Source organism: Actinacidiphila epipremni, from assembly GCF_012034175.1.
Taxonomy (GTDB): domain Bacteria; phylum Actinomycetota; class Actinomycetes; order Streptomycetales; family Streptomycetaceae; genus Actinacidiphila; species Actinacidiphila epipremni.
Genome location: NZ_JAATEJ010000003.1, coordinates 228243 through 456659, shown reverse-complemented (window position 1 = coordinate 456659; position 228417 = coordinate 228243). Strand labels below are relative to the sequence as shown.

The window sequence follows — 228417 nt, the reverse complement described above, 5'->3', positions numbered from 1 at the left end:
GACCAGGTGCCGATCATCATGGCGACCGCGCGCGGCGACGACGTCGACATCGTCGTCGGCCTGGAGGCCGGCGCCGACGACTACGTGGTCAAGCCCGTGCAGGCCCGGGTCCTGGACGCCCGGATCCGCGCCGTCCTGCGCCGGGTCGGCGGCGGCCCGGGCGGCACCGAGGCGCCGCCGCGCGCCGAGCAGCACGGCGACCTGACGATCGACCGGGCGGGCCTGACCGTCAGCCGCGGCGGCGTGCCCGTACCGCTCGCGCCGTCCGAACTGCGGCTGCTGCTGCTCCTGTCGGCCTCGCCCGGCCGGGTCTTCAGCCGCCAGCAGCTGCTGGAGGCGGTGTGGGAGCACAGCTACCACGGCGACTCGCGGCTGGTCGACGCGTGCGTGAAGCGGCTGCGGACCAAGCTCGGCGAGACCGCGACGCCCGGCGACCAGCGCTGCATCCAGACCGTGCGCGGCTTCGGCTACCAGTTCCGCCGCTTCCCCGACCCGGCCCGCAGGGCGGCGGGGTGAGGATGCGGCTGCCGCTGGTGCTGGGCGGCCTGCGGATCCGGCTCGTCGTCGCCTTCGCGCTGGTCGCCGTCGTCGCCACGGTCACGACCGGCGCGCTCGCCTTCCGGGCCGCCCGCACCGGGCTGCTCCAGCAGGGCCAGGACACCGTCATCACGCAGTTCCGCGACGCCGTCGACAGCCTCGCGCCCTCGCTGACCTTCCCGCCCGCCCAGGACGACCTGCAGGTCTTCGCCGACCAGATCGCCCACGCCCAGCGCACCACCGACTGGCGCGTCATGGTCACCTACCAGGGCCGTACCGCGACCTCCGCGCCCGGCGACGCCTTCACCGAGCTCACCCCGGCGATGCGCGCCTCCGTACGCGACCGGTCGGCGACCGTCTTCCAGCGGGTGTCCACCGCGCACGGGCCCGCGCTCGTCGTCGGCCTGCCCGTCGGCATCGGCACCCCCGACCAGGACCGCGGCCTGCCGCCGCCCTCCGGTGTCGCCGTCTTCCTGACCGTGCCGCAGAACGACGCGCAGGGCTACGTCGACTCGCTGGTCTCCGCGGTGGAGCGGGCGACCGTGCCGGCGCTGCTGGTCGCGGTGCTGCTCGCGCTGCTGGCCGCCCGCGGGGTGCTGCGGCCGGTGCGGGCGCTGCGCGGGGCGACCCGGCGGATCGCCGAGGGGCACTTGGAGACCCGGCTCGCCGTGCACGGCTCGGACGAGCTCGCCGACCTCTCCCACACCTTCAACGACACCGCCGCCGCGCTGGAGTCCTCCGTCGCCGACCTGCGGCGGATGGAAGGCCGGGCCCGGCGCTTCGCCGCGGATGTCTCGCACGAGCTGCGCACCCCGCTGGCCGCGATGGCGGCGGTCACCGACGTGCTCGACGAGGACGCGGCGCAGCTCGACCGGGACACCGCGACCGCGGTCCGGCTGATCAGCGAGGAGACCGGCAAGCTCGTGCGGCTCGTGGACGACCTGATGGAGATCTCCCGCTTCGACGCGGGCGCGGCCTCGCTGCACCTGGACGAGGTGGACCTCGCCGAGTCCGTGCTGCGCACGCTCGCCGCGCGCGGCTGGCAGGACACGGTGGGCACCGAGCTGCCGCCGCCGGACACCGCCCGCGGCATCGTGGACCCGCGGCGGCTGGACGTCATCGTGGCCAACCTCGCCGGGAACGCGCTGCGGCACGGGGAGCTGCCGGTACGGGTGCGGATGTCGGTGCGCGCGGCGGACGCGCCCGGGGCGGCCGGGGCTTCCGGGGCGGACCGGGTCGCGGTCATCGAGGTCACCGACAGCGGTCCCGGCATCCCGCAGGACGTGCTGCCGCACGTCTTCGACCGCTTCTACAAGTCCGACACCTCGCGCACCAGGACCGAGGGCAGCGGGCTCGGCCTGTCCATCACCGCGGAGAACGTCCATCTGCACGGCGGCACCATCACCGCCGCGAACTCCCCCGCCGGGGGCGCCGTCTTCACGGTGACGCTGCCGCTGCGGAGGGACGTGTGAGCGGGCGTACGGGGCGGGTGCGGGTGCGGGGCCGGCGGGCGCAGGGTCTCGCGCGGGTGGGGGCGCTGCTCGCGGCGGGGCTGGTGGCCGCGGGGTGCGGCATCCCCACCACGGGCGTCGTCGAGGCGGGCGAGCCGGCGTCCGGGATACGGCCGCTGATCTCGCTGTATTTCGTGCTGCCCGACGGCTCCCTCGCGGTGCGGCAGCGCTCGACCGACGGCCCGAACGGCGTCACGGACGCGGTCGCCCTGCTGCTGAAGGGCCTGAGCGCGCCGGAGGCCAAGATCATGGGCCTGACCTCGCTGCTGCCGCCGGACGCCCGCGGCCCCGGCGTCCGTACCGGCCACGGCAGCGTGCGCGTCGATCTGCGCGCGGGGACCGCCCCGCTCGACCCGAGGGCCGTGGACCAGGTGGTGTGCACCGCCGCGGCGGCCTACCGGGCCGTCACGCCGGGCGCCGGGGATGTCCACGTCACCGTCAGCGTCGCCGGCACCCCGCAGGAGGGCTCCCCCGACCAGACCGCCACCTGCTCGGCCGCGGCCAAGTCCTGGCCCTTCGCCGGCGCCGGCCAGGCCCGCCCCCCGGAGGCCGACCGGCCGTAAAGAGGGCACGTCGGCGCACGCGCTCAGTCCGCGTCCGCGCGCCGCCGGTGCCGGACCGCAGCGCCGGGCGGGCCGCGTCCACTACCCTGCCGCCGTACGCCCACCGCCGCCGCGCGGGACGCCGAGGGATCGGGGGACCGGCCTATGGCTCGACCCGCGTTAGGCCCGCTGTACGCCGCCGCGCGGTTCGCCGGCCGGCTCGTGCCCTGGGCCGCGCTGGTCCTGGGCGCCGCGGCGCTGGCCGGGTGCGCGGCACTGCTGGCCGTCGCGCTGCCCGACGCGCAGTCCCGGCACGACGCGTACGCCCGGGCCGTACCGTGCGCCGCCGGGCAGGAAGGCCAGGAGGGCCAGGACGGCCCGGACTGCCTGGGCGCCGCCCGCTGCACCGTCGCGACGGTCCACATCCGGCACACCGGCAAGTCGTCGTACTACTGGGCCGACCTGACGTGCCCGGGCGCCAGTACGCGCCGGGTCCCGTTCGACGGCGACCGGCCCCTCCTGCGTACCCTCCACCCCGGCGACGCGGTCACCGCCACCTCCTGGCGCGGCAAGGTCGTCACGCTCGCCGCTCCGGGCGGCACGCCCGCGCAGCGCACCGACGACGACCCGGCCGACGCGCCGCACGACGTCACCGTCGCGTCCGTCATCGTCGGGGCCGTGGGCATCCTGCTGGTGACCGTGGGCTGCGTCGAACTGCGCCGCAGGCGGCACCGGCGGGTCCGGCACGCCGTCAGCCCTTCGTGAACAGCGCGATCATCCGGGAGCGTTCGGCGTCGGTGAAGGGCGGGTCCGCGAGCGGTTCGGGACGCAGCGGGTTCAGCACGGTCGCGAGCACGTCCGGGCGCAGGGCGGCGTACTGGCCCGCGGACAGGCTCAGCACGTCCAGGAAGGCCCGCGAGACGCCGCGGCGGCGGGTCGCGGTGTGCATGAGGCGGTCGGAGTAGCGGGTCATGAGCGCGCCGAGCGCGCCCGGCCGGTCGCCCTCGGCGCCCGGGTAGCGCAGGTCCTGCCCGGCGGCCAGCGACCACGCGGCGTCCGCGGCCCGCGCGGCAGCCCGCTGCACCCGGCGGGCCAAGCCGGGGCCGGGGCGGCGGGCGGCCTCGGCGCGCAGGGCCAGCGCGTGCAGCGCGGAGACCGACATCCCGTGGCCGTAGAGCGGGTTGTACGTGGCCAGCGCGTCGCCGAGGACGACCAGGCCCTCGGGCCAGGCGGGCATCCGCTCGTAGCGGCGGCGCTGGTTGGCGGTGCTGTGGGAGACGGTGACGTCGCCGAGCGGGGTGGCCCGCGAGATGAGGTCGCCGACGACGGGGTGCCGCAGGGCGCGGGCGAAGGTCTCGAACGCGCCCGGGTCGCCGGTGGGTTGGGCGCCGCGGGTGCCGGAGAGGGTGACGAGCCAGCGGCCGTCCTCGACGGGCAGGATCGTGCCGTTCAGGCCCGGCACCGGCTCGCGCGGGTCGGCCTGGACGTTGACGGTGGGGAAGCCCTCGGTGCCGGGCGGGGCGCGGAAGAGCCGGCTGGCGTAGCCGAGGCCGGAGTCGACGACCTCCGTGCGCACCGGCGGCAGGCCGAGCCGGTCCAGCCAGCGCGGCATGGACGAGCCGCGCCCGCTCGCGTCCACGACGAGGTCGGCCTCCAGCACCTCCTCGCGCCGCCCGTCCCGTATGGCGACGCCAGCGACCTGCGCGGCGGTCCCGCGCAGCCCCAGCACCGTACGGCCGGGCAGGGTGCGTACGCCGGGGGTGCGGGTGACCAGTTCGCGGACCACGCCGTCGAGCAGGTCGCGGGTCGCGGCGAGGAAGAACTGCTGCTCGGGGAAGCGGGTGAGCCAGCCGCCCGACGTCATGACGACCAGGTCCGCGGGGACGGCGAACCGCCGGCCGCCCGCGGCCAGCAGCGCCTCGGTCGTGCCGGGCACCAGCGACTCCAGCGCCCGCGCCCCGCCCGACCAGAGCAGATGCGCGTGCCGGGCCTGCGGCACGCCCTGCCGGGGCAGCGGCCCGTGCGGCAGCTCGTACCGCTCGACGACGGTCACCTGCATGGTCTCCGCGAGCGCGGCGGCGGCGAGCATGCCGGTCAGGCTCCCGCCGATCACCACCGCCCGCCCCGCGCGCGATCGCGCCGCGCCGTCCGCCGGCATGAGCCATGCCCTCCCGTTGCAGCCGCCTGCCACCTCACACTGGCACCCGCCACTCCCGCGGTGCAACTCCCCAGGTCGGCGCCCCTACCGGCCGGCCGGGCCGCGTGCCCGAGCCGGGGCCGCGCGTGCGGCGGCGGCACGCTGCCTGGCCCTGGCGTTCCCAGGAACGGCGGGGTACTGCCCCGCCGTTCCGCGCCGGGCCAGGGTGGAAGGCCTGACAGACCATACGACCGGCGGCGCCGCACCGAGGCGCCCCTCCGTGACGAAAGGCGGCATCCGCCATGACCGGCACCCTCCCCGGCGGCACGATCACCCCGGCCCCCGGCCTCACCCTCAGCCGTATGGGGTACGGGGCGATGCAGCTCGCGGGCCCGGGCGTCTTCGGCCCGCCCCGCGACCGCGACGAGGCGCTCGCGGTGCTGCGCACGGCCGTCGACCTCGGCGTGACCCACATCGACACCAGCGACTTCTACGGCCCGCACGTCACCAACGAGCTGATCCGCGAGGCCCTGCACCCGTATCCGGCCGGCCTGCGCATCGTCACCAAGGTGGGCGCGCGGCGCGACGCGCAGGGCGGGTGGCTGCCGGCACTCGGCGCGCGGGAGCTGCGCTCCCAGGTGCACGACAACCTGCGCAACCTGCGGCTGGACGTCCTGGACGTGGTGAATCTGCGGGTCGGCGGTGTGCACGGCCCGGCGGACGGCGCGCTCGCCGAGGAGTTCGGCGTGCTCGCCGAAATGCGCGAGCAGGGGCTGATACGCCACCTCGGCGTCAGCAACGTCACCGCGGAGCAGGTCGCCGAAGCGCAGGGCGTGGCACCGGTGGTGACCGTGCAGAACCTCTACAACATCGCGCACCGCGAGGACGACGCCCTGGTCGACCTGTGCGCGCAGCAGAACATCGCCTACGCCGCCTTCTTCCCGCTCGGCGGCTTCACCCCGCTCCAGTCGGCGACGCTGGAATCCGTCGCGGCCCGCCTCGGCGCGACCCCGCAGCAGACCGCGCTGGCCTGGCTGCTGCGCCGCTCGCCGGCGATGGCGCTGATCCCGGGCACGTCCTCGGTGGCGCACCTGCGGGAGAACGTCGCGGCGGCGCAGCTGGAGCTGCCGGCCCACGCGGCGGCGGAGCTGGACGCGGTGTGAGCGCGCGGCCCCGGTGAGTCAGGAGAGTGACGGGGACCTGAACCGTACGGGAACGGGGTGCGGCCGTCCGCCCCACCCCGGTGCACGGCCTGGCTATACGCCCAGCGTATAGTTCCTGCCGGTCCGCCCGCGGTGGGCGAACCCGTCACCAGGGGGGACTCACTCATGCGCATCCCGCGCCTCATACGTACCGCCGTGCCCGGACGCGGCCGTCGCGCACCCCGCGCGCTCGTCGCGCTGCTCGGCACCGGCGCGCTCGCCGCCTCCCTCACCGGGTGCAACGGCTACAGCGCGACCTACCCGGCCAAGGCCCGCACCCATGTGCCGGCGAGCGGGGCCGCGGCCTTCGCGACCGCCGCGGACGGCAGCACCGTCGACTGCCGCAAGGCCAAGTGCGTGGCCCTCACGTTCGACGCCGGGCCCAGCGTCCGCACCCCGCAGATCCTGGCGATCCTCGCCCAGTACCACGTCCACGCGACCTTCTTCACGCTCGGCAAGAACCACGTCATGAAGCACCCGGAGATGGTGCGGGCGATGGCGGCCCAGGGCCACGAGGTCGAGACGCTGACCTGGTCGCACCAGATCCTCACCAAGATCGACAAGGACGAGGTCCGCAAGGAGATCACCGAGGGCCAGGACGCGGTGGAGAAGGTCATCGGCGTGCGCCCCACGCTGCTGCGCCCGCCGCAGGGCCGCACCAGCTCCACCGTGACCGCGATCGCCAAGGACCTCGGCATGGCGGAGGTGGTGTGGAGCGCGGACGGCGCGGACTACAAGACCACGGACTCCAAGCTGATAGAGCAGCGGATCCTGAAGAAGACCAAGCCCGACGGCATCATCCTGCTGCACGACCTGGTGGACGACACCAACAAGGGCTACAACGGCACGATCGCCGCCGTCCCCGGCATCATCTCCACCCTCCAGAAGCGCGGTTACGTCTTCGTCACTGTCAAGCAGCTGCTGGCGCCGGGCACTCCGCAACCGGGCAAGGTCTACAAGTAGCCCGGGGCACGGGCCCGGCGGGTGCGGGTGCGGCGGGTGCGGGTGCGGGCGCGGCGGGGTGGGCGCGAAAACCGACATGCCGCCGATGTCGGCGGCGTTGGTTAAAGGTCCCGCTAAGGACGGCTGTTCGAGGTTCCCCCCGCTTCGCGTGGCGTGCACACTACAGCTTTCGGTGATCGCCGCTCGGCGGTCATCGAACGGGCACGTCCGCATTCCGAACCTCACGTTGGAGTCGTCATCACCGACATACCCAAACCCCGAGTCGTGCGGGCCGCCGTGGTCGCCGCGGCCTCGCTCGCCCTGGCGTCCGGCTCGCTGCTGATCGCCGCCCCGTCGCAGGCCGCCGCCGGTGCCGCGGCGCCCACCGCGAAGACCATCGCCGACACCCACCCCGCGTGGGCGACGGCGGCCGGCGACGCCGGCGCTGTCCCGGCCTCCACCCAGATCACCGGCACCGTCTACCTCGCGGGGCAGGACCCCGCTGGCCTGACCGCGTACGCCACGGCCGTGTCCGACCCGGCGAACGCCGCCTACGGGCAGTACCTGACGCCCGCGCAGTTCCAGTCCCGCTTCGGCGCGACCGACGCGCAGGTCCACGCCGTCACCGCGTGGGCCAAGGACGCCGGCCTGACCGTCGTGGGCAGCACCACGCACGCCGTGACCGTACGCGGCACCGACGCGGCGATCACCAAGGCGTTCGGCACCGCCATCCACCAGTACCGCGTGGCCGGCACGCTGCGGCACGCGCCCGCCCGCGACGTCACCGTCCCCGCGTCGGTGTCCTCCGCGATCCTCGGCGTCACCGGCCTGAGCTCGGCCGGCGACAACGTCGTGCACCCCGACTACGTGCGCACGAACGACGCCGCCCCGGCTGCCGCCCCGGCCGCCGCGCCCGCGCACGGCAAGCGGCCCACGAGCCAGCTGCCGACCGAGGCGACCTGCTCCGACTACTGGGGCCAGAAGACCACCACCGCGGGCCCGGCCGGCTACGCCAAGGGCGCCGTGCCGTTCGACCAGTGCTCGTTCTACCCCTCGCAGCTGCGCAAGGCGTACGGCATCACCGCCTCGGGCCTGACCGGCAAGGGCGCGACGATCGCGATCGTGGACGCGTACGGCAGCTCGACGATGCTCGCCGACGCGAACCAGTACGCCACCAACCACGGCGACAAGGCATTCCGCGCCGGGCAGTACAAGGAGATCGTCACCCCGGCGCAGTGGCAGGACCAGGACCTGTGCGGCGGGCCCGAGGGCTGGGCGCCCGAGGAGGCGCTGGACGTCGAGATGGCACACGGCCTCGCGCCGGACGCCAAGGTCGTCTACGTCGGCGCCAACTCCTGCAACGACGACGACCTGCTGAGCGCGATCACCACGATCGTGGACCACCACCTCGCCGACGTGGTGTCCAACTCGTGGGGCGAGATCATGCACACCACGGACAACGCCGACGTCTCGGCATCCGAGATCGCCGCTTATGAGCAGGTGTTCAAGCAGGCCGCCGCCGAGGGCATCGGCATCGGCTTCTCCGCCGGCGACTGCGGCGACTCCAGCCCGCTGGCCGCCGCGACCGGCGCGAACTGCCAGGCCGACACCCCGCGCGCCCAGGCCAACTGGCCCGACTCCGACCCGTGGGTGACCTCGGTCGGCGGCACCGCGCTCGGCATCTCCTCGAAGTCCGGCGCTTACGGCTTCGAGACGGACATGGGCACGCTGCGCTCCAACCTGTCGGCCGACGGCACCAGTTGGGTCCCGGCCGTGCCGGCGCCCTTCTACTTCGGCGGTGGCGGCGGCACCAGCGAGGACTTCGCGCAGCCGGCGTACCAGCGCGGCGTCGTGCCCTCGTCGCTGTCGCACACCCTGATGACCGGCGCGCACAGCCGCACCGCCCAGCGCGTCACGCCCGACGTGTCGCTCAACGGCGACCTCTACACCTCGGTGCTCGTCGGCATCTCCGACGGCGCCGACTACAGCGAGGGCGGCTACGGCGGCACCAGCGTCTCCTCCCCGGAGTTCGCCGCCGTCCAGGCCGACGCGCTCCAGGCCCGGCACCACGCCATCGGCTTCGCCAACCCGCTGCTGTACGCGCACCCCAACCTGCTGCGCGACGTCGTCGACGAGAACGCCGCGCACCACGCCAAGACGCCGCTGTCCAGCATCGTCGACTTCGGCGTGACCAACGGCGCGCTCACCGTCCGGCTGGTCGCCTTCGGCCAGGACACCACCCTCAACGCCGTCCGCGGCTACGACAACGCCACCGGCCTCGGCACGCCGACCCTGGCGTACCTGCGCGGCCACTGAGCCGCACCTTTCCGGCGTTCTACGGAGCCGGGTCCCGCCGTCCGCCGGCGGGGCCCGGCTCCGGGCGTCCAAGGGGGCGGCTCAGGGCGTCCAGGGGGGCGGCTCAGGTGCGGGCGGCGGGCGGCAGCCGCTGCTCCACCCAGATGATCTTGCCGTCCTTCGGGTAGCGGGTGCCCCACCGCTCGGCCATCTGCGCGACCAGGAACAGGCCCCGCCCGCCCTCGTCCGTCGTGGCCGCGTACCGCAGGTGCGGGGAGGTGCTGCTGGCGTCGGCGACCTCGCAGATCAGCGTGCGGTCCAGCAGCAGCCGTACGTCGATCGGACCGGTGGCGTAGCGGATCGCGTTGGTGATCAGCTCGCTGAGGATCAGCTCGGTGGTGAAGGCCAGCTCGTCCAGGCCCCACTGCCGGAGCCGTGCGACGGCGGCGCCGCGTACGGCCGCGACCGCGGCGGGGTCGGAGGGCACGTCCCAGCGGGCGATCCGGTCCTCGGGCAGCGCCCGGGTCTCGGCGACCAGCAGCGCGATGTCGTCGCTCGGCGCGTCGGGCAGCAGCGCCGACACCACCGCGTCGCAGGTCTCCTCCGGCGTACGGTCCGGGTGGCCGGCCAGCACCGCGCGCAGCTGCGCGAGGCCCACGTCGATGTCGCGTCTGCGGTCCTCGACCAGGCCGTCGGTGTAGAGGACCAGCCGGCTGCCCTCGGGGAGCCGGTGCTCGACCGCCTCGAAGGGCAGCCCGCCCAGGCCCAGCGGCGGCCCCGCGGGCACGTCCAGCAGGTCCACCGTGCCGTCCGGGAGCACCAGCGCGGGCGGCAGGTGCCCGGCCCTGGCGACCTCGCACGTACGGGCCACCGGGTCGTAGACCGCGTAGAGGCAGGTCGCGCCGGCGACCGGCGCCCCGCCGGAGTGGCCGCCCGAGGCGTGCGCCTCGTCCTTGTCGATCCGGCCGACCAGGTCGTCCAGGTGGGCCAGCAGGTCGTCGGGCGGCAGGTCCAGCATCGAGAAGTTGTAGACGGCCGTCCGCAGCCGGCCCATCGTCGCGGCGGCGTGCATGCCGTGGCCCACGACATCCCCGACCACCATCGCGACCCGCGCGCCGGGCAGCGGTATGACGTCGAACCAGTCGCCGCCGACGCCGGCCTGCGCCGGCAGGTAGCGGGAGGCGACATCGAGCGCGTTCTGCTCGGGCAGGCCGTGCGGCAGCAGGCTGCGCTGGAGGTTGACCGCCATCGCCGTGTTGCCGGTGATCGCCGAGTCGATCTGCTCCTGCGTGCTGTACTTCGGGTCGAAGACCCCGGTGTTCCGGCCGCCGCGCAGCACCGCGACCCGGTCGGTGACCGCCCGCACCTCCTCCAGCTCCGGGCTCACCAGCAGCACCCCCAGGTGCTGGTCGCGCAGCCGCTGCACCAGCTCCAGCACCCGGGCCGCCTGCCGCGGGTCCAGCGCCGCGGTCGGCTCGTCCAGGATGATCAGCTCGGGCTCGCCGATGAGCGCCCGGGCGATCGCCACGGCCTGCCGCTGCGCGCCGGACAGCGACGCGACGGGTGTGCGCAGGCTCTCGATCGGCACCGCGAGGGTGTCCAGCAGGGCGCGGGCCCGCTTCTCCATCTTGATCTCGTTGAGCATGCCGAGGGTGCGCAGCTCACGGCCGAGGAACAGGTTCTCGACGGTGTCGAGGTTGTCGCACAGGCCCAGGTCCTGGTGGATGGTCGCGATACCGAGCCGCAGCGCGTCCTGCGGCCGGCGCAGCTCGACCTCCCGGCCGCGCCACTCGATCACGCCCTCGTCCGGCGGCGTCACGCCCGAGACGACCTGGACCAGGGTGGACTTGCCCGCGCCGTTGCTGCCGACCAGGCCGACCGCCTCGCCCTCCCGGACGGTGAGCTCGACCGCGCGCAGCGCCCGCACCGCGCCGAACCGCTTGGAGACGCCGCGCACGGCCAGCAACGGGCTCGCGTTCACACCCACCACCTCCTGCCCCCGGGCGACCACGGCCCCGGGCCCACCGGTCCGCCCCGTCCTACCGAGTCTGCCCGGCGGACCGCGGGACGCACCGCGCCGACGTACCGCACTTCGGCGGTCACCAACCACCGTAATCCACCCTGACGCCCGCAATACGGGCGCCGGTGGTCAATTACGGCGGTTTGCCGCTGCCGGCTGCCGCCGGTCGCGGTCTCAGGCAGTGGGGTGCTGGTGGTCGTGCAGCGGGGCCTGCGCCGCCTGCGGCTGCATCTGCGGGGCGGTCTGGCCCTGGAGCTGCGCGGCCTGCTCCTTGGAGATCTCCTGCGCGGCGCCGCAGAAGGTGCACTGGATCACGTACTTGCTGCTGATCGGGAAGAGCGGCACGAAGAACAGGGTGAACTTCGTGACCCGCTTCTTCAGCGAGTGCGCGGCCGGGTTGCCGCACCGCCCGCAGACCAGCGTGATCATGGCGAGGGTCTGGAGATAACTCCGAAAGCCGAATATGATCATGGATTCCCCCCAGGCGTCGGTGAGCTGTCCCAGGAAGTGTCCCGCACGGGGGTCGCGGCGCGATATGCGGGTGCGTCACGGCCTTGCCTCAGTTTCCGCGCCGCCGCTCTTTTACGGCCACGGCCCCCGGCTCCGGCTCCTCCCTCTCCTGCGGCTCACTCCGTCCGCAGGCTGGTGGCCGTCGGGGTGCGGGCGGACCAGGTCGCGGGCAGCAGCGCGCCGGCGGTCGCGATGACCAGGCCCGCGAGGGCGAGCAGGGCGACCTGGAGCGGGTGGTAGACCGCGAGGTCGGGGTGCGGGATGTGCGCGCCGGCGGCCGAGCCCATCGCGGGCACGACCAGGTGGTGCAGCGCGATCCCGAGCGGCACTCCGACGACGCCGGCGAGCAGGCCGATGCCGGCCACGGACGTCACGACCATCGCCACGGTCTGCCGCGGGGACATCCCGAGCGCCTTCATGACGCCGAGGTCGTGGACGCGCTCGCGGGTGTCCAGCACGACGGTGTTGAGCACGCCGAGCCCGGCCACCAGGACCAGCATCAGCGTCAGCGCGGCGATCAGCGCGTCCATCGCCACGACCGTCGTGCTCAGCGACCCGCCCTCCGCGAACGCCTCCACACCCGCTGAGCGCAGGGCCGCGTTGAGGTCGCGCAGATATGCCCCGGTGTCGGCTCCTTGGGTGAGTTTCACGTGAAACATGTCCGGTTGCGCGCTGACCCCGACCGCCGTGAGCGTCCGCGCGTCGGTCGCGACCCGCATCCCCGCGTCGCCCACCACCAGCGCCTCGCCCACGATCCGCACCGGTGCGCCGCGGCCCTCGCCCTGCAAGGTGACGGTGTCCCCCACCCGCGTGCCGGTCGCCGCCAGGAAGCGCCGGCCCACCACGATCTGCCCCGGCCCGGTCAGCCAGTGCCCCGAGACCATCTGCAGGCTCGCCCAGGCCGCGTCCCCCTGGTACGCGGCGGCCGTCGTCGCGCCGGGCAGCCCGGCGAACGCCACCCGCCGCTCGCTCACGCCCACGTAGCCGGCGGTACCGGGCTGCGCCTCGATGGCCCGGGTGAGCGCGGCGGCGTCCGCCGCGACCGGCGGGCCGGGGGCGGGGGCCTCCGCGCCGGGTCCGGCGTCCTGCCGCGCGGGGGCGTCGGGCGGCGGGCCGTACACGGGCACGGTGACCTGGCCCGGCGTGTCGCGGTTCAGGCCCGCCTGGATCGCCGACAGCGACGAGCCGAGCCCGTACGCGAACGTCACGCCGAGCGCCCCGAAGGCGACCGCCGCCCAGATCGTCGCCGAGCGCGCCGGCCGGGCGAACGGGCCGGCCAGGCCCAGGCTGAGGGCGCGCGGCAGCGGCAGCCGGGAGGCCGCGCGGGCGGCGAGCCGGCCCCGTCCGACCCGGGGCGTACGGCCGGTCGCCAGCGCCTGGACCGTACGCATCCGGGCGGCCCGCAGCGCCGGCGCGAGCGCGCTCGCCACCACCAGCGCCAGCGCCCCGGCCGGCACCGCCAGGTCCAGCCACCACGCCACGGCGAGCGAACCGGTGCCGTACGCGTCCGACGCCTGCGCCAGCAGCGGTACGGACGCCAGGTTGCCGAGCAGCACCCCGGCCGCCGTACCGGCCGCCGCCGGGATCAGCGCCTGGCCTACGTACGCCCGCCCGACCTGCCCCGGCGTCAGGCCGAGCGACTTCAGCACCCCGATCCGCCGGGTGCCGGCACTGACCGCGCCGCTCACGACGATGCCGATGATCAGCACCGACATCACCAGCCCCAGCACCCCGAAGGCCACGATGAAGGGCACGAAGGTCGCGCTCTGCGCGTCGGCGGCCTGCTTGACCACGAGGTACGACCGCGTCGCCGTGAGCGCGCCGCGCGGCACGGCGGCGGCCACCGCCTCCTTCGCCCGGCCGAGCCGGTCGGCGCTCACGGCGTGCGGGAAGCGGTAGAGCATCTCGTACGAGGGCGTGCTGCCCGGCGTGGTCAGCGCGGCGATCTGCGCGGGGACGACCCAGGCGTCGGCGGTGCGGCTGACGGAGCGGGCGATGCCGACGACGGTCAGCCGCGGGGTGCCCGGCAGCCCGCGGAATTCGACGGTCCCGCCGACCCGGTCCATGCCCGCGGCGACCCGGTCGCTCTCGGCGAGCACGATCTGGCCGGGGCCGGTGAGCCAGTGCCCGGCCGTCAGCGAGACGTCGTCCACCGGCCCGCCGGCGCTCGCGCGGCCCGCGATCGTCAGCGGGGGCAGGTCCCCGGGGAAGGTCCCGCCCGCGGCGACAGGGTGCGGAACCGCCGGGACCACCGCGAAGGGCCCGGCGGCGGTCGCCCCGGCGGCCCGGGCGGTGGCGGCGACCTGCGCCCGGGTCGCCTTCGCACCGTCGAAGGTCGCGGTGAGGTGGGCGCCGTGCTCGCGGGCGAAGGCGCGGTCGAAGGGGGCCTGCGAGGCGACGACGAGGGCGCCGGCCATGATCGACGCGGTGACGGCCATCATCGTGGTCAGCGCCATGACGACGGTCTGCACACGCCGCCGGCCGACCCCGGCGCGCACGACTTTCCCGAGCGCGCTCACCGTGTCACCGCCGGGCCGCTGTCGCCGGTGGCGGGGCGGGGGCGGTGGCCTGCGGCCGGCGGGGCGGCGGGGCGGGGGCCTTCACCGGCGCGGGAGCCGGGGCTTGCGGCGGTGGGGGCGGCGGGGCCCGGCGGTGCGGCGGGGCTTGCGGCGGGCGGAGTCCCGGCGCCCAGGGCGGCAAGGCTTGCGGCGGGCGGGGCGGCGGGGCTCCCGGCGGGCGGGCCTGCGGCGGTGTCGCGGATGACGCGGCCGTCGACCAGCTCGATCGTGCGGCTCGCGCACGACTGCGCCAGCGCCAGGTCGTGCGTGACCAGCACGATCGTCTGGCCCTCGGCGTTGAGCCCGGCGAGCAGCGCGCGGACCTCCGCGCCCGAGGCGGTGTCGAGCGCGCCGGTCGGCTCGTCGGCGAGCAGCAGCGCGGGACGGTTCATCAGGGCCCGCGCGACCGCGACCCGCTGGCGCTCGCCGCCGGACAGCCGGCCGGGGTAGGCGCGGGCATGCCGGGCGATGCCGAGGTGGTCGAGCAGTTCCGCGGCCCGGGCGCGGGCCCGGGCGCGGGCCTGCGCCCGTCCGGCGCCGACCAGCTGGGACGGCAGCAGGACGTTGTCGGTGACGGTGAGGTCGTCCAGCAGGTTGAAGAACTGGAAGACCATGCCGATGCGTTCGCGCCGGTAGCGCGCGGAGCCGGTCTCGCCGAGCCGGTCGACCCGCACCCCGTCGACGGTGACGCTGCCCTCGGTCGGCCGGTCCAGGCCCGCGATCAGGTTCAGCAGCGTGGACTTGCCGCTGCCGGACGGCCCGAGCACGGCCAGCGCCTCACCGGCCCCGACCGTCAACGTCAGGCCGTCCAGGGCGGCATGGCCGTCGTCGTAGGTCTTGCGCACCCCGCGGATGTCGATGAGGGGCGGCGGTGGCGCGTTCGTGGCGGCGGTGCGGGTGGTGCGGGGCGTGCTGTCCATGCGGGTCCTTCCCCCGTGGGGCGGCGGTGTGCCGCGGTCGGTGCGGCGCGGTCGGTGCGCCGCGGGCGGTGCGCCGCGGGCGATGCGCCGCGCTCGGCGTGCCGTAGGCGATGCGCCGCGGGCCGGGTCCGACGCTAGGAGCGGGGCGCGCGGGCGCGCGTCGGCCGCCGTGCGGACCGGGCGTACCGCGGCGGGCGGATCCCGTTCGGCGTCATACCGGGGACGTACGCGGTGGGTTGTACGGCGGCCCGGGAAGTGCAGACCCCGGGCGGATGTCCCGGACCGGGGCGTTTGTGCAGACTGATTCCCGTGACCACCACGACCGGTTCGACGTACGCAGCAAGGGCCGGGGCCGCCCGTTTCCGGGCCGCCCTGGGGCCGCTGACGCGCGCGGCGCGCCCCGCGCCGGACGGTCCGCCGCCGCGCCCGCAGCCGCAGCCGCTGTCGCGCTGGGCGTGGGCGGCCGACGCGGCGACGGCGGTGGTGCTCGCCGCGGCGACCGCGTATGCGACGGCGAAGGGAGCTTCGGGGGACGGGCCCTTCCGGTCCGAGGCCAGTGCCTTTCTGCGCGACGGCGGCCCCCCGGTGCCGCCGCCGATCCCGCGCTTCCCCGGCGCCGACGCGCTTTACGGCCCGGGCGGCGCCCCGGCCACCCCGCTGTGGCTGGTGCTGTTCGCCGCGCTCACCGCGCTGCCGCTGGCGGTCCGCCGCCGCTGGCCGCTGGGGGCGTATGTGTCGGTGCTGCTGGCGGTGCTGGCCTTCCACGGCCTCTCGGCGCACTCCTGGGCGCTGCACGGCGTGGACGACCCGACCGTCTTCACCTTCGTCTCGGTGCTGATAGCGGCGTACGGCGCCGCCCTCTACAGCCCGCACCGGCGGCCCGCGGTGGGCGCGCTGATCGGCGGCGGGGTGCTGCTGCTGGTCTTCCACGACCGGACGATCCCGGACATCACCCCGAGCTTCATGCCGTTCGTGCTGCTCGTGCCGCTGGGGCTGGCCGCGAACACCGTGCACACCTGGCGGCAGCGGCTGCGCGCGATGCAGGCCGAGCAGGAGACGGCGACCCGGCGCGCGGTGGACGAGGAGCGGGCCAGGATCGCCCGCGAGCTGCACGACGTGGTGACGCACAACGTGAGCATGATGACGGTGCAGGCCGGCGCCGCCCGGACGGTGCTGGCGAAGGAGCCCGAGCAGGCGAGGGAGGCGCTGCTGGCGGTGGAGAGCGCGGGGCGGGCCGCGATGGCGGAGCTGCGGCATGTGATGGGGCTGCTGTCGATGTCGACGTCCGGCGAGGCGGGCGCCGCCGACCCGGCGGAGAGCCTGGCGGCGGAGCTGGCGCCGCAGCCTGGCCTGGGCCAGGTCGGCGTGCTGGCCGAGCGGATACGCGGCACGGGCGTGCCGGTGGGCCTGGCCGTGACCGGCTCCCCGGTGCCGCTGCCCGCGGGCGTGGACCTGGCCGCGTACCGGGTGGTGCAGGAGGCGCTGACGAACACGGTCAAGCACGCGGCGGGCGCGAGCGTCGCCATCACCGTCGACTACCGGCCGGGCGAGGTCCGCGTCGAGGTCGCCGACACCGGTGGCGTGCCGTCCCCCGCCGCCGCGAGCGGGAACGGCCGTGGTCTCATGGGCCTGCGCGAAAGGCTCGCCGTCTACGACGGCACGCTCGACGCCGGGCCGCGCGGCACCGGTGGCTACCGGGTCCGGGCCGTCATCCCGGTGGGAGAGATATGAGCGGTCCGGGCCCGGGCGGGGCGGCGGAGGACACGGCGTTGCGGGTGGTCATCGCGGACGACCAGGCGCTGGTGCGCACGGGCTTCCGGATGATCCTCACCGCCGCGGGCATCGAGGTCGTCGCGGAAGCGGCGGACGGCGAGGAGGCGGTCGCCGCGGTCCGGCGGACCCGCCCGGACCTGGTGCTGATGGACATCCGGATGCCCCGGCTGGACGGCCTGGAGGCGACCCGCCGGGTCCTCACCGGCGCGGCGGGTGACCCCCAGGTGGTGATCCTCACGACGTTCGACCTGGACCGCTACGTCTACGCGGCGCTGGCGGCCGGGGCGAGCGGCTTCCTGCTCAAGGACGTCACGCCGGAGTATCTGGTCGCGGCGGTCCGGCTGGTACGCACCGGCGACGCACTGCTCGCACCGGCGATCACCCGCCGCCTCGTCGAACGCTTCGCCACCGGCCCACCCCGCACCCCCGAGATCCACCGCGACCTCGCGACCCTGACCCCACGCGAACTGGAAGTCCTCCGCATGCTCGCCGGCGGCCTCAGCAACGCGGAACTGTCCGCGACCCTGCGGGTGACCGAAGCAACGGTCAAGACCCACGTGACCCGCATCCTGTCCAAGCTGAACCTGCGCGACCGCGCCCAAGCAGTGGTCGCCGCCTACGAATCCGGCCTGATCACCCCGGGCGCGACGGCCCGGGGCGACTGAGGTCCTGCGGTGGCCGCCAGGGGGCGGGAGCAGGCGCTGTAGGCACGGCTCCCATGGATGCGTGCTCCGAGCGGACCGGCGCGAGCACGCGCCCGAGCTCTGTTGCCGAGCAGCGCCTCGCCGCCATGAGGAAGGCGGAACAGCGGGGCGACTTGCCCTCGAAGGTCAGGCTCCGAGGGCGGTCACCGGGGTGGATCGGGGCATCGCCCCCTGCAGCGCACCAGATCCCGGCAGACGTACGACGCGGCCGTGTAGTACCGGGTCACCACGTCGCCTGGATGTCCGTCCAGCCGAGCGCGGGCGTAATCCAGCACGGCGGAAGCCGGCACTGCGGTGGGGAGTGGGGGCGTCTCGGTGAGCTGCTGTTCCAGCCATTCCGCAGCGCTCGCAGCGTCGGTGAACGTCCCGGCGAGCATCTGGCGCGGCTTGGCGAGCCATTCCGCGATCACCAGCGGGGGCGTGGCCGACAAGGGATCGCGCGCCTCGCGATCTGCCGGGCGCGTGTGGCCGGTGTACGAGTAGGCGTGCCAGTGCGGCTCCATGTCCATCCCTTACCAGGTGGGGCCGACAACGGCCGGATCGCCGGCCCCCATGCGAGTGGTGCTACTGCCTGCCGCAACCGTCCCCACCGCCGCAGTCCGGCTCATCGGCCGGTGGTGTCGGTCCCTCTCCGGGTATCTGCCGCCAAGCCGTCCCCGGAGGGGGAGCTTCGTACGACCGCGCACACCCTTCGGTCCGGGCAGGTCGCCGAGCCGCACCGGCGACGGCGGCCTGCACGCTGCGGGGCTTTCTGCTGCCCGCCCCGCGTCGGTGTCGAGGCAGGCGCCCTTCGACGCTAGGACTGCTCTTTGCGGTGCGGCGAGCGATGTGCAGTTCTTTGCAGACTTTCACCCCCACGTGGGCGGGAAGCCCCGTGCGCCCTTGACCGAGCAGCGCTTCGCCGAGACCGTGGAGCAAAGGACTGCACACAACTGGGGATGGAGCACGCCGTGCCGTTACTGTTCGTCGGGATCGACCCCGACACCGGCAAGACCAACAGCCCGACCGTATGGGTCGACCAGGAGAAGCGGGAACTCGTCCTCCAGGGGTGGGACCCCGACCCGCAAACCCTCGCCGAATGCGCCGACTTCGAGCGCCGGCGGGCGACCGGTGAACGGGACACCGATCCGGCCTCCGCCTACTGGGCACCGTGGGTGGACCTGATCGGCCGGGCCCGGGCCCGCGGCGTCGTGGTGCGCCGGGCCCGGATCGTGTCCGAGCCGGTCACCGAGTACCGGAATCACTTCACGGGCGATGGCGCATCCGCGGGCGCGGAAATCACGGAGGCCCCTGAGGCGGCCAGGCTCTGCGCCAGTGCGTTCGAGGCGGTCTGGGATCGCGCGATCCCGCACGACCGGTACGGGCTCTGACAAGACGCACCGCCAGAGCACATGCCCGCATCCCCGTCCTCCTCCGCGCAGGCCGCACGCATCACGGTGGCGCAGCGCCTGCGCGAACTGCGCAAAGCGGCGGGCCTGACGATCGTGGAGCTGGCTACCGCGTGCGGCTGGCACTACTCCAAGACCTCGCGCATCGAGAACGGCCGGACCGGGCCCTCGGCGAAGGACATCCGGCTGTGGTGTGCCGCTACCGCGGCCGGGGAGGGGGACGCCGGAGACCTGATCGCCCAGTCCCTCAACGCGGAGGCCATGTACCAGGAGTGGCGCCGGCAGATGCGAGTGGGGCTCAAGGCGGTGCAGGAGAGTGTCGTCACGCTGTTCCACCAGACGCGCCGCTTCCGCGTCTACTCCTCCACCGTCGTGCCCGGCCTCCTCCAAACCGAGGGATACGCCCGGGGGGTGCTCGGCATCGCGTCAGCGGTGCACGACCTCCCGGCGCGGGACATCGCGGAGGCTGTCCAAGCGCGACTCGAACGGTCCCGGGTCATCCACGCACCGGGCCGCCGTGTCGCGGTGGTCATCGAGGAGAGCGTCCTGCGTCACCGGATGGCGGACGAGGACGCGATGGCCGCGCAGCTCGGCTCACTGCTGGCCGCGGGCGCCCTCCCGGCCGTGTCGCTGGGGATCATCCCCATGTCCACCCGCCGGCGCACGCAATGGCCCGAGGAGACGTTCGCCGTCTACGACGACAAGCTGGTGACGGTCGAGCTGGTGTCGGCCGAGGTGACGGTGACCCAGCCGAGCGAGGTCGACCAGTACCTCAAGAGCTTCGAGCGGCTACGGAGCATGGCCGTGTACGGCTCGAAGGCCCGAACCCTCATCGTCCGAGCCATCGACGCCCTCCATCCGTAGACCGGCTACGCGCCCGGCCCGGCCACCCCGGGCGCGGCAGCCCGGGGTGGTTGAGGGGGTGTGCGGCCCGTCGGCGGGGTCAGCCGGCGGCGGCTTCCAGGGCGTGGAATTGCGCGTCGGTGAGCTCGATGCCCGCGGCGGCGGTGTTTTCGTCGAGGTGGGACACCGAGGAGGTGCCGGGGATCGGGAGCATCACCGGGGAGCGGCGCAGCAGCCAGGCCAGTGCGAGCTGCGAGGGGGTGGCGCCCTGCTCGGCGGCGATACGGGTCAGCGGGCTGTCGGGGCCGGCGAGCGCGCCGGTGGCCAGCGGGAACCACGGGATGAAGGCGATGCCGTGCGCCTCGCAGTGGTCCAGGACGTCCTCGGAGGCCCGGTCGGCGAGGTTGAAACGGTTCTGCACGGAGACGATCGTGGCGACGGCGGACGCCTCCTCGATCTGCGCGACGCTCACCTCGCTCAGCCCGATGTGCCGGATCTTGCCCTCCGACTGGAGCGCGGCCAGCTCGCCCAGCTGCTCGGCGAGCGGCACCTTCGGGTCGATCCGGTGCAGCTGGAGCAGGTCCAGCCGCTCCACGCCGAGGTTGCGCAGGCTCAGTTCGACCTGCTGGCGCAGGTATTCCGGCCGGCCGATCGGCACCCACTGCGCCGGGCCGGTGCGGGCGAAGCCCGCCTTCGTGGCGATGACCAGGTCGTCGGCGTAAGGGTGCAGCGCCTTGCGCAGCAGCAGGTCGGCGGTGAAGGGCCCGTACGCGTCGGCGGTGTCGATGAAGTCGATGCCGAGTTCCGCGGTGCGGCGCAGCACCCGTACGGCCTCGTCCGGGTCGGCGGGGTCGCCCCATACGCCGGGGCCGGTGAGCTGCATCGTGCCGTACCCGAGCCGGGTGACGGTCAGGTCGCCGCCGAGCCGGAAGGTCCCGGATGCCTTGGCGACGGCGGGCTGCGTGGTGATGACGGGGGTGGCGTCGGACATGAAGGGCTCCTCACCGATGGCGTACACGCTGCTCCCGACCCTAATCCCGATGGCGGAAGGCCCGGCTCCGGGTCCGCCGGGGCCCGGGGGGGTCAGGGGCGGAAAAGCCCGGCCGGCGGGCAACGGTCACCCCCGCACAGCGCGGGTGTCACCCGGGGGACGCCCAGGTGTCGCCCGATCGGGGGAAAGTGGCGCGGTGGGTAAAGCGTGGCGGGCCATCGCCGCAGCAGTGCCGGTGGGGGCGGTCGCCGCGTGGGCGCTCTGGCACCGCGGCCTGCTGGCGGACGGCTGGCATGACCTGATCGCGGCGGACCGCGTGTGGCTGGGCGCGGCGCTGGCCGCCACCGCGCTGGGCTGGGTCGCGGTCGCGATCGCCCGGCAGGGCACGGTCCTGGAACCGCTGCCCGCGGGCCGCCTGCTGGCCACGCAGTTCGCCGCGCAGGCCGCCAACCAGCTCGCGCCGGCCGGTATCGGCGCCGGGGCGGTGAACCTGCGCTTCCTGCGCGGCTGCGGCCTGCCGCTGAACCGTACGTCGGCGGCGCTCGCGCTGTATTCGCTGGCCGAGTCCGTCGGCCGGGTCACCCTGCTGGCCGGGCTGCTGCTGGCCTTCCCGCACGCCCTGCGCGTGCACGGCCTGGTCCCGACCGGCGGCACCGTCGCCGTGGTGAGCGCCGCGACCGCCGCCGCGCTGGTCGCCGCCGCCGTGCTCGCCGTGGCCGTACGGCCGCTGCGCCGCCTGGCCCGCGGCTTCCTGGCCACCGCGCTGGCCGACGCGCGCTCCCTGCACATGCGCCCTGCCCGGGCGCTGGCCCTGTGGGGCGGCTCCCTCGCCTTCCCCGCGCTCCAGGCGGCGGCACTGGTCGCGGTCGCGCACGCGCTGTCCCTGCCGGTGGCGGCGCCGCACGTGGCGATCGCCTACCTCGCCGCGACCTGCCTGGCCGCGGGCGTCCCCACGCCGGGCGGCATGGGCTCGGTGGACGCCGCCCTCGGCGTCGCCCTGGTCGCCGCCGGCGCCCCCGCGACGACCGCCACCTCCGCGGTCCTCGGCTACCGCATCGTCAACGCCTGGCTCCCCGCACTCCCCGCCGCCCTCGTCCTGAGCGCCCTCGTCCGCCGCAAGGTCGTCTGACCCGCGCCACGCCCTCCGGGGGCTCAGGACGCCGCGGCCCGCGCGCCACACCCGCGCGGGGTTCCGTGGCCGCGCCGCCGGGTGGCGGCAGGACGCGCCGGGTGCCCGGTGGTTGACAGCACAGGTTTATCCGCAATACTGCCCGCCGTGGAGCAGCGCACAGGTTCGATCACACCGGAGATACACCCCGCAGGGACCGATCCGGCATTCGTGCCAGGTCTCCTGCCCCCGCGCCCTGCCGCGACGGCCGACGCGTCGGCCCCGCACGAGGCGGCAGAGGACGCGCCCGAGGGCGCCGCTCAGCCGGAGGCGGAGGCCGCAGCCCCGGCGGTCGCCGAGGTCGCGGTCGAGGCCGCCGTGCCCGCGGCCGTGGCGGTCGTCGCGGACGCCGAGGGCGACGACGAGGACGAGGAGATCGACCGCGGCGAGCCGCTGTTCGAGGTCTCGGACCGCCGCGCGACGATCCTCGCCGACGCGGTGGGCATCGTCTTCCGCCTCGACGAGGAGGAGGCGGACTTCACCTGGGACGAGATCGGCGCGGTCGAGATCGACACGCCACGGTTCAGCAAGCGTTTCAAGGTGACCGTCTACACCGGTCCGCGCCGCTGGTTCGAGGCGCACGTCGAGGCCACGTCCCGCGGCCAGCTCAAGACCTGGGCGGCCGAGCTGGACGCCGTACTCGACGCGCACTTCGAGGACCCGGACGCCGAGAAGGACGTAAAGGACGGCAAGGACGGCAAGGACGCGGACGAGGTCGACGCCGAGGCGGAAGAGGCCGCGGCGGAGGCGGAGGCCGCGGAGGCCCAGGACGAGCCGGAGGCGGAGGCCGCCGAGGAGTCCGCGGAAGCCGCAGAGGCCGGGGAAGCCGGGGAAGCCGCAGGGGCTGCCGAGCCCGAAGCGGACGCCGCGCCCGACCCGGAAGCCGAGGCCGACGCCGAGCCCGAGCCCGAGCCCGAAGCCGCCCCGAAAGCCGGCCCCGACCGCAAGCCCAAGCCCAAGGCCCGTAAATCCCGCACCGCATGACCTGACCCCACCCTGGAAGGCAAGCCCGCGCGGCGTCAGGAGACGCCCCGCACGCGTTAAGAACCCGTATGGAAAACCCGCCCGGCCCCCCACGGGCCCCGCGGGCACCGCACTCTGACCGAGGCTTCGCACAGCGCCCCGCGGCCCGTCCATCGGCCGCGGGGTGTGCGCTGCCGCGCACGGTCGACGGCGACCTGACTGCGTAACGCTGACCAGGCCATCCACCCGACGACGGCCCGTCTCACCACGCCCTGTCGCCGGACCGGCGGCAGCGGCCCGCCAGAGGAGTACGGCCCATGTCCACCACCGTCGGGGCGCATCGCGACCGCCTGCGGGCCTGGCTGCTCGAAGGTCTCTCGGACATCGCCAAGAGCGGGGACACGAAGGACCCGAAGGGCCAGGAGGACCGGAAGGACCGGAAAGGCCAGGAGCCCGCCGCGAGCGCCGGCGCCGAGACGCACCCCGGCCAGCCCTGGTGGCGGGTGATGTGCCTGACCGGCGTGGACTACTTCTCCACCCTCGGCTACCAGCCGGGCATCGCCGCGCTCGCCGCCGGCCTGCTCTCCCCGGTCGCCACCGTCGTCCTCGTCGTCGTCACGCTCGCCGGCGCGCTGCCGGTCTACCGCCGGGTCGCCGAGGAGAGCCCGCACGGCGCCGGCTCGATCGCGATGCTGGAGCGGCTGCTGTCGTTCTGGAAGGGCAAGCTCTTCGTCCTGGCGCTGCTCGGCTTCGCGGCGACGGACTTCCTGATCACCATCACCCTCTCGGCCGCCGACGCCTCGACCCACCTGGTGGAGAACCCGCACTTCTCCGCGGCGCTCGGCAGCCACCAGATGCTCATCACCCTCGTGCTGATCGCCCTGCTCGGCGCGGTGTTCCTCAAGGGCTTCCTGGAGGCCGTGGGCGTCGCCTTCGTCCTCGTCGGGGTCTATCTCGCGCTGAACGTGGTCGTCGTCGTGAACGGCCTGTGGCATGTGCTGACGGCCGCGCACCTGGTCACCGACTGGACGAGCGGCCTGACCGCCGAGCGCGGCAACGTCTTCGTCATGGTCGGCGTCTCCCTGCTGATCTTCCCCAAGCTCGCGCTCGGCCTGTCCGGCTTCGAGACCGGCGTCGCGGTGATGCCGCACGTCAAGGGCGACCCGGACGACACCGAGGCCGACCCGGCCGGCCGGATCCGGGACACCAAGAAGCTGCTGACGACCGCCGCGCTGATCATGAGCGCGTTCCTGATCGCCACCAGCTTCCTCACCACCGTGCTGATCCCGGCGGACGACTTCCGGGCCGGCGGCCCGGCCAACGGCCGCGCGCTGGCGTATCTCGCGCACCAGAACCTGGGCTCCGGCTTCGGCACGGTCTACGACTTCTCGACGATCGCGATCCTGTGGTTCGCCGGCGCCTCCGCCATGGCGGGCCTGCTCAACCTGATGCCGCGCTTCCTGCCCCGCTACGGCATGGCGCCGCACTGGGCGCGGGCGGTACGGCCCATGGTGCTGGTCTTCACGCTGATCGCCTTCCTGGTCACCTGGATCTTCGACGCGAGCGTCGACAAGCAGGGCGGCGCGTACGCGACGGGTGTGCTGGTGCTGATCAGCTCCGCGGCCATCGCGGTGACCATCGCGGCCCGCAAGGCCGGGCAGCGGGGCTGGACGGCGGTCTTCGGGGTCATCGCGCTGGTCTTCCTCTACACCACCGTCGTCAACGTCCTGGAGCGGCCCGACGGTGTGAAGATCGGCGCGTGCTTCATCGCCGGCATCGTGCTGGTGTCACTGCTGTCCCGGCTCGCGCGGGCCTTCGAGCTGCGGGTGACCAGCGTGCAGCTGGACCCGCTGGCCGAGCGGTTCGTCCGGGACATCGCCAAGCGCAAGGTGCGGTTCGTCGCGAACGAGCCGGGTCTGCGGGACGCGGCCGAATACCGCGAGAAGCTGCACCAGATCCGGCTCGACAACGACATCCCGGCCGACGACGACCTGGTCCTGGTCGAGGTCACGGTCACCGACGCCTCGGAGTTCGAGTCGGCCCTGACCGTTCGCGGCCAGGTGCTGCACGGCCGCTACCGGGTGCTGTCCCTGGAGAGCTCGTCGGTCCCGAACGCCCTGGCCGCGCTGCTGCTGCACGTACGGGACCTGACGGCCTGCAAGCCGCACATCTACTTCGAGTGGACCGAGGGCAGCCCCTTCGCGAACTTCCTGCGCTTCTTCCTCTTCGGCCACGGCGAGGTCGCCCCCGTCACCCGCGAGGTCCTCCGCGAAGCCGAACCCGACCCCACCCGCCGCCCCCGCGTCCACGTCGGCTGACGCGTTGTTCACGCGGGGGGGGGCGCCGGGCGGCTCAGGTCCAGTGGTAGAGCTCTTTGAGGCGGTTGACGACGAGGTTGAAGCGGCCCCGGTCGAGGGCGCAGGCCTCGCGGCGCATGCCCTGCTCGTGGAGGCGCAGGACCCGGTCGACGTCGACCCAGGAGTCGCGGCCCTCGCGGTCCCAGGGGCCGGCGCCTATCGCGACCCATTCGCGGTCGTGGTCGTGGCGCTTGCTGGAGAGCTGGACGGCCAGCAGGGTGCCGGCGGCCTCGCGGGCGACGACCAGGACGGGGCGGTCCTTGCCGCGGCCGTCGTTCTCCTCGAAGGGCACCCAGGTCCAGACGATCTCGCCGGGGTCGGGGTCGCCGTCGTGCTTGGGCTCGTAGGTGGTGCGCACCCGGCCGACCCGCGTGGGGTCGGCCTCGGTGGTGGCGTGCGGTCCGCTGGCGCCGGGGAATTCGGCGTGGCTGTCGGTGAAGGTCGTCACGGGCACGACCGTATCGGCGCCGGCCCGGCCCGTCACGAGCGGTCCCGTGCGTACGGCGGCCCCGTACGCACGGGACCGGGCCCGTAACGGATCAGCGGCTCACCAGCGGTCGTGCACCTGCGCGCGGATGCGGCGGTCGTACAGGTCGCGCACCGCGTCCAGGACGGGCTGCGGCAGCTCGGGGAGGGCGGCGGCAGCGGCGTTGGCGCGGGCCTGGTCGGTGTTGCGGGCGCCGGGGATGACGGAGGTCACGCCGGGCTGCTGGATGATCCACCGCAGCGCGGTCTGCGCCGGGGTGGCGCCCTCGGGCGCGAGCCCGGCGAACTCGGCGGCGGCCTCCAGGCCCGTCTCGTAGTCGACGCCGGAGAAGGTCTCGCCCTGGTCGAACGCCTCGCCGTGCCGGTTGTACGTACGGTGGTCGTTCGCCGCGAAGACCGTCTCGCGGGTGTACTTGCCGCTCAGCAGCCCGGAGGCGAGCGGGACGCGGGCGATGATGCCGACGCCCGCGGCGGCTGCGGCCGGCAGCACCTTCTCCAGCGGCTTGAGGCGGAGGGGGTTGAAGATGATCTGCACGCTCGCCACGCCCGGCCGGGCGATCGCCGCCAGCGCCTCCTCGCACGTCTCGACGCTGACCGCGTACGCGGCGACGCGCTGCTCCGCCACGAGCGTGTCGAGCGCGTCGTAGAGGGCGTCGGAGGTGTAGACGGCGGTGGGCGGGCAGTGCAGCTGCACCAGGTCGAGGGTGTCGACACCGAGGTTGGCGCGGGAACGGTCGTTCCAGGCGCGGAAGTTGGCCAGGGAGTAGTTCTCCGGGAGCTGCTCGGCGCGGCGGCCCATCTTCGTCGCGACGAAGATCCCGGCGTCGGGGCGCTCCTTGAGGTAGCGGCCGATGAGCTGCTCGCTGCGGCCGTCGCCGTAGACGTCGGCGGTGTCGAAGAAGGTCACGCCGGATTCCACGGCTGCGTCCAGCACCGCGATGGCGTCGGCTTCCCGCACGTCGCCCCAGTCGGCGCCCAGCTGCCACGTCCCGAGGCCGACGACGGAGACCGGCCGGCCGGTCCTGCCCAGTACACGCTGTTCCATGAGGCCGATGCTACGTCGCTCCCCGGTACGCCCCGGGTACGTCCCCCCGTACGCCGCCGGTACGCCCCGCGCGGGGACGTACCGGGAGCGTACCGGACGTACCCGGGGACGTACCGGAGGCGCGTACGGTCGCCCGCTCAGCCGGCGAGCGCGTCGAGCGCCCGGTTCAGGTCCAGCACATTGACCCGCGGCTCGCCGAGGAAGCCCAGGTCGCGGCCGTGGACGTGGGCCGCGACCAGCGCGTGGACCTTGGCCGCGTCGAGCCCCCGGGCCTTGGCCACCCGGGCGACCTGCTCGTACGCGTACGCCGGTGAGATGTCCGGGTCAAGGCCGGAGCCGGACGCGGTCAGGGCATCGGCGGGCACGTCCGCGGGGTCCACGCCGTCGAAGGCGGCGACGTCGTGGCGGCGCTGCTGGACCGCCTTGACCAGCTCCGGGTTGCCGGGCCCGAGGTTGGAGGCGCCCGAGGCGAGCGGGTCGTAGGCGCCGGCCGACGGGCGCGGCTGGAAGAACCTCGGGTCGGGGCGGGCGGCCTCGTCGGGGTCGCCGGGGTTCTTCTTCGGCAGGTCGAAGTTCTGGCCGAGCAGGCTGGAGCCGACCGTCGTGCCGTGCTGCCGTACGAGCGAGCCGTTCGCCTGGTGGGGGAAGGCCGCCTGGGCGACGCCGGTGACGGCGAGCGGGTAGAGCACGCCGGTGATCACGGTGAGCACCAGCAGCATCCGCAGCGCCGAGAGGTGGCGCCGGACGGCGGGCGGGAAGTGGTTGGCCACGGGGGGGTGCACCTTCTTTCTGGTTCCTTCTGGTTCTTTCTGGTCCTTCTGGTTCCTTCTGGGCCGGTCAGCGCAGGCCGGGCACGAACTGGACGACGAGGTCGATGAGCTTGATGCCGACGAAGGGCAGGACCAGCCCGCCGATGCCGTAGAGGCGGATGTTGCGGCCGAGCAACTGCGCCGCGGAGGCCGGGCGGTAGCGCACCCCGCGCAGGGCGAGCGGGATCAGCACCACGATGATCAGCGCGTTGAAGATGATCGCCGAGGCGATCGCCGAGGTGGGGCTGTGCAGGCCCATGACGTTGAGCTTGTCCAGGCCCGGGTAGGCGATCGCGAACATCGCCGGGATGATCGCGAAGTATTTCGCGACGTCGTTGGCGATCGAGAAGGTCGTCAGGGCGCCCCGGGTGATCAGGAGCTGCTTGCCGATCTCGACGATCTCGATGAGCTTGGTCGGGTTGGAGTCGAGGTCGACCATGTTGCCGGCCTCCTTGGCGGCCGACGTCCCGGTGTTCATCGCCACGCCGACGTCCGCCTGGGCCAGCGCGGGCGCGTCGTTGGTGCCGTCACCGGTCATCGCGACGAGCTTGCCGCCGGCCTGCTCCCGCTTGATCAGCGCCATCTTGTCCTCGGGCGTGGCCTCGGCGAGGAAGTCGTCCACCCCGGCCTCCTCGGCGATCGCCCTGGCCGTCAGCGGGTTGTCGCCGGTGATCATGACCGTGCGGATGCCCATCGCCCGCAGCTCGTCGAACCGCTCGCGCATGCCGGCCTTCACGACGTCCTTGAGGTGGACGACGCCCAGCACGGTGGCGGTGCTGCGGCCGGCGCGGCGCACGACCTCGCCGACGACCAGCGGGGTGCCGCCGCCCGCCGCGACGGCGTCCACGACCGGCTCGACCTCCTGCGCCGGCTGCCCGCCGTTGTCCCGTATCCAGGCCAGTACGGCACTGGCCGCGCCCTTGCGCAGCTCGCGCCGGCCGCCGTCGCCCTCGACCAGGTCCACCCCGCTCATCCGGCTCTGCGCGGTGAAGGGCACGAACTCGGCGCCGCCGCCCAGCTCCCGGCCGCGCAGCCCGTACGCGTCCTTGGCCAGGACGACGATGGAGCGGCCCTCCGGGGTCTCGTCGGCCAGCGAGGCCAGCTGCGCGGCGTCCGCGAGCCGGGCCAGGTCCACCCCGCCGGCCGGCAGGAACTCGGCCGCCTGCCGGTTGCCCAGCGTGATCGTGCCGGTCTTGTCCAGCAGCAGCGTGTTGACGTCGCCGGCCGCCTCGACGGCCCGGCCGCTCATCGCCAGGACGTTGCGCTGCACCAGCCGGTCCATGCCCGCGATGCCGATCGCCGACAGCAGCGCGCCGATGGTGGTCGGGATGAGCGCGACGACCAGCGCGACCAGCACGACGAGCGACTGCTCGGCGCCCGCGTAGATCGCCATCGGCTGGAGGGTGACGACGGCCAGCAGGAAGACCACGGTGAGCGAGGCGAGCAGGATGTTCAGCGCGATCTCGTTCGGGGTCTTCTGCCGGGCCGCGCCCTCGACCAGGGCGATCATCCGGTCGATGAACGTCTCGCCGGGCTTGGAGGTGATCCGCACGACGACCCGGTCCGAGAGCACCTTCGTGCCGCCGGTGACCGCCGAGCGGTCGCCGCCGGACTCCCGGATGACGGGCGCGGACTCACCGGTGATCGCGGACTCGTCGACCGAGGCGATGCCCTCGACGACGTCGCCGTCACCGGGGATGATCTGCCCGGCCTCGACCAGGACGTGATCGCCGAGCCGCAGGTTCGCCGCCGGGACGGCCTCCTCGCGCAGCTCGGTGTCGCCGCGCCGCCAGTCCGCGAGCCGGCGGGCGACCGTCTCCGTCCTGGTCCTGCGCAGCGTCTCGGCCTGCGCCTTGCCGCGCCCCTCGGCGACGGCCTCCGCGAGGTTGGCGAACACCACGGTCAGCCACAGCCACACCGTGATCACCCACGCGAAGACGCTGGGGTTCGCGATCGCCGAGCCGGTGGTGAGCACCGCCCCGACCTCGACGACGAACATCACCGGGTTCTTCACCATGACCCGCGGGTCGAGCTTGCGCAGCGCGTCGGGCATCGACACCAGGAGCTGCTTCGGGTCGGCGAGGGACGCCCGCGCGGACCGGGACGCCGCGGGCTGGGACGCCGCGGCCCGGGAGATCAGTGGGGACATCAGTGGAGACCTTCCGCGAGCGGACCCAGCGCGAGCGCCGGGAAGTAGGTGAGGCCCACGACGATCACGATGACGCCGGTGAGCAGGCCGACGAACTGCGGCCGGTGGGTGGGCAGGGTGCCGGCGGTGACCGGCACGGGCTGCTGCCTGGCGAGCGAGCCGGCGAGCGCGAGGACGAAGACGATCGGCAGGAAGCGGCCGAAGAGCATCGCCAGGCCCAGCGCGGTGTTGTACCACTCGGTGTTCACGCCGAGGCCCGCGAAGGCCGAGCCGTTGTTGTTGGCCGCGGACGTGAACGCGTACAGCACCTCGGAGAAGCCGTGCGGCCCCGGGTTGAGCATCGAGGCGCGCTCGCCCCGCAGGGACATCGCCGCGCCGGTGCCGATCAGGACGACGGCCGGGGTGGCGAGGATGTAGAGGGAGGCGAACTTCATCTCCCGCGACCCCAGCTTCTTGCCCAGGTACTCGGGGGTGCGGCCGACCATCAGGCCGGCCACGAAGACCGCGACGATCGCCAGGATGAGGATGCCGTAGAGGCCGGAGCCGGTGCCGCCGGGCGCGATCTCGCCCAGCATCATGTCGAACAGCGTCATCCCGCCGCCGCCGGGCGAGAACGAGTCGTGGAAGGAGTTCACCGCGCCGGTGGAGGTGAGCGTGGTGGACGCCGCGAACAGGGCCGAGGCCCAGATCCCGAGCCGCTGCTCCTTGCCCTCCAGCATCCCGCCCGCGCTGTGGCCGGCGGTGCTGCTCACGCTGTGCAGCTCGTTGACGGTGATGAGGGCGACCGAGACGGCCCAGATCAGGCCCATGACGGCGAGGATCGCGTAGCCCTGCCGGTGGTCGCCGACCATGCGGCCGAAGGTGCGCGGCAGCGAGAAGGAGATGGCCAGCAGCAGATAGATCTCGATGAGGTTGCTGGTGCCGTTGGGGTTCTCGAAGGGGTGGGCGGAGTTGGCGTTGTAGAAGCCGCCGCCGTTGGTGCCCAGCTCCTTGATGACCTCCTGCGACGCCACCGGGCCGCCGGTGAGCGACTGCTTGTCGCCGAGCAGGGTGCCGATCTCGTGGACGCCGTGGAAGTTCTGCACCGCGCCGAGCGCCACGAGCACGACGGCGAAGACGAACGCCATCGGCACCAGCAGCCGTACGGTGACCCGGGTCAGGTCCACCCAGAAGTTGCCGACCCGGTCGGTGCGCCTGCGGGTGAAGCCGCGGATGAGCGTGGCGACGACGGCGATGCCGACGGCCGCGGACACGAAGTTCTGCACCGCCAGGCCCGCCATCTGGACCAGGTGGCCCATCGTGACCTCACCGCTGTACGACTGCCAGTTGGTGTTGGTGACGAAGGACGCGGCGGTGTTGAACGCCTGGTCGGCCTTGACCGGCGGGAAGCCGAGCGAGAGCAGCAGGTGGTTCTGCAGCCGCTGCATGCCGTAGAGGAAGAGCAGCGAGACCGCGGAGAAGGCCAGCACGCTGCGCAGGTACGCGCCCCACTGCTGGTCGGCGTCCGGGTCCACGCCGCCGAGCCGGTACAGACCGCGCTCGACGGCCAGGTGCCGGCCCGGGCTGAGGATGCGGGCCATGTAGTCGCCCAGCGGGCGGTAGGTCAGGGCGAGGGCGGCGATCAGGACGGTGATCTGGAGCCAGCCCGCGAGGGTGTCGTTCATCTAGAACTTCTCCGGGTGGATCAGGGCCAGCACGAGGTAGACCAGCAGCCCGCAGGCGACGACGAGCCCGACGACGTTCTCCGCGCTCACAGCCGCCCGACCCCCTTGGCGACCAGCGCGAGCACGGCGAAGACCGCGATCGTCACAGCGATGAACACAAGATCGGACATTTTGCGCGACACCCCAGGTGAGGACGTTTCCGGCACGGCTTGCCGTAGGGGGTCCCGGCGGGACCCGCACCTACGGTCACCCCGCTTCCGGGCGGGTCCGGATTCGTTGACGCGTCATTGGCGCGGGGGGCGGGGCCATTGACGGGCTCTTGACGCCCGGCGGCCCGGGCTGTCCGCCGGACGGGTGAGCGGCGGGGTCTGCGGGGCCGGCGGGAGCGGCCGGCGGGGGGTTTGCGGGGGCATGCGTACGGCGTAACCTCGAATGTGGTGCGAATGTCTGCAAAGCGGACGTACGGACCGGCGGTCGGCATGACCGGACGCCGTGCGGCGTTATACGTGTACGGCGGGCGGCGTACGCCGTGGGCCGTACGACGGAGGTGTGCGATGACGTGGATGGGTACGAGGCGCGGGCCCGTACAGGACCCGCGGGACGAGCATGACGCGGCCCTCTACCCGACGGAGCCCGGCCTCGACGCGGAGGCGGCCCACCGCCAGGCGCTGGTGCTCAGCGAAGTCGCGGCGGAGGGCCCGGTGGGCCTGTTCCGCGTCCTGCGCCGCGCCGCGTCCGGCGACGAGGACGCGGCGGCGGTGCCCGTCTCCTCCCTCATCCGCGCGATCCCCGGCGCGACCCTGCTGGACTCCCACGACTTCCTGCTCCGCGCCCACATCCCCCCCTCCAGCCGCGCGGGCGACCTCACCCCGGGCCAGCGCGTAGCCCTCGTCTACGTGGTAGACGGCACCCACATGGCACCCGACCTGCTGTAACCCCGACCTCCCTCACCCGCCGCGGCGCCCTCCCCAGCGCAGCCGCCGCCAACGCGACGCCCGACTCCGCCCCCCGTCGGCCCTGCGCCTCCTGCCCTCCCCGGAACCCACGCCCGACACCCTTGCCGCCACTCGCCGGCCACCCATTGCCTTGACAAGGGTGTCAGGCTTCGCCCCCCACCCCCGCCAACCAGCCCAACGCCGGGTGGCACGGTCCCGGGGACCGGCAGGTCGTCAGGCCGCGGGCTCATCGGAGCCGGCCCCGCCCTCCACCAGCGTCCTCACCACCGACGGATACGCGAACTCCTCCGCCAGCGCGTCCATCAAAACCTCGTCGCAGCTCCGCCCGAGCCAGTAGCCCGCGGAACGCAGCGCGCCAGCGTGCCGGAAGCCGGCCTTTTCGTAGGTGCGGACACCTGCCGTGTTGGGTGCGAGGACCTTGAGCCAGACCATGCGGAGGTTGGTGACGTGGAAGGCGTAGTCGAGGGTGAGACGCGTCGCCCTGGTACCGAGCCCGCAGCCACGCGCCTCGGGGGCGAGCATCACGACGTATTCGGCCGTACGGACCGCGTGGTCGGGCAGCAGCGTGGTGACGCCGACCGGCACGGGGGAGCCGGGCGCGAGGTCGTACACCGTGAAGCGGATGTTGTCGCCCCTCAACTGGTGCGCCATCCCCTCGGTGCGCGCCTCCAACGACTCCGGCTGCTGGCGCCCGTAACCGACGAGCAGGCCGGGGTCCTGCTCCCAGCGCCAGTAGGTCTCGACAAGGTCCGCCCGATAGGGCCCGAGGGCGCAGGCGTCGGCGCTGATCCAGAGGATGGGTTCAGGGGTGCTGCTGATGGCCGGCTCCGATAGTGAGAAGGGGCGTGTAGTCCAGCGTCGATCGCGGTTCGGCTACGGGGTAGCCGTCATCGGTCTGTACCCAGGCATGCAGGCGGACAGGGTCCGGAGCGACACCATGGCACCAGGTGACCGCCAGCCGGGAGGTGGCGAGCAGGAAGACCGCTGCAACGGACTCCTCAAGGCAGGCGGTGCGTCCCGGCGAATACCAGGCGGCACGACGGACGGCGAGCACTGCCTCGTGTGCCTGCGCCGTCGTCGCCCGGACCTCACAGCGTGGCACGGCAGTTCTCATCGCCGTGGTAAGGCGTCGCATCACGGTCGTACGAGCACCTGCCCGCTTCAGCAGGAAGACCGCGGCGAGGGCCGCAGCGGCGGAGATGGATATCGGGCCGGGAATGCGGCCGGTGCCCGCAGGGTGCTCGGCGCCGCCCCAGCTCGCGGCGGCGGGGTTCCCAGCCACCGGTGCCGGCCACGGGGCAGGCTCGGACACGGGTGTCAGAAGCCCAAGACCGAAGAGTCGATCCGCCAGAGCAGGCGGCAGGCGATCTGTCCTTCCTGTGCGCGCTGCCTGGCACCAGAGCCGCGCGGCAGGCGGGAGAAGGCACTGGACGTTGCCTGTCCGGTAGTCGACCAGCACGACGACGTGACCGTAGTCGACAGCTCCGAGCCATGCCGGGGCGGTGCCGAAGCCTCGGTCCATGCTCACCGCCCCTCCGCTGCCGCAGGGATCTCCCACTCCGGGAGGGCCGCACGATCGTGAGCCGTCAGCCACGCCTCGGCCGCGAGGGCCTGTTCGAGAGCGGCAAGGGGCATGGGAAGGCCGGCACCCGCACGACGTATCGCGCGTCGGAACGCAGCGGGATCAAGGAGTCCGTAAGCCGCCATCCAGCCGTCAGCGAGCCGCAGCAGGTCAGGCAGGTTGGCGCGGACGCCTGCGAAGTGGTCGGCGTCGAAACTGCCCTTGGTGGTGCGGGCCGCGATCTCGGGCGGCAACAGGTCGACCATTGCCTCGCGGAGCAGCGGTTTGTAGCAGTGCAGCCGGGGCCGCTGGTCGAGCGGAGTCCGCAGCACCGCGTCCACGACCGCAGGGTCCAGGAAGGGGTTGTGCAGATCGACACGGTGAACGTCTGCCAGTTGCCGATCGGCCACAGCGGTGCGGGCGACCTCACGGATCTCGTCCACGAGAACACGGACCGAGGCGTCGAGACCCGCGAACCGGGGTGGGGCAGCGGCTGCTTCTTCCGCGGCGACCCCGAGCAGGCGCCGGGCGGCGGGCGGTGCCCAGTCGGGAGTCGGCAGCAGGCAGAACCAACGGACGCGCCCGTGGTGATCGGGTGTACGTCGGCCGAGCGCGCGGGGCAGGGCAGCCAGGGCTCTGTCACGGGTGACCGCCGACACTCGCACGGCGTCGTAAAGGAGCGGCATCACCGGTTCCTTGCGTAGCCGTGCCCAGCCGAACGCCTCACCCAGTGCTCGCCCCCACCGACCGCGGCGGAGCAGGTCGGCAAGGTGGATGGGCGGTTGGAAGAGGACGCTGTCACCGCCGTCGCCGGTGAGATGCGTACGGGTGCCCAAGTGGCCCTTCATCCACCGGAACTGATGGTCAAGACGGGACCGGACGAGCGTGGAAGGTGCCGGCTCGTCGGTTGCTGACACCGCCGTGATGTCCGAGTACGGGAGGTGTTCGGGCCCCAACGGCAGCAGATGGTGGACGGCGCGGTCGCCGAGAGCGTGCGCAGCCAGGCGCGCGTATGTCACGTCGGCACCGGAGGTATCGCCCTCGGGATGGACGGTCACGGTGTGCAGGCGCGCTGTGGACGGAAGTGCCGCTGCGGCGAAAGCGGTGATGCTTGTCGAGTCCAGGCCACCGGACAGGTCACAGGAAAGGCCGGGGTCGGCCCCGGTGCGCAGCCTGACCGAACCGCGCAGAGCTGCCCGGAGCCGGGCGTGCGGTACCCGACCGGGCTCCGGATCAGGTCGCCACACCTCGGTGACGCGCATGTGCCCGCAGTTCGCGAGGAGTTCGATTCGGCTGCCGGACGGCAGTTGCGAGACGCCGTCGAAGTAGGTCCGCTGCCCTGCGAGCGCCGGGACGGACGGAAGGAATACGGCACAGGCAAGTCGTTGTACGTCGACCTGCGCGTGGGCGAGCCCGGCGAGCGTCCGGGCGGAGGTACACCACACCCAACAGCCGTTGTGGCGAGTCAGGTAGACGGGCCGAGCAGCGGCCGGGTCCGTGTGCAGGACAATACGATCTGCGGATTCCTCGACGACCAGGTAGGCGCCCGGCCGGCACCAGGCGATGTCCTCGGGCAGCCTTCCACAAGCAAATGCGTGCAGTTCGGCGTCTTGGGCACCGCAGGGTCCGAGGACGACGAGGCGCTTCCCCGCACCGCGGTCGACCACGCGGCAAGGACCGGCTCCGAGCCTCCAGGTGGACGTGCCGGCGGCGATCGGTACGGCGCCCACAGGGCGGCGGCATACGGCGGCCGGGGATGCGACTGAGCCTCCGAAAACCATGAGTCCTCCTCGAAACGCCGACCGGTGGAAGAGGCGCGGCCCGAGAGCCGGGCCACGACCGCCCGCTCAGGAGTTGTACGCGCGGCGCTTGTCCTCGCTGCGTCCACTGCCCTGGCCTTCAGTGAGTGCCGCCGCGTCGCCGAGGTCGATCGGTCCGAGTTCGTCGTCGTCCTCGGTGGTGGGGATGTGCGGGTAGGCGTTCATCGCGGTCCTCTCATTCGGGTGAAGTGTGGGGGGACTTCGGGTCGTTGGTCGTCAGGTGCCAGCTGTGGGCGCCGGGGTGGTCGGCGAAGTCCGCGCAGGGGGTGGGGGAGGTGGCGGGGCAGTCAGGGAGGGTGAGGAGGGTCGTCGGGGGGTGGCCGCGGATCCAGCGGGTCCAGACCGCTCCGGTGTCGGGGCCCGGGAGTTCGCGGACGAAGGCATGGTGGTCGCCCGTGGTGTGCGCTTCGAGGGTGCAGCGCAACTCGCGCTCGACGTCGGCCGGTTCGGCGGGCTCGCCGGTGCCGCAGCGGAGCGCCGCGGCGGTCAGTCGCTCGGGCAGCCACGTCCGCTCGCCGCACACCGCGCGGGCCTGCGCGGCGAGCGCGGCCCACACCGTCTTGCCGCCGCCGGGGCACGAGCGGTAGCCGAAGGCGACGCTCGACGCCTCGACGAGCAGCAGCCCGCGGCCCCGCTCGTCGTCCGGGCGCGGGGTCACGGCGGTCGGCGGGGCCGTCACCGGATCGGTCACCTCGACCACGCAGCCCCCGTCGCCCACGGTCAGCGCGACGGTGAACGGGCGGCCCGGCACATGTGCGTGCCGCACCGCGTTGGCGGCGAGCTCGCCGGTCACCAGCGCGGCCGTGGCGACCTCCTCCTCGGTGCACCCCCAGCGGGCCAGCGCCTGCTCGACCTCCCTGCGGGCGAGCGGCACGCAGCGCTCGTACGGGGCGAAGTCCCGGCGCCAGGTCCGGGCCTGCGGCTCCCGGAGTGCGGTGTCTTCGGTCGGCATGCGGAATCTCCTGCGGAAAACCCAGCCGGCCACCGATCGTCGCGGTGTGTACTGGGTACGGAACGTCGTGCGACCATTCAGCCCCGCGCCGGCGGGCCGCCGGTAGCCCGTCAAGCGGACGGTGCGCCGGTCCGCATCGCCGTCCGCGTGGTCCGTATCGTCCGCGCCGTCCGCGTCTTCGCGTAGTCTGCGTAGTGCGCGCAGTCTCGATCCGCATCGACCGCCCCCGCCCACCGGAGGAGGCCATATGCCGCAGCCGCCCAAGCAGTTGGACCCCAGCCGCTCCGGTCGCCACTGGTTCGGCGCGGAGTTGCGCCACTGGCGCGTTCTGCGCGGGCTGTCGCAGGCGCAGTTGGGGGCGAGGGTGCACGTCAGCGGGGACCTGATCGGCAAGATCGAGAAGGCGGTACGCGCCTGCTCCGCCGAGCTGGCCCGGGCCCTGGACGAGGCGCTGGGCACCGGCGGCGTCCTGACCCGCGCGCTGGCCCGCGCGACGGCCGATGCGGACACCTCCCCCGCCGATGCGGACACCTCGCCGGTGCGGCCCTTCCCCGGCCCCGCGCGCCCCACCCCGGACGCCATCCTTACGGAGGACCCCCCGCCCCCCGCCCCGCTTCCCGGAGCGGAAACCCTGCGGGTGCCGTGCCGTACCGCCGAGGGAAGGATCATCTTCGTGACGATGCCCCCGTCGGGCTCCTGTCCGCCGCTGGCGCTCGTACCTCCGCCCGTTGTGCCGGCCGCGCCGTCTGTGCGGGACTTCCTCGCGGTGGACGGCCACCCCGCGGAGCGGCTGCGGGACCTGCGGCGCACGCTTGTGCGGTGCGACAACGTCCTCGGTGCCGGGCACGTCTACGACACCGCTCGCGACCATCTGCGGCTGATCGGCGGGCTGGTGCGACAGGGGACGGGTGCGGATCGCCGGACGCTGCTCCATGTGCAGGCGGAGTACGCCGAGTTGTGCGGGTGGTTGTGCCAGGACAGCGGTGACGAGCGGACGGCGCGCTTCTGGACCGACCGCGCCCTGGAGTGGTCGCACACCGCCGGGCAGCGTGAGGCGGTCGCGTATGTCATGGTGCGCAAGGCCCAACTCGCCGCCGACTGCGGTGATCCGGCGGACACCGCCGACCTCGCGGAGGCCACGCGTGAACTGGCCCCGCCCCGCAGCCGGTTCGCCGTCATGGGCGCGCTGTCCGCCGCGTACGCACACGCGTTGAACCGTGAAGCCGCCGTGTGCCACCGCACGTTCGACTCGGTGCTCGGCATGCTCGACCAGGTGGCCGACGACCCGCCCGCCCGGCGCGGCAACTGGCTGGACTCACCGCATGTACAGGCCCAGCGCGCACAGGCGCTGTCCCTGCTCGGCGAACACGAGTCGGCCTCGGACGGCTTCGACCGGGCCCTGCGCACGCTGCCGTCCACGTACCGCCGCGACCGCGGCTACATCCTCTCCCAGCGCGCGCTGGCCCACTTGCGGGCCGACGAGCCGGAACGGGCCGCCCTCGCCGGGCTCCAGGCCCTGCCGATCGCCTCGGCCACCGGTTCCGGGCGCACCTTCCGCGCCCTGGCGGCCCTCGACGGCCTCCTTCCGGCGGGCAGCGCCCAGCCCCAAGTCCGCGAGTACCGCACGGCGTTCGACGCGTCCGTGCTCCACGAGGCGTGACCGCGCCCGGCCACCGGGGCTCGTGCGGGCCCGCCCTCCGGATCCGAGGCAGGCGTCCCCCGCGTGCGGGCCACCGCGCACGCCCCAAGGCCGGACGCCGTCGAGCCGCCACCCCAGGCAGAAGGCGCCCCCGGCGGTCAGGCCGCCGTCGACGCCCCCGCGGCACCGGACTCCGCCGGGCCGGACCCGGTCGGGTAGGGCCACGCTTTCCGCAGCAACCCCCACGGCGACCGGACCCCGAGCGGACCGGCGCGGGCGAGCCGGTGTACCCCGCAGAGAAACGAGAGGCAGCGGTGACCTCAGCCGCGACCTCAAGTTCTGGCACTACGGCAACGGCAAGGTCGTCTACACCACGGACCTTGCGGCGCGGAAAGTGCGCGAAGCCCTCGACGGCCTCGCGGACGTCGTGAGCACCGGGCCGGTCGCCGTCGACTTCGGGGTGATGCTCGACGACCTCGCCGGGCGGGGCGTGCGGCAGCTCATGGTGGAGGGCGGCGGCACGATCCACACGCAGTTCCTCGCGCAGGGCCTCGCGGACGAGGTCCACCTGGCCGTCGCGCCGCTGCTGGTCGGCCAGCCCGGGGCGCCGCGCTTCCTCGGCGCCGCGGACTTCCCCGGCGGGTCGACGAACCGCCTGACCCTCCTCGGCACCCGCACCATCGGCGACGTCGTGCTGCTCCGTTACGCGCCCAAGCCGCGCGCCGCCTCTCCCGTAGAGGAGCCCGCGCGATGACGTACGACACCGCGGCGACCGACCGCGCGTGGATGACGCAGGCCATCGAGCTCTCCCGCGCGTGCCCGCCGGTCGCGAACCGCTTCAACGTCGGCGCGGTCATCGTCGCCGCCGACGGTACGCAGCTCAGCTCCGGCTACAGCCGCGAGGGCGGCGACCCGGCCGTCCACGCCGAAGAGTCCGCCCTCGCCAAGGTCCCGCCCGGCGACCCGCGCCTGCGCACCGCCACCCTCTACAGCACCCTCGAACCCTGCTCGGAGCGCAGCTCCCACCCCGTCCCCTGCGCAACCCTCGTCATCGCCGCCCGCATCCCCCGCGTCGTCATCGCCTGGCGCGAGCCCAGCCTCCTGGTCGCCGACTGCCAGGGCGTCGAGCAGATGACCGCGGCCGGCATCGAGGTCACCGAACTCCCGGACCTGGCGGAGGCAGCCCGCGCGGTCAACGCGCACATGCGTGGCTAGCCGGGACGAACTCGCCGCCGCGCTCAGCGCGAGCGGTGCGCTGACGCCCGGCTGGCTGCCCGCCTACGAGGCCAGAGCGGTGGCGGGCCCAGGACCGGCCCGGCTTCGGCCGCTTCAGCGGCGTGCCCTGCGCCAGAAGATGATTGCGCGGACCGTCATGACCACGAAGAGCAGCGCGCAGACTCCGGAGAGTATGTCGAGGCCCCACTGGTGGTCGGTGATGGAGTCCGACGCCCACCAGGCCAGCAGGCCGGAGGCGATGAGGAAGAGGGGGGCCATCGTCGCGGCGAAGCGGACGCGGGGGTCGCGGGTGGGGGACGGTGCGGGGCGGCGTTGGTGCTCGGTGTCCGCCGGGCGCTTGTGCAGTGTGGTCACGGCAGCCTCCCTCAGGCGTCGGACGGTGCCGGACAAACCGGTACCAAAGGCATGACCTTCTGATTACCCGCACGGGGCCGCGCAAACCGGGGCGACGGCCCCTGCCGGTCAGGTGCGGCGGGCCAGGAGGTGGACCTCGCGGAACTGGCGGCGGTCGGCGGGCTGGGGCTCGCGGGTGGCGCGGGCGGTTTCGGGGAGGCCGGCGGCGTGGAGGAGGGCGGCGAGGTGGTCGGGGGACCAGCGGTAGGCGGTGGTCACCGCGTGGTCGAAGGGCTGCGGCGGGTCGGCCGGGGCGTCGGTGGACCAGAAGGCGAGCAGGAGCGGGGCGCCGGGGGCCAGGACGCGGTGGAACTCGGCCAGGATCGCCGGGAGTCCGGGCGGCGGGGTGTGGATGAGGGACCAGCGGGCGAGGATGCCGGCCAGCGCGCCCGCCGGGAAGTCGAGCGCGGCCATCGAGCCGACATAGAAGCGGAGGGCCGGGTACGTACGGCGGGCCAGGCCGATCATCGCCGGGGACGCGTCGACGCCGAAGGCCGCGAGGCCCAGGTCGTGGAGGTGCGCGGTGACGTGCCCGGGGCCGCAGCCCAGGTCGGCGACCCGGCCGTCCGCCCCGCCGGTCCGTACCTCCTGCGCGAAGACGTCCAGCATCGCCCGGTCCAGCGGCCGGTCACGCAGGGCGTCACGGAACAGCTCGGCGTACGCGGGCGCGGCGGCGTCGTACGCCTCGCGGGTGATCCGGAGGGCGGCGTCGGGTGAGGGCATGGGACGGGACCGTACGCGCTCGGTCCGGGGCGAGGCGAGCCCCCCGGCACCGGGAGGGACGAGCCCGCCCCCGCGACGGGCCGGCCCCTGCGTCCCGCGGCGGGCGAGCCCCCGCATCCGCGGACCTAAGCCGTGCGCCCGATGCCGCGCCCCGCGCGTGCTCCGTAAGCTGCGGAGACCATACGGTGAGGGAGGTACGACCATGGCCGCCGACGCCGCCGCGCACATCCGGCTGGCCCGGCCCTCGCGGGACCTGCGGGCCGCCGAGCGCTTCTGGGTCCAAGGGCTCGGGCTCGACGTGCAGTTCCGGCACGAGGCGGACGGCACGCCAGGGGACGGCTCGCTGCTCATGGTGGGATGGCCCGGGGCCGCCTGGCATCTGGAGCTCGTGCACGATCCGGGCGCGCCCGTCGAACCCCGCCCCACTGTCGAGGACTTGCTCGTCCTCTACCTCGACGGCCCCGTCCCCGACGAGCTGCTCGCGCGCCTTGAGCAGCACGGCGGCACCCGGGTGCCCGCGCACAACCCGTACTGGGACACCTGGGGCGTCACCGTCCAGGACCCCGACGGCTACCTGCTCGTCCTCTCCACCCGGGAGTGGGCCAACACCTAGCGCCCGGGCGGGAGTCAGACGCGCGAGTCCGCCGGGAAGCCCGTCCAGCGCAGCTCGTCCGGCAGGTGGCGCATGTCGTTCGTGACGAGCACGCACGCCGGGCGCTCGGGTGCGTAACGGATCACCGTCACCGCCGCGTTGCCGTAATTCAGGCCGAGCCAGCGCCACTTGGGAGCGTGCATGGCGTCGCGGACCAGCCAGGCGACCAGGAAGTTGTGCGTCACGACGACCTCGTGGCGGTCGTCGCTGCCGCGCACCGGGCCGGTGAACAACTCCAGTGCCCGGTCGGCGAGTTCGGGGCCGCGCCCGCGTTCGCCCGGTGTGCCGCCGGCGAGGAAGCGGAGCGGGAAGTCGGCCCAGCCGGCGGGGAGTTCGTCCCGCGCGGGGACGTACGGCACGTAATCACCGGCGGCTTCCGACACGTTGAGCGGTACGTCCACGGCCTCGGCGACCAGCCGCGCGGTCTGCTCGGCTCGCGGCAACGGGCCGTGGTGGACGGCGTCGAGCGGCACGTCACGCAGCCGCTCGCCGAGCAGCGCGGCCTGCCGGCGGCCCGCCTCCGTCAGCCGGTCCTCGTCGCGTGAAGCTTCGGCGTGCCGGACGAGGTACAGATAACGGGTGGCCCACTCGGTCAAGTCACGCTCCCTTACGCGCACGACGGCAACGCCGCTGTGCGGGGAGAGACGAGGGGCGGGGCGGCGCGGTTCCACGGCACAACGGTTCCGCTCACGATCCGCCACTGGCGCTTGGCACAACCGGCGCGCCGGGCCGGGCTCTTGCCATCGAGTGTGCTCCAAGGTGTTGTGTGGGCCGCATGAGATACACGCAGCTGGGCCGGACCGGCCTCACCGTGGGACGCCTGGTGCTCGGCACGATGAACTTCGGCTCCGAGACGGACGAGGAGACCGCGCACGCCATCATGGACACCGCCCTGGACGCGGGCGTCAACTTCTTCGACACCGCCAACATCTACGGGCGGGACGAGCACAAGGGCCTCACCGAGGAGATCCTCGGGCACTGGTTCGCCAAGGGCGGCGGGCGCCGCGACAAGGTCGTGCTCGCGACCAAGCTGTACGGCAACATGACGAACGACGGCACGCCGTGGAGTCGGTCGTCGTGGCCCAACCACGACAAGCTCTCCGCGCTGAACATCCGCCGCGAGGTGGAGGCGAGCTTGCGGCGGCTCGGCACGGACCACATCGACGTCTACCAGTTCCACCACATCGACCGGGCGACGCCCTGGGACGAGATCTGGCAGGCGATGGACGTCCTGGTCGCGCACGGCAAGATCCTCTACGCCGGGTCCAGCAACTTCGCCGGGTGGCACATCGCGCAGGCCAACGAGGCGGCGGCGCGGCGCGGTTCGCTCGGGCTGGTGAGCGAGCAGTGCTTCTACAACCTGGCGCAGCGGACCGCCGAGATGGACGTCATCCCGGCGGCGCAGGCGTACGGCCTGGGCGTCATCCCGTGGTCGCCCCTCAACCAGGGGCTGCTCGGCGGCGCCCTGCGCAAGGAGCGCGAGGGCGGCGGCTCGCGCACGTCGGTGGGCCGCTCGGCGGCGGGCCTCGCGGACCCGGCCGTACGGGAGCGGGTGCGGCGCTACGAGGAGCTGTGCGGCAAGCGCGGCGTCGAACCGGGCGAGGTCGCCCTGGCGTGGCTGCTCACCCGCCCCGGCGTGACCGGCCCGATCGTCGGCCCCCGCACCCCGGCACACCTCACCTCCGCGCTCAGCGCACTCGAACTCGACCTGGACGCGAACTTCCTGGCGGAGCTGGACGAGGTCTTCCCGGGCCCGGGCCCCTCACCGGAGGCCTTCGCCTGGTAGCCCCACCCCGCACCCCGGGGCTTAGCCGGCCGGTCCAGGCGGTGCGCCCCGGGGCCTACCCGGCCGGTGACCGGCGAGTTCGAAAGACCTGGCCATAGAGGGTCAACGCCATATCGTTGAAGCCGGCCCCGCTGAAGCACATGAGCTCGTGTGGGTCGTGTCGCAGCGTCCTGCCTAGGTGACGAGGCCATATGTAGAAGTACGCTTACATAAAACGTAGTCCCCCTCTCCAGCGGGCGCCGCACACACTCGCGGGTGGCATGCTCCGCCCCTCCGCCCGGCCAGTGGCTCCTGCGCACGATGCTGCCGGAGGCGGCGGCCGAGGCGTACGGCGGTGTCGGCGGCCGGTGCTGTTTGCCCGGGGGGAAAACCGCGGGACCCGGCGCGTACCCGGGTCGTACCGTGGGCCCATGCTGCGCACCCTGTTGCCCTTCCTCGGCGCCTGCACGCTCATCGCCGCCTCGCCCGGGCCGAGCACCATGCTGATCATCCGGCAGTCGTTGCGCAGCCGGCGGGCCGGCTTCCTCACCGTGCTCGGCAACGAATCCGGCGTCTTCGTGTGGGGGACGGTCGCCGCCTTCGGGCTCACCGCGCTGCTCGCCGCGTCGGAGGTCGCGTACGACGTCATGCGGGTCGTCGGCGCGATCACCCTCATCGGCTTCGGCGTCAAGACGCTGCTCGACGCGCGGCGCGGTGCGGGGGAGGAGGAGCGGGGCGCGGCGGGCGGGCAGGACAAGGCGCCGCGGGCGGGCTGGGCCTCGTACCGCTCGGGGCTGCTGCTCAACCTGGCCAATCCGAAGGCCGCGGTCTTCGCGATGTCCTTCCTGCCGCAGTTCGTGCCCGCGGGCGCGCCGCACCTGCCGACGATGGTCGGCCTCGCCGCGCTGTGGGCCGCCTTCGAGGTCGGCTACTACGGCCTCTACGTCTACTTCGTCGGCCGGCTCCAGCACGTCATCTCGCGCGCGGCCGTCCGCCGCCGCCTGGAGCAGATATCGGGCGGCGTGCTGTTGCTGCTCGGGGCGCGGATGGCGCTGGAAAGCTGAGGTTTCGGCGGCGAGGGTTACGGGCCGGGGGGAGGCGCGGGGCCCGCGGTCAGTTCGCCGCGGGAGCGGAGGGAGCGGCGGGAGTCGAGCTCGCCGTACCGCGTATCTTCAGGTCGGCCAGCAGCGCACCGGTCGCGGACGCCACCGCGTCCACCGCGGCGTCGAACGCCTCGCGGTTGTGGGCCGCGGGGGCGCGGAAGCCGGAGATCTTGCGGACGTACTGGAGCGCTGCCGCGCGGATGTCCTCGTCGTGGACCTCGGGCGTCATCGGGGGGCGCAGGGTCTTGATGCTTCGGCACATGTCTCCAGTGTGCCGCGCAGGTCCGACAACGCGACGACCTCCGCCGCCCCCGGGGCCGCGCCCCGCCCGAGGTCACACCCGACCCCGCGCCCCCGCCCGAGGTCCCGCCCGACCCGCGCCCCCGCCGGGCCCCGCCCACCACACCCGGCCCAACCAATGCGCTCCAGCCTCTTGGCCCGCAGCCGCCCCGGTGCTTCAATGCTCTCCATCGGTCATTGGTTAGGAACCTTTCCTAACCAGCCCGACCAGTACGCCTGCACCACCGCCCTGAGGCCGCCCCACCGCGCCTGGACGCGGACGCGACCGGAAACGGAGACGCACGTGCACGAGTCCCCCCACACCCCGTCCCCTCACACCGCCTCCCCCCACGCCACCCCCCGCCCCACCGCCCGGCGGCGGCGGCGTATCGCGCTGCTCGCGGCGGTCGGCCTGCTGGCCGGCGGCGGTACGTCGCTCGCCCTCGCCGGCACCGGCGCCGCGGCCACCCCGCAACACCAGCACCAGCACCAGCACGCGGTGACGCCCGCCACGGCCGGCGCCGGGCTCGCCGACCCGCACAAGAAGGAGATGGCGATGGAGCTGGTCTCCTCCGCCGAGAACTCCACCCTCGACTGGAAGTCCCAGTACAAGTACATTGAGGACATCGGCGACGGCCGCGGCTACACCGCCGGCATCATCGGCTTCTGCTCCGGCACCGGCGACATGCTGGAGCTGGTCCAGCACTACACCGACCTGGAGCCGGGCAACGGCCTGGCCAAGTACCTCCCCGCACTGGAGGACGTCAACGGCTCCGACTCGCACGCCGGCCTCGGCTCGGCCTTCGTCAGCGCGTGGAAGACGGCGGCGAAGGACCCGGTGTTCCAGCAGGCGCAGAACGACGAGCGCGACGACGTCTACTTCGACCCGGCCGTCAACCAGGCGAAGTCCGACGGCCTCGGCACGCTCGGGCAGTTCATCTACTACGACGCCATCGTGATGCACGGCCCCGGCAACGACCCCGTGAGCTTCGGCGGCATCCGCAAGACCGCGATGAAGAAGGCCAAGACCCCGGCGCAGGGCGGCAACGAGACCACCTACCTCAACGCCTTCCTCGACGCGCGCAAGGCGGCGATGAAGACGGAGGACGCGCACGACGACACCAGCCGCGTCGACACCGAGCAGCGCCCGTTCCTCCAGGCCGGCAACCTCAACCTCGACCCGCCGCTGCACTGGAAGACGTACGGCGACCCGTACCAGATCCTGACCCTGCCGTAGCCCGCCGGCTCCCTGCCCACGGAGCCCCCCGTACCCCCTCAGCCGCGGCCCGGACGCACCCGCCATCCTGCGTCCGGGCCGCCTGCGATACGCGCCCGGCCCTGGACGTGAAGCCCCCGGCTCCGTACGCTCCCCAAAGGCCACACCAAAGGTCCGACGTATCACCGCCCGCACCCGGCAAGGAAGCCACCCGATGCTGCGCTACCAGCTGACCCACCCGACGATTCTGTCCGCCCTGGCGTCAGCGGGCCACGGCTCGCGGGTCCTGATCAGTGACGGCCACTACCCCCACACCACCGGCGCGAACCCCGCCGCCGAACGCGTCTACCTCAACCTCACCCCCGACCGCCTCCTGGTCACCGAGGTCCTCGACGCGCTCGTCACCGCGGTCCCGATCGAGTCCGCCACCGTCATGACCCCACCCCCCGGCACCCCCGAACCCGAAATCTTCCCCGCCTTCCGCGCCGCCCTCCCCCACATCCCCCACCTCGACACCCTCGACCGCCCCTCCTTCTACGCCGCCGCCCGCCTCCCCGACACCGCCCTCGTCATCGCCACCGCCGACCGCCGCACCTACGCCAACCTCCTCCTCACCCTGGGCGTCCGCCCGGACTGAGCGCCCGGCGTCGGCCGGCGTGGCCGCGGGAGTTCAGATCGCCACGACGGTGACGGCGTCCTCCAGGCCCTTGAAGTCGTCGGCGTTGCGCGTGAAGAGGGGGAGCCCGCGAACCGACGCGATGGCCGCGATCATCAGATCTATCCTGCGCGGGCGGGGGTTGCGACCGGCGGCGAGAGTGAGCGTGACGAGGGTCCCGTAGCGCGCCGCCGCGTCGCCGTCGAAGGGCAGGGCCTCGAACTCCGCCACGGCCGCGCCGAGCGTCTCCATGCGCGTGGCTCGAACCGCGGGATCCTTCGCCATGACAACACCCTGCTGGAGCTCGGCCAAAGTGACGGCCGTCAACTCGGGGACGACCGGCAGCGCCGAGGGGGCGAGAAGAGCCAGGTCGATGTAGACGCACGTGTCGAGAACGCCTGTCGGGTGACGCTCAGCCACGGCTACGCTCCCAGGGGTCGTCCTGGTCGTCGCCCACTCGCTCGGCAGACCCGAAGAATTCTTCGGCCTCCTGCCGCATGAGCGCGTAGTCGACGCGCGGCAGTCGGCGGTGGCGCTCCACCAGTTCCTCGGCGGTCAACCGCCGCCGCCTGGCCAGCGGGCGCAGCTCGGCGACCTCGGTCCCGTTCCGGGTGATGTGGTAGGTCTCACCCGCCTCGACCGCGTCCATGACGGCTGCGGAGTTGTTGCGGAACTCGCGCTGAGTGATCGTCTTCATACCCCCCAGTGTAGCCCGCCGTGTCTCATGGGGCTACGGGTAGGCCGAGGACGCGGACGAGGCCCAGGACGCGGCGGCGCAGGCCTCGGCCGACAAGCCTGCCGAGCGGCGGCCCGAGGGACTTCCGGCGGCGGCCGTGGCCGTCACGCCCGCGCCCGACGTGGCCGCGGCTCTCGCCGCCGGTGGGGCGCAGGGCGCGCCGAAGCGGACACGTACCGCGCGGAAGAAGGTCACGCTGCCCGCCGTCGCCCGTAAATCGCTCGCGGAGAACGACTCCTGGCGGCAGGCCCGGCTCTTCCCGTGCGGTGCGCTCAAGAGCGACCGGGAGCGGGAGATGCGGGCGACGTCCGTGCTGCTCGCCGTCATGGCGCAGGTGCCGGAGTACGGGCGGCGGCTCACCGCCGGGTTCGGGGCGCCGGCGGGGCGGATGGAGACCTACACCGAGGTGTCGCTCCCGCACGGCGACACCCCGCGGCGGCCGGACGGCGTCATCCGGGTGGAGCGCGCGGGCAAGTTGTGGACGGCGCTCGTCGAGACGAAGACCAACGGCAATCCGCTGCGCGCCGCCCAGGTGCAGGACTACATGGACATAGCGGCCCGGCGCGGCTACGAGGCGGTGATCACCGTCTCCAACGACGTGGCGCTGGACGGCACCCCGCCCGTGGACGTGAAGATCGACGGCCGCCGCAAGCACAAGGTGGCGCTGTGGCACCTGTCCTGGGCGGAGGCCGCGCACCAGGCGCAGATGCTCATCCGGCACGAAGGCGTGGGGAACGCCGCGCACGCCTGGCTGCTGCAGGAGCTGCTGCACTACCTCCAGCACGACAACTCCGGCTGCCACGGCTTCCAGAACATGGGCCCGGCGTGGGTGCCGGTCCGCAAGGGCATCGACGAGGAGACGCTGTGCGAGGGCGACCCGCGCGCGGTCGAGGTCGTGGCCAGCTGGGAGCGGCTGATCCGGCAGGTGTGCCTGCGGCTCGGTGGTGAGCTGGGGCAGAAGGTGCTGCCCGTGCAGCGGGTCAGGCGTGGCACGGACCCGCAGTCGCGGCGGGTGGCGCAGGCCGACCAGTTGTGCCGGGAGGGGCGGCTGCTGGCGGAGCTGCGCATCCAGGACGTGCCCGGCGTGCTCGCGCTCACCGCGGATCTGCGTACCGGGCGGCTGCGGACGTCCATCGAGGTGGCGGCCCCGGAGCAGGGGCAGCCGCTGACGTGGGTGAAGCGGCTGATGCGGCAGCTCGCCGACGCCCCGGCCGACATCCACGTCGAGACGCTGACCGACGGGCAGGGCAGCGGGCCGCGCGGCACGCTGGAGAAGCTGCGCCCCGAGCCCGCCGACCTGCTGCCGCGCGACGGTGCGCGGATCACCGGCTTCCGGCTGTCGCTGTTCAAGGGCATGGGCGCGACCAGGGGCAGCGCCGAGTCGGGCTTCATCCGCAGCGTCGACGAGGCGGTGGACCGCTTCCACGGCAGCGTCGTGGTCGCGCTGGAGCGGCGGATTCCCGCGCCGCGTAAGGCGGTTCAGCCCGTCGGGCGGTGACCCGGGGGTGCGAGGGGGAGGCGGATGCGGAAGGTGGCGCCCTTGCCGGGGGAGGTGTCGAGTTCCACGTGGCCGGCGTGGGCGGTGATCAGGGCGGCGGCGATGGAGAGGCCGAGGCCGGCGCCGCCGCCGGTGGTGCGGGTGCGGGAGGCGTCGGTGCGGTAGAAGCGCTCGAAGACCCGGGCGGCCTGGGCCGCGGTGAGGCCGGGGCCGCAGTCGGCGACTTCGAGGATGCCGTGGGCGTCGTGCGTGCCGACGCCGATCCGGACCGGGGTGCCGGGCGGGGTGTGGGCGACGGCGTTGCCGACGAGGTTGGCGACGACCTGGCGCAGCCGGGCCTCGTCGCCGAGGACCGGGGCCGCGGTGGGCGGGCCGTCACCGGCCGGGCCGGTGAGGGTGACGGTACGGGTCGGGTCGAGGGCCGTCGTGTCGTGCAGGGCGTCCACCGCGAGGGTGCGCAGGTCCATCGGCGCGAGCTGGACCGGGCGCAGCTCCTCGGAGCGCACCAGGGTGAGCAGGTCCTCGACGAGGCCGCCGAGGCGTACGGCCTCGCTCTCGATACGGGCCATGGTCCGCTTGACGTCCGCCTCGTCGGGCAGCGCGCCCATCCGGTAGAGCTCGGCGAAGCCGCGGATGCCGGCGAGCGGGGTGCGCAGCTCATGGCTGGCGTCGGCCACGAAGCGCCGCATCTGCTCCTCGGACTCCGCCCGGGCGGCGAACGCCGACTCGATCTGCGCGAGCATGCCGTTGAGGGCCGAGGCGAGCCGGCCGGCCTCGGTGTGCGGGGAGGCGGCCGGCATGCGGTGCGACAGCGGGCGCCCCTCGGCTATCTCCACCGCCGTCGCCTCGATCTGCCGCAACGGCCGCAGCCCCGCCCGTACGGCGAACCAGCCCGCCACGCCGAGCAGCGCCGCGACGACCGCGCCGATCAGCCAGAAGGCGGTGCTGAGCCGGGAGGTGGTGGACGACACGTCGTCCAGCGACGCCGCCACGACGACGCCGGCCGGCAGCGGATGCCCCTGCGCCGCGGCAGCAGCAGCGGAGGTCGGGGCGCCGGAGGCGGAGGCGGACGGCACCGGCACGATGAGGGCGCGCCAGCGCCCCCCGCCGTGGTCGCTTGCGACGTCGAAGGGCGTGCCGAGCTGCCGGGCGAGCCCGGCCGCGTCGAGGTCCGGCCACAGGGGGCGCGGGTCGCCGGCCGCGACGGGCAGCCGGAACTGCTCCGAGATCCGGCCGTCGGCCGAGGCGAACGCGACGACGAACTGGCTCGGCAGCCAGGGCCGGTTCCCCGGCCGGATCGTCCGCGGCGCCGGGATGCCCTCCGTCCCGAGCCGCTGCGCGAGCGGGCCCCCGTACCGCTCCAGCTGCTGGTCCACCCGCTGCACGAGCTGGCTGCGCACCGATCCGAGGACGACGGTGTCGCTGACGGCGAGCCCGAGCAGCACCAGCACGAGGCACAGCAGCACGAGCCGCGACCGCAACGACAGCGCGGAGGGCCGGAATTCCCGCAGGGGCCGCAGGCGCGCGCGGCCGGTCGGCGGCGCCACGCCCCGGCTGCCGCGCCGGGCGGCCCGGGCCAGGACGCTGCGGGTCCGGAAGGGGACGCCGGGCACGTCAGTGCTGGGGCTGGGTGGGGCGGCGCAGGACGTAGCCGACGCCGCGGACGGTGTGGATGAGCTTGGGCGCGCCGCCCGCGCCGGAGTCGACCTTGCGGCGCACATAGGAGATGTAGGACTCGACGATGCTGAGGTCGCCGCCGAAGTCGTACGCCCACACGTGGTCGAGGATCTGCAGCTTGGACACGACCCGGTCGGCGTTGGCCATCAGATACGCCAGCAGCTTGAACTCGGTCGGGGACAGGGACACCGGGCGGCCGGCCCGGACGACCTGGTGGCCGACCGTGTCGAGCTCCAGGTCGCCCGCGACGAGGCGGCCGTCGTCGGTCGGTCCGCCGGTACGGCGCAGGATCGCCCGGATGCGGGCGATGAGCTCTTCGAGGCTGAACGGCTTGGTGACGTAGTCGTCGCCGCCCGCGGTCAGGCCGCTGATCTTGTCCTCGACGCCGTCCTTCGCCGTGAGGAAGAGCACGGGGATGTGGTCGTCGCCGGCCGGGCGGCCGTGCGGGCCGGTGTCCTGGCGCAGCCGGCGCACGACGGCGAAGCCGTCCATGTCGGGCAGCATCACGTCGAGCACGACCAGGTCGGGCCGCTCCCGGGCGACCGCGGCCAGCGCCTCCGCGCCGCTCGCGGCGGAGGCGACCCGGAAGCCGACGAACCGCAGCGACGCCGACAGCAGTTCCCGGATGTTGGGCTCGTCGTCGACCACCAGCAGGCTGGCCTCGGGCGTGTCCATCAGGCGACCTCCCGGTCCGGTCATGCGGTCGTACGGCGCCGCGACCCGCTGTCGGCCGCGCCACCGTACGCCCTGGAGCTGTGAGCGGGGCGGATCAGTTGCCGCCGCCCGCGCCCGTACCGCCGCCCGCCGTACCGCCCGCGCCCCCGAAGCCGCCAAAGCCCCCGCCCCCGAACGACGGCGTCGTGCCGCCCTCCGTCACGGTGCTCGCCGCGACGTTCCCGGCGGAGTCCTTCGCGCCGCGGATGGTGACCGTCTGGCCGGGCTTGAGGTCGGCGACCTTGCCGTCCTTGGACTCCGTGACCTTCGTGGAGCCGCTGGTGGTGACCTTGACGGTGTTGCCCTGCGCGTCGGTGAGGTAGATCGTGTCGCCGTCGACGAGCTTGACGGTGCCGAAGGTCAGCCCCGCGGCCCCCGCACCCGCCCCGGCACCCGCGCCCGTACCCCCCGCCGCACCGCCGCCGGCCGCGCCCGCGGCCCCCGCCCCCGTGCCCGTACCGCCGAAGCCGAAACCGCGCCCCGCGCCCGTACCCGTCCCCGTACCGCCCCCCGCCGCACCGCCCCGGCCGCTCGCCAGCGAGGCGAAGGGATTGCGCGACGACGAGTCGTTGAGGTGGTGCTTCTCGACGAGCACCCCGCCGGTGAAAGCCGCCGCCGCCACGACCCCCGCCGACAGCAGCAGCGTCAGCCACGGCAGCTTGCGGCGCGGCGGCGCGGCCAGCTCCGCGGAGATGTCCCGGGCGTCCGGCGGCTCGGCCAGGACGTCCTCCGGGCTGGGCCCGGGCCGCCCCGCGGGGCCGCCCTCGATCACCTCCGCCCCGCGCCGGGTCACGACGCCGGTGCCCTGCTCGGGGACGAGCGGCAGCAACTCCGTGGTGGGGTCCTCCACGGGGACCAGCTCCTTGACGGGCTCGGAACGGCGTCGCGCCATCTCGGCCTCTCCCTCTTGTCTCTTCCCTCGCGCCCGGCCCCGTTGCCGGGCGGCCCGGGCCTGAAGCCGTAACTGAAGTCATGCCTGGGGCTTGCCTGGTAAAGCCTGGTTCGGTGACGTCACTCGTGCCGCAGCGCCTCGATGGGCCGCAGGCTCGCCGCCCGGTTGGCGGGGTAGCCGCCGAAGAACAGCCCGATGGCCACGGCGACGGCGAACGCGCCCCACACCGACTCCGGGATGACCACCGGCTTGATGCCGACGATCCGGAAGTGCGAGCCGATGAGCCCGGCGACCACGCCGAGCCCGCCGCCGATGAGCGACAGCAGCGTCGACTCGGCCAGGAACTGCCCGAGGATGACGCCGCGCGGCGCGCCGATCGCCTTGCGGATGCCGATCTCCCGGGTCCGCTCGGTCACCGTCACCAGCATGATGTTGGTGATGCCGATCCCGCCGACCAGCAGCGAGATCGCCGCGACCGCGCCGAGCAGCACCGTGAAGGTCTTGTTGGTGTCGGACTGCGTGCTCAGCAGCGATTCCTGGCTGCTGACCCGGAAGTCCAGCGCGCTGGGGTCCTTCAGGCCGTGCGTGCCCATCAGGACGGTGGTGATCTCGTTCTGCGCCGGGGTGGTGGCGTCCGCGGACGTCGCCTCGACGAGGATCTGGCTGATCGAGCCGAAGCCGGTGAAGGCGTTCTGCACGGTCGGCAGCGGTGCGACGACCGTGTCGTCCGGGTCCTGGAAGCCGGTGCCGCCCTTGGTGGCGAGCACCCCGACGACGGTGAACGGCGTGCCGCCGATGTCGATCTTCTTGCCGACCGGGCTCACCGTCCCGAACAGGTCGGTCGCGGTCGTGGAGCCGATCACGGCGACCTTGCGGGAGTTGAGCACGTCGTCGGCGGAGAAGTAGTCGCCCTTGTCGACCTTGCTGTTGGACGCCTCGAAATACGCCGGGTACGTGCCGACGACCTGCCCCACGGTGTGCGACGTGCCGTCGTAGATCGCGGTCTGCGAGGTCGTGACCTCGGGCGCGACCGACTTCACGTGCGGCGCGGACGAGGGGTCGGCGAGCGCCCGGGCGTCGTCCACGGTCAGCGGCTTCGTGCTGGTCGAGGACGCGCCGCGTCCGCCGCCGAAGCCGCCGCCGGAGGAGATCGTCAGCGAGTTCGTGCCGAGCTTCTCGATGGAGTCCTTGACGGACTGGGACGAGCCGTTGCCGACCGCCAGCAGGATGATGACGGCGGCGACGCCGATGAGCACGCCCAGCATGGTGAGCGCCGAGCGCACCTTGTTGGCGGCCAGGCCGCCGACCGCGAAGCGCAGCGTCTCGAAGGGGTTCACAGCGCGCCTCCGGTGAGTGCCTGGGGGGCGGCGGCCCGGAAGAGCGCGGGGTCGCGCAGCGCGGGCGGCGGGCCGTCGACCGGCGCCTGCCGTACGTCGCTGACGACCTGCCCGTCCACCAGCCGTACGACGCGCTTGGCGTGCCGGGCGACCTCGTCCTCGTGGGTGATCAGGACGACGGTGCGCCCGGACGCGTTGAGCCGGTCCACGATCGAGAGCACTTCCTCCGTGCTGTGGCTGTCCAGGTTGCCGGTCGGCTCGTCGGCGAGCAGCATCGCCGGCGCGGTGACCAGCGCGCGGGCCACGGCGACGCGCTGCTGCTGGCCGCCGGACAGCTCGTTGGGCCGGTGGTCCACCCGGTCGGCCAGGCCCACCAGTTCCAGCGCGGCCAGTGCGCGCCGCCGCCGCTCGGCGGACTTCACGCCCGCGTACGCGAGCGGCAGTTCGACCTGGGCGAGCGCGGGGGTGCGCGGCACGAGGTTGAAGGACTGGAAGACGAAGCCGATCTTGCGGTTGCGCACCAGGGAGAGCTGGTGCTCGTCGAGACCGCCGACGTCGATGCCGTCGAGCAGGTAGCGGCCGGAGGTCGGCACGTCCAGGCAGCCCAGGATGTTCATGAGGGTGGACTTGCCGGAGCCGGAGCTGCCCATCACCGCGATGAGGTCGCCCTGCTCGACCAGCAGGTCCACGCCGGGTGACGCGCCGGTGAGCGGGTCGGGCGGGCCGCCGAGGGCGCGTACGGTCGCGTCGCCGTGGCCGTACGTCTTCAGCAGCGCGCGCACCTCGATGACGGGGGGCGGGCCCCAGGGGCCCTCCTCCGCTTCCGGGGCCGGCCCGTCGGCCCTGCGGTGGGCGCCGGTGCGTCCGCGCAGAGCGTCCAGGCGGCCGAGGCCCAGCCTCATCGGCCACCGCCCGCGCCGCCGAAGCCGCGGAAGGTCCCGCCGCCGGCGCCGCCGGCCGCGCCGAGCCGGCCCGCACCGCCGCCGAAGCCGCCGGGGAAGGCGCCGCTGGGGAAGCCGTTGCTGCCGGACGAGGCGACCGTGGGGATCTGCACCCGCTGGCCCTCGCTCAGGCCGCTGGTGATCTGGTCGGTGGAGTCGCCCTCGATGCCGACGGTGACGGGCGTACGGGTCGTGGAGCCGTCGGCGTTGACGACCAGCACGGAGCGGTTGGTGCCGGTGCCGGTGACCGCGGCGGTCGGGACGCTCAGCGCGTCGCTCGCCGAGGCCGTGGTGACCTGGATGCTGGCGCTCAGGCCCGTGCGCAGGTTCGAGGTGTCGCTGGTGATCTGGAGCGTCGCCGGGTACTGGACGGCGCCGCTGGACGAGCCGCCGCCGGAGCCCGAGCCGCTGCTCGCGGGGAGCGAGCTGATGCTCAGCACCTTGGCGTCCAGGACGGTGCCGGACTCGGCGTTGAGGGTCACCGTGGCGGACTGGCCGGCCTTGATCTTCAGCGAGTCGGCCTCGGAGAAGTTCGCGGTGACCTGCATGCCGGCCGGGTTGGTGAGCACGATGAAGCCGCTGAGGGAGCCGGTGGAGCTGCCACTCGAACCCGAGCCGGAGCCGCCGGCGCTGCCACTGCCACTACCGCTGCCGCCCGAGCCGTTGCCGCCGGTGCCGGAGACCGTGTCGCCCTTCTTGCCGGCGACGGAGGCGACCGTACCGGCGACCGGGGCCTTGAGCGTCGTGCCGTCGACCGCGCGCTGGGCGGCGTCCACGGCGTTCTGCGCCTGCGTGACCTGGGCCTGCGCCTGCGCGAGCTGGGCGGCGTCCACGGTCGGGGTCGGGGAGGGGGTGGGCGAGGACTGCCCGCGGCCGTTCCCGGAGTCGGAGTTGCCGGAGGAGGCGGGGAGCTCGCCGGCCTCGACCTTCGTCAGGTTGGCCTCCGCCGCGTCGAGCGTGGCCTCGTCCTGCTGGAGCGTGGCCTTCGCGTCCGTCGCGTCGACCTTGGCCAGCACCTGGCCCTTCTTGACCTTGTCGCCCGGCTTGACGTCCACCGCGGTGAGCGTGCCGCCGGTGGTGAAGTCCAGGCCCGCGTCGCTCGGCGAGGCGAGCGTGCCGGAGCCGGACACCGTGGCGAGGACGGTGCCCTTGGCCACGGTCGCGACGCGCGCGGTGCCGCTGCCGGTGGACTTGGCGCCGTCGTCGTGGACGGCGGCGTAGGCGCCGCCGGCGCCCGCGAGGACGACCACGCCGAGCACCGAGTTGATCAGGGCGGCCCTGCGCCGCCGTGGGAGCACCTTCATGCCCGCATCCTGGCGGGCCACTCCTTTGAAGCCCTGAGAGCAGTCTGGGAGTTCTCTGGGACCGCGAAAGGGTTTTTTACGGTGCGACGCCGCATTACGGGCGCGGGTGTGCCGGGTTCGGGCGGTAGGGGGCGGTCTGTTCCCCGGGAACTCACAGGCGGCGTCCGGGCGGCGCCTACGTGGGTGCGGTTCAGTCATGGGCTGCCGCCCTGCGCTGGTACGCCTTTCCCCGCGCGCACGCGTGGGGCGGCTCATCGCTTCCGCCTTCCGAGGAGACCACGGCCATGACCCGGATCCCCACCACCGCCCTGCGGGCCGGCGCGTCCGTCGCCGTCATCGCCTCCGGGGCGCTGCTGCTCGCGGCGTGCTCCTCCGGGGGCTCGGGCCCGTCCGACGCGAAGGCGTCCTCGGCGCCCTCCTCGTCGGCCTCCGCCTCGGCCTCGGCCTCCGGCGGTGCGCAGGACATGGCCGCGTACCGGGACTGCCTGTCGCAGCACGGCGTGAAGCTTCCGAGCTTCTCGCAGGGCGCGGGGCGCCCCTCAGGCCGGCCCTCCGGCCGCCCGTCCGGCCGGCCCTCGGGCCGCCCCGGCGGCGGTGGCGGCTTCGGCGGGGGCTTCCCCGGCTTCGGCGGCGCGTCGGCGGACCCGGCGACGCAGAAGGCGCTGGACGCGTGCGCGTCGCTTCGGCCTCAGTTCAACCGCGGGGGCGCGGGGGGCGGCGGGGCCGACGCGAGTGCCTTCCAGGCGTTCACGAGTTGCCTCAAGGACCACGGGGTGACCCTCCCGACGGGCTCCCCGTCCCCCGACTCCACATCCACCGCCCGCCGCGGCTTCGGCGGCCTCAACACCTCGGACCCGAAGATCGCTTCGGCGTACAACACATGCAAGGCCCTCCTCCCCCAGCGCCCCACCCCCTCCACAACCTGACCCCCGCACACGCCGCCCTCCAGCCCCCCGGGCTGCCCCGCCCTGCCCTCGCGGGACCATCCGCCGGTCCATGGCTTGCGGCGCCACTCCCCACGAGCTTCACCCGGGTACCCCCTGGCGCGTTGCCCCGCAGCGCAAGAACCAGGCAAGCGTCTTTCAACGGAACTTGATCAAGTCCTGGGCCGCCAGGCAGGGGCCCGACTGCACGATCAAGTGATGTCTTGACCTGTCACGCGTCCCTGCACCAATTCCCGTCACATCCGTCAGTGCCCGGCCGGGAGTTGCAAGCAGAGCGGTCTAGCCTTCGCCAACCCGGATCGGCACCCCGTGCTCGTTGCGGTCGTAGACGCGGCGGGAATTCTTGTCGATCTTGTGGGCCACCTCGTCGCCGAGGTCGATGCCGTTCATCTCGGCGAGGGCCACGAGGTAGAGGAAGACGTCGGCGAGCTCCTCGCCGAAGTCGGGCAGGCCCTTGCGCCACGCGGTGAAGGCTTCGCCGATCTCGGCGGTCAGGAGGCCGAACTCTAGAGGCACATCGGTGGTGTTGAAGCCCTTGGCGGTCTTGTTCTCCCAGGCGAGCTTCTGGGCGGACCGGATGTCCATGGCTCCTCCGACGGCGCGGCAGCAGGTGCGGTCGCAGCCTAGCGAGGTGAAGAACGCGTCCGAGAAGAGGGGGAGGGAAGTTCACTCTGTAGAGGGGACGTCCAGCGTGCTGGTGTTGATCGTCAGCACAGGTGCATAGTCCGCCAGGGTCTCGAAGACGCGCCGGTATGCCGTGATCAGAGCCGTGACCTCGTCAAGGCTGATGGCTTCGCCATCGCGGGTGAGGAGCCGTTGGCGGACGACGGCCGGCGGGGCGGTGAGGTGGACGAGCAGGCCGTCGCGGGCGATGACGGTTTCGGCGAGGTCGATGGCCTCGCTCCATGTGATGCGGGAGCGGCCCCGGTTGAGGGGGCCGTAGACCAGTTCGCTGAGGAAGCAGCGGTCGAACAGGAGGTGGCCCTCCTGGGCCAGGATCGCTCGGTACCGGCCGGCGAGGTCGAGGTGGTCGGGGGTTCGTGGGGAGTGCACCACCGTGAAGCCATGGTCGACGGACAGGCGTCGGGCCAGGGTGGTCTTCCCGACGCCGTCGCACCCTTCGAGGACCAGGGTCCGGTGGCCTGCGACGATCTGTTCGACGCTCATGCCGACAGCCAGGCGGTGACGGCCTCCGGAGTGTCGAGCCGGGCCTGCACGGCGTACTGGATCATGAGGTTCCGCCAGTTCGGCTCACGCCCGACGGCGTGGGTGAAGCCGGTTCGGCAGGCGTAGGCGGCAGTGGGCGTGCCGGAGGCGCATGCGGCGCCGATGAGCAGTGCGCCACCAGGTGGGGTTTCCGGTCCGGAGACGTCGACAAGGAGGCGCCTCGTGCCGACAGCGGCCGTCAGGTCGGCCAGCGCAGCCGAGAGAGGGTCGGGCGCGGTAAAGCGCTGCGGCCCGACGATGCGGTACCCGACTGAGACGCACGCCTGGACGAGGTGATCGACACCCCGACGACCGTACGGGGAGGGCTCGACGTACACCGTCCCTCCAGCGGGTGGGCGAGGTTCGTGTCGGGCAGGCGCCGGCAGTTCGAGCAGAGCCTCGACGGCAGTGTCGAGTGCGGATGCCGCTTGTACGAGGTTGCGCTCGCGGAAAGCGGTGAAGCGTGAGGCCGTACCCAACTCCGACGCCGTGGTCGGCGGCCCGAGGCGGGGCAGTCGGATGACGCGAGTCGCCGCCGCCTCGATCAGCGGATCGGGGAATTCGAGCCGCGGACCGTCCGCCGTCAGCGAGTACGTCTGGAAGTCCGTCGTCAGTACGACGACCGGCACGCCGCACGCCCAGGCGTACCCGATCTCCATGCAGACGCCGTCGTCCAGGCTCGGACCGTGCAGGATGGCCACCATCGCGTCGATCCGACGCAGGCGTTCACGGTCCAGCTCGAAGAGACGTCGTCCCTTGACGTCGGCGACCAGTTGTTCCTCGTCGGTGTCGCAGAACGGCAGGAAGACGCGGTTCGGGCCGACCTTGTCGGCCAGGCGCTTGGCGAGGTCGGCGGCCAAAGCGCGGTCGTGCGCGGCGAAAAGTCGGTGAGCGATGTAGTACACCGGGTGCTCCCAACGGATGGGTCAGGCGCGGCGGGGCGCCGGAATCGGCAGGGGTGGCGCTATGACGTGCTCGGCGGCGGCGAACACCGCTCGGGCGAGGGCCTGCTGAGCAGTGGCGCCTTGGTCACGCTGGGCCCGGTACGTGCCGGCCAGCGTGTCGCCAGCCCCGGTCACGTCGCGAGCAGCGCGGGTCGGCGGCCGGGCCTCGGCGACTGCCCGCCCGGACTCGAGAACGCGCGCCGTGCGGGGGCCGTCAGTGATCACGACTTCCTGCAAGTGGGAGACATCGACCAGGCCCCGGAGTGCCTGGTATTCGGCTGCGTTGACGAAGACGGTGGACGCCTCCGCCAGCCAGGGAAGGGCCTCCCGGATCAGCGGTGCTGCGCTGGGCAGGTAGAAGTCGAGGCTGAAGTCGGCCCGCCGCCTCGCCAGCTCGGCGAGGACCGTGCGGACGCCGAGAGGGCGCCGGCAGCAGACGTGGTACGTGCCGCCGGCGGAGCGGGCCAGATGTGCGAGCACGTGGTCGGTGAGTCCCTCGGCGACGCCGTAGTCCGTGCTGATCGCGAGCAGTTCGCCGGCCCCGTCGTAGGTGAGGCCGAACGACGGCGACGGGCCGACAAGTCGGGATGCCGCCGACCAGTCCAGCGCCGCGAAGTCGGCTGCCTCCGGGAGGTGGGCGAGGTCGTCACCCAAGACGCAGATCGGTCCGGCTCGGAGTCCGGCCCGGGTGGCGGCCAGCGAGGTCAGCAGTGCGGCGCCGCCGAGGCTGACGCCTCCCCGGCCGTCGGGGTAACGCGTCGTGTCGCGGGAGACGTTGCCGATCACGGCCAGTGCGGTCACGTTCCGCGCTTCCGGTGGGGGCAGTCGACCACCTGCGTGCACACCGGTCGGCGGGTGCACAGTCGAGGGGACGGGCCGTTGAGGTAGAGGCGCTTGAAGTAGATGAGGACCAGGTGGACCCACCAGGTCGGCTCGGCGCCGTCCGGGATGGTGACCGCGTACTCGTGCTGGACCGCGAGTGCCCGGAAGTCGTCGCGGTGCGCGTGGACCGCCGCTTCGAGGATGTGCCGGAACCTCTCGTGAGCCACCGCACCGCTGGGCAGCTCGATACCGAGGGCGGGCGCGAGTTTGCCGACCATGCCGGAGTCCACCGGGACGATGCCGCTGTGATAGCCGCGGGCGTTGAGCAGGGCGCACTGCGCGACCTTGAAGGAGGCGCCGCGCACCCGTTCGGCGAAGTCCGCCACGAGGTCGTCGACGCTCGCGGTGGGAGACGACGGATCGATCGCCTGCTTGTCCCACAACGTGCACAGGTCGACGAGCGAGCGCAGGTAGTCGATCCGAGCCCGGGGCAGGCCGATCGGCCGGACCAGCGCGCCGAGGTCGTCGTCCGACGCGTTCGCCAGTACGTCGAACCCGCGGGCGTCGGCTGCCAGGATGACGTGCCGGTAGGTCTCCACCATCCGGTAGGACACCCGGGTGGACCAGCCGGCGGCAAGCATGCGCATGCGGTGATCGGTGGTGGACAGCGGCCACCACCGGTTGTCGTCGTGGTTGGCCTCGGCCTCGGTGCGGACGTCGGGCAGGGCGGCGGCCCGTTCGACAAGTCGGTGGATGCGCCGGTTGTCGATCGCGCGGGGCCTTGGACGTTCGAGGGTCACAGGGTTGCTCCGGCGGAAAGGCGGGCTGCGAGCAGCCCGATGGCGAGATTGGACGTGATCACGGGCTTGCCAGTCGCCTGCTCCACGTCCTGGACGACTGGCAGGGTGTGCCACCCGGTGCACGACAGCACGACGGCGTCGGCCGCCTGCACCGCCCCCTCCGGCAGGGCGCTGACCAGGGCCAGCACTTTCTCCGCACTGACCGCCGGATAGCCGTCGTCGAGCCCCAGACTCACGTGGGCCAGGACGTCGATGCCAGCCTTGGCCAGAGCGTCGCTCTCCGCCGCGGTCACCGGGCTCGGGTATGGCGTGGCCAGGACGACCCGCCCCAGTCGGGCCGAGGTCAGGGTGCCGACCAGGGCGTCGAACGCGGTGACGACGCCGGGCGGCATCTCGGGACCGCCGGTGAACCCAGCCGAGGTGCAGGCGAGGACGACCGCGTCCAGCGGCACGTGCGACAACGAGTCCAGCGCCCCGGCGGCGGCTTCGCGCAGGCCGCTCCAGAAGATGTGGTCGACCGCCGTGGTCCGTGACTCCGGCACGAGGCGGGCGTGGTGGAAGACCGTGTGCGTCAGGCCCAGGCGCGGGAGTTCGGTCTCGACAGCGACGTTGGCCCAGGGCAGCAGCACCCCGACGCGGACCGTGCGGCTGCTGCCCTCGTCGAGCCTGGCGAGCAGGTCGAGGGTGCCCTCAGGCGGCTGCGGCAAGGCGCTCTCCGTAAATCATCCGAGGGGCATGGCCGGTGACGGTGAGGTCGCCAGTGGTTCCCAGGGGGGTGGCGGTGTCGCGCTCGATGATCTGGATCGAGTACGAGCCCAGGCGGCGCCACCATGTGCCGCTCTGGCCGACGAAGTAGGAGTGCAGTCCCGGGATGCACAACCCGGTGGGGTACACACGTTCTTTCATCGGCTGGTCCCAGCCGAAGTCGATGTCCGCCTTCCAGGAGGCGAAGTGCTCGGCGGACGGCAGCGGGTCCTGTCGGCCGAGGGCGGCCAGCGGCGTTCCCGGGAAGGCTCGGGCCAGCCGGACGTTGGTGCGGTGGCACAGGAGCCCTGCGTCGAGGATCCGGCTGAGGCCCAGAAGGTTGGCGACGTGGGTGCCGTGGGTTTCGCCGGGCAGTCCGTAGATCAGGTTCAGGCCGGGCAGGAGCTTCGGCAGTCCGCCGGGGCCGCGGTCCGCTCCTGCCTCGTTGATGTGCTGGACCGCGCGCATCAGGATGTCGGGAGTGCACGTGAGGTTGTTGCGGTCGACGACGGCCGGATCGAAGGTCTCGATGCCCATCGGAGCGCAGTTTCCCTCGGTGCAGTGCTCGGCGACCAGCTTGGCGATCCGCGCCCCGACCGGGGCGGCCACGGCGAGTGGGTCCGCGTTGTCGATGTGGAGCACCTCCAGTTCCGGGCAACGCTCCCGAATACCGCCGAGCAGAGCCCGGATCGCTTCCTCGTCCCGGTTGCGGTAGGAGAAGAAGCAGGTCTGCTGGCCGAGCCGGAAGTTGCGGATTCCGGCCGCGTAGAGCTGGGCGGCCTCCTCCACGACGTCCTCGACGTCCCGGAAGGCGACGAGCGGCGACTTGGCCGGCTCGTTGCAGAAGTCGCAGAACTTCCGCCGCGTGCACCCGCGGTACAGCTCCAGTTCGGCGATCGGTCGCCACGGCATTTGCGCGACCAGCCTGCCGAAGTCCTCCCGGTCACCGCGCATCAGGTCGTACGGCGCCGCCTGGCGGCTGCCGAGGGTGATGTCCCTGGACGTGATGGTCGCCGCGTGCACGGCGTCGAACAGCCCGGCGTACTGCGCGGGGGCGTCGTTCACGTACGCCGACAGCGGCCCGAGAAGGCAGCGTCGGCCCCGGACGCACGCGAGGGCGCGGGCGATCTCCTCCGGCGAGCCGTTCACGGCGTGCAGGTGGACGGACGGCACCGCGTCACCGGCGACCACGACGACCAACCCGGCGTCACGCAGGAGCTGGATGGCGTTGTCGCGGTTGGCGGTGACGGAGTACGTCAGGGGATCGCTCTGCGGCGGTTCCACGGCGGGCCTTCCGCCCGCGAGGCACCAGCGGACGTCGTCGATCGTCAGGTACCGCAGGTCTGCGTCCGGCCGGGACCGCCGCAGGGCCGACCATGCGCTCCGCACGTACGTCGACAGGTAGGGCGGCACACCGAGGCCGCTCGGCTCGACAGTGAAGCAATCCAGGATCACGACTGGGCTCATCGTTCCCCTCCCTCTGCTGGGGCTGCCTCGGGCCACGGGTCTCCCGGAGCGCTGGACCGTCGCCCCCGCGCTTTCAGTCTCGGGCGGGGACAGGCTCCCGACGAGGGGTCGTCGGAGTTGTTCGGTTGCACAGGGGTTGTAAATCAGCTACCCGCGGTACGAAGGCTGGGACGCCGCGTGATCGACGGGGCATCATCAGAACATGGTCAGGAACAGAGGCCCTGCGGACGGGAACACCGCGCTGGGGTCGGCGATCCTCGAAGCCGGATGCTCTCACGCGGCCTTAGCCCGCAAGGTCAACGAACTCGGGCGGGCGCAGGGCGTGGTGTCGCGATACGACAAGGCGTCCGTGACCCGGTGGCTCAGCGGCATGGTCCCGCGGGGCCGGGCTCCGGAGTTCATTGCCGCTGCCCTGGCGGGATTCCTCGGCCGTCCGGTGTCGCAGGTCGATCTGGCCTTTCCCACCGAGCCGCAGCGCCCGGTCGTGGCCAAGGCGCTGACGTATCGTGAAGATGTGGCCGAAACGCTGCACATTCTCGCGGAGCTCGGCTCCACCGACATCTCGCGCCGCAGTCTGCTCGGGACCGTGCCGTTCGTGGCGACGGCCTTGATGGATCCGCAGCGCCAGTGGCTGCTCTGGCTCCTGGAGGAGGACCAGGCGCCGCGACTGGCCGCCGTTGCGGGCGGAGGTCCTGCGCAGCGAGTTCAGGCGATGATCGGCATGTTCGACGAGATGGACAACAGGTTCGGTGGCGGTGGCGTCCGGGCCAGCATCGTGCACTACCTCAGCACGGAGTTGACGCCGTTGCTGCAGCAGCACGGTACGCCGCCCCACCAGCGACGCCTCCTCTTCACGTCTGCGGCCAAACTCGCCGCGATGGCCGGGTGGTGCTCGTACGACTCCGCCGACTACGGCCTCGCACAGCGGTACATGACCCAGGCCCTGCGGCTGTGTGCAGAAGGCGGTGACCGCGTCCTCGGCGGTCAGATCCTGGCCGGCATGTCCCACCTGGCCACCAGCCTGGGGAACCCAGCCGAGGGGGTCTCGCTCGCCCGCGCCGGGATCGCCACGGCCAAGTCCGCGGGCAGTCCGCTCGGGCTGATGCGCTTGCACGCAATGGCCGCCCGTGGCCACGCCGCGCTGGGCGACTCCCAACCGGCGACCCGCTCCCTCGTCGCCGCGAACGCGGCTTTCGACCTGAGCCGTGGGGCGGACGAGGAGTCCCGCTGGGTCGGATATCTGGACCATCACTACCTGGAAGCGGAGGCCGCGCTCGTCCATCGCGATCTCGGTGAGTCCGCGGAGGCGGAGCGCCTGGCGGAAGCGTCCGTGCGGGCCAACGCCAACCGGCGCCGCCGACAGGCCATCAGCCGCTCCGTCCTGGCGACGGCCCTCTTCCAGCAGAACCGTCTGGACGAGGCCGTCGGAACGGCGACGCGTGCGCTCGACCAGTTGGGAGACGTCCACAGCGAGCGGTCGGTGCAGGCGCTCCGGGACTTCCGCTCCCGGCTCGCTCCTCGCCGGACCGAGGCTCTCGTGCGTGACTTCGAGCGGAAGGCTCGGCCGATTCTCGGCGAGGCCGCCTGAGGTCCGCTGATCAGTACCCGTCGGGTGTGGGGGCGTTCTGCCCCCGGTCCACAGGGATATTGGCCCCCGTCACTCCCCGGGACTCCGCCGACAGCAGGAAGGCGATCACATCGGCGACCTCCCGTGGGTCGACCAACTCTCGGCCGGGGAACTCGTCCCGGAACCGCTCGAAGGCAGCCGGGTCCCCCTCCCGCATCCGGTACCACCGCTTTCCCCGGATGAGCATCGACCCCGGGCTGACGGCGTTCACCCTGATGCCGTCGGCGCCAAGCTCCCGCGCCAGGGACGACACCATGTGGATCTGAGCAGCCTTGGCAGCACCGTACTGAGCCTGGGGACCAGGCCGGGAGCCGGAGATCGACGAGACCACCACGACGGACCCACCACCGGCGGCCCGCAGGTGGGGAGCCACCGCCCCGATGAGCCGGGCGGCGTGGCCCGCGTTCAATTCCCAGGTCGTCGCCCAGTCCTGATGCGTGGCCTCGCCGACACCGCGGCCCCGCGCTCCGCCGGCGCTTGCAACGGCTCCGTCCAGACCGCCCAGCTCGTCGGCTGCCTCCGCGACGAAGGTCTCGACAGCCCCAGATTCGACGAGGTCAAGAACTCGCGTGACCAGCCGGTGTCGATCGCCAGGCTCAACGGCGTCACGTAGGGCGTCGAGGTGATCGGCCGTCCGCCCGCAGGTTGCGACAACGGCCCCCTCGGAGAGCAGCAGCCGGACCACTTGCTCTCCAAGGCCACGGGAACCACCGGTCACCACCATTCGGCGCCCTTCGAAGCGACCGCCCCGCCCACCCGCTGCGCTGGTCTCCCTGATGGTGGACATCGCTTCCTCCTGGTGCCTTCCTGCATCCCCGCCTGCTTGATTACACCCCCTGTTGCCCCTGCTGCGAGCGGTGCCGAGACGGTTCTGTGGATGCCTACCACTTCAAGGACCTACGGCGAGGCTGTCGCCGGTCCGTGTGCCGGCGATCCGCCTCGCCTCCGGCAGGGCGACCCGAATCGAGAACGAGTAGAGAGCCAGCAGCCGAACGCTCCCCTCCGACCGGGAGGTACATCGTGTCCCAGGCATCACCCTTGATCAGCATCCTGACGTTGGCGGATACGCCCAGTTCGCCCGCCTCGGCTCGACGGCACGTCGCGGACGTGCTGCCGGGCTGGAAGGTGTGCTCCGAGGAGACCGTCGAGACGACCGCCTCGTGGTGTCCGAGCTGGTCACCAACGCGATCCGTCACCCGGGGGCGGCGGCCAGCTCACTCCCATCCGGCCCCGACCCAGTAAGCGCCATCGAGCTGACGCTGGAGGCCACCGACTCGATGGTGCGGATCTCGGTACGGGACCGAGATCCGACACCACCTCGGTTGAAGGAAGTCGGCGTCGAAGCAGCCGGAGGAAGAGGCATCTTCCTCGTGGCAGCCTTCCCGGCACCCAGCACTCCACAGCCCGAACCGGGCTGGCTTGCCGAGGTGGACGCAGGACATCGGCCGTGCTTCCGCTCCGCAACGGCCCAAGGACAGTACGGGAAGGTGCACAGTCTGCGGCAGCGGTTGTGTATGACGGGGCTGCGGTGCCAGGTCTGCGGCGGGCCGGCCGACCGCACCGCCGACGGCGTGCTCTGGCTCCTCGACGCTCCGGCCGGCGACCTGAGGCCCGGAGCCGAACACACCGCCCACCCGCCGGTCTGCCGCCCCTGCGCCCACCGGGCCGTACGGTCCTGCGCCCACCTGCGAGCCCGATACGTGGCTGTGCGAGCCTCGGCATTTAGATTGCGTCCGATCCGGTCAACGCTCGGCCCGACCAAACCGGAGTATGGCCCAATCTCACCGCGCAGCCACGGCCCCATTCCGGGCGGCGTGGTGGGGTCTGTGGCTCCGGAAACCTCCCAGTCGTCAGCTCAGGCGACGATGTGTCCGCCGACGCCGGCGGCTGCCGCGAACCTGCATCGAAGACTTGCGGGACGACGCTTGCGCACGCCAACGCGGCGTGTGCCGCTGACGCCATGCGCAGTCGTGTACATACCTTCCATGGTCTGACACCCATCCTCCGCACGTCATGTGCATTTCGAGGAAGTCCCCCCGCGCCCCTGAAATGCACCTCGCGGCGCAAACCGCAGCCCTCCCCGCGAGAGCCCGTGCGGCGGCAGCCGTAGCCGTACCCTCCCTGAGGGCAACCTGAGGGCGGGGCTCGGGCGTTAGGGAGGTGTGGGAGGGAAGCGTGGGCGAGGCCGGGTTCGAGGAGTTCATCGCGGCGCGCAGCCAACGGCTGCTGCGCGTCGCATGGCTGCTCACCGGCGACGCGCACCTCGCAGAGGACTTGCTCCAGACCGTCCTGGCCAAGGTCTGGCCCAAGTGGCCCCGCATCGCCGACGAGAACCCGGAAGCGTACGTCCGCCAGGCCCTGGTGCACACGCACGCCTCGTGGTGGCGCCGCCGATGGCGCGGCGAGGTGCCGCACGGCGATGTGCCGGACCTGGCGCTGGCGCAGGACGCCTACGCCGGTGTGGACCTGGAGCAGGCGCTCGCGACCGCCGTACGGGCCCTGCCGCTGCGGCAGCGCGCGGTCGTCGTACTGCGCTACTTCGAGGACCTGAGCGTGACCGAGACGGCGGAGGCGCTGGGGTGTACCGAGGGCACGGTCAAGAGCCAGTCGGCCAAGGCCCTGCGCACCCTGCGCGGCCTGCTCCCGGCAACGGCACTGGCGGACGGGGGCGAGCGATGACGGAACGCGAACCGGCTCCCGCCGGGGAGCAGGCGTGGCGCGGGCGGGCGGAACTCGGCCGGGCTCCCGGCCGGGAGCGGTTGGTGCCGCGGCGTGTCCGCAGCGGACCGGCTCCCACCACGACGCCGGCGTGGCGGGCTCCCGGCCGGGAGCAGTCGGGGCAGCGGCGTGCCCGTAGCGGGTCGGGTCCTGGCGCCGGGCGGCGGCTGAGTGCTCTGGCCGGCGGGTGGGGGGTGGGCCGTGGGTGAGGGAGCCCCCCTCGGGGAGGCGGAAGAAGCGGCGTTGCGGGCCCTGCTGGAGCGGGGCGTGCCGCAGCTGGGTGCGCCCGCGCAGCGGTTGGAGCGGGTACGGGAGCGGGTGCGGCGGCGGAGGAGGCGGGCCGCGGCGGTGGCGGGGGGCGCCGTGCTGGCCGTCGCGGCGGGGTTGCTGGCCGTGCCGGGGCTGGTGCGGACGGGCGGCGGGGTCAGTGCCGCGCCGCCCGCGGGGGTGCGGGGGAGCACACCGCCGGCGACCGCGCCGACGGGTACGACCATGCCCCCGGCGACCGGCGAGGGCGGCTACCGCCCGGCCGGCATGGGCGGGCTGCTCATGCGTATGCCCGCCGGCTGGCACACCCTGCCGGATCCGGCGACGTCGAGCGTCTTCACGTCCACGCAGGACCTCGCGCTGCCCGAGGGCGGCTGCGCCCACGCGCGGGACGGCTTCTGTACCCCGCTGGTGCGGGCCCTGGCCAAGGGCGGCGCGCTGGTGATGTTCCGGGAGCAGAAGTACGGCCAGGCCGGCAAGATGCACGACCTGGCGCTGCCGGTCGAGGAGCAGGCGCCCTACCAGGCGTGCCGTACGGTCGGCGGCACCCGCCAGCTGACCCGTACCCTCCCCGACGAGAGCGGCTCGGACCTGGTCGTGTGGATCGTGGCCTGCATGGCCGAGCCCACGGACGAGCAGTTCGCCGCCGCCCGGCAGATCCTCTCGACGGCAGCCTTCACATGACCACCCGCCGCACGACCCGAGCGATCGCCCGCCGCATGACCGCCCGCACGACCACCCGGACGCCCGCCTGGAATCCGACCCGCCGCACGGCCCGAGCGATCGCCCGCCGCATGACCATCCGCCGCATGACCCGAGCGATCGCCCGCCGCACGACCACCCGGGCGCCCGCCCGGACGCCCGCCCCCGCGCCGACCGACCGCCCGACCCGAGCGCCCGCTCCCACCCGCCGCACCGCCCTGCTCGCCCTCGCCGGCAGCGTGCTGCTGCTCGCCGGCTGTGGCGACGACGGCCTAGGTGCGCGGCCCTCGCGGGTGCCCGACGAGGGGCCGTTGCGGACGGTGCCCGCCGAGGTCACGGCGGGCACCGGCTACCGTACGGACGACGCCGCCGACGCCGACGCTGTCATGCCGCCGCGGCCGGATCCCCGCCGAAGCGGGCCACGAATGCCGCCAGGTCGTCCTCGGTGATCTTCGCGAAGAGCACCGGCGGCAGCGTGAACGGCGTGCCGGCCGGCACGAAGTCCAGCGCCCTGGCCTCCTGCGCGGTGACCCAGCGGGCGTCGTCCGCGGGCAGTTGGAAGGCCGCCCGCATCGCCGCGGCCGAGGCCGGGATGAAGGGCTCGGAGACGACGGCGTAGAGGTGGATGAGGTTCATCGCCGTGCGCAGCGTGAGGGCCGCGCCGTCCTGGTCGGTCTTGACGGCCGTCCAGGGCGCCTTCTCCTCCAGGTAGGAGTTGCCCGCGCTCCACAGCGCGCGCAGCGACTGCGCGGCCTTGCGGAACTGCAGGGTCTCCATGTGGCCCTCGTACTCCGCGAGCAGCGTGGCGACCTGCTCGCCGAGCTTGGCCTCGGCCGCGCCGGCCGGCGCGCCCTGCGGCACCTGCTCACCGAAGCGCTTGCGCGAGAAGGACAGCACGCGGTTGACGAAGTTGCCGAGCGTGTCGGCGAGGTCCTTGTTGACGCCCGCGGTGAACAGCTCCCACGTGAAGGACGCGTCGTCGGACTCGGGCGCGTTGGCCATCAGGAAGTAGCGCCAGTAGTCGGCGGGCAGCACGTCGAGGGCGGCGTCGGTGAAGACCCCGCGGCGCTGCGAGGTGGAGAACTTGCCGCCGTAGTAGGTGAGCCAGTTGAAGGATTTGACGTAGTCCACCTTCTTCCACGGCTCCCTGGTTCCGATCTCGGTTGCGGGGAACATGACCGTGTGGAACGGGACGTTGTCCTTGGCCATGAACTGCGTGTAGCGGACGTCGTCGGCCTCGTACCACCACGACTGCCAGTCGCGCGTCTCGCCCTCGGGCGCGGCGTCGGCCCACTCCTTCGTGGAACCGATGTACTCGATCGGCGCGTCGAACCAGACGTAGAAGACCTTGCCTTCTGCCGCCAGCTCCGGCCAGGTGTCGGCGGGCACCGGGACGCCCCAGTCGAGGTCGCGCGTGATGGCGCGGTCGTGCAGGCCCTCGGTGAGCCACTTGCGGGCGATCGAGGACGACAGGGTCGGCCAGTCGGCGCTGTTCGCGTCGAGCCAGGACTCGACCTCGGCGGCGAGCTTGGACTGGAGGAGGAAGAGGTGCTTGGTGTCCCTGACCTCCAGCGCGGTGCTGCCGCTGATCGCCGAGCGGGGCTCGATGAGGTCGGTGGGGTCCAGGACGCGGGTGCAGTTCTCGCACTGGTCGCCGCGGGCCTTGTCGTAGCCGCAGTGCGGGCAGGTGCCGACGATGTAGCGGTCGGGCAGGAAGCGCTCGTCGGCCAGCGAGTAGACCTGGCGGATCGCCCGCTCCTCGATGAAGCCGTTCTCGTTCAGCCGGCGGGCGAAGCGCTGGGTGATCTCGACGTTCTGCCCGGAGGAGCTGCGGCCGAAGTGGTCGAAGGACAGCTGGAAGCCGTCGTAGATCGCTTTCTGGGCGTCGTGCGCCTGCGCGCAGAAGGCGTCGACGGGAAGTCCGGCCTCCTTGGCGGCGAGTTCGGCCGGGGTGCCGTGTTCGTCCGTCGCGCAGATGTAGAGGACGTCGTGCCCGCGCTGGCGCAGATAGCGGGCGTAGACGTCCGCGGGGAGCATGGACCCCACCATGTTGCCCAGGTGCTTGATCCCGTTGATATAGGGCAGGGCTGAGGTGATGAGGTGACGAGCCATTGCAGGCTGCTCCCAATTCGTAGCGTGGAGTGAGGAATTCATCTACGGACCGTCAATCGTATCGGACCGTAGCGGGGGGACCGCCACCGCATTCGCATTCCGGTCAGGTTCAGGTCAGAGCGGGCGTACGTCGATCACGCACATCACGCGGTGTGACTGCACGTGCACTTGCACGTGCACATGCACGTGCTCGCGCCGCGAGTTATCATCTCCTGTACCACAGGGCACTTATGGGGAGTGGCTGATGCGCCGGGCACACAATGGAATGGCCGCGGATGACCTCGCGGGCGTGGTCTGGCAGAAGAGCAAGCACAGCAATGCCAATGGCACGTGCATGGAGTTCGCCGCACTCCCGGACGGGGAGGTGGCGGTACGCAATTCGCGCTTTCCGGACGGCCCCGCGCTGATTTACACCCGGGCCGAGATCGAGTCGATGATCATCGGTGTGAAGGCGGGCGAGTTCGACCACCTGATGCCGAGCTGACGGGGAGCCGGCCCGGCGGAGCGGCTACCGGTGCGGGCCGGCCGGCGCGATCAGGAACAGCGCCCAGACCACCTTGCCCGTCGTCCCCAGCGGGTGCCATCCCCAGTTCTCGCTGAACGAGTCCACCAGGTGCAGCCCGCGGCCGGTCTCGGCCACGAAGTCCGGGTCCTTGGCCACCGGCGCCACCCCGCTGGGGTCGCGTACCGCGCACACCACCCGGCTGGTCCAGCGGGCCAGGCTCAGCCGTACGGGCGTACCGGGCGTGCCCGGCGGCACGGCGTACCGCAGCGCGTTGGTGACCAGCTCCGAGGCGACCAGCTCCATGCAGTCCAGCAGCACCGACAGGTCCCAGCGCTGAAGAGTCGTACGGGTGAAGCGGCGCGCGTCGCGCACCGACTCCAGGGCGGCGGGCAGTTCGCACGTGGCGCCGTCACCCGCGGCAAGACGCTCGGGCGCGAGCACGCCTTGCCATAACGGGTACAGCGCGGGTGCGGCCTCTGCGTTCATACGTGCCCCCGGAGTATCTGCACGGTGTCCATGCTCATGGATCGGTACCCGAGGATGCAAGGGCGTCTGCACGTGCATCTGCAAGGAATTGATGCACGTGACATTGGAGAGTGACGGGATGGGTACTGCGCGCGACCCATTAGTGGCAGACTGCTGATGAACCAAGGGCGGAGCGTGACTTATGAGCGCAGGGCAGCCGGGAGGCGGGTCCATCGTGCGACGAATGCTGCTCGGAGCGCAGCTGCGGAGGCTGCGCGAGTCGCGGGGGATCACCAGGGAGGACGCCGGGTACTCCATCCGGGCGTCGGAGTCGAAGATCAGCCGCATGGAGCTGGGAAGAGTCAGCTTCAAGGAGCGGGATGTCGCCGATCTGCTGACGCTGTACGGCGTCACCGAGGAGGATGAGCGGCTCGCCATGCTGGGACTGGTACGGGAAGCCAACGCGGCCGGCTGGTGGCACGGCTACGGCGAGGTGATGCCGACCTGGTTCCAGACCTATGTCGGCCTGGAGGAGTCCGCCGCGCTGATCCGGGTCTTCGAGGTGCAGTTCGTGCACGGCCTGTTGCAGACGGAGGACTACATAAGGCAGGTGATCCGGCTTGGTCACCCTGAAGGAGCCGACGCCTGGGTCGAGCGCCGGGTCGGACTACGCCTGGAGCGGCAGAAGCTGCTGGTCTCCGAGCGGGCGCCGCACTTCGTCGCCGTCATGGACGAGGGGGCGCTGCGCCGGCCGTTCGGCACCCGGCAGGTGATGCGCGACCAGATCAGCCACATCCTGGAGGCCGCCGAGGCGCCCAACATCGAGGTGCGGGTGCTGCCCTTCGCCACCGGCGGGCACGCCGCGGGCGGCGGGGCGTTCACGCTGCTGAGCTTCCCCGAGTCGGACCTGCCGGACCTGGTCTACCTGGAGCAGCTGACCGGCGCGCTCTACATCGACAAGCACGACGAGGTCGTGGAGTACGACAAGGCGATGAACGCGCTCAGCACGATCGCCCTCGACCCCGCGGACTCGCTCGACTGGCTGGCCGCGCTCCAGCGGGAGATGTGATCGCAGGAGATGTGACCTTTCGTCGTTTTTCGGCCGATCTTCACCCGTACGTGTGAACAACGGTCCGGTTTGCCCCGCGCGCTCTCCCTGCGCGGGCCGCGTCGCCGCTACGGTTACGCGAGTCACTGCAGGGGGACGGGGGACGCGGGTGAACGACGACCACGTAACTCCGCCGCCGACCGCGTACGCGCGGACGTACCGGCTCGCGCGCACCACCGTCGTGGAGCTTGCCGGCGAGATCGACCTGGGCAGCGCGCACGGCGTGCACCCGCACCTGGACGCCGCCGCGCTCACCCCCGTCGCACCGCTGGTCGTCTTCAACCTCGGGCCGCTGGAGTTCATCGACTGCTACGGCCTGACGCTGCTGGTCCGCGCCCGCCGCCGGGTCCTGGACCGCGGCGGCCGGACCGCGATGGTGTGCGCCCACCCGCCGACGCTGCGGCTGCTGCGGATGACCGGACTCGACCTGCTCTTCCGGCCGGTCCGCACCCTGGACGAGGCGCTGCGCCCGCCCGGCTGAGAATCCGGTGGCAATTACTCCACGCTTCTCCCAGGTCACCCAAATGTTGACGCCGTACAGTGTCTGGCTGGACAAACGTCCGTCCGGCCGCAATGTGACGCGCGTCATACGGCAGCGCCGGGGCAACTGATAGAAGTTGGGGCTTCGTCGTGATGTGTGCGCGTGCCACAGGACCGAAGGTGTAAAGGGCTAATGGGCGTTCGTGGGCGCAAACCGGAACGGAAGCACAGCCGCAAACGCTGGATCATCGCGATCGTGGTCTCGTTCGTGGTGCTGGTCGTCGGCGGCGCCGGGGTCATCTACCTCAAGCTCAACGCGAACATCGACACGTTCGACGCCGCCGGGCTGAGCAAGGACCGCCCCGCCGAGACGAAGGCCGACGCCAACGGCGACAAGGCCGTCAACGTCCTGCTCATAGGCTCCGACACCCGCGCCGGTGAGAACGGCAAGCTCGGTGGATCCGCGGCCGGGCCGATAGGCCGCTCCGACACCACGATCCTGCTGCACGTCTACCCCGACCACAAACACGCGGTCGGCATATCCATACCCCGCGACTCGCTGGTCAAGATACCCCCGTGTCTGCTGCCGGACGGCAAATGGTCCAAGGAGCAGCCGGCCGGAATGTTCAACTCCGCCTTCTCCGTGGGCAACACGGAGAAGGGAAACCCCGCCTGCACGCAGAACACCGTCGAGGAACTCTCCGGTATGCGGGTGGACCACACCATCGTCGTCGACTTCGCCGGCTTCGCCTCGATGACCTCCGCCGTGCACGGCGTCGACGTCTGCGTCCCCAACGACATCTACCAGGGGGACATGAACCCCAACCTCGGCCACAAGGGCAAGGTCGTCCTGCATGCCGGGATGCAGAACCTCCAGGGCCAGCAGGCACTGGACTACGTACGGGTCCGGCACGGGGTCGGCGACAACTCCGACGTCGGGCGCATGCTGCGCCAGCAGGCGTTCCTTTCCGCCCTGATCAAGAAGGTCAAGGGCCAGGGCATGAACCCCACGACGCTGCTGCCGCTGGCCAACGCGGCGACCAAGTCCCTCACGGTGGACCCCGGGCTCGGCAGCGCGGCCAAGCTGATGTCGTTCGGCCTGTCGCTGAAGAACATCGACCTGAACAACATCCAGTTCATCACCGCGCCGTGGAAGTACGCCGGCGCCCGTATCGACCTCGTCCACCCGGACGTCGACAACCTCTTCGCCGAACTGCGCGCCGACCGCACGCTCGACGGCGTGAACGCCTCCGGCAAGACCACGCCGACCGCCTCGCCGTCCGCGAGCGCGACGAAGGTCGACGGCACGGGGATCACGGTCTCCGTCTACAACGGCACCCTCACGACGGGCCTGGCCGGCAAGGCGGCGGACCTGCTCAAGGGCGACAACTTCACGGTGATGAACACGAGCAACGCGAAGTCGCGTGACCATGAGGTCACGCGGATCGAGTACGGGACCGGGGGCGAGGCCAAGGCGCAGACCGTGGCGAAGCTCTTCCCCGGCGCGGAGCTCGTGCCTCTCGACACGACGGGCGTCAACGTCGTCCTCGGCGCGGACTTCGCCAAGTCCCCGACCGCCTCCGCGAGCTCCACCCCGACACCGCTCCCCACCGACCTCACGAAGCAGGCCCGCTCCGCCGACGCCGACCCCTGCAGCAAGCTCAGCTACGGCTGACCGGACCCCTCGCCCGTGCCGGGCGGTGCCTCGGGGGAGCACGGTTCTCCGCGGTGCTCACCACAGGCACCGCACCGGACGGTGTGGGGGTCAGCTCATGCCATCACCCAGCGGATCACCCTGTCCGCGTCCGTCAGATCGGCCAGCACTCGCGTGGCGCCGGCCGCTTCGAGGTCCGCGGTGGTGCTACGGCCGGTCGCCACGCCGATGACCGGCACCCCGGCTGCACAACCCGCCGCCACGTCCGCGGGCGTGTCCCCCAGCAGTACGGCCTGGTCAGGTGGCACATCACCGGCGCGGCGCAGTGCAAGCCGCACGAGGTCGGCCCGCTCGTCCGCGTCCTCGCCGAAAGCGCCGGCGGTCCACTCGATGTGGCGGTCAAGCCCGAAGACGCCGAGCTTGATCTCGGCGACTGCCCGTACGTTGCCGGTCACAACGGTCTGCACGACGCCCGCCGACCCGGCCAACGAGTCCAGGAGCAGCGATGCGCCCGGCAATGCGACACCGCGTTCGCGCAGTTCCGCGGCGTGTCCGACGTGCGCGTCGCGGCCCACTCCGCGGGTGGCCACCAGGGTGTGGTCGATGTCCCACAAGACCAGCCGCATACGCCGTTTCCCCCGCCGCGCTCACCCGCGCCCGCCTGCACGCCGCGCACGCCCGCATCGATGCCGGCCTGCGGCCCCCGCTGTCCGAGTTCGACCTCACCCGCGGACCGGCCGGACTCGGCGCCTACTGGCTGCACCGCAATCCCGGGAGCGACCTCGTCCGCGACGTTCTCCACTACCTGGTCCGCCTCACCGAACCCGTCGATGTCATGATCCCGCCGGGAGGGGCGCGCCGGGCTGGTGGACAAGCGACCACCCTCCGGCCGGCACGACCCCGCGTACACCAACGGGCACGCCAACCTCGGCATGGCCCACGGCATCGCCGGTCCCCCGGCCACCTCGCGACCGCGATGCGCCACGGCATCACCGTCGACGGCCATTCGGAGGCCATCCGCACGATCCTCCGATGGCTCGACGCCTGGAGGCAGAACGGCCCGGCAGGCCCGTGGTGACCCGAGCGGATCACCCTCGACCCGCTGAAGGACGGCCGGCTCCCGCAGGGCGGCCCGGCCCGCCCCTCCTGGTGCTACGGCACCACCGGGCTGGCCCGCGCCCGGCAACTGGCCGCCCTCGCCCTCGGTGACACCGTCCGCCAGCGGGCCGCCGAGCACGCCTTGGCGCACTGCCTCGACGACCCCGTCCAGATGAGCCGCCTCATCGACCCCGCGCTGTGCCATGGCGTCGCCGGAGTCCTCGCCACCACCTGGTACATGGCCCGCGACGCGGCCGTCCCCGGTCTCGCAGAGCGCATTCCAGACGCCGCCCTCCTCGCCGAACTCGCCAGCGAAGAAGGCACCGCGGCCCGCAACCTCGGTCTGGCCGACCCCGCAGTGCGGTGGTCCGGCGCCGTCCTCTACGACGGCGGCACCCTCGCCTACCTCACCGCCCACGCCGCCACAACGCCCGACAACAGGCTCGCCCCCGGAACCCGCCTCACCCGCCCGAACACCCGCCTCACCATCAACTGGTGAGCACCAGCCACCATCCGACAACGGTCCCCGCGGCGCAGCCGCGGCTTGCGCCGGGAGGGGGCGGCGGGGCAGGGAATTATTTGCGGCGGAGGGCGATGTGAAGCTCGCGCAGGCGGGATTCGGTGACCTCGGAGGGGGCGCCCATCAGGAGGTCCTGGGCGTGCTGGTTCAGCGGGAAGGCAATGGTCTCGCGGATGTTCGGCTCGTCCGCGAGGAGCATGACCATGCGGTCGACGCCGGGCGCGATGCCCCCGTGCGGCGGCGCGCCATAGTGGAACGCCCGGAGCATTCCGCCGAACTCCGCCTCCACCACGTCCCGTTCGTACCCGGCGATCTCGAACGCCTTGTACATGACGGCCGGTTCGTGGTTACGGATCGCCCCGGACGACAGCTCGATGCCGTTGCAGACGATGTCGTACTGCCACGCCAGGATGTCCAGCGGGTCCTTCGTCTCCAGCGCCTCAAGGCCGCCCTGCGGCATGGAGAACGGGTTGTGCGAGAACTCGATCGCCCCGGTGTCCTCGTTGCGCTCGAACATCGGGAAGTCCACGATCCAGCAGAAGCGGAAGACGTCCTCCTCGAACTGGCCGGCCCGCTTGGCGGCCTCGACCCGCACCGGCCCCATGATCTTCGAGACCTCGTCGAACTCGCCGGCCCCGAAGAAGACCGCAGTGCCGGGCTTGGCCCCCACCGCGTCGACGAGCGCCGCCACGTCGTCCTCGGACAGGAACTTCGCGATGGGCCCGGTCAGCGCGTTGCCCTCGCCGACCCGCACCCACGCCAGGCCCTGCGCGCCGAGGGAGACCGCGTACTCGCCGAGCTGGTCGAAGAACTTGCGGGGCTGGTCCGCGGTGTCGGGCACCGCGAGGGCCCGGACGTGCTTGCCGGCGAACGCCTTGAAGCCGGAGCCGGCGAACACATGGGAGACGTCGACGAGTTCGAGCGAGGTGCGCAGGTCCGGCTTGTCGTTGCCGTACTTGAGCATCGACTCGCGGAACGGGATGCGCGGGAAGGGCGAGGTGACCCGGCGCCCGCCGCCGAACTCGGTGAACAGGTCGGTCATGACCTTCTCGATGACGCCGAAGACGTCCTCCTGCTCGACGAAGCTCATCTCCACGTCGAGCTGGTAGAACTCGCCGGGGGAGCGGTCGGCGCGCGAGTCCTCGTCGCGGAAGCAGGGCGCGATCTGGAAGTAGCGGTCAAAGCCGGAGATCATCAGCAGCTGCTTGAACTGCTGCGGCGCCTGCGGCAGCGCGTAGAAGCGGCCGGGGTGCACCCGGGAGGGCACGAGGAAGTCGCGGGCGCCCTCGGGGGAGGTCGCCGACAGGATCGGGGTGGCCATCTCGTTGAAGCCGAGCGCGGTCATCTCGCGCCGCAGGAAGGCGATGACCTGCGTGCGCAGCATGATGTTGCGGTGCATGCGCTGGCGGCGCAGGTCGAGGAAGCGGTTGGTGAGCCGCATCTCCTCGTTGGCGCTGTCCTCGGGGAAGACCGGGAAGGGCAGCGGGTCAGCCGCGCCGAGCACTTCGAGGGAGGTGACCTCGACCTCGACCTCGCCGGTCGGCAGCTCGGGGTTGACGTTCTCCGCCGAGCGGGCGACGACCCGGCCGTCCACCCGGACGACGGACTCCTTGGACTGGCTGCTGAGCTGCTCGTAGACGGGCGAGCCGGGGCGCACGACGAGCTGCGTGAAGCCGTAGTGGTCGCGCAGGTCGACGAAGAGGATGCCGCCGAGGTCACGGCGATTGTGCAGCCAGCCGGACAGGCGGACGTCGGTGTCGACGTCGGTGGCGCGCAGCTCTCCGCAGGTGTGTGACCGGTACCGGTGCATCGTGGGTTCGTCCAAGTCGTCAGGTCGTCGCGAGCGTGGGGGCCAGCACAGCCTACCGGCGCGGGGCGCGGATCCTCATCCGCGTATCCCCCGGCCGCTCCGGGTGTCCCCCCCGTCCCCTGCGCGTCCCGCCCCGGCTCCGGCGCGTCTCGCCCGGCCCCTGCGCGTCCCGCCCCGGCCCCTGCGCCTCTCGCCCGGGCTCCTCCGCCTCTCGCCGGCCCGTCGAGCGCCCACCCGGCGCGGACACGCTCGCCCGTAAGCACGCATACCCCATAAAATGGGCGGATGCGCACCGAGGACGTGCTCGCGGCCGTGGGCTCGGGCCTGTGGCAGTGGGACGAGGGCACCGGCGATGTGACGGTGGACGGTCGTGCGGCACGGCTGCTCGGGCTGCCGGACGGCGCCGGGACGTACCGCACCACCGTCGTACGGGCCTGCCTGCACGCCGCCGACTACGTCTCGCTCGCCGCCGAGGTGGACCTGGCCTCCAGCGAGGGCACGGTCGTGGAGTCCCTGGTGCGGGTCATCGGCGACGACGGCTCGGTGGTGCGTACGGTACGGGTCCGGGTGGCGCCGCACGGCGGGGTCGTGCGCGGCACCCTGTACGAGGTGCGCGGCGCCGGCGCCCCCGGCGGGCGGCCCACCCGGGACCGGCGGCGGGCCCAGGAGGCGTTCCTGCTGGACACCGGGCGGGCGCTGGCCGAGGCGGACTCCACCCGGGAGGTGCTGCGGGTCGCGGCGACGCTGTCGATGCCGGGCCTGTCCCCGGACGGCCTGGCGGTCTTCAGCGTGGACAGCGACCGGCTGCTGCTCATCGGCCACCACGGGCAGGACACGATCGACGCGAGCCTGATGGACATGCCGCTGTCCGCCGACTACCCGGCGGCGGTCGCCGCCCGCACCGGCCAGGCGGTCTACCTGCCGACGCCCGAGGCGTACGAGGAGCGCTTCCCGTCCACATGGCCGCTGGTCAGGCCGTACGGCAGGTCGTCGTGGTCGTATCTGCCGCTGGTGGTCGCGGGCACGACGATCGGCTCGTGGATGGCGGCCTTCCGCGACCCGGTGGACTTCACGCCCGACGAGCGGTCGGTGCTCACGACGGTCGCGCGGATGCTGGGCCAGGCGCTGTCGCGGACCGGCCAGCACGAGTCGGAGCGCGAGCTCACCGACGGCCTGCAGCGCACGATGCTGCCCTCGCGCAAGCCCGACGTCGCCGGGATGGCGGTCGCGGCGCGCTATGTACCCACCGGCGGCGGGCTCCAGGTCGGCGGCGACTGGTACGACGTGATCGCGCTGCCCTCGGGCCGTACCGCGATCGTGATCGGCGATGTGCAGGGCCATGACGTACGGGCGGCCGGGCTCATGGGCCAGCTGCGGATCGCGCTGCGGGCGTACGCGGCCGAGGGGCACGGGCCTGACGCGGTGCTCTCGCGCACCTCACGCTTCCTGGCCGGCGTCGCCGAGGACCCGCACGCGCCGGACGTGCGCTTCGCGACCTGCCTCTACGTCGAGATCGACCCGCTGACCGGGGCGCTGGACGTGGTGCGGGCCGGGCACCCGGAGCCGGCGGTGCGGCTCGGCGACGGCACGACGATCGTGCGGCGCACGGCGGTGGGGCTGCCGCTGGGCATCGAGCCGGACGCGGACTACCCGACCACCCGGATGGTCCTGGAGCCCGGCGAGGTGCTGCTGCTGTGCACGGACGGGCTGATCGAGAGCGGCGGCCACGACCAGGAGACCGGCTGGCATCGGCTGTCCGACGCGCTGGCCCGCGGCCCGGCGGGCGACCTTGAGGTGCTGGCGGACTCCCTGGTCGGCTCGGTGCTGGCCCCGCCGGCCACCCATACGCCCGGCCCGCTCTCCGACCGCCGCGAGGACGACATCGCGCTGGTCCTGCTGCGCCGCGACCCGGACGGGCCGACCTGCGCGGTGCCGGTGCGGCGCACGATCATGACCGTCTCGCAGGACGACCCGGGCCAGATCCGCTCGGCCCGCGACGACATCCGCGCGCTGCTGCACGACTGGTCCTCCGAGGACCAGGTCGAATCGGCCACCCTGCTGGTGTCCGAGGCCGTCACGAACGTCCTGGTCCACACCGACGGCGACGCCCTCCTGATGGCCCAGATCACCGGCATGCCCGGCACCCGCCGCCTCCACGTCGACGTCAGCGACTCCTCCGACGACATGCCCCACCCCCGCTCCCCCGGCGAACTCGCCTCCTCCGGCCGCGGCCTCCTCCTGATGGAAGAACTCGCCGACGCCTGGGGCGTCGACCCGCGCGGCGACGGCAAATCCACCTGGTTCGAACTCTACGAGGCCCCCTCCCCACCCCGGTGACCCTCTGCGGGTGCCGCACGTGGCCCGGTCCGCGCCCTCGGGCTGTGCGCATCACAGGAGGAAGCCCTTGATGAGATGACACAAACATGGTGTCATCGAAGCATGCTTTATCCGACCCCGGCCCTCGACGCCGCCGACCGCAGGGTCCTCGACGAGATCGCGGCCATGCGGCGCGACCTGGAACACTACGTCCGGCCACAGCAACGATGGACCAGGCAGCTCAGGCGCAACCTCACGGCCCGCGCCATCGCCGGGTCCAACACCATCGAGGGCTACGCGGCGACGGTGGACGACGTCGAGGCGCTCATGGTCGGGGAGAGCCCGCTCGACACCGACGAGGAGACGCGCCGGGAGATCGAGGGATACCGGCGGGCCATGACGTACATCCAGGCCCTGTCGGACGCCGGGCCTTCGTTCCGTTACGACACCGGGCTGCTCAACGGCCTGCATTACATGATCCAGGAGCACCGGCCGGAGAAGCGCCCCGGCCGCCTCCGCAAGGGCCCGGTCTACATCTCGCACCCGGACGACAAGTTGGTGCCGGTGTACACCGCGCCCGACGCGGCGGACGTACCCGCGTACCTGACCGAACTCGTCGACTGGCTCAACGGCGGCGACCTGGACATGCCGGTCGAGGTCCGCGCGTCCATGGCCCACCTCAACCTCGTCAAGATCCACCCCTGGGCCGACGGCAACGGCCGCATGTCGCGGGCACTGTCCACGCTGGTCTTCTCGCGGGAGGCCCTGATGCCGGCCGAGTTCTCCTCCATCGAGGAGTGGCTGGGGCGGGGCCAGAACACCTTCCGTTACTACTCGGTCCTCGAAGCGATGGGCGGGCCGACATGGAAGCCGGCGGGCACGGACACGTCCGCCTGGGTCAAGTTCTGCCTCGAAGCCCACCACCGTCAGGCCCAAGGCTCCCAGCGCCGGGTGGAGTTGCTGTCCCGGGCATGGGGCCGCCTCGTCGACGCAGCGGAGGAGTCGAGTCTGGAGGAGCGCGCGGCCTACGCACTCCTCCCGGCGTTCCTCGGCCAGAAGGTGCGCCGCAAGCTGTACCAGCTGGACGCCGAGCTCAGCGATCAGCAGTCGATCCGGGACATACGGCAGATGGTCGCGCTGAAGTGGCTCGTGGCTCATGGCGAGGCCAGGGGCCGCTACTACACCGCCGGCCCCCGCCTCTCCCCGCTCGTCGCGGACGTCCAGCGCGAAGTCCGCCCCTTCCGGTCGCCGTACCAGCCCTGAGGCGCGTCATCCCCTGGCCTGAGGTGGCGGTAGCCGGTCCTCGGGGGACGGCCAAGGGGGGCCGGGCCATTCGGGGGTGGGGATGAGGGTTGTGGGGGCGGCTGCGGGGTGGGTGGGCCAGGTGGCGGAGACCATCACGGGGCGGGTGCGCAGGGTGCCGGGGGTGGTGTGTTGGGTGCGCAGGACGAGGCCGAGGGTGGGGCTGGCGGGGGTGGCGTGGGGGCCGTAGGTGAGGTCGATGACCTCGTGCGCGTGGGCGAGGGTGAGGAAGCGTTCGAGGTCGGCGGGGACGCAGCCGGTCAGTTCGCGGCCGAAGAGGGTCACTTGGGGGCCGCGGGCCGCGTCGACGGCGACGCAGAGCAGCTGGTCGTCGTCGAAGTAGGCGCGCAGGGTGGGCGCTTGGGGCGCGGTGCCGAACTCCACGCCGAGGAGCGCGGGGAACCGGGGGTCGGCTGCCGGGAACAGCCGGGGCTCGGGCATGTCGGGGAGGGCGTGGACGACGTCGGCGAAGCGCATGCCGAAGTCCAGCGGGCCGACGCTTGTGCGCGGCGTCAGTTCCCACTCCCACCTCGCGGGTGTCCGCGGCGGGGGCGGCGGCAGGGGCGGGCGGGTGCGTTTCGCGGCGGCCGGGCGCGGGGGTAAGCGCCGCGGGCCGGGGACGTCGGGGATTTCGGGCATGGCGGAACTCCGTCCTGAGGGTGGTGGGGTGGTACGGGCTCACGGCCCCACTACGCACCCGCGTACGCAGGTTTCCGCCGGCGGCCTGCCGCCCCGGTCACGGGACGCACCCGTCCCAGGGCGTACGGGCATGGCCGCACAGTGCACTTCCCGCGGTCACGTAGTAACGTGCGAACTACGATAGACCATGCGGTGTCACACGTGCTACCGGTCCTGGTGGGCCGCCGGATTCACCTCGGGGCGCACGGCGCATCGACGCAGGAGGGGACCCTCATGCCGCCCAGAAGCAATCCGAGCGCACGCCAGCAGCGCCTGGGTTCGGAGCTGCGCAAACTACGCGAGGACGCCGGCCTGACCACCGAGCAGGCCGCGGCGCTGCTGGACACGAAGCGGACCGTCATCTCCAGCTCCGAGGCCGGGCGGCACGGGGTCAGTCCCGACCGGGTGCGGCGCATGGCCTTCCGCTACGGGTGCGCCGACCAGGCGCTGGTCGACGCGCTCGTCGCCATGTGCGGTGACCGCACGCCGGGTTGGTGGGAAAACTTCCGCGGCGACGTGCCGCCGGGCTTCCTCGACATCGCCGAACTGGAATGGCACGCACGGGGCTTGCGCGTCAGCACGATGACGCACATGCCGGGCCAGCTCCAGACCGAGGACTACGCGCGGGCCCTGTTCGCCGCCGCCGTCCCGGAGTTGCCGGCCGCCGAGTTCGAGGCGCGGGTCGCCCACCGCGTCCAGCGCGGCCGGGTCCTCGACCGCCCCGACGCCCCGCCGTACGAACTCGTCGTCCACGAATGCGTCTTGCATACGCAGGTGGGCGGACCGGCGGTGCTGCGCGCGCAGTTGGGCCACCTCATGGCCGCCGCCGAGCGCCCGAACGTCACCCTCCAGGTGCTGCCCTTCTCCGTCGGCGCCTACCCGGGCTCCGGCCAGGGCGTCCTCTACGCCCGCGGCCCGGTCCCGCGCCTGGACACGGTGCTCACGGACCGCATCGTGGCCGGCGAGTTCCACCACACCGAGCCGTACCTGCACCGATTCCGCCTGCACTTCGACCAGGTCCAGCGCCTCGCCCTCCCCCCGGCGGAATCCCTCGCCCGGATGCACGCCCTCGCCTCCCGCCTCTAGGAGACCCGCCGTGCCCGACATCACCTGGGAAGCGCCCTTCTGCCAGGACGCGAGCAACTGCTTCCGCCTCGGCACCGACCCGGACGGCAACGCGTACATCGCCGTCCAGGGGGAGGAGGAGCACTACCTGACGGACTCCCTCGACGCCCTCCGCGCGCTGGTCGCCGGCATCAAGGCCGGCAAGGCGGATCACCTGCTCTGAGGCGTATGGCGGCTCAGCCGCCGTCCGCGAGGGTGAGGCCGGCGACGACGGACTTGCCGCGGTGGGGCCGGGGAACGACCGCCCAGGCGGCGGCGAGTGCGTCGACCAGGAGCAGGCCGCGGCCCGACTCGGCGTCCAGCGGCGGCGGCTGCGTACGCAGCACCGGCCTCGCGGGGGACGGGTCGGATACGGCGAGCCAGTAGTGGCCGTCCGCCGGCCAGAGGACGAGCTCGACGACATCGTCGGCGGCGGCACCATGACGCACGGCGTTGGTCACCAACTCGCTCGTGAGCAGGCTCATTTCGGCGTGCAACTGCGGTCGCAGCCGATGCGGCAGGTGCTCGGCGACGGCGTCGCGGGCGCGCTTCACGGAGGCGGGGTGCGCGGGGAAGCGCCACAGGGAGGGCACGTCGGGGATTTCGGGCATGGCGGAACTCCGTTCGGGGGGTGGGGTGTTGGTGGCTGCGGATGCGCTGCGTACTCGCCCGCGCAGAATCCCGCCGGTGGCATGCCGCCCTGGTCGCGGGCACACCCGTCCCAGGGCGGACGGGCATACCCACGCGGTGCGCTTCCCGCGGGATACGCGTAGTAACGTGCGTACCACAGTAGGGCGGTGGGGCCATTTTTGCCAGACGATGCGTCAGATTGGCCTCGGACGAGTGCCTATGCTCGAAGCGGCCCCGTCCACGACGTCAGGCAGAGGGAGCGGCATGGGACAGCGGACCGTCCTTACCGAGCGGCAGAAGCGCCTGGGAAGCGAGGTGCGCAGGATTCGCATGGCGGCGGGGATGTCGGCGGAGCACGCGGCGGGATTGCTGGGTGTGGACCGCAGCCGGCTGTCCAACATGGAGTCCGGGGTACGCGCCATCAGCGCCGAACGCCTACGCAAGCTGGCGCTGAACTGCGACTGCACCGACGAGGCGTACGTCAACGCGTTGGCCGACATGGCCGAGCCGCGACATCCGGGGTGGTGGGAACGCTACCGGGGCAGCCTGCCGCAGGGCTTCCTCGACATCTCCGAGGTGGAGGCGGGTGCCGTACGCCTCCGGGGAGCCAACACCGTTCACGTCCCGGGTGTGCTCCAGACGCCCGAGAACGCCATGGCCATTTTCCGCGCCGTCGTCCCCAAGCTCCCCGAGCACGAGGTCGCGTTGCGGCTGGCCCACCGCTCAGAGCGCCAGCAGGTGATCACCGGCGACGACGCGGTCCCGTACGTGGCGGTCATCCACGAGGCCGCTCTCCGCATGCAGTTCGGCGGCCCGGATGTGGCACGCGCTCAACTCGACCACCTGCTCGGTGTCTCCGAGCGCGACAATGTCACCGTCCTGGTACTCCCCTTCGCCCGGGGGGCGTTCCCGGGCGCAGGGCAAACCGTCGTCTACGCCGAGGGTCCCGTGCCCCGACTCGACACAGTTCAGGTGGACAGTTCCCACGGGCCCGCCTTCCTCTACGCAGAAGCGCAACTGGCGAAATACCGGGCGCAGCTCGATCTGTTGGAAGAGTTGTCCCTGTCCCCGGAGCGTTCCCGCGACTTCATCCGCGAGATCACACGCGAACTCTGAGGAGACCAGCCCACATGCCAGACATCACCTGGGAAGACCCCTTCTGCGGCGAGGGCAGCTCATGCTTCCGCCTCGGCACCGACGCGGACGGCAACGCCTACATCGCCGTCAACGGCCAAGAAGAGCACTACCTCACCGACTCCCACGACGCACTCCGCGCACTCATCGCCGACATCAAAGCCGGCAAATCAGATCACCTGCTCTGAGGCGGGTCAGCGGTGGGGCCATTCGTTCGCTCCCCGGGCCGAAATGGGCGGGCCGCGTGCTCAGGGCCAGGTCATGACGATCTCGCGGCCGAAGTTGGCGTAGCCCGCGCGGTGGAAGGCCGCGGCCATCGGGGTATTGCCGAGGTCGGTCGCCGCGCGGATGCGGGGGGCGTCCGCCGCGGCCAGGACGCGGGTGCCTTCGGCGAGGATTTCGTCGATGCGGCCCCGGCCGCGGTGGGCGGGCAGCACCGCGAGGTAGGCGATGATCGGGTTGTAGCCGTTGTGCGCCGGGAGCACGAAGCCGACCGGTTCGCCGGTGGCGGGGAGGACGGCGACCCGCCACCATGCGCGGGGGCTGGTGTAGCGGGCGAGCTCGTCCTCGAAGTGGGTACGGGCCACGGCCTCCGGCGGCATACGGGTGAGGTCGGCGCGGCTGTGGGCGTCCAGCGTGCCGGTCAGGGCGTCCGTCATGAGGGCGACGATCTCCGCCTCGTCGCGCGGGGGGCGGAAGGCGAGGCGGGCGGCCGGGGCCCCGGCCGGGGCAGGGATCGGCGTGCCCGGGCGCCATTCCATGCGCAGCCGCTCCACGAAGAACTGCGCGCCGGTGCGTTCCGCGACGGCCATCCGCACCTCGACCCCGGCCCGTACGGCCGGCTCCTCCCGCCAGCCGGGCGGGACGTAGCGGCCGTACTCGGGCAAGGCCGTGCCCGGGGTGAGCGTCGCCGCCATGGCCGTACGCAGCAGGTCGGCGCCGACGTCCACGCGTACGTCGGGCGGCAGGGCGTCGTCGACGTCCAGGATGTCGAGGTGGGACGGGACGCCGGCGCCGAGCCGGCCCCACCACGCCGCCCGGGCCAGCAGGCGCTCGCCGTCCAGCGCGACCCACATCCACTCCGGGCGGCGGTGGCCCTGCGCGAGGTCGTCGGCCAGTTCGTCGTCGAGGAGGTAGGGCAGGCGGCGGAAGAGGTCCAGTTCGGCGGCGCCGGCGAGCGGGCGGAACGTCAGGGGGGTGCGGGCGGTGGCGTCGATGTCCGGTTCCTCCGGTGGTGGGCGCGGCGGGGCAAGCTTGGGCGTTCACGTCTACCGGCCGGTCCCGCCGCCCGCAAACGCTTTACGCGCACCCCGCCGCGCCCCGCGCCCCGCCGCGCCCGCCGCCCCACCGAACCCCGCAGCCCCGCCCGTCAGTTCGGCCAGGGCACAGCCGTCTCGACCGGCGCCGCGTAGTCGACGCCGGGGACGTCCCAGCCGTACAGCTCGCGGAACCGGGCGTGGAACCACCGCGGGGCCGCCGGGTCCGAGGCGAGGGCGGCGGCGGGGTCGGACCACAGCGCGGCGACGCGGGACTGGACCGCCGGGTCGAGTTCCCACGCGTCGAGGCGGATGCGGTCGTGCGCGTCGAGGGTCAGCGGGCGGGCGGCGGTGAGCTGGGCCCACAGGTCCACGGCCTGGTCGGCGGCGGTGCGCCAGCGGTCCGGGCCGAGGGCGCTGCGCAGCAGCGAGGTGTAGAGGGCGAGCGAGGGGATCGCGGTGGACGCCTGCGTGACGGCGGCGCCGGCGACGACGGTGAAGGCGCGGCCCCGGCCGGCCAGCACGTCGGCCTGGATCTCGCGGGCGGTCGCCTCCAGGTGCTCCTTGGCCGCGCCGATCGTGCCGTGCCGGTAGACCGGCGCGGTGATGCCGGAGCCGACGTACGACAGCGCCACCGTGGTGAAGCCCTCGCCGAGCAGGTTCTCGTCGGCCAGCGCCCGCACCCACAGCAGCCAGTCCTCGCCGCCCATCACCTTGACGGTCGCGGCGCGTTCCGGCTCGCTCGCCGGGGTGAGGTCCACGGTGGCGAGCTGCGGGCGGGCCTCGGCGTCGAAGACGAGCGAGGGGGAGGAGTACGGGCGGCCGAGCGGCTTGATGACGCTGTGGTGGACCTCGCCGGTCGCCGGGTCGGTGCGGCGCGGGGAGGCGAGGGAGTAGACGAGGTGGTCGACCGGGCCGTAGCGGTCGGCGAGCAGCTTGAGGACGTCGGCGCGGGTGGTGTCGGCGTACGCGTCGGCGTTGAGGAAGGTGATGTCGCCGCCGGCCTCGCGGACCAGGGCGGCGGCCCGGGCGGTGCGGTACCAGCCGGCGGTGGCGGTACGGCGGTCGTTGCCGGCGTTCTCGAAGCCGACGGCGACACCGCGGATGCCGTGCCGGCGCAGGCCGGCGAGCAGCAGGGCCAGGCCGTAGCCGGCGCTCGCGCCGAGGACGAGGGCGACGGGGGCCCGGCCGCGGGTCGGAGCGGGCGGGACGGACTCCCACAGCCGGGTGACGGACCGCGCGCAGCCTTCCGGGTGCGAGTTGACGATGAGGTAGCCGCGCTGGGTCGGGGTGATGTGCCGCGTGGTCGTGGTCGTACTGCCGCTGCTGCTCACTGCGTGGTGCCCTTCCGCCGGGTGACCGCCCATTTGTCCGCTTCATGCCTGCTTGGGGCATCGTAGCGGCGCCGGCGGGCCCGGCCGCTCAGCCGCGGCGGAAGAACTCCACCTCCGCGAGGGCGAGATGGCGGCCGGCGGACAGGCCCGCGGGGGCGCGCAGGGTCAGCCGGACGGTGGTCGCGTCGCTCACGCCGGTGGCGAACGTCTGGTCGCCGGGGCGGTCTTCGAGGGTCAGCTCCTGGTGGTGCGTGGCGCCGGACTTCGTCGTGACGTCCAGGTCGATGGTGAGGGCGCGGGCCTGGCGGTCGTAGTCCTTCGGGGTGGTGGAGGCGCCGTTGGTGATGATGAGGTCGACCAGGCGGATGGGCCGCGCGAAGGTGTACGTCACGGACGCGCCGGCCGCGGGGGCGCCCCAGTAGCGGTTGTTGAGGCCGTCGACGGAGGCGGCGGCGGGGTGGCCGGGGACGGCGGCGGTCGCCGTGGTGCGCACGGGCTTGACCTGCTTGGCGCCGTCCAGCTTGTCCTTGGTGTCCTCGAAGAGGCCGCGCCCGGCGGGGATCAGCAGGACGCCCAGGACCGCGAGGACGGCGATGGCCAGCAGGATCACCACGAAGCGGCTGAGCCGCCCGGAGCCGGCCCGCACGCGGCGCCGCAGCGGCCACATCGTGCGCCACCAGGGCAGCGCGGCCCGCGCGGGGGCCGGGTTCAGCGGCGCCGCGCACCGCCGGCAGAACCGCCGGTCGGGCGGATTGAGCGTGCCGCACACGGGGCAGGGCTCCCCGCTGTGCGCCTCCGGCTCGGTGACGGGGCGTACGACGGGCCGCGGGGCCGCCGCCTTGGCCGGCCGCACGGGCACGACGGGGGCGGGGTCCGGGTCGGGCTCGGGCCCGGCGGCGGACCCGGGGCTGGACCCGGCGGCGGGCGCGGGGCCGGGCGCCGGGGCCCCGGGGGCGGGTCCGGGCGCCGGGGCGGCGGACGCCGGGGCAGGGCCCGGCTCGGGGGTACGACGCCGGCTCCGTACGCCGAACGGCCGCGCGGGCGGCTCGGGTTCGGGCGCGGCGGGCTCCGGCGCTCCGGGCGCGGCGGGCTCAGGGGCGGCGGGAGCGTCCTGCTCCGGGGCCGGCGGGACCTCCGGCGTCGCGGCCGGCTCCTGCGCCGGAAGCTGGGGCCCCGGCGGCTCGGGGGCCGGCGGCCGGGCGGAGGACCAGCCCAGATACGTACCGCACGTGGCGCAGAAATCCTCCGTGGGGCTGTTGGACGCCCCGCACGCGGGACACGCACGCATGACGTCACCTCCCTTCGTGGGCGTTCGGGGTGGGCGGTGCGGCCAGGACCTCGACCCGGCACGCGGTGTGCGCCGGGCACATCAGCCGTACGGTCTCGCGTACGCGCACGGCGTCGACATGCGCCTCGCGCCCGGGCCACACCCGTACGAGCGGGCCGGCCGGGTCCGGCGCGGGGGGCGCGGCCCCGGGGGTGCGGGACCAGGCCGTGCCGCCGTCCCCGGTGACCTCGGCGTCCACGCCGTGCACGAGCCGCAGCGCCTCGACGAGCCCGCGCCGCGTCCCGCGCAACCGGTGCAGCTCCAACGCCCGCACGACCGCCTCCCGCCGCAGCTCCACCGGCCCGCCCGGATCGTCCGCGGCCCCGACCCACGAGGCGAGCCACCCCAGGAAGTCCACCGGCGCGAGCCGCGGATCGAGATACGCGGGCAGGTTGTCGAGCGTGGCGAAAACCGGCGCGAGCACGGTGTCCAACCCGGCGGTGAACCGCTGCGCGAGGTCGTCGTCGGCATACAGCCCCGGCAGCAACTCCCCGATCGGATGCCGGCTCGGCAACCCCCCGACCGCCGCCCGCCGACTCACCGCCCACCTCCGACACGCCCCGCCGGGCACCCCCGACCGGACCGCACACGCCCGCCCGCGGCAGCCGCGGCGCCGCACCCCCCGGGGCTCACGCCGTACCCCCGGCCGCAGCGGCAGCGACCTGGTGGTGGTGGGAGAAGACGAGCGCGTCCGCGGTGATGTCGATGCGGTCCGTGGGGGCGCCGCGGCGGCCGGTGAGGGGGTCGGCGGGGAAGAGGCGGATCTCGTCGACGACCGTGTCGCCCGTGGCGCGTTGCAGGACGCCGAAGATCTCGCCGTACTGGACGGGGCGGCCGAAGGGCCAGCCGGTGCCGTCGGGGCCGCCGTGGAGGGGGTGGAGGTAGCGGTAGAGGGCGGCCAGGGACGCCTCGCGGATCGCGTCGGGGTCGGCGCCGGCGGGGGTGCTGAGCCGGGCCACGACGGTGACGCCCTGGTAGGCGGGCGGCTCGACGAGCACCCGGGTGCCGAGCAGCCGCCGCTCGTCCAGGCTCGCGGCGATCGCGCCGAGCACCTGCTCCGAGGGGATCATCTGCTCGAAGCGCAGCCGGTCGTCACCGGCGTCGGCGACCGCGTCCGGCACGACCAGCACCCGCACCGCCGCGTCCCCCGCGGCGGCCGGCAGGCAGCGCACCCGGCGCACGGACGGCGCCGCCTGCCGGGCGATGATCTCGTAGTCCTGCGCCGTCACCGCCCGCTCCTGCATCCGCAGCGCGTCCGGCGCCCGCAGCTTCGCGTTGGCGACGCTCTCCCCGGCGACCCCGCCGAGCGCGGCCTCGCGGTTGACGACCCGGGCCACGTACGGCACCGAGCTGCGCAGCACCGAGATCGCCCCGCGCGCGACGTTCCCCGCGGTGCCGCCGCCCGTGCGGTAGCGGGCCACCCGCACCTGCGCGCCCTTGGGCGGCACCGCGCCGTAGAAGCGCATCGAGCCGTCCGGTTCGCGCACCGCCGGCGGGAAGCCGAACTCGCCGGCCGTCGCGTCCAGCCGCACATGCCGGTCCTCCGGCCCCGAGCGGCCGAAGTGCTCGACGACCTCCCACCGCTGCCAGCCCTCCGCCGAGGACACCTCGACCACCGGCGGCCCGCCGTCCAGCAGCACCGGCGGCCGGGCCAGCCGGAAGCTCTGCCCGGCGACCCCCTCGGACGTGCCCAGCGGCACATCCGTCAGCGTCTGCGCGTGCTCGGCGGCGATCGTGCCGCCCACCGTGAAGACCGCGGCCTCCCGTACGGTCGGCGACTCGGAGTAGAAGGGCTGGCCCGGCTCCGGCTCGGTGACCCGGCAGCGCAGCCAGCCGCCCGGCGAGCCGCCGCTGACCGACGCGGTGTGCCCGGCGGGCACGTAGAGCACCACCTCCCCGGGGCGGTTGAGCCCGCCCGTGGTGTCCTCGCCGGTCTCGCACGGCTGCCAGCCCGTGCCGTCCCACGCCTCCCACACCAGCGGCGGCTGCCGCGGGTCCACGCCGATGCCCTCGACCCGGCTGTCCAGCCGGACCGCGACGATGCAGCGCGGCACCGCCGTGGGCAGCCCGAACAGCAGCGCGTCGCCGGGCCGCGGCGCGGCCTGGAAGCACCGCACGTCGCCGCCCTCGCCGAGCGTGCGGGTGGCGTCGCGCTGCTCGCCGCCCTGCGGCGCCGTCACCAGGTGCGTCAACTCGCTGGGCAGGATGCGCAGTTCGTCGGTGGTCGCGAAGACCACCGGCTCCTCCGTCTCGCCGCGCGCGGTCGCCACCTCGGTGCCGGCCGGCAGCAGCACGGTGTCGCCCTGCGGCGCCGACAGCCAGAAGTCGACGTCCGCGCGGGCCGCGGCCGGCGGGAACAGCCGGATGCCGAGCAGGTCCAGAAACGCCAGGTAGTTCTTCTCCGGCACCCGGTTGAGCCGGTAGAGCAGCTGGTCCACCAGGTACGCGAAGGTCTCGATGAGCGTGACGCCCGGGTCGGAGACGTTGTGGTCGGTCCACTCGGGCGCGCGCTGCTGCACGTACCGCTTGGCCTCGTCGACGAGTTGCTGGAAGCGGCGGTCGTCCAGGTTGGGCGAGGGCAGCGGCGCCATCAGTACCCGCCCCCCGTGCCGCGGCCGACCTGGCGCCGGTCGGCGGGCAGGCCCTCGGGCAGATCGGTCGGCAGGCCCGGCGGGAGGCCGTCGGGCAGGTCGTCGGCCGCGTCGGAGGGGATCGTGTAGAAGGGGAAGACCAGGTTGCGCCGGTCGTTGGTGGACCGCACGGTGTAGTGCACGTCGATGTAGAGCGTGCCGGCCTCGATCGCGTCGAAGGCCACGACCACGTCGTCCACCGTGATGCGCGGCTCCCACCGCTCCAGCGCCTCGCGCACCTGCTGCGCGACCCGCCCGGCCGTCGCTCCGTCGCCCGGCGCGAAGACGTACTCGTGGATGCCGCAGCCGAATTCGGGGCGCATGGGCCGCTCGCCGGGCGCGGTGCCGAGCACCAGCCGGATCGCCTCCTCGATCTCCCGCTCCCGCTCGACCATGGCGATCCCGCCGGTCGGGCCGACCCGCAGCGGGAAGGCCCAGCCGCGGCCGATGAACCGCTCGCTCATCACACCCCTCCGATCAGCACGTTGGGCGCGCCGAGCACCACGACCGCGCCGCACGCGGTGCGGTCGCCCATCCGCGCGGCCGGCAGCCCGCCGACCAGCACCACGCCGCCCAGCGCCGCGGCCGGGTTGGGCAGGATCACATTGGCCGGGCCGAGCGCGGCGTGCGGCGGCAGCGGGCAGACGGCGAGGCTGCCCACGACGGCGGCGGGCCTGCCGCCGATCAGCACCCGCGCGACCGCCACGGCGGCGCCGGGCGGCGGGGTGGTGATCGTCCCGCCGTGGTCGGTGGGATCACCGGTACGGGCTGCTGCCGGCATTGCGTCGCTCCTCAGTTGACCTCGGTTGACCTCAAGGGCCCCTGCGCGGGGCCCTGTTGACCTCAAGGGCCCTTGCGCGGGCCCCGTTGACCTCAAGGGCCTTCGGGCAAGGCCCCGGTTGACCTCAAGCGCCCCTGCACGCGGCCCCGTTGACCGCATGGCAGGACGAACCCACCCCGCCTCCGCCTCAGTTGATCCGCACCAGCGCCGCCTTCAGCACGCCCAGCGCCCCGCCGTCCACCGTGACGTCCGCCGTGCCCTTGACGTTCACCGACGGGGCCGTGACGCGCGCGCCCGCCGTTCCCGTGACGTCCACCTGCCGGCCGCGCAGGCTCACCGTGCCCGCGCCGGCGTCCAGCGTGATGCCGTCGCGGTCCATCACCAGCGAGGTCAGCGGGCTGCCGCGGCCCGCCGACACCGTCACCTCGATCCGGCCGCGCCGCTCGTCGAGCCGTACCGCGAGCCGCTCGTCGCCGGTCACCAGCCGCAGCCCGGAGGGCCCGGGCGCCGGCGCGTCCAGCAGCTCCACCCGGTGGCCCGAACGCGACACCACCGAGCGGCGGTTGACCTTGCCGCTGGTGCGGTCCACGAGCGGCACGTCATGCGGGGACGGGCGGTCGTCGCCGTTGTAGAGGCCGCCGAGGACGTACGGGTGGTCCAGCAGGCCCTGCTCGAAGCCGACCAGCACCTCGTCGTTGACCTCGGGGCTGACGACCCCGCCGCCGCCCTTGCCGCCCCACTGCACGGTGCGGACCCAGTCGGAGACGTAAGTGTCGTCCAGCCAGGGGAATTTGAGCCGCACCGCGCCGTTCTGCCCGCCGTCCGGCTCCCGTACGTCCGTGACGACGCCGATCGCCAGGCCCGGGATGCGCGGGCCGCGGCTCGGCGCGTTGGCGCCGGTCACCAGGCCCGTCAGCGAGCGGTCCGGGCTCGCGCTGACCCACAGCGTGGTGCGGTAGCCGCGGTCGGGCTCCAGGTCGTGCTGCACCGCGGTCGCCGTGTAGCGGCCGGAGAAGGCCGGCCCGACATTGCCGAGCGCCACCGGCGCGCCCGCCCGCAGCCGCGGATTGCCCTCCGCGACCGCCTCCAACTCCGCGAAGCCGGCGCTTACTTGCTCGGCGGTCGCCTGCGCCGCCGCCGTCGTCTCGGCCATCGTGCGGTACGGGGTGTCGGCGACGGTGAGCTTCGCGGTGCCGAACTTCGCCGCCAGCGCCGGGCTCAGCCCCGGCAGCACGGTGTCGCTCACCACCGACGGCTCCCGCGCGACCAGCGGCCTCTTCGTCGCCACGTCCCAACCGCGCACCTCCACCTGCGCCGCACCGTCCGCCGCCGACAGCGAGGCCCGCAACGCCAGCAGATTGCGGCCGTATTCGAGCACCATCGGGTCCCGGGCGGCCGACGTGGAGGGCGCGGGCGCGCCCGACGCCTTGTCCGCGCGGGTGAACTGGAGCAGCCCCTTGTCGTCGACCCGCACCAACGCGCCGCTCTCGTGCGCCAGATACTGCAGGAAGTCCCAGTCCGAGATGTTCGCCTGCGACAGCTGCTTGTACGTGACGGGCGCGGCCTGCACCGTCCCGCACGCCAGCCCGGCCCGCGCCGCGACCTCGCGCACGATCGCCGCCGCCGACATGTTCCGGTACGCCGCGACCCGCCGGCCGCGCTGGAGGCGGTGCGCCCGCGAGTAGGCCCGCACGACCGTGAAGGAGCCGGTGCGGTCGCGGTCCAGCTCCAGCGCGGTGACCTCGCCGGCGAACAGCCGCTCACGCGCCTGGTCGGTGACCGTGACGACCGACACCCGCAAGGGGGTGCCGATGGTGATGCCGGTCGCGGCCAGGAACTCGTGGTCGGGGTCGCGGAAGGTCAGCACGGCGGCGTCCGGCAGCCCGACGTTCTCGTCCACCACGCAGCCCACCAGCTGCGCCGCCCACGTCTTCGGCAGCTCGCCGGGCGCCTCCACGATCGGGTCGGCCGCGAACGACCGCCCGCCCTGCCCCTCGGACCCGCCCATCACTCCTCCTCCGCGCCCGCGCCGCGCAGCGCCGGCACCACCAGCTCCGTGCCGGGCACCAGCGCGAGCGGGTCGTCGATGTCGTTGGCCTCGGCGATCTCCCGCCAGGCCGCCGCGTCCCCGTACTCCCGCCACGCCAGCAGCGGCAGGCTGTCGCCCGCGACGACGGTGTGCGTGCTGCGCGCGGTCCGGGCGCCGGACGTCGGGTTCTGGCCCTGCGCGTCGACGCTCGCCTCCTCGATCGACAGCGCGCAGGTCGCCCGTAGCGGCTTGCCGTCCACGTCGAAGAGCGAGTAGGTCGCCGACAGGCTCGTGACGACGCCGTAGAAGGACGTCGTGCGGGCCGTCCCCCACTCGAAGCGCACCCACGGGCTCGCCGGCTTTTTGCGGCCCAGGCTCGCCGGCGTCGGCACGCACGCCTTCATGAGCTTGTCGACCGCGCGCTCCACGGAGTTGTCGTGCGTCGCGGTCGCGTCCAGGAAGACCTCCAGGCTGAGCGTGCGCGGCCCGGACCCGACGAACTCCGGCAGCGCCGACTCCTCCGCCATCCGCGAGGGCGAGCGCCGCCACTCCGTCGTCTTCTGCAGCCGCAGCGACGCCGGGTTGAACTGCAGGTCCAGCTGCGCGATCCGCCCCCCGGGCTTGGCGCCGACGGTGGCCGGCGGCTCCATGAGCACGAGCTGGGCCAGCGCCCGTCCTGGCCGGACCGCTGGTGACATCGCGGGGCTTCCTCTCTCGGGGTGGCGGGTCTTTTCTTACGTTTTTCGGTCGTCGGTCCTGGTGGCGGGCCGGTGGGGGCGGGCGCCGCCACGCCCGGGTGGGCGTCCGGGGATCAGCCGGGGCGCAGCCCCTCGTGGGCGATCTCCAGCGTCTCGACGGCGGCGGTCGAACTCGACGGGTCGAACGAGGGGCCCTCCCAGCGCACGGGCACGATCCCGAAGACCTGCCAGCTGATGATCTGGGTGAGGTCGGGGCGCAGGGCGACGATCTCGCCGTCCTTCGGCTCGACGCGGCGCAGCGTCTCGTCCAGCCAGCGGGCGATCTTCGCGGTGTCGGCGGTGACGGGGCGGGTGAGGGTGATGTTCGACCAGGTCACGCGGCCGGGCAGCTGCCAGGTGAAGCCGTTGTTGCCGCCCTCGGCGTAGCTCTCCATCTCCACCTGGGCGCCCATGCCGGAGCAGGTGTGGAAGGCGCCGAGGTCGTTGCCGCCGATGGCGAGCCGGAAGAACACGCTGGTCGCGAAGATGCTGTCCGTCATCGGGGGGCGGTCCTTTCGCTGTGCCGGGCGCGGCGGGCGCTCACCGGCGGCCGTCGTGGGGCCGGCCGGTGCGTTCCCGGCCGCGCCGCACCTCGGTGCGCAGCAGCCGGGCCATCGGGTCGAGCAGGCGGCGGGCGAGGTCGTCGAGGTCGGCGGATGTCTGGGGGGCCTGGGGCGCCGGTTCCGGCTCGCGCGGGGCCGGCTTGTTCGCGGCGCCGGCCCGCACGGCGGTGACCGGGACGCCCGGGGGGACGCCGAAGTCGCCGGCGGGCGGCAGGGCGTCGCGCTGGATCAGCGGGACGACGGGCGTCGGGGCGGGCACGGCGGGCGGCGGCGCGGTACGGGGGCCTGCGGCCGGCAGGGTCGGGGGGTCGACCTGCGCTCTGGGGGAGGCGGCGGGGCGGACGACCGGGACGGGGCGGGGGGCGTCGCCGGGCGGCGCGGGCGCGCTCGGGGCGAGGGTGCGCTGGAGGTTCGGGGCGGCCGGGGTCCGGGCCTGCGCCTGCGCCTGCGCCTGCGCTGCGGGCCAGCGGGGCGCCACGACGGGCCGCCGCTCGGCGGCGGGCGGTGAACTCGCCTCGGGGGCACGGGTGTTGAGGGTGAGCGAACGGGAGGGCAGGAGGGGGAGACTGCGGCGGGCGAGGAGACCGGGGCCGGGCGTCGCTGCGCGAGCGAGGAGGACGACGGGGACGGGGCCTGCGGCGCGGGCGTCCCGCGGGGTGCGCTGGGCAGGCACGTTGCCGCTTTCCGCGACTCGGGGGCGGGGGCCGCCGGGGCCGGGGACTGGGGCGGAACTCTGCCTGGGGGCCGGCGGGTTGGGGCTGCGCCCCGGGCTTGCGGGCTGCCCGGGGACGCGGGGGCTGGGGGTAGGGGCATGACCCGGACCTCCGGACTGCCCGGGCACGTGGGCGCTGGGCGGCAGCGCGGACAGCGGCGCCCCGAGGCCCCCGCGGGCCCGTGCGCCGGACTGCCCGGGGTCGGCGTCACGCTGCACGATCGGCAGCCCGGAGCCGGGGCCGGCCACGCCACCGGGTGCCAACGGGACGGCGGTGGAGGGCATCTCCGCCAGGGGGGCGCCGAGCGGGCTTCGGCTCCCGGTGAGCGGACGCTGCGGACCGGGCACTTCGCCGCCCGCCGTCCCCCGCTCGCCGGTCACGCCCTCGACGCCCTGCGCGGTGCCGCCGCTCCCCTCGTGGCCGGACGCACCCTCCGCACGCTGGACCACGGGCAGCCCGACGCCACCCGGTTGCCCCCCGGGGCCGGGCTCCCCTCCGGCACGCAGCTGAACGCCCTGCGCCCCTGCGCCCGACGCCAAGGCGCCTGCCACGCCCCGCACTTCGCCGAGCACGCCCCGGCTCGCCCCGACCCCGGCCCCCGCATCCGGCCCGGCACCCGGCGCCGACGAACGCGCCGGACCGCTGAGTTCACCGAGCCCAGCCGGGCTCGCCTCGGACCCGGACGGCGCATCCTTCGTGGCGCTCGACGTCGACGAACGTACGGGGCGGGTGAGTTCGCCGGGCACAGTCCGGCTCGGCTCGGCGCCGGACGCGGATTCCGCCCGCGGCTGGACCACCGGCATCCCGGCGCCCTGCGCCAACGCCCCTGCCGGGCCAGCCGGTTCGCCGGACGTGGTGTGACTCCCCGCGGAGCCCCCGGCGCCGGACGTCAACGCGCCTGCTGCGCCGGGTACTTCGCCGAGGGTGCCGCGGCTCCCCGCGAGCCCGGCCGGCGGCTCCGGGCCGGCGCCCGGGGCTGACCCGGGCAGTTTGCCGGGACCCGCAGCGCCCGGCGCGATCCCGCCGCCGGGCACGTCCGCCCGCGGCTGGACCACCGGCATCCCCGCACCCGGGCCCTGCGCCGCCGCGGGCCCCGAGGCCGACGCCCCGCCCCGGCCGCCACCCGGTCCATCCGCCGCGCCGCGTGTGTTCCGGTCCCCGCTCGCCGGCGTGGCCGACACACCCGGGACGGCGTCCTCGGCCCGGCGCCGAACGCCACCGCCGGTCCCCGCCGCGCCGGACGCCTCGTCCCCACGCGGCTGGACCACGGGCAGACCGCCCCCGCCGCCGGGAACCGCCCCGGGCCGGGAGCTGTCAGCCCCCGCGCCGGGCCGGTCAGCGCCACCCGACCCGCCCAACAGCGGCGCCCCGTCCACGCCCGGCCCCACCGCAGGCAGGCTTCCCCCGGCGGGCGCACCCCGCAACGACGTAGCGTCGCCTCGGGGCTGGACCACGGGCGAGCCGCCCTCCGGCCCGGGCGCGCTCCCGGCGCGGGAACCGTCACCCCCGGCGCCGGACGCGGCAGCACCGGTGGGCCCGGCCAGCAGTGAGGTCGCGTCCAGCGGACGCCGGCCGCTTCCGGCGCCGTCCCCCCGGAGCTGGACCGCGGGTGAGCCGCCCGCGGGTCCTGGCGCAGCCCCGGCCGAAGAGCCGTCGTGCCCCGCGCCGGAGGCCCCGTCCGTGCGCGGCTGGACCGCGGGCGCACTCCCGCCGGGTCCGGGTGTCGCCCCGGCGCGCGGCCGGTCGCTCCCCGCGCCCGCGTGCGTCGGCCCGCCCGGCACGCCCCGGCTCCCGGCGTCCGCACCGCTCACCGTGCGCTGGACGTCACCGCCCGGGCCCGGCGTACCGGAAGGGCGGACCACCGGCATGCCCTGACCGGCGCCGGGCCCGGCTGCCCCGCCCACCCGGGAGCCGTCGCCCCCGGCGTCGGGCCCGGAAGTTGCGGCGGGCCGCCCCGGTTCGCCCAGCGTGCCGCGGCTCCCGGGCGCCGACTGCGGTTCGGCTTGCGGAAGTTGCGCCGGGGCTGCGAGCGCCCGCACCGTCGGGAGCCGGCGCGCGGGTGTATCGGAGCGGTATTGCGCCTCGGCGGGCGACGGGCCCACCGGCCGTACCGGCACGGCACGTTGCAGCGCACCCGCAGCCGAGTCCCGCGCACCCGGCGCAGTCGAAGGCGAAGCCCCCGGCACGACCGCCACCCGACGCACCAGCGGTATCCGCGGCGCGGCCCCCGTACCGCCCGCCGGCGAGCCCGCGGCCCCGAGCGGGCGGGTCCGGCCCTGCCCCGGCGCGGCGTCCCCGCCCGCCGGGCTGAGCAGCAGCGGCCCCCCGCGCAGGGCGGCTGCCCGGGAAGGCGCGGAGGCGGCGGGCGGGTGGGTCACGCCGTGGACGACGCCGGCTGGTGCGGTCGGGAGGACGCCGTGGGCGAGCCCCCTGTCGTACTGCGGGTTCTGCCAGGACGCGAGGCGGCCCCGGAAGACCAGCCCGTCGCTCACCCCGAGCGGCGCCCGGGAGAGCGTCAATTCCGGCGCGGTGGTGCGGCGCCAGCCGCCGTCCCAGCCAGCAGGCAACGTACCGCCGGCCCCCGCGGGCGTACCGCCCGGCCCGGCGACCGCACCCGCGGGCCCGGCAGCGGCGGGACGGCCCGGTCTGGCCGGCGTACCGCCCGGGCCGGCAGGCGTACCGGTGGCGCGGCCCCCGGCGCCGACCGGCCCCCCGGCGGCAGCCGGGTGCGCGCTCTCCCCGTGAGCGCGCCCCGCAGGGGCCCGGCGGAGTTTGTCCCGCCATGCCATCGCCTCAACCGCCTTCGTTCATACGGGTGTTGATCCGGGCGATCTCGGCCACCCACTGCCTGCGCTCCTCGTGCGTGAGGTCGAGGACCTCCTCGCGGGGCCAGTGGAAGTGGTAGGCGATGTACGCGACCTCCTCCCGGAGCCGGGGAAGCGCGTACGTCACGATTCCCCCAGGCGCCCACCCGAGAGGTCGACCTCGAAGGCGCCCTCGCAGTGCGGGCAGGTCACGGCCGCGCGCGTGTGGCCCTCGCTGTTGACGCGGCGGTAGAAGTCCTGGAGGAAGGCGACGTCCGTCGCGTACATCCGCTCCACGATCCCGGCGTGCACGTCGGTGAGGGAGCCCAGCCGGGTGATGACCTGGCTGAGCAGCACCACGCTCAGATACGCCGGGTTCTCCTTGACCCGCAGGTCGATCTGCGGGCGCAGTTCGTCCCGCGCGGTGGCCAGCCGCATCGCGCCATGGCGGTGCAGCGTGCCGTCGTCGTCGACGTACCCGCGCGGCAGCTCGAACTCGAACTCGTCGCGCACGGCCCGGCCCTGCGGCCGAGCCGGGGCAGGAGTGGGAGCGGCGGCGGAAGGGCCCGCCGGGTCAGCGGTGTGCGTGGGGGCCGTGGCCTGGAGGATCTCCTCCAGGCTGCCCGCCGAGATCGTCCGGCGCCTCATTCGATGACGATCTCCTCGAACACGATGGTGACGGACTCCGTCGCCGCCGACGACTCGCCCGCGTTGAGCGAGGGGCCCTCCCACTTCGACGCCCAGCCCTGCATGAGCTGGATGCGCCGCACGGTGCTGCCCTCGGAGTCCTTGATCTCGATGGTCAGGTTCTGCCGCGCGGTGTTCACGGCCCCCTTGTTGAGGGTCTCCTTGATCCAGTTGGTGAACTCGCTGCTCTTGTCGAGCCCGCGCCGGATCGTGATCTCGCCGGCCAGCCGCGCGCCGGGCTGCTTGCGGATGATCTGCTTGCCGTCCGAGCTGACCTGCCGGACCTCGACGACCTCCTCCTCGACGGTCAGCCCGCTGATCTCCTGGATCGACTCGACCAGGTAACCGCCGAGCTGCACGCCGAAGATGTGCGTGGAAAGCGCGTCGCCCTCTGCCATGACTGTCGGTCACCCTTCCGTGTTGCCGCTGAGGCGGCTGGCTGCGAACCGCCGGTGCGCGGTCACTCGTCGATGAGGCTGGTGCTGTCGGAGAACTGGGCCAGCCGGAAGACCACGAACTCCGCCGGCTTGACCGGGCACACCCCGATCTCGCACACGACCCGGCCCTGGTCGATCGACTCCGGCGGGTTGTTGTCGCGGTCGCACTTGACGTAGAAGGCCTCGTCCGCGGTACGGCCGAACAGCGCGCCCCGGCGCCACTCCTCGGTGAGGAAGGCCGTGACGTTGCGGCGGATGCTGGACCACAGCCGGTCGTCGTTGGGCTCGAAGACCACCCACTGGGTGCCCAGCAGGATGGACTCCTCCAGGTAGTTGAACAGCCGGCGCACGTTCAGGTAGCGCCAGGCCGGGTCCGAGGACAGCGTCCGCGCGCCCCACACCCGGATGCCGCGGCCGGGGAAGGCCCGTACGCAGTTGACGCCGATCGGGTTGAGCAGGTCCTGCTCGCCCTTGCTGAGCCGGATCTCCAGGTCGACCGCGCCGCGGATCACCTCGTTGGCCGGCGCCTTGTGCACCCCGCGCTCGGCGTCGTTGCGCGCCCACACCCCGGCGACATGGCCGCTCGGCGGGATCGTGGTGTTGTGGCCGACGGCCGGGTCGAAGACCCGCACCCACGGGTAGTAGAGGGCGGCGTGCCGGGAGTCGTAGCCGGCCTCGTCGTTGCGCCAGGTGCGGACCGCCTGCGCCGACAGGCCCGGCGGGGTGTCGAGGACGGCGACCCGGTCGCCCATCTGCTCGCAGTGCGCGATCACCGCGAGCTGCACGGTCCGTACGCCCTCGGCGTCGATCGCGCCGCGCTCGTAGGCGCTCATCAGGTCCGGCACCGCGACCATGGTGATCTCGTCGATCGTCTCCAGGCCGCCGAAGCCGGTGCGCTCGGCGATGTCGCCGACGTATTCGGCCGGGGAGAGCCGCGCCACCGCGCCGGAACCGGCGCCGGAGCCCGCGGCCGGGCCGTCCGGCACCGCCGTCGTGCCGTTCGCGGGCCGGCTCGGGGCGGCGCCGCGCTTCTCGGCGACCTCGACGAGCTGCGAGCCGCGGGCCTGCGTGACCAGGTAGGCGCGGACGTTCTTGCGGGTCGAGGCGTCGTAGGTCTCCACGACCTGGTCGCCCTGCCGGACCAGCACCCGGAAGCGGTCCTCGGCGGGGCTGTCGCCCTCGGCGTCGGCGACCTCCACGGACACGCCCGTCACACCGGGCCGGGCGGTGACGAGGAAGCCGCCGAGCTCCACCGGCTGCGCCGCCCCGGCGTCCTTGCCTGCGCCGCTCCGGGCCGCGCCGGCGGCGGAGGCGTCACCGCCGATGCGCACGACGTAGGCGGCGCCGCCGCCGTTGAGGAAGTAGCCGTAGACCGCGTGGGCCAGATAGGTGCCCTCGGTGAAGCCGCCGAAGAGCTGCGCGTACTGGTCCCAGCTGGTCACCAGCGTCGGCGCGTGGAAGGGGCCCCGCTCGGCGAACCCGACGAACGCGGCGACCGCGGTCCCGACGCCCTCGATCGGCCGGGCCCCGGACTGCACCTCCTCCACGTACACACCCGGGGTGAGGTACGTCGCCATACTCGCTCCTTCGCGTCCATACGGGGTGCCCCGGCGGGCCGGGGAGACCTCGCGGCCGGTTGCCGTCCGTCAGCGAGTGTGTGGCGGGGGCACGGGAGTTGACCATGGCCCCGGGGCCCTGGCAGGGGGCAGGGCCACTGCCTTTTGCGGACCCGCCAAGACCGCGCCAAGACCGCGCCGGGACCCGCGCCGGCAGCGCGCCCGGACCCCGGCGGATCGCGCGGGTCGCGCGTCGGCCCGCGCCCGGACCCCCGCACCCCGGCAGGGGCTACGCGGCCTCGTCGACGTCCATCGCGCTCGCACCCGCCGCGCCGCCCGCGTCGCCCGCCGCGTCCCGCACCGCGAGCTCGTTGACGATCCGCCCGAAGGTCACCGGGTCGCGCCCGGTCGCCTGGTCGCGCGTGTAGCCGAACGCGCTCATCCAGGGGCCGCCCTGCTCGGTCCGCCGCCCCTTGCCGTGCAGGTAGGTCAGGATCGACTTCGCGGTGGCCGGCGAGAGCTTGCTGCCGCCGGCCCGCATCGCGGCGGTCGCCGCCGCCCCGATCTGCAGGTACATCTCCTCCTCGAAGTACCTGCGCTGCTTGGCCCGGTCGGCGCCGACCTCGTCGTCGTCGACCATCGCGCCGTGCACGATCAGCGCCCATTCCTGGAGCTGGTCGACGATCTCCGCCTCCTTGCGCAGCTCCTCCGCGGCGGCTGCGGCGAACTCCGCGCGCTGCTCGGCGGTGACGTTGCTGGGCATGAGGTCGGCCGGCCGCAGCGAGGGGTAGACGACCTCGGCGACATACGGCCGGGTGCCCCAGCCGGCGCCCATCTTGTCCCGGATGTGGCCCCTGCTGTCGCGCGCGGTGATGTCGAACCACGCCTGCTCCTGGTGGTGGTCGTCGAAGACCACCAGGTCGGGGCGGGTGTGGCCGTGGGTGACCTGGGTGCTGATCGTCCAGCCGGCCGGCAGGTGGCTCCTGACCTCGTCGAGCCGGGCGGTCGTCAGCGCCTCGACCGCGTAGCCGAACGCGGTGTAGAGGAAGGCCGTCTGGGTCCGCTCGCTGTCGATGAAGGCGGCGAAGACCTTGTGCCAGCGCGTGACGTAGCCGTTGTTGGGCACGTTCACCAGCTCGGGCCGGGCCAGGATGTCGGCCGCGGCCGACTCGACCAGGTTGCCCAGCGCGGTGCCGAACGCGTTGAGAGTGTCGCCCTGCTGGAGGTACCACTCGACGGACCGCTGCACGGGCGCGTCCTCGGCGTACTGCCGCCCTTCTCCTCCGGCCGCGTGCTCGTCGCGCTGTACGGGCGCCGGGCCCGCGAGGACGCGGCGGGCGTTGGCCTCGGCGGCGCGCTCGAAGCGGTCGCCGGGGTCGCTGACCCGCAGCCCGTCGCCGCGGTCGGTGCCGGCCACCGGGCCCGAGCGCTGCTGCACCACATGGGTCAGCTCATGGGCGAGGGTGTGCCGGTCCAGGCCGCCGGCGCCGGCGACGATGTGGTGGCCGCTGGTGTACGCGCGGGCGCCCAGGTCCGCGGCGGAGCGCTGCGCGGCGCTGTCGGTGTGCACCCGGACGTCGCCGAAGTCGGCGCCGAGCCGGGACTCCATCTCGGTGCGCAGCCCGGCGCCCAGCGGGACGCCGGGGGAGCGCAGCACGTCCTGGACGGCCGCGCGCTGCACGCCGGGGCCCGCGGGCCGCCGGGAGACCATCCGGCTGACGGCGGCGTTGCCGGCGCTGCGCTGGAGGGCCCGCAGGTCGCGCGCGGGCGGCGCTACCCCGGCGGGCCGGGCGGCGGGTCGGGCGGGTGCGGCGGTCGCTCTGCGCGCGGCCCGGTCCGTGGCCTGCGCCGGGTCGGATGCGTGGTCTCGCGCGTGCATCGGCTCCTCCTCCGCGTGACCGCCCGCTGTCACCGCCCCGAACGTGCCACCGGCGCGGGGGCGTCCGCAAGGGCCGTACGGACACGGCGGTGACACCGCGGATGCCCCGGGAGGGCACCGGGGCCCGGCCCCGGGGCCGGTGCGGCCGGTGCGGCCGGGTGGTCCGCGCGGCTCACAGGTCGGCCGGGTCCGGGAGCCACGGGCCGAACTCGCCGTCCAGGACGAGCCGGCCGAGCTTGCGGTACTCCTGGCCGATCGCCGTCACCACCTGGCGCATCGTCAGCGGCGCGTCCGCCGCCGCCGCGAGGTAGGCCGCGGTCACCGCGCACGCGCGGATGGAGCCGCCGGCCAGCTCGAAGCGGTCGGCGCAGAAGTCCAGGTCCAGGTCGGCGGCGCGGGGCAGCCGCGGGCCCAGGCACCGCTCCCACAGGGCGCGGCGGTGGCCGGCGTCGGGCACGGGGAAGTCGGCGACGACGTCCAGCCGGCGGGTGAACGCCTCGTCCAGGTTGGCCCGCAGGTTGGTGGTCAGGACGGCGATGCCGTCGAAGGACTCCATGCGCTGGAGCAGGTACGCCGACTCGATGTTGGCGTGCCGGTCGTGCGCGTCCTTGACCTCGGAGCGCTTGCCGAAGATGGCGTCGGCCTCGTCGAAGAGCAGCACCGCGTTGACGGCGGCGGCCTCGGTGAAGATGCGCTCCAGGTTCTTCTCGGTCTCCCCCACGTATTTGTCGACGACGGTCGACAGGTCCACGACGTAGAGGTCCATGCCGAGGTCCGCGGCGACGACCTCGGCGGACATGGTCTTGCCGGTGCCGGACTCGCCGGAGAAGAGCGCGATGACGCCGCGTCCGCGCCCGCCGCCGGGCCGCATCCCCCACTGGCCGAGCACCTGGTCGCGGTGCCGGGCGCGCAGCGCCAGCTCCCGCAGCCGCCGGTGGGTGGCCGGCGGGAGGACCAGGTCGTCCCACCCGACGCCGGGCTCGATCCGCCGCGCCAGCCGGTCCAGCGCGGCGCCGTTCTGCGCCCGTACCGCCGCCCGCAGGTCGTCCGCGCCGACCGCCCGCCCGTCGAGCCCCGCGGTCCGTACGGCGACGTCCGCGGCCCGCCGTACCTGCCGGGCGTCGAGCCGGTGCGCGGCGACGGCGCCGGCGAGGTCGGCGGCGGGCGCGGGGGCGCCGGCGGCTGCGGCGGCGCGGGTGAGGGCGTGGGCCCAGCGGGCGGTCCGGCGTTCCGGGGCGGGCGGCGGGACGGCCAGCACGACGGGGCTGTCGGCCGCCCACGCCGGGTCCCAGTCGGCGGCGCAATGGGTGAGCAGCGGGATGCCGCGCAGGGCGGCGCACAACTCGCCGAGCGCCCTGGCGCGTTCCGCGGGCGCCGCGGGCAGCGCCTCCAGCGGCCCGAGGACGACCCCGGCGCCGGTGAGCCGGGCCTCGCGCGCGGCGGTACGGGCCAGGTCCGGCACGTCCGCGGGGCGCCGGGCCAGCGCGGCGGCGTCCAGGACCAGTGGGCGCAGGCCCGCGTGCCGCAGCGCGGCGACGGCCAGGCCCTCCGCGTCGCCGCCCCGGCTGCGCAGGTGGACCGGCCCCGTACCGCCGCGGGCCGCGCCCGCCGCCCGGCGCAGCTGTGCCGGCTCGGCCGTGGGGTCCTCCGCCGGCTCGGCGAGCACCGCCGCGAGGCGCGGGTCCGGGCGCGTGCCGCCCAGCAGATGCGCCGTCACCCGGTCGGGCACCACCAGCACCCGGGACAGCGGCGGCCGGTCCGGCTCGGTGACCTCCAGCAGCCCGCCGTCCACCAGCGGCGCGCCCGCGGCGAGCCGGAAGCGGGCGGCGGGCGCGGCGCCGAGTCCGCACAGCTCCAGGGCGAGGCCGACGGTGGGGCGGCGGCGGGTGAGGTCGTCGTTGAGGTAGCCGTAGAGCGCCTCGAAGCGGGCGTCCAGGTCGGGCGCGAGGGCGACGAGCAGCAGGTCCAGGTCCAGCGGGTCCAGCCCGAACCGCCCGGCCAGCTCCCCGAGCCCGGACCCGGCGGCCGGCTCCCAGCGCTCCGCCGCGCCGAGCCCGGAACCGAGCCCGGACCCGTGCCCGGCGTCGAGGATGCCCAGGGCCGCCTCGGGCGTCAGATACTGCCCCCGGTACGGGTCGTCCGGGTCGGGGTCCCCGGCCCGCCGCCCCTCGACGGCCCACCGCACCCGCCGCTCCAGCGCCCCGAGCCGGCCCCACAGCCCGAGCGGCCCGGCGTCGGCGTCCCCCGGGGACGTCCCCCCGGCGGCGTCACCGGCGACCGCCCCGGCATCGCCCGCAGCCGCCTCCCCCGCGTACGGCCCCACCGCCGCCCCGCCGCCCGCGGAAGCCTGCGCGGCAGTGCTCACGGCTGCCGCTCCCCGCGCCGGCGGCGGGCGGGGGCGGGGCCGCGGTCGCGGGGGCCGGCGAAGCCCTCGGGGCCGGGGTCGGAGACCTCGGTGTAGCGCAGCCGGCGGCCCTGCTCGGGGCCGGCGGTGTCGCGGCGGTCGGCCGAGCGCACCAGCAGGCCCTCCGTGACGGGCGGCGCGACGGCCTGCGTGATGCCGGCGAGCGGCGCCCGCACCCGGACGCCCACCGATGCCTTGAGCTCGCCGCCGAGTGCGGACCAGACGTCCGCGGCGGCCGGCGCGTCCATCGCGGTGCCGGCGGTGTCCATGCCGACCTGGAGGCCGAGTTCGGCGAGCGAGCCGCCGAGCAGCCGGGCGGGCAGCGTGTCCGTGGCGGTCAGGCAGGTGAGCACCTGGGTGAGCAGCCGGTGCTCGTCCTGCGGGCGGCTCGCCCACGCCGTGACGAGGTAGGTGAGGTCGAACCAGCGCGGCGGGGTGCGCCGCCCCACCACATGCCCGTCCTCGTCGTAGACCTCGCCGCCGCCGTTGCCGCGCCGGCTGACGTCCTCGCGGATGTCGTAGAGGAAGACGCACACCGTGGGCACGCTCCGCCGCGCCGCCCACTCCTTCGTCGGCGCGTCGAAGACCACGTCCACGCCCGATGCCTCGAAGCCGGACTCGCCGAGCAGCCGGCGCAGCCCTTCGTCGACGTCCTGGATCATCGGCGGGTCACCTCGTCCGGGGGCTGCACGCTGCCGCTGACCACCAGGAAGTCCGTGGTCACCGGGGAGAATCCGGGCCCGGCGGCGGTGATGACCCGCGGCCCGGTCTGGTCCTTGGCCAGGATGAGCAGCTGGCCGATGAACGTGCCGTCCCGCTTCGGCACGGTCGGCGCCGCGGCGGCGGTGATGCCGATGTTCCACGTGAAACGTACCGGTACGCCCGGCGGGAAGTCCTTGCCGCGCACCGAGGTGACAAAGCCGGGCCGGCCGATGTTCGGGACGGCGACGATCCGCGGCTGGAGGATGCGCAGCCGCTGCCGTGCGGTGTTGTCGCGGGGGTCCGCGTCCGTGCCGGTCGTGGTGAGCACCCCGGTCACATTCGCGGTCAGCGCCTTGTCGGGGCTCAGCACGACCCGGACGACGGTGCTGCCGCCCGGGTCGAGGTCGGGCAGCGCGCACTCCCAGGAGGCGGAGCAGCCCGGTGGCGGGGCGGCGTGCGGGATGCCCGCGGGCAGGCCGATCCGCAGCCGCAGCCCGGTCGCGAGGGCGTTGCGCCCGTTGCGCACGGTGTACGTCACGACGACCCGGCCGCCGACGTAACCGGGGTTCGGCTGCGCGGTGATCCGCACGCCGGGCCCGGCGGCCGGGGGCGGCGGGGGCGTGGGGGGCTTCGACGTCGGGGGAGGCGAGGTGGGCGGTGCCGTCGTGGGCGGCGGGCTGCTGGGCGGCGGCGAGGTGGGCGGGGGTGAGGTGGGCGGCGGGGTGGCCTCGACGACCGGTACGACGGTCTGCCCGGCGTTGTCCTCGGGCTGCGGGTCCTCCACCGTGCCGGTCACCGACCAGCCGAGCGGCGCGTCGCCCGGCACATCGCCGATGACCGTGACGCTCACCGTGACCGTGTCGCCCGGCGGCAGCACGCCGAGGTCGCACTGGAGCGCGGCCGGGTCGCACGTGCCGCCGGGCCAGGTGAGCCCGGTGACCCGTACGCCGGCGGGCGGCGCGACGGTCAGCCGGGTGCCGGGGGAGGCGGCCGGGCCGTGGTTGACGACATCGACCGGGATCGTCGCCGGCTCCCCCACGACGACCTGCGGGACGGTGCCGGGCGCCTGCACCGCGAGGTCCACCGACTGCTGCACGGACGGCTCCTTCTGCCGCCCCGGCAGGTCCGCGGTGATCGGCGTGACCGCGCCGGACGCCACGTCCAGCAGGTTGAGCTTCTCCGGGCTGTTGGCGGCGACCGCGGCGCGCGAGCTGAAGACCACGCCCGTCCCGTCGGCGGTCCACGCGGCGTCGCGCGGCTGGAAGGGGCCGGTCGCGGTGGTGTCGGGCAGCTGCCGCCCGCACGCGCCGGGCAGGCCGCGGGCGGCGGCGGGCAGCAGCACCGTGCAGCCGTCGCCGGCGGTGGAGATCTGGACCAGGCCGTTGCGTTCGTCGACCGCGCCGCCGCCGTTCTTGCGGTTGAAGACGATGCCGCGGCCGTCCGGCGAGAAGGCCGGGCTGTCGTCGATGACCGCGCAGCCGGCCGGGCAGTTGCCCGCGGTCAGGTCGTGCTGGGCGGTGAGGTCGGCCAGCGGCACGGTCCAGATGTGCTTGGCGCCGCCCTCGACGGCCGCGCCCCGGGTGAAGGCCAGCGTCGTGCCGTCCGGCGACCATGTGGGCTGCGCGTCCGCGCCCTGCACCTGGTCGGCCGGCGGGGTGATCTCGCCGGTGATGCGCCCGGTGGCGACATCGGCGATGAGGATACGGCTGGGGTGGCCGTCGCCGATGCCGCCGGGGGAGGTGCGGGTGAAGGCCAGCGACGTCCCGTCCGGCGAGAACGTCGGGTCGGTGTCCCAGTCGGTGGGGCCGCGGCCGTCGAGCGGCAGCACGGCCGGGTTCGCGCCGTCGGCGTCGACCGTCCAGATCCGCTCGACGCGCTGGTCGTCGAGCGTCTCGAAGCGGGTCACGACGATCCGCCGCCCGTCCGGCGTGTAGTTCTGCCGCTCGGTCCACGGGTCGTAGCCGGCCGCGGGGTGGAAGAGCGGGTCGTGCGTGGGGTCGGTGTCGGTGCTCGCGGCCGGGTCCTCCTCCAGCACGGTCAGGCCCAGGTCGCGCGGGTCGGTGCCGTCCGGGCGGATGTCCTGGAGCGTGGCGTCGCACTTGTTGGGCGCGGTGTCCCGCTCCACGACCGCCCCGCCGCCGTCCAGCGGGCCGAGCCAGGTGGGCGAGCCGACCTCGCGGTCCTCGCTGAGCACCAGCGAGGGGACGTCGGCGGACAGGGCCGTGGTACGGAAGACGTGGTCGTAGTCGCCCTGGCATTCGCAGGTGACCTCGGGGCTGAGGAAGAGCAGCCCGTCCCCGTCGGGCAACCACGCTGCCCCGTGGGCCCGCCACGCTGCCCGGTCGCCGCCGAGCAGCGGCTGGTCGGTGCCGTCACCGGTGAGCCTGAGGTGGGGTTGCGGCGCGGGGTCGGCGGCGGCTCCCTGCGTGGCGGCGGTCGCGGTGTAGGCGATGAGGTCGCGGTGCGCGGGGTCGTCCACCGGGTTCCACACCGGCTCGGTGGCCGCGCCGTTCGCCGGGTCGCTGACCCGGGTGGCGGCGCCGCCGGCGAGCGGGCGTACGTAGATCTGCGCCCCGGTCGCCGAATCGGCGTCGGCGGAGTACGCCAGCCGCTGCCCGTCCGGGGAGACCGTGGGGCTCTGCTCATTCACGGCCGGGGTGTCGGTGAGCCGGGTCAGGTCCGTGCCGTCGGTCCGTACGCTCCACAGGTCGCGCTCGGTCGCGCCGCCCGGGCCGCCGGGCTCGGCGGAGTCAAAGACGACGGTGCCGCCGTCGGGGGTCAGCCGGGGGTGCGCGGCGTCCCGGCCGCTGGTGAGCTTCAGGACCGAGCCGTCCGGGGAGCGCAGGTAGACCTGCGGTTTCGGCTCGTCCCTGCGGCTGGCGAAGACCAGCCGGTCGCCGAGCGCGGCCGGCTGCGTGTCGAAGTGCGCGGGCCCAGCGCCGAACAGCGGTGTGCTGGTGCTGGTGTCGTCACCGGCGACCGCGCCGAGGCTGCGGTGCTGCGTGCCCGCGTACGCGATCCGGTTCTCGGCGGCGACCGCGGCGACCGCCGCCCGCGGGGCGAGGGCGCGCCCGGAGGGGGTGCCGGCGTCGTGCTCGGCCGCGGCCGTCGCACCCAGCAGCGGGACCGTCAGCAGCAACGACAAGCCGAGTTTCCCCAGGCGGTACCTCCCGCCGGGGTCAGCAGGTCCGGTCACGTTCCCTCACAGTCGCCGCGGCGTACGGATGTGGCCCTGCCAGCCTGCGCCGTCGGCGGCGCCGGATGGCAGGGCGGCGGGTCCGTACCCGGGGGAAACGCGGCTGCGCTCCGGGGGTAGTGCCGGCTCACCGACCGTCGGAGCCGGTGGAGCCGGCAGGGCCGGCCGTGCCGTCAGATGAGCCCGTTGCGCAACGCGTAGCCCACGGCGTGCGCCCGGTTGCGCAGTTGCAGCCGGGTGGTCACCTCGTGCAGCACGTTCTTGACGGTCCGTTCGGAGTAGGCGGTCTTCCGGGCGATCTCCGCGGTGTCGAGGCCCTCCGACACCAGGCGCAGCATGTCCGCCTCGCGCGTGGACAGGGTGGACAGGGACAGCCCCTGCGGTTCGGGCGCGGAGCGGTGCAGGCTCGCCACATGCGTGAGGAGCTTGCCGAGCATGTCGCCCGGCAGCACGCCCTCGCCGTTGGCGATCGCCAGGACCAGGTGCAGCAGCCGGTCCTGGTCGGCCTCGGCGCGGCGCAGCACGGCTGCCACACCGCATTCGATGACGCGTTGCAGCGCGCCGGGCCCCAGCGACCCGGCGATCAGCCCGGTGCGGGTGGCGTTGTTGTGGCGCAGCCGCGCCAGCAGCGCGGCGACCTCGTCGTCGACGGTGTCGACCACCACCAGGGAGACCTGGGCCCGCTCGGCGTCGGCGGCGTCGAGCAGGTCGATCTCGGGGCGCTGGCGCAGTTGCTGCACGACGCCGACGCGCAGCACCAGGTCGGCGGCGTGGACGGCGACGGTCACACGGTCGGGGCGGGCGTCGGTTAAGGCGCGGTGTGCGGAGGCCGCGCGATTCGGTGCGGGTTCGTGTGACGCGGCTACGGACATGGTCAAGGGTTCTCCTTCGCACATGACGCCGGTGTGGTGCGTTCCACGAGTTCGTAGAAGTCCTGCGGGAATCGGGGGAGTTGGGGTCCAGGGGGAGTAGGGGCTGGGGTCGGGGGCAGGCGGCAAGGGGCATGCGCCACGAGGGCCGCGCGCATCCGGACGATTCGACGCACCACCTCCCGAGGGCACCAACAGCTCACAACGACACCATGGCTACCCAGACTTCCCGGGCATCACGACTGCCCGGCCGTTGCCCTCCGTGCGTCTCGTGACACACCCGGCCACCGGCCTAGCCTTCCGGCGTGACGCCTTCTGCAGCCTCTCCCGGTGCCTCCTCCGGCACCCCCGGCACCGGCGCGTCCGGCCTCGGCATCCCGGAGGTGACGGTCGTCCCCGGCAGCACCGCCACGACCACCCTGACCGTCCGCAACGACAGCGACATCGTCGAGGCGTACAGCCTGGAGGTCGCCGGCGACTGCGCGCCCTGGACGACCGTGGAGCCCGCGCGGGTCTCCCTCTACCCCGGCACCTCGGAGACGGTCGAGATCCGGCTGGCGCCGCCCCGCTCCCCCGAGGTGCGGGCAGGCGCGGTGCCCCTGGCGGTACGGGTGCTGCCCGCCGAGCACCCCGAGGCCGTACGGGTGCCCGAGACCACCGTGCACGTCGAGCAGTTCCACGAGCTGCGCACCGAGCTGGTGCCGCGGCGCCGGCACGGCTGGCTGCGCGGGCGCTACCGGCTGGCGGTGCGCAACCAGGGCAACGCGCCCGTGGAGACCGGCTGCACTCCCGGCCAGGCCGGCGACGAGCTGAAGTTCGCCTTCAGCCCGGCGCGCCGGACGCTGGAGCCGGGCGAGTCGGCGGACGTGCGGCTGCTGGTGCGGACGGGCCGGCCGCTGTGGTTCGGCAAGGCCGTGACCCGGCCCTTCACCGTGGACACCGCCGGGTACGCGCCGCTGACCGGGCCGGCCGCGTGGCTGGGGGCGCCGGTGACGGACGGCGGGGGGACGGGCGGCGGGGCCGGCTCCAGTTCGGGGTCCGGGGCCGGTTCCGGGTCGGCCGGCGGGGCGGCGGCGACGGCGGGTGCGGCCCCGGTGCCGGCCCAGCGCCGGGCCGCCGAGCTGGAGCGCACCCGGCTGGAGGAGAGCGCCTTCCGGCCGCCGCTGGACGGCGAGTTCGTGCAGATCCCGATCTTCCCGCGGTGGCTGCTCGCGGTGCTCGCCGCGCTGCTCGCCCTGCTGCTGGCGTGGTTCGCCCTGGTGCGCCCCGCGGTACGCAGCACCGCCAAGGCGGCGGCGAACAAGGTCGTCCACCCGCAGCCCTCCCCCGGCGAGCAGGGCCGGCAGACGCCGGGCACGACGGGCGGCGCGTCCCCGGGCACGCAGGGCTCCGGCACCCAGGCCGGGACCGGCGGCGCCGGGTCCGGCACGGGCGGCGGTACCGGCGGCTCAGTACCCGGCGCCCTCGGCGGCGGGGTGCAGAGCTCGCAGACCATCGACGTCCAGGCGTCCGGCGGCCAGACGAAGACCGGTACGTATCTGGTCCCGGCGGGCAGCGACTTCGGCGTCACCGACATCGTCGTCGCCAACTTCCAGGGCGACGAGGGGCTGATGACGATCACCTTCGGCGACCGCAAGATCACCACGATCGCCCTGGAGACCTTCCGCAACCAGGACTACCACTGGGTGACCCCGATCGACGTACCCCAGAACGCCGCGGTGACGATCGAGGTCACCTGCCAGAAGCCGGGCACCCCGGCGACCGGCAAGCAGGCCGCGGGGTGCCACGAGATCCTCAACGTCAGCGGTGTGCTGCGGACCCTCGCCACCAGCTGAAGCAGCAGCAGCGACCGACCGGGCCCGTAGGGTCGTTCAGCGGCCGTACGGGGAGTCCGCCGGGATCGTGCCGAGCCGGCCGGCCTGGAAGTCGTCGAAGGCCTGCGCCAGTTCGGCGTGGGTGTTCATCACGAACGGCCCGTACTGCATCATCGGCTCGCGGATCGGCTGGCCGCCGAGCAGCACGAACTCGAAGTGCTCCGAGCGCGAGTCCTGCGTGGCGTCGGCCCGGATCGTCAGCGCGGGCGCGGACTCCGGGTCGCCCTTGCCGAAGACGACGGCCTGCCCCATGCGGAAGGGCCGGCCCTCCGCGCCCGCCGAGCCGGAGCCGGCCAGGCCGTAGGCGAGGGCGTTGAAGTCGGTGCGCCACGGGATCGTGACCTCGGCGCCCGCGGTGAGCGAGACATGCGCCATGACGATCGGGGTGTGCGTCGCGCCCGGGCCGACATGCCCGCCGAGGTCGCCGGCGATGAGCCGGATGAGAGCGCCGCCGTCCGCCGAGGTGAGCAGCTTCAGCCCGGAGGCCCGCAGGTCCTGGTACTTCGGCGGCATCATCTTGTCCGACTTCGGCAGATTGACCCACAGCTGGAGCCCGTGGAAGAGGCCGCCGCTGAGCACCAGCGACTCCGGCGGCGTCTCGATGTGCAGCAGCCCGGAGCCGGCGGTCATCCACTGCGTGTCGCCGTTGGTGATCGTGCCGCCGCCGCCGTGCGAGTCCTGGTGGATGAAGGTGCCGTCCATGATGTACGTGACGGTCTCGAAGCCGCGGTGCGGGTGCCACGGGGTGCCCTTCGGCTCACCGGCCGCGTAGTCCACCTCGCCCATCTGGTCCATCAGGATGAACGGGTCGAGGTGCCGGTAGTCGATGCCGGCGAAGGCCCGGCGGACCGGGAAGCCCTCGCCCTCCAGCCCGCTGGGGGCGGTGGTCACGACGACGACCCGGCGGGAGTGCGCTCCTGCGGGCGCCGCGACCCGCGGCAGGGTGAGCGGGTTGTCTACGGTCACGGCGGGCATGGGGGGACCTCCTCGTGGACGTTGCGCTTCCAATGTAGTTGAACTCTGAACATCTCGCAACGCGTGACCATTCCCTCACCGCCCGCTGAGACCATTGCGGGGGCGGTGAGGGTGGTGTCACAGGAGGACCCGGCGGCTCCTCAGCCGTACGCCGGTCGCAGGGGCGCGCGCCCTCAGCCGTACATCCGGCGCATCGTGAAGTCGACCATCTGCTCGACCGCCTTCGCGTCGAAGACCATCCGGTGCTGGCCGTCGATGTCCAGGACAAAGCCGTAGCCGGTCGGCAGCAGGTCGAGCACCTCGGCGCCGGTGATCACGAAGTATTTGGACTCCTTGCCCGCGTAGCGCCGCAGCTCCTTGAGCGAGCTGAACATCGGGATGACCGGCTGCTGCGTGTCGTGCAGCGCCAGGAAGCCCGGGTTCTCGCCGCGCGGGCAGTAGACGCGGGAGGTGGCGAAGACCGCCTGGAAGTCCTCCGCCGACATCGAGCCGGTGGTGAAGGCGCGTACGGCGTCGGCGAGGGAGGGCGGGGAGGGCTCGGGGTAGCCGGACATCGGCGCCGCGCCGGGGTCGGCGTACCCGCCGGACATGGGCGCGCCGCCCGCGTCGGGGTAGCCGGGCATGGGCCCGGGACCGCCGAGGCCGCCAGGGCCCGGTCCCGGGCCGGGATTCACGCTCTGGTCGTAGCCGTACACGGCCCCTAGCGTAACCGGGAGACCCTTCCTACCGGCCGGGAACAGCGGGCGAAGGCCCGGCCGCCGGCCCGGTAGGGGGTGCGACCGCCGGGATCCGGCCACATCGGGCCGCCGGCGGTCGATCCGGTCACATCCCCCGGCCGGGGCTTGCGTCTTATTACTCACGGGTAGCATCATGTGGGGGACGTGATGTGACAAGCAGCAGCGATACGGAGCCGACGTCATGGGCCACTACAAGTCGAACCTCCGCGACATCGAGTTCAACCTCTTCGAGGTGCTCGGCCGCGACCAGCTGTACGGCACGGGCCCGTTCGCCGACATGGACGCCGACACGGCGCGCGACATCCTGGCCGAGCTGGCCCGGCTGGCGGAGAACGAGCTGGCGGAGTCCTTCGCCGACGCCGACCGCAACCCCCCGGTTTTCGACCCCGAGACGAACACCGCGCCGATCCCCGACACCTTCAAGAAGAGCTACGCGGCCTTCATGGACGCCGAGTACTGGCGGCTGGGCCTGCCCGAGGAGATCGGCGGCACCACCGCCCCGCGCTCCCTGATCTGGTCGTACGCGGAGCTGGTCCTCGGCTCCAACCCGGCGATCTGGATGTATTCGTCCGGCCCGGCCTTCGCCGGCATCCTCTACGACGAGGGCACCGAGCAGCAGCAGAAGATCGCCGCGCTCGCGGTCGAGAAGCAGTGGGGCTCCACGATGGTGCTCACCGAGCCGGACGCCGGCTCCGACGTCGGCGCCGGCCGCACCAAGGCGATCCGGCAGGACGACGGCAGCTGGCACATCGAGGGCGTCAAGCGCTTCATCACCTCGGGCGAGCACGACATGGCCGAGAACATCATCCACTACGTGCTGGCCCGCCCCGAGGGCGCCGGACCCGGCACCAAGGGCCTGTCGCTGTTCATGGTGCCCAAGTACGAGTTCGACTGGGAGACCGGCGAGCTCGGCGAGCGCAACGGCGTCTACGCCACCAACGTCGAGCACAAGATGGGCCTGAAGGCGTCCAACACGTGCGAGATGACCTTCGGCGACAAGCACCCCGCCAAGGGCTGGCTCATCGGCGAGAAGCACGACGGCATCCGGCAGATGTTCCGGATCATCGAGTTCGCCCGCATGATGGTCGGCACGAAGGCCATCGCGACGCTGTCCACCGGCTACCTCAACGCGCTGGAGTACGCCAAGGAGCGCGTCCAGGGCCCGGACCTCGCGCAGTTCACCGACAAGGCCGCGCCCAAGGTCACCATCACCCACCACCCCGACGTGCGCCGCTCCCTCATGACGCAGAAGGCGTACGCGGAGGGCATGCGCGCGCTGGTCCTCTACACCGCCTCCGTCCAGGACGCGATCCAGGTCGCCGAGGCGGCCGGCGAGGACACCACGCGGCTCAACGGCCTCAACGACCTGCTGCTGCCCATCGTCAAGGGCTACGGCTCGGAGAAGTCCTACGAGCAGCTGGCCCAGTCCCTGCAGACCTTCGGCGGCTCCGGCTACCTCCAGGAGTACCCGGTCGAGCAGTACATCCGGGACGCCAAGATCGACACGCTGTACGAGGGCACGACCGCGATCCAGGGCCAGGACTACTTCTTCCGCAAGATCGTCCGTGACCAGGGCCAGGCGCTGACCTCGCTGAGCGAGGAGATCAGGAAGTTCCTGGCCGAGGCGGCCGGCGGCGAGGAGCTGGCCGAGGCGCGCGAGCAGCTGGCCAAGGCGGCGGCCGACCTGGAGGGCATCGTCGGCACGATGCTCACGGATCTTTCCGCGACGCAGGAGGACGTCCGCTCGATCTACAAGGTGGGCCTCAACACGACGCGGCTGCTGCTCGCCTCCGGCGACGTGGTCGTGGCCTACCTGCTCCTCAAGGGCGCGGGCGTCGCCTTGGACAAGCTGCCCTCGGCGTCCCCGAAGGACACGGCCTTCTACCGGGGCAAGATCGCCGCGGCGAAGTTCTTCGCCACGACCGTCCTCCCGGCGGTGTCCGCGCAACGCGCGATCGCCGAGTCCGTCGACCTCGACGTGATGGACCTCCCGGAGGACGCGTTCTGACCCCGCTCCTACGGAGGACCGCCCTCCGCTTGTAGCGCCCTGACCTGCCGAAACGTCCCGCCTTCACCCTTTCGGGTGAGAGCGGGGCGTTTGGTTGTGGGTACGCTGATCGTGACGGCAAGAATCCCACCCATGGGAGGAACCATGACCGCCGAGGCCCCGCCTCATATGGCGCCCGCACAGCCGGACGGTTCGCCGTGGCCTGTACCGCCGGAGAACGGCTACACCGTTGACGACTTCTTCCGGCTCGATCTCCCGCCGCATACCGAGCTGATCGACGGGAGTCTCGTCTTCGTGAGTCCGCAGCGCGATTTCCACACGATGACCATGTTCGTGCTGGAACGATCCATGCAGGCGTCCGTTCCGGAGGGCTTCCGAGTCCGCCGCGAGATGGCCGTCGTGCTCGACAGGCGCAACGTCCCGGAGCCGGACCTCATCGTCCTGTCGGCTGTGGCGGTCACAGACCGCCGGCGGACGCGGTACGACGCCGCCGACGTCCACCTTGCAGTAGAGGTGGTCTCTCCGGACTCCGAGTCCAGGGATCGCGACTACAAGCCGCACAAGTACGCCGAGGCAGGCATTCCGCACTTTTGGCGGGTCGAGATGTCCGGGCCCCACGACCAGGTGGTCGTTTACACCTTCGAGCTCGAACCGACAACCAAGAAGTACGTGCCCACCGGCGTCCACCGCGACCAGCTCAAGGTCGACGTGCCGTACCCGATCAGCGTGGACCTCACGGAGATCGACCGGATGTGACCCCCTCGCGGCGGGGGCCGCAGGGGCGTGGGCGGGGCGGAAGGGCGGGTCCGGCGGGGGGCGGGGGGTGTCGGAGGGGTTTTCTATGCTGGCCGGTATGAGTCCCTCGACGCGTGTATTCGACCGCAGCCACACCGAAGACCTCGCCGCCTTCGTGCAGGTGGCCCCCTCCCCCTACCACGCCGTCGCCGCGGTGGCGGGCCGGCTGGAGAAGGCCGGCTTCCGGCGGGTGGCCGAGACGGACGCGTGGGACGGCGAGGCCGGGGGCAAGTTCGTCGTCCGCGGCGGGGCGATCGTCGCGTGGTACGTGCCGCAGGGCGCGCGGCCGGAGACGCCGTACCGGGTGGTCGGCGCGCACACCGACTCGCCGAACCTGCGGGTCAAGCCGCGGCCGGACATGGGCGCGGCGGGCTGGCGGCAGGTCGCCGTGGAGATCTACGGCGGGCCGCTGCTCAACAGCTGGCTGGACCGGGATCTCGGCCTGGCCGGGCGGCTGTCGCTGCGCGACGGCTCCTCGGTGCTGGTGAACGTCGACCGGCCGCTGCTGCGGGTCGCCCAGCTGGCCATCCACCTGGACCGCGGCGTCAACGACAACGGGCTCAACCTCGACAAGCAGCGCCACCTCCAGCCGCTGTGGGGCCTCGGCGAGGCGCACGACGGCGACCTCATCCGCTTCGTCGCCGGCGAGGCGGGCGTGGACGCCGAGGACGTCATCGGCTGGGACCTGATGACGCACGACGTGCAGCCGCCCGCCTTCCTCGGCCGCGACCGCGAACTGCTCGCCTCCCCCCGGCTGGACAACCTGCTGTCCGTGCACGCCTGCACCGCCGCGCTGCTGGCCGCCGCGCAGGCCGGCGACGCGAGCTGCATCCCGGTGCTCGCCGCCTTCGACCACGAGGAGAACGGCAGCGAGTCCGACACCGGCGCGCAGGGCCCCCTGCTGGGCAATGTGCTGGAGCGCTCGGTGCACGCCCGCGGCGGCGGCTACGAGGACCGGCTGCGGGCGCTGGCCGGCACGGTGTGCGTGTCCTCCGACGTGGGCCACGCGGTGCACCCCAACTACGCCGAGCGGCACGACCCGACGCACCACCCGCGCGCCAACGGCGGCCCGATCCTGAAGACCAACGTCAACCAGCGCTACGCCACCGACGGCCCGGGCCGCGCCCTGTTCGCCGCCGCGTGCGAGGAGGCGGGCGTGCCCTTCCAGCACTTCGTGTCCAGCAACGCGATGCCCTGCGGGACGACGATCGGCCCCATCACCGCGGCCCGGCACGGCATCTCGACGGTGGACGTCGGGGTGCCGATGCTCTCCATGCACTCCGCGCGCGAGCTGTGCGGCGCCGACGACCCGGCGTATCTGGCCTCGGCGCTCACGGCGTTCCTGCGCGCCTGACACCGCCCGCGCTTCGAGCAGTTGTCCGACGAGGGCATGCAACCCCCTTGCCCGGGAAGGCGATTCACCAGGAACTCAGACGAACTCCACCGCAGGAGGCGGACACCGTGGGTATCGGAGGCTGCATCATCCTGATCGCGGCGGGCGGGATCCTCACGTTCGCGACCGACTGGCACGCCAAGGGCGTCAACACGGACGTGGTGGGCCTGATCATGATGGCCGTGGGCATCGTCGGCCTCGCCGCGTACGTGAGCATCTTCAAGCGCCGCCGGATCCCCCCGACGGCGGACGGCGACGTGCCGCCCGTGGTCGAGGAGCGCTACTACCCGGGCCCGCGCTACTGAGGGCCCGCGTCCATCCCGGCGAGGACCAGCGCCAACCGTGTGTCGCCGGTGTCGGCCAGCCGCACCGGCACACCCCAGTCCTGCTGGTGCACATGGCAGGCCGGGTACTCATTGCCCGGGTCGTCGTCGCAGGAGGCGGCCATCGCCGACACGTGCAGCACCCCCTCCGGCACGGAGGGGTCCAGCACCAGGTCACGGAAGAGGTCCGTGCCCTTGCCCGCGCCCTGCGTGAGCAGCTCCGGCGGGGTCGCGCTGACCAGCAGCCGCGTCGAGGGCCCGTAGCGGTCGTCGAGCTTCTGCCCGGCCGGCGCGGAGAAGACGACGTCCAGCCGGAAGGCCCCGGGCGCCACGTCCGTCGCGGCCCGCTGCGTGCGGTGGGCGACGGCCTCGACCCGTACGGCCTCCTCCGGCAGGTGCATCCGGGTGAGCTTGTGCGCGGCGGACTCCACGACCACGATGTCGCCCGCCACCACCGCCGCGTCCGAGGGCTCCCGCAGGTCCGTCGCGAGCGTGCTGACCTCGCCCGTCACCGGGTCGTAGCGGCGCAGGGCGTTGTTGTACGTGTCGCTCACCGCGACCGAGCCGTCCGGCAGGCCCGTGACCCCGAGCGGGTGCTGGAGCAGCGCCTGCCCGGCGGGGCCGTCGCGGTGCCCGAAGTCGAACAGGCCGGTGCCCACGGCCGTACGGATGACGTAGCCGGCGCCGTTGGACCGTTCGGCCCAGCGCAGGGCCGAGGTCTCGGAGTCCGCGATCCACAGCCGGCCGCCGCTGACCGTCAGGCCCGAGGGCTGGGCGAACCAGGCGTCAGCGGCGGGACCGTCGACCAGGCCCTCGTTGGTGGTGCCCGCAGCGACCTCGACCCGGCCCGCCTCGGGGTCGTACGTCCACAGCTGGTGGACGCCCGCCATGGCGATCCACACCTTGCCCTCGAACCAGGCGACGTCCCACGGTGAGGACAGGTCCACGTCCAGCGCCCCGCCCGCGGTCGGCGCGCCCTGCCACCACTGCCGCCCGGTGCCGGCGACCGTCGTGACCCGGCCGCTGTCCAGGTCCAGCCGGCGCAGCGCGTGGTTGACGGTGTCGGCGACCACGACACTGCCGTCCGGCAGCATCGCCAGCCCCTGCGGCTCGCTGAACTGCGCGGTCCCGGCGTCCCCGTCGACCAGGCCGCGCTCGCCGGTGCCGATCCGGCGCACCACGCTCTCGCCGTCCGCGGCCAGCTCCACCAGGGCGTGCCGGGTGGAGTCCGAGACCAGGTAGTGCCCGGAGCCGGGCAGCGCGATGACCTTGCCGGGGAAGCGCAGGTCCGTCGCAACGGGCTCCGGCGGCACGTAGGGGCCGTCACCCCGCCGCAGGGTCCCCTTGGCGGCGTGCTCGGCCTCCAGCTCGCTCACCAGCCGCTCCAGCGCGTGCGCATGCCCCTCGCCGGCGTGCTGCGCCACGACGTAGCCCTCGGGGTCGATCACCACGAGCGTCGGCCACGCCCGTACCGCGTACTGCCGCCAGGTCGCCAGCTCCGGGTCGTCCAGCACCGGGTGCTCCACGTCGTAGCGCTCGACGGCGTCCACGACCGCCCGGTGCTCGGCCTCGTGCACGAACTTCGGCGAGTGCACGCCGACGATCACCACGGTGTCCCGGTGCCGCCGCTCCAGCTCGCGCAGCTCGTCCAGGACGTGCAGGCAGTTGACACAGCAGAAGGTCCAGAAGTCCAGGATGACGATGGATCCGCGGAGGTCGGCGAGGGTGGGGGCCGCCCCACCGGTGTTCAGCCAGCCGCCCTTGCCGATCAGCTCGGGCGCCCGGACGCGTGCACGTGCAGTCATGTCCCCATCCAACAGCATCGGGCGGGGTAGGCATTCCGTCATGAAATACGTGGTGCGGGAGAAGATGCTCGCCATCGGCGACGACTACTGGATCGAGGACGAGGAGGGCCGCCGGGCCTTCTACGTCGACGGCAAGGTGCTGCGGGTCCGCGAGACCCTGGAGCTCCAGGCCCCGGACGGCGAGGTGCTCGCCGTCATCCACAAGAAGCTGCTCACCCTGCGTGACGCCATGACCGTCGAACGCGGCGGCGCCGTCCTCGTCACCGTCCGCCGCAAACGCCTGGCCTTCGTCCACGACGTCTTCCGCGCGGAACTCGCCTCCGGCGAGGAGCTCGAAATCCGCGGCGACCTCATCGGCAAGGAGTACGACATCGACTACGCCGGCGACCGCCTCGCCCGCATCTCCCGCCGCTGGTTCTCCCTCCGCGACTCCTACGCCATCTCCCTCGACCACCCGGACGCGGACCCCGCCATGCTCATCGCCATCGCCATCTGCGTAGACCGCCTCACCGACAAGGACGCCACCGACTAGCCCGCCGGCCAGCAAACCAGGGGCGCGGTCCGAGGCCGCACTCACGCGCGAGGCCAGCAAACCAGGGGCGCGTGGGGGTACCCCCGGGCGAAGCTCCGGGGGAGAACGGAGCGACCAGCCACCGACCGGCGGAAGGTCCCGACACGACCCCCGCCCGGCAGGGCGGAGGGCTCACCCTCGGAGGACACGATCACGCAAGACGGGAAATTGCGCACGGGTCCGGCCGACAAGGCCAACGTCAAGCTCGCAGCTCAGCACCTGCTCCCCCGCCCCAGCCTCGCAGAGCACCTCACCCCACGGGTCCACGACCACACTGTGCCCGGCCTGCTCGACCCCGGCATGCGTGCCGGCAGTCCCGCAGGCCAGCACATACGCTTGCGACTCGATCGCTCGCGCGCGCACCAGCACCTGCCAGTGCGCGAGCCGCCGCGCGGGCCACCCCGCGCACAGCACCAGCAGCTCCGCGCCGCCCTCCACCAGCAACCGGAACTGCTCCGGGAACCGCAGGTCGTAGCACGTGGCGAGCCCGGCGACGCCGAACGGCAGCCGGGCCGTCACGACCCGGTCCCCGCCCGACATCAGCACCGCCTCCCCGCTGTCGAACCCGAACCGGTGAATCTTGCGGTAGACCGCCGCGAGCTCCCCGTCCGGCGCGAAGAGCAGCGACGTGTTGTACAGCGCCCCCGCGGGATCGCGTTCAACGACGGACCCGGCGTGCAGCCACACCCCGGCGTCCCGCGCCGCCGCGGACATCGCCTCCGCGGTGGGCCCGCCCTCCACCGGCTCCGCCTCCGCCGCGAACTCGCCGGAGGCGAACGCTCCGACGGGCCACAATTCGGGCAGGACGACAAGATCCGCCCCCGCCTGGGCACGTACCAGCGCGGCCACCCGCCCGCGGCGCTCCGCGGGCGTCTCGGCCGGGTCGACGTCGATCTGAACAAGCGTTGCGCGCACCTGGACACCGCCCATACGTTGGGTCGTCAAGCCGGGCCTACCATCGTCACTCGAAAGCACTGCGTGGGCGCCCGCGCGCAGCGTAACTTAGGCGCCAACCACCACGACCGCGCACCGATCCGTCGAGGGGTCCCGTGACCGTCCACAGCAAGCTCCAGCCGTACATAGACGCCTGGACCCACTCCATTGAATCCGTCAACGAGCTGGTGTCGCCACTGACCGAGGGGGAGTGGAACCGCCCCACGGAGTGCCCGTACTGGTCGGTCCGCGACATCGTCTCCCACATCATCGGCTTCGAGTGCGAACTCCTCGGCGATCCGCGCCCGATCCACACACTTCCCAGCGACCTGCGGCACATCACCTCCGAGACCGCCCGCTACACCGAGGTGCCGGTCGACATCCGGCGGCACCACACCGCCCCGGAGATGACCTCCGAGCTGGAGTACACGATCATCCGCAGGTCGCGGCAGCTGCGCAACGAGTCCCGGCAGCCCGACGCGACCGTACGGGGGATCGGCGGCGGCGAGGTCACGCTGGAGGAGCAGCTGTGGGCCCGGGTCTTCGACGTGTGGGTGCACGAGCAGGATCTGCGCCGCGCGCTGGACAAGCCCGGCAACCTGGCCTCGGCGGCGGCGGTGCTCTCCCGCGACTTCGTGCTGCGCGCGCTGCCGAAGCTGGTCGCGCACGACGCGGGCGCGCGGCCCGGCTCCGCGGTGGTCTTCGACGTGCACGGCCCGCTGGAGTTCATGCGCACCATCCGGGTGAACGCCGAGGGCCGCGGCTCGATCGACTCCGCGGTCTCGCTCGGCCCCGCGGTGACCTTCGTCCTGGACTGGGAGACCTTCCTGCGCCTGCTCACCGGCCGGGTCCGCCCGGCCGCGGTCGCCGGCCAGGTCAAGATCGAGGGCGACCAGGACCTCGCGGAGGCCATCCTGGCCCACATCGCCGTGACGCGCTGAGCCGTACGGGTCGCGTGGCGACGGGCCGGCGCCGGGGGCGTACCCCGGTACCGGCCCGCGGTGTTTTGCGGTGCGGGCCGGGAGGGGTGGGCCGGGGCCGGGAGGGGCTATTCGCCGCTGAGGGTCGCCGGGGCGGTGCGGTGGACGCTCTCGACGCGGCTGACGGCGATGCGTTCGCGCTCCAGGCGCTCGCTGGCGCGGCGCAGCCGCAGGATCTGGGTGAGGCCCACCGCCTGGAGGACGAAGATGCTGCACCAGGCCACGCGGTAGTCGTCGCCGGTGGAGTCCAGGAGCACGCCGATCGCCAGCAGCGTCAGCATGGAGGCGATGAAGCCGCCGATGTTGACGATGCCCGAGGCGGTGCCGAATCGTTCCGGCGGGTTGGCCGGGCGGGCGAAGTCGAAGCCGATCATCGACGCCGGGCCGCTCGCGCCGAGCACGACGCACAGCGCCACCAGCAGCCACATCGGGTCGTGCCCGCCGGGCCAGCCCAGCACCGCCGCCCAGGTGCCCGCGGTCACCGCGACCACGCCGAGCGTCAGCGGCAGCCGCGCCCCGTGGTGACGGGAGATCAGCTGGCCGAAGACCATCCCGAAGGCCATGTTGGCCAGCACCACCAGCGTCAGCAGCGCGCCGGCCGCCCCGCGCGACAGGTGCTGCGCCTCGACCAGAAACGGCATGCCCCACAGCAGCAGGAACACCATGCCGGGGAATTGCGTCGTGAAGTGCGTCCACATCCCCAGCCGCGTGCCCGGCTCCGCCCACGACGCCGCGATCTGCCGCCGCACGTACGCCGCGCCCGCGTGCTCGACGGGCGCGGGCTCGTAACCGGGCGGGTGGTCCTGGAGGAAGAAGACGACCAGCAGCAGGACGAAGGCGCCGGCGACCGCGGCGCCGAGGAAGGTCGGCGTCCAGCCGGCGGTGTGCAGCAGCCGGGACAGCACGACCGTCGAGATGAGGTTGCCGGCCACCCCGAAGAGCGCGGCGGCCTGCGTGACCAGCGGCCCGCGGCGGGCCGGGAACCAGCGCGAGCCCAGCCGCAGCACGCTCACGAACGTCATCGCGTCGCCGCAGCCGAGCACCGCGCGGGCGGCCAGCGCCATGGGGTAGGAGTGCGACAGCCCGAAGGTGAACTGGCCGGCGGTGTAGAGCACCGCGCCCAGCGTGAGCACCTTCTTCGTGCCGAGCCGGTCCACCATCAGCCCGACGGGTATCTGCATGCCGGCGTAGACCAGCACCTGGAGGATCGAGAACGACGACAGCGCGGAGGCGCCGACGTGGAAGCGGTCGGCGGCGTCGATGCCCGCGACGCCCAGGCTCGTGCGGTGCACCACCGCGACCAGGTAGACCAGCGTGCCGACGCCCCACACCAGCACCGCGCGCCGGCCGCCCGGTGGATCGCCCGGCACCGCGACGGCCCGCAGCGTACGGGCCGTCACGACTCGCCCCGCGCCAGTGTGTTGACGCGGGAAAGGTGCCGGGTCACGGCCGCTCTGGCCTCGCGGGCGCCGCCCTGGCGCAGCGCGTCGAGGATCTCGGTGTGCTCCTCGATGTTCTTGGCGACCCGGCTCGGCTCGGCGTGCATCGTGGCCACGCCCATCCGCAGCTGCCGGTCGCGCAGCTGGTCGTAGAGCTGGGCGAGGATACGGTTGCCGGCGGCGCGCACGATCTCGGCGTGGAAGCAGCGGTCGGCGACGGCGAAGGCGGCGAGGTCGCCCGCGGCGGCGTGCCCGCGCTGCTCGGCCAGCAGCTCCTCCAGCCGCGCCACCAGCGGCTCGGGCAGCGCGCCCACGAGCTTGGCCACCGCGTGCTGCTCCACCAGCAGCCGGGTCTCCACGACGTCCGCGATCTCCTGCGCCGACACCGGCAACACGAGCGCGCCCTTCTTCGGATAGAGCTTGAGCAGCCCCTCCGCCTCCAGCCGCAGCAGCGCCTCCCGCACCGGCGTCCGCGAGACCCCCACCGCCTCGGCGAGATCCCCTTCCGTCAGCAGCGTCCCGCCCTCGTAACTGCGGTCCAGCACCCCGGCCTTGACGTGCAGATACACCCGCTCGGCGGCGGGCGGCGACTTGGTGGCCGCGGCGGGGGGCTTGACTGCGGGCGCGGCCGTGGGCGTGGGCGTGACGGCCGGCGTGGCGGTGGCTGCATCCATGATGCGCACATCATAGATACAACAACCGGGCGTCCGACATGCCGTCTGCGATCCGGACGGGTGAACCGGGGTCACGGCGCCGGCGCGCACCCGCCCGCCGCACCCTCCCGCGTGCGCCCCCGCACCGGCCCTCGGGGGGAGGGGGTCAGGGGGTGGGCTGCGGGTCGGTGCGGAGGATGCCGTAGACGACGCTGTCGTGCCATTGGCCGTCGCGGAAGTTGCTGCCGCGCAGGACGCCCTCGCGGGTGAAGCCGGCTTTTTCCAGGGCGCGCTGCTCGGCGTGGTTCTCGACGTCGGTGTCGGCCTCGATGCGGGCGGTCAGGGTGTGGGCGAACAGGTAGCGCACGAGGAGGCGTTGGGCCTGGGTGCCGAGGCCGTGGCCGCGGGCCTGGGGCCAGAGCAGGATGCCCATGTTCCAGTAGAAGGACGTGGCGCTGGGGATCTTGCGCCACGCGACGAAGCCGGCCGACTCCGCCCCGCGGGTCACCAGCAGCCGGCCGCCGTCCGGGCCGAGCAGGCCGTTCTCGGCCCAGTCGCGCTTCCAGCGGTGCGGGTCGGGCCAGCCGAACCACTGGAAGGGGCCGACGGCCGCCGGGTCGGCGAGATAGCCGGTGATCACCGGAAGGTCGTCCTCGCCGATCGGGCGCAGGGACACATCGGCGTGCGGGGAGGTGCCCGCGGGAGTGTCAGTCATCCGATCATCGTACGGACGAGGTCCGCGCGGCCGGTTCCGGGCGGCCTCCGGACCGGCTCAGGGCCGGCTCAGGGCCAGCTCAGGGGCGGATGGTGCTCACCAGGTCCGCCGTCGAGGCCACCGTGGACTGGATCGTGGGCGCCAGGCTGGACCCGGCCAGGCAGAAGCCGAGCAGGCCGCACACGATGGCGTGACTGACCTTCAGGTTCTTGTTGCGCATCAGCAGCGCCGCGATGACGACCAGCAGCATGACGACGGACACGGAGACGACCATGCCGCGATAGCAGCACAAACCGGCCGCGGAATGGCGCAAACACGCACAAAGAGCGGGTGCGGACGTCAGTACGCCCGCACCCGCCTCATCCGTTCGTGGCCCGTGTGCCGAGACCCGTGGGCCGTATCGGCTACGCCCAGGTGATCAGCCGCTTGGGCTGCTCCAGGATCGCCGCGACGTCGGCCAGCACCTTCGAGCCCAGCTCCCCGTCCACCAGCCGGTGGTCGAAGGACAGCGCCAGCGTCGTGACGTGCCGCGGCTTGACCTTGCCCTTGTGCACCCACGGCTGGAGCTTGACCGCGCCGAAGGCCAGGATCGCCGACTCGCCCGGGTTGAGGATCGGCGTGCCGGTGTCGACGCCGAAGACGCCGACGTTGGTGATCGTGACCGTGCCGCCCTGCATGTCGGCCGGCGCCGTCCGGCCCTCGCGCGCGGTGCTCACCAGCTCGCCGAGCGCCGCGGCCAGCTCCGGCAGCGTCTTGTCCTGCGCGTCCTTGATGTTGGGGACGATCAGGCCGCGCGGGGTCGCCGCCGCGATGCCGAGGTTGACGTAGGACTTCTGGACGATCTCCTGCGCCTCCTCGTCCCACGCCGAGTTGACCGCCGGGTTGCGCCGGATCGCCACCAGCAGCGCCCGCGCGACCAGCAGCAGCGGGCTGACCTTGAGCCCGGCGAAGGCCCGGTCCTCCTTCAGCTCCTGGACCAGCTTCATGGTCCGGGAGATGTCGAAGGTCACGAACTCCGTGACGTGCGGCGCGGTGAAGGCGCTGGCCACCATGGCCTGCGCGGTCGCCTTGCGCACGCCCTTGATGGGCGTACGGGTCTCCCGCGCGCCGGCCGCCACCGCGGGCGCCGGCTCCGGGGCCGACGGGAGCCGGGCCGGGGGCGCGGCGGCGGCGCGGATGTCCTCGCGCGTCACCACGCCGTTCGGGCCGGTCGGCACCACGGTCGCCAGGTCGATGCCCAGCTCCTTGGCGAGCTTGCGCACCGGCGGCTTGGCCAGCGGCCGTCCGGCGGCGGGCTGCTCCGGTACGGGCGCGGGGGCGGGGGCAGGGACCGGGGCAGGGGTCACCGCGGGAGCGGCGGCGGCCGGGCCCGTACCCGTAGTCGTACCGGCGCCCGTATCCGCGTGCCCGTTCAGCGGCGCGGCCTGCTGCTGCTTGCGCGGCCGGCGGGTCGTCGAGGACGGCGCGACGCCGTAACCGACCAGCACCGCCTCCCGCTTGGCGGCCGGCGGCGCCTCGGGCGCGGGCTGCGGCGCGGCCTCGGCGGCCGGCGCCGGCTGCGCTGCCGCCTCCCCCGTGTCGCCCGCGTCCACCACGATGATCGGCGTGCCGACGTCCACCGTCGTGCCCTCGTCGAAGCGGATCTCGCTGATCACCCCGTCGAACGGGATGGGCAGCTCGACGGCCGCCTTGGCCGTCTCCACCTCGCAGATCACCATGCCGTCGTGCACGGCGTCGCCCACCGCCACGTACCACTTGAGGATCTCCGCCTCGGTCAGCCCCTCGCCGACGTCCGGCATCCGGAACTCGCGGAAGCGCGGGCCCCGCTGCGTCTGTGCGGCCTGTGCCGTCATGGTCGTCACAACCCTCTCCCTCAGAACGCCAGCGCGCGGTCGACGGCGTCCAGCACCCGGTCGAGCCCGGGCAGGTACTCGTCCTCCAGGCGCGCCGGCGGGTAGGGGGCGTGGAAACCGCCGACCCGCAGCACCGGTGCCTCGAGGTGGTAGAAGCAGCGCTCCGTGATCCGGGCGGCGATCTCGGCACCGGCCCCGTAGAAGACCGGCGCCTCGTGCACGACCACCAGCCGGCGGGTCTTCTGCACGGACGCCTGGATCGTGTCGAAGTCGATCGGCGAGAGCGAGCGCAGATCCACGACCTCCAGGCTACGGCCCTCGTTCGCCGCCGCTGCCGCCGCCTCCAGGCACACCTTCACCATCGGCCCGTACGCGGCGAGCGTGACGTCCGTGCCCTGCTGGACGACGACCGCCCGGTGCAGGTCGCCCGGCACCGCCTCGACGTCGACCTCGCCCTTGTCCCAGTAGCGCCGCTTGGGCTCGAAGAAGATCACCGGGTCGTCGCATTCGATGGCCTGCTGGAGCATCCAGTAGGCGTCCGAGGCGTTCGAGGGCGAGACCACCTTCAGGCCCGGGACATGCGCGAACAGCGACTCCGGCGACTCGCTGTGGTGCTCGACCGCGCCGATGCCGCCGCCGTAGGGGATGCGGATGACGATCGGCAGCTTGATCTTGCCGAGCGCGCGGGCGTGCATCTTGGCCAGCTGGGTGACGATCTGGTCGTAGGCGGGGAAGACGAACCCGTCGAACTGGATCTCCGCCACCGGCCGGTAGCCGCGCAGCGCCAGGCCGATCGCGGTGCCGACGATGCCGGACTCCGCCAGCGGGGTGTCGATGACCCGGCCCTCGCCGAAGTCCTTGTGCAGCCCGTCGGTGATCCGGAAGACGCCGCCGAGCTTGCCGACGTCCTCGCCCATCACCAGGACCTTGGGGTCGCTCTCCAGGGCCTTGCGCAGCGACTCGTTGAGCGCCTTGGCCACAGCCATCGTCTGCGTCATGTCAGTGCCCCTGTCCCGGGTTGCCGCCGGTTTCTGCGTCCTCGAAGGACGCGGCGTATGCGGCGTACTGGGCGCGCTCCTCGTCGACGAGCGCGCTGCCGTCCGCGTAGACGTGCTCGAACATGGCCATCGGGCCGGGGTTCGGCATGGTGCGTACGCCCTCGCGCACGCGCTTGGCCAGGGCGTCGCTCTCGGTGTCGACGCCGGCGTAGAAGTCCTCGTCGGCCAGGCCCTCGCGGTCGAGGTAGGCGCGCAGCCGGGCGATCGGGTCCTTGGCCGCCCACTCCGAGCGCTCGTCCTCGCTGCGGTAGCGCGTCGGGTCGTCGGTCGTGGTGTGCGCGCCCATCCGGTAGGTGAACGCCTCGACCAGCATCGGGCCCTGCCCGCTGCGGGCGTGCTCCAGCGCCGCCCGGGTCACCGCGAGCACCGCCAGCACGTCGTTGCCGTCCACCCGCACGCCGGGGAAGCCGAAGCCGGCGGCGCGCTGGTAGATCGGCACCCGGGACTGCTTCTCGGTCGGCTCGGAGATGGCCCACTGGTTGTTCTGGCAGAAGAAGACCACCGGCGCGTTGTAGACCGCGGCGAAGGTGAACGCCTCGGCGACGTCGCCCTGGCTGGAGGCGCCGTCGCCGAAGTACGCGAGCACCGCCGACTCGGCGCCGTCCTTGGCCACACCCATCGCGTACCCCGTGGCGTGCAGGGTCTGCGAGCCGATGACGATGGTGTAAAGGTGGAAGTTGTTCTCGTTGGGGTCCCAGCCGCCGTGGTTCACGCCGCGGAACATCCCGAGCAGGTTCAGCGGGTCCACGTCGCGCGTCCAGGCCACGCCGTGCTCGCGGTACGTCGGGAAGACGTAGTCGTCGGGGCGGGTCGCGCGGCCCGAGCCGATCTGCGCGGCCTCCTGGCCCAGCAGCGACGCCCACAGCCCCAGCTCGCCCTGCCGCTGCAGCGTGACCGCCTCGCCGTCGAACCGCCGGGTCAGCACCATGTCGCGGTACAGGCCGCGCAGCTCCTCCGGCGTCAGGTCGACCGCGTATTCGTCGTGCTCCACCCGCTCGCCCTGCGGCGTCAGCAGCTGTACGAGCCCGGGCTCCCCGCTACGGCGCTTGGCGGCGCTGCCGCGGGTCGTCCTCCGCGGTGCAGTGCTCTTCACGCTCACGTTCGCTCCTCCGTCTGTCCGGCCCCCGGGATCTGCCGGGGAGCAGGATGGGGCCTCCTCCCGCGTGTACGGGGGGCGGCGCACCTGGTCCGGCGGGACGCACGGGGTGTGTGCGGCATGGCCGAGCCAGGCTGACAGTGCCCCGGCGAATGGCCTGCAACTACAGACGTTACCCAGAAGTCCGGCAAATGCGCGAAGCCGTCCGACCTGCGGTTTTGCTTGGATTTCCTAGTAACTGCGCGAGCGCCGCGCATGCGGGTCGGTGGGTCGGATGTCGCCGCAGGCCACCGGGACAACGGCACCGTATCTCGGATGGCGGACATCCGTAAGGGGCCACCGGGGTGCGCGGGAGGCGCGGGCGGACGCGCGGTGGGACCCTGGGCACGTGAGCGAAAAAGCACATGACGCGCACAAGGGGCATATACGCGTATTCGTCGTCGACGACCACGCCGTCGTCCGGCGGGGCGTGAACCGGCTGCTGTCCCACGACCCCGCGATCGAGATCGTCGGCGAGGCCGCCACCACGCGCGAGGCCATGGACCGCGTCCCGGACGCCCATCCGGACGTCGCCGTCCTGGACGTACGGCTGCCGGACGCCAGCGGTGTCGAGGCCTGCCGGGAGATCCGCTCGCACGACGAGTCGGTGAAGTGCCTGATGCTCACCTCCTTCGCCGACGACGAGGCCCTCTTCGACGCCGTCATGGGCGGCGCCGCCGGCTACGTCCCCAAGGTCATCACCGGCGACGACCTGATCACCGCGGTCCGCGAGGTCGCCGCGGGCCACTCCCTCATCGACCCGGCCGCGACCGCGCACGTCCTGGAACGCCTGCGCGAGGGCGGTACCCGCAGTGAGGTGGCGGAGGACCGCCCCGGCCGGCTCACCGCGCAGGAGCGGCACATCCTGGACCTGATCGGCGAGGGCCTGACCAACCGCGAGATCGGCGAGCAGGCCGGGCTCAAGGAGCGCGAGGTGCGCCGGCAGGTGTCGAAACTGCTGGCCAAGCTGGGGATGGAGCGCGGCCACCGGCGGGTGGCGTAGCCGGTCGGAGGTGGGTGGGGGCTGCTGGGCCGCGGGATGGCCTAAGGCTGCCCCTAGCAGGTCGGGGTGGGGTGGCGCCACCCCGCCCGAACGGGCGCCTTCGGTGATCTACGCTGTCGCTCGTGACGGGCACGGCAACGGAGCCGCACGCGCCGGCCTCGCTGTCCGCGCTGCTGCACCGGTACGAGGACGCGGGAGAGCCACTGACCTGCGAGGCCGTCCCCCGGGGGCTGCTGAACCGCGGGTGGCGGGTGACCACCACGACCGGCCGCTACTTCCTCAAGGAGTACGTCGCCGCGGACACCGCAGAGCCCGCGGTCATCGCGCGCCAGCACCGCGCCACCCGGCGCCTGGCCGGCCTGGGCCTGCCCGCCGCCGCGCCCCTGCGCGCCGCCGACGGCCGCACCGTCACCCTGCACGGCGGCGCCGGCTACGCCCTCTTCCCCTGGATCGACGGCACCCACCGCGAGGGCACCGACCTCGACGCCGAGCAGTCCCGGCGGCTCGGCGCGCTGCTGGGCCGGGTCCACACCGGCCTGGCCCACGTGCAGCCGCCACCCGCCGCCGCGCCGCCGCGGCCGAGCGCGGACCCGGACCGTACCCACGCCGACATCGAGCGGCTGCTCGACCTCGCCCGCGCCCACCGCCCGCACGACGCCTTCGACCGGCTCGCCGAGCACCGGCTGCTGGAGCGCCGCGACCTGCTGCGCCGGCACGCCCACCGCCGCCCGCCGGACCCCTCGCCCGCCCCCGCGCAGGCCGGCGGCGCGCAGGGCTGGGTGCACGGCGACTTCCACCCGCTCAACCTGCTCTACCGGGGCGACGAGCCCGCCGCGATCGTCGACTGGGACCGCCTCGGCGTCCAGCCGCGCGCCGAGGAGGCGGTACGGGCCGCCGCGATCTTCTTCGTCCACCCCGTCGACGGCCGCCTCGACCTGGGCAAGGTGCGCGCGTACGCGACGGCGTACCGGGCCGCCGCGGGCGCGGGCGCGGCGGAGGTCGCCGCCGCGGTGCACCGGGTGTGGTGGGAGCGGGTCAACGACTTCTGGATGCTCCAGTGGCGCTACGAGCACCGCGACCTGCGCTCCGACCCGCTCTTCCCCGCGACCTCGGCGCTGGCGGTGTGGTGGACGGGGGAGTACGACGCGGTGCTGGACGCTTTCGCGGGGTGAGCCCGGCTCGCGGGGCGAGGTCCGGGTGCGGTGCGGTGCCGTGCCCGGCGGTGCGGCGGGCTGGCGGTGCGGGTCAGTTGCTGCCGGGACCGCCCGGGCCGCTGCCGCCGCCCGAGCCGCCGCCGTTCGAGCCGGGGCTCGCCGTGTCGGTGGGGCCGTCGCTGGGCTCGCTGTCCGTCGGGGTCGGCTTCGTGGGCGTCGCGGTGTGGCTGGTCGGCGGGGTCGTCGGCGGGGTCTTGGACGGCGTCCCGGTCGGCTTGGACGAGGGCGGGGCGCTGGTCGAAGGGGTCCAGCTCGGGGTCGTCGGGCCGGACGTCGGCTCGTCGGGGTCGCTGCCCTGGTCGGTCGGGCCGTCGGTGACCTGGTCGTCGGTCGGCTGCTGGTCCGGCGCGGTCGGCGAGGACGACGCCGGGTTGTCGGTGGGGGTGCCGCCGTGCCCGCCGCCCTTCGTGGCCAGGACGACGCCGATGACCACCGCCAGCACCGCCGCGACCGCGAACAGCACGGGCTTGAGCCAGCGGCTGCCGCCGCCCTGCCCGGAGCCGCCCGTACCGTATCCGGCGCCGGAGCCGTACCCGTCGTCGTAGCCGTCGCCCGTGCCCGCGCCCGCCCCGGCCGCACCCGCGCCGCCGACGACGCCGGGGACCAGCGGGAGGCCGAGCTCGGCCGTGCCGCCGCTGCGCCCGTCGGGGCGGTACGGGCCGGTGGCGCCGGCCGGCGTGGAGCCCGGGCCCTGGGGGAGCACCTTGGTGATCGCGCCGGTGTTCCACATGCCGCCGGTCCAGCCGCCCTGCTGCGTCAGCGCCTGGTGCGCGTATCCGACGACGCCGCGCATCTCCTCCGCGCTCTGGAAGCGGTCCTCCGGCTGCTTGGCGAGCGAGCGCAGCACCAGCCCGTCGAGCTCGGGCGGCACCCGCTCGCTGACCTGCGACGGCAGCCGCGGCTCGTCCTGCACGTGCTGGTAGACCACCGACAGCGGCGTCTCACCGACGAACGGCGGGCGCAGCGCGAGCAGTTCGTAGAGCAGGCAGCCGGTCGCGTACAGATCGCTGCGGTGGTCGACGGACTTGCCGAGCGCCTGCTCGGGCGACAGATACTGCGGGGTGCCCATGACCATGCCGGTCTGCGTCATGGTGCTGGCCGCGCCGTGCAGGGCCCGCGCGATGCCGAAGTCCATGACCTTGACGGCACCGCTGTTGGTGATGATCACATTGGCCGGTTTGATATCCCGGTGCACGATGCCGTGCTGATGGCTGTACGCGAGCGCGTCCAGCACCCCGGAGACGATGAGCAGCGCCTGGTCGACCGGCGGCGGGGTCGCCCCGGTGAGCAGGTCCTTGATCGTATGGCCCTCGACCAGCTCCATCACGATGTACGGCGCCGTCCCGGACGGCGTGCGGTCCTCGCCGGAGTCGTACACGGCGACGACCGCGTGGTGGTTCAGGCCCGCGACGGCCTGTGCCTCACGGGCGAAACGGGCCTTGGCGACGGCGTCCTCGGCGAGGTCGCCGCGCAGCAGCTTGACGGCGACGGTCCGGCCGAGCCGTACGTCCTCGGCCGCGAAGACCTCGGCCATACCGCCCCGGCCGAGCCGCCCGGTCAGCCGGTAGCGGCCGTCGCCGACGACGGAGCCCACCCGCCACTGCTGGACGGATGCCTCCGATGCTCCGGTGCCGGCGGCCGTCTCGTTCGGGTCGACCATCAGTCCTCGCCGTCGTTCGCCATCGCTGCGTCTGGTGCGCCACCGTACCGCTTTTCCGCCAACCGCCATGGCCCACGTCCACCCCGCGGCCCCCGTACGAGCGCACCTGTCCGCTGTGGCTCCGGCCACGGATCCTGCGGGGGATCCGCTGTGGATCCCGCGGTGGATCCCGCCCAGCTCTTGCACCCCGCTTACCGGCCGCTTACCCACCTTTGACGGCCGGATCCTGATACTTGGCAAAGTTCCGCGTTCTGTGCGCGCTCGATGCGCATCAGGTGACGAGATGGTCAACGAACTTGACGTGCTCGCGCGATCGACCAGACTGAGCGGGCAAGCTCGGGGACGCATGACTTCCCGTCGGCATCTTCATGGGGGTAGCGGTACTGATGAGCGGGGACGCCACGCAGGGCGGCGGGTACACGGGGCGCTCGGTCGGCGGCGGACGCTACGTCCTGCGCAACCTGCTCGGCCAGGGCGGCATGGCCTCCGTGCACCTGGCACATGACACGGTGCTGGACCGGCCGGTGGCCGTCAAGACCCTGCATACCAATCTCGGCCACGAGCAGTCCTTCCGCGAGCGCTTCCGCCGCGAGGCCCAGTCCGTCGCCAAGCTCAACCACACCAACATCGTCTCGGTCTTCGACTCCGGCGAGGACACGATCGACGGCCAGGTCGTCCCCTACATCGTCATGGAGTACATCGAGGGCAAGCCGCTCGGTGACGTCCTGGCCGCCGACATAGCCCAGTTCGGCGCGATGCCGGCCGACAAGGCGCTGAAGGTCGTGGGCGATGTGCTCGCCGCGCTCGCCGTCAGCCATGAAATGGGCCTGGTCCACCGGGACATCAAGCCCGGCAATGTGATGATCACCAAGCGCGGTGTCGTCAAGGTCATGGACTTCGGCATCGCGCGGGCCATGCAGTCCGGGGTCACCTCGATGACGCAGACCGGCATGGTCGTCGGCACCCCGCAGTACCTGTCGCCCGAACAGGCCCTGGGGCGCGGCGTCGACGAGCGCTCCGACCTCTACTCGGTCGGCTGCATGCTCTTCGAACTGCTCACCGGGCGGCTGCCGTTCGACGCGGACTCGCCGCTGGCGATGGCGTACCAGCATGTGCAGGAGACGCCGCCGGCGCCCTCGGGCTTCAACCGCGCCCTCACCCCGGCCGTCGACGCCCTGGTCGCCCGCGCCCTGCGCAAGAACCCCGCCGAGCGCTTCCCGACCGCCGACGCCATGCACGACGAGACCGAGCGCGTACTGGCTGCCACCGCCCGCAACACCGTGCCGCTGCTGTCCGGCGAGTCCGGCTCCGGCAACCGCGGCGAGGGCGTGGCCGCCGCCGTCTTCCCCTCCGCGCAGGGCCCGGTCCAGACTCCGCCGCCGCAGCTCCAGACGCCGTACGCCCCGACGCCCACCCCGCAGTCCGGCTACGGCCCCTCGACCCCGCCGCCCAGCGCCTACGGCTACCCGCAGCAGGGCGGCGCCCAGGCCCCGCCGCCGAGCAGCCCGTACGGCTACCCGCAGCAGGGCTCGGCACCGACGCCGCCGCCGATGCCGTCCATGCCGCAGCAGCACCTGAGCGGCGGGCCGGGCGGCCCGGGCGGGCCCGGTGGTGGCCGCAAGCGCAACATGCCGCTCATCCTGGGCGCCTCGGTCGCGGCCGTGGCCGTCGTCGTCATCATCTCCGTCGTCGTCGCGATGAGCGGCGGCGGCAAGGGCGACCCCAACGCCGACGACACCAGCACCCCCGCCCCGACCGCCCCCAGCACCACCGCGGCGCCCACGCCCACCCAGGCCGACGTCGTCATGGGCGACCAGAGCCGCACCATCGAGTCCAGCGAGTGCACCAAGGCCCACAACGACCTGATCAACCCGGGCAAGCCCAACATCATGACGATGCCCGACTTCACCTCGATCTACGTGGACTCCGCCGTCGCCTGCATGAAGGCCGCGAACTGGCCCTACGAGATCAAGGACATGGACGAGCAGCAGTGGGGCAAGGGCACGATCACCGCCCAGTCCCCCAAGGACCTCGACGACTTCGACCCGACCTCCGGCCAGAAGGTCACCATCTGGGTCTCCACGGGCAAGAGCGCGAACTAGCCCCCGGCCCCCACCCCGCCCGGCCCCACCAGGGGCGCCGGGCGGTTCGCATTCCCCCGGGGGCGGGGTGCGGGGTCCAGGCACGGGGGCCGGCGGCGGAACCGGGCGGGTCCCCGCAGGGCGAGGGCTCGGGCCCGGCGCCGGGGCCGGCGGTCAGGGTCCGGCGGTCAGGGCCCGAGCCCGGCGGGCGTCCGCTCGGGGGCCCGGCCCGGCGGGCGTCGGCCCAGGGGCCGGGCCCCTCGTGGGCTTACAGGTACGGGCCCGAACGTGACCCCGGGTGGCCGAGGTCGCCCTCCTCCTCATGGCCGAGCGCACCCGGCGGCAGCGCCCGCCGCATCTGCTCCAGCTGCGCCCGCGCCGCCATCTGCTGGGCGAAAAGCGCCGTCTGGATGCCGTGGAAGAGGCCCTCCAGCCAGCCCACCAGCTGCGCCTGCGCGATCCGCAGCTCGGCCTCGCTCGGCACGCTGTCGTCGGTGAAGGGCAGCGACAGCCGCTCCAGCTCCGCCACCAGCTCCGGCGCCAGGCCCGCCTCCAACTCCTTCACCGAACTGGCGTGGATCTCCTTCAGCCGCACCCGGCTGGCCTCGTCCAAAGGCGCCGCCCGCACTTCCTCCAGGAGCTGCTTGATCATGCTGCCGATCCGCATCACCTTGGCCGGCTGCTCGACCATCTCCGTGACCGGGATCTCCCGGCCCTCCTCGCCGTCGCCGCCCGAGGACCCGCCCAGGGCCATACCGTCCGGCCCGACGACCAGGACCTGCGGATTCTGCGAGCTCTCCGGCGAGCTTCCGTCCATCGGCATCTCCATAAGGTCATTGTCCCGCACCCCCGTCCGCCGCGGTCCCGAGCCCCCTCATGCCCCGACCGGCCCCTTACCCTTCGGCCCTCCTCCCGAGCTCCGGGCGCGACCGGGTGACCAGCGCCGCCAGCAGCCCCGCACCCACCGGCACGCCCACCACGAGCAGCGCCAGCGTCTCCCAGGGGATCGCCACCGGCACATGCGGCACATTGCTCCCGTCGGACCAGCCGGCCATGAGCATCCGGCGGTATTCGTTCCACTGGTGCCGTTTCTCCACCCGCCGCAGCGCCACGGCGGGCAGCACACCGGCGATCGACCCCAGCACCACACCCATCGCCGCGACCACCGCGCACTGGAAGCCGGACAGTGTCCGCCGCAACCGGCCCGCCGCCCCGATCGCCGCCAGCGTCCGCAGGTCGGGCTCCGCGTCGGCCTGCGCGAGCCCCGTGGTTATCCCGGAGGCACCGATCGTGATCAGGCCCGCGAAGAGCGTCAGCGCCAGCAGGATCACCCCGCCGTTCCCCTCGTATCCGCGCTCCAGATACACCTGCGCCCGGGTGCCGATCTTGGCCACGTCCTCGTTGAGCGCCTGCCGCTGCGCGTCGGTCGGCATGCTCGCGGTCGTGAAGAACGACCCGGCCGGCGTCGTCGTCATCCCCGCCGCGTCGGCCGCCCGCTGCGGCACGACCGCCGTGACCCCGTACGACTGGGACTGCGCCGACAGATACGCCGGCAGCGCCTTCACCGGCCCCTTCGGCTCCGCACCGTCCTCGGGGACGTCCGTCGAGTCGGCGACCAGCTTGATCTTGAACGTCCCGTGATCGGCGTACGCCCGGTCGAACAGCACCGTCTCACCGCGGGCCAGCGCCTGCTCCGCCGCGCCGTCCCTGATCCCCAGCGCGTGCAGCACCCCGGGCCCGCCGACCAGCACCCCGCCCTCCGTCCCGATCGCCGCAGGCCGCCCCGGCCGGTCGCACCGCCAGTCGGTCATCAGCTTGTCGGCCTGCGCTCTCGTCAACGGCCCGATGTCCTGCCGCGACGACGGGCACTTATTGGCCTCCGGCATCACCGGCTGCACCGAACCGCACTTCTCCGCGCCGTCCCCGGTCGCGCACTCCGGCGGCCCCACGTAGATCCGTGACACGTCCACCCGGCCCGTGACCGGATAGTGCTTGGCCACCACGGCCCGCACCTGCCCGAGGTCGCGCTGCGCGTCCCCGTACGCCGACACCGCCACCGCCCCGCGCGGCAGCTCCGCCTGGTACGACTGCCGGTCCTCCACCGACTTGCTCGCCGCATACGTCGCCACCGCGACCGAGCCCGCCACCGCCGCCAGCACCGCCGCCACCGCCGGCGCCGTGCGCCCCCGGTTGCGCACCGCGTCCCGCAGCGCCAGCCGGGGCGCCACCGGCAGCCACCTGCCGAGCCGCCCGAACAACCCGACCAGCACCGACGTCATCATCGCCAGCCCGATCTCCGCCAGGCCGGACCCCAGCACCGCCGTGTAGATGTTGTCGGCCCGCGCCGTCGCGTAGAAGACGACGGCCACCCCGAGGCACAGCAGGAACAGCCCCGCCGTCGGCAGCATGCGGCTGGCCCGCCGCACCCCGCGCCGCCCGGTGAGCGACGCCAGCACGCTCTGCCGCGACGCCGCCACCGCCGGCACCACCGCGGCGAGCACCCCGGTGAGCACCGCCAGCCCGCCGATCGCCGCCAACTCCAGCGGCTCCAGCCGCAGTCCGCCGAAGCGCTTGCCGACGTAGCCTTCCAGCGGCCCCCGCAGCACCTCGGTCAGCGCCACCCCGAGCAGCGTGCCGACCACGGCCGCCGCGACTCCGATCACCAGCCCGCTGGAGATCACGATGGCCCTGACGTGCCTGCGGTCACCGCCGTTGGCCCCCACCAGCCCGAGCTGCCGCCGCGACCGGCGCGCCCCCACCGCGAAGGCCGGGCCCGCCAGCAGGCAGATCTCCAGCATGCTCAGGCTCACGATGGTCACGCCCACCGCGACCGCCTCCGCCCGCCCGTTGTCCCCGCCGTACTGCGACTTCCCGTAACTCGGCAGCACCTGGTAGAGCGGCACATCCGCCCTGGCCGGCGGGTGCTCGCGCACCACCCGCGAATCGCCCAGCACACCCAGCGTGTTGGCGTGCTTGACCATGTCCCAGGTGAAGTCGCCCTCGACCGACACCAGATACGACGGCGAGGGCGCGAACCACATGTCCTTCGACGTGGCCGGCGACTTCTTGTAGGGCTCGATGAAGGCACCCGGCAACGCGTCCAGCTGCTCGGTGTCCAGCTCGCTCGGCAGCTCGTACGCCCCGACGATCGTGTACGACCGCCCGAGCCCGCGCACCTTGACCTGCGAACCGATGTGCAGGCCGCTGGACTTGAGGAACGCCGTGGTCGCGCTCATCTCTCCCGCCGTGCGCGGGAAGCGCCCCTTGTCCAGCCGGGTGATGCCCCGGGCGATCGGATCGTCGGCCTTCAACTCCCTGACCTCGACGTCCAGCAGCCCGTACTTCGTCATCACCGGCGCGTACGTCTCGTCGTCGGTGATCCAGCGCGCCCCGGGCGGCAGCGCCTTCGTCATGTCGACCGGCGGCGACTCCCCGTTGGACTCGACCGCCGAGTCGCCGGCGCCCTTCGCCAACTCCTCGGCCTGGCGCACCGACAGCGAACCGCCGTGGGGTTCCTGGTACACCGGCTGCGGTCCGTCGCCCCCGTCGGTCAGCCGCACGTCCGCCGCGCCCAGCTCCCGGTCGGCCTCCTGTGCCACCGTCAGCTGCGAGCTGCGGATCGTCACGTCCGCGGCGCTCACCCCGATGATCGGCACCGCGATCATCGCCAGCACCATCAGGCTGCGCGCCTTGTACCGCATCGCGTCCCGCCGGGCGATCCGTACCGCCACCCGCCAGGCGTGCAACCGCCCCACGCCCGGCACCGCCGGCTGCGCCCGCCCGTTCTGCGCGCTCACTGTGCCGCTCCGCCCGCGAGCAGCGACTCCGCGGCGGAGCGCAGCGTCGTGTCCACCACCGAGCCGTCCCGCAGGAACACCACCCGGTCCGCCCACGCCGCGAACCGCGGCTCGTGCGTGACCAGGATCCCGGCCGCCCCCGCGTCGCACCGCGACCTCAGCAGCGCCAGCACCGCGTCACCGGTCTCCGAGTCCAGCGCACCGGTGGGCTCGTCCGCCAGCACCAGCCGCCGGTCCCCGACCAGCGCGCGGGCGATCGCCACCCGCTGCTGCTGCCCGCCGGACATCTCGTCCGGGAAGCGGTCGGCCAGCTGCTGCAGCCCGAACTCCTCCAGCGCCGCCAGCGCCTCCTTGCGCGCCCGCCGGCTGCTGATCCCGTCCAGCTCCCGCGGCAGCGCCACGTTCTCGGCCGCCGTGAGTGCCGGGATCAGGTTGTAGTCCTGGAAGACGTAGCCGATGCTCCGCCGCCGCAGCGCCGCGAGCTCCTTGCGGCTCGCGGTCGTGAGATCCGTCCCCTCCACCACGACCCGCCCGGACGTCGGCATGTCCAGCCCACCGGCGAGGGTCAGCAGCGTGGACTTCCCCGATCCCGAGGGCCCCATCACCGCGACCAGCTCCCCCGCGGCGACCTCCAGATCCACCCCGCGCAGGGCCTGCACCTCGGCGGCTCCCTCGCCGTGCACCCGGGTCAGCTCCACCAGCTCCAGCACCGGGCCCGCACGCCGGCCGGCCGCCGCCGCTTCCCGCGCGCCCCCGCCGCCCTCCTCCGCCGGCTCTCCCGCCTGCGCCGACGCGTACTCGCTGGACATCCCTTTTCCCCCTGCTGTCAGGTCCGGTCCACTCGTCCCGGACTCGTGCTCTGCTCTTCCGCTGTTCCTGTCGTCTCCGGCCCGCTCGGCGCCGGGGCCGTGCGAGGCCGGCCCTACGTGCGGCCGGCCGGGGCCCGCCCACCGGCCCGCTCGGACGCCGGCGCGCTCGGACGCCGGCGCGCTCGGACGCCGGCGCGCTCAGCGCCGGGGCCGCCGCAGGGCGCCGCGCAGCCCTCCGTTCCGCGCGGAGCCCTGCGGCAGGCCGCTGCCGGCCTGGTCGTCGGTGCCGCTCTCCCCCGCGGGGGCCGCCGCCGTGTCCGGCCGGGCGCTCGCCGCGGCCCGCGGGGCCAGCCGTATGAGCCTGGTCTCGCAGTGGTCGAGCCAGCGCGCCTCGGCCTCCGCCTGGAAGATCATCTGGTCGAGGACCAGCTGCCAGGCGATGTCGTCCGCGTCGAACACGCCCGGCTCACGGGTCATCGCCTCCTCCAGCGCCTGCGCCTTCAGCCGTGTGTAGTCCTGCATCGCGCGGATGGTGTGGGAGCGCTGCGACTGGATGACCGCGCGCACGTCCACCCCGGGCGACCCCACCGCCATCGCGAGCTTTATCGCCAGCTCGTCGCGGGGCGGGCTCGTCCGGTCCACCGGCGTCGCGAACCACCGCCGCAGCTCGTCCCGGCCGTCCTCGGTTATCGCGTAGAGGGCGTGCCCGGCCTCGTCCTCGCCCGCGGGCACGACAAGGCCGTCCCGCTCCAGCCGGGCGACGGTCGTATAGACCTGCCCGACGTTGAGCGGCCAGGTGGAACCGGTGCGCGACTCGAACTCGGTACGCAGTTGGTAGCCGTAGCGCGGGCCTCGTTCGAGGAGGGCCAGCAGGCCGTGACGGATCGACATACTCAGTATGTATACCGAGTAAGGTCGGCCCCGGCAAGGGCGATCCGGGTCGCGAGGGCGTTCTTCACTCGAACGAGTGGACGATTCGGATAGGAGGTTCGGAGGGCCGGCGGGCGGGGAGACAAGATCGTGAACGGTCACCGGCAGTCACCGGCGACCGGGACGAAGACCCTCGCGTACGCCCGCGCGGGCACGTGCGCGCCTCGCGCGTGCGGGCGGGCGTACGCGAAGAGAAAGCGGAGCGGACACGGCGGGAGCGGCGCCGGGCAGCGGTCAGGCCCGGCGCAGCCGGAGCCCGAGGAAGCCGAGCCCGAGCCCGACCAGCAGCAGCCCCGCTCCGAGCGGCAGCACCCGCGCCACGTGCGGCCTGTGGGCGGCGGGTGAGGACGAGGCCTTCCGCCCCGTGACGGGGTCGGCGGGTGCGGCGCTGGTCGGCGCGGAGCCGGTGGCGTCCGCGTCGGGCACGAGCGAGTCGGCCCGGTCGCGGCGGCCGTATCCGTGCCCGCGCGCCCGCGGCCGGTCGGTGAAGGCGTGACCCCGAGGCCGTGCACTGTCCGTGACCGCGGGCGGGCGTGCGGGCGGATGCAGCGGCGCCGATCCGGAGGCCGAGGGCTTCGGCTCCGCCGGCGGGTGCGGCGGTGCCTTCGTCGGCGCCGGTGCAGGCGCGGGCGGCCGGCCGGCGGCGGAGGGCCGGGCGGCAGGACCGGAAGAAGCAGTAGGCGGACGGGAAGAGGAAGAGGGAGGTGACGGCATGGACGGCATGCCGCTGGTGAGGGAGGGCCGGGGCGCACCCGGCGGAGCTGCGGGCACGGTGGGGCCGGGCGGCCGGGGCTGGGAAGAGTCCGGGCGGTCGGCGCCCGGCGGGATCCCGGGCCCGGCTCCGGGCTGCGGCCCGCCCGGCCGGGGGTCGTGCCCGGGAGGGGGCGGGGGCCGCACCGGACCGGGGGCGACGGCCGCCTCGGGTCCTGCGCCGGCCGAGCCGCGCACCGCGGGCGGACCGGCCGAGGTCCCGGCCGCCGTCGCGCTCAGCGGCCCGCGCGGGAGGGAGGCGTCAACCGCGCCGCGCCCGGCGGCAGTCGCACCCGCGGCAGTGGCGCTCGCGGGATCCGCGGCGAGCGGTGTGAGCAGCGTGGCCGCGAGCAGCACGGGCGTCGCCGTACGGATCGTCAGCGCACGCGCCGGCCATGCCGCCCACCGCACATCGATCGCCTCTCCGCCTGACCCCCGGTGGAATCAGCGTCACATGAGACGACAATTCCGGCATCCCGGGCGGGGGATCATGGCATGGCTGCGGCCGATGCTGCGGCCGATGCAGTCACGGCGGTCACACGGTGAGGAGGATCTTGCCGATGTGCTCGCTGCTCTCCATCAGGCGGTGCGCCTCGGGCGCGGAGGCCAGCGGAAGCGTCCGGTCGACGATCGGGCGGACGGCGCCCGCCGCGATGAGCGGCCAGACGTGCTCGCGGACCGCCGCGACGATGGCCGCCTTCTCCTGCGCGGGCCGGGCCCGCAGGCCGGTCGCGATCACCGCGGCGCGCTTGGCCATCAGCCGGGCGAGGTCGAGTTCGGCCTTGACGCCGCCCTGCATGCCGATGACGACGAGCCGGCCGTTGAACGCCAGCGCCTCGATGTTGCGCTCCAGGTACTTGGCGCCCATCACGTCCAGGATGACGTCGGCCCCGTGCTCGCCGAGCTGCTCGACGAAGTCCTGCTCCCGGTAGTTGACGAGGATGTCGGCGCCGAGGTCGCGGCAGAAGGCGAGCTTGTGCGCGCTGCCCGCGGTGGTCGCGACCGTCGCCCCGACCGCCTTGCCCAGCTGGACGGCCATGGTCCCGATGCCGCTGGAGCCGCCGTGCACGAGCAGCGTCTCACCGGGCCGCAGGTGGGCGATCTGGAAGACGTTGGACCAGACCGTCGCGGTGACCTCGGGCAGCGCCGCGGCCGTCACCAGGTCGACGCCCTCGGGGAGCGGCAGCAACTGCCCGGCGGGGACGACGACACGCTCGGCGTAGCCGCCGCCGGCGAGCAGCGCGCACACCTCCTGGCCGACCGTCCAGCCGGTCACGCCCGGGCCGAGTTCCGCGACGCGGCCGGAGCATTCGAGGCCGGGGTAGGGGGAGGCGCCGGGCGGCGGGTCGTAGAAGCCCTGCCGCTGGAGGATATCGGCGCGGTTCACGGCCGAGGCCGCGACCTCGACCAGCACTTCGCCGGGACCGGGCTCGGGGTCGGGGACGTCGGCAAGGACCAGCGCATCGGGCCCGCCGGGCTCGTCAATGGTGATCGCACGCATGCCCCGACCCTACGGGACGGGCGTGCGGGAGCCCGGTCGGCGTCCCGGTCAGCCGAGGGCCGCGTCGGGCCGGCTGCCGGACCGGCAGATGGTGATCAGCCGGTCGGTGGGCCGCAGGGGCGAGGCTTCGGGGTCGTCGAAGTCGAACAGCCGCGGTCCGCGGATCACCGACACCACGAGGTCGGTGATCTCCCGCGGCGCCCTGCCCACTTCGGAGGGATCGACGGGCCGCTCGATGAGGTCAAGTCCGCTGCCGTAGGTGATCAGGTCGTCCATGACGCGGCCGACGCTGGGGCTGAGCAGGGACAGCCCGAGCATCCGGCCCACCGAGCCGGAGCTGGTGATGACGGAGTCCGCGCCGGACTGCCGCAGCAGCGGCGCGTTCTCCTCCTCGCGGACGGAGGCGACGATGTGGGCGGTGCCGTTGAGCTGGCGGGCGGTGAGGGTGACCAGGACGGCGGTGTCGTCGCGCTGGGTCGCGACGACGATCTGCCGGGCCTGGTGCGCCTCAGCCCGCAGCAGGACGTCGCTGTGGGTCGCGTCGCCCGCGACGGCGACGTAGCCCTCCTCCGTCGCGCCCTGCACCGCCTTGGGGTTGGTGTCGACGACGACGATCCGGTCCTTGGGCATCCCGCGTCCGCGCAGGGTGGTCGCGGCGGAGCGGCCCTTGGTGCCGTATCCCACGATGACGACGTGATCGCGCACCTTTTTCCTCCAGCGGGTGAGGCGGAACTGCTCCCGGGTCCGTTCGGTCAGCACCTCCAGGGTCGTGCCGACCAGGATGATCAGGAAGACCACCCGCAGCGGTGTCACCAGGAAGGTGTTGGTCAGCCGCGCGAAGGTGCTGTAGGGGACGATGTCGCCGTAGCCGGTCGTGGACAGCGTCACCGTGGAGTAGTAGAGCGCGTCGAGGAAGCTCACCGAGCTGTCCGCGGCGTCGTGGTAGCCGCCGCGGTCGGCGTAGACGATCGCCACGGTCACGACCAGCACCAGCAGGGCCAGCAGCAGGCGCCGGGTGACCTGCACCAGCGGCCCGGTGACCGGGCGGGGGAAGGCGATCCGGTGGCCGCCGCCGGGCACGGCGTCCGGCGGCGCGGAGTCGCCCGCGCCGGATCCGTCCTGCGGGCTCACCCGCCGCTCCCCCACGCGGGCGCGAGGGCGCCGGTGTCCAGGACGGCCGTCTCCTGGCCCGCCCTGCCGCCGCCCGGCGGGATGACCGCCATGCCGTCGGCGGCGGCCAGCCCGCGCAGCATCGCGGGCCCGGTGAAGTGCAGCGGGCGGGCGGCCGACTCGTCGTCGAAGACGACCGGGACGAGCCGGGTGTCCACCGGGTGCCCCGGCACGTCGGTGGTGAGCGGCGCCGCGTACGGAGCGGGCACCGGGTGGCCGGCCAGCGCCCGCAGCGCCGGGGCGACCAGGGTGAGCACCCCGGAGACGGCGGCGAGCGGATTGCCCGGCAGGCCCGCCAGCAGGGGGCCGGAGGGGAGTTCGGCGAGCAGCATGGGGTGCCCGGGCCGTACCGCGACCCCGTCGACCAGCAGCCGGGCGCCGAGCCGGGCCAGCACGGGGTGGACGTGGTCGACGGGGCCGCCCGCGGTCCCGCCGGTGGTCACCACCAGGTCGGCGCCGCTCGCGGCCAGGGCGGCGTGCAGCGTGTCCGCGTCGTCCCTCAGCCGCCGCAGGTCGGTGACGTCCGCGCCGAGAGCACGCAGCCACGACGGCAGCATGGGGCCGAGCGCGTCGCGGACCCGGCCGGCCCGCGGCAGGCCGTGGTCGAGCAGTTCGTCGCCGAGGACGAGGATCTCCACCCGGGGACGCATGGTGACGGTCAGTTCGTCGTATCCGGCGGCAGCCGCGAGCCCCAGCACCGCGGGGGTGACGACGGCGCCGGCGGGCAGCAGTTCGTCGCCGTGCCGGCATTCCTGGCCCCTGCGCCGTATCTCCTGGCCGGGGTCGGGCGCGGGGTGCGGTGCGAGGACGTGCAGCCACTCGCCGTCGGTCAGGTTCCGGACGCTGCCGTGCTCGGAGCGCAGCACGGCGGTCGCGCCCGGCGGGAGCACCGCGCCGGTGGCGATGCGCACCGCGTGGCCGCCGAGCAGCGGGTCGGCGGGGCGCCGCTGGCCCGCGAGCACCTGGCCTCGCAGCCGCCACGGGCCGGGGCCTGCGACGGCCCAGCCGTCCATGGCCGAGGAGTCGAAGGCGGGCAGGTCGGTCAGCGCCGTGAGGCTCTGCGCCAGGGCCATGCCGAGGATGTCCTCGCCGAGCGGGAGCGCCCGTGCTTCGAGCCGGCGTGCCGCGTGCCGGGCGATCCGGCGCGCCTCGGGCCAGGAGACGGTGTCCTTCGCGTGCGGCACCGTCTGCTGCGCCGGGTGCGCCCCGGCGGCGGGTTCGTGGCCGAGGGCGACGACCAGCGGGTCGTTCGCGCCCGGGCGGGCGGCCCGGCCGCGGGGTGCGGCGTTGGCCAGCGCGAGGGCGTCGTCGAGCGCGCGGTCGGCGGCGTCCCCGCCGGGCCGGCCGCGGTCACGTGGGCCGTTCATCCGCCCTACTCCTCCGGCTCCGGCCAGTGCACGGCCAGGTCCGCCGCCTTCTGGGCGGCCTCCCGTACGGCCTGCGGACCGCCACCCGCCTGCGCGGCGGCGTAGCCGACCAGGAAGGTGGTGAGCGGCGCGGCCGGGCGGGCGACGCCGTGGGCGGCGTCACGGGCCAGGTCGAGCAGGACACCGGTGTCCACGGTGAGGTCGATGCCCAGTTCGGTCTTGACTGCTGCGATCCATTCGTCCAACACACGCCCATGGTCCACGATCCGCCGCCGCAAGCCACCCAGGCTCACCCCGTGGACTTCCCGCGCGGTGCGCCGGGCGGCCTGGTGGGGCGTCAGGTGCCGGGCGGGTCCAGGTGGGAGCGGGCGACGGCGACGTCCTCCCAGGTGTCGCAGTCGAAGCCGGCCCGGCCGGTGGGGTCGGGGATGCGGCGCAGGGTCAGTTCGCGGGTGAGCAGGCGCAAGGGGAGTCCGGTGAGGGTGCCGTGCTCGGAGCGCAGGAGGGCGGTCTCGCGGCGCAGGGGCTCGGCGCGGTAGGCGGCGGTGAGCGGCTGGTCGCGGCCGTCGGGGTCGGTGAGCAGAACGCCTTCGCAGTCGGGGGTGAGGGCGCCGGTCAGGGCGGTGACCGCCTCGGCGGTGAGGAAGGGCAGGTCGGCGGCGAGCAGCAGCACCACCGATGGCCGGCCGGGCCCGGTGAGGGCGGCGAGTCCGGCGTCGAGGGCGGGCAGCGGGCCGCCGCCGGCGGGCTGCTCCCTGGTCCAGTGCACGGGCCGGGCGGTGGGCCGGCGCGGGCCGACCACGACGGTACGGCCCGCGCCCGCGCACGCGGCGAGCACCCGGTCGAGCAGGCTGCGTCCGCCGACCGCGAGCGCCGGCTTGTCCGTGCCGCCCAGCCGGCGGGCGGCACCGCCGGCGAGGACCAGCGCGTCGTAGCTCGTCGTCATGCCCGTGAGTATCCCCCGGCCCGGGTGCGCCGCTTGGGCGCGCGGTCCGGGCGCGGGGCCCGGGTGCGCGGTCCGGGCGCGGGGCCCGGATGCGCGGTCCGGGCCGGGGGAAAGCCCGGGGAAGGGGGTCACACCGCGGCGAGCAGCATCGCCGGCTGTTCGACGCAGTCCGCGACGAAGCGCAGGAAGCCGCCCGCGGTGCCGCCGTCGCACACTCGGTGGTCGAAGGTGAAGGAGAGCTGCACCACCTGGCGGACCGCCAGTTCGCCTTGGTGCACCCAGGGTTTGGCGACGATCCGGCCGACGCCGAGCATCGCGGCCTCGGGGTGGTTGAGGATCGGCGTGGAGCCGTCGACGCCGAAGACGCCGTAGTTGTTGAGGGTGAAGGTCCCGCCGGTCAGCTCGGCGGGGGAGAGCCGCCCGGCCTTGGCGGTCTCGGTGAGGCGGGCGATCTCCGCCGCCAGGGCGGTGGTGGTCAGGGTGTGCGCGTCGCGGACCACGGGCACGACGAGGCCGCGGTCGGTCTGCGCGGCGAAGCCGAGGTGCACCGCGGGCAGCCGGACGATCTCCGCGCGCTCGGTGTCCACCGTGGCGTTGAGCTCGGGGTAGCGGGCCAGCGCGGCGGTGACCACCCTGGCCAGCAGGGCGAGCAGCGAGATCTTCTGCCGCCCGGGGGCGTTCATGGCGGCGCGGGCGGCGAGCAGTTCGGTGGCGTCGGCGTCCACCCAGCAGGTCGCGTCGGGGATCTCCCGGCGGCTGCGGGCCAGCTTGTCCGCGACCGCACCGCGCAGCCCGCGCAGCGGCACCCGCTCGACGCCGTCCGGCTCGGCCGCCGGCGCCGGGGCGGACGCCAGGGCCGCGACCGCGCGCTCGACGTCGGAGCGCAGGATCAGCCCTTCGGGTCCGCTGCCGGCCAGGCTCCGCAGGTCGAGGCCGTGCTCCCGGGCGATCCGCCGGACCAGCGGCGAGATGACCGCCACGGGCCCGTCGCCGGCCGCAGGTGCGGGAGCCGGCGCAACAGGGGCCAGGGCAGGGGCGGTGGCCGGCGCAGGGGCCGACGCCGCGCCCGTACGGTCGGCCGGGGCGCCCTCGACCGGCGTGCGGCCCGCGCCGCCGGGACGCGTACCGTCCACCGGGACGCCGTCGACCGCGGTACGGCCGGCGCCGGGTGCCGTGCCGCCCGCGCGCAGCCGTGAGCGGCGGCGGCCTGCGGCCGTACCCGTGCCGTAGCCGACCAGGACGGCGCCCGAGCCCTGCCCACCGGCGGCGCCATCGGCCTCGTCCGGCTCGGCGGCGGAGGAGCCGACGGCGACGGTGACCAGCGGGCGGCCCACCGCGAGCGAGTCGCCCTCCTCGCCGAAGCGGGCGGTCACGACCCCGCCGTAGGGGCACGGCACCTCGACGACGGCCTTGGCCGTCTCCACCTCCACCACCGGCTGGTCCACCGCGACGACCTCGCCGACCTGCACCAGCCAGCGGACGATCTCCGCCTCCGTCAGCCCTTCCCCGAGGTCGGGCAGGGTGAACTCGCGCACGACGGCCATCAGTCCTCCCACTGCAGCCGGCCGACGGCGTCGAGGATGCGGTCCACGCCGGGCAGATGGTGCCGCTCCAGCATCGGCGGCGGGTAGGGGATGTCAAAGCCGGTGACCCGCAGCACGGGCGCCTCCAGGTGGTGGAAGCAGCGTTCGGTCAGCCGCGCGGCGATCTCCGCGCCCATCCCGGCGAAGCCCGCCGATTCGTGGACGACGACCGCCCGGCCCGTGGCGCGGACGGCCGCCGCGGCGGTCTCCTCGTCGAAGGGGACCAGGCTGCGCAGGTCCACCACGCCGAGGTCCCAGCCCTCCTCGCGGGCCGCCTCGGCGGCCTCCAGGCACACCGGCAGCGAGGGGCCGTAGGTGACGAGCGTCGCCGTGCGGCCGGTGCGGCGCACCACCGCCCGGCCGATCGGCGGGACGGCGGCCGGCTCCTGCGGCGACCAGTCGGCCTTGGACCAGTAGAGCCGCTTGGGCTCCAGGAAGATCACCGGATCGTCCGACGCGATCGCGGCCCGCAGCATCCCATAGGCGTCCTCGACCGTCGCCGGGGTGAGCACATGCAGGCCGGGAGTGTGCGCGTAGTACGCCTCGGAGGAGTCGCTGTGGTGCTCCACACCGCCGATGCCGCCGCCGTACGGGATGCGCACGGTGATCGGCAGCGGCAGGGCGCCGCGGGTGCGGTTGCGCATCCGGGCGACGTGGCTGACGAGCTGCTCGAACGCCGGGTAGGCGAACGCGTCGAACTGCATCTCCACGACCGGCCGCAGCCCGTACATGGCCATGCCGACGGCCGCGCCGAGGATGCCGGCCTCGGCGAGCGGGGTGTCGGTACAGCGGTCCTCGCCGAAGTCCTTGGCGAGGCCGTCGGTGACGCGGAAGACGCCGCCGAGGGTGCCGACGTCCTCGCCCATGACGTGCACCGCCGGGTCGGCTGCCAGGGCGTCGCGCAGCGCCTGGTTGAGGGCCTGCGCCATGGTCGCGGACCGGCGGGCGGGCGCCTCGGGCCGGCCCTGCGCGGTGGTGGCGGTGGTCATGAGCGCGGCTCCGCAACCTGCGCGCGGTCCGCTTCCGCCTCGGCCGCCAGCTCGGCCCGCAACTGCGCCGCCTGCTCGCGCAGTTGGGGTGTCTGCTCGGCATATACGTGGGCGAAGAGCTCCATCGGGTCGAGCGCCGGGTCGGCGTGCATGCGCTCCCGCAGGTCGGCGGCCAGCGTCTCGGCCTCGTCGGCCGCGCGCTGCCGCCCGTCGTCGTCGAGCAGTCCGCGGGCGGTCATCTCCCGCTCCAGCAGCTCGATCGGGTCATGGGCACGCCAGGCGGCGACCTCGTCGTCGTCGCGGTAGCGGGTCGCGTCGTCGGCGTTGGTGTGGGCGTCGATCCGGTAGGTGACCGCCTCGACCAGCGTGGGCCCGCCGCCGTCGCGGGCGCGGTTCATCGCGTCGGTGAGCACCCGGTGCACGGCCGGCGCGTCGTTGCCGTCCACCAGCCGGCCCGGCATGCCGTAGCCGACGGCCTTGTGGGCGAAGGTGGGGGCCGCGGTCTGCTTGGCCAGCGGCACGGAGATGGCGAAGCCGTTGTTCTGCACGAGGAAGACCACCGGCGCGTGCCAGACGGCCGCGAAGTTGAGGGCCTCGTGGAAGTCGCCCTCGCTGGTCCCGCCGTCGCCGACCATGGCCAGCGCCGCCACCGCGTCCCCGCTGAGCCGGGCGGCGTGGGCCAGGCCCACGGCGTGCGGCAGCTGGGTGGACAGCGGGGTGCTGAGCGGGGCGACGCGGTGGACGCGCGGGTCGTAGCCGGTGTGCCAGTCGCCGCGCAGCAGCGTGAGCGCCTCGACGGGATCGACACCGCGGGCGACGACGGCGAGCGTGTCGCGGTAGCTGGGGAAGAGCCAGTCGCGCGGGCCGAGCGCGAGCGCGGCGGCGATCTCGCACGCCTCCTGGCCGGTGCTGGACGGGTAGACGGCGAGCCTGCCCTGCTTGGTCAGGGCGGTGGCCTGCCGGTTGTAGCGGCGCCCGCGGACGAGCTGCCCGTACAGGGCGCGCAGCAGCCCCGGGTCCAGCTCGGCGGCGGCGGGGGTGCCGAGCAGCCGGTACGGCTCCTGGTCGGGCAGCAGCGGCGCGGCGTCGGCGCGTGGCCGCCAGGCGGGGGTGTCCAGCACGGTCATCGCGAGCACCTCCTTGTGGTCGGTGACCGTTGGCGTTCGGTGGCGCGAGCGGGTTCCGCTCTCCCTACCGATTGTTCGGTCGCCGGAGGCATTTTGGCTACGGGGGTGTTCTGCCTGTGGACAAACGGTTCTGCACAGCCTGAGATGGAGCCAGTACGTCCATGGTAGGGAGCTTGCGGGGGATGGCGAGAGAACAGATGGCCGGCGGGGAGCCGGCGGCACGGCCTCTGGACCCGATCGACGCGGCCATTGTGCGGCTGCTCCAGGAGGACGGCAGGGCCTCGATACGCTCGGTGGCCGAGCGGGTGCACGTCTCGCGGGCCAACGCGTACGCCCGGATCAACCGGCTCATCGAGGACGGGGTCATACGGGGCTTCACCGCCCGGGTGGACCACGAGCGGGCCGGCAACGGCGCCTCCGCGTACATCACCCTCAAGATCGTGCAGAACTCGTGGCGGACGGTGCGGGAAAAGCTCGTCACCCTGCCGGGGGTGGTCCACATCGCCCTGGTGAGCGGTGATTTCGACGTCCTGCTGCTGGTGCACACCGTCGACAACCGCAGCCTGCGCGAGCTGGTGCTCACCCGGCTGCAGGCGATCGAGGAGGTGCTGAGCAGCAGGACGCTGCTGGTCTTCGAGGAGACCGACCTCGTCCTGGGGGACCGGCCGGGGGAACGTACCGGGGAGTGACACAGGTCCGCGGCGGCAGACCGGGGCCGGCCGGCCACCGCACTTCCTCAGGAGGCGCTTCTCAGGAGGCGTACTTCTTCAGGAACGCCTTGACCTTGGCGAAGTTGTCGGGGTTGTCGAGCATGCTCACGCCGTGGTTGGCGCCGCCGACGATGGTGAGGTCGTTCTCCTTCGCCTTCGTCGTGGCCTTGCTGAGGTCCTTGGTCGAGGCGGCGAAGTCGGTGTCGCCCTCGGCGGCCATGTAGAAGACCGGCATGGTCAGGCCCGGGACGGTACCGGCCGCGTCCATGCCGTTGTAGTCGGCGGGCGCGGAGAGCGACACCACCGCGTCCACCGGCGGCGTAATGGTGCCCGCCGAGGTCAGCACGGTGGTGCCGCCCTTGGACGCGCCCATCAGCAGCACTTTGTGCGCGCCTTTGGAGCGGGCGTACGTGACGGCCGCGGTGATCTCCGCGACCTCGCTGCCGGCGGACTGCACGGCGACGACCCGGTAGCCCTCCTTGCCCAGCTCCTCGGCGTCCGGCACCCACTGGCAGACGTCGCCGTCGGCCTGGTGCGCCAGCACGAGCGCGGTGTCGCCTGTCCCGGTCGCGAAGGCCTCGACGTCCTGGCCCTCGGTGCTGGGGAAGGTCACATAGCCGGTCTTCGCCTGTTCGGGTGACAGGCAGCCGAAGTCCTCGACGTCGGCCGCCGCGGCGGCCGACGGCTTCCCGGCACCGTTTGCGCCGCCGTCCCCGCCGCCGTTCCCACCGCCGCAGCCGGCGAGCAGCAGGAAGGACACCGCGACAAGGGCGGCGCCGGCCGCGCGCAGCGCCACCGGGACTCGTACAGGAGATCGATCGTCCGCAGCCATGGCTGGATCGTGGCGGTGATGCACCGCCGAGTCAATGGTCTGGACCAATATGCGGACAGCTGCCGCACCCCGGCGGAGGCGGTCTACGCACGCAGCCCGTCGAAGGCCAGCCGTACGACGGCGTCGGCGACCTGCTCCCGGTCCAGCGCGCCCTTGGCCGCCGGCCGGTACCACTCGACTATGGAGTTGATCATCCCGAACAACAACCTGGTCGCCAGGCGCGCTTCGACGTCGGTGCGCAGGTCGCCCTCCGCCACGGCGTCCTTCAGCAGCTCCGCGACCCGCTGGTCGAACTCCCGGCGCCGCTTCATGGCCCAGCGTTCCGTCGTGGTGTTGCCCCGCACCCGCAGCAGCAGCGTGACGTAGGGAAGTTCGTCCATCAGGACGACGGCCGTGCGCCGGATGACGTACTCCAGCCGCCGCACCGCCGGGCCGTCGACAGCCTCCGGCTGGTCCAGGATGCCGAAGAGCCCTTCCAGGGCGCGCCCCACCGCGCGGTTGAGCAGTTCCTCCTTACCGCGCACGTGGTGATAGATGGAGGATTTCGAGATCCCCGCCACCCGGGAGAGGTCTTCCATCGACGTGCCGTCGTAGCCCCGCTCGTTGAAGACCTCGACGGCCACGGCGAGCAGCGAATCCGGCGTATAGGTGTCGCGCTTCGGCATGGTCATGAGGAGACCACATCCTCCTCGGCCGCCGCGCGCCGCCTCAGTGCCCGGCAGGGTGTGTAGCGCCCGCCGGAATACGCCTCGTCCAGCCCGTCCAGCACCTCGACGACGTATGCCGCGGAGATCCGGTCGCACCACTCCAGCGGACCCAGCGGATGGTTGGCCCCGAGGCGCATGGCGGTGTCGATGTCGGAGGCGGCGGCCACCTGGCGGGCGACCGCCTCGGCGGCGAGGTTGACCAGCATGGCGACGGTCCGGGCCACGATCATGCCCGGCACGGCGTTGACGACGCTGACCTCCTTGCCGAGCGCCTGGAACAGCCCGACCGCGTGCGCCACCGCGTCGGCGTGCACACCGGGCGCGGGGGCGAGCGCGACCCGGGTGGCGGCGCGGTAGTCCATGGCCAGGTCGAAGGTGATGTCCGCCTCGTCGTCGCTCCCTCCCGTGGCCAGGTGCAGGCGTGTGCCGCCGGGGAGGACGAGGCAGTCACCGGCCCCGGTGTCCTCACCGACCTCGATCCCGGCCTCCTTCAGCATCGGGACCAGCTCCCACGCCGGACCGAGGCTGCCGCGTACGGCGACCCGGGCCGGCGCCGCCGCGGGCTCGGCCGTGTGCGGCCGGTGGCCGGGATGGGCCCGGCCGCCGGGGCTGCCGTCCGCGGGGTACGGATACCAGCCGCGGCCGGACTTCCTGCCGAGCCGCCCGGACTCCACCAACCGGCGCTGGGCCAGCGACGGGGTGAACCTCGGGTCGTGGTAGAACGCCTCCCACACCGAGCGGGTCACCGCCTCGTTGACGTCCTGGCCGATCAGGTCGGTCAGCTCGAAAGGCCCCATCGGGAAGCCGCCGCACTCGCGCAGCACCGCGTCGATCGTCGCGGGGTCGGCCACCCGGTCCTCGTAGAGCCGCAGCGCCTCGGCGTAGAAGGGGCGGGCGATCCGGTTGACGACGAAGCCGGGGGTGTCGGTGCAGCGCACGGGCGTCTTGTGCCACGCGGCGGCCGTGTCGCAGGCGCGGGTCACGGCGGCGGGGTCGGTCGCGGCCCCGGCGACCACCTCGACCAGCGGCATGACCGGGGCCGGGTTGAAGAAGTGCAGGCCCACCAGCCGGCCCGGCAGCCGCAGCGCGCCGCCGATCGCGGTCACCGGCAGCGAGGAGGTGTTGGTCGCCAGCAGGCAGTCGTCCCCGACGACCGCCTCCAGCGCGGCGAAGAGCTCCTGCTTGGCGGCCAGGTCCTCCACGACGGCCTCCACCACGAGCGCGGCGCCGGCGAGCTCGGCGACGCCCTCGACGGGCACCAGCCCGGCCAGCGCGTCCTTGTGCTCGACCACGCCGATCCGGCCCTTGGCGACCAGCCGGTCGAGGCGGCCGGCCACGCCGTCGGCGGCGGCCTGCGCACGGCCCGGCGCCGCGTCGTGCAGCAGCACCCGGTGGCCGGCGAGCAGCGCGACCTGCGCGATGCCCTGGCCCATGGTGCCGGCGCCGACGACGGCGACAGTGCTGCTGCGGTCCAGTGCGGTCACGCTGTCACCCTTTCGCTGCTGACTTGCCGTCCCGGCGGAACCGGGTCTCCGGGACCTGGCCTGCGGGGCCGGTCTCCGGGGTCCGGTGTGCGGGCCCGGGGTCTCCGGGGTCGCCCGGGTGAGTTTTCCACAGGCCGGGTTTTTCACCCTTGTCCCGACCGACCATTCGGTTAATCTAGCGGTGTTGACTCCATTCCGCCCAGCTCGACGAGGAGTTGGTCCCATTGTCCGCCGGTCTCACCCCCCAGTCCCTGGCCGACCGCCATCGCGCCACCCTCGACACGGCGCTGGACACCATCAGGACGCGCGGTTACTGGTCGCCCTACCCCGAGCACCCGAAGGCGTACGCGGACGCGGAGGAGGGCAAGGCGGCCTTCGAGGCGCTGCTCGGCCACCCCTTCCTCTTCGCCGCCGAGCAGCCGGGGACGGACGAGTGGACCGGCGGCGAGCGCTCGCCGTACGGGATGGAGCTCGGCGTGCGCTATCCGCACCCGGATCCGGACGTGCTGCTGCCGGCCATGCGCGCGGCCATGCCCGCCTGGCGGGAGGCGGGACCGCTGACGCGGGCGCTGGTGTGCCTGGAGATCCTGGCCCGGATCAACGCCCGCACCCACGAGGTGGCGCATGCGGTGATGCACACCTCGGGCCAGGCGTTCACGATGGCCTTCCAGGCCGGCGGCCCGCACGCGCAGGACCGCGGCCTCGAAGCGGTGGCGTACGCGTACGCCGAGCAGGTGCGCGCCCCGCAGACCGCCGCATGGGTCAAGCCGCAGGGCAAGCGGGATCCGCTGGAGCTGCGCAAGTCCTTCACCGCGGTGCCGCGCGGCATCGGCCTGGTGATCGGCTGCAACACCTTCCCGACGTGGAACGGCTACCCGGGCCTGTTCGCCTCGCTGGCGACCGGGAACGCGGTGCTGGTCAAGCCGCACCCGCAGGCCGTCCTGCCGCTCGCGATCACCGTCTCGGCCGCGCGGGACGTGCTGTCCGAGGCGGGCTTCTCCCCCGACCTGGTGTGCCTGGCCGCGGACCGCCCCGGCGAGGGCCTGGCCAAGACGCTGGCGGTACGCCCCGAGGTCCGCATCGTCGACTACACCGGCTCGACCGCGTTCGGCGACTGGCTGGAAGCCAACGCCCGCCAGGCGCAGGTCTACACCGAGAAGGCGGGCGTCAACACGGTGGTGATCGACTCCACCGACGACTACCGCGGCATGCTCTCCAACCTGGCCTTCTCCCTGTCGCTCTACAGCGGCCAGATGTGCACCACCCCGCAGAATCTGCTGATCCCCCGCCAGGGCATCGACACCGAGGCGGGCCCGCGGGCGTACGACGAGGTGGTCGCCGACCTCGCCGCCGCCGTGGAGCGGCTGCTCGGTGACGACACGAGGGCCAACGCGCTGCTGGGCGCGCTGGTCAATCCGGACGTCAGGGCGCGGCTGGAGGCGGCCTCCGGCATGGGCGAGGTCGCGCTGGCCTCCCGTGAGGTCGCCCACCCCGACTTCCCCGGCGCGGTGGTCCGCACGCCCGCGCTGGTGCGGCTGGACGCGGCGAAGCCGGACACCGAGGAGGTGTTCATGGCGGAGTGCTTCGGGCCGGTCGCCTTCGCCGTGGCGGTGGATTCCACCGCGGAGGCGCTGCGGCTGCTGCGCCGTACGATCCGCGACCACGGCGCCATGACGGTGGGCGGGTACACGACGTCGCCCGAGGTCGAGCGGCAGTTGGAGGAGGTGTGCTGGGAGGAGTGCGCCCAGCTGTCGCTCAACCTGACCGGCGGGGTGTACGTGAACCAGACGGCCGCCTTCTCCGACTTCCACGGCTCGGGGGGCAACCCGGCGGCCAACGCCGCGCTGTGCGACGCGGCCTTCGTCGCCGGCCGCTTCCGGACGGTGGAGGTGCGCAGGCCCGCCTGACGCGGGGCCGGCCGTACGGCACGGGGCCCCGCCTCCTGGTCAGGGGCGGCGGCCCGGGACGAGCGGGGAGCGCGAGGTGGCGGCCCAGTGGTAGAGCGCCATGCCGACGCTGGTGGCGAGGTTGTAGCTGGAGACCTGGGCGCGCATCGGCAGCGACACCAGCGCGGTGGCGCGGGCCCGCAGCTCGGCGGAGACACCGTGCCGCTCCGAGCCGAAGACGACGAGGGCGTCGTCCGGCAGCTCGGTGGCGCGGATGTCGTCGCCGTCCGGGTCGAGGACGTACAGCGGGCCGGGCGGCAGTCCTTCCGGGCCGGTGCGGGCCACCGCCGTCGCGTAGTGCAGCCCGGCGCCGGAGCGTACGGCGTTGGGGTGCCAGGGGTCGAGGTCCCCGGTGGTCACGACGCCGGTGACGCCGAAGCCGGCGGCGAGCCGGACCACGGCGCCGACGTTGCCGAGGTTGCGCGGCTGGTCGAGGACGACGACGGGCGCCTGCCGGGGCAGCGTGTTCAGTACCGCGGCCAGGGCGCCGGGGTCGGGCGGGGCGGCGAGGGCGGCCACGGCGGTGGGGTGGACGCGGGTGACCAGGCCGCGCAGTTCGGCGGCGGGGATCTCGGTGACCCGGTGCGCGAGGGTGGCGGCCAGGTCCGGCGCGAGGTCGGCGGCGAGCCGCAGCAGGGCGGCCTTGTCGCTGCTGACCGCGACGGGGACGTCGGCGCCGAAGCGCAGCGCGTGCTTGAGGGCGTGGAAGCCGTCGAGCAGGACGGCGCCGGCCGCGTGGTCGTGCCACCGCCGTACGGCGGACCGCTCCGCGTCCTGCCGGGATACGGATACGGCCTGCTCGTCGCTCATGCCGTCAGCCTACGGCCGGCGACGGCGCCGCCCCGGCCGGCCGGTGCGGGCCGGACCGGGGCGGGGGGAGCCGGGTCCTTGCGGGGGCGGGCGCGCCCGTCAGATCGGGTCGCTCACCGGCTCGCCCGGCGGCGGGCCCTCCGCGGGCGCCTCGGCGTCCGCGGACCTGCTGCCCGGGATCGCGACGGCGGGCCGCGGCCCGGTGCGGCTCTTCAGCGGGCGGGCGACCTGCTGGCCGAGCCAGCGCAGGAAGCCGGTGGGCAGGAAGACGGCGTCCGCGGCGATCATCGCGAGCGAGAAGAAGGGCAGCCCGAGGACGACCGCGATGGACGCGTGCTCCAGCATCATCGCCGCCAGCAGCACGTTCTTCACCCGCCGGTTGAACAGGGTGAAGGGGAAGGCGACCTGCACGATGACGGTGCCGTAGCTGATCAGCATCACCATCAGCGAATTGCCCGCGAGCGCGTGCGACAGCGACGGCCAGGGGGTGAAGTCGTCCAGGTGGAGCGGGTAGTAGAGGGCGGTGCCGTCCTCCCACTTGCTGCCCTGGATCTTGTACCAGCCGGCCGTGGAGTAGATCAGGCACACCTCGACGACGACGACCAGCATGGCGCCGTTGTGGACGACGTTGGCCATGATGTCGAGCACGGAGCGCGGCTCGCCGGGTGCGTAGCGCCGCACCGCCCACCACAGCGCCTGGAGCAGCAGGCCCGCCCACAGGGCGATCTTCCACTCGGTGCTGAGCTTGCCCGCCGCCGTGGCGAGCACCAGGGCGACGGCGAGCACCACCCACAGGGCGATGCCGACCGGGTCGGCGCCGAGGAGCCGCGAGGAGGGCCTGCCCGCGGAGCCGGTCTCGTCCTCGGCCTCGTTCCTGGCCGCGGCCTCACTCGCCGGCTGGGCCTTGGCCGCGGCGCGGTCCGCGAGCGCGCGGTCCACCGACCAGACCTGGCCGCAGCGGGTGAAGACCAGGTAGATGGCCATGAGGTGGACGACGTTGTCGCCGCCGTCACCCATGAAGACGCTGCGGTTCTGCAGCGAGAGCACGCCGATCATGAAGAGCACCGACGCGGTCCTGGTGCGCCACCCGACCAGCAGCATGGCGCTGCTGACGATGGCGACCGCGTAGACCAGCTCGAACCAGCCGCGGCTGTCGTTCCACAGCAGCGCGGTGAAGGCGTGGTTGCCGGCGACCAGCTGCTTGGCGAGGTCCAGGCTCCAGGGGCTGTCGGGGCCGTAGAGCTCGTCGCGGTGCGGGAATTCCCGCAGCAGGAAGAGCAGCCAGGTCAGCGCGAAGCCGATCCGGACGATCGCGGTCTGGTACGGGCCGAGGGCCGCGCCGGTGATCCGGGTCAGGCCGCGCGCGATGCCGCGGTCGACCGCGAGGCCGAGCCCGGCGAAGGGCGAGGGGACCGGGCCGTCGTCCTCGGCGTGGCCGGCGGGGGTGCGGGGCTCGCTCACGACGCGTTCTCCTGACCGGCCGGTGCCGCGGGGAGGGTCCACCAGGGCAGTTCGCGGTACGTGGTGGTGGTGTCGACCGTCTGGCCGCTCCAGCTGGGCCGGGCGACCGGGGTGACCGCGGCCCTGGCCTGGATGCGGACGACCGTGCCGCCGTTCAGCTCGGTGCCGAGCCGGGCGGCGACGATGTTGCGCAGGTAGGCGTCGCTCAGGTCGCTGCCGCTGCCCGCGGTCGGCTGGTTCTGGTCGTTGTGCGTGTCGGTGTAGTAGCTCCACGCGCGCCGCAGCTCGTTCTGGTCGCTGTGGCTGGGGATGGGGTTGTGCCGCATGTCCGCGACGTCCGCCGCGGTGAGGTCGACCCATCCGGTGGTCTGGGTGGTCCCGTCCGGCTTGCGGACCTCGGCACGCGCCTGCACATGATTGTTCTGCTGGACGGGGTCGGGCGCGAACAGCTTCCAGTTCTGCTCGAACTCCGGATAGATGTACTCCCTGACCGCCGTGGCGTGCTGGGTGCTGAGCGTGTTCGAGGGCGCGACGTGCAGGAACACCATCCCGAGGTGTAGGAGCGCTCCCACGGCGACGGCACCGACGGTCACCGCGACTGCTATTCGGGCGGGCAGCGACAACGTCGCCACCTGGGGCGGGGGCCCCTCCGCTGACTGCATCGTCTCTCCGCTCTCCCGCTCTCCCGCTGTCCGCACCGGGCGGCGCGCCGGGGCAGCACGCTACCCATCCCGAGGTCCGGCGGTGACCTTACCGAGTTATCCACAGGTGACGGAATGCCTTGACACCCACACGACGAGCCACCGACCATGGATGTACCGAACGATCGGTCGGTCGGTTCGGGAAGCGATCGGTCACGCACTCGGGCGAAGGAGGGGTCCGCATGACGACGACGGTGACAACGGCCCAGGCAGACGGGCACGCGACGGCGGATCCGCACGCCCTCGCGGCTGCCTTCGACGCGGCGGTGGCCGACGAGGTCAGGATCGAGCCGCGGGACTGGATGCCGGACGCCTACCGGGACACCCTCGTCCGCCAGATGGCCCAGCACGCCCATTCGGAGATCATCGGCATGCAGCCGGAGGCCAACTGGATCACCCGGGCGCCGTCGCTGCGGCGCAAGGCGATCCTGATGGCCAAGGTCCAGGACGAAGCCGGCCACGGCCTCTATCTCTACAGCGCCACCGAGACCCTGGGCGTCAGCCGGGACGACCTGCTGGACAAGCTGCACGCGGGCCGCCAGCGCTATTCGTCCATCTTCAACTACCCGACGCTGACCTGGGCCGACGTCGGCGCGATCGGCTGGCTGGTGGACGGCGCCGCGATCACCAACCAGGTGCCGCTGTGCCGCTGCTCCTACGGTCCCTACGCGCGGGCCATGGTGCGGATCTGCAAGGAGGAGTCCTTCCACCAGCGCCAGGGCTACGAACTGCTGCTCGCCCTCAGCCGCGGCACCCCGGAGCAGCACGCGATGGCGCAGGACGCGGTGAACCGGTGGTGGTGGCCCTCGCTGATGATGTTCGGCCCGCCCGACGACGAGTCGGCGCACTCCGCGCAGTCGATGGCCTGGCGTATCAAGCGGCACTCCAACGACGAGCTGCGGCGGCGCTTCGTGGACATATGCGTCCCGCAGGCGGAGATCCTGGGCCTCACCCTGCCCGACCCGGACCTGCGGTGGAACGAGGAGCGCGGGGGCTACGACCACGGGCCCATCGACTGGGCGGAGTTCCGCGAGGTGCTGCGGGGGAACGGGCCGTGCAACCGGGAGCGGCTGGAGCGCCGCAGGGCCGCGCACGAGAGCGGGGCATGGGTCAGGCAGGCCGCGGTCGCCTACGCCGCCAAGCAGCGGGAAGCAGGCCGGGCGGCCGGCCACGGAGCGGATCAGGAGGCGGGCGCATGAGCGAGGGGCAGCGGCAGGAGGGCGGCGGCTGGCCGCTGTGGGAGGTCTTCGTCCGCAGCCGGCGCGGGCTCAGCCACACCCACGCGGGCAGCCTGCACGCGCCCGACGCCGAGATGGCCCTGCGCAACGCGCGGGATCTGTACACCCGGCGGGCCGAGGGCGTGTCGATCTGGGTGGTGCCGTCCGCCGCGGTCACCGCCTCCTCCCCCGACGAGAAGGACCCGTTCTTCGAGCCCGCCGCCGACAAGGCGTACCGCCATCCGACCTTCTACGCGATCCCGGAAGGGGTGAAGCACCTGTGAACGCCGCCCTGGCGCTCGGCGACGACGCGCTCGTGCTGGCCCAGCGCCTGGGGGAGTGGGCCGGGAACGCGCCGGTGCTGGAGGAGGACGTCGCCCTCACCAACATCGCCCTGGACCTGCTCGGCCAGGCCCGCACCCTGCTGTCGCTGACCGGTGACGAGGACGAACTGGCCTTCCGCCGCGAGGCCCACGAGTTCCGCAACGTGCAGCTGGTGGAGCAGCCCAACGGCGACTTCGCCGACACCATCGCCCGGCAGCTGTACTTCTCCGTCTACCAGGAGCTGCTGTACGGGGCCCTCGCCGAGGGCGGGAGCGAACTGGCGCCGCTGGCCGGCAAGGCGGTCAAGGAGGTGGCCTACCACCGCGACCACGCCGAGCAGTGGACGCTGCGGCTCGGCGACGGCACGGAGGAGAGCCATCGCCGGATGCAGCGCGCCCTCGGCACGCTGTGGCGCTTCACCGGCGAGCTGTTCGAGCCGCTGGAGGGCCTGGCGGTGGAGCTGCCCGCGCTGCACGCCCCATGGCGCGAGCGGATCGCCGGTGTGCTGGGCCGGGCCACCCTGGAGATACCGGAGGGCGCCGACCGTACGGCGTGGTCGGCCGGGGCGGGCCGGCAGGGCGTCCACACCGAGCCGTTCGGGCGGATGCTGGCCGAGATGCAGTATCTGCACCGCGCGCACCCGGGGGCGTCATGGTGACCGGGAGCGCGCTGGAGGAGGAGCTGCTGCGGCTCGTCGGCGAGGTGCCGGACCCGGAGCTGCCGGTGATATCGCTGGCCGAGCTGGGGGTACTGCGCCGCATAGAGGTCACCGGCCCGGGCCGGGTGGAGGTGGAGCTGACGCCCACCTGGACGGGCTGCCCCGCGCTGGAGGCGATGGCCGCCGACATCACCCGGGTGCTGGCCGAGCAGGGCATGTCCGAGGTCGCGGTGCGCACGGTGCTCGCGCCGGCCTGGACGACCGACGCGATCAGCCCCGAAGGGCGCCGCAAGCTCGCCGAGCACGGGGTCGCGCCGCCGCGCCCCGGTGCGGGCGCGGCCGGCGCCGCGGGCAGGGCCGGCGGGGCGACCGCCGGGAGGCGCCCGGCGCCGGTCGGGGTGGACCTGGCGGTGCGCTGCCCGCACTGCGGCTCCACGCGGACGGTGCTGCTGAGCCGGTTCTCGTCCACCGCGTGCAAGGCGCTGCGCCGCTGCGAGTCGTGCGGCGAGCCGTTCGACCACTTCAAGGAGGTGTGAATGTTCCATCCGCTGCGGGTCGCGGAGGTCAGCCCGCTCACCGACGACGCGGTGACCATCGCCTTCGACGTCCCCGAGGAGTTGCGCGGCGCGTACCGCTACGCGCCCGGCCAGCACATAGCGATCCGCCGCCGGGTGGACGGCGCCGAGATCCGCCGCACCTACTCGCTGTGCGACCCGGTCCCGGCCGCCTCCGGTCCCGGGCCGCGGCGGCTGCGGGTGGGGGTGCGGCTGGTCGAGGCGGGGGAGTTCTCCACGTACGCCCTCAAGGAGCTGGCCGCGGGGGATGTGCTGGACGTGATGACACCGGCCGGGAGGTTCGTGCTGGAGCCGCGGCCGGGGCGGTTCGCCGCGATCGTCGGCGGCAGCGGCATCACCCCGGTGCTGTCGCAGCTGGCGACGCTGCTGGCGCGCGAGCCCGCCGCGACGTGCTGCCTGATCCGCAGCGACCGCACCGCCGCGTCCACGATGTTCCTCGACGAGGTGGCCGAGCTGAAGGACCGCTGGCCCGACCGGTTCCAGCTGGTGCCGGCGCTGTCCCGGGAGGAGCAGCAAACGGGCCTGCCGTCCGGGCGGCTGGACGCCGGGCGGCTGCGGGCGCTGCTCCCCGCGCTGCTGCCGGTCGCGGAGGTCGACGGCTGGTATCTGTGCGGGCCGCTGGGGCTGGTCGGCGCCGCCGAGCGGGCGCTGCGCGACCTCGGCGTACCGCGCTCGCGCGTCCACCAGGAGATCTTCCATGTGGACGAGGCGCCCGGGCGCGCGCCCGCGCCGGCCGCGACGGCCGGCGGCGGGACGGTACGGGCGAGGCTGGACGGCCGGGCCGGCAGCTGGCGCTCGGCCGCCGGCGAGACGGTGCTGGAGACCGTGCTGCGCAACCGCTCCGACGCGCCCTTCGCTTGCAAGGGCGGGGTGTGCGGGACGTGCCGGGCCCGGCTGGTGACGGGCGAGGTGCGGATGGACCGCAACTACGCGCTGGAGCCGGAGGAGACGGAGGCGGGGTATGTGCTGGCCTGCCAGTCGCACCCGCTCACCCCGGAGGTCGAGGTCGACTTCGACGCCTGACCGCGCCCGCGGACCGCGCCCGCGGCCAGGACCGCGGGCCGGCGGCGGGCGGGCGGCGGTGGCTCAGAGGACGAAGCCCTCGGAGCCGTCGCCGGTGACGACCGGGCGGCCGGCGGCCTCCCAGTCGAGCATGCCGCCGTTGACGTTGACGGCGTGCCGGCCCTGCGCGATCAGGTACTGGGTGACCTGCGCGGAGCGCCCGCCGACGCGGCACAGGACGTGAACCGGGGAGCCGTCGGGCACCTCGTCGATCCGGGCGACGACCTCGCCCATCGGGATGTGCACCGCGCCCTCGGCGTGACCGGCCGCCCACTCGTCGTCCTCGCGTACGTCGAGCAGGACCGCGTCGGCCGGTACGGAGCCGGCGTCCACCGAGGGCAGCTGGGAACGGAACATCGGGGTGGGCCTCCTGGACGGCACGGGGAAGTCGGGAAGACGGGCGACGCGGTCCGCACGCCGGCGGCGCCGCTCACTCGCACCGCACGCGGAAGCCGCGTACGACGCGCTCCCGCAAAGCTACCTCAGCCGCCCGCGGGGTCCCGGACGAGTTCGGCAAGCCTCGCCTCGCGCTGCGCGACCTGGGTGAGCAGCTGCTCGGCGATCTCGTTGAGCAGCGCGTCCGGGTCCTCCGGGGCGAGCCGCATCATCTGGCCGATCGCGCTCTCGCCCAGCTCGGCGGCCAGCGCCGACAGCTTCTCCTTGCGCTCGGCCAGCCACTCCAGCCGGCCGTAGAGCACCTCGGCCTCGCCCGGCAGGTCCGCCAGCGGCACGGGGCCGGCCTCCCACTCGGCGGCCAGCGCGTGCAGCGCGTCCTCGTCGGCGTAGGCGTACGCCTCGTTGACCCGGGCGATGAAGGCGCTGCGCCGCTCCTTCTCCCCCTCGTCGTCCTGCGCGAGGTCGGGGTGGGCCTTGCGGACCAGCTCGCGGTAGAGCCGCTGCGCCTCCTTGCCGGGCCGGACCCGGCGCGGCGGGTTGGGGTCCTCGACCGGGCGCACCCCGTCCGAGCCGAGCAGCCCGCCGAAGAGCTCCTCGACGCCCGGCATCGGCATGACCAGCGCCCGGGCCTCCCACGCCCGCTCGATGTCGGCGCGGTCGCCGCTGTGCGCGGCGACGGCCTCGGCGATGAGCGCGTCCAGTTCGTCGAGGCGTGCGTACATGGGGCCGAGCCGCTGGTGGTGCAGCCGGGAGAAGTTCTCCACCTCGACCCGGTAGGTCTCCACCGCGATCTCGAACTCGATCAGCGCCTGCTCGGCCGCACGCACCGCCTTCGCCAGCCGTTCCTGTCCCCCGGGTACGGACACGGCGGCGGCACCGGGCACGGCGGCGGACTCGGTTCCGAAGGTGTTCACCCGGACAGCCTAGGCCCTGCTCCGGATGAACACGCCGGACGGCAAGATCGCCGCACCCGGTGGGAGGTCCGGGGCCGCGGCGGCTCAGCCCTCGGACTCCGCCGCGAGCCGGCCCGAGCCGATCGCCGCCAGGAGGTCCGCGTGATCGGCCTCGGTACGGTCGGCGTAGGCCACCGCGAAGGCCGCGACCGCCTCGTCCAGCTCCTCGTTCTTGCCGCAGTAGCCGGCCACCACCCGCGGGTCCGCGGTGTGCGCGTGCGCGCGGGCCAGCAGCGCGCCGGTCATCCGCCCGTAGTCGTCCAGCAGCCCCGGCGGCAGCGTCGCCGGGTCCACGCTGCCCTTGCGGTTCCTGAACTGCCGCACCTGGTACGGCACCCCGTCCACGTCCGTCCAGCCGAGCAGGATGTCGCTGACGACCTGCATGCGCTTCTGCCCCAGCACCACCCGCCGCCCCTCGTGCTGCGCGGCCTCGGCGGGGAAGCCGGCCTTGGCGACGTAAGGCAGCAGCGCCGACGGGCGGGCCTCCTTGACCTGGAGCACCAGCGGCTCCCCCAGGTGGTCCAGCAGCAGCACCACGTACGACCGGGTGCCGACGCTGCCGGTGCCGACGACCCGGAAGGCGACGTCGTGCACGGCGTACCGCCCCAGCAGCGGCAGCCGGTCCTCGCCGACCGTGCGCAGGTAGCCGTCGAGCCCGGCGGCGACCGCGGCGGCCTCGGCGTCCGGGATCCGCCGCAGTACGGGCGGGGCGTCGGTGAAGCGCCGGGCGCCGCCCTCCCCGGCCACCGTCGAGCGCGCCGCGAACTTCGCGCTGGTGTTGCGGCGGGCCTTCGCCGACACCTGCTCCAGCGTGCCGGCGAGGTCGTGGGCGTCGGCGTGCGCGACGAGCCGCTCGTCGGCGATGGCGTTCCACGCCTCGTGCACCGGGAGCTTCGCCAGCAGCCGCATGGTCCGCCGGTACGCGCCGACCGCGTCGTACGCCGCCGCCCGGCACACGTCCTCGGCGGCGCCCGCCTCCCGGCCGGCCAGCACCAGGGACGTCGCCAGCCGCAGCACGTCCCACTCCCAGGGGCCGCGCACCGTCTCGTCGAAGTCGTTGATGTCCATGACCAGGCCGCCGCGGGCGTCGCCGTAGAGGCCGAAGTTCGCCGCGTGCGCGTCGCCGCAGATCTGGGCGGCGATGCCGGTGACCGGGCGGTCGGCGAGGTCGGCGGCCATCAGCCCCGCCGAGCCGCGCAGGAAGGCGAACGGGCTCGCCGCCATCCGCCCGACCCGCAGCGGGACGAGTTCCGGTATCCGGCCGGCGTTGGACTCCTCGACGGCGGCGACGGCCGCGGTCGGCGCATCGGCCCCGGCCACGACACCGGCCACCACGCCGGCCGCACCCGCCCTGCCGATCGCCGCAGTGACCGCCACACCAGCCGCCCCTGCACCCGCACCCGCACCCGCCGCCGCACCCGTACTCGCCCCCGCACCCGCACCCGCCGCCACGCTCGCCGCCGCATCCCGCCCGGCCCGGTCCCGCCACGTCCACAGCTCGGGCCGGCCGAAGGCCCCGCGCGGCACCCGCTCCCGCAGCGCCTTGCCCTGCTGCTTCGCCGACCGCTCGTGCGGCCAGTGCGCGAAACCCGTCACGTGCGGCACGCGTGCGTTCATCCGACACTCCCCCCGTTCGCCCGCGTCAGCGGACATCCCGTCATGTACCCCACTGCGGGGGTTAATCCGGCTATTCGGTCGCCCCCGCCGCACGATTCGTGCTTGCCTTGAACCCAGGAACCCCGAGGACTCTATTCAGCGGCGAACCGCAGGTGCACGACGTTGGACGACATCACCCGGCAGCGCGCAGCCACCGACGCAGATGATCACACGGAACGTCCCACACCCCAAGAACCGCCCGTCGAAGGCGCAGCGCCCGGCGGCCGGCCGACCGTGCCGGGCCCCGACGGCCGCGGCCTGACCGCACTGCTGCGCCTCGCGGTGCTGTGCGTCGACCCCGACGGACGGATCTCGTACTGGAACCGCGGCGCGGAGGAGCTCTTCGGCCACCGCTGGGAGCATGTCTTCGGCCACCGGGCCGCCGGGCTGCTCACCCCCACCAGGACCGCCACCGGGGCGCCGCTGGCGGCCTCGGGCAGCGCGCGGCAGGACACCCTCGACATCCTCGACGACCTGACCACCTCCGCCTGGGCCGGCGCGCTCGCCGCGGCCGACCGGGACGGCACCGTCAAGGACGTGCTGTGGTGGACGTACCGGATCGCCGAGCCCGGCGGGCGCAGCCTGCTCGCCATCGCCACGCACGGCAGGCCGCTGCGCACCGGCGGGCTGCGGATCGCGCTCGGCGGCCGGCTGCTGCCGTACACCGCGGAGGGCCCGCAGCGGCAGGACATCGCCGTCGCCGCCGTGCTCAGCCCGCCGCCCGACCCCGCGCGGGGGCACGCGCTGACCGCCCGGCTCGGCACGGTACTGCCCGGCGTCAGCCCCGGCCGGCTGGACCGCATCGTCCGGCAGATCGCCCCGCTCGGCCACCCCGCGATCGAGGTCGAGGGCAACGTCAGGCTCCCGGTCACACCGCAGGATTACGCCCAGGTCGCCGCCGCCGCCCGCGCCGACCGCGGCGCCCGCCGCGAGCTGCTGCCCGGACCCCGCCCCGGCCCGGCCACCGCGACCCCCGCGATGAGCACGCCGCGCAATGGCGCGGCCTCCCACAGCGCGGACCGTTCGAGCGCCTCGGCCCTCACCGCCGTCCCGCCCCCGTCCACCGCGGGCCCCGCCGTCCCGCCACTGTCCGCCGCGAGCCCCGCCGACCCGGTGACTTTCGCCGCGCCGCCCCTGCCCCGCCCCGACGCCCCCGTACGCCCCGGGCGCCCCGGGCGCCCGCTGCCCGCCGCCGGCCCCCGCCCCGGACCGCCCCCGGGACCCCGCGGTGATCTGCCGGGCAGCGCCCTGGACGAGCAGCTGTCGCTGCTGCGCGAGACCGGCTCGGTCGTCGGCTCCACCCTCGACCTGCATCTGACCGCCCGTGAGCTGTGCCAGGTCACCGTGCCGCGGTTCGCCGACCTGGCCTCGGTCCTCGTCGTGGACCAGCTCTTCTCCGACACCGAGCCGCTCAAGGACGACCGCGCCTCCGACTCGGTCGTGGTGCGCCGCGTGGCGCTGGCGCACGCGCGCACCGAGGGCGTCATGCCGGGCTGGGAGACGGCGCTGCCGGAGGGCGAGCTGCTGACGCTGCCGGCGCAGGACGCGCGGCCCCGGCTCGGCGAACCGGTCCACGTCCCCGTCGTCGACCCCTCGCTCGCGGCCGACATCGCCGCCGACCTGGGCGTACCGACGCTCGGCGGGCTGCTGGCGGGCCACTCGCTGATACTCGCGCCGCTCACCGCCCGCGGCACCGTGCTCGGCCGGGTGTGCTTCGTGCGCGGCCCCGGGCGCCGCCCCTTCGACGCCCGGGACGCCGCGACCGCCGCCGAGGTCGCCGCCCGCGGCGCCGTCCACCTCGACAACGCGCGGCTGCACCGCCTGGAGTCCCGGGCCGCGGCCACCCTCCAGCGCTCGATGATGCCGACCCGCCCGCCCCGTATCCCCGGTGTGCGGATCGCCCACCACTACATGCCCGGCGACCGGCAGGCGCAGGTCGGCGGCGACTGGTTCGACGCGATCCAGTTGCCGGGCGGCAGGGTCGCGCTGATCGTCGGCGACGTGATGGGCCACGGGCTCCAGGCCGCGGCGGCGATGGGCCAGTTCCGTACCGCGGTCATCACCATGGCGGCGCTGGACCTGCCGCCCGCCCAGCTGCTGCGGCACCTGGACAACCTCGCCCACCGGCTGGGCACCGACCACCTGGCCACCTGCGTCTACGCCGTCTACGACCCGATCAACCGCACCCTGGCGCTCGCCAACGCCGGGCACATCCCGCCGGTGCTGGCCGGCCACGACGGGCGCAGCGAGCTGCTGCAGATCCCGGGCGGCGCGCCGATCGGGGTGGGCGGGGTGCCGTTCGAGACCGTCGAGATCCCGGTGCCGGACGGCAGCTGGCTGGTGCTGTGCACGGACGGCCTGGTGGAAGTGCGCGGCCAGGGCATAGACGCCGGGCTCGCGGCACTGTGCGCGCATGTGATCGAGCCGCAGCAGACGCCCGAGGACGTGTGCGCGCAGATCCTGGGCCGGGTGCACTCGGAGGACCGGCGCGACGACGTGGCCCTGCTGGTCGCGAAGTTCGAGGGCATCGCCCCGCAGGACGTGGTGCAGTGGGCGCTGCGGGTGGACCAGTGCGAGGTGGCGCGGGCCCGCGAGCTGACCCGGCGGCAGCTCGCCGCGTGGGGCCTGGACCGGCTCGCCGACACCGCGGAGCTGCTGGTCAGCGAGCTGGTCACGAACGCGATCCGGGCCGCTTCGTACGAGGTGGAGCTGCGGCTGATGCGGGTCGGCAAGCTGCTGGTCGAGGTCAGCGACGACAACCACAACCTGCCGCAGTTGCAGCGCGCGGACGCCGACGACACCAAGGGGCGCGGGCTCGCGCTGGTGTCGCACATGTCGCGGCGCTGGGGGACCAGCCGCAAGGCGGTCGGCAAGGTCGTGTGGTTCGAACTCAAGCTGCCCAGCTGATATCGTTGCACTCTACAACACAAGTGCACGCAGGGAGGTCGCCGTGCCGCACCGGCCGGGCCGCCGGCCGCCCGCGGGACCGGTGTGAGGAGTCGCCGCCATGGCCGCACGGGAGTCGTCGCTCGACGTCGTCCAGCGTGAACTGACCGCGTTCGCCCGCCGCGCCCGGGCCACCGCGGCGCGTATGCACCCTGAGCTGTCGCTCGTGTCGTACACGATCCTGTCCCACCTGGAGGAGCGGCAGGGCTGCCGGGCCACCGATCTCGCCGCGCACTACATGCTCGACAAGTCCACCGTGAGCCGCCAGGTCGCGGCGCTGGAGAAGATGGGCTTCATCGAGCGCCGGGTGGACGAGAGCGACCACCGGGTGCAGCTGCTGCACCTGGCGCCCGGCGGCGAGGAGATCCTCGCCTCGGCCCGCTCCAGCCGCCAGGAGTCGATCCAGGCCCGGCTCGCCGACTGGGACCCCGAGGACCTCGCGCGCTTCGCCTCCTACCTGGTCCGCTACAACGCGGACGCCGCCGCACACCCGTGAGCCCCGCCCGCCGCCCGGTGCACGGGCGGCGCGGCGGGGCTCGTGGTACGTCGGCGGGTGCCTACGCCGGGCGTCCGCTGCTACGTCAGGGGTCGGCGTACGTCAGAAAACGGGCGTACGTCAGAGGTCGGCGTACGTCAGAGGTTGACGCCGAAGTCCTGCGCGATGCCGCGCAGGCCGGAGGCGTACCCCTGGCCGACCGCGCGGAACTTCCACTCCGCGCCGTTGCGGTACAGCTCGCCGAAGACCATGGCGGTCTCGGTCGAGGCGTCCTCGGTCAGGTCGTAGCGGGCGATCTCCGTGCCGCCGGCCTGGTTGACGACCCGGATGAAGGCGTTGCGCACCTGGCCGAAGCTCTGCTGGCGCGTCTCGCCGTCGTAGATCGAGACCGGGAAGACGATCTTGTCGACCTCGGCGGGGACGGCGGCCAGGTTGACGTTGATCGCCTCGTCGTCGCCCTCGCCCTCACCGGTGAGGTTGTCGCCGGTGTGCTCGACCGAGCCGTCGGGGCTCTTGAGGTTGTTGAAGAAGACGAAGTGCTTGTCGGACACGACCTTGCCGGAGGCGTCGAGCAGCAGCGCGCTCGCGTCGAGGTCAAAGTCCGTGCCGGTGGTCGTACGGACGTCCCAGCCCAGGCCGACGGTGACCGCCGTGAGTCCGGGGGCCTCCTTCGTCAGTGAGACATTGCCGCCTTTGGAAAGGCTGACACCCATGATGGATCTCCCTGCTCATTCCGGCGCGGGCCGCGCCACTTGACGATTCCTTTGCCCAATGGGTCCAACGGACACCACAGTGCCCCGGTTCCCCGCACCCTGCCAGCTATCCGCACCCGGCGTGCCGCCGGGGTCCCCCATGAGCCGGTCCCGGGGTCCTTACGGGCCGGGGTCCTCACGGGCCGGGGCCCCGCGTCAGTCGGCCGGGAGGCGGGCGGCGACCTGGCCGCGGGCCCACTCGGCCCACTCCTGCTGCATGGCGGTCAGCCGCAGGCCGTAGGCGAGGGCGAGCCGGCCGTAGACGGAGATCTGGTCGTCGCCCCAGTCCACCGACGCTTCGAGCCCTTCCAGCTCCTCGTGCTCGGCGGCGGCGCGGTCCGCCTCCAGGCTGAGGTAGGTGATCGCCTCGACCCGGGAGAGGACGCCGAGGAAGAAGACCCGCAGCAGCGTCTCGCTGCGCCGGGTGCGGTCCGGCCGGGTGTCGATCAGCCAGCTGCGCAGCTCGGCCAGGCCCGACTCGGTGATGGCGTATTCCTTACGGCCGCGCGGGCCCTCGGCCGCCACCTCCAGCAGGCCGGCGCCGGCGAGCTTGCCCAGCTCGCCGTAGACCTGGCTCTGCGTGGCCGGCCAGACGTTGGCGAGCGAGGAGTCGAACAGCTTCATCAGGTCGTAGCCGCTGGCCGTGCGATCGGCGAGCAGTCCGAGAACCGCGTGGCGAAGGCTCATGGCACATCATCGTACCTTCCAGTCTCGACAGGTCAACCCTTGACCTTCCACTCTCGACATGTCAGAGTTGGAATACGGCAGCACGCCGGACACACCGACGGCCCGTGGCGCATCCGCACTCGTACTCGCGTCCGACCGCGCCCGGGCCTCTACCGAGGGGGAAAGATGAACTACCTGCGCGGCTTCGTCCCGTGGATCGCCTTCGCCGCCGTCTCGCCGGCCGGCTGGCAGTGGGGTGCGCTGGCCGGCCTGCTGCTGGGGCTGCACCGGGTGGTGCAGGACCGCAGGGCGGGCGTCGCCGCGCAGGCGCTGATCCTGGAGCACAGCACGGTCGTCTGGTTCGCCGCGCTGACCGCCTTCTCCTTCGCCCGCGGCGACAGCCCCGTGCAGCACTACACCGGCGCGCTCTCCCTCGGCTGGCTCGCACTGACCGCCTGGGCCGGGCTGGCGCTGCACCGCCCCTTCACCCTGGGCATAGCCCGCCGCCAGACCCCGCCCGAGCTGTGGGAGAACCCGGTGTTCCTGCGGGTCAACGTGGTGCTGACCACCGCGTGGGCCGCCGCCTTCACCGTCACCGCCGCGCTCCTTGCGGGGGCGAGCGCCGCCCACCTCGGCTCCGCGGTGTCCGTCCCGCTCCAGATAGCCGGCTTCGCCGTCCCCGCGGTCTTCACCGCCCGCTACCCCGAGCGCGTCCGCGCCCGCCTGGCCTGACGCCCCGACCTGTACGCCGGGTCGGACGCCTCCGGCCCGGCAACCCCGTCCGGGCACGCGAAAACCCCCGCCCCGGATCTCTCCGGAACGGGGGCCTCACATGGTGCGCGAGGGGGGAGTTGAACCCCCACGCCCTTTCGGGCACTGGAACCTGAATCCAGCGCGTCTGCCTATTCCGCCACCCGCGCATGGGTGCTGTCGTTCGATGCTCACACATCCGGTGGACTGTTCGGTCCGGGTGAGGTGGAGCGCCTTCCGACATGCAGAAGATTAGCACGGGCCATGGGGTGGAATCACATCCGTTTGGCCCCGGCCGGACCGGGGGTGAACGGGGCGGAGGGAGGGAAGTGACAGGTTGCGGGGAGACGGCACGGGGGTACGCGGTGGTGCGGGACACTGGGGGGACTGGGCACGGAGCCGGACCTACCATCGCTGTGGCGGGGCAAGGGGAAGTGCGGGCGTGTGAGGGTTGACACTGCCTCTGTCCAGCGCGTCCGGGGAACCACTGGTTTTTCCCGAGCGTGGATACGATCAGTAAGCAGTATCGGATTCGACTCGGAGGAAGGCCCGAGGAGGGAGGTGCCCCGTGGGAGTGATGAAGCGCTTTGAGCAGCGGCTCGAAGGCCTGGTGAACGGCACCTTCGCCAAGGTGTTCAAGAGCGAGGTGCAGCCCGTCGAGATCGCCGGCGCACTGCAGCGCGAGTGCGACAACAACGCCACGATCTGGAACCGGGACCGCACGGTCGTCCCCAACGACTTCATCGTGGAGTTGAGCACCCCCGACTTCGAGCGGCTGAGCCCGTACGCGATCCAGCTGGGCGACGAACTGGCCGGCATGGTCAGGGACTACGCCAAGCAGCAGCGCTACACCTTCATGGGCACCATCAAGGTGCACCTGGAGCGGGCCGCCGACCTCGACACCGGGCTCTACCGGGTGCGCAGCCGCACCCTGGCGTCCAGCGAGTCGCAGCACCAGCAGCCGCAGTTCCCGCAGGGGCAGCAGCAGGGCTACCAGGCGCCCTACGCGCAGGCCCCGCAGGGCTATCCGCAGCCGCACGCGGGTTACCCGCCGGCCGGCGGGCAGCCCGTCCCGCACGGCGCCGGCCCGCAGCGCCCGGCCGGCCCGCCGCCGATGCCCGCGGCCCCGCCGCCCGCCGGAGCCCGGCCGCCCGCGGCGGTCACCCGGCTGCCCGGCACCGCGCTGCCGCCCGGGGCACCCGGCGCGTCGCTGCGGCGCTGGATCGAGATCAACGGGGTCCGGCACCAGATCTCCAAGCAGACCCTCGTCCTCGGCCGCTCCACCGAGGCCGACGTGCGGGTGGACGACCCGGGCGTATCGCGCAAACACTGCGAGATCCGGGTCGGCATGCCCTCGCTCGTGCAGGACCTCGGGTCGACAAACGGCATTGTGGTGGACGGGCAGCACACCCAGCGCGCTACGCTCCGCGACGGCTCCCGCATTGTCGTGGGGAGCACCACCATCGTCTACCGGCAAGCCGAAGGGTGAAGCGGGGCCAATGTCAGAGCTGACCCTGACGGTCATGCGGTTGGGTTTCCTCGCCGTTCTGTGGCTGTTCGTGATCGTCGCGGTGCAGGTCATCCGCAGCGACCTCTTCGGGACCCGGGTGACCCAGCGAGCGGGCCGCCGGGACGCCGCCGCGCGGCCCCCGCAGCAGCGCCAGCAGGCCGCGCAGGACCGGCGCGGCCAGCAGCAACCGGCGCAGAGCAGCCGGCAGCGCCGCGGCGCGCCCACCAAGCTGGTGGTCGCCGAGGGGTCGCTGGCCGGCACGACGGTGGCCCTCCAGGGCCAGACCATCACGCTCGGCCGGGCGCACGACTCGACCATCGTCCTCGACGACGACTACGCGTCCAGCCGGCATGCCAGGATCTACCCGGACCGCGACGGCCAGTGGATCGTCGAGGACCTGGGATCCACCAACGGCACCTATCTCGACCGGAACCGGCTCACCACGCCCACGCCGGTCCCGCTGGGTGCGCCGATCCGCATCGGCAAGACCGTCATCGAGCTGCGGAAGTAGTCGCACAATGGGCGAGCGGAGCCACGACGCGCGAGCGAGAGGGTGGGCAGCGTGCGGATGTACCCGGAGCCGACGGGGGAGGTGCGCATGTCTCTGAGCCTGCGTTTCGCCGCCGGTTCGCACAAGGGCATGATCCGCGAGGGGAACGAGGACTCCGGCTACGCCGGCCCCCGTCTGCTCGCGATCGCCGACGGCATGGGCGGCCAGGCCGCCGGTGAGGTCGCCTCGTCCGAGGTGATCTCCACCATTGTCTCGCTCGACGACGACATTCCCGGTTCCGACATCCTGACCTCGCTCGGCTCGGCGGTGCAGCGCGCCAACGACCAGCTGCTCCAGATGGTCCAGGAGGACCCGCAGCTCGAAGGCATGGGCACCACGCTGACCGCCCTGCTGTGGACGGGCCAGCGGCTCGGCCTGGTGCACGTCGGCGACTCCCGCGCGTATCTGCTGCGCGACGGTGTGCTGACCCAGATCACCCAGGACCACACGTGGGTGCAGCGGCTGGTCGACGAGGGGCGGATCACCGAGGAGGAGGCCACCACCCATCCGCAGCGCTCGCTGCTGATGCGGGCGCTGGGCAGCGGTGAGCGCGTCGAGCCGGACCTGTCGATCCGCGAGGTGCGGGTCGGCGACCGCTATCTGATCTGCTCCGACGGCCTGTCCGGCGTGGTCAGCCACCAGACGCTGGAAGACACCCTGGCCGGCTACCAGCCGCCGCACGACACGGTCCAGGAGCTGATCCAGCTCGCCCTGCGCGGCGGCGGCCCCGACAACATCACCTGCATCGTCGCCGACGTGCTCGACACCGACGACGGCGACACCCTGGCCGGCCACCTCAACGACACCCCCGTGGTCGTCGGCGCGGTCGCCGACACCCAGCTGCCGCTCAGCGACGCCCGGCACCTGCAGACCCCGGCCGGCCGGGCCGCCGAGCTCGGCCGCGCACCCCAGCAGCCGGGCCCGGCCGGTGCGTTCGGACCGCCCGGCAGCGGCGGCCCGGTGGCCGCAGCCGCCGGCGGCGCCGCACTCGGCTCCTTCGGCGAGCACCAGGACGACCTCGACAAGCCCCGCAAGAACCGCAAATGGGTCAAGCGCACGGTGATCGGTGTGGTCGTGCTCGCCGTGGTCGCCGGCGGCGGCCTGTACGGGGTGTACGCCTGGGCGCAGACGCAGTATTACGTCGGCGCCAAGGGCGACCATGTCGCGGTCTACCAGGGCATCGACCAGAAGCTGGCCTGGATCCAGCTGTCGAAGCTCCACAAGGACCGCTCCGACATCGAACTGAAGTACCTGCCGGCCTACCAGCGCGACCAGGTGCGCGACACCATCGCGCTCAGCAGCCTCGGCCAGGCCGACGACAAGGCCGACGAGCTGGCCAAGCAGGCCGCGGTCTGCAAGAAGGTCGAGACCTTCCGCACCACCACCGACCAGGCGGCCAAGGCCGCGGAGGCCGCCAAGAAGGCCGAGGACACGGTCAACGGCTCCGGCGGCGCGGCCGGCGCCCCGCTGGCCGGCCAGAAGGGCACCCCCACGACCTCGCCGACGACCAGCCCCACCACCGCGCCGAAGAAGACCACGACCACCCCGACCCCGGCCCAGACGCCGGACCTGACGCCCGACGAGCAGAAGCTGGCCCCGAACTGCACTTCGGGCCAGCAGTAACACCAGGAGGGCTCGGCTCGTCATGAGCGCCAGCAACACCACCACCATCACGTCGGTCGGCGCCCCCAACCGCCGCAACACCGAGCTCGCCCTGCTCGTCTTCGCCGTCCTGATCCCGGTGTTCGCCTACGCGAACGTCGGCCTCGCCAAGAACGGCTCGGTCCCCGCGGGCCTGCTCGGCTACGGCGTGGGGCTCGGCCTGCTGGCGGGGGTGGCGCATCTGCTGGTGCGCAAGTTCGCCCCCTACTCCGACCCGCTGATGCTGCCGATCGCGACGCTGCTCAACGGCCTCGGCCTGGTGCTGATCTGGCGGCTGGACCTGGAGCCGCTCGGGCCGGCGATGGCGCCCAAGCAGCTGATGTGGTCGACGGTCGGCGTGGCGCTGTTCATCGTCGTGCTGGTGTTCCTCAAGGACCACCGCATCCTGCAGCGCTACACGTACATCTCGATGGTCGTCGCGCTGGTCCTGCTGGTGCTCCCGGTGTTCTTCCCGCCCGTCTACGGCGCCCGCATCTGGGTCACGCTGCCCGGTATCGGCTCGCTCCAGCCGGGCGAGTTCGCCAAGATCGTCATCACGGTCTTCTTCGCGGGCTACCTGATGGTCAAGCGGGACGCGCTCGCGCTCGCCAGCCGCCGGGTGATGGGCCTGTACCTGCCGCGTGGCCGCGACCTCGGCCCGATCCTGGTGATCTGGGCGATGAGCCTGCTCATCCTGATCTTCGAGACCGACCTGGGCACGTCACTGCTCTTCTTCGGCCTCTTCGTGATCATGCTGTACGTGGCCACCGAGCGCACCAGCTGGATCGTCTTCGGCCTGCTACTCAGCTCGGCCGGCGCGGTCGCCGTCGCCTCCTCCGAGCCGCACGTCAAGGTCCGGGTCACCAACTGGCTGCACCCGCTGGCGACCGTCAACGGGGACGTCACCGAGACCGCCCAGTCCCGCTACGCCTTCGGCTCCGGCGGCCTGTTCGGCTCCGGGCTCGGCCAGGGCTACTCGCGGCTGATCGGCGGTATCGCCCCCAAGAGCGACTACATCCTGGCCACCGTCGGCGAGGAGCTGGGCCTGGCCGGGGTGATGGCGGTCCTGCTGCTGTACGGGCTGCTGATCGAGCGGGGCATACGCACCGCGCTCGCCGCCCGTGACCCGTTCGGCAAGCTGCTGGCCATCGGCCTGTCCGGCGCGTTCGCGCTCCAGGTCTTCGTGGTGGCCGGCGGGGTGACCGGGCTCATCCCGCTGACCGGCATGACGATGCCGTTCATGGCCCAGGGCGGCTCCTCGGTGATCGCCAACTGGGCGCTCGTCGCGATCCTGCTGCGGATCAGCGACACCGCGCGGCGGCCGGCCCCGAGCCCCGCGCCCTCCCCCGACGCCGAAGCGACCCAGGTGGTGCGAAGCCAGTGAACAAGCCGCTGCGACGGGTCGCGGTCTTCTGCGGCCTGCTCGTCCTCGCCCTGCTGCTGCGGGTGAACTACGTGCAGTTCGTGCAGGCCGGCCAGCTGGCCAACGACCCGAAGAACCGCCGGGTCGCGATCAACCAGTACGCCCAGCCGCGCGGCGACATCATCGTCGACGGCAAGGCGATCACCGGCCACACCGAGACCACCGGCAGCGACTTCAAGTACAAGCGCACCTACACCGACGGGGCGATGTGGGCGCCGGTCACCGGCCACGCCTCGCAGGCGTACGGCACCACGTTCCTGGAGGGCGTCGAGGACAAGTTCCTGACCGGCGACGACGACCGGCTGTTCTTCAACCGCACCATCGACCTGCTCACCGGCAAGCAGCGGCAGGGCGGCAACGTGGTGACCACGCTCAACCCCAAGGCGCAGAAGGCGGCCTTCACCGGGCTCGGCGACAAGAAGGGCGCGGTCGTCGCGCTGGACCCGCAGACCGGCGCGATCCTGGCGATGGCGAGCACCCCCTCGTACGACCCCTCGACGATCGCCGGGAACTCGCTGACCGACCAGAAGAACTGGATCGCGCTCGACAAGAAGAACAACCCCGACGACCCGACGCAGAACCGGGCGCTGCGCATCAGCTACCCGCCGGGCTCGACGTTCAAGCTGGTCACGGCCGCGGCGGCGCTGGAGAACGGGAAGTACCCCGACATCGACGCGAAGACGACCTCGCCCGACCCGTACACCCCGCAGGGCACCACCGTTCCGCTGCGGAACGAGGGGCACATCAAGTGCAAGGACGTCTCGCTGCGCGATGCGCTGAAGGTGTCCTGCAACACCGTCTTCGGCAAGCTCGGCGCCGACCTCGGTGAGAAGGCGATGCTGGACGAGGCCGAGAAGTTCGGCTTCAACAAGGAGCAGTTCGTGCCGGTGCGGGCCGCCGCGAGCAACTTCGACACCGACATGAGCACCGACAAGGTCGCCCAGTCCTCCATCGGCCAGTACGACACCGCCGCCACCCCGCTGCAGATGGCGATGGTCGCCTCGGCCATCGCCAACAACGGGGTGCTGATGCAGCCCTACGAGGTCGACAAGCTCGTGGCGCCCAACCTCAGCACCATCTCCCAGACCACGCCCAAGGAGATGAGCAAGCCGCTGTCGCCGGAGAACGCGCAGAAGCTCCAGTCGATGATGGAGACCGTGGTCAACGACGGCACCGGCAAGAACGCCAAGATCGCGGGCGTGCGGGTCGGCGGCAAGACCGGCACCGCGCAGCACGGCGTGAACAACGACAAGGCGCCCTACGCCTGGTTCGTCTCCTACGCGATGACCGACCACGGCTCCCCGGTCGCGGTCGCCGTCGTCGTCGAGGACGGCTCGGCCAACCGCGACGACATCAGCGGCGGCGGCCTCGCCGCACCGATCGCCAAGGCCGTCATGGAAGCGGTACTGAACAAGTGACCGCCCCGGTGAGACGAACGTCACGCGTGTTGCGGCGCCCGTTCACATACCGGTCGGGTATCGGCGCACCGCTCGGGCACGGCCCAGCGAGTACGGCCCGGTACCGTAGCTCCGTGCGGCGCAGCACAGGCACTGACGGACACGGGTCGCCGTGAACGTCACGATACGGGTTTGAGGAGAGGGCAGAGCTATGGAAGAGCCGCGTCGCCTCGGCGGCCGGTACGAGCTGGGCTCGGTGCTCGGCCGCGGTGGCATGGCGGAGGTGTACCTCGCGCATGACACCCGCCTCGGCCGTACCGTCGCCGTGAAGACGCTGCGGGCGGACCTCGCCCGCGACCCGTCGTTCCAGGCCCGGTTCCGCCGGGAGGCCCAGTCGGCCGCCTCGCTCAACCACCCCTCGATCGTCGCCGTGTACGACACCGGCGAGGACTACGTCGACGGCGTGTCCATCCCCTACATCGTGATGGAGTACGTCGACGGCTCGACGCTGCGCGAGCTGCTGCACTCCGGGCGCAAGCTGCTGCCCGAGCGTGCGCTGGAGATGACCGTCGGCATCCTCCAGGCGCTGGAGTACAGCCACCGCGCCGGCATCGTCCACCGCGACATCAAGCCGGCCAACGTGATGCTGACCCGCACGGGCCAGGTCAAGGTCATGGACTTCGGCATCGCCCGCGCGATGGGCGACGCCGGCATGACGATGACGCAGACCGCGGCCGTGATCGGCACCGCGCAGTACCTGTCGCCCGAGCAGGCCAAGGGCGAGCAGGTCGACGCCCGCTCCGACCTGTACTCCACCGGCTGCCTGCTCTACGAGCTGCTGACGGTACGGCCGCCGTTCGTCGGGGACTCCCCCGTCGCGGTGGCCTACCAGCACGTACGCGAGGACCCGCAGCCGCCGTCGATCTTCGACCCCGAGGTCACCCCGGCGATGGACGCGATCGTCCTCAAGGCGCTGACCAAGGACCCGGACTACCGCTACCAGACCGCCGACGAGATGCGCGCCGACATCGAGGCCGCGCTGGACGGGCAGCCGGTCGCCGCGGCCGTCGCGATGGGCGCGGCCGGCTACGGCTACCCGCACGCGTACGCCGACGGCGCCGCGACCACCGCGCTGCCGCCGCAGGCCGACCCGCGCACCTCGATGCTGCCGCCGTCCCGCGACGACGACGGCGGCTACGGCTACGACGAGCGGCCCGACCGGCGCCGGCAGAAGAAGGGCGGCAGCACCTCGACCGTCCTGCTGGTGGTCGCCGCGGTGCTGGTGCTCATCGGCGCGATCTTCCTCGGCAAGGCGCTGTTCGGCCCCAAGGGCGCGAACTCCGACGCCAAGGTGCCCAACTTCGTCGGCAAGACCCTCGACGAGGCGACGACGACCGGCTCCAACGTCGACCTGAAGATCGTCAAGGGCGCCCCGGCCTACTGCGACGCGGTCGAGAAGGACCTGATCTGCTCGCAGACCCCGGCCGCGAACTCCGCGATCCCGTCCGACAAGACGGTCACCGTGGTGCTGTCGAAGGGCTCGGCGCCGGTGGACGTGCCGGACGTGCGCAACGACACGTACGACGCCGCGCAGACCGAGCTGACCAACGCCGGCTTCCAGGTCAAGCGGGTGGAGCAGGAGTCCACGACCAAGGAGGAGAATACCGTCCTCAGCCAGGACCCCAAGCCCGGCACGAAGGCGGTCAAGGGCACGGTCATCACGCTGACGGTCGCGGTGCAGCCGGAGAAGATCGACGTCCCGGACCTGACCCGCTACCCGGAGCAGGGCGCCAAGAGCGAGCTGCAGAAGGACGGCTTCACCAACGTCCACACCACGCAGCAGTCCTCGGACGACCCGAACTTCCCGGCCGGCACGGTCATCAGCCAGACCCCGCAGGGCGGCAGCCAGGCGGCCAAGGACGACCCGATCAACCTGGTCATCTCCAGCGGCCCCTCGCAGCAGAGCCAGCAGCCCCCGGCGAGCGGCCAGATGCCCACCGTGCAGTTCCACAAGCTCAGCGAGGTCCGCGACCAGCTCAACCAGATGAACCTCGGCCTGAACATCGTGGTCGTCAACGGCGGTCCCGAGGACGGCAACGCCCGGGTGGTCAACAGCAACCCGCCGGCGGGCGCGCAGCTCACCCAGGGCCAGACGATCCAGCTGCAGACCATCGGCGGCGGCGGGGGCAACGGGGGCTGACCCGCGCGGGGGCCGGCCCGGGACACCCCGGGACCCGCCCCGTACGGCATCGAGGGCGCCGCCGTCCGGACTAGCGCAGTTCGGGCGGCGGCGTCCTTTGCGCGTCCACCTTCTGCGTGCGCACCAGCTCACCCCACACGATGTAGCGGTAGCGCGAGGTGTAGACGGGGGTGCAGGTCGTCAGGGTGATGTAGCGGCCGGGCTTGGTGCGGCCGGACTCCTTGGGGACCTGGTCGGTCACGGCGACGTTGTACTTCGACGTCTGGTCGAGGACCTTGTAGACCTTGTAGACGTACCAGGTGTCCTTGGATTCGAAGACGATCGGGTCACCGGTGTGGATCTTGTTGATGTTGTGGAACTTCGCGCCGTGCCCGTCGCGGTGCGCGGCGAGCGTGAAGTTGCCGGTGGTGTCCCACGGCATGGCCGAGGGCGTGGGCTTGGTGTAGTAGCCGGCGACGCCCTCGTTGAGCACCTTGGTGGAGGTGCCCTTCTTGACCAGCACCTCGTAGTTCCTGCCCATCGCCGGGACGTGCAGGAAACCTATGCCGTCCGCGGTGTCCAGGCCGCGCGCGGGGGTGCCGGGCGGCTGGTTGTCCCACTGCTGCCGGATCTGCTGGCTCTCCTTCGCCTCGTGCCGGTCGGCCAGCACATTGGTCCACCACAGCGAGTAGACGACGAAGAGGGCCAGGACCAGACCCGCGGTGATCAGCAACTCGCCGATGACGCTGATGACGGAGGCCGCGGTGCTGCGCGGGCGCGCACCCTCAGGCTGACTACCGCCGCCGCCCCCACCGCCGCCTTCGCCGTCTCCGTCCGGGTTGGTCGTGCCGGTCGTCGTGGTCGTCACGCTGTTCAGCTCTCCGTCCGGTGGCGCTGCTGGCGAGGGGGTCCCCGTGGCCGGGGGTGGGTCGCGGACCGGTCGGTCAGCCGCCGCTGACGAGCGCGTCCGGCTTGCCCTTGCTGCGCGGCCGTTCCTCGACAAGTTTGCCCCACACGATCAGCCGGTTGGTGCTGGTGAACTCGGGGGTGCAGGTGGTGAGGGTGAGGTAGCGGCCGGGCTGGGTGAAGCCCGACCCGTCCGGGATCGGCTTGAGCACGCTGATGTTGGACGGCGGGGTGCTCGCGAGCGAACTGGTGATCTGGTACGTGTAGTACTCGCTCGCCGTCTCGACCACGACCTTGTCGCCCGGGGCGAGGTGGTTGATGTAGCGGAACGGCTCACCGTGGGTGTTGCGGTGCGCGGCGACCGCGAAGTTGCCGGTCTTGTCCCAGGGCATCGCGGTGTTCAGGGAGCCGTCGTAGTGGCCGATCATGCCCTTGTCGAGCACGTTGTGCTTGGACACGCCCTCGGCGATGGGCGCCTTGACGTCCAGCTTGGGGATGTACATGATCGCGAAGCCCTGGCCGGGCTCGAAGGTGCCGGGCACCCGGTTGGGGTCGGCGGACTCGCTGTCCCACTGGTGCTGGAGGTTGTTGGCGGCGCCGTTGGCCTGCTGGTGCGCGCGGACGTTGGTCCACCACAGCTGGTAGGTCACGAAGAGCAGCATCAGGACGCCGACGGTGATGAAGAGCTCGCCGACGACCCGGCTGGCGATGACCGCGGGGCTGTCCTTGGCGGCCCTGGCGGCCCGTCTGGCCTCCACCCGGCTCAGCGGCGCCCCCGTGCCCTCCGCCGCCCCGCTCCGGCCCTGAGCACCCCCTGCGGGGCCACCCTGCCCCCGCGCCCGGTGTCCCCCACCCTGCCGCGCCGCCTTCCGCCGCGCCGCCCGCCCCCCGTCCGCGGGCACGAGCGGCACGACGGGCGCAGCTTCCTCGTACGGTACGGGCGCGGGTTCGTCGTACGGTACGGGTTCGGGCTCCGCCTGCGGCTCGGTGATCACCGGCATCCGCGCGGTCTGGTCGAGCTCCGCCTCAAGCGGTACGGGCTCCTCGTACGGTACGGGCGCGGGCTCCGGTTCCGGCTCGGCCGGCTGCGGGGGGCTGAACCACGGGGAGGGCGGCGGCTCGGGGGCGGCCTGCGGCTCGGGATAGGACGGCTCCGGCTCCGGGTACGGCTCCTCGAACGCCTCCTCGACGTACGCCTCCTCGACGTACGGCTCGGGCGGCGGCTCCTCCTGGACGGCCGGCGGGCGGCCGGGCAGCGGGTCGTTGAGGGGATCGTCGAGCTGCTCGACGACAGCTTTGAACTGCCCGGTGTTCTCGTACGACATCGGGCCGTCCGCGGGGCGCTCCGGGCGGAGCGTGGTCACGCCCCCGCCCTCCCGACGACCGGTGCGAGCCCCTGCGAGCGGTCCCGGGCGCCGGCGTCGCCGCATTCGGCGAGCCAGTTCGCCAGCATCAGGTGACCCCATTCGGTGAGCACCGACTCGGGGTGGAACTGCACGCCCTCGACGGGTGCGTCCCGGTGCCGCAGGCCCATGATGATCCCGCTGTCGGTCCACGCGGTGACCTGGAGCTCGTCGGGCAGCGTGGCGCCCTCGACGGCGAGCGAGTGGTAGCGCGTGGCGGTGAAGGGCGTGGGCAGCCCGGCGAAGACACCGGCTCCCTCGTGCGTCACCAGCGAGGTCTTGCCGTGCAGCAGCTCGGGCGCCCGGTCGACGACGCCGCCGTAGGCGACCGCGATGGACTGCACACCCAGGCAGACACCGAAGACGGGCACCGCGGTTTCCGCGCAGTGCCGCACCATGTCGACGCACACGCCGGCCTCTTCCGGCGTGCCGGGGCCGGGGGAGAGCAGCACGCCGTCGAAGCCGTCCTGCGCGTGCTCGGGGCGGACCTCGTCGTTGCGCAGCACCTCGCACTCGGCGCCGAGCTGGTACAGGTACTGCACCAGGTTGAAGACGAAGCTGTCGTAGTTGTCGACCACGAGAATGCGTGTGCTCATCGGACTGCGGCCATCCCGTTGTCGACGGTGACGTCGTTGAACGGCAGCAGCGGCTCCGCCCAGGGGAAGACGTACTGGAAGAGGAGGTAGACGACGGCAAGCACCATCACCAGGCTGATCAGCGCCCTCATCCACGCGTTGCCCGGCAGATGTCGCCAGATCCAGCCGTACATGCGGTCCCTTCCTTCCGGCTCCCCGCAACAGAGTAAGGGGAGATCGCCCGGAGTGGGTTGGTAGCCGGACAAAGCTTCGTCATCGCTTCACCTGGGCGTCCTGCGGCCAGGAGCCCGTGGCCCGGCGGGATTTCAGGGCTGTTCCACAGGCTGTGCATAGGTCAGGCCCGTGGAGCCCGCGTACGCCGGCAGGGTGGTGCTGCGGCTGGTGGTGACCTTCCAGCCCAGGCCGTACGCGTCCACGTACTGGAGGTAGTTCCGGATCGAGGAGCTGGTGTCCAGGGCCTGGCGCAGTTTGCCCTGGTCGCCGACCGCGGTGATGCGGTAGGGCGGCGAGTAGACCCGGCCCTGGAGGATCAGGGTGTTGCCGACGCAGCGCACCGCGCTGGTGGAGATCAGCCGCTGGTCCATGACGCGGATGCCGCGGGCGCCGCCCTGCCACAGGGCGTTCACCACGGCTTGCAGGTCCTGCTGGTGGATGACCAGGTCGTTGGGCTGCGGGTCGGGGACGCCGGGGATGAGCGGGGTGGCGTCCGGCGGGGCGTCGTCGAGGGTGACCTCCAGGGCCGGGCCGGTGAGCGCGGTGGTGCCGGCGTCCTTGGCCAGCGCGTCGATCCTGGCCTGCTCGGCGGCGCTGAGGCCGCTGCCCTGCCGGGTGAGCTTGTCGACGTCGTCGCGCACCCCGCCGAGCTGGTTCTCCAGCTGCTCGTTGTGGGCGTTCTTGGTGCGGATGGTGTCCGACAGCTTCGGCAGCGGGTCGTCGCTGCGGATGTCCACGCCCTTGGCGGTGTCGAAACTCATCCAGAAGATGAGCCCGGCGAGCGCGAAGACTCCCGCGCTCGCCACGCGCAGCGCTACGGTGCGGGAGACAGCGCGGGGGGAGGGGGTGGGTGAGCTTCCACCGGGATCCGTCGCCACCGTACTCTGTCTCCTTACAAGCAGATGAAGCACTACGCTAACGGACGTCCGGCGGCGGCAGGATCCCTCGCCGGCGGCCGGCGGCGCCACCCCATACCCGCCAGGACCGCCCCGTACCCGCGCGGTTACGCAGCGCATCGACAGGAGATTCCCTCGTGCCGAAGTCACGGATCCGCAAGAAGGCCGACTTCACCCCGCCCCCCGCGAAGGCGGCCACCGCCATAAAGCTCGGCAACCGCTCCTGGGTCGCCCCGCTGATGCTGGCCTTCTTCGTGGTGGGTCTCGCGTGGATCGTGCTGTTCTACGTCACCCAGGGCGACCTGCCGGTGGACGCGCTCGGCAACTGGAACATCGTGGTGGGCTTCGGCTTCATCGCGGGCGGCTTCGTCGTCTCCACACAGTGGAAGTAGTGGGTGGCACGAGTTGTCCACACGGTTATCCACAGTGGGGAAAAGGTCGGAAGATCTGTGGATAACCTCTACGGGGTTGACGCCGGTACGACCGGTGGCCGCTGCTGACGGCCACCGGTCGTTTGCTGTCCTGACACTCAACCGCCGCGATCTTCCCGGGAAAACCGGGACAATACGGGTACGTCCGTGCGGTGCACAGGCTCTGCACACGGGCTGTGCACAACTCGCACAGGATCCCCTACCCGCTGTGGATAACGTGTGATCAACGCCAGCGGTTACGGCCCTCAGGACGTGACCTGCACCACAGCGATCACATTGAGCACCACCGCGAGCACCGCCACCCCCGCGGCCGTCCCCCACTGCACCAGCTGCCGCCGGTCCCGGGGCGCGTAGGCCATCCCGATCGCCACCGCGACACCCGCGACCAGACCTCCGAGATGCGCCTGCCAGCTCACGTGCGCCCAGGTGAAGGTGAAGAAGATGTTGAGCGCCAGCAGGATGAAGATGAAGCGCATGTCCTGGTTGAGCCGCTTGAGCAGCACCGCGAAGGCGCCGAAGAGCCCGAAGATCGCCCCCGAGGCGCCGATGGTGTTGACGTCCGGGGAGATCAGCAGCACCGAGGCGCTGGCGGCCAGCGCGGAGACCACGTAGACCGCGACATAGCGGCTGCGGCCGAGCAGCCGCTCCAGCGGGCCGCCGATCCACCACAGCGACAGCATGTTGAACAGGATGTGCGTCGGGGGGAACGTGCGCTCGTGCACGAAGGCCGAGGTGATCACGCGGTACCACTCGCCGTCGGCGACACCGACGCACTGGTGCACCGGATAGCCCTTGGGCGTGCAGGCCGCGAACAGCCCGAGGTCGGTGACGACCCGGTCGCCGCCCGCCAGCTCCAGCAGGAAGACGGCGATGTTGAGCGCGATGAGGACCTTGGTGACCAGGAACGGGTCGCGGGTCACCACCCCGCCGGCCACCGTGCGCTGCCGGGGCGCGCCGGCCGAGCCCTGCCGTACGCACTGCGGGCACTGGAAGCCGACGGAGGCCGTGATCATGCACTGCGGGCAGATCGGCCGCTCGCACCGGGTGCAGCGTATGCCGGTCTCCCGGTCCGGATGCCGGTAGCAGCAGACCGCCTGGTCCATGAGTCCACTCCCCTGTCGCGGCCCCGGGGGCACGGTGCCCTGACGTGATGACGCCCCGCCCGCTATACGTGCGGGCGGGGCGCTGCGTTCCCGTGGAAGGTTACGTCAGGAGCGCTTGTCGACCACGACCGTCTGGATGACCACGTCCTCCAGCGGGCGGTCGGTGCGCGGGTTGGCGGGGCTGCTGATGATCGCGTCGACGACCTTCTTGCTGGCCTCGTCCGCGACCTCGCCGAAGATGGTGTGCTTGCGGGTCAGCCAGGTGGTGGGGGCGACCGTGATGAAGAACTGCGAGCCGTTGGTGTGCGGGCCGGCGTTGGCCATCGCCACCAGGTACGGCTTGTCGAAGGCGAGGTCGGGGTGGAACTCGTCGGCGAACTCGTAGCCCGGGCCACCCGTGCCGTTCCCCAGCGGGTCACCGCCCTGGATCATGAAGCCGGAGATGACCCGGTGGAAGACCGTTCCGTCGTAGAGGCGGTCGTGCGAGGCCTTGCCGGTCCGCGGGTCGGTCCACTCGCGGGTGCCCTCGGCGAGCCCGACGAAGTTGGCCACGGTCTTGGGGGCGTGGTTCGGCAGCAGCCGGATGACGATGTCGCCCTGGTTGGTCTTCAAGGTGGCGTAGAGCTGCTCGGCCACGGTCTACCTTCCATCGATGTCGGTGACAGGGACCGATCCTCGCACGCCGTGGCGCGGCGCGCGGGCTTCCCCCGTACTCCGCGACCGCGACCGCGCGGCAATCGGGCCGACTGACCCGGATGCGCGTCCGCACATGCCGTACCCGCGGTCGGCGGGCATGATTTCAAACCGGGTGGAAAGGCGAAATCCGTACGCCACCGAGGAGGAGGTTCACGTGACCCGCATCGACAGCGTGCGCAGCGCGGCCGACATGACGAAGGACGGTGTGCGGCACGCCGCGGAGGTGGCTGCGCCGTACGCGAGCACCGCACGGGACGAGGCCGCGCGGTACGCACAGCAGGCCGGCGTCTACGCCCAGCAGGCCGGGACCGCGGCCCGGCGCGCCTACGACGCCAAGCTCGCCGCACAGGTGAAGCAGGCGCGCGAGCAGGCCTGGGCGGCGGTGCCGCCGAAGGCCGCGGGCGCGGTGGAGACCGCCGCCCGGCGCACCATCGACAGCGCCCGCACCGCCACCGACTACGCCGCGCCCAAGGTGAACTCGGCGGTCGCGGCGACCCGGGCGGTCGCCGTGCCGGTGACCAACGAGGCGCTGGTGCGCGGCATGGCCGCCGTGCACGCGCTGCGCGGCCAGGTGACGGCCGCCGACATCGACCGGCTGGTACGCAAGCGCGTCCGCCGGCAGCAGACCGCCCGCGCCTTCCGCACCCTGGTGCTCGCCGGGGTCGCCGGCGGCGCCGTCTACGCGGCCTGGCGCTGGTGGAGCGCGCAGGCCAACCCGGACTGGCTGGTGGAGCCCAGCGAGGCGACCGAGGCGCCGGAGTCCGCCGACCGGATCAGCGGCACGAGCACGCTCACCGTGGTGGACCCGCTGGACGCCCCGGCGTCCTCGCTGAACGGCGACGGCGGCGCCCACGTCGACCGGGTGGACGGCTCCGGGCTCGACTCGGACGTCGAGGCCTACCCCGAGGACGACGAGAACCCGGGCCGCGACGGCGCCTGATCTCTGCCGGGGCCGTCTCGTACGGCCCGGGGTACGGCGGCGGCGCCGGCGTACCCCGCCCGCAGGACCAGCCCGGCCCCGCACCCCCTGGTCGGAGGGGGTGCGGGGCCGGGCTCCTGTGGCCGCGGGCGGCTCATGGCGGCGCTCGTCGGCGCTCGTCGGCGCTTGCCGCCTGCGGGGGCGGGGCGTCAGGCCGCGTCCGGCGCCGGGTCGGTCAGGACGGCCGGCACGTTCCGCAGGGTGACCAGCGCGGTGACCGCGCCGGCCAGCATCAGCGCGCCGCCGATCAGCGTCGTGGTGTGCAGGCTGTGGGTGAAGGCCTCCCGTGCGGCGTCCACGAGCTGGTGCCCCAGGCCGCCGGTCATGTGGCGGCCGGTCTCGACGCCGCCGCTGACCGACTCGCGGGCCGCGCCGGCCTGCTCGGGCGTCAGGCCCTTGGGCAGCGTCAGGTCGCTACGGTAGTAGGCGCTGAGGACCGAGCCGAGGATCGCGATGCCCAGCGCGCCGCCCAGCTCCATCGCCGTCTCCGAGATCGCCGCGGCGGCGCCGGTCCTGGTGGCCGGGGCGCTCGCCAGGATGGTGTCGGCGGTCACGGCGAAGGTCAGCATCAGGCCGGCGCCGTTGATGACGACCACCGGCAGCAGCTCCCAGTACGCGGTGTGCGGCGTCGCCATCCCCAGGCCCACCGTGCTCACGCCCATCAGCACCAGCCCCGCGGCGACGGTACGGGCCCGGCCGATGAGCGGGATCAGCGCGCCGGCGGCCGGCGCGACGGCGGCGGCGGCCAGCGGGCCGGGCAGCACCGCCAGGCCCGCGGTCAGCGGCGACCAGCCGCGCACCTCCTGGAAGTACAGCGAGAAGCCCAGCGACAGCACGGTCGAGGCGAACATCGTCACGACGTTGGCGCCGATCGCGCCGGAGAAGGCGGGGTTGCGGAACAGGCGCAGTTCCAGCAGCGGTTCGGCGAGCGTGGTCTGGCGGCGCAGGAAGGCGCCCAGCAGCGCGACGCCCAGGCCCGCGGAGATCCACACCGCCGGCTCGGCGACCCCGTCACGGGCGGCGGTCTTGATCGCGTAGATGACGCCGAACATGCCCAGCACCGACAGCGGCACGCTCACCCAGTCCAGCCGGCCCGGGCGCGGGTTGCGGCTCTCCGGCAGGATCACCGCGCCGGCCACCAGCACCAGCGCCATGACGGGCACGTTGACCAGGAAGACCGAGCCCCACCAGAAGTGGTCGAGCAGCAGCCCGCCGACGACCGGGCCGAGCGCGAAGCTGGCCGCGCCGACACCGCCGGAGATGCCGACCGCGGTGGTGCGCTCCTTGGGGTCGGTGAAGGTGGCCCGCACCAGCGACAGCGTGGACGGCATGATCGTGGCGCCGGCCATGCCGAGCAGCGCGCGGGCGGCGATCAGCGTCTCGGCGCTGTTGGCGTAGGCGGTCAGCGCGGAGGCGGCGCCGAAGGCCGCCACGCCCATCAGCAGCAGCTTCTTGCGGCCGATGCGGTCGCCGACGTTGCCGGCGACGATCAGCAGGCCGCCCAGCACGAAGCCGTAGACGTCCACGATCCACAGCAGCTGGGTGGCGGAGGGGGCGAGCTGGGCGGAGAGCGAGGGCACGGCGTAGTTCAGGACGCTGGTGTCGATGCCGAGCAGCGCGGAGGCGACGCTGCAGATCGCCAGGACGGCCCAGCGCCGCCCGCTCTTCCCGCCCGCGGCCGGTGCGCCGGTGGTGTCGTACTTCGTTGTCGTCGTCATGTCCCGCAGCGTGCTCGCCGCCGCTGACCGCCCGCGCACCGCGCGCTGACCGCGTACGCACCGCCCGCGCACCGCCTGCCGGCTGCTCGTGCGCGGTGTTCCTCGGCCGGGTCGGCCGGCGGCGTTCAGGGTCAGCGGGTCGACGTACCGGGTCAGCCGGTGACGTACCCGGTCAGCAGGTCGACGGCGGCGGCGCGGTCGAGGGCGGCGGCCTCCGCGACGGCCGCGGCGCAGTCCGCCGCGCCGAGTGCCGTACGGGCGTCCCGGCGGGCGGCTGCCGCGTCGGGACCGGTGGCGCGGTCGCCGCGCAGCGCCTCGGCGGCGCCGAGCAGCCCGGCGGCCCGCCGCGGCTCACCGTCCAGCAGGGCGAGGGCGGCGGCGGCCTCGGCGACGGCCGCGGCGTTCTCCGCCGCGGCCCGCAGCACCTCGGGGTCGAAGGTCGCCGCCTCGCGCAGGCAGGCCCGGGCGCGTACCGGATCGCCCTCGGCGACGGCGATCCGGCCGAGCGCCACCTGGACCGTGCAGCGGCTCGCATTGCCGGCGAACCAGCCGGTGGGGCATTCGGCGAGCGCCTGCTCGGCGAACGCGCGGGCGGCCGGCAGGTCGCCGCGCAGCCGCGCGAGGTCGGCGAGGCCCGCGTGCGCGAGCGCCAGGCTCTCCGGCGCCCCGGCCCGCCGGGACAGCGCGACGGCCCGCTCGCCGTCCTCCTGCGCGCCCGCGAGGTCCCCGGCGCGCAGCCGGGAGGCGGCGCGGTGGGTGAGCAGGTCGGCGACGTCGAGCGCGGAGTCCAGCTCCTCGGCGAGCACCAGCGCGTCGGCGTTGAGCGCCACCGCCCGCTCCAGGTCGCCCTCCCGGTCGGCGAGGTCCGCGAGTAGGTGCTGGCAGGTGATCATCCCCCAGCGGTCGCCCTGGCGGCGGAAGCCCGCGAGCGCCTCCTCGCCGGCGATGCGGGCCAGTGCGGCGTCGCGGTGCGTCAGCCACGCCTGGAAGCCGTCGCCGAGCCGGGCGAGCGCGTCGTACCAGGGGTCGTTGCGGGCGGCGAGCGTCGCCTCGACGTCGGCGAGCGTCTGCGGATCGTACGCGGGCACTCCGGCGAAGGGCGCCCACAGCAGCGTGAGGACGGGGTAGCGGCGGGCCACGCGGTACATCCCGTCGACGATGGTGGTGGCCTCGGCCACGTGCGCGGTGTAGTCGGCGGTCTTGGTCAGCGCGCTGACCACGGCGAGCACGCACAGCACGTACTCCTCCTCCAGCCCCTGCGGTGCGTGCGGCCCGAGCGCCGCGAGCACCTGGCGGGCGGGCCCGACGCCCTCGTAGCGCACACCGCGCAGCAGCCAGTAGGAGGAGAGCACGGCGATCAGCCGCATGGCGCGGGGGATGTCGCCGGCGTCGAGGGTGCGGTGCAGGGCGGCCTGCAGGTTGTCGCGCTCGTCGGAGAGCCGTCGCAGCCACTCCAGCTGCTCGGGCCCGCGCAGGTGCGGGTCGGCGGCCGTCGCGAAGTCCAGGAAGTGGCCCGCGTGGACGCCGTACGTCCGCTCGGTCTCCCCGGCCTCGGCCAGCCGCTCGGCGCCGTACGCGCGGATGGACTCCAGCATCCGGTAGCGCACCCCGCGCCCGCCCTCGGTGTGCTGGGCCACCACCAGGGACTTCTCCACCAGCGCGGCCATCAGGTCCAGCACGTCGTCCGGCTCGATCGTCTCCCCGTCGGCGCACACCGCCTCGGCGGCGGCCAGGGTCCAGCCGCCCGCGAAGACCGAGGCGCGGCGCAGCGCCGCCCGCTCGTCGTCGGGCAGCAGCTCCCAGCTCCAGTCGACGACCCCGCGCAGTGTCCGCTGCCGCGGCTGGGCGGTCCTGCTGCCGCGCGACAGCAGCCGGAAGAGCGCGTCGGGCCGCAGGCCGGAGCTGTACGGGCCGGCGTCGTGCGCGGGCAGGGCGCCGAGCCGGGCGGCGATCTCGGTGACCGGCAGCGAGCGGAGCCTCGCGGCGGCCAGCTCGATGGCCAGCGGCAGCCCGTCCAGCGCGGTGCACAGCCGCAGGACGGCGTCGGCGGTGTCCGGGTCGGCGACCGGGTCAAAGCCGGGGCTGACGGCGGCGGCGCGCTCGGCGAACAGCCGCACCGCGGGGGAGGCCAGCAGCTGGGCGCGGTCGCTGCCGGGCCGGGGCAGGCCCAGCGTCGGCACAGGGCACAGCGTCTCGCCGGTGATGCCCAGGGCCTCCCGGCTGGTGGCCAGGATCCGCAGCTGCGGGGAGGCGGTGAGCAGCCGTTCGGCGAGCAGGGCCGCTTCGGCGACCACGTGCTCGCAGTTGTCGAGGACCAGCAGCAGCGGCCGGTCGGCGAGCGCCGCGGCGATCCGCGCGACCGGGTCGGTGCCGGGCGCCGGGCCGCCTTGAGCTCCCCCGGGAACCGGGGCGTGGCCGGTCGCGGGCAGCAGGCCACCGTCGCGCAGGCCCAGCGCGCCGAGCACCGCCTGCGGGACCTCGTCGCCCGCGGTCACACCGGTCAGGTCCACGAAGCAGGCGTCCTGCGGATGGCGTCCCGCGGCCTCCACCGCGAGCCGGGTCTTGCCCGCGCCGCCCGGGCCGAGCAGGGTGACCAGCCGATACCGGGTCAGATGGGCGCCGATCGCGGCGAGTTCACCGGAGCGGCCGACGAAGCTGGTGAGCTGGGCGGGCAGTTCATGGCGGGCGGGGGGTGGGGTGGCCGGCAGCGCGGGTGCGGAGGGGGCGGCGGCGGGGGCCGGGAACGTATCGGCGACGGAAGGGCCGACGGGGGCAGGGGTGGCGGAGGCTGCCGGGGGCGATGTTTCACGTGGAACATCCGGACCGGGTCCGGTTTTCGGTGTTTCACGTGAAACATCCGCCCGGGCGGAGGACGGATCACCGGCCGGCGGCTCGCCCCGGAGTATCGCGAGGTGGACGGCGGCCAGTTCCGGGCCCGGGTCGGCGCCGAGGGATTCCGCCAGCTCGCGGCGGGCGTCCTCGTACGCTTCCAGGGCTTCGCTCTGCCGCCCGCTGCCGTGCAGCGCCCGCATGAGCTGGCCGCGCAGCCGCTCCCGTAGCGGATGGGCGGCGACCGCCTCGCCCAGTTCGGCGACCAGCGAGCGGTGCCGGCCGAGCGCGAGGTCGGCCTCGATGCGGTCCTCGACCGCGCCGGTGCGCAGCTCCTCAAGCCGGACGACCTGGGCGGCGGCGAAGGGCGCGTCCCCGACGTCGGCGAGCGCCGGGCCGCGCCACAGCGCCAGCGCCTCCCGCAACAGCTCGGCGGCCCGGGCGGCGTCGCCGCCGAGCAGCACCTCCCGGCCCTGCGCGCTGAGCCGCTGGAAGCGGTGGGCGTCGACCTGGTCGGGGTCGGCGGCGAGCCGGTAGCCGGCGGGCAGTCCCTCGACCGGCACGGGCAGCACCTGGCGCAGCCGGGAGACCTGCGACTGGAGGGCGTTGGCGGCGTTCGCCGGCGGCTCCTCGCCGTACAGCGCGTCGATCAGCCGCTCGGTGGAGACCAGCCGCCCGGCGTCCAGCAGCAGCACTGCCAGCAGGGCGCGGCGCCGCGGCCCGCCCAGCGCCAGTTCGGCACCGTCCGCGCCCAGGGCGCGCGTCGCACCGAGAATGCCGAACATCACGCACCCGATTGTGTCGTACGCGCGTGGCATACGTGCCCCGGAAAAAACCCTGACAAGGGGCAACGTGGCGGCTAGCAGCTCGCGTCGGGTGCGTCGTCCTGCGCTGCGGCGGCGGCGCCGCATCCGCCGTGGTCGGGGCCGTGCTCGGGGCCGGACGCGGCGAGGGCGAGCAGGTCGTAGAGCTGGGCACGCTGGTCGGTGTCCAGCGCGCACAGCACCGCGTCCTCGACCTCCGCGAGCGAGAACTCCGCCTTCGCCAGGAGGCGCGCTCCGTGGTCGGTCAGCCGCACGATGTGCCGCCTGCGGTCCTCGGGCGAGCGCTGCCGCTCGACCAGGCCGTCCGCCTCCAGGTCGTTGAGCAGGCCGACCACCGTGGCCCGGTCCATCATCAGCGTCGTCGCGAGCGCCTGCTGCGTACTGCCGTCGCGGTCGCGCAGCACGGTGAGCGCCACCAGATGCCGCGGGCGCAGCCCCAGCGGGGCCAGCACCCCTTCCGCGTGCAGCCTCATGCGCCGCGCGAGGTTGTCGAGCAGCGCGCCCGACCGCCTCGGCGGCTGGTTCAGCACGGGCAGGGAGGCCATCCACGCAGTCTATCCGGCGGGCAGGAATCATGACGTGCTATAAATCGTTGGTGCTACACAAACCAATGAGAAAGGCTCAATGAGATGCCTCACCTGCTGCACATAGACGCGAGTATCCAGGGCGAGAACTCCACCAGCCGGCGGCTGACCGCCCGCGCCACCGCGGCATGGCGCGCGGCCCACCCCGGGGGCACGGTCACCTATCGCGACCTGGGCAATCACCCGCTGCCGCACCTCACCCCCGCGACCGTGCACGCCGGCATGGTCCCGGCGGAGTCCCGTACGCCGGAGCAGGCGGCGGCCTGGGCGCTGAGCGAGGAGGTGGTGGGCGAGGTCAAGGCGGCCGACACCGTCCTGCTGGGCCTGCCCGTCTACAACTGGGGCGCTCCCAGCAGCGTGAAGTCCTGGGTGGACCACCTGATCGCGGTGGGCCTGTCCGTCGACCCGGAGACCCAGCAGGGGCTGCTCGGCGACCGCGACTTCATCGTCCTGGAGTCCCGCGGCGGCGGTTACGCCCCCGGCACCCCGCGCGAGGGCTGGGACCACGCCGAGCAGTGGCTCCCGCACGGCGTCTCCCTCACCGGCCTGACGCCGCGTTTCATCACCGTGGAGCTGACGCTGGCGAAGGTCAACCCGGCGATGTCCGAGTTCATCCCCCTCGCCGACCGCAGCCTCGCGGAGGCCGAGCAGGCGATCGACGCCCTGTGGGCACCGGCAGCCGCCTGAGCGGAGCTCTTACGACCACCGCCCACCGCGCCGCCCTCGCCGTACGGCGGGACTGGTGCGGTGGGCGTTCGGCGGGCGGGGGGCGGCGCGGGCGCCGGGTCCAGGTGCGAGGTGCGGGCGCGGGGAGCAGTAGCGAGGTGCGGGCGCCGGGCGCAGGCGCCGGGTCGCGAAGGTGCCGGTCAGCCGGCGACGCCCAGGGGGTCGACGCCCAGCGCCTTCGCGAGCAGCGCGGACAGCTGATCGCGCTCGGCGGCGCTGAGCAGAGCAAAGACGCCGTCGAGGTAGCCGGGGACCGCCGCCTCGGCTTGCTCCAGGGCCTGCCGCCCGGCGGGCGTGATCGTCACGGCATAGGCGCGCCGGTCGGCGGCGTCCCGCTCCCGGCGGACCAGCCCGGCGCTTTCCAGCCGGTCGCACAGCCCCACCATGACCGTACGGTCGATCCGCAGCTCCTCGCACAGCACGCGCTGCGAGCAGGGACCCACCGCCGCAAGCATCTTCAGCACAAGGTGCCGCCCGACGCACAGCCCGCCGCGCCCTTCCGCCGCCGCGTCGGCGGCCTTGGCCACCGCGGAGGACGCCCGGCACAGGGCGATGTCCGGCCGCTCGGCGACCAGTTGCGCGAAGTAGCCGCTGCTCACTGCCACCGTCCCCGCCACCATCCCGCCTCCCGTCGCACGGCTCCCACCCCTCGACCCTAGCAAATCCATCTGCCCACAGATTGTTTGACGGCGGATCAGTCTTTTCGTATGCTCACAGATCGTCTGACCACAGACGATCGTCACGCAGACGGACCCGCGAGGAGACCGCCCGATGACCCTCGACCTGACCCCCGACGAGCTGCTGTCCACCACCCGCGCCGTCCGCAAGCGCCTCGACCTGGACCGCCCCGTCGACCCGCGGCTCATCGAGGAGTGCATCGACCTCGCCACCCAGGCGCCGACCGGCCGCAACCGCCAGCGCTGGCACTTCGTCGCCGTCACCGACCCCAGCCCGCGCCGCGCGGTCGCCGACATCTTCCGCCGCGCCCTGCACGCGCCCGTCCCCAGCAGCCCGCTCAGCGCGCGCGACCTGGAGCGTATGCACGTCCGCCCCGGCGCGATGGACCGCACCACCTCGGGCCTGCGCCACCTCTACGACAACATCCACCGCGTCCCGGCGTTCGTCATCCCGGCGGTCGAGGGCCGCACCGACGGCCGCAGCGTCGTCGAGCAGGCCAACACCTGGGGCTCGATCCTCCCCGCCGTCTGGAGCTTCATGCTCGCCGCCCGCGCCCGCGGCCTCGGCACGGTGTGGACCACCGCCCAGGCCCCCCTCGAACGCGAACTCGCCACCACCCTCGGCATCCCCTACGACGACGTCATGCTCGCCGCGTTCCTCCCCCTGGCCCACACGATCGGCACCGACTTCCACCCGGCCCAGCGCATCCCCCGCGACCAGGTCCTCCACTGGAACACCTGGTGACCCGCGCGGCGGTCGATCACCTGCCGTAGAGCGAGAACACCCCGGTGTCGAGCCGGGCCGGCAGCGGCGCGGGCAACTCGACGGGCTCGCCGTAGACCCCGTGCACCTGCCCGCGGTACTCGCCGTCCTTGGGAAGCGAATGCAGCGCCCACTTGCCGGAGCGGGGGTCCAGGACGAGCAGCAGCGGAACCCCCGCCCGGGCGTACCAGCCGTTCTTGTCGGTGATGTCCTTGGCCTTCTCGGACTGGGAGATCACCTCGACCGCCAGCACGACGTCCCCCGGGTCGGCGAGCCACGCGTCGTCCTCGTCCCACTCCACCGGCAGGACGGCCAGATCAGGCGTGGCGTAGTCGTCGGGGTCCTCCGGCATCAGGACCGACGACATCTCGTACGCCGCGAGCGCGGCCGGCAGAGCGGGTTCAAGCTGCACCCGCAGCCGCCGAATCGTACCGGCGTGCTTGCCGCCCGGCGGCGTGGACTTCACGAGACTGCCGCCGAGGATCTCGACCCGAAGCCCTGTGGACGCCTCGACCTGCTCGGCGACCTCCCGCAGATTCCCAGGGCGCGGGCGAAGCGCCGGCAGAGCCACAGCCGCCCACCTCCCCGGACATCCAGTGCCCCCACGTTAGCGGCCCGCCCCGACACACAAGGGTCACCGAAGCTCCCCCCGGACCGGCCCGGGTCAGCGGAGGCGCTTGAAGTCCGTCCGCACATAGGCGAATGCCCCCGGCGCCATGTTCGGCCAGCCGGAGGGCATTCAGGGGAGTGGAGCCTAGGGGAGTCGAACCCCTGACATCTGCCATGCAAAGACAGCGCTCTACCAACTGAGCTAAGGCCCCGCGTCGGAGACAGCGTACCCGGTGGGGCGGGGCGGGCCGTACTGGGAATGGGGCGCCTAGGATGGTTTGCGGGATTCGCAGGCGCAAACGGGAGTGGGTATGGGCGGCTCGGGGCACGGCGGGGAGGCTGGGCAGGATGCCGCAGGGCGGGCGGTGGAGGCGCGGGAGTTGCAGCGGGGGTGGTACGGGGAGCCGTTGGGGGAGCTGTTCCAGCGGCTGATCGGTGACCTCGGGCTCAACCAGGCGCGGCTCGCGGCGGTGCTGGGGCTGTCGGCGCCGATGCTGTCGCAGCTCAAGAGCGGGCAGCGGGCCAAGATCGGCAACCCCGCGGTCGTACAGCGGCTGCAGGCGCTCCAGGAGCTGGCCGTGCAGGTCGCCGAGGGGCGGACCGGGGCGCTGGAGGCCGCCGCGCGGATGGACGAGATCCGCGAGTCGGCCGGCTCGTCGGTGCTGGGCACGACCACGACGCACTCGGCCGCCTCCGACACCGCCGCCGCGCCGCGGCAGGTGGTGCGCGGCATGCAGGAGGTGCTGCGCTCGGTCGCCTCGGCCGCCGAGATCGAGCAGGCCGCCCGCTCCCTCGCGCCGGGCCATCCCCACCTGGCAGAGTTCCTTCGTGTGTACGGCACCGGGCGCACCAGCGAGGCCGTGGCCCATTACGAGGCGCACCGGGACTGACCCCGGGACTGACCGGCGGGTGATCGGGCCGGACGGCTCGATCGGCAGGCGAGCGGGCGCGCGGGGCCGGGCACACGACGTGAGACGCAAACGGCACGGCAGGGGGAGCGGTACGCCATGGGTGAGGTCTTCGCAGGCCGCTACGAGCTCGTGGACCCGATCGGGCGCGGCGGCGCCGGCGCGGTCTGGCGGGCCTGGGACCAGCGGCGCAGCCGCTACGTGGCGGCCAAGGTGCTCCTGCAGCGGGACGCCCACGCGCTGCTGCGCTTCGTGCGCGAGCAGGCCATGCGCATCGACCACCCGCACGTCCTGGCCCCGGCGAGCTGGGCGGCCGACGACGACAAGGTCCTCTTCACCATGGACCTGGTGCGCGGCGGCTCGCTGTCGCACCTGGTCGGCGACTACGGGCCGCTGCCGCCGCGCTATGTGTGCGTGCTGCTCGACCAGTTGCTCGCCGGGCTGCACGCGGTGCACTCCGAGGGCATCATCCACCGGGACATCAAGCCGGCGAACGTCCTGCTGGAGGCGACCGGCACCGGCACGCCGCACGTACGGCTGTCCGACTTCGGCATCGCCATGCGCAAGGGCGAACCGCGGCTGACCGAGGCGCACTTCGTCGTCGGCACGCCCGGCTACTTCGCCCCCGAGCAGATGCTCGGCGCCGAACCCGACGTCCCCGCCGACCTCTACGCCGTCGCGCTCGTCGCCCTCTACCTGCTCGGCGGGCAACGCCCCGACGCCCAGGCGATCAACGCGCGCTTCCTCACCGACGGTACGCCGCCGGCGCCGGTCGGGGTGCCCGAGCCGCTGTGGCAGGTGCTCGCGGCGCTGCTGCAGCCGGATCCGCAGGCCCGGTTCCGTACGGCGACGGGCGCCCGCAAGGCGCTGGCCGCGGCGGTCGAGCTGCTGCCGGAGCCGCCGGCGGGCGAGGAGCCGGTCGAGATCTTCGACCAGATAGGCCCGCTGCCCGAGGGCTTCGGCCCCGCGGGCCCCCTCCGCCCCGCCGCGGCGGGCGTCCCGCCGGCCGACCCCCGCCCGGTACGGCCGCAGGCGCCGGCTACACCGCAGCCGCAGCCGCAGCCGCAGCCGCAGCCGCAGCCGGGCATACCGCCGCAGCCGTACCCGCAGCCCGCCGGGCCGGCGACCGGCGCGAACGGGGCCCCCGTGGAGGGGCCGTACACCCCGCCGGCGCAACCGGCGCAGGTCCCGTACGCCTCCCCGGCCACCCCGCCCGAGGCCCCGTACGCCTCGCCGAATACGCCGCCGCCGGGCCCGTACCCCCAGGGCGGCACACCGCCCGAAGCCCCGTACGCCTCCTCGACGACCGGCTATCGGCTGGCCCCGCCCGCGCACCCGCCGACCGTGCCCGACAACGCCGGCGCCGCGCAGCAGCCCGCACCGGTCGCCGCGCCACCGCAGCCCCAGCCAAGCGCCCACCCGCAGCACCCGCAGCCCCACGCCCCGCAACGCCGACCGGGACCCCCACGCTCCGTGGTGATCCCGGTCCTGGTCCTCGCCGCCCTCTGCTTCGCCGTCGGCATCGTCGCGCTGGCCGGCTGACCCGGCGGCGCGACCCCGCCCCGCAAAGGCTCAGCGGCTCACCACTGCGGCGGCGGCCCGAAGCCCGAAGGCGGCGGGCCCGGCTGCGTGACGGTGTCCGGCAGGGCCGGCCGGCGGCGGGCCGCGAGCGTCCACACGCCCAGCGCCACCAGCAGCACCACGCCGGCGCCCACCGCCGCGAAGCCCAGGAAGCGCCGCGCCGACGTACTGCCCGAGGCCGACGCCGCGGACTGCGGGCTGCCGTTCGCGGAGGACACGTCATGCGCCCCGACGCCGATGCCGGCCGCCCCCGCGTCCCCCGCATACGCCGGGCCGGCCTTCGCCGCGCCCGAGACCTCGATCCGCAGCGTCACCGGCACCGGGCCGCGTACCGCCTTGGCCACGTCCGGGTGCACGGTGACGGCGAAGTAGTACCAGCCCGCGAAGCGCACCACCGCGACGTCGGTGTCGTCCGCCTCCCGGTTGGCGTACGCCACCGGGGCCAGCTGCTCATGCACCGAGGTCTGCGTGCCGTCGTACGAGTGGTCCTGGTCGTCCACCAGCCCGCGTACGGGGTTGTAGGTGTCCAGCCGTACGCCCGAGGCGACGAACGCGGAGTCGTCGAGGGTCGGGGCGGTGGAGAAGTCGGCGAAGACGGTGGCCTGCTGGCCCCAGTCGACCGGGACCTTGTAGAAGCGGGTCTCGCCCGGCAGCACCCGGTCCTTCCAGATGCCGGTCTTGACCGCCGCGGCGGTGTCGAAGGACGGCCCGCCGGCCGCCTGCCGCGGGGTCCCGCTGATCAGCGGGGTGGGCGAGGCGGTGCCGGTGCCGTCGGGGTCCGCGGGCGGCGGCCCGGCGCTCGCGCCCGCCTTCAGCGGCGGCTCCAGCACGAAGCGCAGCTCCAGCGGCCAGGGCGTGGGGTCGGAGGCGCCGTCGCTCGTGCGATGCACGGACAGCGTGTACTGGTTGGCGTCCTGGCAACTGCCGTCCTTCTCGATGGTCCGGGCGACCGCGGTGCCGACCGGCCGCACCCCGCCGTCGGTCCTGAAGTGCGCGTCGTCGCTGTCGCACGTGTCGCCGTCCGCGCTCTCCAGCTTCAGCTCGATGCCGTCGCCGTACGCCACCCGACCGCCGAGCGGCGGAAGCGCGAAGGCCGAGACGTAGGCGGAGGAGACGGAGTCCAGGGCGACGCCGTAGACCCGGGTCTCGCCGGACTTGACGACGTCCCGGTACGTGACGCCCGGCTTCATCGCGGGCGCGTCCGCGGTGGTGGCGGCGCCGGTGAGCTGCGCGCCCTGCGGCTGCCAGGTCGCGGGCGCCCCCGGTGTCGCCCCGCCCGTCCCGTCGGCGTACGCGGGCCCGGCCAGCACGCCCAGCGCCGCGAGCGCACCCACCGCGGCGAGCACACCCCGCCGCCCGCGCGCCGCCGGACGTATCACCGGACGAGCTGCCCTACGCGCCGCCGGACGTATCCGCGTACGAGCCGTCATGCCGATCACCGGACGAACCGCCGGTCGTATCACCGGACGTACCGCCTTACCTATCGCCTTGCGTATCGCGTGCCCCATCGTGCTCCCCCGTGTCATGCCCCTCATGCCCCACCCCTTGCCGTACGGCTCCGCAGGCGGTGCACCAGCGCCGCCACCCCGATCCCGGCGAGCGCGACCGCGCCGCCCGTACCCGCGGCGACCAGGTCCATGCCGCGCAGCCCGCCACCGGAAGGCCCGGAAGCCCCGGAGGTCCCGGACGCGCCGGCCGACGCGCCGGCCATGGACCCGGCACCGGCCGGCCCCGGCCCCGCGCCCTTCCCGTCGCCCGCGCCCCGCGCCGCATCCCCCTGCGCGGCCAGCGGCGGCGCCTGGTACTGCGGCCCGGACAGCTCCGTACCGGTCACGTTCACCCGCAGGATCACCCCGACGGCGGTGTTGCGGGCCAGTTGCGCGGCGTCCGGCCCGAGGCCGAGCGCGATCCAGTAGTCGCCCGCGCTGTGCACGGCCTCGGCGTCGCCCTCGTCGACCCAGCGGTTCGTCCACGTCACCGGCACCGTCCCGACACCGACCGCCACCGGGCTGCCGGTGTACGAGCGGTCGTCGCTCGCCCCCGAGGCGTCCCGCAGCGGCAGCCGACCCGGTGCGTACGCGCTGGTCCGTACGAAGGTGGACGCCGCCGCGGCCTTGTCGATCACCGGCTCGTTGGCGAACTCGGCCGCGTACGTGAGCTGCTGGCCCCATCCGACGTGCACCTTGTAATACCGGGTCTGCCCCGGCAGCAGCCGGTCCCGCCACACGCCCTTGGTCAGCGTCGTCGCGTCGTTGAAGCCGGTGCCGCCGGCCACGTCCTGCGGTGTGCCGGTCAGCGGCGCGGGCGCGGTGCCGTAGTCGGTGCGCGCGGCGGCCGGGACCGTGCCGGCGGGCAGCGGCGTCTCCTCGTCGAAGCGCAGCTCGACCGGCCAGCGCCCGGGGTCGGAGGTCGCCGCGCTGGTGCGGTGCACGGCCAGCAGGTAGCGGCCGGCCTTGTCGCAGTCGTCGCGGTGGTCATGGCTCGGCACCCGGCTGACCGCGCCGGTCAGCGTCATCGCGCCCTCGTCCTGCCCGAAGTGCGCGGTCCCGGTGTCGCACGTGAAAGCGTACGTACCCGTCCCGGTGAGCTTCAGCTCCAGCCCGTCCCCGTAGCCGACCGGCACACCCGGCTGCGGGGCGGCGGTCGCGGAGAGGTCCGCGGTGCTCGCCGCGTCGAGCGTGACGGCGTACCAGCGGGTCTCGCCGGGGCCGATGGTGTCGGTGTACTGCCCGGGCGCCAGGGCCGGGGCCGCCGCCGGGGTCGCCCCGCCGGTGACCGGCGTGCCCGCCATCCGGTAGGCCTCGGCGCTCAGTTGCGAGGCGCGGACCAGCTGGCGGGCGAGCGCGGCGGCGTCCGGGGCGTCGTAGTAGGCGCCGTGCCCGGCCTTGGCGATGCACTCCAGCTCGTCCTTGGCGGCGCCCCGCACCTGGAAGCCGACGGTGTCGATCCGCAGGTCCAGGCCGTCCCCGGCGAGCTGCGCGGCGACGTCGCAGGGCTCGGGGGCGCCGCAGTCGGACTCGCCGTCCGAGATGAGCAGGATGGTGCGCCGGCCCTTCGCCGGCAGGTCGGCGGCGGCCTTGGTGAGCGCGAGCGCGGTCGGGGTGTCGCCCTTGGGGCTTACGGCGCCCACCGCGGCCTTGACGGCGGCGCGGTCCAGCGCGGTGACGGGCCGGGCCAGCGAGGTGTCGTCGCAGCCGTGCGTCTTGCCGGCGCCGTAGACGCGCAGGCCAGTCGGGTAGCCGTCGGGCAGCGCGTCCGCCACGGAGTCCACGGCGGTGCGGGCCGACTCGATGCGGGTGTGGCCCGAGCCGTCGGGCCCGGCCATCGACCCGGAGGAGTCCAGCACCATCACCAGGCTGCCGTCCTGCGCGGGAGCAGACCTCGGTGCCAGCCCCGGCGCGGAACCAGAAGCCGTCCCAGGAGCAGACCCAGGAACCGTCCCCGGCGGCGCCGCCACCGCGGCCGGCGCGCCCAGCAGGCTCACCGCCGCGCACAGCAGCCCGGCGGCCGGCAGCGCACGCAGCCGACCCGGCGGTGGTCGTCGTCCCATGGCGCCATTCCCCCTCGTATCCGCAGCCACCCGCACGGCGGTTTGCTCAAGCAAAGCTAATAATTTGCTCACGCAAACTCAAGCGGCTACGGTCACGGCCTTGCAACAACGAAGGTCCCGGCCGCAGTCACTGCGGCCGGGACCCAGGGCGGTGCCGGCAACCTCACGGCGCCCACCGCCACGTCACACGTTCGCGCCGGAACCCGCCGGGACCGAGTCAGTGGCTTCCGTCCACAGGTCCTGCTCGGCGCGATCCGCCTGGATCTGTCGGTAGACGAACAACCCGGCGACGGCGGCCAGTGCAACCAGGAGAAACTTCTTCATCGCGCGACCTCCTCCTTCATGCGTGGGGGACACCTTCTGACGCGCCCGACTATACACAGCAGCCGATACCGAACAGTGACCTGCGCCCCGGTTACGGACCCGTAGACCGCAGCCGAGCAATAACGGAGAGGCCCGCGAACGCAGAAGAGCCACCCACTCGACCGAGTAGGTGGCTCATCACGCGGTGGGGCTACCAGGACTTGAACCTGGGGCCTCTTCCTTATCAGGGAAGCGCTCTAACCGTCTGAGCTATAGCCCCGCGCTGCAACGAAAGATTAGCGCACGCCCGGCCGTGTCCCAAAATCGGTATCGCCGGGGCCCGCGGGCCCCGGCGCACCCCACGGCACCCGGTGGCTACTCGTCCTCGGCGAGGGTCAGCTCCACGCCGCCCACGAAGCCCGCCGACAGGTTGTAGATGAACGCGCCCAGCGTCGCCAGCGCGGTGGCCAGGACGACGTCGATGACGGCGATGACCGTCGTGAAGAGCATCACGCGCGACAGCGACAGGAACGACACCAGGTCGAAGCCGCCCTTGCCGCCCTGCTCGGACGTGGTGGCGTCGGAGATGGTGGAGCCGACGGTGCTGAAGACGCCGATCGCGTCCAGCACCATCCACAGCACCGCGACCGCCACGATCGTGCAGACGCCCAGCGCGATGGACAGCAGGAAGCTGACCTTCATCACCGACCACGGGTCGGCCTTCGACACCCGCAGCCGCGCCTTGCGGGTGCGCGGCACCGTGCGCGCCGCGGGGCGCGGGCGGCGCACTCCGGCGGCGGCCGATGAGCCGTGCGCGCCGCCGGACGCGCCGGGGCGGGCCTGCGCGCCGGCCCGGGTGCCGCCGTGGCCGCCCTGCGTGCCGCCCGGGGGCACCGGTGGGGCGCCGGGCGGCGGGGGCGCGTAGGCCTGCGGCGGCTGGTGCGGCTGGGCCGGCTGCTGTCGCGTGCCCGTCACTGCGTATCCCCCCTGGTCGGGTCCGTTGGCCGAGCCACGGGATCCGCCGGCCGTGCCGGACCCGCCCGCGCCGCCCGTGGCTCCGCTCACGGCTTACTCCTCCGGTTCACCGGCCGCGGGCGCTGCGCCCCCGGCCGTAACGTCCTGCCCGGCGTCCTGCCCGCTGCCGGACGTGACCTGTTCGATTCCGTCTGCGGACCCATCCTCGCCCATAACGGCGGGACCGGCCGCCTCCGGATCATCCTCCGCTTCGGCGTTGCGCGCGATACCGACCACGGAGTCGCGCTTGCCGAGGTTGATCAATTGGACGCCCATGGTGTCACGTCCGGTTTCACGCACCCCGTTCACGCGGGTGCGGATCACCCCGCCGCTGAGCGTGATGGCCAGGATCTCGTCGGTGCCCTCGACGACGAGCGCGCCGACCAGGGAGCCGCGATCCTCCACGATCTTGGCCGCCTTGATGCCGAGGCCGCCGCGCCCCTGCACCCGGTACTCGTCGACCGAGGTGCGCTTGGCGTAGCCGCCGTCGGTGGCGGTGAAGACGTACGTGCCGGGCCGCACCACGTTCATGGACAGCAGCTCGTCGCCCTCGCGGAAGCTCATGCCCTTGACCCCGGAGGTCGCCCGGCCCATCGGCCGCAACGCGTCGTCCGAGGCGGTGAACCGGATGCACTGCGCCTTCCGGCTGACCAGCAGCAGGTCGTCCTCGGCCGAGACCAGCTCGGCGCCGATCAGCTCGTCGGGCGTACCGCCCAGGCCGCCCTCGCCCTCGGCCTCGCGCAGGTTGATGGCGATGACGCCGCCGGCCCGCGGGGAGTCGTAGTCCTTGAGCGGGGTCTTCTTCACCAGGCCGGACTTGGTGGCGAGCACCAGGTACGGCGCCGCCTGGTAGTCCTTGATGGCCAGGATCTGGGCGATCCGCTCGTCGGGCTGGAAGGCCAGCAGGTTCGCGACGTGCTGGCCGCGCGCGTCCCGCCCGGCGTCGGGCAGCTCGTAGGCCTTGGCGCGGTAGACCCGGCCCTTGTTGGTGAAGAACAGCAGCCACTGGTGGGTCGTGGTCACGAAGAAGTGGTCGACGATGTCGTCCTGCTTGAGCTTCGTGCCGCGTACGCCCTTGCCGCCGCGCTTCTGCGAGCGGTAGTCCTCGGTCTTGGTCCGCTTGACGTAGCCGCCGCGGGTGATCGTGACGACGATGTCCTCCTCGGCGATCAGGTCCTCCATGGACATGTCGCCGTCGAAGGGCACCAGCTTGGTGCGCCGGTCGTCGCCGAACTTGTCGACGATGGCCTGCAGCTCCTCGCTGATGATCTGCCGCTGCTTGGCGGGCGAGGCGAGGATCGCGTTGTACTCGTTGATCTTCGCCTGCAGCTCGTCGTGCTCGGCGATGATCTTCTGCCGCTCCAGGGCGGCCAGCCGGCGCAGCTGCATCTCCAGGATCGCGTTGGCCTGGATCTCGTCGATGTCCAGCAGGCCCATCAGGCCCTCGCGCGCGACCTCGACGGTGTCGCTGCGCCGGATCAGCGCGATGACCTCGTCGATCGCGTCGAGCGCCTTGAGCAGGCCGCGCAGGATGTGGGCGCGCTCCTCGGCCTTGCGCAGCCGGAAGCGGGTGCGCCGGACGATGACCTCTACCTGGTGGGTGACCCAGTGCCGGATGAAGGCGTCCAGCGACAGGGTGCGCGGCACCCCGTCGACCAGGGCCAGCATGTTGGCGCCGAAGTTGGTCTGCAGGTCGGTGTGCTTGTAGAGGTTGTTCAGCACGACCTTGGCGACCGCGTCCCGCTTGAGGACGATGACCAGCCGCTGGCCGGTGCGCGAGGACGTCTCGTCGCGGACGTCGGCGATGCCGCCGATCCGGCCGTCCTTGACGAGGTCGGCGATCTTCTGCGCCAGGTTGTCCGGGTTGACCTGGTAGGGCAGCTCGGTGACGACCAGGCACTGCCGGTTCTGGATCTCCTCGACCTCGACGACCGCCCGCATGGTGATCGAGCCGCGGCCGGTGCGGTACGCCTCCTCGATGCCCTTGCGGCCGACGACCAGTGCGCCGGTCGGGAAGTCGGGGCCCTTGATGCGCTCCATGAGCGCGTCCAGCAGCTCCTCCGGGCTCGCGTCGGGGTTGGCCAGGCACCACTGGGCGCCGTCGGCGACCTCGCGCAGGTTGTGCGGCGGGATGTTGGTGGCCATGCCGACCGCGATACCGGCCGAGCCGTTGATCAGCAGGTTCGGGAAGCGCGACGGCAGCACCGTCGGCTCCTGGTTGCGGCCGTCGTAGTTGTCCTGGAGGTCGACGGTCTCCTCGTCGATGTCCCGGACCATCTCCATGGACAGCGGCATCATGCGGCACTCGGTGTACCGCATGGCGGCGGCCGGGTCGTTGCCCGGGGAGCCGAAGTTGCCGTTGGAGTCCACGAGCGGCATCCGCATCGACCACGGCTGCGCGAGGCGGACCAGCGCGTCGTAGATCGAGGAGTCGCCGTGCGGGTGGTAGGTGCCCATGACGTCGCCGACGACGCGGGCGCACTTGTAGAAGCCCTTCTCCGGCCGGTAGCCGCCGTCGTACATGGCGTACAGCACCCGGCGGTGCACGGGCTTGAGGCCGTCCCGGACGTCGGGCAGCGCACGCGAGACGATGACGGACATCGCGTAGTCGAGGTAGCTGCGCTGCATCTCGGTCTCGAGCCCGACGGGCTCGACCCGCAGTCCGCCGGCCTCGTTGCGCAGTTCGCGCTCGGATTCGGGGACGTCGGGCACGGGGGGCAGGTTCGGGGGGGTCTCGTCGTCGGCCATCGCTGTCAGATAGTCCTTTCACACGGCCAATGGGGGGGCCGACTCAGATGTCCAGGAACCGGACGTCCTTGGCGTTGCGCTGGATGAAGGAGCGGCGGGCTTCCACGTCCTCGCCCATCAGGACCGAGAACAGGTCGTCGGCCTGCGCCGCGTCGTCCAGCGTGACCTGGCCGAGCACACGGTGGTCGATGTCCATGGTGGTGACGCGCAGCTCTTCGGCGTTCATCTCGCCCAGGCCCTTGAAGCGCTGGATCGAGTCCACGCGGATCCGCTTGCCGCTCTGCTTGCCGAGCTCCACCAGCGCGTCGCGCTCGCGGTCGGAGTAGGCGTACTCGAAGTCGTCCCGGCCCCACTTGATCTTGTACAGCGGCGGGCGGGACAGGTAGACGTGTCCGGCCTCCACCAGCGGGCGCATGAAGCGGAAGAGGAAGGTCAGCAGCAGGGTGTTGATGTGCTGGCCGTCGACGTCGGCGTCCGCCATCAGGATGATCTTGTGATAGCGCAGCTTGGCGATGTCGAAGTCCTCGTGCACGCCGGTGCCGAAGGCGGAGATCAGCGCCTGGATCTCCTGGTTCTGCAGGATCTTGTCGATCCTGGCCTTCTCGACGTTGAGGATCTTGCCGCGGATCGGCAGGATCGCCTGGTACTGCGGGTTGCGGCCGGACTTGGCGGAGCCGCCGGCCGAGTCGCCCTCGACGATGAAGATCTCGCACTTGGACGGGTCGTTGGACTGGCAGTCGGCGAGCTTGCCCGGCAGCGACGCCGACTCCAGCAGGCCCTTGCGGCGGGTCAGGTCGCGCGCCTTGCGGGCCGCGACCCGGGCGGTGGCCGCCTGGATCGACTTGCGGACGATGTCCGCGGCCTCGACGGGGTTGCGGTCCAGCCAGTCGCTCAAGTGCTCGTGGACGACCTTCTGGACGAAGGTCTTCGCCTCGGTGTTGCCGAGCTTGGTCTTGGTCTGGCCCTCGAACTGCGGCTCGCCGAGCTTGACCGAGATGATCGCGGTCAGGCCTTCGCGGATGTCCTCGCCGTTGAGGTTGTCGTCCTTCTCCCGCAGCAGCTTCTTCTCGCGCGCGTACTTGTTGACCAGGCTGGTCAGCGCGGCGCGGAAGCCCTCCTCGTGGGTGCCGCCCTCATGGGTGTGGATGGTGTTGGCGAAGCTGTAGACGCCCTCGCTGTACTGGCTGTTCCACTGCATCGCGACCTCGACCGACAGCAGCCGTTCCTTGTCCTCGGCCTCGATGTCGATCACGGTGGGGTGGATCAGCTCGCCCTTGCGCGAGTTGAGATACGTCACATAGTCGACCAGGCCGCCCTCGTAGAGGTACGTGACGGACAGGGGCTTGCCCTCCTCGTCGACGTGGTCGGGGCGCTCGTCGGTGAGCGAGATGCGCAGGCCCTTGTTGAGGAAGGCCATCTCCTGGAAGCGGCGGGAGAGCGTCTCGAACGAGTAGTCCGTCGTCTCGAAGATGTCGCCGTCGGCCCAGAAGGTCACCGACGTGCCCGTCTCCTCGACCGGCTCGTTGCGGGCCAGCGGCGCCGTCGGCACTCCGAGCTTGTAGTCCTGCGTCCAGCGGTAGCCGTCGGTGCGCACCTCGACCGCGACCCGGGTGGACAGGGCGTTGACGACCGAGACGCCGACGCCGTGCAGGCCGCCGGAGACGGCGTAGCCGCCGCCGCCGAACTTGCCGCCGGCGTGCAGCACGGTCAGCACGACCTCGACGGCCGGCTTGCCCTCCGAGGCGACCATGCCGACCGGGATACCGCGCCCGTTGTCCACCACGCGCACGCCGCCGTCGGGCAGGATCGTGACGTCGATGGTGTCGGCGTGGCCGGCCATCGCCTCGTCGACCGAGTTGTCCACGACCTCCTGCACGAGGTGGTGCAGACCGCGCTCACCGGTCGAGCCGATGTACATGCCCGGGCGCTTGCGTACCGCGTCGAGGCCCTCGAGCACGGTGATCGCGCTGGCGTCGTAGGACTTGCTGGAGTTCTCGTTGGGGTTGCCGGAATCGGCCACGAAGCGCCCTTTCTGGCACAGCACATGCCGGGTCCCGCAGGGCGGGATCGGCTGCGTCTTCGACATGTTCCGCTGGGGTACCCCTGCCGCGTCGCCAGGGGAGGGCGGTTGTTGGGACCAGTCTACCGGTAGCGCCGACCCGAATGGGGCTTTGCCGGTACCTCCCTTCCCATGTGCCGCCCAAAACCGCGGTCGTGAGACTCCCTCCACGCGGCCCCGGCCTCAAAACCGCTCACACGGGCGTCCAGGGCTTCCGGCTGTCAAGGCCCGGCTACGCTCAGCAGGGACCCCGCCGACCGCTCCCCCGAACCTGCTCCCAGGCTCGCACACAGGTCCGACACAGCGCTGTGACCTGGGGTTTCATCAGGGCGTACGGGACCGGTCCGCGGTACGGCGCCGCGTTCGTACGCGCGTACGAGCGGTGGGCCGCGCGGGTTACGCGGATCACGGGGGCTACGGGGCCGGGCGGGCCGGGGCGGGGTGCCGGGCCGGCTCAGCCGTAGGTGTCGCCGGGGCCGCGGCTGCCGGGAGCGCGCAGCCGGCCGCCGTAACCGCGCGGGGGGCCGGCCGGGCCCAGCACCTTCAGCAGCTTGACGGTGCCGTGGCCGAGGTCGGAGTTGAGCCGGGCCACCAGGGTGGGGGCCAGCAGCCGCAGCTGGGTCGCCCACGCCGTGGAGTCGCAGCTCACGGTGAGGACCCGCTCCTCCTCGTCGTAGCGCTCGGGCGCGCAGTGCTGGGCGACCTCCGGGCCGACCAGCTGCGGCCAGCGGCCCATCACCCCGCCGACCGCGGCCGGCGCCTCCCAGCCGCGCTCGGTGATGAGCCGGTTGATGGCCGCGCCCAGCGGCAGCGGGTCCCGCCCGTCGGCGTGCGCGCCGCTGCGCAGGCCGCCGCGCCTGGCCTGCTTCTTCTGCACCGCCGCCGCGCCCCGGGCGCGGGCCTGCTCCTTCGCCGCGCGCAGCGCGACCCGCGCCAGGTCCACCCCGGAGGGCTCGGCGGGGCGGGGCGCGGGTGGGGTCGAGTCGCTCACTGCCGTACCACCGTTCCGTTCTCCACCGCGAAGCGCGCCCCGCGCAGCGCCCCCGGCACGTCGTCGTCCACCGCGGCCGTGACCAGCACCTGCTCGCCCGGCGCGACCAGCTCCGCGAGCCGCTCCCGGCGCCGGACGTCCAGCTCCGCGAAGACGTCGTCCAGCACCAGCACCGGCTCGTCGCCGTCCGCGCACAGCAGCTCGTACGAGGCCAGCCGCAGCGCGAGCGCGTACGACCACGACTCGCCGTGGCTCGCATACCCCTTCGCGGGCATCGGGCCCAGCTTCAGCAGCAGATCGTCGCGGTGCGGGCCGACCAGCGTCACCCCGCGCTCGATCTCCTGCCGGCGGGCCCGCGTCAGCGCCTCCAGCAGCAGCTGGAAGAGCTCGGCGCGACCGCTCGCCCCCGCCAGGGCCTCGTCGCCGGGCGCACCGGCCGTGCCGTCCGTGCCGTCCGCACCTGCCGCCGCGGCGCTGGAGCGGTACTCCAGGCCCACCGGGCCGCCGCCGGGCGCCAGTTGCTCGTACGCCTTGTCCACCCGCGGTTGCAGCGCCGCCACCAGGTCCAGGCGCTGGGCCAGCAACTCGGCGCCGGCCGTGGCCAGGTGCTGGTCCCACACGTCGAGCGTGGACAAGTCCGCGCCCTTGCCGCCGTGCCGGCGGGCCAGCGCCGCGGTCTTCAGCAGGGTGTTGCGCTGCTTGAGCACCCGCTCGTAGTCCGCGCGCACTCCGGCCAGCCGCGGCGCGCGGGCGGTGATCAGCTCGTCGAGGAAGCGCCGGCGCTCCCCGGGGTCGCCCTTGACCAGCGCCAGGTCCTCGGGCGCGAACAGCACGCTGCGGACGATGCCGAGCAGGTCGCGCGGCCGGACCTGCGTGGAGCGGTTGATCCGGGCCCGGTTGGCGCGGCCGGGGTTGATCTCCAGCTCCAGCAGCCGGCGGCGCTCACCGTCGGCGGGGGCGTCGCCGTGCGGCCCGCCGCCGCCCTGCACGACCTGGGCCCGTACCACCGCGCGCTCGGCGCCGATCCGCACCAGCGGGGCGTCGGAGGCCACCCGGTGGCTGCCCAGCGTCGCCAGGTAGCCGACCGCCTCGACCAGGTTGGTCTTGCCCTGCCCGTTGGGGCCCACGAAAGCCGTGACGCCCGGGTCGAGAGGGACCTCGGCCCGGGCGTAGGAGCGGAAGTCGGCGAGCGACAGGTGCGCTACGTGCATCGTCTTGCGTGGCGCGTCGCCGCGCCGACCTCCCTGCAGTGCTACTCGGGTGCTACTCGGCGGCGGTGACCGCGTGGCCGCCGAACTCGTTGCGCAGCGCGGCGATCATCTTCATCTGCGGCGAGTCGTCCTGCCGGGAGGCGAACCGCGCGAAGAGGGAGGCGGTGATCGCCGGCAGCGGCACCGCGTTGTCGATCGCGGCCTCCACCGTCCAGCGGCCCTCGCCCGAGTCGTCGGCGTAGCCGCGCAGCCCGTGCAGGTGCTCGTCCTTGTCGAGGGCGTCGACGGCCAGGTCCAGCAGCCAGGAGCGGATGACCGTGCCCGACTTCCAGGAGCGGAAGACCTCGCGGACGTCGGTGACCGAGTCCACCGCCTCCAGCAGCTCCCAGCCCTCGGCGTAAGCCTGCATCATCGCGTACTCGATGCCGTTGTGGACCATCTTCGCGAAATGCCCCGCGCCGACCCGGCCGGCGTGCACCGCGCCGCTGTCGCCCTCCGGCTTGAGCGCGTCGAAGATCGGCTGCGCCTTGGCGATGTCCTCGGCCTTGCCGCCGTACATCAGCGCGTAGCCGTTCGCCAGGCCCCACACACCGCCGGACACACCGCAGTCGACAAAGCCGATGCCCTTGCCGGCCAGCTGGTCGGCGTGCTTCTCGTCGTCCGTCCAGCGGGAGTTGCCGCCGTCGATGACCAGGTCGCCGGGGGAGAGCAGCTCGCCCAGCTCGTCGATGGTGGACTGCGTCGCGGCGCCGGCCGGCACCATGACCCACACCACCCGCGGCCCTTGCAGGCTGTCCACAAGCTCCTTGAGGCTGTGGACATCGGCGACGTCCGGGTTGCGGTCGTAGCCGATGACGGTGTGGCCCGCGCGGCGGATCCGCTCGCGCATGTTGCCGCCCATCTTGCCGAGACCGATGAGACCGAGCTCCATCACACTTCCTTCGTTTCGAAGCGCCGGGCGGCGTCCGGGACGCCCGGGATGTACCCGGGTGCCGCTTTGCCGCTGCCTTGACCGTGAACCTGACCTGAGGACGAGCCTACGTCGGCGGCGGCGGGCGCTGCGGGCGGGCTCAGCCGGACAGCCGCACCGGCATGATCAGGTACTTGTACGCCTCGTCGGCCTCGGCGTCGACGGCCGGGCGCCCGCTGAGCAGGGCCGGCTTGGTGGACGTGGTGAACGACAGCTGCGCGGCCGGGGAGTCGATCGCGCTCAGGCCGTCGAGCAGGAACGTCGGGTTGAAGGCGATGGAGATGTCGTCGCCCTCCAGCGTCGCGTCGACCCTTTCCACAGCCTGTGCGTCCTCGCTGGAGCCGGCCTCCAGGGTCAGCACGCCCTGCTCGAAGCTCAGCCGCACCGGGGTGTTGCGCTCGGCGACCAGGGCGACGCGCTTGACGGCCTCGACGAAGGGCGCGGTCTCGATCACCGCGACGGAGGCGAACTCGGTGGGGAAGAGCGTGCGGTACTTGGGCAGGTCGCCCTCCAGCAGCCGGGTCGTGGTGCGGCGGCCGGCGCCCTCGAAGCCGATCAGGCCCTCACCGGCGCCGGAGCCGGCCAGTGCGATGGACACGGTGTCGCCGCTGGTGAGCGACTTGGCGATGTCCTGCAGCGTCTTGGCGGGCACCAGGGCGACCGCGGAGATGTCGGGCTGCTCGGGCTTCCACAGGAACTCCCGGACGGCGAAGCGGTAGCGGTCGGTGGCGGCCAGCGTCACCGTGTCGCCCTCGATCTCGATCCGCACGCCGGTGAGCACCGGCAGGGTGTCGTCCCGGCCCGCGGCGATGGCGGCCTGGCTGGCGGCGGCGGCGAAGACCTCGCCGGAGACCGTGCCGGAGGCCACCGGCATCGCGGGCAGCGCCGGGTACTCCTCCACAGGGAGTGTGTGGAGGGTGAAGCGCGAGCTGCCGCACACGACGGTGACGCGGACGCCGTCGGTGGAGATCTCCACCGGGCGGTTGGGCAGCGCCCGGGAGATGTCGGCGAGCAGTCGGCCGGACACCAGGACGGTGCCCTCCTCGTCCACCTCGGCCTCGACGGCGACCCGGGCCGAGACCTCGTAGTCGAAGCCGGACAGGCTCAGCTGGCCCTCCTCGGCCTTGAGCAGCAGCCCGGCGAGCACCGGCACCGGGGGACGGGCCGGGAGGCTGCGTGCTGCCCACGCCACAGCCTCGGCGAGTACGTCGCGCTCCACCCGGATCTTCACCGGAACCGCCTCCTGCTTGTTGCCGACTGTCGGGGAACAGTCTGACGCACAGCACTGTCACTCGGAGCGGCTTGGCGTCAAGCGGCGACACGGAGGGTCGGGCGACGAGGGCCGAGTTGTGCACAGGGCCCGCTTCCCAACCGATTCCCCGCTCTCTACGTGTAGTCGTAGTAGTAGGGGGTGTGGATACCGTGGATAACCGGTTCCTGCGCAGGTCAGGCCACGTTTTTTATCCCCAGAGCCTGTGGGTGACGGCGGTGGACAACCGGGCCGTCCTGTGGACACAGGAAAGTTGTGCACATCCCGTACACAGGCTCATGGGGGTTGTCCCCAGCGCTGTCCCCAGGAATACCCAGGTTCTCCCCAGGCCAACCCACCACGTTGGTGTGACGGCTTTCACTCTTCCGTGGGACAGAGTGCATTTCGTTGCCGAACAGTGGACAAAGATGTGGAGAACTGACCGGTAGCTGTGCACAACCGGCCCCAGCCTGTGGGCGGCCTGGGGACAACCGCTCACGGGTGCTGGGGACAACTCTCCCGTCCACAGCCTGTGGACGACGGTTACCCACATTTCCCCAACCGGCTGAGCTGCCGGGACACCCTCACGCAGCGGGCCGCTGTGGAGAGTATCGGGACAACTGCGGTGTCCCCAGGGTGTGGACGACAAAAAAGCCGCGGTCCTGTGGACAACAGGACCGCGGCGCCGGGGAATCGAACAGCGTGGGAGCGGGTCTCAGCTCTTGATGCGGTTGGTGAGCTCGGTCACCTGGTTGTAGATCGACCGCCGCTCGGCCATCAGCGAGCGGATCTTGCGGTCGGCGTGCATCACCGTGGTGTGGTCGCGCCCGCCGAACAGCGCGCCGATCTTCGGCAGCGACAGGTCCGTCAGCTCCCGGCACAGGTACATCGCGATCTGCCGCGCGGTGACCAGTACCCGGCTGCGTGACGAACCCGACAGGTCGTCCACCGCCAGACCGAAGTAGGCGGCCGTCTCGGCCATGATCGCCGTCCCGCTGATCTCCGGCACCGAGTCCTCGCCGCCCGGGATCAGGTCCTTCAGCACGATCTCGGTGAGCTGCAGGTCCACCGGCTGCCGGTTCAGGCTCGCGAAGGCCGTCACCCGGATCAGCGCGCCTTCCAGCTCCCGGATGTTGCGGGAGATCCGCGAGGCGATGAACTCCAGCACCTCGGGCGGCGCGTTCAGCTGCTCCTGCACGGCCTTCTTGCGCAGGATCGCGATCCGGGTCTCCAGTTCGGGCGGCTGGACGTCGGTGATCAATCCCCACTCGAACCGGTTGCGCAGCCGGTCCTCCAGGGTGATCAGCTGCTTGGGCGGCCGGTCCGAGGACAGCACGATCTGCTTGTTGGCGTTGTGCAGCGTGTTGAAGGTGTGGAAGAACTCCTCCTGCGTCGACTCCTTCTGCGCCAGGAACTGGATGTCGTCGACCAGCAGGATGTCCATGTCCCGGTAGCGCTTGCGGAACGCGTCCGCCTTGCCGTCCCGGATGGAGTTGATGAACTCGTTGGTGAACTCCTCGGAGCTGACGTACCTGACCCGGGTGCCCGGGTAGAGGCTGCGCGCGTAGTGGCCGATCGCGTGCAGCAGGTGCGTCTTGCCGAGCCCGGACTCGCCGTAGATGAAGAGCGGGTTGTACGCCTTGGCCGGCGCCTCGGCGACCGCCACGGCGGCGGCGTGCGCGAAGCGGTTGGAGGCGCCGATGACGAAGGTGTCGAAGAGGTACTTCGGGTTCAGCCGCGCGGTGGGCTCCACCGAGCCGCCGCTGCCGCCCGCGCCCGGGCCTGAGCCCGTATGCGAGTGGGGGCCCGGGTGGGAGCCCGGCCCCGCGCCGCCCCGGCCTCCGGAGCCCGCGCCCATGCCGTCGGGCGGCGGCGGGCGGTCGGAGGGCAGCGGCTGGTGGGGGACGGTCCCGTAGCCGTCCGGCCGCTCGGGGCGGTAGGGGCCGCGGTCCTGGAAGCCGCCGGCCTGCGGCACGCCCCAGTTGCCGAGCCCGGGCTGCTGCCAGCTGTCGGCGGGGTTGCGCGGGGTCCAGTCGCCGCTCTCGGGCTGCTCCCGGTAGGCGTGCCGGGGCCGGTGCGGCTCCTCGTACGGGTCGCCGGGGCCGCCGCGCTGCGGCTCCGGGGGCTCCGGATGGCCCTGGTGACCTTGGTGTCCCGGGTGCTCCCGGTGCGGGGCGGGCGGCGCGGCCTCCTGGTCCTGGTCGCCGCCGGACGCGACCGCGATCGCGATGCCCACGGTGTGACCGAACTCATGGCTGAGCACATCGGTGATCAGCTGCCGCAGCTGCTGGCCCTCCAGGATGTTCTTGGCGTACTCGTTGGGCGCCGAGAGCACGGCGGTGCCGGCGACCAGCGCGAGCGGCTGGATACGGCGCAGCCACTGCGCGTGCGTCGGCTTGAGGTCCTCCCCCGCCGCCAGCAGCTTCTGCAGTACCCGCGGCCACACTGCGGCAAGATCGGCGCTTACGTCAGCCACAGGGCACGCTCTCTCGGGTTGCTGAGTTGCTTGTAGGGGTGGCGGGCTCCCGCGGACGTGTGGATCTGATGAGGGGCGGGAAGAGTACGGAGTTCAGCCACGGTAATCAGGGCGGCGTGCACGGTTCAAGTCGTTGTCCACAGGGTGTGTACAAATGGCGGGGCCGCGGCGCCGGGTTTGACCGGATGGCCTAGCCGCACGTACCGTATCGAGGTCGAGTTGTCGATGGCTGCTGCCGCCTGCCTACTTCGAGGCGAGGATCCTCCGGGACGTTGACGCCCCCGGGCGGTCGTTCAAGCGGTGACCCGTCTGGTCCGCGAGTGCTTCGTGGGCGCACGGTGACAGCCAGGCGACGCCCCGCCCCGCAGGACCGAACTCCCCTGGAGCCCTCAAGTGAGCAAGCGCACTTTCCAGCCGAACAACCGCCGTCGTGCCAAGACCCACGGCTTCCGTCTGCGCATGCGGACGCGTGCCGGTCGCGCGATCCTCGCGACCCGCCGTGCCAAGGGTCGCGCCCGCCTGTCCGCCTGATCGCCCCAGGCCTGATGTCGTGCTGCCCTCCGAGAATCGGCTGAGGCGGCGCCAGGATTTCGCTACGGCCGTGCGCCGTGGACGCCGGGCGGGCCGCCCGCTGCTGGTCGTCCATCTGCGCCGCGACGCCACAGACCCGCATGTGCCTGGGGAGAGCACTCCCCCGGCCCGTGCGGGTTTCGTCGTAAGCAAAGCGGTCGGCGGCGCGGTCCAGCGCAATCAGGTCAAGCGCAGACTGCGGCATCTCGTCCGGGAGCGTCTGTCCCTGCTGCCCCCCGGTAGCCTGGTAGTGGTACGCGCTCTTCCCGAGGCCGGGAAGGCGGACCATGCACAGCTGGCCCTCGACCTGGACGCCGCGCTGACGCGGCTGCTGGGCCGTGACACCCGTGGCGACGCCGAGGGGAGGGTGGCTCAATGAAATACCCGCTGCTGGCACTGATCAAGCTGTACCAGTGGACGATCAGTCCGCTGCTCGGCCCGGTCTGCCGGTATTACCCGTCGTGCTCGCACTATGGGTACACCGCCATCGACCGGCATGGCGCGATCAAGGGCACCGCCCTGACCGCGTGGCGCATCCTCCGGTGCAACCCGTGGTCGCCCGGTGGTGTGGACCATGTACCGCCGCGCAAGCGACCGCCATGGCACGAACTGCTGCGCCGCGCACTGCGGGGCGGCTCCGACGGGCCCGTCACGCCCGAGCCCACCGGACCCTCTCACGCCCAAGGAGCCTGACCGTGGGGATCCTGAACCCCCTATACGACGCAGTGTCGTGGATCATCGTCCAGTTCCACTCGTTCTACAGCCTGATCTTCGACAAGGACAGCGGCTGGGCGTGGGGTCTGTCCATCGTCTCGCTGGTGGTCCTGATCCGCATCTGCCTGATCCCGCTGTTCGTCAAGCAGATCAAGTCGACGCGGAACATGCAGGCGCTCCAGCCGAAGATGAAGGCGATCCAGGAGCGCTACAAGAACGACCGCCAGAAGCAGTCCGAAGAGATGATGAAGCTGTACAAGGAGACGGGCACCAACCCGCTCTCCTCGTGCCTGCCGATTCTGGCGCAGTCACCGTTCTTCTTCGCGCTGTACCACGTGCTGAGCAACATCGCGAAGGGCAACGAGGTCGGTGTGATCCACCACAGCCTCGTCCAGAGCGCGCAGAACGCGCACATCTTCGGCGCCCCGCTGTCGGCGAAGTTCCTCGACAGCGCGTCGAAGGCCAGTGAGCTCGGCGCCACCCTCACCAATGTGCGGCTCGTCACCATCATCATGATCGTGCTGATGTCGGCCTCGCAGTTCTTCACCCAGCGCCAGCTGATGACGAAGAACGTGGACATGTCGGTGAAGACGCCGTTCATGCAGCAGCAGAAGATGCTGATGTACGTCTTCCCGCTGATCTTCGCCGTCCTCGGCATCAACTTCCCCGTCGGTGTCCTCATCTACTGGCTGACCACCAACGTGTGGACCATGGGCCAGCAGATGTTCGTGATCTACCGCAACCCCACCCCGGGCAGCCTGGCCTTCCAGCAGCGCCAGGAGCGGCTGCGGGCCAAGGGCAAGCTCGTCGAGGCGCCCGAGGAGGTCGCGGCCAAGGAGGCCGTCGAGGTCGCGCGGGCCAACCGCACGCAGCCCAAGCGGCAGCCCAAGGCCAAGCGGCAGACCGGTGGCACCGCCCCCGGCGGCGCCCCGCGCGCGGGCGGCCAGGGCGCGGGTGCCACGGGAGCCGGCGGCTCGGGTGCCGCGGGCGGCGCCCAGAAGCAGGACTCGGCCCCGGCGAAGACCGACGGCGGCGCCAAGGCGTCCGGCGGGAAGCCCAAGTCCGGCGGTGGTGCCCCGCGGGCCGGCGCGCCCCGGGCCGGTGCCCCACGGGCCGGATCGGGTGGTCAGAAGCAGGGCGGCGGCACGGCGGGCAAGCAGCCCGGAGCCAAGTCCAAGCCGACCAACCTGTCGTCGAAGAAGAAGTAAGAGGAAGCAAGAGGAGAGGCCAGGCGTGAGCGACGTCAAGAGCGGCACGGCATCCGACAGCGGTCCGTCCGCGACCCTGACCCGGCTGGAGCAGGAGGGCGAGATCGCGGCGGACTACCTGGAGGGGCTGCTGGACATCGCCGACCTCGACGGTGACATCGACATGGATGTCGAGGGCGAGCGCGCCTCGGTGTCGATCGTCGGTGACGGGTCCGCGCGCGAGCTGTCCAAGCTCGTCGGCCGGGACGGCGAGGTGCTGGAGGCGCTCCAGGAGCTGACCAGGCTCGCGGTGCACCGGGAGACCGGTGAGCGCAGCCGCCTGATGCTCGACATCGCCGGCTTCCGGGCCCGTAAGCGCGCCGAGCTGGCGCAGCTGGGCGCGGAGGCGGCGGCCGAGGCCAAGGAGACCGGGCAGCCGGTCACGCTGGACCCGATGACGCCGTTCGAGCGCAAGGTCGTGCATGACGCGGTCGCCGCCGCGGGCCTGCGCAGCGAGTCCGAGGGCGAGGAGCCCCAGCGCCGGGTGGTCGTCCTGCCGGTCTGACCGGCTGCACCCCATGATCGTTCGGCCCCGTCTGCTCGCCTCGCAGGCGGGGCCGAAGCTTGTCAGCCTGGAACCACCGACGAAAGGACAGTGCCGTGACGGAGGCAGCTGCGGAGCTTCCCGCGCCGCCGGAGCAGGCCGGGGCGGTGTTCGGCGAGCGCTTCGCCGACGCGGTGCGCTATGCCGAGCTGCTGGCGGACGCCGGGGTGCAGCGCGGCCTCATCGGTCCGCGCGAGGTGCCGCGGCTGTGGGAGCGGCATCTGCTGAACTGCGCGGTGCTCTCCGAGGTGATCGACGCGCACGTGTCGGTGTGCGACGTGGGCTCCGGCGCCGGCCTGCCCGGCATCCCGCTGGCGCTGGCCCGGCCCGATCTGGAGATCACCCTGCTGGAGCCGCTGCTGCGCCGCACCACCTTTCTCGAAGAGGCGGTACGGCTGCTGGGGCTGGCCAATGTGACGGTGGTACGCGGGCGCGCCGAGGAGATGGTCGGCAAGCTGCCGCCGGTGGACGTGGTGACCGCCCGGGCGGTGGCGCCGCTGGAGCGGCTGGCCGGCTGGGGGCTGCCGCTGCTGCGCCCGCACGGTGAGATGGCCGTCCTCAAGGGGGATACCGCCGAGGACGAGCTGCGGGCGGCCCGTGCGGCGCTCGGCCGGCTCGGCGCGGTCGGCGCCTCGGTGGTGCAGGTCGGCGAGGGCGTGGTGGAGCCGTTGTCCACCGTGGTGCGGGTCCAGGTGGGGGAGAGCCCCGGTGGTGTCCGCGCGGCGACCCGGCGGGCCAAGGCGGCCCGGGCCAGTCGTGCCCCGCGGGGCGGCGCGGCCGGACGCCGGCGCCGCTGAGCACGGCGGGGCGGGACAGGGTGCGACGGGGCCGGGCGGGGCGACCGGACCGTACAGTCCGGCGATAGATGCCCAAAGCTGCATAAATCGGAGTGTCTGCGACAATACCGGCGCGGTGCGGCGCATCGTGTTTCACGTGAAACGTCGCTCACTGCTTCCAGGAGTTCTCAGCCGCGGCCGGGCCGCGGCAGAAGCGCACGCCAACAAACCGACCAAGACCAATTCGGCTGTGGATAACCGGGAATTGTCCACAGGCGGCCGGGGCTCGCTGGTTCAGCACCCCTCGGGCATGGCAGGCTCTTCTTATCGCGAGCCTGAAGTCGAGGAGAGTGAGTCCTTGCGGTCCGACGCCAACATCGCGGGGCCGATGGCCGACCCGGTCCCCGGCCCCCGCACAGCTGAATCAGCCGGGGGCCCGCTTTCCACGCCCCCGGGGTTCGGGAGCGATGTTTCACGTGAAACATTGCCTCCCATGGATGACACCCCGATCGGCCGCGCTGCCCAGATGGCCGTCGAGGCGCTGAACCGCACCGGTGAGGGGCTGCCCAGACCGGCCCAGACCCGGGTGATGGTGGTCGCCAACCAGAAGGGCGGGGTCGGCAAGACCACCACGACGGTCAATCTCGCCGCCTCGCTGGCACTGCACGGCGCCCGGGTGCTGGTCATCGACCTTGACCCGCAGGGCAATGCCTCCACGGCGCTGGGCATCGACCACCACGCCGAAGTGCCGTCGATCTATGACGTGCTGGTGGAGAGCAAGCCGCTGTCGGATGTCGTGGTTCCGGTGGTCGATGTGGAGGGGCTGTTCTGCGCGCCCGCCACCATCGACCTCGCCGGCGCCGAGATCGAACTGGTCTCGCTGGTCGCCCGGGAGAGCCGGCTGCAGCGTGCCATCGCGGCCTACGAGCAGCCGCTGGACTATGTCCTGATCGACTGCCCGCCCTCCCTGGGGCTGCTCACCGTCAACGCCCTGGTGGCCGGCGCCGAGGTGGTCATCCCGATCCAGTGCGAGTATTACGCGCTGGAGGGCCTGGGCCAGCTGCTGAAGAACGTGGACCTGGTCCGCGCCCATCTCAATCCCAAGCTCCATGTCTCGACGATCCTGCTGACGATGTACGACGGCAGGACCCGGCTCGCCTCCCAGGTCGCGGAGGAGGTGCGCACCCACTTCGGCAAGGAGGTGCTGCGCACCAGCATCCCGCGCTCGGTCCGGATCTCCGAGGCGCCCAGCTACGGTCAGACCGTGCTGACCTACGACCCGGGCTCCAGTGGCGCCCTGTCCTATCTGGAGGCCGCACGGGAGATGGCCCTCCGCGGTCTGCCGGGCGGCATGACCGTCACCTATGACCCACAGGGCGCACCGCACAATGAGCAGCACCCGCACAGCATGTCGGAGGGGATCCAGTGAGTGATCGTCGCAGAGGTCTCGGCCGTGGTCTTGGCGCGCTGATCCCGGCCGCGCCGCAGCCGGCCGGTCCCGCGCAGGGCGCCGGTCCGGTCCTGGCGCCGGACCGTGGAGTGGCGGCGGCCAAGGTGGCGGGGCTGGTGGAGCGCCGGCCGACCGACGCCGGGGCGACCGTGGTGGACATCCCTGTTTCACGTGAAACAGAGCCGGATCTGTCCGCCGCCCGCGTCCCGGTCAGCGGCGCCTACTTCGCCGAGCTGGAACTGGACGCGATCACCCCCAACCCGCGGCAGCCGCGGGAGGTGTTCGACGAGGACGCGCTCAATGAGCTGATCACCTCCATCAAGGAAGTCGGCCTGCTGCAGCCCGTGGTGGTGCGGCAGATCAGCGCGGACCGCTTTGAGCTCATCATGGGCGAGCGCCGCTGGCGGGCCTGCCGTGAGGCCGGGCTGGAGCGGATCCCGGCGATCGTCCGCGCGACGGACGACGAGAAGCTGCTGCTGGACGCGCTGCTGGAGAATCTGCACCGGGCGCAGCTCAACCCGCTGGAAGAGGCCGCCGCCTACGACCAGTTGCTGCGGGACTTCTCCTGCACGCATGAGCAGCTGGCCGACCGCATCGGGCGGTCCCGCTCGCAGGTCTCCAACACGCTGCGGCTGCTGAAGCTGTCGGCTCCGGTGCAGCGCCGGGTCGCCGCCGGGGTGATCTCCTTCGGGCATGCGCGGGCGCTGCTCGCGCTGGAGGACTCCGAGGAGCAGGACCGGCTGGCGCACCGGATCGTCGCCGAGGAGCTGTCGGTCCGCACGGTCGAGGAGATCGTCAAGCTCTTCAACAGCGAGCCCAAGACGACCCGGAAGACGGCGGCCCCGCGGGCCGGCCGCCGGGTGTCCCCGGCGCTCACGCATCTGGCGACCCGGCTCTCCGACCGCTTCGACACCCGGGTAAAGGTCGACCTGGGCCAGAAGCGCGGAAAGATCGTCGTCGAGTTCGCCTCGATAGAGGATCTGGAGCGGATCCTCGGCGCGATGGCCCCGGGCGAGGGCAAGGTGCTGGAGAACCGGCTGGACGACGAGGCCGAGGACGACGACGAGTGACACCAGGGCGCCCCGGCAGTCGATGCCGGGGCGCCCTCGGTATGCGGTCGTGACAGGGGCAGCGGAAGGATTGGGGGCTTCGGCAGATGGGGCGTCGGCTGGTACCGCTCACACTGGACAACCTTCCGGACCTTCCCAGACCTTGTCGGCGCTGTGTCTTCTGGGAGCTTGATCCGGTCAGTGGCGAGGCCGCTGTGCAGGCGGGCAAGCCCGAGCTGGAGAAGGAGGCATGGATCTCCGCGGCCCTGCTGGAGTGGGGCTCCTGCGGCCGGGTGGTCTATGTCGACGAGGTGCCGGCGGGCTTTGTGCTCTACGCCCCCGCCGCGTATGTGCCGCGGTCGACCGCCTTCCCGACCAGCCCGGTCTCCCCGGACGCCGTCCAGCTGATGACCGCCCGGGTGCTGCCGGGCTACCAGGGGCAGGGCATCGGGCGGGTACTGGTGCAGACCGTCGCCAAGGATCTGGTGCGGCGGGGCTTCAAGGCCATCGAGGCGTTCGGCGACGCCCAGTGGTCCGCGCCGTCCTGTGTGCTGCCGGCCGACCATCTGCTGGCCGTCGGCTTCAAGACCGTCCGCCACCACCCGCGCTATCCGCGGCTCCGGCTGGAGCTGCGCTCGACGATCTCCTGGAAGGAGGACGTCGAGATGGCCATCGACCGGCTGCTGGGCGCGGTCCAGAAGGAGCCGGTGCTGCGCCCGTTGTGACAGTGGGCCGGCTCCCCCGCGGGGGAGCCGGCCCACTGCGTATGTTCCACGTGGAACATACGCGCTTCCTCAGCCGATGAAGTCGGCGAGGTCGCGCACCAGGGCGGCCTTCGGCTTGGCGCCGACGATCGTCTTCACGACCTCGCCGCCCTTGTAGACATTGAGGGTCGGGATCGACATCACGCCGTACTTCGCGGCGGTGACGGGGTTCTCGTCGATGTTGAGCTTGACGATGGTGATCTCGTCGGGGTGCTCGGCCGCGATGGCTTCCAGCGACGGGGCGATCTGGCGGCACGGGCCGCACCACTCGGCCCAGAAGTCGACCAGTACGGGCTTGTCGCTGGCCAGGACCTCCTCGGCGAAGGTGTCATCGGTTACGGGCTTCGGCTTGCCGGCCACGGCGCTCTCCTCGGGTTCGATGCGTACGGATGGAATGCGGCGGAAGGGTCAGGCGGTCTTCTCGGCGTCGCTGAGGGCCGCCAGATAGCGCTCGGCGTCCAGGGCGGCGGAACATCCGGTGCCGGCCGCGGTGATCGCCTGGCGGTAGGTGTGGTCCACGACATCCCCGGCGGCGAACACACCGGGGAGGTTGGTACGGGTGCTGGGCGACTGGACCTTGAGGTAGCCCTCGGCGTCGAGGTCGAGGACGCCCTTGAAGAGCTCGGTGCGCGGGTCGTGGCCGATCGCGATGAACAGGCCGGTGACGGGCAGCTCCGAGGTCTCGCCGGTCTTGGTGTTGCGGAGGGTCAGCCCGGAGAGCTTCCCCTCGCCGTGGATCTCGGCCACCTCGCTGTCCCACACGAAGGAGATCTTCGGGTCGGCGAAGGCCCGCTCCTGCATCGCCTTGGAGGCCCGCAGGCTGTCCCGGCGGTGCACGATCTTCACGGACTTGGCGAACCGGGAAAGGAAGGTCGCCTCCTCCATCGCGGTGTCACCGCCGCCGATGACCGCGATGTCGTGCTCGCGGAAGAAGAAGCCGTCACATGTGGCACACCACGAGACGCCACGACCGGAGAGCATGTCCTCGTTGGGCAGGTTGAGCTTGCGGTGCTGCGAGCCGGTGGTGACGATGACGGCCTTCGCGCGGTGCACGGTGCCCGCGGTGTCGGTGACGGTCTTGATGTCGCCGGACAGGTCGACCGCCACCACGTCGTCCGGGACCAGCTCGGCACCGAAGCGCTCCGCCTGGGCGCGCATGTTGTCCATCAGGTCGGGGCCGAGGATGCCCTCCCGGAAGCCGGGGAAGTTCTCCACCTCGGTGGTGTTCATCAGCGCGCCGCCCGCGGTGACCGAGCCCTCGAAGACGAGCGGGCTGAGGGAGGCACGTGCCGTGTAGAGCGCAGCGGTGTAGCCCGCAGGCCCTGAACCGATGATGATCACGTTACGAACGTCGCTCACGGATGTCTTCCTCGTCTCTGCGGACTGCGGTGGGGGCCCGGTACTGGCTGGACTCTCGTCGTGCCTAACGGATCCTACGGGGCTGGCATTCCCCTGGCGGTGCGCGCCGCCCGGGGCACACCGTGGCGTGCCCTCGGCGGCGGGTCAGCCCTGCGGATAGCTGTTCTGGAAGAGCACCTGCGCGGGGCTGTCGGCCGTGCAGGCCGCGGTCAGCACAAAGGCGTCGACCTGGTCGCCGCCGGCCGGGTCCGGCAGCACGACCAGATAGGAGTCGACCCCCAGGAAGTCTTCCCGCTCCGCGGCCAGTGGCCGCTCGGTCCGCTGGGTGGCCTTCAGCACACACAGCGGCACCGAGGTGGCGCTGCCGTCGGGCGCGGTGACGGTCGTGCTGCCGTCGCCGCCGAGCATCGGGGACTTCCCCACGCTGGCGCCGCCTTTGGTGCCCTCCCCGCTGGCGAGCAGCCGGGCCACATCGGCGCCCACATCGGCCACCGGACCGGCGTCCTTGGCGCCGCTGCGTACCGCGGCGCTGTCGCTCTTCGAGGCACTGGACCCGCTGTGGGCGGCAAGCTCGTACACCCCGCCGCCCAGCAGCAGGATGCCGGCGGACGAGAGGGCCGCGATCAGCAGGCCGCGCCGCCGCCGGCTGCCGCGGCCCGGACCGGTCGGGGTAGCCGGGCGTCCGGCAGGTGCGGATGTTCCACGTGGAACATCGGTCGGCGGGCGGTCGGACGCGTGCGGCGATGTTTCACGTGGAACACGCGCCCGCGGGATGTCCGCCCGCGCCTCGATACCGGCGGCCGTCCCTGCCGGGCGGCCGGTCTCCGCCGGGTGGTCCGCCTCGGCGGCGAGGGCGGCATCGATCCGGGCGGCGACATCCGCGGGCATCGGTTCCGCCGCCGGGAGGTCGCCCAGCAGGGTGCCGATCTCCTGGAGCGAGGCCAGGACCTCCGCGCACTGCGGGCAGGACCCGATATGCGTCCGCACCTGGGCCGCCCGCTCGGCCGGCAGCAGGTCCTCGGCGAAGTCGGCGATCTCGATGACGTCGGGATGCGCGTCGTGGTCCGTTGCCGATGTCATCGGTGCTCACCTCCGCCCTGCTCCGTCACTGCCGGTGGGACGGATGTCCCCGCCGCCCGGTTCCTTCCCGCGCCAGGGCCGGGGCCCGCACGGTCCGCGCCGCCGGCCCGCAGATGCGCGAGCAGCGGCAGCAGCCGCGCCCTGCCGCGGGCGCACCGGCTCTTGATCGTGCCCTCCGGCACGGACAGCACCGCCGCGGCCTCGGCGACCGGATAGCCCTGCATGTCGACCAGCACCAGCGCGGCCCGCTGCTCGGCGGGCAGCGTGCCCAGCGCGGCCAGCAGCTCCCGGTGCAGCTCCTGGCGCTCCGCGGGCGCCTCGGCGGACTCGTGCGGCTCCAGGAGGGCGTCCAGGCCCGCCTCGTCGGCCACCGCCGCCGTCCGCCGGGCGGCGCTGCGGCGGGCCCGGTCCAGGCACGCGTTCACGGTGATGCGGTGCAGCCAGGTGGTGACGGCCGACTGGCCGCGGAAGGTGTGGGCGGCCCGGAAGGCCGACACCAGTGCGTCCTGCACGGCGTCGGCGGCCTCCTCGCGGTCCCCCAGGGTGCGCAGCGCGACCGCCCAGAGCCGGTCGCGGTGCCGGCGGACCAGTTCGCCGAAGGCGTCGGCCTCGCCGGCCACATGGCGCGCGAGCAGGGCGGCGTCATCGGCTTCGCCGAGCGGTATGCGCTCCACAGCCTGCCTCCCCCCGCCCGCTGCCGGTCAGCCGGTGACGTCGATCTCCGAGATCTTGCCACGGAACTGGCCGTCGGAGGGAGGCAGCTTGGTCAGCCAGACCAGCAGATAGCGGGTGGTGACCTGCCCGGTGGGCTTGAAGGTCAGCTTGCCGTCGCCGGAGGCGGACGCCACCTTGCCGAAGCCGTCCAGCTGGGTGGGCCGGGCCTTGCTGCCGGCGGGCGCGGCCAGCAGCTCGACGTCCGTGGCGCCGACCAGGTCCACGGTGACCGAGCTGACCCGGTGCGCGCTGCCCAGGTCCAGCACCAGCCCCACGCCTTCCTTGAGGCCGCCGAGATCGGCGCGGGTGTAGGACTGCGTCTGCCAGGAGGTGGACGGGTCGCCGTCGTCGGCGTTGCCGGTCTCGGCCGGGTGCTCGCTGCCGTCGCCCTGCGGATCGAAGGACGTGATCCCGGTGATCTTCAGCGGCACCACGGGCGGCGGCGCCGGGTGCTGCTGCGCCGTCGGCGTCGGGGTCGGCGCGGGTGCGTTGTTCTCCCGCGACTTCAGGGCGTCCGCGAGCTGCCAGCTGCCGAGGCCGATCGCCACGATCAGCAGTGCCGACACCGCCCACTTCAGGGCGCTGCCGGTACGCCCGGGCAGCGCGGGCGGCGGCACGGGCGCGAGATCCGGGGCGCTGTAGCCGGCCGCGGCGACCGGCTGCGGCGGCTGCGGGAAGGCCGGCGGCCGGTAGACCGGCGCGGGGTGCTCCGGCGGGCGGATCCGCGGGATCGCGGCGAGCGCCTTGGCCAGCTCCTCCGGGGTGGTGCAGGGCGGCTCCTCGCGGGAGGCGGTCGCCCCGTCGTTGACCAGGGCGCGCATCGACAGGTCCGACAGTCCGCGGTGGACCCCCGCGCGCAGCTGGTCGGGCGCGACCAGCCCGACGCTCTTGGGCAGCCCGGCCAGGCCGTGCGCGTCCTCCTCGTACGGCCAGCGCTGGGTGAGGGAGGCGTACAGCAGCGCGCCGATCGCCTCGGTGTCCTGCCGCTGCGGGCGCTCGGAGCTCAGCCCGCGCAGCGCGGCGGCCACGGCCAGGCCGCGGATGCGGTACTGCCCGGAGCTGGTGCGCAGCACGGCGCCGGGGTCGAGCCGCAGATGTGCCAGCCCCTCGCGGTGCGCGGCGGCCATGCCCTGGGCGACCTGGCCGGCCATCTGGTAGGCCTCGTGCGGCTCCAGCGGGCCCAGGGCCAGCAGGTCGGCGAGCGACGCGGCGTCCGGCAGCCATTCGTGGATCACATAGACCAGCTCGTCCTCCTCGACCGCGTCGAGGACCTGGACAAAGCGCGGGTCGCCGAGCAGGGCGGCGGAGCGGGCCGCGGCGAGCACCTGGCGGGCCCGGGGGTGGTCGGCGGGCAGCAGATGGATGCCGACCGCCCGGCGCAGCTTCTCGTCGACCGCGCGCCAGCTGCTGAAGCCGTCGACCCGTGTGACGCACTCGGCGAGCTGGTAGCGGCGGGCGAGCCGGTGGCCGCTGTGCAGGTCGGGCGCGGCGGGCTTGGGCCGCGGCCGGCTCTGCGTCCCGCGGGGCTTGTCGGCGCCGGCCAGCGCCACCGTGGGGGCTGTCTTTCCCGCGGCCTCGGCGGCGGGCTCCTCCGCGGCGGCCTTGTCGAGGACCGGCGCTCCGGCCGCGGCCTCCGCGGCGGCGGGCTCGGTGGCCGGCTGCTCGCTGGCCGGCTGCTCGGCGGCGGGGGCTTCGACGGCGGGCTCTTCGGCGGCGGTCGGCTTCCCGGCGGTGGGCCGCTCGGCGACCGGCTCTTCCGTCGTGGGGTCGGCGGGCGGCTGCGGGGGCGCGGGCTCGTCGTCGGCCTGCGTCATGGGCTGCGTCTGCTCGCCGGTGGGTTCGTCCGCGGGCTCGACCGCGGGTGCGTCCGTGGACTCGCCGGCCGGTTCCTCGACGAGGGTGGGGGTGCTGTCTGCCGGATCCTTCGGTGGGGTGTCGCCGGCGCTCACGCCGTTGTGGTCGTCCTGCGCCGCTGCGCCGGGTGTGGTGCCGTCCTGGGGAGAGACGGGTGCGATCTCGCCGTCCTCATCCGCCACTTCGACGGCCGCCGTGCTCCGATCCGCCACCGTCGTTCCTGCCTCCCCATCCATAGCGCGATCCCACGTCGAGCCGATGACAATTGTGCCCGCACTCCGGCTCTATGCACGACACGCGGCAGACCGCGATGGTTGCGCCCGGGGCGTGGACCGGCGGGCGCGGTGTGCGATCAGCGCCCGAGCCGCCCCCGGACCATGCCGATCATGCCGTTCAGCTCCTGGATCCGCATCCGCTTCGCGATCACCAGGAAGACACCGCCCAGCAGGACGCCGCCGACTACCAGCGACGCCAGCGATCCGGTCACGCCGCCGCCCAGCTTTTCGCTGATGACGTACACCGCGAGGCCGGCCAGCGCGGCAGCCGGGACGCACGCCCCGACCAGCCGGGCATACGTGCGGACCACCCTGCGGCCGTCCAGATCGCCGTTCAGCCGCTTGCGCAGCCGCTTGACGGCTACCCCGACGCCGACCGCGTACGCGAGGCCGTATGAGAAGGCCATG

Annotated in this window: 206 protein-coding genes, 3 tRNA genes and 5 pseudogenes (2 of these 214 running past the window's edge); 81 read left to right on the top strand and 133 right to left on the bottom strand. The window is 73.3% G+C overall.

What is annotated here, in order from left to right:
* The 4 genes from HCN08_RS07215 to HCN08_RS07200 form a co-directional block, all read left to right on the top strand.
* A protein-coding gene (locus tag HCN08_RS07215) for a response regulator transcription factor (RefSeq protein ID WP_167982022.1) crosses the window boundary here: on the top strand, window positions 1-516 show its 3' portion. Its footprint begins 210 nt before the window's first position; the window shows 516 of its 726 coding nt (coding positions 211-726); the start codon falls outside the window, past its left edge; the stop codon is at window positions 514-516.
* Between the two features lie 2 nt (window positions 517-518).
* Window positions 519-2009 carry a sensor histidine kinase gene (locus HCN08_RS07210; RefSeq protein WP_167982076.1) on the top strand — a complete coding sequence of 497 codons (1491 nt, stop codon included), beginning with the start codon at window positions 519-521 and terminating at the stop codon, window positions 2007-2009.
* Window positions 2006-2611, top strand: coding sequence for a GerMN domain-containing protein (locus HCN08_RS07205; RefSeq protein ID WP_167982021.1), 606 nt, complete (start codon window positions 2006-2008; stop codon window positions 2609-2611). Before HCN08_RS07210 ends, HCN08_RS07205 begins: the two co-directional genes overlap by 4 nt.
* A 144-nt stretch (window positions 2612-2755) precedes the next feature.
* Window positions 2756-3355 carry a hypothetical protein gene (locus HCN08_RS07200; RefSeq protein WP_167982020.1) on the top strand — a complete coding sequence of 200 codons (600 nt, stop codon included), beginning with the start codon at window positions 2756-2758 and terminating at the stop codon, window positions 3353-3355.
* Here the strand turns inward: HCN08_RS07200 and HCN08_RS07195 are convergent.
* Window positions 3342-4748 (bottom strand): FAD-dependent oxidoreductase, encoded by a 1407-nt coding sequence (locus HCN08_RS07195; protein ID WP_167982019.1) that lies wholly within the window; start codon window positions 4746-4748, stop codon window positions 3342-3344. The two genes, HCN08_RS07200 and HCN08_RS07195, sit on opposite strands and share 14 nt — an antisense overlap.
* A 281-nt stretch (window positions 4749-5029) precedes the next feature.
* On the opposite strand from HCN08_RS07195, the gene HCN08_RS07190 reads away from it, so the two are divergent.
* The 3 genes from HCN08_RS07190 to HCN08_RS07180 all read left to right on the top strand — a co-directional run bounded on the left by HCN08_RS07190 (window position 5030) and on the right by HCN08_RS07180 (window position 9187).
* Window positions 5030-5890, top strand: a complete 861-nt coding sequence (locus HCN08_RS07190) for an oxidoreductase (protein ID WP_167982018.1) — start codon at window positions 5030-5032, stop codon at window positions 5888-5890.
* A 165-nt stretch (window positions 5891-6055) separates the two neighbouring features.
* Window positions 6056-6892, top strand: a complete 837-nt coding sequence (locus HCN08_RS07185; protein WP_167982017.1) for a polysaccharide deacetylase family protein — start codon at window positions 6056-6058, stop codon at window positions 6890-6892.
* Window positions 6893-7156: 264 nt separating this feature from the next.
* Entirely contained in the window at window positions 7157-9187 is a 2031-nt protein-coding gene (locus HCN08_RS07180) for a S53 family peptidase (RefSeq protein ID WP_167982016.1), read from the top strand.
* A 103-nt stretch (window positions 9188-9290) separates the two neighbouring features.
* Here the strand turns inward: HCN08_RS07180 and HCN08_RS35105 are convergent.
* The 5 genes and pseudogenes from HCN08_RS35105 to HCN08_RS07160 all read right to left on the bottom strand — a co-directional run.
* Window positions 9291-10445 (bottom strand): annotated as a pseudogene (locus tag HCN08_RS35105) (ATP-binding SpoIIE family protein phosphatase); the annotation flags it as partial.
* Window positions 10446-10643: 198 nt separating this feature from the next.
* Window positions 10644-11093, bottom strand: a pseudogene (locus tag HCN08_RS35100) (ATP-binding cassette domain-containing protein); the annotation flags it as partial.
* A gap of 267 nt (window positions 11094-11360) precedes the next feature.
* Entirely contained in the window at window positions 11361-11657 is a 297-nt protein-coding gene (locus tag HCN08_RS07170; protein ID WP_167982014.1) for a zinc ribbon domain-containing protein, read from the bottom strand.
* Between the two features lie 155 nt (window positions 11658-11812).
* Complete coding sequence (locus tag HCN08_RS07165) at window positions 11813-14215, bottom strand: ABC transporter permease (RefSeq protein ID WP_167982013.1); 2403 nt, start codon at window positions 14213-14215, stop codon at window positions 11813-11815.
* Complete coding sequence (locus tag HCN08_RS07160; protein ID WP_167982012.1) at window positions 14212-15174, bottom strand: ABC transporter ATP-binding protein; 963 nt, start codon at window positions 15172-15174, stop codon at window positions 14212-14214. The genes HCN08_RS07165 and HCN08_RS07160 overlap by 4 nt, the downstream gene beginning before the upstream one ends.
* 309 nt (window positions 15175-15483) lie before the next feature.
* Here HCN08_RS07160 and HCN08_RS07155 point away from each other — a divergent pair, with 309 nt between their 5' ends.
* Both HCN08_RS07155 and HCN08_RS07150 read left to right on the top strand, forming a co-directional pair.
* The gene (locus HCN08_RS07155; RefSeq protein ID WP_322974273.1) at window positions 15484-16905 is read left to right on the top strand and encodes a sensor histidine kinase; all 1422 of its coding nucleotides are present in this window, start codon (window positions 15484-15486) and stop codon (window positions 16903-16905) included.
* Window positions 16902-17612, top strand: coding sequence for a response regulator (locus HCN08_RS07150; protein WP_167982010.1), 711 nt, complete (start codon window positions 16902-16904; stop codon window positions 17610-17612). Before HCN08_RS07155 ends, HCN08_RS07150 begins: the two co-directional genes overlap by 4 nt.
* Before the next feature lie 182 nt (window positions 17613-17794).
* Here the strand turns inward: HCN08_RS07150 and HCN08_RS07145 are convergent, their stop codons facing one another.
* Window positions 17795-18154 (bottom strand): hypothetical protein, encoded by a 360-nt coding sequence (locus HCN08_RS07145; RefSeq protein WP_167982009.1) that lies wholly within the window; start codon window positions 18152-18154, stop codon window positions 17795-17797.
* Window positions 18155-18589: 435 nt separating this feature from the next.
* Between HCN08_RS07145 and HCN08_RS07140 the strand changes: the two genes are divergently transcribed.
* Together HCN08_RS07140 and HCN08_RS07135 are read left to right on the top strand one after the other, a co-directional pair.
* The gene (locus tag HCN08_RS07140; RefSeq protein ID WP_240969813.1) at window positions 18590-19021 is read left to right on the top strand and encodes a DUF6879 family protein; all 432 of its coding nucleotides are present in this window, start codon (window positions 18590-18592) and stop codon (window positions 19019-19021) included.
* 21 nt (window positions 19022-19042) lie between these two features.
* Complete coding sequence (locus tag HCN08_RS07135) at window positions 19043-19903, top strand: helix-turn-helix domain-containing protein (protein WP_167982008.1); 861 nt, start codon at window positions 19043-19045, stop codon at window positions 19901-19903.
* A gap of 79 nt (window positions 19904-19982) precedes the next feature.
* Here the strand turns inward: HCN08_RS07135 and HCN08_RS07130 are convergent, their stop codons facing one another.
* Window positions 19983-20873 carry an aldo/keto reductase gene (locus HCN08_RS07130; protein WP_167982007.1) on the bottom strand — a complete coding sequence of 297 codons (891 nt, stop codon included), beginning with the start codon at window positions 20871-20873 and terminating at the stop codon, window positions 19983-19985.
* Between the two features lie 196 nt (window positions 20874-21069).
* Here HCN08_RS07130 and HCN08_RS07125 point away from each other — a divergent pair, with 196 nt between their 5' ends.
* From HCN08_RS07125 to HCN08_RS07115, 3 genes are all read left to right on the top strand, one after another.
* Window positions 21070-22002 carry a lysylphosphatidylglycerol synthase transmembrane domain-containing protein gene (locus HCN08_RS07125; RefSeq protein WP_322974272.1) on the top strand — a complete coding sequence of 311 codons (933 nt, stop codon included), beginning with the start codon at window positions 21070-21072 and terminating at the stop codon, window positions 22000-22002.
* Between the two features lie 210 nt (window positions 22003-22212).
* Window positions 22213-23025 (top strand): hypothetical protein, encoded by an 813-nt coding sequence (locus HCN08_RS36060; protein ID WP_167982006.1) that lies wholly within the window; start codon window positions 22213-22215, stop codon window positions 23023-23025.
* 296 nt (window positions 23026-23321) lie between these two features.
* Window positions 23322-25322: an APC family permease gene (locus HCN08_RS07115; protein ID WP_167982005.1), complete on the top strand. Its 2001-nt coding sequence runs from the start codon at window positions 23322-23324 to the stop codon at window positions 25320-25322.
* Window positions 25323-25356: 34 nt separating this feature from the next.
* Here the strand turns inward: HCN08_RS07115 and HCN08_RS07110 are convergent, their stop codons facing one another.
* The 6 genes from HCN08_RS07110 to kdpF form a co-directional block, all read right to left on the bottom strand.
* The gene (locus tag HCN08_RS07110; RefSeq protein WP_167982004.1) at window positions 25357-25809 is read right to left on the bottom strand and encodes a type II toxin-antitoxin system PemK/MazF family toxin; all 453 of its coding nucleotides are present in this window, start codon (window positions 25807-25809) and stop codon (window positions 25357-25359) included.
* Window positions 25810-25908: 99 nt separating this feature from the next.
* A complete protein-coding gene (locus HCN08_RS07105) occupies window positions 25909-26892 on the bottom strand; it encodes an aldo/keto reductase (protein WP_167982003.1) in 984 nt (327 codons plus the stop codon).
* A gap of 137 nt (window positions 26893-27029) precedes the next feature.
* Window positions 27030-27662 carry a potassium-transporting ATPase subunit KdpC gene (kdpC, locus tag HCN08_RS07100; RefSeq protein ID WP_167982002.1) on the bottom strand — a complete coding sequence of 211 codons (633 nt, stop codon included), beginning with the start codon at window positions 27660-27662 and terminating at the stop codon, window positions 27030-27032.
* A gap of 67 nt (window positions 27663-27729) precedes the next feature.
* Entirely contained in the window at window positions 27730-29850 is a 2121-nt protein-coding gene (gene kdpB / locus HCN08_RS07095; RefSeq protein WP_167982001.1) for a potassium-transporting ATPase subunit KdpB, read from the bottom strand.
* Complete coding sequence (gene kdpA, locus HCN08_RS07090) at window positions 29850-31514, bottom strand: potassium-transporting ATPase subunit KdpA (RefSeq protein ID WP_167982000.1); 1665 nt, start codon at window positions 31512-31514, stop codon at window positions 29850-29852. Before kdpA ends, kdpB begins: the two co-directional genes overlap by 1 nt.
* Window positions 31515-31604 carry a K(+)-transporting ATPase subunit F gene (gene kdpF, locus HCN08_RS35090; RefSeq protein WP_167981999.1) on the bottom strand — a complete coding sequence of 30 codons (90 nt, stop codon included), beginning with the start codon at window positions 31602-31604 and terminating at the stop codon, window positions 31515-31517.
* Window positions 31605-32077: 473 nt separating this feature from the next.
* Here kdpF and HCN08_RS07080 point away from each other — a divergent pair, with 473 nt between their 5' ends.
* Window positions 32078-32449 carry a hypothetical protein gene (locus HCN08_RS07080; RefSeq protein WP_167981998.1) on the top strand — a complete coding sequence of 124 codons (372 nt, stop codon included), beginning with the start codon at window positions 32078-32080 and terminating at the stop codon, window positions 32447-32449.
* 234 nt (window positions 32450-32683) lie between these two features.
* On the opposite strand, the gene HCN08_RS07075 is transcribed toward HCN08_RS07080, so the two are convergent.
* From HCN08_RS07075 to HCN08_RS07055, 5 genes are all read right to left on the bottom strand, one after another.
* Complete coding sequence (locus HCN08_RS07075) at window positions 32684-33259, bottom strand: GNAT family N-acetyltransferase (RefSeq protein WP_407648697.1); 576 nt, start codon at window positions 33257-33259, stop codon at window positions 32684-32686.
* Window positions 33260-33272: 13 nt separating this feature from the next.
* Window positions 33273-33992, bottom strand: a complete 720-nt coding sequence (locus HCN08_RS07070) for a lasso peptide biosynthesis B2 protein (RefSeq protein ID WP_167981997.1) — start codon at window positions 33990-33992, stop codon at window positions 33273-33275.
* Between the two features lie 2 nt (window positions 33993-33994).
* A complete protein-coding gene (locus HCN08_RS07065) occupies window positions 33995-35812 on the bottom strand; it encodes an albusnodin/ikarugamycin family macrolactam cyclase (RefSeq protein WP_167981996.1) in 1818 nt (605 codons plus the stop codon).
* A gap of 66 nt (window positions 35813-35878) precedes the next feature.
* A complete protein-coding gene (locus HCN08_RS07060) occupies window positions 35879-36016 on the bottom strand; it encodes an albusnodin family lasso peptide (RefSeq protein ID WP_167981995.1) in 138 nt (45 codons plus the stop codon).
* 10 nt (window positions 36017-36026) lie between these two features.
* A complete protein-coding gene (locus HCN08_RS07055) occupies window positions 36027-36803 on the bottom strand; it encodes an ATP-binding protein (protein ID WP_167981994.1) in 777 nt (258 codons plus the stop codon).
* A gap of 247 nt (window positions 36804-37050) precedes the next feature.
* Between HCN08_RS07055 and HCN08_RS07050 the strand changes: the two genes are divergently transcribed.
* Genes HCN08_RS07050 through HCN08_RS07040 form a run of 3 tightly spaced genes read left to right on the top strand, consistent with a single transcriptional unit; the run spans window position 37051 to window position 39657 of the window.
* Complete coding sequence (locus tag HCN08_RS07050) at window positions 37051-38463, top strand: helix-turn-helix transcriptional regulator (protein WP_167981993.1); 1413 nt, start codon at window positions 37051-37053, stop codon at window positions 38461-38463.
* 22 nt (window positions 38464-38485) lie between these two features.
* Window positions 38486-39196 (top strand): RibD family protein, encoded by a 711-nt coding sequence (locus HCN08_RS36435; protein WP_322974271.1) that lies wholly within the window; start codon window positions 38486-38488, stop codon window positions 39194-39196.
* Entirely contained in the window at window positions 39193-39657 is a 465-nt protein-coding gene (locus HCN08_RS07040; protein ID WP_167981992.1) for a deaminase, read from the top strand. The genes HCN08_RS36435 and HCN08_RS07040 overlap by 4 nt, the downstream gene beginning before the upstream one ends.
* A gap of 114 nt (window positions 39658-39771) precedes the next feature.
* Here HCN08_RS07040 and HCN08_RS07035 read toward each other — a convergent pair whose 3' ends face one another.
* Window positions 39772-40032, bottom strand: a complete 261-nt coding sequence (locus tag HCN08_RS07035; protein ID WP_167981991.1) for a hypothetical protein — start codon at window positions 40030-40032, stop codon at window positions 39772-39774.
* A gap of 108 nt (window positions 40033-40140) precedes the next feature.
* A complete protein-coding gene (locus tag HCN08_RS07030; protein WP_167981990.1) occupies window positions 40141-40794 on the bottom strand; it encodes a class I SAM-dependent methyltransferase in 654 nt (217 codons plus the stop codon).
* Between the two features lie 202 nt (window positions 40795-40996).
* Here HCN08_RS07030 and HCN08_RS07025 point away from each other — a divergent pair, with 202 nt between their 5' ends.
* Window positions 40997-41407 carry a VOC family protein gene (locus HCN08_RS07025; protein ID WP_167981989.1) on the top strand — a complete coding sequence of 137 codons (411 nt, stop codon included), beginning with the start codon at window positions 40997-40999 and terminating at the stop codon, window positions 41405-41407.
* A 14-nt stretch (window positions 41408-41421) separates the two neighbouring features.
* Here HCN08_RS07025 and HCN08_RS07020 read toward each other — a convergent pair whose 3' ends face one another.
* Window positions 41422-42042 carry a histidine phosphatase family protein gene (locus HCN08_RS07020; protein ID WP_167981988.1) on the bottom strand — a complete coding sequence of 207 codons (621 nt, stop codon included), beginning with the start codon at window positions 42040-42042 and terminating at the stop codon, window positions 41422-41424.
* A 179-nt stretch (window positions 42043-42221) separates the two neighbouring features.
* Here HCN08_RS07020 and HCN08_RS07015 point away from each other — a divergent pair, with 179 nt between their 5' ends.
* On the top strand, window positions 42222-43232 hold the full coding sequence (locus tag HCN08_RS07015; RefSeq protein ID WP_167981987.1) for an aldo/keto reductase: 1011 nt from the start codon (window positions 42222-42224) through the stop codon (window positions 43230-43232).
* Window positions 43233-43642: 410 nt separating this feature from the next.
* Window positions 43643-44275 (top strand): LysE family translocator, encoded by a 633-nt coding sequence (locus HCN08_RS07010; protein WP_167981986.1) that lies wholly within the window; start codon window positions 43643-43645, stop codon window positions 44273-44275.
* Window positions 44276-44324: 49 nt separating this feature from the next.
* Here HCN08_RS07010 and HCN08_RS07005 read toward each other — a convergent pair whose 3' ends face one another.
* Window positions 44325-44576: a DUF2277 family protein gene (locus tag HCN08_RS07005; protein WP_167981985.1), complete on the bottom strand. Its 252-nt coding sequence runs from the start codon at window positions 44574-44576 to the stop codon at window positions 44325-44327.
* Window positions 44577-44981: 405 nt separating this feature from the next.
* On the opposite strand from HCN08_RS07005, the gene HCN08_RS07000 reads away from it, so the two are divergent.
* Both HCN08_RS07000 and HCN08_RS06995 read left to right on the top strand, forming a co-directional pair.
* Window positions 44982-45830, top strand: coding sequence for a chitosanase (locus HCN08_RS07000; protein ID WP_322974292.1), 849 nt, complete (start codon window positions 44982-44984; stop codon window positions 45828-45830).
* Between the two features lie 193 nt (window positions 45831-46023).
* Window positions 46024-46446, top strand: a complete 423-nt coding sequence (locus tag HCN08_RS06995; protein ID WP_167981983.1) for an RbsD/FucU domain-containing protein — start codon at window positions 46024-46026, stop codon at window positions 46444-46446.
* Window positions 46447-46479: 33 nt separating this feature from the next.
* On the opposite strand, the gene HCN08_RS06990 is transcribed toward HCN08_RS06995, so the two are convergent.
* Together HCN08_RS06990 and HCN08_RS06985 are read right to left on the bottom strand one after the other, a co-directional pair.
* The gene (locus HCN08_RS06990; protein WP_167981982.1) at window positions 46480-46884 is read right to left on the bottom strand and encodes a type II toxin-antitoxin system VapC family toxin; all 405 of its coding nucleotides are present in this window, start codon (window positions 46882-46884) and stop codon (window positions 46480-46482) included.
* A complete protein-coding gene (locus HCN08_RS06985; protein WP_167981981.1) occupies window positions 46877-47161 on the bottom strand; it encodes a type II toxin-antitoxin system Phd/YefM family antitoxin in 285 nt (94 codons plus the stop codon). Before HCN08_RS06985 ends, HCN08_RS06990 begins: the two co-directional genes overlap by 8 nt.
* Before the next feature lie 55 nt (window positions 47162-47216).
* Between HCN08_RS06985 and HCN08_RS06980 the strand changes: the two are divergent.
* A pseudogene (locus HCN08_RS06980) lies at window positions 47217-48698 on the top strand (hypothetical protein); the annotation flags it as partial.
* Here the strand turns inward: HCN08_RS06980 and HCN08_RS06975 are convergent.
* The 6 genes from HCN08_RS06975 to HCN08_RS06950 all read right to left on the bottom strand — a co-directional run bounded on the left by HCN08_RS06975 (window position 48680) and on the right by HCN08_RS06950 (window position 55563).
* On the bottom strand, window positions 48680-50311 hold the full coding sequence (locus tag HCN08_RS06975) for a sensor histidine kinase (RefSeq protein ID WP_322974270.1): 1632 nt from the start codon (window positions 50309-50311) through the stop codon (window positions 48680-48682). The pseudogene HCN08_RS06980 and the gene HCN08_RS06975 sit on opposite strands and share 19 nt — an antisense overlap.
* A gap of 1 nt (window position 50312) precedes the next feature.
* Window positions 50313-51050: a response regulator transcription factor gene (locus HCN08_RS06970; RefSeq protein ID WP_206318431.1), complete on the bottom strand. Its 738-nt coding sequence runs from the start codon at window positions 51048-51050 to the stop codon at window positions 50313-50315.
* A gap of 94 nt (window positions 51051-51144) precedes the next feature.
* Window positions 51145-51981 carry a hypothetical protein gene (locus HCN08_RS06965; protein WP_167981978.1) on the bottom strand — a complete coding sequence of 279 codons (837 nt, stop codon included), beginning with the start codon at window positions 51979-51981 and terminating at the stop codon, window positions 51145-51147.
* A 119-nt stretch (window positions 51982-52100) separates the two neighbouring features.
* Entirely contained in the window at window positions 52101-53318 is a 1218-nt protein-coding gene (locus HCN08_RS06960) for an ABC transporter permease (RefSeq protein WP_167981977.1), read from the bottom strand.
* On the bottom strand, window positions 53315-54220 hold the full coding sequence (locus tag HCN08_RS06955) for an ABC transporter ATP-binding protein (protein ID WP_167981976.1): 906 nt from the start codon (window positions 54218-54220) through the stop codon (window positions 53315-53317). The genes HCN08_RS06960 and HCN08_RS06955 overlap by 4 nt, the downstream gene beginning before the upstream one ends.
* Window positions 54217-55563 (bottom strand): efflux RND transporter periplasmic adaptor subunit, encoded by a 1347-nt coding sequence (locus tag HCN08_RS06950; RefSeq protein ID WP_167981975.1) that lies wholly within the window; start codon window positions 55561-55563, stop codon window positions 54217-54219. The genes HCN08_RS06955 and HCN08_RS06950 overlap by 4 nt, the downstream gene beginning before the upstream one ends.
* 284 nt (window positions 55564-55847) lie before the next feature.
* Between HCN08_RS06950 and HCN08_RS34740 the strand changes: the two genes are divergently transcribed.
* Window positions 55848-56489, top strand: coding sequence for a hypothetical protein (locus HCN08_RS34740; RefSeq protein ID WP_206318430.1), 642 nt, complete (start codon window positions 55848-55850; stop codon window positions 56487-56489).
* A 297-nt stretch (window positions 56490-56786) separates the two neighbouring features.
* On the opposite strand, the gene HCN08_RS06935 is transcribed toward HCN08_RS34740, so the two are convergent.
* The 7 genes from HCN08_RS06935 to HCN08_RS06905 all read right to left on the bottom strand — a co-directional run bounded on the left by HCN08_RS06935 (window position 56787) and on the right by HCN08_RS06905 (window position 62490).
* Entirely contained in the window at window positions 56787-57092 is a 306-nt protein-coding gene (locus HCN08_RS06935) for a MazG nucleotide pyrophosphohydrolase domain-containing protein (protein WP_167981972.1), read from the bottom strand.
* Between the two features lie 81 nt (window positions 57093-57173).
* A complete protein-coding gene (locus HCN08_RS06930) occupies window positions 57174-57674 on the bottom strand; it encodes a nucleoside/nucleotide kinase family protein (protein ID WP_167981971.1) in 501 nt (166 codons plus the stop codon).
* Window positions 57671-58618 carry a nucleoside 2-deoxyribosyltransferase gene (locus HCN08_RS06925; RefSeq protein WP_167981970.1) on the bottom strand — a complete coding sequence of 316 codons (948 nt, stop codon included), beginning with the start codon at window positions 58616-58618 and terminating at the stop codon, window positions 57671-57673. Before HCN08_RS06925 ends, HCN08_RS06930 begins: the two co-directional genes overlap by 4 nt.
* A gap of 21 nt (window positions 58619-58639) precedes the next feature.
* Complete coding sequence (locus HCN08_RS06920) at window positions 58640-59458, bottom strand: PfkB family carbohydrate kinase (protein ID WP_167981969.1); 819 nt, start codon at window positions 59456-59458, stop codon at window positions 58640-58642.
* On the bottom strand, window positions 59455-60279 hold the full coding sequence (locus HCN08_RS06915; protein WP_167981968.1) for a hypothetical protein: 825 nt from the start codon (window positions 60277-60279) through the stop codon (window positions 59455-59457). Before HCN08_RS06915 ends, HCN08_RS06920 begins: the two co-directional genes overlap by 4 nt.
* Window positions 60276-60986, bottom strand: a complete 711-nt coding sequence (locus HCN08_RS06910) for a maleate cis-trans isomerase family protein (RefSeq protein ID WP_167981967.1) — start codon at window positions 60984-60986, stop codon at window positions 60276-60278. Before HCN08_RS06910 ends, HCN08_RS06915 begins: the two co-directional genes overlap by 4 nt.
* Window positions 60970-62490, bottom strand: a complete 1521-nt coding sequence (locus HCN08_RS06905) for a radical SAM protein (RefSeq protein ID WP_167981966.1) — start codon at window positions 62488-62490, stop codon at window positions 60970-60972. The genes HCN08_RS06910 and HCN08_RS06905 overlap by 17 nt, the downstream gene beginning before the upstream one ends.
* A gap of 202 nt (window positions 62491-62692) precedes the next feature.
* Here HCN08_RS06905 and HCN08_RS06900 point away from each other — a divergent pair, with 202 nt between their 5' ends.
* The gene (locus tag HCN08_RS06900) at window positions 62693-64078 is read left to right on the top strand and encodes a hypothetical protein (RefSeq protein ID WP_167981965.1); all 1386 of its coding nucleotides are present in this window, start codon (window positions 62693-62695) and stop codon (window positions 64076-64078) included.
* A gap of 10 nt (window positions 64079-64088) precedes the next feature.
* Here the strand turns inward: HCN08_RS06900 and HCN08_RS06895 are convergent, their stop codons facing one another.
* A complete protein-coding gene (locus HCN08_RS06895) occupies window positions 64089-64904 on the bottom strand; it encodes an SDR family NAD(P)-dependent oxidoreductase (protein ID WP_167981964.1) in 816 nt (271 codons plus the stop codon).
* Window positions 64905-65244: 340 nt separating this feature from the next.
* Here HCN08_RS06895 and HCN08_RS36430 point away from each other — a divergent pair, with 340 nt between their 5' ends.
* From HCN08_RS36430 to HCN08_RS06885, 3 genes are all read left to right on the top strand, one after another.
* Complete coding sequence (locus tag HCN08_RS36430) at window positions 65245-66111, top strand: ATP-binding protein (RefSeq protein WP_322974269.1); 867 nt, start codon at window positions 65245-65247, stop codon at window positions 66109-66111.
* A gap of 181 nt (window positions 66112-66292) precedes the next feature.
* Window positions 66293-66796, top strand: coding sequence for a SigE family RNA polymerase sigma factor (locus HCN08_RS06890; protein ID WP_322974268.1), 504 nt, complete (start codon window positions 66293-66295; stop codon window positions 66794-66796).
* 240 nt (window positions 66797-67036) lie between these two features.
* A complete protein-coding gene (locus tag HCN08_RS06885) occupies window positions 67037-67786 on the top strand; it encodes a hypothetical protein (protein WP_167981962.1) in 750 nt (249 codons plus the stop codon).
* Here the strand turns inward: HCN08_RS06885 and HCN08_RS06880 are convergent.
* Entirely contained in the window at window positions 67779-68150 is a 372-nt protein-coding gene (locus HCN08_RS06880; protein WP_167981961.1) for a hypothetical protein, read from the bottom strand. The two genes, HCN08_RS06885 and HCN08_RS06880, sit on opposite strands and share 8 nt — an antisense overlap.
* 38 nt (window positions 68151-68188) lie before the next feature.
* Window positions 68189-69916, bottom strand: coding sequence for a methionine--tRNA ligase (metG, locus tag HCN08_RS06875; protein WP_167981960.1), 1728 nt, complete (start codon window positions 69914-69916; stop codon window positions 68189-68191).
* 244 nt (window positions 69917-70160) lie between these two features.
* Between metG and HCN08_RS06870 the strand changes: the two genes are divergently transcribed.
* Window positions 70161-70400 carry a DUF397 domain-containing protein gene (locus tag HCN08_RS06870; protein ID WP_167981959.1) on the top strand — a complete coding sequence of 80 codons (240 nt, stop codon included), beginning with the start codon at window positions 70161-70163 and terminating at the stop codon, window positions 70398-70400.
* Between the two features lie 24 nt (window positions 70401-70424).
* Here the strand turns inward: HCN08_RS06870 and HCN08_RS06865 are convergent, their stop codons facing one another.
* Window positions 70425-70907, bottom strand: coding sequence for an ATP-binding protein (locus HCN08_RS06865; RefSeq protein WP_167981958.1), 483 nt, complete (start codon window positions 70905-70907; stop codon window positions 70425-70427).
* A gap of 181 nt (window positions 70908-71088) precedes the next feature.
* Between HCN08_RS06865 and HCN08_RS06860 the strand changes: the two genes are divergently transcribed.
* The 3 genes from HCN08_RS06860 (at window position 71089) to HCN08_RS06850 (ending at window position 74149) form a co-directional block, all read left to right on the top strand.
* Window positions 71089-71955 carry a helix-turn-helix domain-containing protein gene (locus HCN08_RS06860; protein ID WP_167981957.1) on the top strand — a complete coding sequence of 289 codons (867 nt, stop codon included), beginning with the start codon at window positions 71089-71091 and terminating at the stop codon, window positions 71953-71955.
* Window positions 71956-72103: 148 nt separating this feature from the next.
* Window positions 72104-72475, top strand: coding sequence for an anti-sigma factor antagonist (locus tag HCN08_RS06855; protein WP_167981956.1), 372 nt, complete (start codon window positions 72104-72106; stop codon window positions 72473-72475).
* A gap of 255 nt (window positions 72476-72730) precedes the next feature.
* The gene (locus tag HCN08_RS06850) at window positions 72731-74149 is read left to right on the top strand and encodes an LCP family protein (protein WP_322974267.1); all 1419 of its coding nucleotides are present in this window, start codon (window positions 72731-72733) and stop codon (window positions 74147-74149) included.
* A 95-nt stretch (window positions 74150-74244) separates the two neighbouring features.
* Here the strand turns inward: HCN08_RS06850 and HCN08_RS06845 are convergent, their stop codons facing one another.
* Window positions 74245-74754, bottom strand: coding sequence for an HAD hydrolase-like protein (locus HCN08_RS06845; protein ID WP_167981954.1), 510 nt, complete (start codon window positions 74752-74754; stop codon window positions 74245-74247).
* Window positions 74755-75215: 461 nt separating this feature from the next.
* On the opposite strand from HCN08_RS06845, the gene HCN08_RS35085 reads away from it, so the two are divergent.
* Entirely contained in the window at window positions 75216-75725 is a 510-nt protein-coding gene (locus HCN08_RS35085) for a lanthionine synthetase LanC family protein (protein WP_322974291.1), read from the top strand.
* Window positions 75726-75801: 76 nt separating this feature from the next.
* Here the strand turns inward: HCN08_RS35085 and aspS are convergent, their stop codons facing one another.
* Window positions 75802-77556 (bottom strand): aspartate--tRNA ligase, encoded by a 1755-nt coding sequence (gene aspS / locus HCN08_RS06835; protein WP_167982073.1) that lies wholly within the window; start codon window positions 77554-77556, stop codon window positions 75802-75804.
* A 285-nt stretch (window positions 77557-77841) separates the two neighbouring features.
* Here aspS and HCN08_RS06830 point away from each other — a divergent pair, with 285 nt between their 5' ends.
* On the top strand, window positions 77842-79893 hold the full coding sequence (locus HCN08_RS06830; protein WP_167981953.1) for an ATP-binding SpoIIE family protein phosphatase: 2052 nt from the start codon (window positions 77842-77844) through the stop codon (window positions 79891-79893).
* Between the two features lie 102 nt (window positions 79894-79995).
* A complete protein-coding gene (locus HCN08_RS06825; protein ID WP_167981952.1) occupies window positions 79996-81135 on the top strand; it encodes a Fic family protein in 1140 nt (379 codons plus the stop codon).
* Window positions 81136-81141: 6 nt separating this feature from the next.
* Here the strand turns inward: HCN08_RS06825 and HCN08_RS34730 are convergent, their stop codons facing one another.
* A complete protein-coding gene (locus HCN08_RS34730; protein WP_206318429.1) occupies window positions 81142-81813 on the bottom strand; it encodes a hypothetical protein in 672 nt (223 codons plus the stop codon).
* 273 nt (window positions 81814-82086) lie between these two features.
* Between HCN08_RS34730 and HCN08_RS06815 the strand changes: the two genes are divergently transcribed.
* A complete protein-coding gene (locus HCN08_RS06815; protein ID WP_167981951.1) occupies window positions 82087-82938 on the top strand; it encodes a helix-turn-helix domain-containing protein in 852 nt (283 codons plus the stop codon).
* Window positions 82939-82948: 10 nt separating this feature from the next.
* Window positions 82949-83140, top strand: coding sequence for a hypothetical protein (locus HCN08_RS06810; protein WP_167981950.1), 192 nt, complete (start codon window positions 82949-82951; stop codon window positions 83138-83140).
* Between the two features lie 13 nt (window positions 83141-83153).
* On the opposite strand, the gene HCN08_RS06805 is transcribed toward HCN08_RS06810, so the two are convergent.
* On the bottom strand, window positions 83154-83567 hold the full coding sequence (locus HCN08_RS06805; protein WP_167981949.1) for an ATP-binding protein: 414 nt from the start codon (window positions 83565-83567) through the stop codon (window positions 83154-83156).
* Between the two features lie 283 nt (window positions 83568-83850).
* On the opposite strand from HCN08_RS06805, the gene HCN08_RS06800 reads away from it, so the two are divergent.
* Both HCN08_RS06800 and HCN08_RS06795 read left to right on the top strand, forming a co-directional pair.
* A complete protein-coding gene (locus tag HCN08_RS06800; protein ID WP_167981948.1) occupies window positions 83851-84702 on the top strand; it encodes a helix-turn-helix domain-containing protein in 852 nt (283 codons plus the stop codon).
* Window positions 84703-84716: 14 nt separating this feature from the next.
* Window positions 84717-84908: a hypothetical protein gene (locus HCN08_RS06795; protein ID WP_167981947.1), complete on the top strand. Its 192-nt coding sequence runs from the start codon at window positions 84717-84719 to the stop codon at window positions 84906-84908.
* A 60-nt stretch (window positions 84909-84968) separates the two neighbouring features.
* Here the strand turns inward: HCN08_RS06795 and HCN08_RS06790 are convergent, their stop codons facing one another.
* From HCN08_RS06790 to HCN08_RS06695, 20 genes are all read right to left on the bottom strand, one after another.
* Window positions 84969-85796, bottom strand: a complete 828-nt coding sequence (locus HCN08_RS06790; RefSeq protein ID WP_240969812.1) for a GNAT family N-acetyltransferase — start codon at window positions 85794-85796, stop codon at window positions 84969-84971.
* A 293-nt stretch (window positions 85797-86089) separates the two neighbouring features.
* The gene (locus HCN08_RS06785; protein ID WP_322974266.1) at window positions 86090-87310 is read right to left on the bottom strand and encodes an enoyl-[acyl-carrier-protein] reductase FabV; all 1221 of its coding nucleotides are present in this window, start codon (window positions 87308-87310) and stop codon (window positions 86090-86092) included.
* An 88-nt stretch (window positions 87311-87398) separates the two neighbouring features.
* Complete coding sequence (locus HCN08_RS06780; protein ID WP_167981945.1) at window positions 87399-88598, bottom strand: NADase-type glycan-binding domain-containing protein; 1200 nt, start codon at window positions 88596-88598, stop codon at window positions 87399-87401.
* 4 nt (window positions 88599-88602) lie between these two features.
* Entirely contained in the window at window positions 88603-89178 is a 576-nt protein-coding gene (locus tag HCN08_RS06775) for a phage tail protein (RefSeq protein ID WP_167981944.1), read from the bottom strand.
* An 88-nt stretch (window positions 89179-89266) separates the two neighbouring features.
* A complete protein-coding gene (locus HCN08_RS06770; protein ID WP_167981943.1) occupies window positions 89267-91228 on the bottom strand; it encodes a putative baseplate assembly protein in 1962 nt (653 codons plus the stop codon).
* Window positions 91228-91731, bottom strand: coding sequence for a GPW/gp25 family protein (locus HCN08_RS06765; RefSeq protein ID WP_240969811.1), 504 nt, complete (start codon window positions 91729-91731; stop codon window positions 91228-91230). Before HCN08_RS06765 ends, HCN08_RS06770 begins: the two co-directional genes overlap by 1 nt.
* A complete protein-coding gene (locus tag HCN08_RS06760; protein ID WP_167981942.1) occupies window positions 91731-92048 on the bottom strand; it encodes a PAAR domain-containing protein in 318 nt (105 codons plus the stop codon). The genes HCN08_RS06765 and HCN08_RS06760 overlap by 1 nt, the downstream gene beginning before the upstream one ends.
* 187 nt (window positions 92049-92235) lie before the next feature.
* A complete protein-coding gene (locus HCN08_RS06755) occupies window positions 92236-94056 on the bottom strand; it encodes a VgrG-related protein (protein WP_167981941.1) in 1821 nt (606 codons plus the stop codon).
* Window positions 94056-94775, bottom strand: coding sequence for a CIS tube protein (locus HCN08_RS06750; RefSeq protein ID WP_167981940.1), 720 nt, complete (start codon window positions 94773-94775; stop codon window positions 94056-94058). The genes HCN08_RS06755 and HCN08_RS06750 overlap by 1 nt, the downstream gene beginning before the upstream one ends.
* A 113-nt stretch (window positions 94776-94888) precedes the next feature.
* Entirely contained in the window at window positions 94889-95314 is a 426-nt protein-coding gene (locus HCN08_RS06745) for a phage tail protein (RefSeq protein WP_167981939.1), read from the bottom strand.
* 40 nt (window positions 95315-95354) lie between these two features.
* Window positions 95355-96050, bottom strand: a complete 696-nt coding sequence (locus HCN08_RS06740) for a hypothetical protein (RefSeq protein WP_167981938.1) — start codon at window positions 96048-96050, stop codon at window positions 95355-95357.
* A gap of 2833 nt (window positions 96051-98883) precedes the next feature.
* The gene (locus tag HCN08_RS06735; RefSeq protein ID WP_167981937.1) at window positions 98884-99042 is read right to left on the bottom strand and encodes a DUF6760 family protein; all 159 of its coding nucleotides are present in this window, start codon (window positions 99040-99042) and stop codon (window positions 98884-98886) included.
* Window positions 99039-99542 carry a hypothetical protein gene (locus HCN08_RS06730; protein ID WP_167981936.1) on the bottom strand — a complete coding sequence of 168 codons (504 nt, stop codon included), beginning with the start codon at window positions 99540-99542 and terminating at the stop codon, window positions 99039-99041. Before HCN08_RS06730 ends, HCN08_RS06735 begins: the two co-directional genes overlap by 4 nt.
* Entirely contained in the window at window positions 99539-99979 is a 441-nt protein-coding gene (locus HCN08_RS06725; protein WP_167981935.1) for a phage tail protein, read from the bottom strand. The genes HCN08_RS06730 and HCN08_RS06725 overlap by 4 nt, the downstream gene beginning before the upstream one ends.
* A gap of 62 nt (window positions 99980-100041) precedes the next feature.
* Window positions 100042-101595 carry a phage tail sheath family protein gene (locus HCN08_RS06720; protein ID WP_167981934.1) on the bottom strand — a complete coding sequence of 518 codons (1554 nt, stop codon included), beginning with the start codon at window positions 101593-101595 and terminating at the stop codon, window positions 100042-100044.
* 268 nt (window positions 101596-101863) lie between these two features.
* Complete coding sequence (locus tag HCN08_RS06715; protein ID WP_167981933.1) at window positions 101864-103453, bottom strand: eCIS core domain-containing protein; 1590 nt, start codon at window positions 103451-103453, stop codon at window positions 101864-101866.
* 172 nt (window positions 103454-103625) lie between these two features.
* On the bottom strand, window positions 103626-105671 hold the full coding sequence (locus HCN08_RS06710; RefSeq protein ID WP_206318492.1) for an ATP-binding protein: 2046 nt from the start codon (window positions 105669-105671) through the stop codon (window positions 103626-103628).
* Between the two features lie 143 nt (window positions 105672-105814).
* Window positions 105815-106519 carry a DUF4255 domain-containing protein gene (locus tag HCN08_RS06705; protein WP_167981932.1) on the bottom strand — a complete coding sequence of 235 codons (705 nt, stop codon included), beginning with the start codon at window positions 106517-106519 and terminating at the stop codon, window positions 105815-105817.
* Window positions 106516-109755 (bottom strand): DUF11 domain-containing protein, encoded by a 3240-nt coding sequence (locus tag HCN08_RS06700; protein WP_167981931.1) that lies wholly within the window; start codon window positions 109753-109755, stop codon window positions 106516-106518. Before HCN08_RS06700 ends, HCN08_RS06705 begins: the two co-directional genes overlap by 4 nt.
* 173 nt (window positions 109756-109928) lie before the next feature.
* Window positions 109929-110627, bottom strand: a complete 699-nt coding sequence (locus tag HCN08_RS06695) for a response regulator transcription factor (protein ID WP_167982070.1) — start codon at window positions 110625-110627, stop codon at window positions 109929-109931.
* Between the two features lie 380 nt (window positions 110628-111007).
* On the opposite strand from HCN08_RS06695, the gene HCN08_RS06690 reads away from it, so the two are divergent.
* Complete coding sequence (locus tag HCN08_RS06690; protein ID WP_167982069.1) at window positions 111008-112459, top strand: COG1470 family protein; 1452 nt, start codon at window positions 111008-111010, stop codon at window positions 112457-112459.
* Between the two features lie 36 nt (window positions 112460-112495).
* Here the strand turns inward: HCN08_RS06690 and HCN08_RS06685 are convergent, their stop codons facing one another.
* Window positions 112496-113473: a pirin family protein gene (locus HCN08_RS06685; RefSeq protein WP_167981930.1), complete on the bottom strand. Its 978-nt coding sequence runs from the start codon at window positions 113471-113473 to the stop codon at window positions 112496-112498.
* 173 nt (window positions 113474-113646) lie between these two features.
* Entirely contained in the window at window positions 113647-114168 is a 522-nt protein-coding gene (locus HCN08_RS06680; RefSeq protein ID WP_407648690.1) for an SseB family protein, read from the bottom strand.
* Between the two features lie 223 nt (window positions 114169-114391).
* On the opposite strand from HCN08_RS06680, the gene HCN08_RS06675 reads away from it, so the two are divergent.
* The 4 genes from HCN08_RS06675 (at window position 114392) to HCN08_RS06660 (ending at window position 118711) form a co-directional block, all read left to right on the top strand.
* Window positions 114392-116218: an acyl-CoA dehydrogenase gene (locus tag HCN08_RS06675; protein WP_167981929.1), complete on the top strand. Its 1827-nt coding sequence runs from the start codon at window positions 114392-114394 to the stop codon at window positions 116216-116218.
* Between the two features lie 144 nt (window positions 116219-116362).
* Entirely contained in the window at window positions 116363-116974 is a 612-nt protein-coding gene (locus HCN08_RS06670) for a Uma2 family endonuclease (RefSeq protein ID WP_240969809.1), read from the top strand.
* Between the two features lie 97 nt (window positions 116975-117071).
* The gene (locus tag HCN08_RS06665) at window positions 117072-118367 is read left to right on the top strand and encodes a M18 family aminopeptidase (protein WP_167981927.1); all 1296 of its coding nucleotides are present in this window, start codon (window positions 117072-117074) and stop codon (window positions 118365-118367) included.
* A gap of 107 nt (window positions 118368-118474) precedes the next feature.
* Complete coding sequence (locus tag HCN08_RS06660) at window positions 118475-118711, top strand: hypothetical protein (protein ID WP_167981926.1); 237 nt, start codon at window positions 118475-118477, stop codon at window positions 118709-118711.
* On the opposite strand, the gene HCN08_RS06655 is transcribed toward HCN08_RS06660, so the two are convergent.
* Window positions 118705-120534 carry an NHL domain-containing thioredoxin family protein gene (locus tag HCN08_RS06655; protein WP_167981925.1) on the bottom strand — a complete coding sequence of 610 codons (1830 nt, stop codon included), beginning with the start codon at window positions 120532-120534 and terminating at the stop codon, window positions 118705-118707. The two genes, HCN08_RS06660 and HCN08_RS06655, sit on opposite strands and share 7 nt — an antisense overlap.
* 40 nt (window positions 120535-120574) lie before the next feature.
* Here HCN08_RS06655 and HCN08_RS06650 point away from each other — a divergent pair, with 40 nt between their 5' ends.
* Window positions 120575-121066, top strand: coding sequence for an LURP-one-related/scramblase family protein (locus HCN08_RS06650; RefSeq protein WP_167981924.1), 492 nt, complete (start codon window positions 120575-120577; stop codon window positions 121064-121066).
* 171 nt (window positions 121067-121237) lie between these two features.
* Here HCN08_RS06650 and HCN08_RS06645 read toward each other — a convergent pair whose 3' ends face one another.
* Window positions 121238-122020 carry a carbon-nitrogen family hydrolase gene (locus HCN08_RS06645; protein ID WP_167982067.1) on the bottom strand — a complete coding sequence of 261 codons (783 nt, stop codon included), beginning with the start codon at window positions 122018-122020 and terminating at the stop codon, window positions 121238-121240.
* 134 nt (window positions 122021-122154) lie between these two features.
* On the opposite strand from HCN08_RS06645, the gene HCN08_RS06640 reads away from it, so the two are divergent.
* The gene (locus HCN08_RS06640; RefSeq protein WP_167981923.1) at window positions 122155-122979 is read left to right on the top strand and encodes a maleylpyruvate isomerase family mycothiol-dependent enzyme; all 825 of its coding nucleotides are present in this window, start codon (window positions 122155-122157) and stop codon (window positions 122977-122979) included.
* A 107-nt stretch (window positions 122980-123086) separates the two neighbouring features.
* Here HCN08_RS06640 and HCN08_RS06635 read toward each other — a convergent pair whose 3' ends face one another.
* The 7 genes from HCN08_RS06635 to pdhA (HCN08_RS06605) all read right to left on the bottom strand — a co-directional run bounded on the left by HCN08_RS06635 (window position 123087) and on the right by pdhA (HCN08_RS06605) (window position 129835).
* Entirely contained in the window at window positions 123087-124418 is a 1332-nt protein-coding gene (locus tag HCN08_RS06635) for an MFS transporter (RefSeq protein ID WP_322974265.1), read from the bottom strand.
* Window positions 124415-125131, bottom strand: a complete 717-nt coding sequence (locus tag HCN08_RS06630; RefSeq protein ID WP_167981922.1) for a GntR family transcriptional regulator — start codon at window positions 125129-125131, stop codon at window positions 124415-124417. The genes HCN08_RS06635 and HCN08_RS06630 overlap by 4 nt, the downstream gene beginning before the upstream one ends.
* Before the next feature lie 145 nt (window positions 125132-125276).
* A complete protein-coding gene (locus HCN08_RS06625; RefSeq protein ID WP_167981921.1) occupies window positions 125277-125825 on the bottom strand; it encodes a GNAT family N-acetyltransferase in 549 nt (182 codons plus the stop codon).
* Between the two features lie 79 nt (window positions 125826-125904).
* Window positions 125905-126099 (bottom strand): hypothetical protein, encoded by a 195-nt coding sequence (locus HCN08_RS06620; RefSeq protein WP_167981920.1) that lies wholly within the window; start codon window positions 126097-126099, stop codon window positions 125905-125907.
* 130 nt (window positions 126100-126229) lie between these two features.
* Window positions 126230-127678 carry a dihydrolipoamide acetyltransferase family protein gene (locus HCN08_RS06615; RefSeq protein ID WP_167982065.1) on the bottom strand — a complete coding sequence of 483 codons (1449 nt, stop codon included), beginning with the start codon at window positions 127676-127678 and terminating at the stop codon, window positions 126230-126232.
* A 20-nt stretch (window positions 127679-127698) separates the two neighbouring features.
* On the bottom strand, window positions 127699-128676 hold the full coding sequence (locus tag HCN08_RS06610; RefSeq protein ID WP_167981919.1) for an alpha-ketoacid dehydrogenase subunit beta: 978 nt from the start codon (window positions 128674-128676) through the stop codon (window positions 127699-127701).
* A 1-nt stretch (window position 128677) separates the two neighbouring features.
* Complete coding sequence (gene pdhA / locus HCN08_RS06605) at window positions 128678-129835, bottom strand: pyruvate dehydrogenase (acetyl-transferring) E1 component subunit alpha (RefSeq protein WP_167981918.1); 1158 nt, start codon at window positions 129833-129835, stop codon at window positions 128678-128680.
* A 385-nt stretch (window positions 129836-130220) separates the two neighbouring features.
* Here pdhA (HCN08_RS06605) and HCN08_RS06600 point away from each other — a divergent pair, with 385 nt between their 5' ends.
* Window positions 130221-130874 (top strand): response regulator transcription factor, encoded by a 654-nt coding sequence (locus HCN08_RS06600; RefSeq protein ID WP_322974264.1) that lies wholly within the window; start codon window positions 130221-130223, stop codon window positions 130872-130874.
* A 113-nt stretch (window positions 130875-130987) separates the two neighbouring features.
* Window positions 130988-132046, top strand: a complete 1059-nt coding sequence (locus HCN08_RS06595) for a phosphotransferase (RefSeq protein ID WP_206318487.1) — start codon at window positions 130988-130990, stop codon at window positions 132044-132046.
* Window positions 132047-132119: 73 nt separating this feature from the next.
* Here HCN08_RS06595 and HCN08_RS06590 read toward each other — a convergent pair whose 3' ends face one another.
* Window positions 132120-133748: a protein kinase domain-containing protein gene (locus tag HCN08_RS06590; protein ID WP_167981915.1), complete on the bottom strand. Its 1629-nt coding sequence runs from the start codon at window positions 133746-133748 to the stop codon at window positions 132120-132122.
* A 386-nt stretch (window positions 133749-134134) separates the two neighbouring features.
* On the opposite strand from HCN08_RS06590, the gene HCN08_RS06585 reads away from it, so the two are divergent.
* A complete protein-coding gene (locus HCN08_RS06585; RefSeq protein WP_167981914.1) occupies window positions 134135-135850 on the top strand; it encodes a Stk1 family PASTA domain-containing Ser/Thr kinase in 1716 nt (571 codons plus the stop codon).
* Between the two features lie 247 nt (window positions 135851-136097).
* Here HCN08_RS06585 and HCN08_RS06580 read toward each other — a convergent pair whose 3' ends face one another.
* The 12 genes and pseudogenes from HCN08_RS06580 to pdhA (HCN08_RS06525) form a co-directional block, all read right to left on the bottom strand.
* The gene (locus tag HCN08_RS06580) at window positions 136098-136658 is read right to left on the bottom strand and encodes a bacterial proteasome activator family protein (RefSeq protein ID WP_167981913.1); all 561 of its coding nucleotides are present in this window, start codon (window positions 136656-136658) and stop codon (window positions 136098-136100) included.
* 64 nt (window positions 136659-136722) lie between these two features.
* Complete coding sequence (locus HCN08_RS06575; RefSeq protein ID WP_322974263.1) at window positions 136723-139626, bottom strand: ABC transporter permease; 2904 nt, start codon at window positions 139624-139626, stop codon at window positions 136723-136725.
* Complete coding sequence (locus HCN08_RS06570; RefSeq protein WP_322974289.1) at window positions 139623-140336, bottom strand: ABC transporter ATP-binding protein; 714 nt, start codon at window positions 140334-140336, stop codon at window positions 139623-139625. The genes HCN08_RS06575 and HCN08_RS06570 overlap by 4 nt, the downstream gene beginning before the upstream one ends.
* A 297-nt stretch (window positions 140337-140633) precedes the next feature.
* On the bottom strand, window positions 140634-141326 hold the full coding sequence (locus tag HCN08_RS06565) for a PadR family transcriptional regulator (protein ID WP_167981911.1): 693 nt from the start codon (window positions 141324-141326) through the stop codon (window positions 140634-140636).
* A 273-nt stretch (window positions 141327-141599) separates the two neighbouring features.
* Entirely contained in the window at window positions 141600-141791 is a 192-nt protein-coding gene (locus HCN08_RS06560; protein ID WP_167981910.1) for a hypothetical protein, read from the bottom strand.
* Window positions 141792-142650: 859 nt separating this feature from the next.
* Window positions 142651-143616, bottom strand: coding sequence for an NAD(P)H-quinone oxidoreductase (locus tag HCN08_RS06555; protein ID WP_167981909.1), 966 nt, complete (start codon window positions 143614-143616; stop codon window positions 142651-142653).
* A 48-nt stretch (window positions 143617-143664) separates the two neighbouring features.
* Window positions 143665-144696 carry a potassium channel family protein gene (locus tag HCN08_RS06550; RefSeq protein WP_167982063.1) on the bottom strand — a complete coding sequence of 344 codons (1032 nt, stop codon included), beginning with the start codon at window positions 144694-144696 and terminating at the stop codon, window positions 143665-143667.
* Between the two features lie 47 nt (window positions 144697-144743).
* Window positions 144744-146153: a molybdopterin molybdotransferase MoeA gene (locus HCN08_RS06545; protein ID WP_167981908.1), complete on the bottom strand. Its 1410-nt coding sequence runs from the start codon at window positions 146151-146153 to the stop codon at window positions 144744-144746.
* 5 nt (window positions 146154-146158) lie between these two features.
* Window positions 146159-147099 (bottom strand): annotated as a pseudogene (locus HCN08_RS06540) (DUF6457 domain-containing protein).
* A gap of 128 nt (window positions 147100-147227) precedes the next feature.
* The gene (locus HCN08_RS06535; RefSeq protein WP_167981907.1) at window positions 147228-148643 is read right to left on the bottom strand and encodes a dihydrolipoamide acetyltransferase family protein; all 1416 of its coding nucleotides are present in this window, start codon (window positions 148641-148643) and stop codon (window positions 147228-147230) included.
* Window positions 148643-149671 (bottom strand): alpha-ketoacid dehydrogenase subunit beta, encoded by a 1029-nt coding sequence (locus tag HCN08_RS06530; protein WP_167981906.1) that lies wholly within the window; start codon window positions 149669-149671, stop codon window positions 148643-148645. Before HCN08_RS06530 ends, HCN08_RS06535 begins: the two co-directional genes overlap by 1 nt.
* Window positions 149668-150798, bottom strand: coding sequence for a pyruvate dehydrogenase (acetyl-transferring) E1 component subunit alpha (gene pdhA / locus HCN08_RS06525; RefSeq protein WP_167981905.1), 1131 nt, complete (start codon window positions 150796-150798; stop codon window positions 149668-149670). Before pdhA (HCN08_RS06525) ends, HCN08_RS06530 begins: the two co-directional genes overlap by 4 nt.
* A gap of 182 nt (window positions 150799-150980) precedes the next feature.
* On the opposite strand from pdhA (HCN08_RS06525), the gene HCN08_RS06520 reads away from it, so the two are divergent.
* The gene (locus HCN08_RS06520) at window positions 150981-151487 is read left to right on the top strand and encodes an Lrp/AsnC family transcriptional regulator (protein WP_167981904.1); all 507 of its coding nucleotides are present in this window, start codon (window positions 150981-150983) and stop codon (window positions 151485-151487) included.
* A 61-nt stretch (window positions 151488-151548) separates the two neighbouring features.
* On the opposite strand, the gene HCN08_RS06515 is transcribed toward HCN08_RS06520, so the two are convergent.
* From HCN08_RS06515 to HCN08_RS06505, 3 genes are all read right to left on the bottom strand, one after another.
* A complete protein-coding gene (locus tag HCN08_RS06515) occupies window positions 151549-152340 on the bottom strand; it encodes an alpha/beta hydrolase family protein (RefSeq protein WP_167981903.1) in 792 nt (263 codons plus the stop codon).
* Window positions 152341-152423: 83 nt separating this feature from the next.
* Complete coding sequence (locus HCN08_RS06510; RefSeq protein ID WP_167981902.1) at window positions 152424-153011, bottom strand: TetR/AcrR family transcriptional regulator; 588 nt, start codon at window positions 153009-153011, stop codon at window positions 152424-152426.
* Window positions 153008-154531, bottom strand: coding sequence for a 3-hydroxyacyl-CoA dehydrogenase (locus tag HCN08_RS06505; RefSeq protein ID WP_167981901.1), 1524 nt, complete (start codon window positions 154529-154531; stop codon window positions 153008-153010). The genes HCN08_RS06510 and HCN08_RS06505 overlap by 4 nt, the downstream gene beginning before the upstream one ends.
* A 224-nt stretch (window positions 154532-154755) precedes the next feature.
* Between HCN08_RS06505 and paaN the strand changes: the two genes are divergently transcribed.
* Complete coding sequence (paaN, locus tag HCN08_RS06500) at window positions 154756-156438, top strand: phenylacetic acid degradation protein PaaN (RefSeq protein ID WP_167981900.1); 1683 nt, start codon at window positions 154756-154758, stop codon at window positions 156436-156438.
* Window positions 156439-156477: 39 nt separating this feature from the next.
* Here the strand turns inward: paaN and HCN08_RS06495 are convergent, their stop codons facing one another.
* The 3 genes from HCN08_RS06495 to HCN08_RS06485 form a co-directional block, all read right to left on the bottom strand.
* Window positions 156478-157287 (bottom strand): TrmH family RNA methyltransferase, encoded by an 810-nt coding sequence (locus tag HCN08_RS06495; RefSeq protein WP_167981899.1) that lies wholly within the window; start codon window positions 157285-157287, stop codon window positions 156478-156480.
* A gap of 99 nt (window positions 157288-157386) precedes the next feature.
* Window positions 157387-158748, bottom strand: coding sequence for an HTTM domain-containing protein (locus HCN08_RS06490; RefSeq protein WP_407648688.1), 1362 nt, complete (start codon window positions 158746-158748; stop codon window positions 157387-157389).
* Window positions 158745-159410, bottom strand: a complete 666-nt coding sequence (locus HCN08_RS06485) for a DUF5819 family protein (RefSeq protein ID WP_167981898.1) — start codon at window positions 159408-159410, stop codon at window positions 158745-158747. Before HCN08_RS06485 ends, HCN08_RS06490 begins: the two co-directional genes overlap by 4 nt.
* Before the next feature lie 221 nt (window positions 159411-159631).
* Between HCN08_RS06485 and paaA the strand changes: the two genes are divergently transcribed.
* Genes paaA through HCN08_RS06460 form a run of 5 tightly spaced genes read left to right on the top strand, consistent with a single transcriptional unit; the run spans window position 159632 to window position 163246 of the window.
* Window positions 159632-160648, top strand: coding sequence for a 1,2-phenylacetyl-CoA epoxidase subunit PaaA (gene paaA / locus HCN08_RS06480; RefSeq protein WP_206318424.1), 1017 nt, complete (start codon window positions 159632-159634; stop codon window positions 160646-160648).
* Window positions 160645-160950 (top strand): 1,2-phenylacetyl-CoA epoxidase subunit PaaB, encoded by a 306-nt coding sequence (gene paaB / locus HCN08_RS06475; RefSeq protein ID WP_167981897.1) that lies wholly within the window; start codon window positions 160645-160647, stop codon window positions 160948-160950. The genes paaA and paaB overlap by 4 nt, the downstream gene beginning before the upstream one ends.
* Window positions 160947-161648, top strand: a complete 702-nt coding sequence (paaC, locus tag HCN08_RS06470; RefSeq protein ID WP_167981896.1) for a 1,2-phenylacetyl-CoA epoxidase subunit PaaC — start codon at window positions 160947-160949, stop codon at window positions 161646-161648. Before paaB ends, paaC begins: the two co-directional genes overlap by 4 nt.
* Window positions 161642-162184 carry a 1,2-phenylacetyl-CoA epoxidase subunit PaaD gene (gene paaD / locus HCN08_RS06465; RefSeq protein ID WP_167981895.1) on the top strand — a complete coding sequence of 181 codons (543 nt, stop codon included), beginning with the start codon at window positions 161642-161644 and terminating at the stop codon, window positions 162182-162184. Before paaC ends, paaD begins: the two co-directional genes overlap by 7 nt.
* Window positions 162185-163246, top strand: a complete 1062-nt coding sequence (locus HCN08_RS06460; RefSeq protein WP_167981894.1) for a 2Fe-2S iron-sulfur cluster-binding protein — start codon at window positions 162185-162187, stop codon at window positions 163244-163246.
* A 63-nt stretch (window positions 163247-163309) separates the two neighbouring features.
* On the opposite strand, the gene HCN08_RS06455 is transcribed toward HCN08_RS06460, so the two are convergent.
* The 3 genes from HCN08_RS06455 to HCN08_RS06445 all read right to left on the bottom strand — a co-directional run bounded on the left by HCN08_RS06455 (window position 163310) and on the right by HCN08_RS06445 (window position 166251).
* Window positions 163310-163642: a rhodanese-like domain-containing protein gene (locus tag HCN08_RS06455; protein ID WP_167981893.1), complete on the bottom strand. Its 333-nt coding sequence runs from the start codon at window positions 163640-163642 to the stop codon at window positions 163310-163312.
* 125 nt (window positions 163643-163767) lie between these two features.
* A complete protein-coding gene (locus tag HCN08_RS06450) occupies window positions 163768-164595 on the bottom strand; it encodes a J domain-containing protein (protein WP_167981892.1) in 828 nt (275 codons plus the stop codon).
* A gap of 84 nt (window positions 164596-164679) precedes the next feature.
* A complete protein-coding gene (locus tag HCN08_RS06445) occupies window positions 164680-166251 on the bottom strand; it encodes a DUF2252 domain-containing protein (protein ID WP_167981891.1) in 1572 nt (523 codons plus the stop codon).
* 162 nt (window positions 166252-166413) lie between these two features.
* On the opposite strand from HCN08_RS06445, the gene HCN08_RS06440 reads away from it, so the two are divergent.
* A complete protein-coding gene (locus tag HCN08_RS06440) occupies window positions 166414-169197 on the top strand; it encodes a SpoIIE family protein phosphatase (protein WP_240969808.1) in 2784 nt (927 codons plus the stop codon).
* Between the two features lie 100 nt (window positions 169198-169297).
* On the top strand, window positions 169298-169732 hold the full coding sequence (locus HCN08_RS06435) for a MarR family winged helix-turn-helix transcriptional regulator (protein ID WP_167981890.1): 435 nt from the start codon (window positions 169298-169300) through the stop codon (window positions 169730-169732).
* 137 nt (window positions 169733-169869) lie between these two features.
* Here HCN08_RS06435 and HCN08_RS06430 read toward each other — a convergent pair whose 3' ends face one another.
* Both HCN08_RS06430 and HCN08_RS06425 read right to left on the bottom strand, forming a co-directional pair.
* On the bottom strand, window positions 169870-170445 hold the full coding sequence (locus tag HCN08_RS06430; RefSeq protein ID WP_167981889.1) for a TerD family protein: 576 nt from the start codon (window positions 170443-170445) through the stop codon (window positions 169870-169872).
* A 195-nt stretch (window positions 170446-170640) separates the two neighbouring features.
* A complete protein-coding gene (locus tag HCN08_RS06425; protein WP_167981888.1) occupies window positions 170641-171171 on the bottom strand; it encodes a PadR family transcriptional regulator in 531 nt (176 codons plus the stop codon).
* Window positions 171172-171336: 165 nt separating this feature from the next.
* Here HCN08_RS06425 and HCN08_RS06420 point away from each other — a divergent pair, with 165 nt between their 5' ends.
* Entirely contained in the window at window positions 171337-171882 is a 546-nt protein-coding gene (locus HCN08_RS06420; protein WP_167981887.1) for a hypothetical protein, read from the top strand.
* Between the two features lie 101 nt (window positions 171883-171983).
* On the opposite strand, the gene HCN08_RS06415 is transcribed toward HCN08_RS06420, so the two are convergent.
* Window positions 171984-172070, bottom strand: a tRNA-Leu gene (locus HCN08_RS06415).
* 398 nt (window positions 172071-172468) lie between these two features.
* Here HCN08_RS06415 and HCN08_RS06410 point away from each other — a divergent pair.
* From HCN08_RS06410 to pknB, 6 genes are all read left to right on the top strand, one after another.
* Window positions 172469-173389, top strand: coding sequence for an FhaA domain-containing protein (locus HCN08_RS06410; protein WP_167981886.1), 921 nt, complete (start codon window positions 172469-172471; stop codon window positions 173387-173389).
* A gap of 10 nt (window positions 173390-173399) precedes the next feature.
* Complete coding sequence (locus tag HCN08_RS06405) at window positions 173400-173921, top strand: FHA domain-containing protein FhaB/FipA (RefSeq protein ID WP_167981885.1); 522 nt, start codon at window positions 173400-173402, stop codon at window positions 173919-173921.
* An 87-nt stretch (window positions 173922-174008) separates the two neighbouring features.
* Window positions 174009-175583: a Stp1/IreP family PP2C-type Ser/Thr phosphatase gene (locus HCN08_RS06400; RefSeq protein WP_206318423.1), complete on the top strand. Its 1575-nt coding sequence runs from the start codon at window positions 174009-174011 to the stop codon at window positions 175581-175583.
* 22 nt (window positions 175584-175605) lie between these two features.
* Window positions 175606-176985: an FtsW/RodA/SpoVE family cell cycle protein gene (locus HCN08_RS06395; protein ID WP_167981883.1), complete on the top strand. Its 1380-nt coding sequence runs from the start codon at window positions 175606-175608 to the stop codon at window positions 176983-176985.
* Window positions 176982-178442 (top strand): peptidoglycan D,D-transpeptidase FtsI family protein, encoded by a 1461-nt coding sequence (locus tag HCN08_RS06390; RefSeq protein ID WP_167981882.1) that lies wholly within the window; start codon window positions 176982-176984, stop codon window positions 178440-178442. Before HCN08_RS06395 ends, HCN08_RS06390 begins: the two co-directional genes overlap by 4 nt.
* Window positions 178443-178632: 190 nt before the next feature.
* Window positions 178633-180621 carry a Stk1 family PASTA domain-containing Ser/Thr kinase gene (gene pknB, locus HCN08_RS06385; protein WP_167981881.1) on the top strand — a complete coding sequence of 663 codons (1989 nt, stop codon included), beginning with the start codon at window positions 178633-178635 and terminating at the stop codon, window positions 180619-180621.
* A gap of 70 nt (window positions 180622-180691) precedes the next feature.
* Here pknB and HCN08_RS06380 read toward each other — a convergent pair whose 3' ends face one another.
* The 5 genes from HCN08_RS06380 to HCN08_RS06360 all read right to left on the bottom strand — a co-directional run bounded on the left by HCN08_RS06380 (window position 180692) and on the right by HCN08_RS06360 (window position 184479).
* Window positions 180692-181351: a class E sortase gene (locus HCN08_RS06380; protein ID WP_322974286.1), complete on the bottom strand. Its 660-nt coding sequence runs from the start codon at window positions 181349-181351 to the stop codon at window positions 180692-180694.
* Between the two features lie 193 nt (window positions 181352-181544).
* Window positions 181545-182870 carry a class E sortase gene (locus HCN08_RS06375; RefSeq protein WP_167981879.1) on the bottom strand — a complete coding sequence of 442 codons (1326 nt, stop codon included), beginning with the start codon at window positions 182868-182870 and terminating at the stop codon, window positions 181545-181547.
* Entirely contained in the window at window positions 182867-183505 is a 639-nt protein-coding gene (locus HCN08_RS06370) for an aminodeoxychorismate/anthranilate synthase component II (RefSeq protein WP_167981878.1), read from the bottom strand. Before HCN08_RS06370 ends, HCN08_RS06375 begins: the two co-directional genes overlap by 4 nt.
* Window positions 183502-183678, bottom strand: a complete 177-nt coding sequence (locus tag HCN08_RS06365; RefSeq protein WP_167981877.1) for a hypothetical protein — start codon at window positions 183676-183678, stop codon at window positions 183502-183504. Before HCN08_RS06365 ends, HCN08_RS06370 begins: the two co-directional genes overlap by 4 nt.
* Window positions 183679-183810: 132 nt before the next feature.
* Window positions 183811-184479 carry a DUF881 domain-containing protein gene (locus HCN08_RS06360; RefSeq protein WP_240969849.1) on the bottom strand — a complete coding sequence of 223 codons (669 nt, stop codon included), beginning with the start codon at window positions 184477-184479 and terminating at the stop codon, window positions 183811-183813.
* A 272-nt stretch (window positions 184480-184751) separates the two neighbouring features.
* Here HCN08_RS06360 and crgA point away from each other — a divergent pair, with 272 nt between their 5' ends.
* Window positions 184752-185006, top strand: a complete 255-nt coding sequence (gene crgA / locus HCN08_RS06355) for a cell division protein CrgA (protein ID WP_167981875.1) — start codon at window positions 184752-184754, stop codon at window positions 185004-185006.
* Between the two features lie 284 nt (window positions 185007-185290).
* Here crgA and HCN08_RS06350 read toward each other — a convergent pair whose 3' ends face one another.
* On the bottom strand, window positions 185291-186148 hold the full coding sequence (locus HCN08_RS06350; protein ID WP_167981874.1) for a rhomboid family intramembrane serine protease: 858 nt from the start codon (window positions 186146-186148) through the stop codon (window positions 185291-185293).
* Between the two features lie 105 nt (window positions 186149-186253).
* Window positions 186254-186784: a peptidylprolyl isomerase gene (locus tag HCN08_RS06345; protein WP_167981873.1), complete on the bottom strand. Its 531-nt coding sequence runs from the start codon at window positions 186782-186784 to the stop codon at window positions 186254-186256.
* 214 nt (window positions 186785-186998) lie between these two features.
* Between HCN08_RS06345 and HCN08_RS06340 the strand changes: the two genes are divergently transcribed.
* Window positions 186999-187784: a DUF5324 family protein gene (locus tag HCN08_RS06340; RefSeq protein WP_167981872.1), complete on the top strand. Its 786-nt coding sequence runs from the start codon at window positions 186999-187001 to the stop codon at window positions 187782-187784.
* 188 nt (window positions 187785-187972) lie between these two features.
* Here the strand turns inward: HCN08_RS06340 and HCN08_RS06335 are convergent, their stop codons facing one another.
* From HCN08_RS06335 to HCN08_RS06325, 3 genes are all read right to left on the bottom strand, one after another.
* Window positions 187973-189541, bottom strand: a complete 1569-nt coding sequence (locus HCN08_RS06335) for an MFS transporter (RefSeq protein WP_167981871.1) — start codon at window positions 189539-189541, stop codon at window positions 187973-187975.
* A gap of 152 nt (window positions 189542-189693) precedes the next feature.
* Window positions 189694-193155, bottom strand: coding sequence for an AfsR/SARP family transcriptional regulator (locus HCN08_RS35080; RefSeq protein ID WP_167982060.1), 3462 nt, complete (start codon window positions 193153-193155; stop codon window positions 189694-189696).
* Window positions 193156-193229: 74 nt separating this feature from the next.
* Window positions 193230-193739, bottom strand: coding sequence for a MarR family winged helix-turn-helix transcriptional regulator (locus tag HCN08_RS06325; RefSeq protein WP_167981870.1), 510 nt, complete (start codon window positions 193737-193739; stop codon window positions 193230-193232).
* An 84-nt stretch (window positions 193740-193823) separates the two neighbouring features.
* Between HCN08_RS06325 and HCN08_RS06320 the strand changes: the two genes are divergently transcribed.
* Window positions 193824-194465, top strand: coding sequence for an FMN-dependent NADH-azoreductase (locus HCN08_RS06320; RefSeq protein WP_167981869.1), 642 nt, complete (start codon window positions 193824-193826; stop codon window positions 194463-194465).
* Between the two features lie 179 nt (window positions 194466-194644).
* Here HCN08_RS06320 and HCN08_RS06315 read toward each other — a convergent pair whose 3' ends face one another.
* Window positions 194645-195109, bottom strand: coding sequence for a MarR family winged helix-turn-helix transcriptional regulator (locus HCN08_RS06315; protein WP_322974262.1), 465 nt, complete (start codon window positions 195107-195109; stop codon window positions 194645-194647).
* A 166-nt stretch (window positions 195110-195275) separates the two neighbouring features.
* On the opposite strand from HCN08_RS06315, the gene HCN08_RS06310 reads away from it, so the two are divergent.
* Window positions 195276-195926, top strand: coding sequence for a nitroreductase family protein (locus HCN08_RS06310; protein ID WP_167981867.1), 651 nt, complete (start codon window positions 195276-195278; stop codon window positions 195924-195926).
* Between the two features lie 16 nt (window positions 195927-195942).
* Here HCN08_RS06310 and HCN08_RS06305 read toward each other — a convergent pair whose 3' ends face one another.
* Both HCN08_RS06305 and HCN08_RS06300 read right to left on the bottom strand, forming a co-directional pair.
* Complete coding sequence (locus HCN08_RS06305) at window positions 195943-196515, bottom strand: Uma2 family endonuclease (RefSeq protein WP_322974261.1); 573 nt, start codon at window positions 196513-196515, stop codon at window positions 195943-195945.
* Window positions 196516-196692: 177 nt separating this feature from the next.
* Window positions 196693-196765 (bottom strand) — tRNA-Ala (locus HCN08_RS06300).
* 99 nt (window positions 196766-196864) lie between these two features.
* Here HCN08_RS06300 and HCN08_RS06295 point away from each other — a divergent pair.
* The gene (locus HCN08_RS06295; protein WP_167981866.1) at window positions 196865-197443 is read left to right on the top strand and encodes a DNA-binding protein; all 579 of its coding nucleotides are present in this window, start codon (window positions 196865-196867) and stop codon (window positions 197441-197443) included.
* 117 nt (window positions 197444-197560) lie between these two features.
* On the top strand, window positions 197561-199003 hold the full coding sequence (locus HCN08_RS06290; RefSeq protein ID WP_167981865.1) for a serine/threonine-protein kinase: 1443 nt from the start codon (window positions 197561-197563) through the stop codon (window positions 199001-199003).
* A gap of 38 nt (window positions 199004-199041) precedes the next feature.
* Here the strand turns inward: HCN08_RS06290 and HCN08_RS06285 are convergent, their stop codons facing one another.
* The 12 genes and pseudogenes from HCN08_RS06285 to dnaA all read right to left on the bottom strand — a co-directional run bounded on the left by HCN08_RS06285 (window position 199042) and on the right by dnaA (window position 215613).
* Window positions 199042-200376 (bottom strand): hypothetical protein, encoded by a 1335-nt coding sequence (locus tag HCN08_RS06285; RefSeq protein WP_167981864.1) that lies wholly within the window; start codon window positions 200374-200376, stop codon window positions 199042-199044.
* Window positions 200377-200573: 197 nt separating this feature from the next.
* Window positions 200574-202592 carry a VWA domain-containing protein gene (locus HCN08_RS06280; RefSeq protein ID WP_167981863.1) on the bottom strand — a complete coding sequence of 673 codons (2019 nt, stop codon included), beginning with the start codon at window positions 202590-202592 and terminating at the stop codon, window positions 200574-200576.
* A 183-nt stretch (window positions 202593-202775) separates the two neighbouring features.
* On the bottom strand, window positions 202776-202916 hold the full coding sequence (locus HCN08_RS35075; RefSeq protein WP_199923322.1) for a DLW-39 family protein: 141 nt from the start codon (window positions 202914-202916) through the stop codon (window positions 202776-202778).
* Between the two features lie 185 nt (window positions 202917-203101).
* Window positions 203102-203175 (bottom strand) — tRNA-Ile (locus HCN08_RS06270).
* 95 nt (window positions 203176-203270) lie between these two features.
* Window positions 203271-203960, bottom strand: a complete 690-nt coding sequence (locus tag HCN08_RS36425) for a DUF3566 domain-containing protein (protein ID WP_167981862.1) — start codon at window positions 203958-203960, stop codon at window positions 203271-203273.
* 3 nt (window positions 203961-203963) lie between these two features.
* Window positions 203964-206657 (bottom strand): DNA gyrase subunit A, encoded by a 2694-nt coding sequence (gyrA, locus tag HCN08_RS06260; RefSeq protein ID WP_167981861.1) that lies wholly within the window; start codon window positions 206655-206657, stop codon window positions 203964-203966.
* A 43-nt stretch (window positions 206658-206700) separates the two neighbouring features.
* A complete protein-coding gene (gene gyrB, locus HCN08_RS06255; protein ID WP_167982057.1) occupies window positions 206701-208701 on the bottom strand; it encodes a DNA topoisomerase (ATP-hydrolyzing) subunit B in 2001 nt (666 codons plus the stop codon).
* 469 nt (window positions 208702-209170) lie between these two features.
* Window positions 209171-209707, bottom strand: coding sequence for a DUF721 domain-containing protein (locus tag HCN08_RS06250; RefSeq protein WP_167981860.1), 537 nt, complete (start codon window positions 209705-209707; stop codon window positions 209171-209173).
* On the bottom strand, window positions 209704-210918 hold the full coding sequence (gene recF / locus HCN08_RS06245) for a DNA replication/repair protein RecF (protein WP_167981859.1): 1215 nt from the start codon (window positions 210916-210918) through the stop codon (window positions 209704-209706). The genes HCN08_RS06250 and recF overlap by 4 nt, the downstream gene beginning before the upstream one ends.
* Before the next feature lie 52 nt (window positions 210919-210970).
* Window positions 210971-211945: pseudogene (gene gnd, locus HCN08_RS06240) on the bottom strand (phosphogluconate dehydrogenase (NAD(+)-dependent, decarboxylating)); the annotation flags it as partial.
* 43 nt (window positions 211946-211988) lie between these two features.
* Complete coding sequence (gene dnaN / locus HCN08_RS06235) at window positions 211989-213119, bottom strand: DNA polymerase III subunit beta (protein WP_167981857.1); 1131 nt, start codon at window positions 213117-213119, stop codon at window positions 211989-211991.
* Window positions 213120-213852: 733 nt separating this feature from the next.
* Window positions 213853-215613 carry a chromosomal replication initiator protein DnaA gene (gene dnaA, locus HCN08_RS06230; protein ID WP_167981856.1) on the bottom strand — a complete coding sequence of 587 codons (1761 nt, stop codon included), beginning with the start codon at window positions 215611-215613 and terminating at the stop codon, window positions 213853-213855.
* A gap of 393 nt (window positions 215614-216006) precedes the next feature.
* On the opposite strand from dnaA, the gene rpmH reads away from it, so the two are divergent.
* From rpmH to HCN08_RS06185, 9 genes are all read left to right on the top strand, one after another.
* Complete coding sequence (gene rpmH / locus HCN08_RS06225; protein WP_030543677.1) at window positions 216007-216144, top strand: 50S ribosomal protein L34; 138 nt, start codon at window positions 216007-216009, stop codon at window positions 216142-216144.
* Window positions 216145-216163: 19 nt separating this feature from the next.
* Window positions 216164-216562, top strand: a complete 399-nt coding sequence (gene rnpA / locus HCN08_RS06220; protein WP_167981855.1) for a ribonuclease P protein component — start codon at window positions 216164-216166, stop codon at window positions 216560-216562.
* Window positions 216559-216876 carry a membrane protein insertion efficiency factor YidD gene (gene yidD, locus HCN08_RS06215; RefSeq protein WP_167981854.1) on the top strand — a complete coding sequence of 106 codons (318 nt, stop codon included), beginning with the start codon at window positions 216559-216561 and terminating at the stop codon, window positions 216874-216876. Before rnpA ends, yidD begins: the two co-directional genes overlap by 4 nt.
* Window positions 216877-216878: 2 nt before the next feature.
* Window positions 216879-218105: a membrane protein insertase YidC gene (yidC, locus tag HCN08_RS06210; protein WP_322974260.1), complete on the top strand. Its 1227-nt coding sequence runs from the start codon at window positions 216879-216881 to the stop codon at window positions 218103-218105.
* 25 nt (window positions 218106-218130) lie between these two features.
* Window positions 218131-218649: a Jag family protein gene (locus HCN08_RS06205; RefSeq protein ID WP_167981853.1), complete on the top strand. Its 519-nt coding sequence runs from the start codon at window positions 218131-218133 to the stop codon at window positions 218647-218649.
* Window positions 218650-218744: 95 nt separating this feature from the next.
* Window positions 218745-219485, top strand: coding sequence for a 16S rRNA (guanine(527)-N(7))-methyltransferase RsmG (rsmG, locus tag HCN08_RS06200; RefSeq protein WP_167981852.1), 741 nt, complete (start codon window positions 218745-218747; stop codon window positions 219483-219485).
* Window positions 219486-219774: 289 nt separating this feature from the next.
* Entirely contained in the window at window positions 219775-220893 is a 1119-nt protein-coding gene (locus HCN08_RS06195; RefSeq protein WP_167982055.1) for a ParA family protein, read from the top strand.
* Entirely contained in the window at window positions 220890-221984 is a 1095-nt protein-coding gene (locus HCN08_RS06190) for a ParB/RepB/Spo0J family partition protein (RefSeq protein ID WP_167981851.1), read from the top strand. The genes HCN08_RS06195 and HCN08_RS06190 overlap by 4 nt, the downstream gene beginning before the upstream one ends.
* A gap of 86 nt (window positions 221985-222070) precedes the next feature.
* A complete protein-coding gene (locus HCN08_RS06185) occupies window positions 222071-222688 on the top strand; it encodes a GNAT family N-acetyltransferase (protein ID WP_167981850.1) in 618 nt (205 codons plus the stop codon).
* A gap of 69 nt (window positions 222689-222757) precedes the next feature.
* Here HCN08_RS06185 and trxA read toward each other — a convergent pair whose 3' ends face one another.
* The 6 genes from trxA to murJ form a co-directional block, all read right to left on the bottom strand.
* Window positions 222758-223087, bottom strand: coding sequence for a thioredoxin (gene trxA, locus HCN08_RS06180; RefSeq protein ID WP_167981849.1), 330 nt, complete (start codon window positions 223085-223087; stop codon window positions 222758-222760).
* A 48-nt stretch (window positions 223088-223135) separates the two neighbouring features.
* Window positions 223136-224086, bottom strand: coding sequence for a thioredoxin-disulfide reductase (gene trxB / locus HCN08_RS06175; protein WP_167981848.1), 951 nt, complete (start codon window positions 224084-224086; stop codon window positions 223136-223138).
* A 144-nt stretch (window positions 224087-224230) separates the two neighbouring features.
* On the bottom strand, window positions 224231-225166 hold the full coding sequence (locus HCN08_RS06170) for an anti-sigma factor family protein (RefSeq protein WP_167981847.1): 936 nt from the start codon (window positions 225164-225166) through the stop codon (window positions 224231-224233).
* A complete protein-coding gene (gene sigM, locus HCN08_RS06165) occupies window positions 225163-225840 on the bottom strand; it encodes an RNA polymerase sigma factor SigM (protein ID WP_167981846.1) in 678 nt (225 codons plus the stop codon). Before sigM ends, HCN08_RS06170 begins: the two co-directional genes overlap by 4 nt.
* A gap of 27 nt (window positions 225841-225867) precedes the next feature.
* Window positions 225868-227694 (bottom strand): protein kinase family protein, encoded by a 1827-nt coding sequence (locus HCN08_RS06160; protein ID WP_240969845.1) that lies wholly within the window; start codon window positions 227692-227694, stop codon window positions 225868-225870.
* Between the two features lie 392 nt (window positions 227695-228086).
* Window positions 228087-228417, bottom strand: the 3' end of a protein-coding gene (murJ, locus tag HCN08_RS06155; RefSeq protein WP_167981844.1) for a murein biosynthesis integral membrane protein MurJ. 2246 nt of this gene lie beyond the right edge of the window; only the last 331 of its 2577 coding nucleotides appear in the window; its start codon lies off the right edge, out of view — the gene reads right to left on this strand; the stop codon is at window positions 228087-228089.

Coding starts and splice junctions, on each gene's coding strand:
- HCN08_RS07210 (WP_167982076.1), top strand. CDS start 519: ATGCGGCTGCCGCTGGTGCTGGGCGGCCTGCGGATCCGGCTCGTCGTC.
- HCN08_RS07200 (WP_167982020.1), top strand. CDS start 2,756: ATGGCTCGACCCGCGTTAGGCCCGCTGTACGCCGCCGCGCGGTTCGCC.
- HCN08_RS07195 (WP_167982019.1), bottom strand. CDS start 4,748: ATGCCGGCGGACGGCGCGGCGCGATCGCGCGCGGGGCGGGCGGTGGTG.
- HCN08_RS07190 (WP_167982018.1), top strand. CDS start 5,030: ATGACCGGCACCCTCCCCGGCGGCACGATCACCCCGGCCCCCGGCCTC.
- HCN08_RS07185 (WP_167982017.1), top strand. CDS start 6,056: ATGCGCATCCCGCGCCTCATACGTACCGCCGTGCCCGGACGCGGCCGT.
- HCN08_RS07170 (WP_167982014.1), bottom strand. CDS start 11,657: ATGATCATATTCGGCTTTCGGAGTTATCTCCAGACCCTCGCCATGATC.
- HCN08_RS07160 (WP_167982012.1), bottom strand. CDS start 15,174: ATGGACAGCACGCCCCGCACCACCCGCACCGCCGCCACGAACGCGCCA.
- HCN08_RS07150 (WP_167982010.1), top strand. CDS start 16,902: ATGAGCGGTCCGGGCCCGGGCGGGGCGGCGGAGGACACGGCGTTGCGG.
- HCN08_RS07145 (WP_167982009.1), bottom strand. CDS start 18,154: ATGGAGCCGCACTGGCACGCCTACTCGTACACCGGCCACACGCGCCCG.
- HCN08_RS07140 (WP_240969813.1), top strand. CDS start 18,590: ATGGAGCACGCCGTGCCGTTACTGTTCGTCGGGATCGACCCCGACACC.
- HCN08_RS07135 (WP_167982008.1), top strand. CDS start 19,043: ATGCCCGCATCCCCGTCCTCCTCCGCGCAGGCCGCACGCATCACGGTG.
- HCN08_RS07130 (WP_167982007.1), bottom strand. CDS start 20,873: ATGTCCGACGCCACCCCCGTCATCACCACGCAGCCCGCCGTCGCCAAG.
- HCN08_RS07115 (WP_167982005.1), top strand. CDS start 23,322: ATGTCCACCACCGTCGGGGCGCATCGCGACCGCCTGCGGGCCTGGCTG.
- HCN08_RS07105 (WP_167982003.1), bottom strand. CDS start 26,892: ATGGAACAGCGTGTACTGGGCAGGACCGGCCGGCCGGTCTCCGTCGTC.
- kdpB (WP_167982001.1), bottom strand. CDS start 29,850: ATGTCCCCACTGATCTCCCGGGCCGCGGCGTCCCAGCCCGCGGCGTCC.
- kdpA (WP_167982000.1), bottom strand. CDS start 31,514: ATGAACGACACCCTCGCGGGCTGGCTCCAGATCACCGTCCTGATCGCC.
- HCN08_RS07080 (WP_167981998.1), top strand. CDS start 32,078: ATGGGTACGAGGCGCGGGCCCGTACAGGACCCGCGGGACGAGCATGAC.
- HCN08_RS07070 (WP_167981997.1), bottom strand. CDS start 33,992: ATGGACCGAGGCTTCGGCACCGCCCCGGCATGGCTCGGAGCTGTCGAC.
- HCN08_RS07065 (WP_167981996.1), bottom strand. CDS start 35,812: ATGGTTTTCGGAGGCTCAGTCGCATCCCCGGCCGCCGTATGCCGCCGC.
- HCN08_RS07060 (WP_167981995.1), bottom strand. CDS start 36,016: ATGAACGCCTACCCGCACATCCCCACCACCGAGGACGACGACGAACTC.
- HCN08_RS07055 (WP_167981994.1), bottom strand. CDS start 36,803: ATGCCGACCGAAGACACCGCACTCCGGGAGCCGCAGGCCCGGACCTGG.
- HCN08_RS07050 (WP_167981993.1), top strand. CDS start 37,051: ATGCCGCAGCCGCCCAAGCAGTTGGACCCCAGCCGCTCCGGTCGCCAC.
- HCN08_RS07040 (WP_167981992.1), top strand. CDS start 39,193: ATGACGTACGACACCGCGGCGACCGACCGCGCGTGGATGACGCAGGCC.
- HCN08_RS07030 (WP_167981990.1), bottom strand. CDS start 40,794: ATGCCCTCACCCGACGCCGCCCTCCGGATCACCCGCGAGGCGTACGAC.
- HCN08_RS07025 (WP_167981989.1), top strand. CDS start 40,997: ATGGCCGCCGACGCCGCCGCGCACATCCGGCTGGCCCGGCCCTCGCGG.
- HCN08_RS07015 (WP_167981987.1), top strand. CDS start 42,222: ATGAGATACACGCAGCTGGGCCGGACCGGCCTCACCGTGGGACGCCTG.
- HCN08_RS07010 (WP_167981986.1), top strand. CDS start 43,643: ATGCTGCGCACCCTGTTGCCCTTCCTCGGCGCCTGCACGCTCATCGCC.
- HCN08_RS07005 (WP_167981985.1), bottom strand. CDS start 44,576: ATGTGCCGAAGCATCAAGACCCTGCGCCCCCCGATGACGCCCGAGGTC.
- HCN08_RS06995 (WP_167981983.1), top strand. CDS start 46,024: ATGCTGCGCTACCAGCTGACCCACCCGACGATTCTGTCCGCCCTGGCG.
- HCN08_RS06985 (WP_167981981.1), bottom strand. CDS start 47,161: ATGAAGACGATCACTCAGCGCGAGTTCCGCAACAACTCCGCAGCCGTC.
- HCN08_RS06970 (WP_206318431.1), bottom strand. CDS start 51,050: ATGGACACGCCCGAGGCCAGCCTGCTGGTGGTCGACGACGAGCCCAAC.
- HCN08_RS06965 (WP_167981978.1), bottom strand. CDS start 51,981: ATGGCGCGACGCCGTTCCGAGCCCGTCAAGGAGCTGGTCCCCGTGGAG.
- HCN08_RS06955 (WP_167981976.1), bottom strand. CDS start 54,220: ATGAGGCTGGGCCTCGGCCGCCTGGACGCTCTGCGCGGACGCACCGGC.
- HCN08_RS06950 (WP_167981975.1), bottom strand. CDS start 55,563: ATGAAGGTGCTCCCACGGCGGCGCAGGGCCGCCCTGATCAACTCGGTG.
- HCN08_RS34740 (WP_206318430.1), top strand. CDS start 55,848: ATGACCCGGATCCCCACCACCGCCCTGCGGGCCGGCGCGTCCGTCGCC.
- HCN08_RS06935 (WP_167981972.1), bottom strand. CDS start 57,092: ATGGACATCCGGTCCGCCCAGAAGCTCGCCTGGGAGAACAAGACCGCC.
- HCN08_RS06930 (WP_167981971.1), bottom strand. CDS start 57,674: ATGAGCGTCGAACAGATCGTCGCAGGCCACCGGACCCTGGTCCTCGAA.
- HCN08_RS06905 (WP_167981966.1), bottom strand. CDS start 62,490: ATGAGCCCAGTCGTGATCCTGGATTGCTTCACTGTCGAGCCGAGCGGC.
- HCN08_RS06900 (WP_167981965.1), top strand. CDS start 62,693: ATGGTCAGGAACAGAGGCCCTGCGGACGGGAACACCGCGCTGGGGTCG.
- HCN08_RS06895 (WP_167981964.1), bottom strand. CDS start 64,904: ATGTCCACCATCAGGGAGACCAGCGCAGCGGGTGGGCGGGGCGGTCGC.
- metG (WP_167981960.1), bottom strand. CDS start 69,916: ATGGCTCGTCACCTCATCACCTCAGCCCTGCCCTATATCAACGGGATC.
- HCN08_RS06870 (WP_167981959.1), top strand. CDS start 70,161: ATGCGCCGGGCACACAATGGAATGGCCGCGGATGACCTCGCGGGCGTG.
- HCN08_RS06865 (WP_167981958.1), bottom strand. CDS start 70,907: ATGAACGCAGAGGCCGCACCCGCGCTGTACCCGTTATGGCAAGGCGTG.
- HCN08_RS06860 (WP_167981957.1), top strand. CDS start 71,089: ATGAGCGCAGGGCAGCCGGGAGGCGGGTCCATCGTGCGACGAATGCTG.
- HCN08_RS06845 (WP_167981954.1), bottom strand. CDS start 74,754: ATGCGGCTGGTCTTGTGGGACATCGACCACACCCTGGTGGCCACCCGC.
- aspS (WP_167982073.1), bottom strand. CDS start 77,556: ATGCACCGGTACCGGTCACACACCTGCGGAGAGCTGCGCGCCACCGAC.
- HCN08_RS06830 (WP_167981953.1), top strand. CDS start 77,842: ATGCGCACCGAGGACGTGCTCGCGGCCGTGGGCTCGGGCCTGTGGCAG.
- HCN08_RS06825 (WP_167981952.1), top strand. CDS start 79,996: ATGCTTTATCCGACCCCGGCCCTCGACGCCGCCGACCGCAGGGTCCTC.
- HCN08_RS34730 (WP_206318429.1), bottom strand. CDS start 81,813: ATGCCCGAAATCCCCGACGTCCCCGGCCCGCGGCGCTTACCCCCGCGC.
- HCN08_RS06815 (WP_167981951.1), top strand. CDS start 82,087: ATGCCGCCCAGAAGCAATCCGAGCGCACGCCAGCAGCGCCTGGGTTCG.
- HCN08_RS06805 (WP_167981949.1), bottom strand. CDS start 83,567: ATGCCCGAAATCCCCGACGTGCCCTCCCTGTGGCGCTTCCCCGCGCAC.
- HCN08_RS06800 (WP_167981948.1), top strand. CDS start 83,851: ATGGGACAGCGGACCGTCCTTACCGAGCGGCAGAAGCGCCTGGGAAGC.
- HCN08_RS06795 (WP_167981947.1), top strand. CDS start 84,717: ATGCCAGACATCACCTGGGAAGACCCCTTCTGCGGCGAGGGCAGCTCA.
- HCN08_RS06790 (WP_240969812.1), bottom strand. CDS start 85,796: ATGTGGGTCGCGCTGGACGGCGAGCGCCTGCTGGCCCGGGCGGCGTGG.
- HCN08_RS06780 (WP_167981945.1), bottom strand. CDS start 88,598: ATGCGTGCGTGTCCCGCGTGCGGGGCGTCCAACAGCCCCACGGAGGAT.
- HCN08_RS06770 (WP_167981943.1), bottom strand. CDS start 91,228: ATGGCGCCGCTGCCCTCGCCCAACCTGGACGACCGCCGCTTCCAGCAA.
- HCN08_RS06765 (WP_240969811.1), bottom strand. CDS start 91,731: ATGAGCGAGCGGTTCATCGGCCGCGGCTGGGCCTTCCCGCTGCGGGTC.
- HCN08_RS06760 (WP_167981942.1), bottom strand. CDS start 92,048: ATGCCGGCAGCAGCCCGTACCGGTGATCCCACCGACCACGGCGGGACG.
- HCN08_RS06755 (WP_167981941.1), bottom strand. CDS start 94,056: ATGGGCGGGTCCGAGGGGCAGGGCGGGCGGTCGTTCGCGGCCGACCCG.
- HCN08_RS06750 (WP_167981940.1), bottom strand. CDS start 94,775: ATGTCACCAGCGGTCCGGCCAGGACGGGCGCTGGCCCAGCTCGTGCTC.
- HCN08_RS06745 (WP_167981939.1), bottom strand. CDS start 95,314: ATGACGGACAGCATCTTCGCGACCAGCGTGTTCTTCCGGCTCGCCATC.
- HCN08_RS06730 (WP_167981936.1), bottom strand. CDS start 99,542: ATGAGGCGCCGGACGATCTCGGCGGGCAGCCTGGAGGAGATCCTCCAG.
- HCN08_RS06725 (WP_167981935.1), bottom strand. CDS start 99,979: ATGGCAGAGGGCGACGCGCTTTCCACGCACATCTTCGGCGTGCAGCTC.
- HCN08_RS06720 (WP_167981934.1), bottom strand. CDS start 101,595: ATGGCGACGTACCTCACCCCGGGTGTGTACGTGGAGGAGGTGCAGTCC.
- HCN08_RS06715 (WP_167981933.1), bottom strand. CDS start 103,453: ATGCACGCGCGAGACCACGCATCCGACCCGGCGCAGGCCACGGACCGG.
- HCN08_RS06705 (WP_167981932.1), bottom strand. CDS start 106,519: ATGATCCAGGACGTCGACGAAGGGCTGCGCCGGCTGCTCGGCGAGTCC.
- HCN08_RS06695 (WP_167982070.1), bottom strand. CDS start 110,627: ATGTCCGTAGCCGCGTCACACGAACCCGCACCGAATCGCGCGGCCTCC.
- HCN08_RS06685 (WP_167981930.1), bottom strand. CDS start 113,473: ATGCCCGCCGTGACCGTAGACAACCCGCTCACCCTGCCGCGGGTCGCG.
- HCN08_RS06675 (WP_167981929.1), top strand. CDS start 114,392: ATGGGCCACTACAAGTCGAACCTCCGCGACATCGAGTTCAACCTCTTC.
- HCN08_RS06670 (WP_240969809.1), top strand. CDS start 116,363: ATGACCGCCGAGGCCCCGCCTCATATGGCGCCCGCACAGCCGGACGGT.
- HCN08_RS06665 (WP_167981927.1), top strand. CDS start 117,072: ATGAGTCCCTCGACGCGTGTATTCGACCGCAGCCACACCGAAGACCTC.
- HCN08_RS06655 (WP_167981925.1), bottom strand. CDS start 120,534: ATGACTGCACGTGCACGCGTCCGGGCGCCCGAGCTGATCGGCAAGGGC.
- HCN08_RS06650 (WP_167981924.1), top strand. CDS start 120,575: ATGAAATACGTGGTGCGGGAGAAGATGCTCGCCATCGGCGACGACTAC.
- HCN08_RS06630 (WP_167981922.1), bottom strand. CDS start 125,131: ATGGATGCAGCCACCGCCACGCCGGCCGTCACGCCCACGCCCACGGCC.
- HCN08_RS06625 (WP_167981921.1), bottom strand. CDS start 125,825: ATGACTGACACTCCCGCGGGCACCTCCCCGCACGCCGATGTGTCCCTG.
- HCN08_RS06620 (WP_167981920.1), bottom strand. CDS start 126,099: ATGGTCGTCTCCGTGTCCGTCGTCATGCTGCTGGTCGTCATCGCGGCG.
- HCN08_RS06615 (WP_167982065.1), bottom strand. CDS start 127,678: ATGACGGCACAGGCCGCACAGACGCAGCGGGGCCCGCGCTTCCGCGAG.
- HCN08_RS06610 (WP_167981919.1), bottom strand. CDS start 128,676: ATGACGCAGACGATGGCTGTGGCCAAGGCGCTCAACGAGTCGCTGCGC.
- HCN08_RS06590 (WP_167981915.1), bottom strand. CDS start 133,748: ATGGTCGACCCGAACGAGACGGCCGCCGGCACCGGAGCATCGGAGGCA.
- HCN08_RS06585 (WP_167981914.1), top strand. CDS start 134,135: ATGAGCGGGGACGCCACGCAGGGCGGCGGGTACACGGGGCGCTCGGTC.
- HCN08_RS06580 (WP_167981913.1), bottom strand. CDS start 136,658: ATGGAGATGCCGATGGACGGAAGCTCGCCGGAGAGCTCGCAGAATCCG.
- HCN08_RS06565 (WP_167981911.1), bottom strand. CDS start 141,326: ATGTCGATCCGTCACGGCCTGCTGGCCCTCCTCGAACGAGGCCCGCGC.
- HCN08_RS06555 (WP_167981909.1), bottom strand. CDS start 143,616: ATGCGTGCGATCACCATTGACGAGCCCGGCGGGCCCGATGCGCTGGTC.
- HCN08_RS06545 (WP_167981908.1), bottom strand. CDS start 146,153: ATGAACGGCCCACGTGACCGCGGCCGGCCCGGCGGGGACGCCGCCGAC.
- HCN08_RS06535 (WP_167981907.1), bottom strand. CDS start 148,643: ATGGCCGTCGTGCGCGAGTTCACCCTGCCCGACCTCGGGGAAGGGCTG.
- HCN08_RS06530 (WP_167981906.1), bottom strand. CDS start 149,671: ATGACCACCGCCACCACCGCGCAGGGCCGGCCCGAGGCGCCCGCCCGC.
- pdhA (WP_167981905.1), bottom strand. CDS start 150,798: ATGACCGTGCTGGACACCCCCGCCTGGCGGCCACGCGCCGACGCCGCG.
- HCN08_RS06520 (WP_167981904.1), top strand. CDS start 150,981: ATGGCGAGAGAACAGATGGCCGGCGGGGAGCCGGCGGCACGGCCTCTG.
- HCN08_RS06515 (WP_167981903.1), bottom strand. CDS start 152,340: ATGGCTGCGGACGATCGATCTCCTGTACGAGTCCCGGTGGCGCTGCGC.
- HCN08_RS06510 (WP_167981902.1), bottom strand. CDS start 153,011: ATGACCATGCCGAAGCGCGACACCTATACGCCGGATTCGCTGCTCGCC.
- HCN08_RS06495 (WP_167981899.1), bottom strand. CDS start 157,287: ATGAGCGACGAGCAGGCCGTATCCGTATCCCGGCAGGACGCGGAGCGG.
- HCN08_RS06485 (WP_167981898.1), bottom strand. CDS start 159,410: ATGCAGTCAGCGGAGGGGCCCCCGCCCCAGGTGGCGACGTTGTCGCTG.
- paaA (WP_206318424.1), top strand. CDS start 159,632: ATGACGACGACGGTGACAACGGCCCAGGCAGACGGGCACGCGACGGCG.
- paaB (WP_167981897.1), top strand. CDS start 160,645: ATGAGCGAGGGGCAGCGGCAGGAGGGCGGCGGCTGGCCGCTGTGGGAG.
- paaD (WP_167981895.1), top strand. CDS start 161,642: ATGGTGACCGGGAGCGCGCTGGAGGAGGAGCTGCTGCGGCTCGTCGGC.
- HCN08_RS06460 (WP_167981894.1), top strand. CDS start 162,185: ATGTTCCATCCGCTGCGGGTCGCGGAGGTCAGCCCGCTCACCGACGAC.
- HCN08_RS06455 (WP_167981893.1), bottom strand. CDS start 163,642: ATGTTCCGTTCCCAGCTGCCCTCGGTGGACGCCGGCTCCGTACCGGCC.
- HCN08_RS06445 (WP_167981891.1), bottom strand. CDS start 166,251: ATGAACGCACGCGTGCCGCACGTGACGGGTTTCGCGCACTGGCCGCAC.
- HCN08_RS06435 (WP_167981890.1), top strand. CDS start 169,298: ATGGCCGCACGGGAGTCGTCGCTCGACGTCGTCCAGCGTGAACTGACC.
- HCN08_RS06430 (WP_167981889.1), bottom strand. CDS start 170,445: ATGGGTGTCAGCCTTTCCAAAGGCGGCAATGTCTCACTGACGAAGGAG.
- HCN08_RS06425 (WP_167981888.1), bottom strand. CDS start 171,171: ATGAGCCTTCGCCACGCGGTTCTCGGACTGCTCGCCGATCGCACGGCC.
- HCN08_RS06420 (WP_167981887.1), top strand. CDS start 171,337: ATGAACTACCTGCGCGGCTTCGTCCCGTGGATCGCCTTCGCCGCCGTC.
- HCN08_RS06405 (WP_167981885.1), top strand. CDS start 173,400: ATGTCAGAGCTGACCCTGACGGTCATGCGGTTGGGTTTCCTCGCCGTT.
- HCN08_RS06400 (WP_206318423.1), top strand. CDS start 174,009: ATGTCTCTGAGCCTGCGTTTCGCCGCCGGTTCGCACAAGGGCATGATC.
- HCN08_RS06395 (WP_167981883.1), top strand. CDS start 175,606: ATGAGCGCCAGCAACACCACCACCATCACGTCGGTCGGCGCCCCCAAC.
- pknB (WP_167981881.1), top strand. CDS start 178,633: ATGGAAGAGCCGCGTCGCCTCGGCGGCCGGTACGAGCTGGGCTCGGTG.
- HCN08_RS06370 (WP_167981878.1), bottom strand. CDS start 183,505: ATGAGCACACGCATTCTCGTGGTCGACAACTACGACAGCTTCGTCTTC.
- HCN08_RS06365 (WP_167981877.1), bottom strand. CDS start 183,678: ATGTACGGCTGGATCTGGCGACATCTGCCGGGCAACGCGTGGATGAGG.
- HCN08_RS06360 (WP_240969849.1), bottom strand. CDS start 184,479: ATGAGTTTCGACACCGCCAAGGGCGTGGACATCCGCAGCGACGACCCG.
- HCN08_RS06350 (WP_167981874.1), bottom strand. CDS start 186,148: ATGGACCAGGCGGTCTGCTGCTACCGGCATCCGGACCGGGAGACCGGC.
- HCN08_RS06335 (WP_167981871.1), bottom strand. CDS start 189,541: ATGACGACGACAACGAAGTACGACACCACCGGCGCACCGGCCGCGGGC.
- HCN08_RS35080 (WP_167982060.1), bottom strand. CDS start 193,155: ATGTTCGGCATTCTCGGTGCGACGCGCGCCCTGGGCGCGGACGGTGCC.
- HCN08_RS06325 (WP_167981870.1), bottom strand. CDS start 193,739: ATGGCCTCCCTGCCCGTGCTGAACCAGCCGCCGAGGCGGTCGGGCGCG.
- HCN08_RS06320 (WP_167981869.1), top strand. CDS start 193,824: ATGCCTCACCTGCTGCACATAGACGCGAGTATCCAGGGCGAGAACTCC.
- HCN08_RS06310 (WP_167981867.1), top strand. CDS start 195,276: ATGACCCTCGACCTGACCCCCGACGAGCTGCTGTCCACCACCCGCGCC.
- HCN08_RS06295 (WP_167981866.1), top strand. CDS start 196,865: ATGGGCGGCTCGGGGCACGGCGGGGAGGCTGGGCAGGATGCCGCAGGG.
- HCN08_RS06290 (WP_167981865.1), top strand. CDS start 197,561: ATGGGTGAGGTCTTCGCAGGCCGCTACGAGCTCGTGGACCCGATCGGG.
- HCN08_RS06280 (WP_167981863.1), bottom strand. CDS start 202,592: ATGGGACGACGACCACCGCCGGGTCGGCTGCGTGCGCTGCCGGCCGCC.
- HCN08_RS35075 (WP_199923322.1), bottom strand. CDS start 202,916: ATGAAGAAGTTTCTCCTGGTTGCACTGGCCGCCGTCGCCGGGTTGTTC.
- gyrA (WP_167981861.1), bottom strand. CDS start 206,657: ATGGCCGACGACGAGACCCCCCCGAACCTGCCCCCCGTGCCCGACGTC.
- recF (WP_167981859.1), bottom strand. CDS start 210,918: ATGCACGTAGCGCACCTGTCGCTCGCCGACTTCCGCTCCTACGCCCGG.
- yidD (WP_167981854.1), top strand. CDS start 216,559: ATGAAATACCCGCTGCTGGCACTGATCAAGCTGTACCAGTGGACGATC.
- HCN08_RS06195 (WP_167982055.1), top strand. CDS start 219,775: ATGGCAGGCTCTTCTTATCGCGAGCCTGAAGTCGAGGAGAGTGAGTCC.
- HCN08_RS06185 (WP_167981850.1), top strand. CDS start 222,071: ATGGGGCGTCGGCTGGTACCGCTCACACTGGACAACCTTCCGGACCTT.
- HCN08_RS06170 (WP_167981847.1), bottom strand. CDS start 225,166: ATGACATCGGCAACGGACCACGACGCGCATCCCGACGTCATCGAGATC.
- HCN08_RS06160 (WP_240969845.1), bottom strand. CDS start 227,694: ATGACGCAGGCCGACGACGAGCCCGCGCCCCCGCAGCCGCCCGCCGAC.